At 66.0% G+C, this 222645-nt stretch carries 232 protein-coding genes and 1 tRNA gene (2 of these 233 only partly in view); 120 read left to right on the forward strand and 113 right to left on the reverse strand.

Going from position 1 to position 222645, the window contains the following annotated elements; translation table 11 throughout:
• Positions 1–259: the 3' end of an alkane 1-monooxygenase gene (locus K3551_RS01445; RefSeq protein ID WP_259917089.1), read on the forward strand. Its footprint begins 815 nt before the window's first position; only the last 259 of its 1074 coding nucleotides appear in the window; its start codon lies off the left edge, out of view; the stop codon is at positions 257–259.
• The gene (locus tag K3551_RS01450) at positions 247–651 is read left to right on the forward strand and encodes a hypothetical protein (protein ID WP_259917090.1); all 405 of its coding nucleotides are present in this window, start codon (positions 247–249) and stop codon (positions 649–651) included. Before K3551_RS01445 ends, K3551_RS01450 begins: the two co-directional genes overlap by 13 nt.
• Here K3551_RS01450 and xseA read toward each other — a convergent pair.
• Positions 648–2267: an exodeoxyribonuclease VII large subunit gene (gene xseA / locus K3551_RS01455; protein WP_259917091.1), complete on the reverse strand. Its 1620-nt coding sequence runs from the start codon at positions 2265–2267 to the stop codon at positions 648–650. The genes K3551_RS01450 and xseA overlap by 4 nt on opposite strands.
• 150 nt (positions 2268–2417) lie before the next feature.
• Between xseA and purD the strand changes: the two genes are divergently transcribed.
• Together purD and K3551_RS01465 are read left to right on the forward strand one after the other, a co-directional pair.
• A complete protein-coding gene (gene purD, locus K3551_RS01460) occupies positions 2418–3674 on the forward strand; it encodes a phosphoribosylamine--glycine ligase (RefSeq protein ID WP_259917092.1) in 1257 nt (418 codons plus the stop codon).
• Between the two features lie 615 nt (positions 3675–4289).
• Entirely contained in the window at positions 4290–4628 is a 339-nt protein-coding gene (locus tag K3551_RS01465; RefSeq protein WP_259917093.1) for a hypothetical protein, read from the forward strand.
• A gap of 565 nt (positions 4629–5193) precedes the next feature.
• Here K3551_RS01465 and K3551_RS01470 read toward each other — a convergent pair.
• The gene (locus K3551_RS01470; RefSeq protein WP_259917095.1) at positions 5194–6363 is read right to left on the reverse strand and encodes a type III PLP-dependent enzyme; all 1170 of its coding nucleotides are present in this window, start codon (positions 6361–6363) and stop codon (positions 5194–5196) included.
• A gap of 304 nt (positions 6364–6667) precedes the next feature.
• Here K3551_RS01470 and K3551_RS01475 point away from each other — a divergent pair, with 304 nt between their 5' ends.
• Entirely contained in the window at positions 6668–6847 is a 180-nt protein-coding gene (locus tag K3551_RS01475; protein ID WP_259917097.1) for a hypothetical protein, read from the forward strand.
• A gap of 172 nt (positions 6848–7019) precedes the next feature.
• Here the strand turns inward: K3551_RS01475 and K3551_RS01480 are convergent, their stop codons facing one another.
• The 9 genes from K3551_RS01480 to sdhC are packed head-to-tail and all read right to left on the reverse strand — an operon-like array spanning position 7020 to position 12231.
• Positions 7020–7799: a succinate dehydrogenase iron-sulfur subunit gene (locus tag K3551_RS01480; protein ID WP_259917099.1), complete on the reverse strand. Its 780-nt coding sequence runs from the start codon at positions 7797–7799 to the stop codon at positions 7020–7022.
• A gap of 12 nt (positions 7800–7811) precedes the next feature.
• Positions 7812–8129, reverse strand: coding sequence for a hypothetical protein (locus tag K3551_RS01485; protein ID WP_259917101.1), 318 nt, complete (start codon positions 8127–8129; stop codon positions 7812–7814).
• On the reverse strand, positions 8119–8919 hold the full coding sequence (locus tag K3551_RS01490; RefSeq protein WP_259917103.1) for a sulfotransferase domain-containing protein: 801 nt from the start codon (positions 8917–8919) through the stop codon (positions 8119–8121). Before K3551_RS01490 ends, K3551_RS01485 begins: the two co-directional genes overlap by 11 nt.
• Positions 8916–9143, reverse strand: coding sequence for a hypothetical protein (locus tag K3551_RS01495; RefSeq protein ID WP_259917106.1), 228 nt, complete (start codon positions 9141–9143; stop codon positions 8916–8918). Before K3551_RS01495 ends, K3551_RS01490 begins: the two co-directional genes overlap by 4 nt.
• The gene (locus K3551_RS01500; protein ID WP_259917108.1) at positions 9140–9436 is read right to left on the reverse strand and encodes a hypothetical protein; all 297 of its coding nucleotides are present in this window, start codon (positions 9434–9436) and stop codon (positions 9140–9142) included. Before K3551_RS01500 ends, K3551_RS01495 begins: the two co-directional genes overlap by 4 nt.
• Complete coding sequence (locus K3551_RS01505) at positions 9433–9639, reverse strand: hypothetical protein (protein ID WP_259917110.1); 207 nt, start codon at positions 9637–9639, stop codon at positions 9433–9435. Before K3551_RS01505 ends, K3551_RS01500 begins: the two co-directional genes overlap by 4 nt.
• A 4-nt stretch (positions 9640–9643) precedes the next feature.
• Positions 9644–11455, reverse strand: a complete 1812-nt coding sequence (sdhA, locus tag K3551_RS01510) for a succinate dehydrogenase flavoprotein subunit (RefSeq protein WP_259917111.1) — start codon at positions 11453–11455, stop codon at positions 9644–9646.
• A gap of 11 nt (positions 11456–11466) precedes the next feature.
• Positions 11467–11838, reverse strand: coding sequence for a succinate dehydrogenase, hydrophobic membrane anchor protein (gene sdhD / locus K3551_RS01515; RefSeq protein WP_259917113.1), 372 nt, complete (start codon positions 11836–11838; stop codon positions 11467–11469).
• A gap of 9 nt (positions 11839–11847) precedes the next feature.
• Positions 11848–12231: a succinate dehydrogenase, cytochrome b556 subunit gene (gene sdhC / locus K3551_RS01520; RefSeq protein WP_259917115.1), complete on the reverse strand. Its 384-nt coding sequence runs from the start codon at positions 12229–12231 to the stop codon at positions 11848–11850.
• A gap of 209 nt (positions 12232–12440) precedes the next feature.
• Here sdhC and K3551_RS01525 point away from each other — a divergent pair, with 209 nt between their 5' ends.
• On the forward strand, positions 12441–12779 hold the full coding sequence (locus tag K3551_RS01525) for a DUF3140 domain-containing protein (protein WP_259917117.1): 339 nt from the start codon (positions 12441–12443) through the stop codon (positions 12777–12779).
• Here K3551_RS01525 and K3551_RS01530 read toward each other — a convergent pair whose 3' ends face one another.
• The 5 genes from K3551_RS01530 to K3551_RS01550 are packed head-to-tail and all read right to left on the reverse strand — an operon-like array spanning position 12780 to position 16151.
• The gene (locus K3551_RS01530) at positions 12780–13460 is read right to left on the reverse strand and encodes a DUF4344 domain-containing metallopeptidase (RefSeq protein WP_259917119.1); all 681 of its coding nucleotides are present in this window, start codon (positions 13458–13460) and stop codon (positions 12780–12782) included.
• Positions 13461–13498: 38 nt separating this feature from the next.
• Complete coding sequence (locus K3551_RS01535; protein WP_259917120.1) at positions 13499–14524, reverse strand: MaoC family dehydratase; 1026 nt, start codon at positions 14522–14524, stop codon at positions 13499–13501.
• A complete protein-coding gene (locus K3551_RS01540) occupies positions 14521–14727 on the reverse strand; it encodes a DUF1737 domain-containing protein (RefSeq protein WP_259917122.1) in 207 nt (68 codons plus the stop codon). The genes K3551_RS01535 and K3551_RS01540 overlap by 4 nt, the downstream gene beginning before the upstream one ends.
• Positions 14727–15284 (reverse strand): NnrU family protein, encoded by a 558-nt coding sequence (locus K3551_RS01545; protein WP_259917124.1) that lies wholly within the window; start codon positions 15282–15284, stop codon positions 14727–14729. Before K3551_RS01545 ends, K3551_RS01540 begins: the two co-directional genes overlap by 1 nt.
• A 3-nt stretch (positions 15285–15287) precedes the next feature.
• On the reverse strand, positions 15288–16151 hold the full coding sequence (locus tag K3551_RS01550; protein WP_259917125.1) for a CoA ester lyase: 864 nt from the start codon (positions 16149–16151) through the stop codon (positions 15288–15290).
• Positions 16152–16422: 271 nt separating this feature from the next.
• On the opposite strand from K3551_RS01550, the gene K3551_RS01555 reads away from it, so the two are divergent.
• The 17 genes from K3551_RS01555 to K3551_RS01635 all read left to right on the forward strand — a co-directional run bounded on the left by K3551_RS01555 (position 16423) and on the right by K3551_RS01635 (position 31731).
• Positions 16423–16752 carry a hypothetical protein gene (locus K3551_RS01555; RefSeq protein WP_259917127.1) on the forward strand — a complete coding sequence of 110 codons (330 nt, stop codon included), beginning with the start codon at positions 16423–16425 and terminating at the stop codon, positions 16750–16752.
• 156 nt (positions 16753–16908) lie between these two features.
• Positions 16909–17871 carry a malate dehydrogenase gene (gene mdh, locus K3551_RS01560; protein ID WP_259917129.1) on the forward strand — a complete coding sequence of 321 codons (963 nt, stop codon included), beginning with the start codon at positions 16909–16911 and terminating at the stop codon, positions 17869–17871.
• A 231-nt stretch (positions 17872–18102) separates the two neighbouring features.
• Complete coding sequence (gene sucC / locus K3551_RS01565; protein ID WP_259919410.1) at positions 18103–19296, forward strand: ADP-forming succinate--CoA ligase subunit beta; 1194 nt, start codon at positions 18103–18105, stop codon at positions 19294–19296.
• A gap of 143 nt (positions 19297–19439) precedes the next feature.
• Entirely contained in the window at positions 19440–19955 is a 516-nt protein-coding gene (locus K3551_RS01570; protein ID WP_259917131.1) for a succinyl-CoA synthetase subunit beta, read from the forward strand.
• Positions 19952–20530 (forward strand): hypothetical protein, encoded by a 579-nt coding sequence (locus K3551_RS01575; protein WP_259917133.1) that lies wholly within the window; start codon positions 19952–19954, stop codon positions 20528–20530. The genes K3551_RS01570 and K3551_RS01575 overlap by 4 nt, the downstream gene beginning before the upstream one ends.
• A gap of 32 nt (positions 20531–20562) precedes the next feature.
• Positions 20563–21444 carry a succinate--CoA ligase subunit alpha gene (gene sucD, locus K3551_RS01580; protein ID WP_259917135.1) on the forward strand — a complete coding sequence of 294 codons (882 nt, stop codon included), beginning with the start codon at positions 20563–20565 and terminating at the stop codon, positions 21442–21444.
• Entirely contained in the window at positions 21444–22043 is a 600-nt protein-coding gene (locus K3551_RS01585; protein ID WP_259917137.1) for a hypothetical protein, read from the forward strand. Before sucD ends, K3551_RS01585 begins: the two co-directional genes overlap by 1 nt.
• The gene (locus K3551_RS01590) at positions 22040–22654 is read left to right on the forward strand and encodes a hypothetical protein (protein WP_259917138.1); all 615 of its coding nucleotides are present in this window, start codon (positions 22040–22042) and stop codon (positions 22652–22654) included. The genes K3551_RS01585 and K3551_RS01590 overlap by 4 nt, the downstream gene beginning before the upstream one ends.
• Positions 22655–22772: 118 nt before the next feature.
• Positions 22773–23498, forward strand: coding sequence for a sulfotransferase family protein (locus K3551_RS01595; protein WP_259917140.1), 726 nt, complete (start codon positions 22773–22775; stop codon positions 23496–23498).
• 111 nt (positions 23499–23609) lie between these two features.
• Positions 23610–26570 carry a 2-oxoglutarate dehydrogenase E1 component gene (locus K3551_RS01600; RefSeq protein ID WP_259917141.1) on the forward strand — a complete coding sequence of 987 codons (2961 nt, stop codon included), beginning with the start codon at positions 23610–23612 and terminating at the stop codon, positions 26568–26570.
• A gap of 3 nt (positions 26571–26573) precedes the next feature.
• Positions 26574–28100: a 2-oxoglutarate dehydrogenase complex dihydrolipoyllysine-residue succinyltransferase gene (odhB, locus tag K3551_RS01605; RefSeq protein ID WP_259917143.1), complete on the forward strand. Its 1527-nt coding sequence runs from the start codon at positions 26574–26576 to the stop codon at positions 28098–28100.
• A 108-nt stretch (positions 28101–28208) separates the two neighbouring features.
• Positions 28209–28448, forward strand: a complete 240-nt coding sequence (locus tag K3551_RS01610) for a DUF3303 family protein (RefSeq protein ID WP_259917144.1) — start codon at positions 28209–28211, stop codon at positions 28446–28448.
• A gap of 1 nt (position 28449) precedes the next feature.
• Positions 28450–28626: a hypothetical protein gene (locus K3551_RS01615; RefSeq protein ID WP_259917146.1), complete on the forward strand. Its 177-nt coding sequence runs from the start codon at positions 28450–28452 to the stop codon at positions 28624–28626.
• Positions 28623–29123, forward strand: coding sequence for a hypothetical protein (locus K3551_RS01620; protein WP_259917147.1), 501 nt, complete (start codon positions 28623–28625; stop codon positions 29121–29123). The genes K3551_RS01615 and K3551_RS01620 overlap by 4 nt, the downstream gene beginning before the upstream one ends.
• Positions 29120–29515 carry an MAPEG family protein gene (locus K3551_RS01625; protein WP_259917148.1) on the forward strand — a complete coding sequence of 132 codons (396 nt, stop codon included), beginning with the start codon at positions 29120–29122 and terminating at the stop codon, positions 29513–29515. Before K3551_RS01620 ends, K3551_RS01625 begins: the two co-directional genes overlap by 4 nt.
• 74 nt (positions 29516–29589) lie before the next feature.
• On the forward strand, positions 29590–30984 hold the full coding sequence (gene lpdA / locus K3551_RS01630) for a dihydrolipoyl dehydrogenase (RefSeq protein ID WP_259917149.1): 1395 nt from the start codon (positions 29590–29592) through the stop codon (positions 30982–30984).
• Between the two features lie 120 nt (positions 30985–31104).
• A complete protein-coding gene (locus tag K3551_RS01635; RefSeq protein WP_259917151.1) occupies positions 31105–31731 on the forward strand; it encodes a hypothetical protein in 627 nt (208 codons plus the stop codon).
• A 3-nt stretch (positions 31732–31734) separates the two neighbouring features.
• On the opposite strand, the gene K3551_RS01640 is transcribed toward K3551_RS01635, so the two are convergent.
• Together K3551_RS01640 and K3551_RS01645 are read right to left on the reverse strand one after the other, a co-directional pair.
• Positions 31735–32382 carry a GntR family transcriptional regulator gene (locus tag K3551_RS01640; RefSeq protein WP_259917152.1) on the reverse strand — a complete coding sequence of 216 codons (648 nt, stop codon included), beginning with the start codon at positions 32380–32382 and terminating at the stop codon, positions 31735–31737.
• A gap of 52 nt (positions 32383–32434) precedes the next feature.
• Complete coding sequence (locus K3551_RS01645) at positions 32435–33124, reverse strand: M48 family metallopeptidase (RefSeq protein ID WP_259917154.1); 690 nt, start codon at positions 33122–33124, stop codon at positions 32435–32437.
• Positions 33125–33230: 106 nt separating this feature from the next.
• Between K3551_RS01645 and K3551_RS01650 the strand changes: the two genes are divergently transcribed.
• On the forward strand, positions 33231–33560 hold the full coding sequence (locus K3551_RS01650; protein ID WP_259917155.1) for a TIGR02300 family protein: 330 nt from the start codon (positions 33231–33233) through the stop codon (positions 33558–33560).
• A 70-nt stretch (positions 33561–33630) separates the two neighbouring features.
• Positions 33631–33706: transfer RNA gene (locus tag K3551_RS01655), tRNA-Ala, on the forward strand.
• 284 nt (positions 33707–33990) lie between these two features.
• Here the strand turns inward: K3551_RS01655 and K3551_RS01660 are convergent.
• From K3551_RS01660 to K3551_RS01680, 5 genes are read right to left on the reverse strand one after another with little or no spacing between them, the layout of a single operon-like run.
• Complete coding sequence (locus tag K3551_RS01660; RefSeq protein WP_259917156.1) at positions 33991–34323, reverse strand: L-rhamnose mutarotase; 333 nt, start codon at positions 34321–34323, stop codon at positions 33991–33993.
• Positions 34324–34338: 15 nt separating this feature from the next.
• A complete protein-coding gene (locus tag K3551_RS01665; protein WP_259917157.1) occupies positions 34339–35169 on the reverse strand; it encodes an amidohydrolase in 831 nt (276 codons plus the stop codon).
• Positions 35170–35176: 7 nt separating this feature from the next.
• Entirely contained in the window at positions 35177–36136 is a 960-nt protein-coding gene (locus K3551_RS01670) for an aldo/keto reductase (RefSeq protein ID WP_259917158.1), read from the reverse strand.
• 7 nt (positions 36137–36143) lie between these two features.
• On the reverse strand, positions 36144–37334 hold the full coding sequence (locus K3551_RS01675; RefSeq protein ID WP_259917160.1) for a UxaA family hydrolase: 1191 nt from the start codon (positions 37332–37334) through the stop codon (positions 36144–36146).
• The gene (locus K3551_RS01680) at positions 37331–37621 is read right to left on the reverse strand and encodes a UxaA family hydrolase (protein ID WP_259917162.1); all 291 of its coding nucleotides are present in this window, start codon (positions 37619–37621) and stop codon (positions 37331–37333) included. The genes K3551_RS01675 and K3551_RS01680 overlap by 4 nt, the downstream gene beginning before the upstream one ends.
• Positions 37622–37749: 128 nt before the next feature.
• Here K3551_RS01680 and K3551_RS01685 point away from each other — a divergent pair, with 128 nt between their 5' ends.
• From K3551_RS01685 to K3551_RS01730, 10 genes are all read left to right on the forward strand, one after another.
• Positions 37750–38535, forward strand: coding sequence for an ATP-binding cassette domain-containing protein (locus K3551_RS01685; protein WP_259917163.1), 786 nt, complete (start codon positions 37750–37752; stop codon positions 38533–38535).
• Positions 38532–39518 carry an ABC transporter permease gene (locus K3551_RS01690; RefSeq protein WP_259917164.1) on the forward strand — a complete coding sequence of 329 codons (987 nt, stop codon included), beginning with the start codon at positions 38532–38534 and terminating at the stop codon, positions 39516–39518. Before K3551_RS01685 ends, K3551_RS01690 begins: the two co-directional genes overlap by 4 nt.
• Positions 39519–39576: 58 nt before the next feature.
• Complete coding sequence (locus tag K3551_RS01695; protein ID WP_259917165.1) at positions 39577–40488, forward strand: sugar ABC transporter substrate-binding protein; 912 nt, start codon at positions 39577–39579, stop codon at positions 40486–40488.
• 57 nt (positions 40489–40545) lie between these two features.
• Positions 40546–41574, forward strand: coding sequence for a zinc-binding alcohol dehydrogenase family protein (locus tag K3551_RS01700; RefSeq protein WP_259917166.1), 1029 nt, complete (start codon positions 40546–40548; stop codon positions 41572–41574).
• A complete protein-coding gene (locus tag K3551_RS01705; protein ID WP_259917167.1) occupies positions 41571–42326 on the forward strand; it encodes an SDR family NAD(P)-dependent oxidoreductase in 756 nt (251 codons plus the stop codon). The genes K3551_RS01700 and K3551_RS01705 overlap by 4 nt, the downstream gene beginning before the upstream one ends.
• Before the next feature lie 12 nt (positions 42327–42338).
• Entirely contained in the window at positions 42339–43004 is a 666-nt protein-coding gene (locus K3551_RS01710) for an RraA family protein (RefSeq protein ID WP_259917168.1), read from the forward strand.
• A gap of 30 nt (positions 43005–43034) precedes the next feature.
• Positions 43035–43931 (forward strand): GntR family transcriptional regulator, encoded by an 897-nt coding sequence (locus K3551_RS01715; protein ID WP_259917169.1) that lies wholly within the window; start codon positions 43035–43037, stop codon positions 43929–43931.
• A 465-nt stretch (positions 43932–44396) separates the two neighbouring features.
• The gene (locus tag K3551_RS01720; protein WP_259917171.1) at positions 44397–45038 is read left to right on the forward strand and encodes a hypothetical protein; all 642 of its coding nucleotides are present in this window, start codon (positions 44397–44399) and stop codon (positions 45036–45038) included.
• A 2-nt stretch (positions 45039–45040) separates the two neighbouring features.
• Complete coding sequence (locus tag K3551_RS01725; RefSeq protein WP_259917172.1) at positions 45041–45445, forward strand: phage holin family protein; 405 nt, start codon at positions 45041–45043, stop codon at positions 45443–45445.
• Entirely contained in the window at positions 45435–46346 is a 912-nt protein-coding gene (locus K3551_RS01730) for a DUF3618 domain-containing protein (RefSeq protein ID WP_259917173.1), read from the forward strand. The genes K3551_RS01725 and K3551_RS01730 overlap by 11 nt, the downstream gene beginning before the upstream one ends.
• Positions 46347–46437: 91 nt before the next feature.
• On the opposite strand, the gene K3551_RS01735 is transcribed toward K3551_RS01730, so the two are convergent.
• Complete coding sequence (locus K3551_RS01735; protein WP_259917174.1) at positions 46438–46602, reverse strand: hypothetical protein; 165 nt, start codon at positions 46600–46602, stop codon at positions 46438–46440.
• Positions 46603–46723: 121 nt separating this feature from the next.
• On the opposite strand from K3551_RS01735, the gene K3551_RS01740 reads away from it, so the two are divergent.
• On the forward strand, positions 46724–47752 hold the full coding sequence (locus K3551_RS01740) for an AI-2E family transporter (protein WP_259917175.1): 1029 nt from the start codon (positions 46724–46726) through the stop codon (positions 47750–47752).
• Here the strand turns inward: K3551_RS01740 and K3551_RS01745 are convergent.
• From K3551_RS01745 to K3551_RS01755, 3 genes are all read right to left on the reverse strand, one after another.
• Positions 47746–49389, reverse strand: a complete 1644-nt coding sequence (locus tag K3551_RS01745; protein ID WP_259917176.1) for a sensor histidine kinase — start codon at positions 49387–49389, stop codon at positions 47746–47748. The genes K3551_RS01740 and K3551_RS01745 overlap by 7 nt on opposite strands.
• A gap of 110 nt (positions 49390–49499) precedes the next feature.
• Positions 49500–50078: an RNA polymerase sigma factor gene (locus tag K3551_RS01750; RefSeq protein WP_259917177.1), complete on the reverse strand. Its 579-nt coding sequence runs from the start codon at positions 50076–50078 to the stop codon at positions 49500–49502.
• A complete protein-coding gene (locus K3551_RS01755) occupies positions 50075–50239 on the reverse strand; it encodes a NepR family anti-sigma factor (protein ID WP_259917178.1) in 165 nt (54 codons plus the stop codon). Before K3551_RS01755 ends, K3551_RS01750 begins: the two co-directional genes overlap by 4 nt.
• A gap of 104 nt (positions 50240–50343) precedes the next feature.
• On the opposite strand from K3551_RS01755, the gene K3551_RS01760 reads away from it, so the two are divergent.
• Positions 50344–51159 carry a response regulator gene (locus K3551_RS01760; protein ID WP_259917179.1) on the forward strand — a complete coding sequence of 272 codons (816 nt, stop codon included), beginning with the start codon at positions 50344–50346 and terminating at the stop codon, positions 51157–51159.
• Between the two features lie 18 nt (positions 51160–51177).
• Here K3551_RS01760 and K3551_RS01765 read toward each other — a convergent pair whose 3' ends face one another.
• Positions 51178–51543, reverse strand: a complete 366-nt coding sequence (locus K3551_RS01765) for a hypothetical protein (protein WP_259917180.1) — start codon at positions 51541–51543, stop codon at positions 51178–51180.
• A 91-nt stretch (positions 51544–51634) separates the two neighbouring features.
• Between K3551_RS01765 and K3551_RS01770 the strand changes: the two genes are divergently transcribed.
• Positions 51635–52363 (forward strand): Crp/Fnr family transcriptional regulator, encoded by a 729-nt coding sequence (locus K3551_RS01770; RefSeq protein WP_259917181.1) that lies wholly within the window; start codon positions 51635–51637, stop codon positions 52361–52363.
• Positions 52364–52365: 2 nt separating this feature from the next.
• On the opposite strand, the gene K3551_RS01775 is transcribed toward K3551_RS01770, so the two are convergent.
• Positions 52366–53241, reverse strand: a complete 876-nt coding sequence (locus K3551_RS01775) for a YihY/virulence factor BrkB family protein (protein WP_259917182.1) — start codon at positions 53239–53241, stop codon at positions 52366–52368.
• Positions 53242–53357: 116 nt separating this feature from the next.
• The gene (locus K3551_RS01780; RefSeq protein WP_259917183.1) at positions 53358–54194 is read right to left on the reverse strand and encodes a formate/nitrite transporter family protein; all 837 of its coding nucleotides are present in this window, start codon (positions 54192–54194) and stop codon (positions 53358–53360) included.
• Between the two features lie 96 nt (positions 54195–54290).
• Here K3551_RS01780 and K3551_RS01785 point away from each other — a divergent pair, with 96 nt between their 5' ends.
• Complete coding sequence (locus tag K3551_RS01785; protein ID WP_259917184.1) at positions 54291–55199, forward strand: isopenicillin N synthase family oxygenase; 909 nt, start codon at positions 54291–54293, stop codon at positions 55197–55199.
• A 59-nt stretch (positions 55200–55258) separates the two neighbouring features.
• Here K3551_RS01785 and K3551_RS01790 read toward each other — a convergent pair whose 3' ends face one another.
• On the reverse strand, positions 55259–56026 hold the full coding sequence (locus K3551_RS01790; protein ID WP_259917185.1) for an SDR family oxidoreductase: 768 nt from the start codon (positions 56024–56026) through the stop codon (positions 55259–55261).
• Between the two features lie 99 nt (positions 56027–56125).
• On the opposite strand from K3551_RS01790, the gene K3551_RS01795 reads away from it, so the two are divergent.
• Together K3551_RS01795 and K3551_RS01800 are read left to right on the forward strand one after the other, a co-directional pair.
• Entirely contained in the window at positions 56126–57154 is a 1029-nt protein-coding gene (locus tag K3551_RS01795; RefSeq protein ID WP_259917186.1) for an L-idonate 5-dehydrogenase, read from the forward strand.
• Between the two features lie 6 nt (positions 57155–57160).
• Complete coding sequence (locus tag K3551_RS01800; RefSeq protein WP_259917187.1) at positions 57161–58057, forward strand: SMP-30/gluconolactonase/LRE family protein; 897 nt, start codon at positions 57161–57163, stop codon at positions 58055–58057.
• Between the two features lie 40 nt (positions 58058–58097).
• On the opposite strand, the gene K3551_RS01805 is transcribed toward K3551_RS01800, so the two are convergent.
• Positions 58098–59066, reverse strand: a complete 969-nt coding sequence (locus K3551_RS01805; RefSeq protein ID WP_259917188.1) for a threonine dehydratase — start codon at positions 59064–59066, stop codon at positions 58098–58100.
• A gap of 64 nt (positions 59067–59130) precedes the next feature.
• Between K3551_RS01805 and K3551_RS01810 the strand changes: the two genes are divergently transcribed.
• Positions 59131–59892, forward strand: coding sequence for a phytanoyl-CoA dioxygenase family protein (locus K3551_RS01810; RefSeq protein WP_259917190.1), 762 nt, complete (start codon positions 59131–59133; stop codon positions 59890–59892).
• On the opposite strand, the gene K3551_RS01815 is transcribed toward K3551_RS01810, so the two are convergent.
• On the reverse strand, positions 59889–61199 hold the full coding sequence (locus tag K3551_RS01815) for a TRAP transporter large permease (protein ID WP_259917192.1): 1311 nt from the start codon (positions 61197–61199) through the stop codon (positions 59889–59891). The genes K3551_RS01810 and K3551_RS01815 overlap by 4 nt on opposite strands.
• Positions 61196–61774: a TRAP transporter small permease gene (locus K3551_RS01820; RefSeq protein ID WP_259917193.1), complete on the reverse strand. Its 579-nt coding sequence runs from the start codon at positions 61772–61774 to the stop codon at positions 61196–61198. Before K3551_RS01820 ends, K3551_RS01815 begins: the two co-directional genes overlap by 4 nt.
• Positions 61775–61975: 201 nt before the next feature.
• On the opposite strand from K3551_RS01820, the gene K3551_RS01825 reads away from it, so the two are divergent.
• Positions 61976–62332 (forward strand): hypothetical protein, encoded by a 357-nt coding sequence (locus K3551_RS01825; RefSeq protein WP_259917194.1) that lies wholly within the window; start codon positions 61976–61978, stop codon positions 62330–62332.
• A gap of 8 nt (positions 62333–62340) precedes the next feature.
• Here K3551_RS01825 and K3551_RS01830 read toward each other — a convergent pair whose 3' ends face one another.
• From K3551_RS01830 to K3551_RS01850, 5 genes are all read right to left on the reverse strand, one after another.
• Positions 62341–63798 (reverse strand): winged helix-turn-helix domain-containing protein, encoded by a 1458-nt coding sequence (locus K3551_RS01830; protein WP_259917195.1) that lies wholly within the window; start codon positions 63796–63798, stop codon positions 62341–62343.
• A gap of 98 nt (positions 63799–63896) precedes the next feature.
• On the reverse strand, positions 63897–65957 hold the full coding sequence (locus tag K3551_RS01835; RefSeq protein WP_259917196.1) for a hypothetical protein: 2061 nt from the start codon (positions 65955–65957) through the stop codon (positions 63897–63899).
• Between the two features lie 3 nt (positions 65958–65960).
• The gene (locus K3551_RS01840) at positions 65961–68648 is read right to left on the reverse strand and encodes a DUF4159 domain-containing protein (protein WP_259917197.1); all 2688 of its coding nucleotides are present in this window, start codon (positions 68646–68648) and stop codon (positions 65961–65963) included.
• Complete coding sequence (locus K3551_RS01845; RefSeq protein ID WP_409197394.1) at positions 68645–69532, reverse strand: DUF58 domain-containing protein; 888 nt, start codon at positions 69530–69532, stop codon at positions 68645–68647. Before K3551_RS01845 ends, K3551_RS01840 begins: the two co-directional genes overlap by 4 nt.
• Positions 69533–70543, reverse strand: a complete 1011-nt coding sequence (locus K3551_RS01850; RefSeq protein ID WP_259917199.1) for a MoxR family ATPase — start codon at positions 70541–70543, stop codon at positions 69533–69535.
• 67 nt (positions 70544–70610) lie between these two features.
• Here K3551_RS01850 and K3551_RS01855 point away from each other — a divergent pair, with 67 nt between their 5' ends.
• Together K3551_RS01855 and K3551_RS01860 are read left to right on the forward strand one after the other, a co-directional pair.
• On the forward strand, positions 70611–71171 hold the full coding sequence (locus tag K3551_RS01855) for a DUF1285 domain-containing protein (protein WP_259917200.1): 561 nt from the start codon (positions 70611–70613) through the stop codon (positions 71169–71171).
• A gap of 100 nt (positions 71172–71271) precedes the next feature.
• Complete coding sequence (locus tag K3551_RS01860; RefSeq protein WP_259917201.1) at positions 71272–71499, forward strand: DUF2798 domain-containing protein; 228 nt, start codon at positions 71272–71274, stop codon at positions 71497–71499.
• Between the two features lie 61 nt (positions 71500–71560).
• Here K3551_RS01860 and K3551_RS01865 read toward each other — a convergent pair whose 3' ends face one another.
• The 3 genes from K3551_RS01865 to polA are packed head-to-tail and all read right to left on the reverse strand — an operon-like array spanning position 71561 to position 75293.
• On the reverse strand, positions 71561–72091 hold the full coding sequence (locus K3551_RS01865; protein WP_259917202.1) for a pseudouridine synthase: 531 nt from the start codon (positions 72089–72091) through the stop codon (positions 71561–71563).
• Positions 72088–72501: a hypothetical protein gene (locus tag K3551_RS01870; protein ID WP_259917203.1), complete on the reverse strand. Its 414-nt coding sequence runs from the start codon at positions 72499–72501 to the stop codon at positions 72088–72090. Before K3551_RS01870 ends, K3551_RS01865 begins: the two co-directional genes overlap by 4 nt.
• Entirely contained in the window at positions 72501–75293 is a 2793-nt protein-coding gene (polA, locus tag K3551_RS01875) for a DNA polymerase I (protein WP_259917206.1), read from the reverse strand. The genes K3551_RS01870 and polA overlap by 1 nt, the downstream gene beginning before the upstream one ends.
• 74 nt (positions 75294–75367) lie before the next feature.
• On the opposite strand from polA, the gene K3551_RS01880 reads away from it, so the two are divergent.
• On the forward strand, positions 75368–75754 hold the full coding sequence (locus K3551_RS01880; protein WP_259917207.1) for a hypothetical protein: 387 nt from the start codon (positions 75368–75370) through the stop codon (positions 75752–75754).
• Here K3551_RS01880 and K3551_RS01885 read toward each other — a convergent pair.
• Positions 75679–76923 (reverse strand): Coenzyme F420 hydrogenase/dehydrogenase, beta subunit C-terminal domain, encoded by a 1245-nt coding sequence (locus K3551_RS01885; protein ID WP_259917209.1) that lies wholly within the window; start codon positions 76921–76923, stop codon positions 75679–75681. The genes K3551_RS01880 and K3551_RS01885 overlap by 76 nt on opposite strands.
• A gap of 88 nt (positions 76924–77011) precedes the next feature.
• Between K3551_RS01885 and K3551_RS01890 the strand changes: the two genes are divergently transcribed.
• The 4 genes from K3551_RS01890 to K3551_RS01905 all read left to right on the forward strand — a co-directional run bounded on the left by K3551_RS01890 (position 77012) and on the right by K3551_RS01905 (position 81494).
• The gene (locus K3551_RS01890; RefSeq protein WP_259917211.1) at positions 77012–78172 is read left to right on the forward strand and encodes an MFS transporter; all 1161 of its coding nucleotides are present in this window, start codon (positions 77012–77014) and stop codon (positions 78170–78172) included.
• A gap of 2 nt (positions 78173–78174) precedes the next feature.
• Positions 78175–78657: a GNAT family N-acetyltransferase gene (locus K3551_RS01895; protein WP_259917213.1), complete on the forward strand. Its 483-nt coding sequence runs from the start codon at positions 78175–78177 to the stop codon at positions 78655–78657.
• Positions 78658–78777: 120 nt separating this feature from the next.
• Positions 78778–79800, forward strand: coding sequence for an aspartate-semialdehyde dehydrogenase (locus tag K3551_RS01900; protein ID WP_259917215.1), 1023 nt, complete (start codon positions 78778–78780; stop codon positions 79798–79800).
• 74 nt (positions 79801–79874) lie between these two features.
• Positions 79875–81494, forward strand: a complete 1620-nt coding sequence (locus tag K3551_RS01905) for a DUF4139 domain-containing protein (protein ID WP_259917217.1) — start codon at positions 79875–79877, stop codon at positions 81492–81494.
• Here K3551_RS01905 and K3551_RS01910 read toward each other — a convergent pair.
• The 4 genes from K3551_RS01910 to K3551_RS01925 form a co-directional block, all read right to left on the reverse strand.
• Complete coding sequence (locus K3551_RS01910) at positions 81491–82246, reverse strand: LuxR family transcriptional regulator (RefSeq protein ID WP_259917219.1); 756 nt, start codon at positions 82244–82246, stop codon at positions 81491–81493. The two genes, K3551_RS01905 and K3551_RS01910, sit on opposite strands and share 4 nt — an antisense overlap.
• Positions 82247–82383: 137 nt before the next feature.
• Complete coding sequence (locus tag K3551_RS01915; RefSeq protein WP_259917221.1) at positions 82384–82695, reverse strand: P-II family nitrogen regulator; 312 nt, start codon at positions 82693–82695, stop codon at positions 82384–82386.
• A gap of 4 nt (positions 82696–82699) precedes the next feature.
• Positions 82700–83674 (reverse strand): sodium-dependent bicarbonate transport family permease, encoded by a 975-nt coding sequence (locus K3551_RS01920; protein ID WP_259917224.1) that lies wholly within the window; start codon positions 83672–83674, stop codon positions 82700–82702.
• Positions 83675–83708: 34 nt separating this feature from the next.
• Positions 83709–84359, reverse strand: coding sequence for a carbonic anhydrase (locus K3551_RS01925; RefSeq protein WP_259917226.1), 651 nt, complete (start codon positions 84357–84359; stop codon positions 83709–83711).
• Between the two features lie 177 nt (positions 84360–84536).
• Here K3551_RS01925 and K3551_RS01930 point away from each other — a divergent pair, with 177 nt between their 5' ends.
• The 3 genes from K3551_RS01930 to K3551_RS01940 all read left to right on the forward strand — a co-directional run bounded on the left by K3551_RS01930 (position 84537) and on the right by K3551_RS01940 (position 87237).
• On the forward strand, positions 84537–84920 hold the full coding sequence (locus tag K3551_RS01930) for a hypothetical protein (RefSeq protein ID WP_259917228.1): 384 nt from the start codon (positions 84537–84539) through the stop codon (positions 84918–84920).
• 74 nt (positions 84921–84994) lie between these two features.
• Complete coding sequence (locus K3551_RS01935; protein WP_259917230.1) at positions 84995–86380, forward strand: M17 family metallopeptidase; 1386 nt, start codon at positions 84995–84997, stop codon at positions 86378–86380.
• Positions 86377–87237 (forward strand): C40 family peptidase, encoded by an 861-nt coding sequence (locus tag K3551_RS01940; RefSeq protein WP_259917232.1) that lies wholly within the window; start codon positions 86377–86379, stop codon positions 87235–87237. Before K3551_RS01935 ends, K3551_RS01940 begins: the two co-directional genes overlap by 4 nt.
• 60 nt (positions 87238–87297) lie before the next feature.
• On the opposite strand, the gene K3551_RS01945 is transcribed toward K3551_RS01940, so the two are convergent.
• Both K3551_RS01945 and K3551_RS01950 read right to left on the reverse strand, forming a co-directional pair.
• Positions 87298–87636, reverse strand: a complete 339-nt coding sequence (locus K3551_RS01945; protein ID WP_259917234.1) for a DUF2794 domain-containing protein — start codon at positions 87634–87636, stop codon at positions 87298–87300.
• A gap of 295 nt (positions 87637–87931) precedes the next feature.
• Positions 87932–88801: a branched-chain amino acid aminotransferase gene (locus K3551_RS01950; RefSeq protein WP_259917235.1), complete on the reverse strand. Its 870-nt coding sequence runs from the start codon at positions 88799–88801 to the stop codon at positions 87932–87934.
• Positions 88802–88937: 136 nt separating this feature from the next.
• On the opposite strand from K3551_RS01950, the gene K3551_RS01955 reads away from it, so the two are divergent.
• The 6 genes from K3551_RS01955 (at position 88938) to dxs (ending at position 94161) form a co-directional block, all read left to right on the forward strand.
• Positions 88938–89438 (forward strand): MarR family winged helix-turn-helix transcriptional regulator, encoded by a 501-nt coding sequence (locus tag K3551_RS01955; protein ID WP_259917237.1) that lies wholly within the window; start codon positions 88938–88940, stop codon positions 89436–89438.
• Positions 89435–90151: a response regulator gene (locus K3551_RS01960; protein ID WP_409197395.1), complete on the forward strand. Its 717-nt coding sequence runs from the start codon at positions 89435–89437 to the stop codon at positions 90149–90151. The genes K3551_RS01955 and K3551_RS01960 overlap by 4 nt, the downstream gene beginning before the upstream one ends.
• A 67-nt stretch (positions 90152–90218) precedes the next feature.
• Positions 90219–91145 (forward strand): histone deacetylase family protein, encoded by a 927-nt coding sequence (locus K3551_RS01965; protein ID WP_259917240.1) that lies wholly within the window; start codon positions 90219–90221, stop codon positions 91143–91145.
• Positions 91138–91377 (forward strand): exodeoxyribonuclease VII small subunit, encoded by a 240-nt coding sequence (locus tag K3551_RS01970; protein ID WP_259917241.1) that lies wholly within the window; start codon positions 91138–91140, stop codon positions 91375–91377. Before K3551_RS01965 ends, K3551_RS01970 begins: the two co-directional genes overlap by 8 nt.
• Entirely contained in the window at positions 91374–92246 is an 873-nt protein-coding gene (locus tag K3551_RS01975; protein ID WP_409197396.1) for a polyprenyl synthetase family protein, read from the forward strand. The genes K3551_RS01970 and K3551_RS01975 overlap by 4 nt, the downstream gene beginning before the upstream one ends.
• A 4-nt stretch (positions 92247–92250) precedes the next feature.
• Positions 92251–94161 (forward strand): 1-deoxy-D-xylulose-5-phosphate synthase, encoded by a 1911-nt coding sequence (gene dxs / locus K3551_RS01980; protein ID WP_259917243.1) that lies wholly within the window; start codon positions 92251–92253, stop codon positions 94159–94161.
• A gap of 77 nt (positions 94162–94238) precedes the next feature.
• Here dxs and K3551_RS01985 read toward each other — a convergent pair whose 3' ends face one another.
• The 3 genes from K3551_RS01985 to K3551_RS01995 all read right to left on the reverse strand — a co-directional run bounded on the left by K3551_RS01985 (position 94239) and on the right by K3551_RS01995 (position 97503).
• On the reverse strand, positions 94239–94526 hold the full coding sequence (locus tag K3551_RS01985; protein ID WP_259917244.1) for a hypothetical protein: 288 nt from the start codon (positions 94524–94526) through the stop codon (positions 94239–94241).
• Positions 94527–94669: 143 nt separating this feature from the next.
• Positions 94670–95353, reverse strand: coding sequence for a YjbF family lipoprotein (locus K3551_RS01990; RefSeq protein WP_259917246.1), 684 nt, complete (start codon positions 95351–95353; stop codon positions 94670–94672).
• Positions 95350–97503, reverse strand: a complete 2154-nt coding sequence (locus tag K3551_RS01995) for a YjbH domain-containing protein (protein ID WP_259917247.1) — start codon at positions 97501–97503, stop codon at positions 95350–95352. Before K3551_RS01995 ends, K3551_RS01990 begins: the two co-directional genes overlap by 4 nt.
• Positions 97504–97665: 162 nt before the next feature.
• On the opposite strand from K3551_RS01995, the gene K3551_RS02000 reads away from it, so the two are divergent.
• Together K3551_RS02000 and K3551_RS02005 are read left to right on the forward strand one after the other, a co-directional pair.
• Positions 97666–98469 carry an NAD(P)-dependent oxidoreductase gene (locus K3551_RS02000; protein WP_259917248.1) on the forward strand — a complete coding sequence of 268 codons (804 nt, stop codon included), beginning with the start codon at positions 97666–97668 and terminating at the stop codon, positions 98467–98469.
• Positions 98466–99104 carry a sugar transferase gene (locus tag K3551_RS02005; RefSeq protein WP_259917250.1) on the forward strand — a complete coding sequence of 213 codons (639 nt, stop codon included), beginning with the start codon at positions 98466–98468 and terminating at the stop codon, positions 99102–99104. The genes K3551_RS02000 and K3551_RS02005 overlap by 4 nt, the downstream gene beginning before the upstream one ends.
• On the opposite strand, the gene K3551_RS02010 is transcribed toward K3551_RS02005, so the two are convergent.
• Genes K3551_RS02010 through K3551_RS02045 form a run of 8 tightly spaced genes read right to left on the reverse strand, consistent with a single transcriptional unit; the run spans position 99101 to position 108175 of the window.
• On the reverse strand, positions 99101–99889 hold the full coding sequence (locus K3551_RS02010) for an ion transporter (RefSeq protein ID WP_259917253.1): 789 nt from the start codon (positions 99887–99889) through the stop codon (positions 99101–99103). The genes K3551_RS02005 and K3551_RS02010 overlap by 4 nt on opposite strands.
• 3 nt (positions 99890–99892) lie before the next feature.
• Positions 99893–101095, reverse strand: coding sequence for a class I SAM-dependent RNA methyltransferase (locus K3551_RS02015; protein WP_259917256.1), 1203 nt, complete (start codon positions 101093–101095; stop codon positions 99893–99895).
• A 45-nt stretch (positions 101096–101140) separates the two neighbouring features.
• On the reverse strand, positions 101141–102991 hold the full coding sequence (locus tag K3551_RS02020; protein ID WP_259917257.1) for an ABC transporter ATP-binding protein: 1851 nt from the start codon (positions 102989–102991) through the stop codon (positions 101141–101143).
• Entirely contained in the window at positions 102988–104844 is a 1857-nt protein-coding gene (locus K3551_RS02025; protein WP_259917258.1) for an ABC transporter ATP-binding protein, read from the reverse strand. Before K3551_RS02025 ends, K3551_RS02020 begins: the two co-directional genes overlap by 4 nt.
• A gap of 36 nt (positions 104845–104880) precedes the next feature.
• On the reverse strand, positions 104881–105468 hold the full coding sequence (locus K3551_RS02030) for a LysE family translocator (protein WP_259917259.1): 588 nt from the start codon (positions 105466–105468) through the stop codon (positions 104881–104883).
• Positions 105469–105470: 2 nt separating this feature from the next.
• Complete coding sequence (locus tag K3551_RS02035; RefSeq protein ID WP_259917261.1) at positions 105471–106610, reverse strand: CCA tRNA nucleotidyltransferase; 1140 nt, start codon at positions 106608–106610, stop codon at positions 105471–105473.
• The gene (locus K3551_RS02040; protein WP_259917263.1) at positions 106594–107187 is read right to left on the reverse strand and encodes a CoA pyrophosphatase; all 594 of its coding nucleotides are present in this window, start codon (positions 107185–107187) and stop codon (positions 106594–106596) included. The genes K3551_RS02035 and K3551_RS02040 overlap by 17 nt, the downstream gene beginning before the upstream one ends.
• Positions 107177–108175, reverse strand: a complete 999-nt coding sequence (locus K3551_RS02045) for an Hsp33 family molecular chaperone HslO (RefSeq protein ID WP_259917264.1) — start codon at positions 108173–108175, stop codon at positions 107177–107179. Before K3551_RS02045 ends, K3551_RS02040 begins: the two co-directional genes overlap by 11 nt.
• Positions 108176–108280: 105 nt before the next feature.
• Between K3551_RS02045 and K3551_RS02050 the strand changes: the two genes are divergently transcribed.
• Positions 108281–108727 carry an NUDIX hydrolase gene (locus tag K3551_RS02050; protein ID WP_259917265.1) on the forward strand — a complete coding sequence of 149 codons (447 nt, stop codon included), beginning with the start codon at positions 108281–108283 and terminating at the stop codon, positions 108725–108727.
• Positions 108728–108850: 123 nt separating this feature from the next.
• Here K3551_RS02050 and K3551_RS02055 read toward each other — a convergent pair whose 3' ends face one another.
• A complete protein-coding gene (locus tag K3551_RS02055; RefSeq protein ID WP_259917266.1) occupies positions 108851–110134 on the reverse strand; it encodes a PP2C family protein-serine/threonine phosphatase in 1284 nt (427 codons plus the stop codon).
• 132 nt (positions 110135–110266) lie between these two features.
• Between K3551_RS02055 and K3551_RS02060 the strand changes: the two genes are divergently transcribed.
• Positions 110267–110584, forward strand: a complete 318-nt coding sequence (locus K3551_RS02060; RefSeq protein ID WP_259917267.1) for a hypothetical protein — start codon at positions 110267–110269, stop codon at positions 110582–110584.
• Between the two features lie 25 nt (positions 110585–110609).
• On the opposite strand, the gene ilvA is transcribed toward K3551_RS02060, so the two are convergent.
• A complete protein-coding gene (gene ilvA / locus K3551_RS02065) occupies positions 110610–111842 on the reverse strand; it encodes a threonine ammonia-lyase IlvA (RefSeq protein WP_259917269.1) in 1233 nt (410 codons plus the stop codon).
• Positions 111835–112578 (reverse strand): hypothetical protein, encoded by a 744-nt coding sequence (locus K3551_RS02070; protein ID WP_259917270.1) that lies wholly within the window; start codon positions 112576–112578, stop codon positions 111835–111837. The genes ilvA and K3551_RS02070 overlap by 8 nt, the downstream gene beginning before the upstream one ends.
• A gap of 317 nt (positions 112579–112895) precedes the next feature.
• Here K3551_RS02070 and K3551_RS02075 point away from each other — a divergent pair, with 317 nt between their 5' ends.
• The 3 genes from K3551_RS02075 (at position 112896) to msrA (ending at position 115884) form a co-directional block, all read left to right on the forward strand.
• The gene (locus K3551_RS02075; protein WP_259917271.1) at positions 112896–114116 is read left to right on the forward strand and encodes an argininosuccinate synthase; all 1221 of its coding nucleotides are present in this window, start codon (positions 112896–112898) and stop codon (positions 114114–114116) included.
• 57 nt (positions 114117–114173) lie between these two features.
• A complete protein-coding gene (locus tag K3551_RS02080) occupies positions 114174–115193 on the forward strand; it encodes an AbrB family transcriptional regulator (protein WP_259917272.1) in 1020 nt (339 codons plus the stop codon).
• Positions 115194–115263: 70 nt separating this feature from the next.
• Complete coding sequence (msrA, locus tag K3551_RS02085) at positions 115264–115884, forward strand: peptide-methionine (S)-S-oxide reductase MsrA (protein ID WP_259917273.1); 621 nt, start codon at positions 115264–115266, stop codon at positions 115882–115884.
• A gap of 47 nt (positions 115885–115931) precedes the next feature.
• Here the strand turns inward: msrA and K3551_RS02090 are convergent, their stop codons facing one another.
• Complete coding sequence (locus K3551_RS02090; protein WP_259917275.1) at positions 115932–116255, reverse strand: HNH endonuclease; 324 nt, start codon at positions 116253–116255, stop codon at positions 115932–115934.
• Between the two features lie 10 nt (positions 116256–116265).
• Here K3551_RS02090 and K3551_RS02095 point away from each other — a divergent pair, with 10 nt between their 5' ends.
• Positions 116266–117426 carry a TIGR03862 family flavoprotein gene (locus K3551_RS02095; RefSeq protein WP_259917276.1) on the forward strand — a complete coding sequence of 387 codons (1161 nt, stop codon included), beginning with the start codon at positions 116266–116268 and terminating at the stop codon, positions 117424–117426.
• On the opposite strand, the gene K3551_RS02100 is transcribed toward K3551_RS02095, so the two are convergent.
• From K3551_RS02100 to K3551_RS02125, 6 genes are all read right to left on the reverse strand, one after another.
• Positions 117423–118064 carry an aldolase gene (locus tag K3551_RS02100; RefSeq protein WP_259917278.1) on the reverse strand — a complete coding sequence of 214 codons (642 nt, stop codon included), beginning with the start codon at positions 118062–118064 and terminating at the stop codon, positions 117423–117425. The genes K3551_RS02095 and K3551_RS02100 overlap by 4 nt on opposite strands.
• The gene (locus tag K3551_RS02105; protein ID WP_259917279.1) at positions 118057–118644 is read right to left on the reverse strand and encodes a glutathione S-transferase family protein; all 588 of its coding nucleotides are present in this window, start codon (positions 118642–118644) and stop codon (positions 118057–118059) included. Before K3551_RS02105 ends, K3551_RS02100 begins: the two co-directional genes overlap by 8 nt.
• Positions 118645–118681: 37 nt before the next feature.
• Positions 118682–119680 carry a DNA polymerase III subunit delta gene (holA, locus tag K3551_RS02110; RefSeq protein ID WP_259917281.1) on the reverse strand — a complete coding sequence of 333 codons (999 nt, stop codon included), beginning with the start codon at positions 119678–119680 and terminating at the stop codon, positions 118682–118684.
• On the reverse strand, positions 119677–120174 hold the full coding sequence (gene lptE / locus K3551_RS02115; RefSeq protein WP_259917283.1) for an LPS assembly lipoprotein LptE: 498 nt from the start codon (positions 120172–120174) through the stop codon (positions 119677–119679). The genes holA and lptE overlap by 4 nt, the downstream gene beginning before the upstream one ends.
• Positions 120175–120200: 26 nt before the next feature.
• Entirely contained in the window at positions 120201–122747 is a 2547-nt protein-coding gene (gene leuS, locus K3551_RS02120) for a leucine--tRNA ligase (RefSeq protein WP_259917285.1), read from the reverse strand.
• A gap of 75 nt (positions 122748–122822) precedes the next feature.
• Positions 122823–123338 (reverse strand): DUF3576 domain-containing protein, encoded by a 516-nt coding sequence (locus K3551_RS02125; protein WP_259917286.1) that lies wholly within the window; start codon positions 123336–123338, stop codon positions 122823–122825.
• A 256-nt stretch (positions 123339–123594) separates the two neighbouring features.
• Between K3551_RS02125 and K3551_RS02130 the strand changes: the two genes are divergently transcribed.
• Together K3551_RS02130 and K3551_RS02135 are read left to right on the forward strand one after the other, a co-directional pair.
• A complete protein-coding gene (locus tag K3551_RS02130; RefSeq protein WP_259917288.1) occupies positions 123595–124530 on the forward strand; it encodes a porin in 936 nt (311 codons plus the stop codon).
• 94 nt (positions 124531–124624) lie between these two features.
• Positions 124625–125278 (forward strand): YggS family pyridoxal phosphate-dependent enzyme, encoded by a 654-nt coding sequence (locus tag K3551_RS02135; RefSeq protein WP_259917289.1) that lies wholly within the window; start codon positions 124625–124627, stop codon positions 125276–125278.
• Positions 125279–125286: 8 nt separating this feature from the next.
• Here K3551_RS02135 and K3551_RS02140 read toward each other — a convergent pair whose 3' ends face one another.
• Together K3551_RS02140 and ribA are read right to left on the reverse strand one after the other, a co-directional pair.
• Positions 125287–125826, reverse strand: coding sequence for a L,D-transpeptidase (locus tag K3551_RS02140; RefSeq protein WP_259917290.1), 540 nt, complete (start codon positions 125824–125826; stop codon positions 125287–125289).
• Positions 125823–126866 carry a GTP cyclohydrolase II gene (ribA, locus tag K3551_RS02145; protein WP_259917292.1) on the reverse strand — a complete coding sequence of 348 codons (1044 nt, stop codon included), beginning with the start codon at positions 126864–126866 and terminating at the stop codon, positions 125823–125825. Before ribA ends, K3551_RS02140 begins: the two co-directional genes overlap by 4 nt.
• A gap of 170 nt (positions 126867–127036) precedes the next feature.
• On the opposite strand from ribA, the gene K3551_RS02150 reads away from it, so the two are divergent.
• The gene (locus tag K3551_RS02150) at positions 127037–127723 is read left to right on the forward strand and encodes a response regulator transcription factor (RefSeq protein ID WP_259917294.1); all 687 of its coding nucleotides are present in this window, start codon (positions 127037–127039) and stop codon (positions 127721–127723) included.
• 202 nt (positions 127724–127925) lie between these two features.
• Here the strand turns inward: K3551_RS02150 and K3551_RS02155 are convergent, their stop codons facing one another.
• On the reverse strand, positions 127926–129173 hold the full coding sequence (locus tag K3551_RS02155) for an MFS transporter (protein ID WP_259917296.1): 1248 nt from the start codon (positions 129171–129173) through the stop codon (positions 127926–127928).
• A gap of 105 nt (positions 129174–129278) precedes the next feature.
• Here K3551_RS02155 and K3551_RS02160 point away from each other — a divergent pair, with 105 nt between their 5' ends.
• The 7 genes from K3551_RS02160 to K3551_RS02190 all read left to right on the forward strand — a co-directional run bounded on the left by K3551_RS02160 (position 129279) and on the right by K3551_RS02190 (position 134309).
• Positions 129279–129926, forward strand: a complete 648-nt coding sequence (locus K3551_RS02160) for a DUF2461 domain-containing protein (RefSeq protein ID WP_259917298.1) — start codon at positions 129279–129281, stop codon at positions 129924–129926.
• Positions 129923–130414: a GNAT family N-acetyltransferase gene (locus tag K3551_RS02165; RefSeq protein ID WP_259917299.1), complete on the forward strand. Its 492-nt coding sequence runs from the start codon at positions 129923–129925 to the stop codon at positions 130412–130414. The genes K3551_RS02160 and K3551_RS02165 overlap by 4 nt, the downstream gene beginning before the upstream one ends.
• Positions 130411–131598 (forward strand): MFS transporter, encoded by a 1188-nt coding sequence (locus tag K3551_RS02170; protein ID WP_259917300.1) that lies wholly within the window; start codon positions 130411–130413, stop codon positions 131596–131598. The genes K3551_RS02165 and K3551_RS02170 overlap by 4 nt, the downstream gene beginning before the upstream one ends.
• A gap of 98 nt (positions 131599–131696) precedes the next feature.
• Positions 131697–132485 carry an exodeoxyribonuclease III gene (locus K3551_RS02175; protein WP_259917301.1) on the forward strand — a complete coding sequence of 263 codons (789 nt, stop codon included), beginning with the start codon at positions 131697–131699 and terminating at the stop codon, positions 132483–132485.
• A gap of 64 nt (positions 132486–132549) precedes the next feature.
• Positions 132550–133461, forward strand: coding sequence for a tetratricopeptide repeat protein (locus tag K3551_RS02180; RefSeq protein WP_259917304.1), 912 nt, complete (start codon positions 132550–132552; stop codon positions 133459–133461).
• A 27-nt stretch (positions 133462–133488) separates the two neighbouring features.
• The gene (locus K3551_RS02185; protein ID WP_259917306.1) at positions 133489–134133 is read left to right on the forward strand and encodes an LON peptidase substrate-binding domain-containing protein; all 645 of its coding nucleotides are present in this window, start codon (positions 133489–133491) and stop codon (positions 134131–134133) included.
• Positions 134130–134309 (forward strand): Trm112 family protein, encoded by a 180-nt coding sequence (locus K3551_RS02190; protein ID WP_259917308.1) that lies wholly within the window; start codon positions 134130–134132, stop codon positions 134307–134309. The genes K3551_RS02185 and K3551_RS02190 overlap by 4 nt, the downstream gene beginning before the upstream one ends.
• A 48-nt stretch (positions 134310–134357) precedes the next feature.
• Here K3551_RS02190 and K3551_RS02195 read toward each other — a convergent pair whose 3' ends face one another.
• A complete protein-coding gene (locus K3551_RS02195) occupies positions 134358–135569 on the reverse strand; it encodes a UbiH/UbiF/VisC/COQ6 family ubiquinone biosynthesis hydroxylase (protein ID WP_259917310.1) in 1212 nt (403 codons plus the stop codon).
• Positions 135570–135654: 85 nt separating this feature from the next.
• Here K3551_RS02195 and K3551_RS02200 point away from each other — a divergent pair, with 85 nt between their 5' ends.
• The 5 genes from K3551_RS02200 to K3551_RS02220 all read left to right on the forward strand — a co-directional run bounded on the left by K3551_RS02200 (position 135655) and on the right by K3551_RS02220 (position 142356).
• Positions 135655–136980 (forward strand): amidase, encoded by a 1326-nt coding sequence (locus tag K3551_RS02200; RefSeq protein WP_259919416.1) that lies wholly within the window; start codon positions 135655–135657, stop codon positions 136978–136980.
• Positions 136981–137117: 137 nt separating this feature from the next.
• Complete coding sequence (locus K3551_RS02205; protein ID WP_259917311.1) at positions 137118–138314, forward strand: aminotransferase class I/II-fold pyridoxal phosphate-dependent enzyme; 1197 nt, start codon at positions 137118–137120, stop codon at positions 138312–138314.
• A 14-nt stretch (positions 138315–138328) separates the two neighbouring features.
• Complete coding sequence (locus tag K3551_RS02210; RefSeq protein WP_259917312.1) at positions 138329–141169, forward strand: DNA translocase FtsK; 2841 nt, start codon at positions 138329–138331, stop codon at positions 141167–141169.
• A gap of 91 nt (positions 141170–141260) precedes the next feature.
• Positions 141261–141749: a twin-arginine translocation pathway signal gene (locus K3551_RS02215; protein ID WP_259917314.1), complete on the forward strand. Its 489-nt coding sequence runs from the start codon at positions 141261–141263 to the stop codon at positions 141747–141749.
• 13 nt (positions 141750–141762) lie between these two features.
• Positions 141763–142356, forward strand: coding sequence for a ferric reductase-like transmembrane domain-containing protein (locus tag K3551_RS02220; protein WP_259917316.1), 594 nt, complete (start codon positions 141763–141765; stop codon positions 142354–142356).
• Between the two features lie 69 nt (positions 142357–142425).
• Here K3551_RS02220 and K3551_RS02225 read toward each other — a convergent pair whose 3' ends face one another.
• Positions 142426–142914, reverse strand: a complete 489-nt coding sequence (locus tag K3551_RS02225) for an ATP-binding protein (RefSeq protein WP_259917318.1) — start codon at positions 142912–142914, stop codon at positions 142426–142428.
• 255 nt (positions 142915–143169) lie between these two features.
• Between K3551_RS02225 and ppk2 the strand changes: the two genes are divergently transcribed.
• Positions 143170–144018, forward strand: a complete 849-nt coding sequence (ppk2, locus tag K3551_RS02230) for a polyphosphate kinase 2 (protein WP_259917319.1) — start codon at positions 143170–143172, stop codon at positions 144016–144018.
• A gap of 97 nt (positions 144019–144115) precedes the next feature.
• A complete protein-coding gene (locus K3551_RS02235; RefSeq protein ID WP_259917321.1) occupies positions 144116–144706 on the forward strand; it encodes an outer membrane lipoprotein carrier protein LolA in 591 nt (196 codons plus the stop codon).
• A 37-nt stretch (positions 144707–144743) separates the two neighbouring features.
• On the opposite strand, the gene ubiG is transcribed toward K3551_RS02235, so the two are convergent.
• A complete protein-coding gene (gene ubiG / locus K3551_RS02240; RefSeq protein ID WP_259917323.1) occupies positions 144744–145490 on the reverse strand; it encodes a bifunctional 2-polyprenyl-6-hydroxyphenol methylase/3-demethylubiquinol 3-O-methyltransferase UbiG in 747 nt (248 codons plus the stop codon).
• A gap of 63 nt (positions 145491–145553) precedes the next feature.
• Between ubiG and pip the strand changes: the two genes are divergently transcribed.
• Positions 145554–146549, forward strand: a complete 996-nt coding sequence (gene pip, locus K3551_RS02245; RefSeq protein ID WP_259917325.1) for a prolyl aminopeptidase — start codon at positions 145554–145556, stop codon at positions 146547–146549.
• A gap of 16 nt (positions 146550–146565) precedes the next feature.
• Here pip and K3551_RS02250 read toward each other — a convergent pair whose 3' ends face one another.
• Positions 146566–147675 (reverse strand): polysaccharide biosynthesis/export family protein, encoded by a 1110-nt coding sequence (locus tag K3551_RS02250; protein ID WP_259917327.1) that lies wholly within the window; start codon positions 147673–147675, stop codon positions 146566–146568.
• Positions 147676–147990: 315 nt separating this feature from the next.
• Between K3551_RS02250 and K3551_RS02255 the strand changes: the two genes are divergently transcribed.
• The 7 genes from K3551_RS02255 (at position 147991) to K3551_RS02285 (ending at position 155543) form a co-directional block, all read left to right on the forward strand.
• Positions 147991–149889, forward strand: coding sequence for a nucleoside-diphosphate sugar epimerase/dehydratase (locus tag K3551_RS02255; RefSeq protein WP_259917329.1), 1899 nt, complete (start codon positions 147991–147993; stop codon positions 149887–149889).
• A 61-nt stretch (positions 149890–149950) separates the two neighbouring features.
• Positions 149951–150646: a fumarylacetoacetate hydrolase family protein gene (locus tag K3551_RS02260; protein WP_259917331.1), complete on the forward strand. Its 696-nt coding sequence runs from the start codon at positions 149951–149953 to the stop codon at positions 150644–150646.
• Positions 150647–151027: 381 nt separating this feature from the next.
• On the forward strand, positions 151028–152269 hold the full coding sequence (locus K3551_RS02265; RefSeq protein ID WP_259917333.1) for a glycosyltransferase family 4 protein: 1242 nt from the start codon (positions 151028–151030) through the stop codon (positions 152267–152269).
• 37 nt (positions 152270–152306) lie between these two features.
• Positions 152307–153248 carry an SIS domain-containing protein gene (locus tag K3551_RS02270; protein ID WP_259917335.1) on the forward strand — a complete coding sequence of 314 codons (942 nt, stop codon included), beginning with the start codon at positions 152307–152309 and terminating at the stop codon, positions 153246–153248.
• Positions 153245–154024: a 3-deoxy-manno-octulosonate cytidylyltransferase gene (locus tag K3551_RS02275; protein WP_259917337.1), complete on the forward strand. Its 780-nt coding sequence runs from the start codon at positions 153245–153247 to the stop codon at positions 154022–154024. Before K3551_RS02270 ends, K3551_RS02275 begins: the two co-directional genes overlap by 4 nt.
• Before the next feature lie 3 nt (positions 154025–154027).
• The gene (kdsA, locus tag K3551_RS02280; RefSeq protein ID WP_409197397.1) at positions 154028–154864 is read left to right on the forward strand and encodes a 3-deoxy-8-phosphooctulonate synthase; all 837 of its coding nucleotides are present in this window, start codon (positions 154028–154030) and stop codon (positions 154862–154864) included.
• Positions 154865–154952: 88 nt separating this feature from the next.
• On the forward strand, positions 154953–155543 hold the full coding sequence (locus tag K3551_RS02285; protein ID WP_259917340.1) for a DedA family protein: 591 nt from the start codon (positions 154953–154955) through the stop codon (positions 155541–155543).
• Here the strand turns inward: K3551_RS02285 and K3551_RS02290 are convergent.
• Positions 155540–156685: an alkane 1-monooxygenase gene (locus K3551_RS02290; RefSeq protein ID WP_259917342.1), complete on the reverse strand. Its 1146-nt coding sequence runs from the start codon at positions 156683–156685 to the stop codon at positions 155540–155542. The two genes, K3551_RS02285 and K3551_RS02290, sit on opposite strands and share 4 nt — an antisense overlap.
• Positions 156686–156734: 49 nt before the next feature.
• Positions 156735–157772 carry an A/G-specific adenine glycosylase gene (mutY, locus tag K3551_RS02295; RefSeq protein WP_259917344.1) on the reverse strand — a complete coding sequence of 346 codons (1038 nt, stop codon included), beginning with the start codon at positions 157770–157772 and terminating at the stop codon, positions 156735–156737.
• 72 nt (positions 157773–157844) lie between these two features.
• On the opposite strand from mutY, the gene K3551_RS02300 reads away from it, so the two are divergent.
• A complete protein-coding gene (locus K3551_RS02300; RefSeq protein ID WP_259917346.1) occupies positions 157845–158339 on the forward strand; it encodes a DUF721 domain-containing protein in 495 nt (164 codons plus the stop codon).
• Between the two features lie 16 nt (positions 158340–158355).
• Positions 158356–159015: a DsbA family protein gene (locus K3551_RS02305; RefSeq protein ID WP_259917347.1), complete on the forward strand. Its 660-nt coding sequence runs from the start codon at positions 158356–158358 to the stop codon at positions 159013–159015.
• Here K3551_RS02305 and lpxK read toward each other — a convergent pair.
• The 6 genes from lpxK to K3551_RS02335 form a co-directional block, all read right to left on the reverse strand.
• Positions 159012–159980 carry a tetraacyldisaccharide 4'-kinase gene (lpxK, locus tag K3551_RS02310; protein WP_259917348.1) on the reverse strand — a complete coding sequence of 323 codons (969 nt, stop codon included), beginning with the start codon at positions 159978–159980 and terminating at the stop codon, positions 159012–159014. The two genes, K3551_RS02305 and lpxK, sit on opposite strands and share 4 nt — an antisense overlap.
• Positions 159980–161266 carry a 3-deoxy-D-manno-octulosonic acid transferase gene (locus tag K3551_RS02315; RefSeq protein ID WP_259917350.1) on the reverse strand — a complete coding sequence of 429 codons (1287 nt, stop codon included), beginning with the start codon at positions 161264–161266 and terminating at the stop codon, positions 159980–159982. Before K3551_RS02315 ends, lpxK begins: the two co-directional genes overlap by 1 nt.
• A gap of 6 nt (positions 161267–161272) precedes the next feature.
• Entirely contained in the window at positions 161273–161515 is a 243-nt protein-coding gene (locus tag K3551_RS02320) for a DUF4170 domain-containing protein (protein ID WP_259917351.1), read from the reverse strand.
• A gap of 66 nt (positions 161516–161581) precedes the next feature.
• A complete protein-coding gene (locus tag K3551_RS02325) occupies positions 161582–162361 on the reverse strand; it encodes a 3'(2'),5'-bisphosphate nucleotidase CysQ (RefSeq protein WP_259917352.1) in 780 nt (259 codons plus the stop codon).
• A complete protein-coding gene (locus tag K3551_RS02330; protein ID WP_259917354.1) occupies positions 162348–163691 on the reverse strand; it encodes a TldD/PmbA family protein in 1344 nt (447 codons plus the stop codon). Before K3551_RS02330 ends, K3551_RS02325 begins: the two co-directional genes overlap by 14 nt.
• A gap of 120 nt (positions 163692–163811) precedes the next feature.
• Complete coding sequence (locus K3551_RS02335) at positions 163812–165275, reverse strand: DUF2125 domain-containing protein (protein ID WP_259917356.1); 1464 nt, start codon at positions 165273–165275, stop codon at positions 163812–163814.
• A gap of 75 nt (positions 165276–165350) precedes the next feature.
• Here K3551_RS02335 and K3551_RS02340 point away from each other — a divergent pair, with 75 nt between their 5' ends.
• Entirely contained in the window at positions 165351–166103 is a 753-nt protein-coding gene (locus tag K3551_RS02340; RefSeq protein ID WP_259917358.1) for an SDR family oxidoreductase, read from the forward strand.
• Positions 166100–166696, forward strand: coding sequence for an enoyl-CoA hydratase/isomerase family protein (locus K3551_RS02345; RefSeq protein WP_259917360.1), 597 nt, complete (start codon positions 166100–166102; stop codon positions 166694–166696). The genes K3551_RS02340 and K3551_RS02345 overlap by 4 nt, the downstream gene beginning before the upstream one ends.
• Here K3551_RS02345 and K3551_RS02350 read toward each other — a convergent pair.
• From K3551_RS02350 to K3551_RS02360, 3 genes are all read right to left on the reverse strand, one after another.
• A complete protein-coding gene (locus K3551_RS02350) occupies positions 166677–167741 on the reverse strand; it encodes an FAD-dependent oxidoreductase (protein ID WP_259917362.1) in 1065 nt (354 codons plus the stop codon). The two genes, K3551_RS02345 and K3551_RS02350, sit on opposite strands and share 20 nt — an antisense overlap.
• Positions 167742–167792: 51 nt before the next feature.
• Positions 167793–168407 (reverse strand): TetR/AcrR family transcriptional regulator, encoded by a 615-nt coding sequence (locus tag K3551_RS02355; protein WP_259917363.1) that lies wholly within the window; start codon positions 168405–168407, stop codon positions 167793–167795.
• Between the two features lie 132 nt (positions 168408–168539).
• Positions 168540–168842 (reverse strand): hypothetical protein, encoded by a 303-nt coding sequence (locus K3551_RS02360; protein ID WP_259917364.1) that lies wholly within the window; start codon positions 168840–168842, stop codon positions 168540–168542.
• Positions 168843–168991: 149 nt separating this feature from the next.
• On the opposite strand from K3551_RS02360, the gene mbfA reads away from it, so the two are divergent.
• The 5 genes from mbfA to K3551_RS02385 are packed head-to-tail and all read left to right on the forward strand — an operon-like array spanning position 168992 to position 173272.
• Positions 168992–169966 (forward strand): iron exporter MbfA, encoded by a 975-nt coding sequence (gene mbfA, locus K3551_RS02365; protein ID WP_259917365.1) that lies wholly within the window; start codon positions 168992–168994, stop codon positions 169964–169966.
• 44 nt (positions 169967–170010) lie between these two features.
• Positions 170011–170946 carry an AEC family transporter gene (locus K3551_RS02370; protein WP_259917367.1) on the forward strand — a complete coding sequence of 312 codons (936 nt, stop codon included), beginning with the start codon at positions 170011–170013 and terminating at the stop codon, positions 170944–170946.
• Positions 170947–171753: an S-formylglutathione hydrolase gene (fghA, locus tag K3551_RS02375; protein WP_259917369.1), complete on the forward strand. Its 807-nt coding sequence runs from the start codon at positions 170947–170949 to the stop codon at positions 171751–171753. It begins immediately after the preceding gene.
• Positions 171750–172373, forward strand: a complete 624-nt coding sequence (locus tag K3551_RS02380; RefSeq protein WP_259917372.1) for an HAD family phosphatase — start codon at positions 171750–171752, stop codon at positions 172371–172373. The genes fghA and K3551_RS02380 overlap by 4 nt, the downstream gene beginning before the upstream one ends.
• Positions 172370–173272, forward strand: coding sequence for an ornithine cyclodeaminase family protein (locus K3551_RS02385; RefSeq protein WP_259917373.1), 903 nt, complete (start codon positions 172370–172372; stop codon positions 173270–173272). The genes K3551_RS02380 and K3551_RS02385 overlap by 4 nt, the downstream gene beginning before the upstream one ends.
• Before the next feature lie 3 nt (positions 173273–173275).
• Here the strand turns inward: K3551_RS02385 and K3551_RS02390 are convergent, their stop codons facing one another.
• The 3 genes from K3551_RS02390 to K3551_RS02400 are packed head-to-tail and all read right to left on the reverse strand — an operon-like array spanning position 173276 to position 176127.
• Positions 173276–174052 carry an ATP-binding cassette domain-containing protein gene (locus K3551_RS02390; protein WP_259917375.1) on the reverse strand — a complete coding sequence of 259 codons (777 nt, stop codon included), beginning with the start codon at positions 174050–174052 and terminating at the stop codon, positions 173276–173278.
• Positions 174052–175170, reverse strand: coding sequence for an ABC transporter permease (locus K3551_RS02395; RefSeq protein ID WP_259917376.1), 1119 nt, complete (start codon positions 175168–175170; stop codon positions 174052–174054). Before K3551_RS02395 ends, K3551_RS02390 begins: the two co-directional genes overlap by 1 nt.
• Positions 175171–175230: 60 nt before the next feature.
• Positions 175231–176127: a sugar ABC transporter substrate-binding protein gene (locus tag K3551_RS02400; protein ID WP_409197417.1), complete on the reverse strand. Its 897-nt coding sequence runs from the start codon at positions 176125–176127 to the stop codon at positions 175231–175233.
• A 231-nt stretch (positions 176128–176358) separates the two neighbouring features.
• Here K3551_RS02400 and K3551_RS02405 point away from each other — a divergent pair, with 231 nt between their 5' ends.
• Positions 176359–177357, forward strand: coding sequence for a LacI family DNA-binding transcriptional regulator (locus K3551_RS02405; protein WP_259917379.1), 999 nt, complete (start codon positions 176359–176361; stop codon positions 177355–177357).
• Between the two features lie 156 nt (positions 177358–177513).
• Here K3551_RS02405 and K3551_RS02410 read toward each other — a convergent pair whose 3' ends face one another.
• The 3 genes from K3551_RS02410 to K3551_RS02420 are packed head-to-tail and all read right to left on the reverse strand — an operon-like array spanning position 177514 to position 180681.
• Complete coding sequence (locus K3551_RS02410) at positions 177514–178665, reverse strand: Gfo/Idh/MocA family protein (RefSeq protein ID WP_409197398.1); 1152 nt, start codon at positions 178663–178665, stop codon at positions 177514–177516.
• 10 nt (positions 178666–178675) lie between these two features.
• On the reverse strand, positions 178676–179566 hold the full coding sequence (locus K3551_RS02415) for a sugar phosphate isomerase/epimerase (protein WP_259917383.1): 891 nt from the start codon (positions 179564–179566) through the stop codon (positions 178676–178678).
• Between the two features lie 17 nt (positions 179567–179583).
• Positions 179584–180681 carry a Gfo/Idh/MocA family protein gene (locus K3551_RS02420; protein ID WP_259917384.1) on the reverse strand — a complete coding sequence of 366 codons (1098 nt, stop codon included), beginning with the start codon at positions 180679–180681 and terminating at the stop codon, positions 179584–179586.
• A 116-nt stretch (positions 180682–180797) separates the two neighbouring features.
• Here K3551_RS02420 and iolD point away from each other — a divergent pair, with 116 nt between their 5' ends.
• Genes iolD through iolG form a run of 5 tightly spaced genes read left to right on the forward strand, consistent with a single transcriptional unit; the run spans position 180798 to position 186323 of the window.
• On the forward strand, positions 180798–182657 hold the full coding sequence (iolD, locus tag K3551_RS02425; RefSeq protein WP_259917386.1) for a 3D-(3,5/4)-trihydroxycyclohexane-1,2-dione acylhydrolase (decyclizing): 1860 nt from the start codon (positions 180798–180800) through the stop codon (positions 182655–182657).
• Positions 182657–183631, forward strand: a complete 975-nt coding sequence (gene iolC, locus K3551_RS02430) for a 5-dehydro-2-deoxygluconokinase (RefSeq protein WP_259917387.1) — start codon at positions 182657–182659, stop codon at positions 183629–183631. The genes iolD and iolC overlap by 1 nt, the downstream gene beginning before the upstream one ends.
• Before the next feature lie 9 nt (positions 183632–183640).
• Positions 183641–184495 carry a 5-deoxy-glucuronate isomerase gene (locus K3551_RS02435; protein ID WP_259917390.1) on the forward strand — a complete coding sequence of 285 codons (855 nt, stop codon included), beginning with the start codon at positions 183641–183643 and terminating at the stop codon, positions 184493–184495.
• Positions 184492–185325 carry a class II fructose-bisphosphate aldolase gene (locus K3551_RS02440; RefSeq protein WP_259917392.1) on the forward strand — a complete coding sequence of 278 codons (834 nt, stop codon included), beginning with the start codon at positions 184492–184494 and terminating at the stop codon, positions 185323–185325. Before K3551_RS02435 ends, K3551_RS02440 begins: the two co-directional genes overlap by 4 nt.
• 8 nt (positions 185326–185333) lie before the next feature.
• On the forward strand, positions 185334–186323 hold the full coding sequence (iolG, locus tag K3551_RS02445) for an inositol 2-dehydrogenase (RefSeq protein WP_259917393.1): 990 nt from the start codon (positions 185334–185336) through the stop codon (positions 186321–186323).
• A 52-nt stretch (positions 186324–186375) separates the two neighbouring features.
• On the opposite strand, the gene radC is transcribed toward iolG, so the two are convergent.
• From radC to sfsA, 3 genes are read right to left on the reverse strand one after another with little or no spacing between them, the layout of a single operon-like run.
• The gene (gene radC, locus K3551_RS02450; protein ID WP_259917394.1) at positions 186376–187167 is read right to left on the reverse strand and encodes a RadC family protein; all 792 of its coding nucleotides are present in this window, start codon (positions 187165–187167) and stop codon (positions 186376–186378) included.
• Between the two features lie 46 nt (positions 187168–187213).
• Positions 187214–188032 carry a type I methionyl aminopeptidase gene (gene map / locus K3551_RS02455; RefSeq protein ID WP_409197399.1) on the reverse strand — a complete coding sequence of 273 codons (819 nt, stop codon included), beginning with the start codon at positions 188030–188032 and terminating at the stop codon, positions 187214–187216.
• Between the two features lie 48 nt (positions 188033–188080).
• Entirely contained in the window at positions 188081–188776 is a 696-nt protein-coding gene (sfsA, locus tag K3551_RS02460; RefSeq protein ID WP_259917395.1) for a DNA/RNA nuclease SfsA, read from the reverse strand.
• A gap of 117 nt (positions 188777–188893) precedes the next feature.
• On the opposite strand from sfsA, the gene K3551_RS02465 reads away from it, so the two are divergent.
• From K3551_RS02465 to pepT, 5 genes are read left to right on the forward strand one after another with little or no spacing between them, the layout of a single operon-like run.
• Positions 188894–189613, forward strand: a complete 720-nt coding sequence (locus tag K3551_RS02465; protein WP_259917397.1) for a molybdopterin-binding protein — start codon at positions 188894–188896, stop codon at positions 189611–189613.
• On the forward strand, positions 189610–190335 hold the full coding sequence (locus tag K3551_RS02470; protein ID WP_259917398.1) for a GNAT family N-acetyltransferase: 726 nt from the start codon (positions 189610–189612) through the stop codon (positions 190333–190335). Before K3551_RS02465 ends, K3551_RS02470 begins: the two co-directional genes overlap by 4 nt.
• Positions 190332–190898: a peroxidase-related enzyme gene (locus K3551_RS02475; RefSeq protein WP_259917399.1), complete on the forward strand. Its 567-nt coding sequence runs from the start codon at positions 190332–190334 to the stop codon at positions 190896–190898. Before K3551_RS02470 ends, K3551_RS02475 begins: the two co-directional genes overlap by 4 nt.
• Complete coding sequence (locus tag K3551_RS02480; protein WP_259917400.1) at positions 190895–191803, forward strand: OmpA family protein; 909 nt, start codon at positions 190895–190897, stop codon at positions 191801–191803. The genes K3551_RS02475 and K3551_RS02480 overlap by 4 nt, the downstream gene beginning before the upstream one ends.
• Positions 191804–191821: 18 nt before the next feature.
• On the forward strand, positions 191822–193060 hold the full coding sequence (gene pepT / locus K3551_RS02485; protein WP_259917402.1) for a peptidase T: 1239 nt from the start codon (positions 191822–191824) through the stop codon (positions 193058–193060).
• Positions 193061–193216: 156 nt separating this feature from the next.
• Here pepT and K3551_RS02490 read toward each other — a convergent pair whose 3' ends face one another.
• From K3551_RS02490 to ilvD, 4 genes are all read right to left on the reverse strand, one after another.
• On the reverse strand, positions 193217–194122 hold the full coding sequence (locus K3551_RS02490) for a LysR family transcriptional regulator (protein WP_259917404.1): 906 nt from the start codon (positions 194120–194122) through the stop codon (positions 193217–193219).
• 235 nt (positions 194123–194357) lie between these two features.
• Positions 194358–196388, reverse strand: coding sequence for an FAD-dependent oxidoreductase (locus K3551_RS02495; protein ID WP_259917406.1), 2031 nt, complete (start codon positions 196386–196388; stop codon positions 194358–194360).
• Between the two features lie 84 nt (positions 196389–196472).
• The gene (locus tag K3551_RS02500; RefSeq protein WP_259917408.1) at positions 196473–197126 is read right to left on the reverse strand and encodes a DUF6478 family protein; all 654 of its coding nucleotides are present in this window, start codon (positions 197124–197126) and stop codon (positions 196473–196475) included.
• A 7-nt stretch (positions 197127–197133) separates the two neighbouring features.
• Complete coding sequence (gene ilvD, locus K3551_RS02505; protein WP_259917410.1) at positions 197134–198897, reverse strand: dihydroxy-acid dehydratase; 1764 nt, start codon at positions 198895–198897, stop codon at positions 197134–197136.
• A 121-nt stretch (positions 198898–199018) separates the two neighbouring features.
• Here ilvD and K3551_RS02510 point away from each other — a divergent pair, with 121 nt between their 5' ends.
• The 4 genes from K3551_RS02510 to K3551_RS02525 all read left to right on the forward strand — a co-directional run bounded on the left by K3551_RS02510 (position 199019) and on the right by K3551_RS02525 (position 202883).
• The gene (locus tag K3551_RS02510; protein ID WP_259917411.1) at positions 199019–199918 is read left to right on the forward strand and encodes a CPBP family intramembrane glutamic endopeptidase; all 900 of its coding nucleotides are present in this window, start codon (positions 199019–199021) and stop codon (positions 199916–199918) included.
• A 73-nt stretch (positions 199919–199991) separates the two neighbouring features.
• Complete coding sequence (accD, locus tag K3551_RS02515; RefSeq protein WP_259917413.1) at positions 199992–200960, forward strand: acetyl-CoA carboxylase, carboxyltransferase subunit beta; 969 nt, start codon at positions 199992–199994, stop codon at positions 200958–200960.
• A 75-nt stretch (positions 200961–201035) separates the two neighbouring features.
• The gene (locus tag K3551_RS02520; protein ID WP_259917415.1) at positions 201036–202298 is read left to right on the forward strand and encodes a folylpolyglutamate synthase/dihydrofolate synthase family protein; all 1263 of its coding nucleotides are present in this window, start codon (positions 201036–201038) and stop codon (positions 202296–202298) included.
• A 6-nt stretch (positions 202299–202304) separates the two neighbouring features.
• Entirely contained in the window at positions 202305–202883 is a 579-nt protein-coding gene (locus K3551_RS02525; RefSeq protein WP_259917416.1) for a hypothetical protein, read from the forward strand.
• Positions 202884–202928: 45 nt separating this feature from the next.
• On the opposite strand, the gene zapE is transcribed toward K3551_RS02525, so the two are convergent.
• Complete coding sequence (gene zapE, locus K3551_RS02530) at positions 202929–203972, reverse strand: cell division protein ZapE (protein WP_259917418.1); 1044 nt, start codon at positions 203970–203972, stop codon at positions 202929–202931.
• Positions 203973–204216: 244 nt separating this feature from the next.
• Between zapE and ggt the strand changes: the two genes are divergently transcribed.
• Positions 204217–205950 carry a gamma-glutamyltransferase gene (gene ggt / locus K3551_RS02535; protein WP_259917419.1) on the forward strand — a complete coding sequence of 578 codons (1734 nt, stop codon included), beginning with the start codon at positions 204217–204219 and terminating at the stop codon, positions 205948–205950.
• Positions 205951–206007: 57 nt separating this feature from the next.
• On the opposite strand, the gene K3551_RS02540 is transcribed toward ggt, so the two are convergent.
• From K3551_RS02540 to K3551_RS02580, 9 genes are all read right to left on the reverse strand, one after another.
• Positions 206008–206484, reverse strand: a complete 477-nt coding sequence (locus K3551_RS02540) for a hypothetical protein (RefSeq protein WP_259917422.1) — start codon at positions 206482–206484, stop codon at positions 206008–206010.
• Positions 206485–206552: 68 nt separating this feature from the next.
• Positions 206553–207029, reverse strand: a complete 477-nt coding sequence (locus tag K3551_RS02545; protein ID WP_259917424.1) for an RNA pyrophosphohydrolase — start codon at positions 207027–207029, stop codon at positions 206553–206555.
• Positions 207030–207063: 34 nt separating this feature from the next.
• Positions 207064–208404 (reverse strand): S41 family peptidase, encoded by a 1341-nt coding sequence (locus K3551_RS02550; protein ID WP_259917427.1) that lies wholly within the window; start codon positions 208402–208404, stop codon positions 207064–207066.
• 9 nt (positions 208405–208413) lie between these two features.
• The gene (locus tag K3551_RS02555) at positions 208414–209514 is read right to left on the reverse strand and encodes a murein hydrolase activator EnvC (protein ID WP_259917429.1); all 1101 of its coding nucleotides are present in this window, start codon (positions 209512–209514) and stop codon (positions 208414–208416) included.
• Positions 209511–211022, reverse strand: a complete 1512-nt coding sequence (gene gpmI, locus K3551_RS02560) for a 2,3-bisphosphoglycerate-independent phosphoglycerate mutase (protein WP_259917431.1) — start codon at positions 211020–211022, stop codon at positions 209511–209513. Before gpmI ends, K3551_RS02555 begins: the two co-directional genes overlap by 4 nt.
• 39 nt (positions 211023–211061) lie before the next feature.
• The gene (gene rlmH / locus K3551_RS02565) at positions 211062–211520 is read right to left on the reverse strand and encodes a 23S rRNA (pseudouridine(1915)-N(3))-methyltransferase RlmH (RefSeq protein ID WP_259917432.1); all 459 of its coding nucleotides are present in this window, start codon (positions 211518–211520) and stop codon (positions 211062–211064) included.
• The gene (gene rsfS / locus K3551_RS02570) at positions 211521–211943 is read right to left on the reverse strand and encodes a ribosome silencing factor (protein ID WP_409197400.1); all 423 of its coding nucleotides are present in this window, start codon (positions 211941–211943) and stop codon (positions 211521–211523) included. It abuts the gene before it with no gap.
• A gap of 425 nt (positions 211944–212368) precedes the next feature.
• A complete protein-coding gene (locus tag K3551_RS02575; protein ID WP_259917433.1) occupies positions 212369–213085 on the reverse strand; it encodes a methyl-accepting chemotaxis protein in 717 nt (238 codons plus the stop codon).
• Between the two features lie 67 nt (positions 213086–213152).
• A complete protein-coding gene (locus K3551_RS02580; protein WP_259917435.1) occupies positions 213153–214484 on the reverse strand; it encodes a mechanosensitive ion channel family protein in 1332 nt (443 codons plus the stop codon).
• Positions 214485–214722: 238 nt separating this feature from the next.
• On the opposite strand from K3551_RS02580, the gene leuC reads away from it, so the two are divergent.
• The gene (leuC, locus tag K3551_RS02585) at positions 214723–216129 is read left to right on the forward strand and encodes a 3-isopropylmalate dehydratase large subunit (protein WP_259917437.1); all 1407 of its coding nucleotides are present in this window, start codon (positions 214723–214725) and stop codon (positions 216127–216129) included.
• Positions 216130–216198: 69 nt separating this feature from the next.
• Here the strand turns inward: leuC and K3551_RS02590 are convergent, their stop codons facing one another.
• Both K3551_RS02590 and secA read right to left on the reverse strand, forming a co-directional pair.
• Entirely contained in the window at positions 216199–217344 is a 1146-nt protein-coding gene (locus K3551_RS02590; protein ID WP_259917439.1) for a hypothetical protein, read from the reverse strand.
• A gap of 176 nt (positions 217345–217520) precedes the next feature.
• Positions 217521–220226 carry a preprotein translocase subunit SecA gene (gene secA / locus K3551_RS02595; protein WP_259917441.1) on the reverse strand — a complete coding sequence of 902 codons (2706 nt, stop codon included), beginning with the start codon at positions 220224–220226 and terminating at the stop codon, positions 217521–217523.
• A gap of 197 nt (positions 220227–220423) precedes the next feature.
• On the opposite strand from secA, the gene K3551_RS02600 reads away from it, so the two are divergent.
• On the forward strand, positions 220424–221254 hold the full coding sequence (locus tag K3551_RS02600; protein WP_259917443.1) for a peptidylprolyl isomerase: 831 nt from the start codon (positions 220424–220426) through the stop codon (positions 221252–221254).
• Positions 221255–221258: 4 nt separating this feature from the next.
• A protein-coding gene (gene argJ, locus K3551_RS02605) for a bifunctional glutamate N-acetyltransferase/amino-acid acetyltransferase ArgJ (RefSeq protein ID WP_259917445.1) crosses the window boundary here: on the forward strand, positions 221259–222645 show its 5' portion. Its footprint extends 29 nt past the window's final position; 1387 of the gene's 1416 nt are visible here — the first part of the coding sequence; the start codon lies at positions 221259–221261; its stop codon lies beyond the right edge, outside the window.

Consider the following 222645-nt stretch of genomic DNA (forward strand, 5'->3'; position numbering starts at 1 on the left):
CACCAATCTGCTGACCCTGCATGCGCCGCGTCATTCCGACCATCATGCGCATCCCACACGCGGTTTTGAGGCGCTGACGATCGAGGATGGCCAACCGCAGCTGCCCTATTCGCTGCCGGTGATGGTGACCTTCGCGCTTTGGCCCTGGTGGTGGCGGCGGATGATGAACCCGCGCGTCGCAGCCTTGCATCAGGGGGTGGACAGCCCGGCTGCACCCGGCAAGGGTGCCCCCGAAGGAGACCCCACATGCGCCGCGTGATCCCGTTCCTGATTGCAGTCGCCGTCGCAGCCCCGGCCTGGGCCGAACGCGTCGTCACATCGCAGGAGTTCGAGCAGATGGTCCATGGCAAGACCCTGCATTTCGACCGCCACGGCCGGGCCTTCGGAGCGGAGCAGTATTTCACCGACAAGCGCGTGATCTGGGCGTTCGAAGGCGGCCAGTGCCAGCGCGGGATCTGGTTCGAAAATGCGCGGGGCGAGATCTGTTTCGTCTACGACGACGACCCTGCGCCGCAATGCTGGGACTTCATCGAGATGCCCGGCGGTGCCTTTCATGCGCGACACGTGGGCGACCCGCCGTCGGACGATCTGATCACGCGGTCCGTGGATGATTTGGCGCTGGATTGCCCGCTGCCCGATCTGGGTGTCTAGAACAGGCTGCCCTGGTCCTTTGGCGGGGTTTTCGATTTCGGCTTGGCAGGGCGCGCGCCGCCGGTGACCGCATCGACCCGGTCATCGCCCGCGAATTGCAGCGTCACCTGTCCCGCCGCCCGTGCCCCCGCCGCGTCGCTGACGACCGTGTCAGCGGCCCAGACCACCGCAAAGCCCCGCTCCAACGTGCGTTCATAGCCCAGAGATTCGCGCATCCGGTCCAGCGCGGCCAGACGCGCCACCTGCGTCGCCTGCCGGGTCTGCGCGACCGAGGACAGCCGTTGCAGTGCCGTCGTCAGGCGGGTCCCGTCGCGGGTGGCGCGCCGGGCCAACGGCTCGGGCGTCAGACGCCGGGCCAGCCGGTCGAGATCGCGGCGCGCCTGGGGGAAGCCCCGAATGCCCTGCCGATCCAAGGCCGCGGTCAAGGTCGCGGCGCGGGTGCGCGCGCGCGCCGCCTTGTCGCGCAGCGCCATGTCCAACCGCGCCGACAGCGCCGCCAGCCGCGCGCGTTCCGCCCCCATCCGATCGCCCAGAGTCAGCCGGGCCTCTACCCGCGACAGACGCAGGCGGGCCTGACCGATCCGGGCCTCCAACGCGGCGGGCAGACGGGTCGCCAGGGCGTCCGTCCGGGCGCGGGGTCGGTCCATCAAGGCGGCAGGTCGCGGCAAGCCGCGCGACAGGTCCGCCAATCTCTGCCGCCGTGCGCGCACCTGCGCCTCGGCGGCGCGCAGCTGTCTGCGACCCAGATCCTCGACGGCGGCCAACAGGTCTGCGCGGACCGGGACGGCCCTTTCGGCGGCGGCGGTGGGCGTGGGCGCGCGGTGATCGGCCGCATGGTCGATCAGGGTCGTATCCGTCTCATGGCCGACGGCAGAGATCAGGGGAATACGGCTGTCGGCTGCGGCGCGCACGACGATTTCCTCGTTGAACCCCCAGAGGTCCTCGATCGACCCGCCCCCGCGCGCCACGATCAACAGGTCGGGACGCGGGATCGGCCCGCCCTGCGGCAGGGCATTGAAGCCCCGGATTGCATTGGCCACCTCGGGCGCCGAGGCCCGTCCCTGCACCGCCACGGGCCAGATCAGCACGTTCCGGGGAAACCGGTCGGCCAGCCGGTGCAAAATGTCGCGGATCACCGCACCCTGCGGCGATGTGATGACCCCGATCACGTCCGGCAAAAAAGGCAGCGGCTGTTTGCGCGATGGCTCAAACAGGCCTTCCGCCGCAAGTTGGGCGCGGCGCTTTTCCAGCATCGCCATCAGGGCACCCGCGCCCGCGACCTCCATCTTGTCGACGTTCAGGTTGTATTTCGACTGCGCACCAAAACCGGACAGCTTGCCGGTGACAACGACCTCCATCCCCTCTTCGGGAGTGACCGACAGCTGCGTAAGCTGCCCCTTCCAGGTGGTGCAGGCCAGCACGTTCCGGTCATCTTTGATGTCGTAATACAGGTGCCCGGATCGCGCGCGAAAGATACGCCCGATTTCGCCACGCACCCGGATACGCCCGAAAGTCCCCTCCAACGTGCGCTTTACCGCGCCGGAGATTTCCGAGACGGTGAACTCGGCCTCGTTGCGGCCACGTGCGGGGCCATCGTCGTCGATCAGGTCATCCATGGCGTCTGTCTAGCGGCGCGGCACGGCCGGCACTAGGTCCCGAATCCCCCGCCCCGACAGGCGGCCCGGCACAGGCAGGCCAATGGCATCCACCTTGTCCTGCGTCCCTTCGCCCCCTACACCGCCCCTGCGACGAAAAAGGGGCAGGCCATGAACATTCTCATCCTCGGATCGGGCGGACGTGAACACGCCCTGGCCTGGGCCGTGCAGCAGAACCCGAAATGCGACCGCCTGATCGTCGCCCCCGGAAATGCGGGCATCGCTCAGATTGCAGAATGCGCCGATCTGGACATCCTGGACGGGGCCGCGGTTGCCGACTGGGCCTGTGAGGAAAGCATCGATTTCGTGATCGTCGGGCCCGAAGCCCCCTTGGCCGAAGGCGTGGCCGACACCCTGCGCACCGCCGGGATTGCCGTCTTCGGACCCTCCCGGCAGGCGGCGCGGCTGGAGGCATCCAAGAGCTTCACCAAGGAGATCTGTGCCGCCGTCAACGCACCGACGGCGGCCTATGGGCGGTTCGACGACCTGGCCTCTGCCCGTGCCTATCTGGCCGCGCAGCCGATCCCGATCGTGATCAAGGCGGACGGCCTGGCCGCCGGCAAGGGCGTCACCGTGGCCGAAACCAGGGCCCAGGCAGAGGCGGCGCTGGCCGATATCTTCGACGGGGCCCACGGGCGCGCCGAGGTCGTCATCGAAGCCTTTCTCACCGGGGAGGAGGCGTCGTTCTTCTGTCTCGTCGATGGTGAAACGGTGCTGCCCCTGGGCACCGCCCAGGATCACAAGCGGGTCGGCGAAGGCGACACCGGCCCGAACACCGGCGGCATGGGGGCCTATTCGCCCGCCCCTGTGATGACACCCCAGGTCGAGGCCCGCGCGCTGGACGAAATCGTGCGCCCGACAATGTCGGAAATGGTCCGGCGCGGCACGCCATTCCAGGGTGTTCTCTTTGTCGGATTGATGATCGACGCGGGCGCGCCGTCACTGGTGGAATACAATGTCCGTTTCGGCGATCCGGAATGCCAGTGCCTGATGATGCGGCTGGGCGGTCAGGTTCTGGACCTGCTCCTGGCCTGCGCCGAGGGTCAGTTGGACCGGGCGCAGGTGCATTGGGCCGAGGATCACGCGCTCTGCGTCGTCATGGCTGCGGCAGGGTATCCGGGCAGCTATGCCAAAGGCGGTGCCATCTGCGGCCTCGACGCGCTGCCCAGCGACAGCCGCAACATGGTGTTCCACGCGGGCACCGCGCGGCGTGATGGGCAGACGGTGGCCGCCGGAGGACGGGTCCTGGGCGTCACCGCCCGCGGTGACACCCTGTCGGAGGCCCGCGACCGCGCCTATGCCATGGTCGACGGTGTTGATTGGCCGGACGGGTTTTGCCGCCGCGACATCGGCTGGCGGGCCTTGTGACCTGACAGGCGCGTTTATCCCAAGCGGAACGGCGCCTTGCTTTGTTGCCGGTCTGGTCGCTGCACCTTGCAGTCCGATTTCTGGGCTGACGCTGCCGCACGAACTCAGGTCGGTCCGGCTGTATGATCGCCACAGGTCAGAGGTTGCGTCTCGGCCAAACCGTTGGCACTCAGTTGAAGCAGCCTTGTCAGGGGGCCCGTCCCGGAGGATCAGCCCATGGCCGACCTCCGCCCGACGCTGACAGCAGCGACCGTTCAAGTGTGTTTTACTTGGCGCGCCCGTCGATTTTTTCCCCGTCGGCGTAGGCCGACTCCCCCCCTGAGCGTCCGACTCACCCCGTCATAGCGACCTGTCCCCTCACCTTTGTTGCGGTTTCGCAGGGGTCGATAACGCCCGCGTGAGGCCTTGTCGCGCGGGCGTGAGGGGGGTGCGGGGCGGAGAGGTATTTGTGCATATGTGCACGCTTATCGCGCCATTCTCACGGGTTCGTTTGTTGAATGTCAGGTCCGCAAGGCGCAAATAGGGTTCATCAGCAGGGCAACACACACCGCGCCCCGCACCAAACCCAAACGGGCCCGCCGCAACCACAGGGTCCACCAAAAAAGGACTAACGTTATGAAAACCCTCATCATCTCCGCCCTCGTCGCTTCCGCCGCTCTGACCGGTGCCGCCTCCGCTCAGGTCGGATCGGGCGCTGCCGCCGCCATCGCACACTTCAACCAGGACGTGGACGTCGCGAACGACGCCGTTTCGCTGATCAACCTGGACGGCGACCGGGTCGTCGTCTCCAGCCGCTCGGGCGGTCTGGGCGCAGTCTTCGCCCTGTTCAACTCGGACGCCGACGTGGCCAACGATTTCACCGGCCAGAACGGCGCAACGCTGGTCGCCACGACCCCGGCCTACAACGCCGACATCTTCGCCGAGATCGAGCGTCAGCGCGAACTGGACGACTGATCGACTAGCCAACCCCTCGCGGTCCGGGTGCCTCCCCGCCCGGACCGCGCGACGCGCTTCACTCCCCTACCCGGTTTCCCTTTCCGAGGTGCGTTGCGGCACGCGGCCCCCGTCAGAGCGTCTGCTCGGCGGGGGTCGCTTTGTTTTCGGGGGTCAACGTCCGCCGCGCGCCATGAAGGGCATTCAGGGCGAGCGAACCTGGTTTCCGTTCCGGATTGCCGGGGCACGCCGGAGCAGGGCGCGGCTGGTTCCGAGGCGCTAAGCCGGTGCAGCGCCCATTGGGCACGCCCAATTTCGACGCGACTCCCAGACCCACCCTCGCGGGAAGCACCGCGGCTGTGTCCGCGCCCTGGCCGGAATGCAGATGGCCCGGAGCAGCGAGGCGGCCAGGGCGCGCACATGCCTCGGCCCTGTTGCCGGCCAGAACACGCGCCCGGAGCCTGGGATGGCAACGGGACGGACAACGGCCGTGAGGGTCGGCGCACCATCCCGGGATCAGGCGAGAAAAAAGGCCGAGGGGGCGTCCCCTCGGCCATAACGTCGAAATGCGGCGCGACACCGGTGGTCAGATGACGATCGCGTCCAGCGGAGGGAAGCCGTTGAAGCAGACCGACGAATAGGTCGAGGTATAGGCCCCGCAGTTGCGGATGATGATCTTGTCCCCGGCCTTCAGCGACAGCGGCAGTTGGATCGGACGCTTCTCGTAGAGAACGTCGGCCGAGTCGCAGGACGGGCCGGCCAGAACGCAGGGGCCGGTCACGTCACCGTCACGGGCGGTGACGAACTGATAGCGGATCGCTTCGCCCTCGGTCTCGGCCAGGCCCGAGAAACGGCCGATGTCGAGGTACACCCAGCGGTGCAGATCGTCCTCGGACTTCTTCGAGGTCAGGACCACCTCGGCGGCGATCGCACCGGCTTCGGCGACCATGCCACGGCCCGGCTCTGCCATGATCTGCGGGACGAAGCCGAAGCGCGCCTCGATCAGGTCGATGACAGCCGCCGCATAGGCGGTCGGGCGCTGAATCTCTTCGCCGTAGAACGCCGGGAAGCCGCCGCCGATGTTCAGCAGCTGCAGGTAGAAGCCTTCGTCGCAGGCGCGGTGCCAGATCGCCGCAACCTGATCGAGCGTGCCGGTCCACATGCGGGCTTCGCGGGTTTGCGAGCCGACGTGGAAGGACAGACCGTGCGGCACCAGGCCCAGATCGCGCGCCATGGCGAGCAGGGTCATGACCTTGTCGGAGGCGCAGCCGAATTTGCGCGACAGCGGCCAGTCGGCTTCGGAATTGTCGACGATGACGCGGATGTAGACGCGCGCACCCGGTGCGTTTTCCGCGATCTTCAGCATCTCTTCCTCGGCATCGACCGCGAAGAGCGTGACACCGGCATTATGCGCGAACCGGATGTCGGACGCTTTCTTGATGGTGTTGCCGAAAGAGACATGGTCGACGTCGGCACCCTGGCCCAGGACCAGCTCGATTTCACCACGGGACGCGGCGTCGAAGCCGGACCCGAGGTTCACCAGACGCTCGATGATGGCGGGGTGCGGGTTCGCCTTGACGGCGTAGTGGATGTGGGCGCGGCCCAGACCGGCGGACAGGGCGTGGAACTGACGCTCGACCGCGTCGACGTCGATGACCAGCGTGGGATGCGCGAAGTCATGGGCAGAAATATAGGATTCCACGCGCGACGGCACGGACAGGGAAACAATGCGGTCGAAACCGGTTACTGCGTTCATTGGTCATCTCCAATAGACCCGGCCATACCCGCTCTGGGGCGAAGACCGCTCACTTCCAAGGGAGACGTTACCGTCGCTACGTAACCGTGCGGGTGGCCCGAGGGCCGCCGATTGCCGTGCCAGAGGCGCGTGCGTTGGCGTCTATGAGGCGCATTTGGGGGGAAACCGGATTCGGGTCAAGATAGAAAATTCCGAAAAACGACTGAGGTCATCCGCCCCTGCCCGACTGTTGCGTCAAGACGACGGGAACCCATCCCTACGGAGGTGTGTTCTGTTGTCGACCCTGCAAACGGAGACCCCAAGTATGACCCCCTCTTTCAAGGCGATGACCCTTATCCCCCTGACCGTGCTGGTCGCTGGCTGCGTGGCCGGTGATGGCGACCGCGTGGATACCCCGACGGAAATCGAGCAGACGCTGGATACCGACATCGATGGGGATGGAACCATCGTGCAGAACGGCGTCGAAGTCGCCGGTGCCGACTGACGGCCTGCCCCCCTGTCGGGCAAAAAAAGCCCCCCGTCGCAACCGCGCCGGGGGGCTTTGTGTTCCAGGGGCCCGTGGTGCCCGTGCCAGGTCGAGGGTTCCGGCGGGGGGCCAGCCCCCCGTGATGTGGCGGTAGCGTGTTGGCCCTGGTCGATGACTGACGCGGCCGCGCTCAGATTTGCCGTTCGATCATCATCTTCTTGATCGAGGCGATTGCCTTGGCGGGGTTCAGCCCCTTGGGACAGGTCTTGGTGCAGTTCATGATCGTATGGCAGCGATACAGTTTGAACGGATCCTCCAGATCGTCCAGCCGCTCGCCCGTGGCCTCGTCCCGGCTGTCGATGATCCAGCGGTAGGCGTGCAACAGGGCCGCCGGGCCGAGGTAGCGATCGCCGTTCCACCAATAACTGGGGCAGGACGTGGAGCAGGACGCGCACATGATGCACTCATAAAGGCCATCCAGCTTGGAGCGGTCCTCGATCGACTGGCGCCATTCCTTGGCGGGGGTGTTCGATTTCGTCTCCAGCCAGGGCATGACCGATGCGTGCTGGGCATAGAAATGGGTCAGGTCGGGGATCAGGTCCTTGACCACCGGCATGTGCGGCAGGGGATAGATCTTTACGTCGCCGTCGACTTCGTCGATGCCCCAGGTGCAGGCCAGCGTGTTGATGCCGTCGATGTTCATCGCGCAGGACCCACAGATCCCTTCGCGGCAGGACCGGCGGAAGGTCAGGGTCGGGTCGATCTCGTTCTTGATCTTGATCAGCGCGTCCAGAATCATCGGACCGCAGGTGTCCAGATCGACGAAATAGGTGTCCAGACGCGGGTTCTTTCCGTCCTCGGGGTTCCAGCGATAGATCTGGAACGTCCGCAGGTTGGTCGCCCCCTCGGGCTTGGGCCAGGTCTTGCCCACGGTGATCTTGGAGTTCTTGGGCAGGGTGAATTGGACCATGGGTCGCTCCTCTCAGAGTGTGTCTAGCAGCACCGGCAGACCCTGGGTCGCGATGCATTGGATGGTTGCGGGACGCCGGGCGATGTCGCCCACGACGCGCGCGGCGGTCTGATCGTTCCGTGTGGCGGCGGCCCCGGCGAGGGTGATGATTTCCTCGCCCGTAGCGTTGTCGATGATGCAATCGGTGGCGGGTTCCAGCGGGACGCCGGGAAACCGGTCGGCCAGCACAGGGCGCACGGTCGCACGGGCCGCTTCGCGGGTCAGATCCGTGCCGATCCCGCTGTTGCAGGCGGCAAGCAGCAGCGGCAGGAACAACAGGCTAGGCCGCATGGCGCACCTCCTCGACCCAGTTGGTCGGGTGGTCTTCGTAGCCCAGATGCACAAGCGCCGGACCGTATTCCTCGGCATAGACCTCGGCCACGGAGCGCGGCAGGCGGGTGCGCCATTGCGCGGGTTTGCCGGAGGTGACGTGCCGGGCCACCCGTTCCACCCGATCCTCGGGCTTGGCCAGCCCCCCGAACAACGCGTTGCCCCAGAAGATATCGGCCCCCTTGGCGGCCTCCGCCTCGGTCAGGCCCAGGGTGCGCAGATGTTCGCGGAACCCCTCGCAGGAAGTGTCGGCGATCAGATCCTCGTAGCGAACCTCGATCCCGTTGGGGCGGGCGTAGTTCCAGGCCAGCATCTCGGCCAGGGTCTGCGCGTGTTTCTCGCGCATCTCGAACAGCAGTCGCGCCTCTTCGTTGGGCAGGGCGTTCAGGTGTTCCTGATAGGTCAGGCCGCCCAGATCGTCGCGCGGGATGTGCAGGAATTGCTCCCCCTTCACGCCGGCATGCAGGTGGTACCGCGCGCCCGAAAGCAGCACATCGCGCGGGTCGCGGATCACGTGCAGGGTGCGGGTATCGGGGCGGTTCAGGATCGTCCGGCGGAAATTGGACGACCAGGAAAACAGAAAGATCCGCTCTCCGTCCGGGATGACGTTGGCGCGCACCGACGGATAGACCACCCGTTCCGCCACGCCCATCCAGCCCGCCAGCTTGCGGAACACGGCCCGCATCCACAGCGTCCCGGTCTTGTGATGGGTTCCGACACAGAACACGCGGGGGGCAATCAGCTGCGTCATCGGCTTGCCCGCTCTGCGGTGCAGGCCAGCAGATCCTCGATTTCCTGGTTGGACATCGGGCCACTGGGATCGACCGCCAGATCGGGCCGGCCGATGGCCGTCACGCAGGAGGCGAGACCGGGCGTCACCTCTACGTCGGCACCGACGAAATCTGCCGCACCGGGTCCACTGCTCAGGGTGTTGCACCCTGCCAGAAGGAACGGGACCAGAAAGGCGGCTCTCATGTGCGCCCGCCCAGCGTGATGCCGACTGTCTTCGGGGCCGGTGCGCCGGACGTGCGGCGCGCGATGCAGTCGGCGAGGAAATCCTCCTCCGACTGGGGGTTGAGTATGCGGTTGGTAATCGTGACGCGCCCGCTGGCCACGGGTCCGCCCGACCCGATCCCGGCCCCGACGGAGCCGCTGACACCATCGGCCTGCGCCATCTCGGCGCGACACAACCGGTCGGCCCGTTCGGGCGTCACAGGCACGGGCGCGCAGGCCTGAAGATACGGCAGCAGGGCAAGCGCGCGGATCATCGCGGCAGCGCCTCGCAGGTGTCAAGCCGGGCCAGATCCTCGGCGGATCGGGTCACGATGGTGCCGTCGCGCACGGTCAAACCCTGATCACGGGCGCAATCCAGATAGGCGGCGCGCCGGGCCTCCGGCCCGCTGGGCATGCAGGCGGACAGGGTCAGCGCAACGGCCAGCCCCCCCGCCCGAATGGCATCCCGACGGGCCATCGGCTCAGTAAACCCGAGCCTTGGGCGCGATCTTCTTGAGGTCGATCCCGCCTTCGTTATGGCTGCTGAGCGGGGTCAGGTGGACCCCACGATAGCCCAGGCTGGCCTTTTGCTCGTCTCCCTTGAACCAGGTCAGCGAATGCTTGCGCCAATTTTCGTCGTCGCGATCGGGGAAGTCTTCGTGCGCGTGGGCACCCCGGCTTTCCTTGCGCGCCTCGGCGGCGACCACGGTGGCGACGGCGTTGGGCATCAGGTTCGCCAGCTCCAGCGTCTCCATCAGGTCGGAGTTCCAGATCAGCGTGTTGTCGGTGACGGCGACGTCGGACATCTTGCCGGCGATCCCCTCCATCGCTTCCTTGCCCTGGGCCAACGTATCGGAGGTGCGGAACACGGCGGCGTCGGCCTGCATCGTCTTTTGCATCTCCAGGCGCAACTCGGCGGTGGCGACCTGACCGCGTGCGTGGCGGAGGCCGTCAAAGCGGGCGAGCGCCATTTCGACCGACCGCTGGTTCGGCGTCGGCACCGGGGTCGAGGGATCGACCACCTGACCGGCGCGGATCGCGGCGGCCCGGCCAAAGACCACAAGGTCGATGAGCGAGTTGGACCCCAGACGGTTCGCGCCATGCACGGAGGCACAGCCCGCCTCGCCCACGGCCATCAGGCCCGGCGCGACGGCATCGTCGTTGCCCTCGGTCGGGGACAGCACCTCGCCCCAGTAGTTCGTGGGAATGCCGCCCATGTTGTAGTGCACCGTGGGCAGCACGGGAATCGGTTCCTTGGTCACGTCGGCACCAGCAAAGATGCGCGCCGATTCGGAGATACCGGGCAGGCGCAGGGCCAGCGTCTCGGCAGGCAGGTGCGACAGGTTCAGGTGGATGTGATCCCCCTCGGCCCCGACGCCGCGGCCTTCGCGGATTTCCATGGTCATGCAGCGGCTGACCACGTCGCGGGACGCCAGGTCCTTGTAGGTCGGCGCATAGCGTTCCATGAACCGCTCGCCTTCGGAGTTGGTGAGATACCCGCCCTCGCCCCGCGCGCCCTCGGTGATCAGGCAACCGGCGCCGTAGATGCCGGTGGGGTGGAACTGAACGAATTCCATATCCTGAAGCGGCAGGCCCGCGCGGGCCACCATGCCGCCGCCGTCGCCGGTGCAGGTATGGGCCGAGGTGGCCGAGAAATAGGCGCGGCCGTAACCGCCGGTGGCCAGCACCGTCATCTTGGCCGAAAACAGGTGCAGGGTGCCGTCGTCCAGCTTCCAGCACAGAACGCCCTGACACTGACCGTCATCGGACATGATCAGGTCGATGGCGAAGTACTCGATGAAGAACTCGGCCTTTTCCTTCAGGCTTTGACCATAAAGCGTGTGCAAAATGGCGTGGCCGGTGCGGTCGGCCGCGGCGCAGGTGCGCTGAACGGGTGGGCCTTCGCCGTATTCGGTGGTGTGGCCACCAAAGGGCCGCTGATAGATCTTGCCCTCTTCGGTGCGCGAAAACGGCACGCCGTAGTGTTCCAGCTCATAGACCGCCTTGGGTGCCTCGCGCGCCAGGTATTCCATGGCGTCCGTATCACCCAGCCAGTCCGACCCCTTGACGGTGTCGTACATGTGCCATTGCCAGCTGTCGGGGCCCATGTTGCCAAGCGAGGCGGCAATGCCCCCCTGCGCGGCGACGGTGTGGGACCGGGTCGGAAACACCTTGGTGACGCAAGCCGTGCGCAGGCCTTGCTCGGCCATGCCCAGCGTGGCGCGCAGACCGGCCCCGCCGGCGCCCACCACGACGACGTCGTATTCGTGGGTCTCGTATTCGTAAGCAGCCATTCGAATTCTCCTTACAGCGCCAGTCGGGCGAGCGCGTAGACGCTGGCCAGCGCTGCGGCGTAGCTGATGCAGGTGGTGGCGACGATCGCGATCTTGCGCGCCGTGCCGGGCACGTAGTCCTCGATCAGGACCTGCACACCCTTGGCGAAATGCACCCAGCCGACGGTCAGCGTCAAAAGCGCGATCAGCGCGGGCCAGGGGCGGGAATAATAGGCCACGATTTCCTCGTAGGGGGCACCAAGCACCGCCCCGAACGTGAACAGAAACAGCGGCACAAGGATCAGCAGCGCGGCAGACAGCAGCGTCTGATGCCAGTGATGTGTCGTGCCCGCGCCAGAGGCACCCAGGCCCGCGACGCGCTTGCGGTCGGTCAGATAAGCCATGCGACCCCCTTACAGAATGATAATCGTGAACAGCGACAGGCAGACCGAGGCGATGATGATCCCGATGCCCAGTTTTTCCGCCGAGTCGATGTCCAGCAGATAGCCCTGATCCCAGACCAGATGCCGCAACCCCGCCAGCAGGTGATACCAGATCGCAAAGATCGACCCCAGGAACACCAGCTTGCCGAACCACGACGTCAGCACCGCGTCGGCGGTGGCAAAGGCCTCGGGCCCGGCGGCGGCGGCCACGAACCACCAGGTGATCAAAAGCCCCGCGAGGATCAGCGCGTTGCCGGTGATCCGCGTCAGGATGGAGGTCATGGAGGTCAGCTGCGGGCGATACACCTGAAGGTGCGGGCTCAGGGGTCGATTGCCCCGGTTGACGTCGGCCATGCGACGCTCCTTTCCGGTCTGGAAGTCTTGGGTCTGGTCTTCGCTCTATAGTCCTAGCGATTTCACCACCGGTGTCACGGGGTCGGAGGGTCGCAGGTCAATATTTGGCGCTAACGGTGGCGATTTGTGATCACGGTTTCGCGATGTGTGATCACAGGAACCGGCCCGAAGATCGCGGGTTGCCCCCTGACACAAGGACGGAGGCAGCAATGTCGAGCAAATCGCGCGATCAGATCTGGGACGAATGGCGGGACATGGTCAACATGGCCCCGCAAGAGATTGCAGACTGGCTGAAGACCGACGAAAGCCGATCGGTCGGATCTGATGACGGCGACGGAGAGTCGACGGGACACAAGTCCGGCAAACGGATCGTCGAGATCAAGCGCGCCAACAAGGCCGACCTGACCGAGGCCGATTGGGACCACATGGGCAAGGTCGTGGCCTACATCAAACGACACACCGCCCAGAACGGCCCGGAAGGGGACGTCGAACAGTCCGCCTGGCGCTATTCGCTGATGAACTGGGGCCACGATCCCCTGGCGGACTGACTAGCGGCGGGCCGACCGGCGCAGCGCCTTCAGCATTTCGGTGCAGAACAGGATGCGTTCGTCGCCGTGATAGTAATAGGCGTTGTCCTCGCCGCAACTGGCGACCTGCACCGGAACGGGGCGCGGCAGGGTCAGGTGCCCGTTGAGCCGGTCGATGTCCTTGGCCAACAGGCGCAGCGTCTTGCCGATTCTTTCCGGCTGTAGACTGCGACCGCCTCCGGGGGCCATGCGGGCAAGGACAGGGGCCCATGCAGCGGCCACAACCTCGGCGCGGGCGACACAGGCGTCCTCGGATTCGGCAGGCATGCCAAGCGCGCGCGCCACCGGTCCCCGCACGTCGGGCCGAAGCCCATAGTAGAGACAGATCGCATGAGCCAGCCGCTGCGGCCCGGTCATGTATTCATCCCAGGGGTCGAACAGCAGGTTTTCGGCTTCGGCCCGCGCAAGGCGGGTCGCGTCCTGCACCATGCGCCGCAGCTCCGTCTCGCTGTGCAGGCGGTGGGCCAGCAGCATCGCAAATCCGTCTGCCGCCGTCTCTTCGGGGCCGAAGGGCTGCACCTGCATCTGGTCGATCACCGCGTGCCCGACCTCATGATACAGCGTCAGCCGCAGGTTGCTGAGCACGTAGTCCGCACGAAGCGGCGTGGCCAGCAGGCAAAACAGAACGGCAAAACGCAACATCCCGCCATCAACGCGCAGCATCCGACGCGACGCAAGGGTCAGGCGGGCATCAAGGCCCAATAATCCAGGTCCAGCAGAACATCGGGCAGGTATTTCCCATCCTCGCCCCGCAGCGCCCCCGCAGCCCCGCGCGTCGCCACCAACCGCAGGCGCAGCGCGGCGATGCCGGGCCGGACCTGGGCCACGTCCAGCACCTCGGACCAGGCCCGCACGGTATCGCCCGCGAAACAGGGGTTCGCATGGGCCCCGCCATTGATCGCGATGATCATCTGCGCATTGGCCAGCCCGTTGAACGACAGCGCCCGCGCCAGGCTGATGACGTGGCCGCCATAGATCAACCGCTTGCCGTCTTCGCGGTGGGTGGCGTCGAAATGCACCTTGGCCGTGTTCTGCCACAACCGGGTGGCCAGCATATGCTCCGCCTCTTCGATCGTGGTGCCGTCGACGTGGTCGATGATCTCTCCGATGCGGTAATCGGCGGCGCGATGCCGCTCTCCGGCCAGGTCAAAGTCGTAGTGCTCGAAGGTCAGGTCTTCGGGCACGGCCAGATCGTCGATGGACACGACCTCCTCCAGGGTCGGTATGACCGCTTCGGGGGCGGCCTGCGCTTGGTCGCGCTTGCGCACCATGACCCAGCGCACATAGCTCAGCACCGGCTCGTCCATCTGATCGAAACCGGTCGTGCGGACCCAGACCACCCCTGATTTCCCATTGGAATTCTGCTTGAGGCCGATGACCTCGCTTTCGGATCGCAGGGTGTCACCGGCATAGACCGGCTTCAGGAACCGCCCCTCGGCGTAGCCCAGGTTGGCGACCGCGTTCAACGACACGTCCGGCACCGTCTTGCCGAACACCGTGTGAAACACGATCAGATCGTCCAGAGGCGCGCCGTCCATCCCACAGGTCAACGCAAAAGCGTCCGAGGACTGCAACGCGAACCGTTGCGGATAAAGCGCGTGATACAGCGCCCGCTCTCCCTCGGCAAGGGTGCGGGGGACGGCGTGACGAATCACCTCGCCCAGCGTGTAATCCTCAAAGAAGCGGCCTGCGTTGGTCTTGGTCATTGCTGTCCCAGTTTCATGTCGGGGTGATAGTCGGCGTCCACGTCCTTGGTCACCGCCTGAGCGCAGCGCATGACGCCCGCGACCGGATCATGGGCGTAGCAAGGCGATCCGTGCAGCACCCACCCCTTGGCCAGCGCATCCGTGACCTTGTGACAAAAGGCCGAGGAATCCTCGGACGTGAGCAATCGGTACAGTGTCGCCATCAGCCCAGCCCCGCAGGCGACGGGCCGACCCAGCCGTGGATCAGGAACACGACGACGAAAAGGACGAGCGCGACTGTGGCGGCCGTCACCTCTTTCTTGACGGGCACCGGATGCGCCGGGGTCCAATCGGGAACGGCCCGGTTGATCAGGGCGATTTCCGCCAGCGCCCAGATCAGCAGCCCCCCGAACAGCAGCAACGACGCGACATCCCCGTTCGCCAACAGGTGCGCCGCCGCCCAGATCGCAAAGGCAGTCAGCTGCGGGTGGCGGATAAGGCGGGTGATTCGCGTCTTCGCGCCCGAGGCGGCAAAAAGGTAGAAGGCCAGCAGAACCGCCAGATTGTTCACCGGATAGACCCAAGCCCCCAGCGCCCAAAGCAGATCGTACGGGGCCCAGCGATAGCCGAAGATCATCAGCAAGATCGACACGACCACCCCTGCGGTCACGGCCCCCTTGCCGGCCTCGCCCATGGCGGCCCGGCGGTCGGGGGCGACCCGTTTGAAGACATGCGCGCCCGCCCACAGGCCGACCCCCAGCACGATCATAAGATAGCCCATGGTTCAGCCCTCCAGCTTGGCGATTGCCTCCTGCTTGTCCAGCGTCCGGCGGGCGGTGTCCACATGCAGGTTCTCGACGATCTTGCCATCCAGCACCGCGACGCCCTGCCCTTCGGCCATTGCGGCCTCGAAGGCGGCGATCTGGCGGCGCGCCAGGTCGAGTTCGGCTTCGGTGGGGGCAAAGGCGGCATTTGCGATGGCGATCTGCGCGGGGTGGATCAGGGTCTTGCCGTCCATCCCCAGGTCGCGGCCCTGTTCGCATTCGGCGTGCAGCCCGTTGTCATCCTTGAAGGCGTTGTAGACCCCGTCGATGCAGGGAATCCCTGCCATACGCGCGGCGGCTAGGCAGGTCTGCAGCGCGAACATCATCGGCAGACGGTCGGCGCGGGTCCGACACCCCAGGTCCTTGGCCAGGTCATTCGTGCCCATGACGAATCCCCCCATGCGGGGCGCACGGGCGATTTCGGCGGCGTTCAGAATACCCTCCGGCGTTTCCATCATGGCCCAGACCGTGGCGGCAGATCCGGCGTCATCCAGTTTCTTCGCAACTGCGGCAACATCTGCGGCCCCATTTACCTTGGGCAAGAGAATCGCCTCGATATCTGCACCGGCAAAGGCATCCACGTCCTGGGCACCCCAGGCGGTATCGGCCCCGTTGACGCGCACGATCCGGGCGCGCGGGGCATAGCCACCCTGCGCCAGCGCATCGGCCAAGATGCCCCGAGCATTGACTTTTTCGTTCGGGGCGACGGCGTCTTCCAGGTCGAAGATGATCGCATCGACCGGCAGGGTTCGGGCCTTGTCGAGCGCCCGATCCTTGGATCCGGGAATATAGAGAACGGAGCGGTAGGGGCGGGCATTGGTCATGGGGGTCTCCGATATCTGCGGGGAACTTGGACCATGAGGCGCAATGTTTGGCAAGTCTCAATGCTGCATTGCGGAATTTTGTTGCGGACGCGCCTGCTGCCCTGCGGCGCGAACGGGGACATGGGCGCGTTAATCATTTGTTCGGGGGTTTGTGGCAGCCTTTCTTCATCCACGTCGAAGCCGGGCACCGTCCGGACCACCGACGACCAGAGGCCTGCCGCCCGGCTGTCTCTGGTCATCGGCAGGTCCCAGATCACGAAAGGAACGTGCCATGACCAAGACCCAGAAACTCAACGGCTCCCTGATCGGGTTGACGGTGCTTCTGCTGACGCTTCTGACCCTGCCGGCCAAGGCAAACCCACAGAACTGCGGGCCCAGGGGGACGGTCGTCGAACGGCTGTCATCGCATTTTGGCGAAACCCGGCGCGGGATCGGCCTGGCCCGACAGAATCGCGTGGTGGAGGTCTTTGCCTCCGATGCCTCCGGCAGCTGGACGATCACGATCACCCTGCCCGACGGCAACACCTGCCTCGTCGCCTCCGGTCAGGCGTGGGAGGATCGGATGGACGACCTCAGCCATCTCGCGGACATGGAATCCTAACGCCTTGCGGACGTCGGGTCCCGGTCTTGCGGCCCTGCGCGCGCGCCTCACAGTCTGGTGTTTGCGCAACCGTGCACGCGCAGCACACTTGCGCCCCCCCCGTCTCCGGGGGTAGCCCATGCGCGGACTCACGAACCGTTACACCGGAGACATATCATGGCCCGACCCAAGATCGCCCTTATCGGCGCAGGACAAATCGGCGGCACGCTCGCCCACCTCGCTGCGATCAAGGAACTGGGGGACATCGTCCTCTTCGACATCCAGGACGGCGTGCCTCAGGGCAAGGCGCTGGACATCGCCGAATCGGGCCCGGTCGAGAAATTCGACGCCAAGCTCAAAGGCTCCAGCGACTATGCCGACATCGCCGGCGCAGACGTCTGCATCGTCACCGCCGGTGTCCCGCGCAAGCCGGGCATGTCGCGCGACGACCTGCTGGGCATTAACCTGAAGGTCATGAAGGCCGTCGGCGAAGGTATCCGCGACAACGCCCCCGACGCCTTCGTCATCTGCATCACCAACCCGCTGGACGCGATGGTCTGGGCCTTGCGCGAATTCTCGGGCATGCCGCATGAAAAGGTCGTCGGCATGGCGGGCGTCCTTGACGCCGGTCGTTTCCGTCACTTCCTCGCCGAAGAATTCGACGTCTCCATGCGCGACGTCACCGCCTTTGTGCTGGGCGGCCACGGCGACACGATGGTGCCGCTGGTGCGCTATTCCACCGTTGGCGGCATCCCGCTGCCCGACCTTGTCGAAATGGGTTGGACCAGCCAGGAAAACCTGGATGCCATCGTGCAGCGCACCCGCGACGGCGGCGCAGAGATCGTGGGCCTGCTGAAGACCGGCTCTGCCTTCTACGCGCCCGCCTCTTCGGCCATCGAAATGGCCGAAGCCTACCTGAAGGACCAGAAGCGGCTGCTGCCCGCCGCTGCCTACGTGGATGGCGCGCTGGGCCTGAACGGCATGTATGTCGGCGTTCCGACCATCATCGGTGCCGGCGGGATCGAGCGGATTGTCGATATCAAGATGACCCGCGACGAGCAGGCGATGTTCGACAAGTCCGTCGACGCCGTGAAAGGCCTGGTCGAGGCCTGCAAGGGCATCGACAGCTCGCTCGCCTGATCCCAGACCGACTCACCCCTGCAGAAGCCCCGCCTTGGCGGGGCTTCTTGCGTTGGCGCTAACGGTTAACGGAGGGTTTCCAGATTTGTGATCACACATTCGCAGCCTGTGATCACACTGGCCAATTTTTCCACCGCATTCGCGGAATTCATAGCGATTTCTGTTCCCATGCCGGTTTCGTCGTGCCAGTCCGAAGGGCGACCCATGAACCGACCAGCGGGGACGCATCCGATGAACATCCACGAGTATCAGGCCAAGGCCCTTCTGCGCGACTACGGTGCCCCCGTCAGCGAAGGCGTTGCCGTGACCAAGGCCGCCGACGCCAAGAACGCCGCCGGGCAGCTTGACGGCCCGCTTTGGGTGGTCAAGGCACAGATCCATGCGGGCGGCCGCGGCAAGGGCTCCTTCAAGGAACCCGAGGCCGGTGAAAAAGGCGGCGTGCGCCTGACCAAGTCGGTCGAAGAAGCCGCGAACGAAGCCAAGGCCATGCTCGGCAACACGCTGGTCACGCATCAGACCGGCCCGGCGGGCAAGCAGGTCAACCGCATCTACATCGAAGACGGCTCCGGCATCGCGCGCGAACTGTACCTGGCCCTGCTGGTCGATCGTCAGACCAGCCGCATCGGCTTTGTCTGTTCGACCGAAGGCGGCATGGACATCGAGGAAGTCGCGGCATCGACCCCCGAAAAGATCGTCAGCTTCTCGGTCGATCCCGCCACCGGCTTCCAGCCCTACCACGGCCGCCGCGTCGCGTTTTCGCTGGGACTGGAAGGCGCGCAGATCAAGCAGTGCGTCAAACTGATGGGACAACTCTACCAGGCCTTCACCGAGAAGGACATGGAGATGCTGGAAATCAACCCGCTGATCGTGACCGACACGGGCGACCTGAAGGTGCTGGACGCCAAGGTCGGCTTCGACGGCAACGCCATCTACCGCCACAAGGACATCGCCGAGCTGCGCGACGAAACGGAAGAGGACCCCAAGGAACTCGCCGCGTCCAAGTTCGACCTGAACTACATCGCGCTGGATGGTGAAATCGGCTGCATGGTCAACGGCGCGGGCCTGGCTATGGCGACGATGGACATCATCAAGCTGTATGGTGCCGAGCCTGCAAACTTCCTGGACGTCGGCGGCGGTGCCACCGAAGAAAAGGTGACCGAAGCCTTCAAGATCATCACCTCCGACCCGCAGGTGAAGGGCATCCTGGTCAACATCTTCGGCGGCATCATGCGCTGCGACGTCATCGCCGAAGGCGTTGTCGCCGCGGTCAAACAGGTGGGCCTGAAAGTGCCGCTGGTTGTCCGGTTGGAGGGCACGAACGTCGAGCAGGGTAAGAAGATCATCAATGAATCCGGCCTCGATGTGATTGCGGCCGATGACCTGAAGGACGGCGCACAGAAGATCGTGAAGGCTGTGAAGGGGTGAGCGAACGAACCTGCCATAGGCAGGCGGACCGTCCAGTGGACGGTCCGGTTCGCGAACGGGCGGAGCCCCGGGCGCACGAACGGGCGGAGCCCCGGGCGTCTGTCCCGGCGCGCGCCCGGCGTCGTCACCATGCCCCGGCTGGCATGGTGCGGCTTTCGGCGCTTGCACTGGGGCTCGTCGCGGCCCTTCCCGCCGCCGCCAACCCCATGCGCGCCGCCGCGCTGGACGCGTTCGCGCGCAACTGCCTGTCGCCGCATCTGACGGCGACGACGGCGACGGCGAACCTCGCCCCGCACGCGCGGCACGATTTCTACGACCTGCGTCCGTTTTCGGCGGACGCGCCCTCACCGGCCCGCACGCCAGTGACACCCGGCACCGACCGCCGCTGCGAGATCGCCTTTGACGGCGACGCAGGCCCGCAGGCCGCAGAGGTCGCCGTCGGCGCCCTTGCCGCCGAGGGTATCCGCACCGAGGCCCCGCTGCCCGCCACCCACGTGACCGCGGCCCTGCCCGGCACCACGCTGCTGGCCGCGCGCTTTCTCAACCCGAACCGCGTGGCTGTTGTGCACACCGGCACCCGCCCCGGCCCGAATGGCCCCGAAACCTTTCTGAGCGTCGAACGTCTGACACCCGAGGCCAGCGCCGAGGTGTCCCGATGATCCGTGCCGTCGCCCTTCTGACGCTGGCCGTGCTGGCGGGATGCGTGTCGAACACCGCGCCGGTTCAGACCTCTGCCGCGTTCCGCGCCACCGCATCGGAGCGCATCCAGTTCGCGCTGGAGGCGGTGTGCCTGAACAACACCACCCGCGCCGCGCAAAACCGGGCCGCGCGCAGCCTGGGCTTTCCGATTGCGGAACGCGAGGGCGCATCGACCGTCTACGTCAACCCGACGACCCTGACCTTTCTGCGGATCGGCCCCGCGCCGGACCAGTTCATCACAACCGAAGCCGGGCGGCTTGCCTATCGCGGGTCCGGCTGTTCGGTCGGCTCGCCCGCCGTGGGTATCCAGGGGGCCAATGCGATTTCCGGTCGGGTGCTGGCCGCACGGCTTGCGGATGGCACCGACCTGCTGAACCGCCCGGTCAGCGCCGGAACCAATGAACTTGGCGGGGCCGGGTTCTTCTTCGAGGACCTCTCGGTCACGCTGCCCATCGCCGATACCACCTTCACCAACGAACAGACGGGCGAGAGCGAGACGATCTCGCACCCCGTCATCCTGATCATTCACAGATAAAGACCGCGCAGCCGCGCAATACGGAGACAGACATGGCCATTCTCATCGACAAAGATACCAAGGTGATCTGCCAGGGCTTCACCGGCTCTCAGGGGACGTTCCACTCCGAGCAGGCGATCGCCTACGGCACCCAGATGGTCGGCGGTGTCACGCCCGGCAAGGGCGGTCAGTCACACCTGAACCTGCCGGTCTTCGACAGCTGCCACGAGGCGGTGGAAAAGACCGGGGCCAATGCCTCTGTCATCTACGTCCCGCCCCCCTTTGCCGCCGATTCCATCCTGGAGGCGATCGACGCCGAAATCCCGCTGGTCGTCTGCATCACCGAGGGCATCCCGGTTCTCGACATGATGAAGGTCAAGCGCGCGCTGGACGGGTCGTCGACCCGCCTGATCGGGCCGAACTGCCCCGGCGTGATCACGCCCGACGCCTGCAAGATCGGCATCATGCCCGGCCACATCCACAAACGTGGGTCGGTGGGCGTCGTGTCCCGCTCGGGCACCCTGACCTATGAGGCGGTCAAGCAGACCACCGACATGGGGCTCGGCCAATCCACCGCCGTCGGCATCGGCGGCGACCCGATCAAGGGAACCGAGCATATCGACGTGCTGGAAATGTTCCTGGCCGACCCGGAAACCCATTCGATCATCATGATCGGTGAGATCGGCGGCACCGCCGAGGAAGAGGCCGCGCAATTCCTGGCCGACGAGAAAAAGGCCGGCCGCTGGAAGCCGACCGCCGGGTTCATCGCCGGCCGCACCGCCCCTCCGGGCCGCCGCATGGGCCACGCAGGCGCCATCGTCGCGGGTGGCAAGGGCGATGCCGAGTCCAAGATCGAGGCCATGCGCAGCGCGGGCATCGTCGTGGCCGACAGCCCGGCCACCCTGGGCGAGGCCGTGAAAGAAGCGATCGGCTGATGCGCCGCGCGGGCGCCATCGCGCTGACCCTGGCCCTCACCCTTTCGGGTGGGTTGGTCCGGGCTGCCGAGGTGCCCGACGCCTGCCTGATCCCCGCGACCGACCTGGACATGACCCTGGCCGGTCTGGAACGCGCGGGCTGGCAGGTGGTGCCGGGCGGAACCCTGCCGCCCGAGGTGGCGGAACTGCTCGTCTGGTCCTACGCCACACAGTACCTGACCGGCGATTCCGGGGGTGAACCGCTCGACAGCATCCTGACCCTGCAACGGCGCACGGTCGAGGGGCTGGCGCGCAAGCGCGACATCCCCACCAGCAAAACCCGGCTCTTGCAGCGTGACGGGGCCGCGCTTGCGGTCTTCTGGCGCGTTCCGGAGGCTGGCATGATGGAGCTTCAGTGTCGCGGTGCCATGCTGGAGGCGGGGGCGGACGTCCCCGATACCGTCATCGGCACACTCGCCCGCCAGGAAGTCGACGGCGGGGCAATCATGATCCTGCCGCTGGATGCCGCCGCCCTGACCGCCGAGATCGGCGGCCTCGCGACCGTGCCCACCGCTGTTCTCGATAGCTACATTCGTTTCGAAGGGGAGCCGTCGCTGTGATCCGTGCCGCTGTACTTGCCCTGACGCTTGCCGCGCCCGCCGCGGCGCAAGGCGTGCCCCTGCCCGATCCGATGCAGCCCTGCATCGCCGACCATTTCGACCCCGCCCGCTATCGCGCCGAGCTGGAGGCGATCGGCTGGACCTTCATTCCCGCCATGAACCGCGCCGCCCAGACCGACCGTCTGGCCCGTGCCTTCGCCGCGTTGTCCGTGCCCGAAGGCACCGCGCCCGAGGACATGCTGGCCGAGGCGCGCCTGCTCTGGGTCGACCGGTCCGAGGAATCGATGATCTTCGACGGCGGCGGCCAGACCCTGATGATATCCGGCGTCGCCGAGAGCGAGATCGGAACCCGTGCCGTGATCTGCTACGTGGCGCTGCTGACTGCATCCGACCTGGACCCCGCGTTCGAGGCGGCCCGCCTGCGCGATGCCACCGGCCTGCAGGACGACGCGACGCAGATCTTTTCGACAACCTACGCCGAGGTGCGGCCCGACCAGGATGTCACCGTCACCTTTGCGCGCCCCAATCCCGACCGCTCGGATCCCACGCGGCTCGCCTCCACCCCCGCAGGACTGGCCACGCGCCTCGACCTGCCCGCCCTGCCCGAGTGACGCAAATGGAAAATTCCCTGATGCTCCGAAATTGCATTACGCCTGTCACACATAAGCGGTTGGTTATGTCTTCAATTTTCAGCATCACGGCTGAGATGGGGTGCGCGGAGTACTCTGAATGTTAGTGTCGCATCCTTATCAATTTATCTATCTCAAGACCAGCAAGACTGCTGGCACCTCAATTGAAATGGCTCTGCAAGGGGCGGCTTTCAATCAGGATCCGGACCAGGTGAAAGCCGCCACACACGCGCAAGTCGGAGTTCGAGGCGTCATTGGGAGGAGAATGATATTCAACCTCTCAAGCAAAGAGACCGCCGCAGACAAGATCTGGCTACCGCATATGTCGGCTGCGGACCTGTTCGACAGGGTTGGAGAACGAATTTGGAATAGATACGACAAAGTCGCATCCGTTCGGAACCCGTTTGACCGAATGGTGTCCAATTTCCATTGGCGCCGGACAGTTCGCCACGAAATCAAGGGTCATAAGGTCTCGACCAGAGAAATCGCTGAAAGCGGATTCGACGAAATTCGCTCCGAGTTCCGTGATTTTATTATGTCCAATGACGCCATCGTGGATGGAGAAACCGTCATGTTGAATGGTAAGTTTTGCATCACTAAAGCGATTAGATATGAACACCTGCGCGAGGATTTGATACGTGTCGCCAAGGAACTTGAACTGGACGAAAACCGACTGAGAATTCCGGAAACGCTTGTCAGTAAACATCTACGACATGGCCATTCGGTCGCAGACTATTACGATCAAAGCACGGTTGAACAAGTCAAGAAGAGAATGTTCTGGGCGTTTGAGAAATTCGGCTATCCAGAAAAGCCAGGCGATCAGTGATACAGTTGACACCCCCGATTGATGGCAAAGACTACTTTGGCCTTAAAAAATGCCCCCAAGTGACCGCTCGATGACCCAAGTTTCCGCCCCCGCCCTTCAAGAGGTGATCGCATGACCGACCAATCCGACAACGACGTTTTCCACTCCACGTCCTTCATGCAGGGGCATAACGCGGAATACCTCGAACAGATGTATGCCCGTTACGCCACCGACCCCGGTGCGGTCGATGACAGCTGGCGGCAGTTCTTCGAGGCGCTGGCCGACGACAAGGAGGCCGCCCGCGCCGAGGCGGCAGGCCCGTCCTGGGCGCGCCGTGATTGGCCGCCGCAGCCTGCCGACGACCTGACCGCCGCCCTGACGGGCGAATGGCCTGCAGAGCCGGTCGAGAAAAAGGCCGCTGGCGACAAGATCAAGGCCAAGGCCGAGGCGGCGGGCGTGTCGATCACCGACGACCAGCTGCGCCGCGCCGTGCTCGACAGTATCCGTGCGCTGATGCTGATCCGGGCCTACCGGATCCGGGGCCACCTGGCCGCCGACCTGGACCCGTTGGGCATGCGCGACGACAGCGCCCATCCCGAACTGGACCCGCAGTCCTACGGCTTCGAAGAGGCCGACATGGACCGGCCCATCTTCATCGACAAGGTGCTGGGCCTCGAAGTGGCGACCATGCGCCAGATCGTCGAGATCGTGAAGCGCACCTACTGCGGCACCTTCGCGCTGCAGTACATGCATATCTCCGACCCCGAGCAATCGTCCTGGCTGAAGGAGCGGATCGAGGGTCTCGGCAAGGAGATCGAGTTCACCCAGAACGGGCGTCGCGCGATCCTCAACAAGCTGGTCGAGGCCGAGGGCTTTGAGAAATACCTGCACGTCAAGTACATGGGCACCAAGCGGTTCGGCCTGGACGGCGGCGAGGCGCTGATCCCAGCGATGGAACAGATCATCAAGCGCGGCGGTCAGCTGGGGCTCGAAGACATCGTCATCGGCATGCCCCACCGGGGCCGCCTGTCGGTTCTGGCGAACGTCATGCAGAAACCCTACAAGGCGATCTTCAACGAATTCCAGGGCGGCAGCTTCAAGCCCGAGGACGTCGACGGCTCGGGGGATGTGAAATACCACCTGGGGGCCTCGTCCGACCGGGAATTCGACGGCAACTCGGTGCACCTGTCGCTGACCGCGAACCCGTCCCACCTGGAGGCGGTGAACCCCGTCGTCCTGGGCAAGGTCCGCGCCAAGCAGGATCAGCTGGGCGATGAGGCCCGGACCCGCGTGGCGGGCCTGTTGCTGCACGGGGACGCGGCCTTTGCGGGTCAGGGCGTCGTGGCCGAATGTTTCGCCCTGTCGGGCGTGCGCGGCCACAAGACCGGTGGCACGATCCACATCGTCGTCAACAACCAGATCGGCTTCACGACCGCGCCGCACTTCTCGCGTTCGTCGCCCTATCCGACGGACAACGCCCTGGTGGTCGAAGCCCCGATCTTCCACGTCAACGGCGACGATCCCGAAGCGGTGGTCCACGCCGCCCGCGTCGCGATCGAATTCCGCCAGAAATTCGGCAAGGACGTCGTTCTCGACATCTTCTGCTACCGTCGTTTCGGCCATAACGAGGGCGACGAGCCCATGTTCACCAACCCGGTGATGTACAAGCGCATCAAGGGCCACAAGACGACGCTCAGCCTCTATACCGAACGCCTGGTCAAGGACGGCCTGATCCCCGAGGGCGAGATCGAGGACATGAAGGCCGCGTTCCAGGACCGCATGGCCCAGGAATTCGAGGCCGGGAAGGACTACAAGCCCAACAAGGCCGACTGGCTGGACGGGCGCTGGTCCCATCTGGATCGGCGCGACGCCGAGGAATACGTCCGCGGCGAGACCTCCATCCCCGAAGACACCTTTGACGAGGTGGGCCGCGCCCTGACCTCGGCCCCCGCTGATTTTCCGATGCACAAGACGGTCACCCGCCTGCTGGACGCCAAGTCGAAGATGTTCGAAAGCGGCGAAGGCTTCGATTGGGCCACCGCCGAGGCCCTGGCCTTCGGGTCGCTTCTGACCGAGAACTACAAGGTGCGTCTGGCCGGTCAGGACAGCACGCGCGGCACCTTCAGCCAGCGGCACTCCGGCTTCGTCAACCAGGAGACGGAAGAGCGGTACTACCCCCTCAACCACATCCGCGAAGGCCAGGCCCAGTACGAGGTCATCGACTCCGCGCTGTCGGAATATGCGGTCCTGGGCTTCGAATACGGCTATTCGCTGGCGGAACCCAACGCGCTGACCATGTGGGAGGCGCAGTTCGGCGATTTCGCCAATGGCGCGCAGATCATGTTCGATCAGTTCATCAGCTCGGGCGAATCGAAATGGCTGCGGATGTCGGGCCTGGTCTGCCTGCTGCCCCATGGCTTCGAAGGTCAGGGGCCGGAACACTCCTCGGCGCGTCTGGAACGGTTCCTGCAAATGTGCGGGTCGGACAACTGGATCGTGGCCAACTGCACGACGCCGTCGAACTACTTCCACATCCTGCGCCGTCAGCTGCACCGCGATTTCCGCAAACCGCTGATCCTGATGACGCCCAAATCGTTGCTGCGGCACAAGATGGCGGTCTCGACCAAGGCGGAATTCACCACCGGCAGCAGCTTCCACCGGGTGCTGTGGGACGATGCCCAACAGGGCAACTCCGAGACGACGCTGGTGGCCGACGACAAGATCAAGCGCGTCGTCGTCTGTTCGGGCAAGGTCTACTACGATCTGCTGGAGGAACGCGACGCGCGTGGTTTGACCGACGTGTATATCCTGCGGCTGGAACAGTTCTATCCGTTCCCCGCGCTGTCGATGGTCAACGAACTCAGCCGCTTCAAGCAGGCCGAAGTCGTCTGGTGCCAGGAAGAGCCCAAGAACCAGGGCGCATGGACCTTTGTGGAGCCCAACATCGAATGGGTCCTGACCCGCATCGGGGCCACCCACCCACGCCCGCAATACGTGGGCCGCGCGGCCTCTGCCTCGCCCGCCACCGGCCTCGCCAGCCAGCACAAAGCACAACAAGCCGCGCTCGTGAACGAAGCGCTGACCGTGGAGTAAATCATGTCCGTAGAAGTCAAAGTCCCTACCTTGGGCGAATCCGTGACCGAGGCCACCGTCGCCACCTGGTTCAAACAGCCGGGCGATGCGGTCGCTGTCGATGAAATGCTCTGCGAGCTGGAAACCGACAAGGTAACGGTCGAGGTCCCCTCCCCCGCCGCAGGCACCTTGGGTGAAATCGTCGCGAACGAAGGCGACACCGTGGGCGTCGACGCCCTGCTGGCCACCATCTCCGAGGGCGAAGGGGCGGCCCCCGCCCCCAAGGCCGCCAAGACAGAGGCCCCCGCCAAGGACGCCCCCACCGAGGATGCGGGCGGCCAGGAGGTCCCCGTCATGGTCCCCGCCCTGGGCGAGAGCGTGACCGAGGCCACCGTCGCCACCTGGTTCAAGTCCGAAGGCGATGCGGTCGCCGCCGATGAAATGCTCTGCGAGTTGGAAACCGACAAGGTCTCCGTCGAGGTGCCCGCCCCCGCCGCCGGCACCCTGACCAAGATCCTGCACATGGAAGGCGCCACGATCGAGGCCGGCGGTCAGCTGGCCGTCATATCGTCCGGTGCGGGTGCCGCGGCAGCCGCGCCCGCCTCCGACACGCCCGCCGCCGCCGCACCTGCGGCCAGCCCGTCCAAGGGCGATGTCGAAAACGCCCCCTCGGCCAACAAGCTGATGGCGGAAATGGGTCTGTCCGACGCGCAGGTCACCGGCACCGGCCGCGACGGCCGCATCATGAAGGAAGACGTGCTCAAGGCCGTCTCCTCCGGCACCTCTGCCCCGGCCCCGGCCCCGGCGCCGACCGCCCCGGCCCCCCGCGCCCCCGTCGCCGCCAGCGATGACGCGCGCGAAGAACGGGTGAAGATGACCCGCCTGCGCCAGACCATCGCGCGCCGCCTCAAGGACAGCCAGAACACCGCCGCGATGCTCACGACCTACAACGAGGTCGACATGAAGGCGGTCATGGACCTGCGCTCCGAATACAAGGACCTGTTCCTCAAGAAGCACGGCGTGAAGCTGGGCTTCATGTCCTTCTTCACCAAGGCCTGCGTGCACGCCCTCAAAGAGGTGCCCGAGGTCAACGCAGAGATCGACGGCACCGACATCGTCTACAAGAACTTCGTCCACATGGGCATTGCGGCGGGTACGCCCACCGGCCTGGTCGTGCCGGTCATCCGCGACGCCGACGCCATGTCCTTCGCCGAGATCGAAAAGGCCATCGCAGAAAAGGGCGCCAAGGCCCGCGACGGCAAGCTGTCGATGGCCGAGATGCAGGGCGGCACCTTCACCATCTCCAACGGCGGGGTCTATGGCTCGCTCATGTCCTCGCCCATCCTGAACCCGCCGCAGTCGGGCATCCTGGGCATGCACAAGATCCAGGACCGCCCCATGGTCGTCGGCGGCGAGATCGTGATTCGCCCGATGATGTATCTGGCGCTCAGCTACGATCACCGCATCGTCGACGGCAAAGGGGCCGTGACCTTCCTCGTGCGCGTGAAAGAGGCGCTGGAGGATCCGCGCCGGTTGCTGATGGACTTGTAAACCCAGCGTCCAGCGTAGGGTGGGTGAAACCCACCGCCCCGATCATGTGTTTTCCTCCCATGATGGTGGGTTGCACCCACCCTACGCACCCCAAAGACCGGAGCCCCCATGAACCTCCTCGCCCACCTCGCCCCCGCCGACGACGACACCTGGAAACGGGATTTCGACGCCACCGCCGTACAACGGATGCAGGCGGGGATGACGGTGTTGCAGCTCTGGCGGCAGGCGGATGGGCCGGGGGTCACCGCCCTTTTCGAGGTCAACGACCGCAAGAAGGCACAGGCCTGGTTCGACCGTGAAACCGCCACCAGCCCCGCGATCGAGGCCAATTTTCTGAGGACTGCCTGACATGACCCCCACCCGCCGCGCCATCGCCTTCTGGCTGATCCGGGTCGCCATCGCGGTGATCCTCGTGCTCGTGCTGCAGGCGTGGCAGGGGCCGGACCCGATCCTGTGGTATCTGGCGGCGGGTTATGCGGTGCTGTCGGCGGTCACGACCGCGATCCTGATCCGGCGGAACGGATGATCCTGCTGCGCGCCCTCCCCCTGCTGCTGCTGGCCACGGCGGCGCAGGCCGGGGTCGATGGGCCGCTGCCCGCGGGAAACCCCGCTGGCCAGCGCCTGATCGAGGCCGCCGCCGACGTCTGCACCACCGAGGATGCCGGCGACCTGATCGTCGAGGACGGTGCCTATACGGCCGCCGACCTGGACGGCGATGGGGATGAGGACCTCGTGATCTCTTTCGATCATGTCTTCTGTCAGTTCAACGCCGCCCGCTGGGCCGGGACCGCCGGGACCCCCAAGCATTTCATCCTGGACGGCACCACCGCGCAGGAGGTCTGGGGCGGCGACTGGCAAACCGTCGACGTGCCCCCCTTTGCCGACGATCCCACCGTCACCGAACGCCTGATCCTGGTGCCCGTCCACGGCGGCCAATGCGATGGCTACGGGGCACAGCCATGCTGGCGCGTGCTGTCCACGTTCGACGGCGGGTTTTCGACCCTGCCGCTGGTGACGGAATGACACCGGAACTCACCGTCCTTGCGCTGGCGATCCTGTTGCAGGCGGCACAGTTCGCCGCTTATTCCATCCGCGCCAATCTGGACGTCGGGCCGGGTTATGCGATGTCGGCGCGCGACCGCGACCCGTCGCGTCCGCTGTCGGATCTGGGCGGCCGCCTGCAACGGGCGCTGACCAACCACTTTGAGGGGCTGACCCTGTTCGCCCCCGCCGCCCTGCTGGTTGCCGTCTCGGGGCAATCCACCCCTTTCACCGCCGCCTGCGCCTGGGTCTACCTGGTCGCGCGGGTCCTTTATGTTCCGGCCTACGCTTTCGGGTGGCGGCCGGGACGCTCGCTCATCTGGTTCGCGGGGTTCCTCGCGACCATATCAATGGTAATCTCGACGCTAATCTGATCCGCGCCACGTCGGACCCGCATCCGACGTGGATCACCCGCTGATCACCCATGGAATATTCGACCGGAGGCATCATGGCCCAATACGACGTCATCATCATCGGAAGCGGCCCGGGCGGCTATGTCTGCGCCATCCGCTGCGCACAGCTGGGCCTGAAAACGGCCGTGGTCGAAGGCCGCGAGACGCTGGGCGGCACCTGCCTGAACGTCGGCTGCATCCCGTCAAAGGCCATGCTGCACGCCACCCACCAGCTGCACGAGGCGGAGCATAACTTCGCCAAGATGGGCCTGATGGGCAACGCCCCCGCCGTCGACTGGAAACAGATGCTGTCGTACAAGCAGGACACCATCGACACCAATACCAAGGGCATCGAATTTCTGTTCAAAAAGAACAAGATCGACTGGCTGAAGGGGTGGGGATCGATCCCCGCTGCGGGTCAGGTCAAGGTCGGTGACGAGGTTCACGAGGCCAAGCACATCATCGTTGCGTCGGGTTCCGAGGCGGCGAATGTGCCGGGCGCCGAGGTGGAGATCGACGAAAAGATCATCGTCACTTCGACCGGTGCCCTGGAACTCGACAGCATTCCCGGATCCATGGTTGTCGTGGGCGGTGGTGTGATCGGGCTGGAACTGGGGTCCGTCTACGCGCGCCTGGGCACCAAGGTGACGGTGGTGGAATACCTCGATCAGATCACGCCGGGCCAGGATGGCGAGGTTGCGAAAACGTTCCAGAAGATGCTGAAAAAGCAGGGGCTTAAATTTGTCACCGGAGCCGCCGTGTCCAAGGTTGTGGCGGGCGACGGCGGGGCGGTTGTCGACTATACTCTGCGCCGCGACGACAGCGCCAAACAGATCGAAGCCGATGTCGTTCTGGTCGCCACGGGGCGCAAACCCTATGTCACGGGCCTGGGCCTGGACGGGCTTGGGATCGAGATGACAAAGCGTGGCCAGATCGCGGTCGATCACCGCTATAACACCTCGGTCAAGGGCATCTACGCCATCGGCGACGTGATCGAAGGCCCGATGCTGGCCCACAAGGCCGAGGATGAGGGCATGGCCCTGGCCGAGATCCTGGCCGGACAGGCGGGACACGTGAACTACGACGTGATCCCCGGTGTCATCTACACCCACCCCGAGGTCGGGTCGGTCGGCGCCACCGAAGAACAGCTGAAGGCGGAGGGACGCGCCTACAAGGTCGGAAAATTCACCTTCATGGGCAACGCCCGCGCCAAGGCCGTGTTCGCCGGTGACGGTTTCGTCAAGATGATCGCCGACGCCGAAACGGACCGGATCCTGGGCTGTCACGTGATCGGCCCGATGGCGGGCGACCTGATCCACGAGGTCTGCGTTGCGATGGAATTCGGGGCCGCAGCCGAAGATCTGGCCCGCACCTGCCATGCGCACCCGACCTTTAGCGAGGCGATGCGCGAGGCCGCCCTGGCCTGCGGGGACGGGGCGATTCACGCCTGACGCCGCCCCGCGTGCGACAGGAATACCGACAATTTGCCATGATTGAGCGGCAGGAGGTTCCAACTCCTGCCGCTTTTTCATGGTGAACAGGGCAGGTCCAATACCTTTAACGGTGCCCCCATGTTTCGGTCCAGCTTTCCTGTTCTCACGGCCTGTTTCTCGCCGCTGCTTCTGTTGTCTGCGCCCGTGAAGGCCGACATCGACCCTGTCGCGCCGCATCAGCATTTCCTGCCAACCGCCGTGATCGAGGCCTTCGGCAAGCTGAACCTTCTGCCTTGGGTCGCGGGCCTGTTTGCCCTTGGGGCGGTTGCCTTGCTGGCAACCCACCGCCTGCGGCTGCGGAGACGGACCTTGCGGCGGGAGATCATGGGCCTGAAGGACGGCCCGCGTTTCCGGGTCGTCGACGCGATGGCCCACGCCACCTGGCGCAAGGGCAAGATCGACCCGGACCGCCTGAAGCGCGCCCACGAAGTCGCGCGCAACACCACCAAGATGGATTTCGACATCGACCATATTCGCGAGGTGGCGCACCGCGCCGACCGCGTGATCTTTCCCGGGACGTTCCACTATCTGGGCGACAATCTGAACGAGGCCGAAAAGTTGGTCGTCTTCAACGCCGCCGTGTCGGTGATGCTGGCCTCGGGCCCGCTCAGCCCGATTGACCGGTCGCACCTGAAGACGATGGCGTCTGGCCTGCGGCTGCGCCGATCCGACCTGCGCGACCTGCGTAAGCTGATCCCGGCCTGACCCTCAGGTCGCCAGCAGACGCAGTCCCTGGGTCACATCCGCCCGCACCGCCAGTCGCAGCCCCGGCTCGTCCCCGGCGCGCAGGGCCGCCACGATCAGGCGATGGTTCTTCGGCAGTTCGGTGCGGTTCAGCCGCCCGTACAGCGATCGCATCGTCGGTCCGAGTTGCAGCCAGACCGTTTCGACCATCGCCAGCATCGCGGGCGCTTGGGCGCGCAGGTAAAACGTGCGGTGGAACTCAAGATTGGTGCGGATGTAGCCAGAGGCGTCGTGCTTGGCGATCTGCTCGGCGATGGATTGGTTGATCGTCTCCAACCGGTCGATCAGGGCCAGGTGCGCCCGTGGCAGGGCCCGCACGGCCAGCTCCGGCTCCAACAGGGACCGCAGCGCGGCCAATTCCTCGATCCGTTCGTTCGACAGCGCAGGCGTGGTCACACGGCCCGAGGTCGACAGCGACAGCGCGCCTTCGGCGACCAGCCTGCGCATCGCCTCGCGGGCGGGGGTCATCGACACGCCGTAGTCCCGCCCGATCCCGCGCAGGGTAAGCGGCTCGCCGGGCCCCAGCTCTCCATGCATGATGCGCGTGCGCAGCGACCGATACAGTCGATCATGCGCCGCACCGGCACCATCGGGTTTTGGGGTCAGTAACATGGGCCAAGTGTCCCTGCCCTGCGGCAGAGGTCAACTGGCGATTCGCGCCGTCTCAGTCGAAGTGCACGGCATGCAGCGCCGCCCCTTGCCTGCGCAGCCAGTCGCGCCGGGGCGCGTAGTCGGGCATCAGAACAGCAACCTGGCCCCAGAACCGGGCCGAATGATCCATGTGGCGCAGATGCGCGACCTCGTGGGCGGCGACGTAGTCCAGTACCTCCGGCGGGGCCATGATCAACCGCCAGGAAAACATCAGATCCCCGCGCGACGAACAGCTGCCCCACCGCGACCGCGTATCGCGAAGCGTCATCTTGGCCGGCGCCTTGCCCAGAACATCCGCATAGCGATCAACAGCCGCCGCCAGATGGGTGCGGGCCAACGCCTTCAGGAGCGCTTTGACACGCGGTCCCGCGCGGGCGTCGTCGGCCACGGCAATCGCCTGGCCCGTATAGCGGGCCGCGCGACCAGGACCCGCGACAATCGGCACCTCCGCCCCCAAGAGCGGCAAGGTCGCCCCCACCGCGACCCCGCGCGGCAAAGGCGCGGCGGCGACGTTTCGGGCGATCCAGCCGGCCTGCTGCGCGACGAACAGCTCCGCCTCCGACACGGGCATGGCCGTGGGCATCGACAGGGTGACCCGTCCGTCAGACCGCCCGACCCGCAGCGACATCCGGCGCACACGCGCCGACCGGCGCAGCGCGACCGCAAGGCCGGGGTGGCCCGGAACGGCCAAAGTCTCTGCCATGTGGTCCCTGCCCTTCCCTGAGGGGCTTGCCACGCGTTTTCCGCTGTGGCATGCGACCCCATTCCCCTGCCCGGCAACCGTGCCGGCGCGACATGAAGGAACCGACATGCCCAAGGAAGAATGGGGCGTCAAGCGGGTCTGCCCGACGACCGGCAAGCGCTTCTATGACCTCAACCGTGATCCCGTCGTCAGCCCCTATACGGGCGAAGTCGTGAACGTCGAAACCAGCAACAAGACGCGCGTGCTGGCGGCTGACAAGGACGACGTGGACGCCAAGCCGAAGGACGACGAAGACATCCTGCTGGATGACGACGACGTCGATATCGAAGAAGAAGACGTGACGGACGACGATGACGACGTCCTGGACGACGACGACGAGGACACCGTCTCGCTCGATGAAATCGCCGATGTGGGCGACGACAAGGACGACGACTAAGACGACGCACGGCGCAGCATTTTTCCGCTTGCGCCGTGCGGGCCGCTCCCTTAGGACGCGGCACAGGTTAGGGGCCTTAGCTCAGTTGGTAGAGCGCTTGCATGGCATGCAAGAGGTCAGGGGTTCGACTCCCCTAGGCTCCACCATTTCTCATCCATTCCCGACACTCCCTCGGACGGTCCGTGCAGCCCGTCAGCGTTCGCGTCGATTGGCCGGATCCATCGATGCCGCCAACGGATGCCATGAAGACCGTCAGGGAAACGGTTTAGACGATCCGATCCACCTGACGGATCGATACGCCTCGCGACCGATGCCGTGCCCTTGTCGAGGGTCGCTTCGGGATCGTGTGCTGCTTGCGCCCCGTCTTCGGGGCACCGACGGACAGGCGTTTGGGACAAGCGTCGTGCAGTGACTTTGCAGCGCCAGATCCTTATTCCAGATGGAAAACTTCTGCCATCGAGGCCCACCACTCCCCTGCATCACGCGACTCGAGCGGCACCTGCATCGGGCCACACAGTTTCCACCAATCTTTGGTGGCCTCATCTGTGCCGATGGCCGCCATGTCGGCGTCAAAGTCGGTGCCGGTGTATTCCCAATAGCTGAACATGATGTTTTCCGGCTCGCGCAGAAAGATCGAGTAATTGGTGATGTTCGATCTGCGCAGACGATCCAGGACGGCAGGCCAGACATCGGCGTGCAATGCCTTGTAGTCTGCAATCGTCTCGGGCTTCAGCCCTATGATCATGCCCATGCGTTCAGCCATTGGTCTTCTTTCCTGCTAGATCCGGTAAAAACGTTGCGCCGTCAGGCCCAGGATGTCGGCCTGTTCACGGGCCGAATACGGCGCAATCAGATCGCGGACGAACGCGATCCAGGTCGCGTAGTCACTGGCAAGATTGACCACCGGCCAGTCGCTGCCAAACATCACGCGGGCGGGGCCGAAAGCGTCCAGCACATGCTGCGTGAAGGGCATCAGATCCGCGGAGGTCCACGCCGGGCCCGCTTCGGTTGTCAGGCCCGACAGCTTGCACTGGACGGTCTTGCACGCCGCAAGCGTGGCAATGCCCGCGCACCAGTCCGGGTCGGGGCGCAAGCCGCCACCCATCACGGGCTTGGCGATATGATCGACCACAATGGGCAGGTGCGGATGTCGGGCTGCAAGGTCTGCGATCACGGGCAGGTGGCGGGGCTGGATCAGGGCGTCGAAACACAGGCCCGTCCGCGCCATATGCGCCAACGCCGGCTGTGCCGCATCCTGCAGGATCCAGTTCGTATCCGGGATGCCTTGCAACATGGGTCGCAAACCCTTCAGCGCGGGATGCGCGCGCAGCAACTCGATTGTGGCGATGGCATCCGGTGCGGTCAGATCGACCCAGCCCACGACGCCGGCGACAAAATCCGTAGCCTCGGCGATCTGCAGCAGAAACTGCGTCTCGGCCACGGAATCGGTCGCCTGCACGAGAACGGTCCTTGAAACGCCCGCTTCCGTCAGCAGGGGGCGCAGATCACCCGGCGTGAAATCGCGAAAGATCGGCGCGACGCTGTCGTTGGGCCAATCGTAGTCCCCGCGCGCCAAAGTCCAGAAATGCTGATGCGCGTCGATGATCATGTCCGGCTCATGCAATCAATTCCGCCGTGCGCAGGTCATCCCAGAGGGCGGCGGGAATCTGCGACCGGAACTGTGTGACATTGCGCAGCAACGATCCGGGTTTGGACGTGCCGATCAGGGTCGAGACAACGTGGTCGTCGCGCGCGGGATACTGAATCGCGGCGGCAGCCATCGGCACGTCGTGGCGGGTACAGATCGCCTCGATCTCGGCCACGCGTGACAGGACCTTGGGCGGGGCGGGGGCATAGTTGTATTGCGCGCCCGCCACCGGGCCGGTCGCCAGGATGCCGGAATTGAAGACCCCGCCGATCACCAGTTTCGCACCATAACGGTCCAGCAGCGGAAACAACCGGTCCCGCGCCGTCTGCTCTAGCAGCGTGTAGCGCCCGGCCAGCAGAATCAGGTCGATCTCCATCTGACCCAGCAGGTCTTCGCAGATCTCGACGGTGTTCACCCCCAGGCCGACCGCCGAAACGACGCCTTGTTCCTTGAGCGCGCGCAAGGCCTTGGCACCGCTGTCGCGCAACTGGGCCCGGTGGTGCGCGGTGTCCGTGCCGGCACCCGGATCGCCGATGTCATGGACAAACAGGATATCGATCCGGTTCAGGCCCAACCGTTGAAAGCTGTCCTCGACCGAGCGCATGATGGCGTCATAGCCAAAGTCGAAATGCTGCTTGAGCGGCAGGGCGCTGTGAAATCCGTTGACCACGGCGGGCGGGTTGCGGTCGGGCGTCAGGATGCGTCCGACCTTGGTCGACAGGATCCAGTCGGATTTGTCCCGCAGGAAATCGCCCAACCGATGTTCAGACGCGCCATTGCCGTAGTGCGGGGCGGTATCGAAATACCGGATCCCGGCGTCCCAGGCGCTTTGCAGCACCTCGTGGGCGGCCTCGGAGGTGACGGGCGCGTAGAGCCCGCCGATGCTGGCGGTTCCAAAGGACAGGGTGTGGTCAGGTGTCAGGATCATGGTGGCCTCAGGCAGCAGAATGGCAGCCGGGTTCGGGCCGCGATGTGGTTTTATAGGTCAGGACAAATTCGTGGTGACCCAGATCCTCGGAGACGGTGGTCCCGCCCTTTGCCAGGCCGATCAGTTTCTCGAAGATCTCGTCCCCGACATCATCCAGGCTGGCCTCGCCGTGCAGGATACGGCCCGCGTTCACGTCCATGTCCCCCGCCATGCGGGCATAGGTCTGCGGGTTGGCGCAAACCTTGAGCACGGGGGAAATGGCAGAGCCCACGACGGACCCGCGCCCGGTGACAAAGATCACCGCATGCGCCCCGCAAGAAATCAGCTCGATGATCTCGGCGGTGTCGTTGATGTTGGGAAAGCCGAACTTCGGCGGCCCGTCCGGCACCACATCCAGCAGGTACAACCCCCCCGTCGCGGCCTGTTCCGCGGGGCGCAGGATACCGTTGATCTGGCTGTCGCCGGATTTGGCATAGGCACCCAGCGACTTTTCCTCGATCGTCGACAGACCGCCGGTGGCATTGCCCTGCGAGAACGAGCCATAGCCCATCGCCGCGTAATACCGCGCGGCCTTTTCGACCGTCGCGACCAAGGTGGTTTGCAGCTCGGGGGTCGCGGCGCGGGCGGCCATGATCCGCTCACATCCGATCAACTCGCCGGTTTCCTCGAAGATGCAGGTGGCACCGGCGGCGACCAGCCTGTCGAACGCGCGCCCGGCGGCGGGATTGCCCGCCAATCCCGATGTCGCGTCTGACCCGCCGCAGATCGTGCCGATCACCAGCTCGGACGGATCCATCGCCACCTTCGGCAGGGCGTCCAGTGCCGCCCGCTGCGCACGGACCCAGGCACTGCCCTCGGTGATTGCCGCCCGCGTCCCGCCGGCATCCTGAATGGTGATCAGGTTCACGGGCCGACCCGAGGCTTCGATCTGACGCACCAGGTCGCTCTTGCGAAAGTTCTCGCAGCCCAGCGACACGATCTGCACCGCCCCGACATTGGGATGGGTGCACAGCGCCGCCATCATGTCCTGTCCATAGCCGCTTGGAAAACAGCCGGAGAACCCGATGACCTGTGCGTCCTGATCCGCGCAATCCTGCGCGATCCGGGTGCAGACGTGGTGGGCGCATTCCACCGTGTAGGCAATCAGGATCGTGTTTCGGATGCCCTTGCGCCCGTCGCTGCGTTGCCAAGCCATCATTGTCCTGCGGCCTCCATATCCTCGATCACGGTATAACGACTGGTCAGGTTGTGCAGGTGCACGTGATCCCCGACCGCGATGTCGGTGGCGGCATACCCGATGGGGCAGCCGTATTTCAGAACATCCGCACCCGCCGGGATCGCCCGGATGGCGATCTTGTGGCCCATGACCAGATCGCAGGGCAGGACGATATCGCCGCCTGACGCGAGGGCGACCCGGTCGCCTGCACGCCCATCCGCCGCCAAAACGGCGACATTGTCGGACCGGTGCAGATGCAGAAGTTTCACCCTGTCTTTCGCAAGCTCTGGCACGCTGAATTCTCCCTATAATGTATTTCTTACAAAAAAAACAATTGACGGCAATGGCAAATGTTTTTTACGCATACTGTGCAGATTCCAGGGAGGGCGCGCTGCAGATGACACCCACGACCGACACCACGCTGCGGCCACCTGTGCTGGAAGCGCACGGTATTTCAAAGCATTACGGCGGCATCGTCGCCCTTGATCAGGTTGATCTGACCCTGCACGAGGGCGAGGTCCTGGCGGTGGTCGGCGACAATGGTGCGGGTAAGTCCACGCTGATCAAGGCCTTGACCGGCGCGATTTCCAAGACGTCCGGCGTCGTGAAATTCGACGGCATAGAGACGCAGATCGACACGCCAACCGACGCCAAGGCCGCAGGCATCGAGACAGTTTATCAGGACCTGGCCCTGGTCAACGAAATCTCTATCACCAAGAACGTCTTTCTGGGCCGGGAGATCCTGCGAGACGATTGGCTGGGCCGTTGGTTCGGCGTGCTCGACTTCAAGAAGATGGACGCCGAGATCCGCGCGCTCTTTGGCAAGCTCGACGTGCGGATCGCGGATATCTACCGCGAGGCGGAGGCGTTCTCCGGCGGTCAGCGACAGGCGGTCGCCCTGTCCAAGACGGTCATGTTCGGCAAACGCGTGGCCATCCTGGACGAGCCGACGGCCGCACTGGGTGTTCGCGAAAGCAAGATGGCGATGGATCTGGTCCGGTCTCTCAAGGATCACGGGCTGTCCGTCATTATGATCACCCACAACATGCAGCACGTGCTGAATTACTGCGACCGGGTGATGGTCTTGCGGTTGGGCAGGCTGGTGGCCGTGCGGGACGTCAAGGATGTCGACGGGGACGCCCTGGTCGGACTGATTACCGGTGCCTCGGGGGATGCGGCATGACCCAGACAGACAGCCAGGCCTCCGTGTCCAACCCAGGCGACACCGCCGGCACCCTTGCGGTGCTGCGCCACAGTTTCATGCAGATCTGGCAGGTGCTGGCCGCATTGGTGCTGATCTACGGGTTCTTTTTCGTGATGTCGGAGCCGTTCCGCAGCTTCGGCACACTGTTGTCGATCTTCGGGCAGGCCTCGATCCTTGCGATCCTTGCCTGCGGGACGACGATCGTCCTGATCTCGGGCGGGCTCGACCTGTCGGTCGGATCGATCTTTGCGGTCGTCGGCGTTGCGGTCGGGATCTTCATGGCCGAATGGGGCCTGCCGCCGGTCATGGCGGTGGGGCTGGGCCTGGCCATGGGGGCCGCCCTGGGGGCGCTCAACGGAACCATCCAGGTGCTGACGAAGGTCCCTGCCTTCATTGTCACGCTGGGCGGGCTGACCGCCTACAAGGGCCTGGCCGAGATTCTGGCAAGCGGGCGCGACCTGTCTCGGTTTCCCGATGGGTTCACCTTTCTGGGCACGGGCAACACGGTGCCGATGCTGATCATGTTCGGCGTGGCGATCCTGACCGGTCTGTTCCTGACGAAAACGCGCCTTGGAAGCCGGGCATTCGCCATCGGCGGCAACGAAGAAGTGGCGCGCCTGTCCGGCGTTCCCGTCGCCAAGAGCCGGATCTACTACTACATGCTGGGCGGGCTGCTGGCCGGGCTTGCCGCGATCGTCGAGGTCGCCAAGCTGAACTTTGCCATGCCCGCGCGCGGCCAAAGCTATGAGCTGTATGCCATCGCCGCCGTCGTCATTGGCGGGACCAGCATGTTCGGTGGACGCGGCGGGGTCGGCAAGACGCTGCTTGGCATGTTCATCATGCAAACCATTATCGTCGGCTTGTCCTACATGGGCGTCGGCACCTCATACCAGCGCATTGCAATCGGGGCGATCATCATTGTCGCCGTCTATTGGGATGTCTGGCGACGATCGGCGCGATGACACGGCGTCTCGTGCAGACAAAGGCCAAGTGCGGCCAGAACATCCATGGGAGGATCAAATGTCACTAAAATTGAAAACCGCTGTCCTGGCCACAGCCACCGCGATCGGCCTTGCCGGTGCCGCCTATGCGCAGGACATGCGTATCGCCTACACCGGCTATTCCACCGACAACACGTTCTGGATCGGGGTCGCGACAGCCGCAGGTGCCGAAGCCGAGGCGCAGGGCGTCGAGTTCATCGACATGACCGCCTCGTCGCCGGATTCCGCGGCCCAGAAGGACGCGGTCGATCGCGCCATCGACATGGGTGTCGACGGGATCATCATCGGGTCGGTCGACAACCGGGCCTTTGACGCGTCGCTCGACAACGCGGCCGCCAAGGGCATTCCGGTCGTGGCCGTCGACACGGGCATCGACCATCCCCACATCTCCAGCTTGGTGCAGACCGACAACCTGGCCGCCGCCGGGATCGCCGGCGCATACATCGTGGAACAACTGGCCGGTGAGGGCAGCGTTCTGATCCTGGGCGGATCCGCTGGCCACCAGACCGGCAACGCCCGCCGTGATGGTGTGCTGACCACAGCCGAGGCCGCGGGCCACGAGGTGATCTTCCAGATTTGCGACTGGCAGGATTCCTGCGCTTTCGAAACCACCACGAACTTCCTGCAGTCGAACCCCGACATCAAGGCGATCTTCTCGGCCTGGGATCCGGGCGCGCTGGCGGCGGTTTCGGCGGCCAAGGCCCTGGGCAAGCTCGACGATCTGGTGATCGTGGGCTTTGACGGGAACCCGGCCAACCTGGTCGCCATCGAAGAAGGCGAGCAGGACGCGACGATCAAGCAGGACAACACCCGGATGGGGCAGGAATCCGTCCGGAACCTGCTCAACATCATCAACGGGGCAGACGCCCCGGCCGTGGTGCCGATCGACGGCATCCTGATCACCGAGGCCAATGTGGCCGACTTCAAGTAACCACCCAATGCGGCAGGCGGGGTCCTGACCCTGCCTGCCGTCGCCAACGGATACGTCATGCACGCGCTTGTCATCGACAAAATCGGCCACACGGCCTTTCACCATACCGAAGATCTTTCGCCTGGGCCGGGTGAGGTTCTGCTGGATGTCGCCTTTGTGGGCCTGTGCGGCAGTGATCTGAACACCTTTCAGGGATTGAACCCGCTGGTCCGGCTGCCACGCATCCCCGGCCACGAGATCGGCGGCCGCATCGCCGCCTGCGGGCCGGATGTCGGGCCGGAATATACGGTTGGACAGGGCGCGATCGTCATTCCCTACACGACCTGCGGCACTTGTACCGCCTGCCGCAAGGGCCGGGCCAACGCCTGTCAGCACAACAAGACCCTGGGCGTGCAACAGGACGGCGCGTTGCGCCCACAGATCGTCCTGAAAACCGACCGCCTCATTCTGAACGACACGCTTTCGCTGCGCGACATGGCACTGGTTGAACCGCTTTCGGTCGGGTTCCACGCTGCTGCCCGCGCCAATGTCAGTGCCACGGACACCGTCTTGGTCCTGGGTGGCGGCATGATCGGGGTCGGCGCGATCCTGGGGGCACAGGCCAGGGGCGCGCGCGTCATCGTCAGCGAGCCTTCTGCGCAGAAAGCCAGGACCTTGCGCGACCTTGGGGTCGAGGCGGTCTTGTCGCCCGTCGCGGGGGATCTGGCAAAAGACCTGGCCGCGCTGACGAATGGCGAGGGCCCGGATGTCATCATCGAAGCAGTCGGATCCCCGGACACGTTCCGGGCAGCGGTCGACCTCGCCCCATTTGCGGGACGCATCGTCTATGTCGGCTACGCCAAGACCGAAGTCAGCTATGACACCAAGCTGTTCAATCTCAAGGAGCTCGACATCTTCGGATCACGCAACGCCGTGCGCGAAGATTTCGAGGCGGTCATCGCGTTTCTTCAGGCTTCCCCGGCCATCGCGGACGAATTGATCACGCGGGTCCTGCCCTGGCGCGACGCGGAGCAGGCCTTTGACCACTGGCGCAACAACCGCGACGCGGTTTTCAAAATCATGATCGAAATGGACCCGGACACATGAGCCTGCAAGAAATCTATGGTCTGGACGGCAAGCGCGCGCTGGTCACCGGCGGAGGCACCGGCATCGGCAAGGCCATCGCCACCTGCCTCGCTCAGTCCGGGGCCAAGGTCGTGATCGCGGGCCGTCGCCGCGACGTTCTGGAAGAGGCGGCGGCCGAGATCGGTGCCGGTTGCGAGATTGCCCTGCTCGACATCACGAGAACCGAGGACATCGCCGCCTTTGAACAGGCTTTGGGGCCCATCGACATCCTGATCAACAACGCAGGCAACACGCTCAAGAAACCCTTCGAAGACCAGACGATGGACGATTTCGACCGGGTCTTCGACGTTCATGTGCGCGGCGCGCTGGAGCTGAGCCGGTGCGTGATCCGCCGGATGCTTGCGGAACAAAGGACGGGCAGCATTCAGTTTCTGTCGTCGATGACCGCCTATATCGGGCAACCGATGGTCGCGGGCTATACGATTTCCAAGACCGCCATCAACGGCGTGGTGCGCGGCCTGTCAGCGGAATTCGCGGCGCGCGGCATCCGCGTGAACGGCGTGGCCCCGGGTTGGATCGATACCGACATCTTCCGCACGGCGACCAAGGGCGACCCGGCGCGACGGGACAAGATCCTGGGCCGCATCCCCATGGGCCATCTTGGCCAGCCCGAAGATATTGGCTGGTGCTGCGCCTTTCTGGCCGCACCAGCAGCACGCTACGTCACCGGTCAGGTTGTCCTGGTCGATGGTGGCGGCGCGACAGGTTTTTGAAAGGACTACGACATGGCGCTTGATTTCAACCTGATCCGCGAGACGCTGTTCACTGCAGTGATTGGCGACGTCCTCGATCAGATGGGCCACCGACATCAGTTTCTGCCCCCCGGTCTTGCCCCGCTGACGGCAGGCACGCGGATCGTGGGACGGGCCATGCCGGTGCTGGAAACCGCCAGCACAGATGGTCCGGGTGCCGGCCCCCTGTCGGACCGGCCCTTCGGCCTGATGTTCGAAGCCCTGGACGACCTGAAACAGGACGAGATTTACATCACGACCGGAACCGCGTTGCAGTGCGCGCTCTGGGGGGGGTTGATGTCGACGCGGGCGCAGTACCTGAAGGCTGCGGGCGCGATCCTCGACGGCTACGTGCGGGACACGTCGGACATCCGGCGGCTGGGTTTTCCCGTCTTTTCGCGCGGGGCCTATGCCCAGGATCAAGGGGTGCGAGGCAAGGTCATCGACTATCGCATGCCGTTGCAGATCGGGCAGGTCCGTATTGCCAATGGCGACCTGATCGTGGCCGACGACGAAGGCGTCCTGATCGTCCCGCACGCCATCGAATCCGAGGTCATCGCCGCGGCGCAGGAAAAGGTCGCGACCGAAAACCTGGTTGGCACCGCCATCAAGGGCGGTATGAGCACGCAGGAGGCCTTTGATACCTTCGGCGTCATGTAGTAGGGCAAGGCGAAATGGCAGAAGTCCCGAATGTCGCGTAGCAGCAGCACCTTCAAGGAAGGCTACAACCGCGCCCTCGACATGATTGGCTCGGGCGGGGTCGACTGGGAACTGCCGACCGAAGTCGCCCTTGCCAAGAAATGGTCGGTCAGCCGAACCACCGTTCGCAGCATTCTGCAGGGGTTGCAGGACGTCGGGATCATCACCTGGTCCGGACGGTCCAAGACGGTCCTGCGCAAGCCGCGCAAGGCGGAATACTTTCCGGCGGACGAAACGGAATCGGTCGCCGAAAAGCTGCCTTCGCTGTTCATGGAACATATCTTTGCGGGCGAATTGACGCCCGGCACGACCCTGCGCGAAACCGAACTGGCCAAGGCATTTGGCGTCAGTTCGACAGCCGTGCGCGAATTCCTGATCCGGTTTTCCCGCTTTGGCCTGATCGAGAAGAAACCCAATCGCCACTGGGTGCTGAACGGGTTCACCCGCGACTTCGCCGAGGAATTGTTTGCGGTGCGTGCGATGTTCGAACGCACTGCCTTTGCCGCGTTTCTGGCCGCAGGCAAAGACACCCACCAACGCGTCATCGACCTGCGCGAAGAACACGAAATGATCCTGGCCGATATTACCCGGAACTATGTCCTGTTTCCGCGGCTCGACGAAAAATTCCACCGGACCTGGATCGACGCCTTCGGCAATCGGTTCGTCCGGGACTTCTTCGAGCTGATCTCGCTGGTATTTCATTATCACTATCGCTGGAACAAACGAGACGAGCTGGAACGCAATCACCACGCGGTGATCCAGCATCTCGCCATCATCTCGGCCCTGGAAGCGGGTGACGCGGACGCGGCTGATCGGGCAATGAACCTGCACCTGACCCACGCCCGCGAAACGCTGTTGTCTTCGGCCACCTGGGATGGGTCGACATAGCGCTGCCTGAATCCGGTCGCCGGCCCACGGCCCGTGCGGGCCGTGTCTTCGGGGGCGGATGGGCATACTGCCAGTCTCGAAACTTGCGGTCGCGTGTCTCGAACGCAGGTCCCGCGCACCCTCCGCGTCGATGACCTTATCTGTGAGGCTAGGGCCGAGGGCTGGTGATCCGATGCACCAGTGAGAGAACGGCACGCGTTCTCTGCTGGGACTCTGATATCTTGTCAGATGCGGCGAGCGACATCCGTGCGAAATCGGTTGGGCCGGACGGTCGCACCGGGATTGATCTTGGTTAGCCTGCCTTGGTCATATCCAGAATAATCATTTAATGACCGAACCTTAGAGAGGATCGATAGTTTCAGCGTGAAAGATGCGTGGGAACCCGATGCCCCGGATCGGTGTTCTTGTTTCGATATAGCCGCGTGATCCGACATCGACACGCGACCCGACGCAATGGAGACACCGATGACACGCCAGAAAACGACGGGGGCCGATCCAAGCTCCAATACGCCAGACATTGATCTCGACCGTGCCAAGGAGCCGCTGGAAACCGGCAAGGCCAAGGCCGAAGCCACCGGTGAGGCCGTGAAGCGCCGCGCCGAGACGTTGAAGGATCGCGCCGGAGAGAAACTGCGCGAGACCGCCGAAGCCGCCACCGACAGCGCCAGGGAGAAGGTCGACGCCAAGACGGCCGAGGTTCGCAATTCCATGGCGGACACCGTCGATGGCGCGGCCAGCACGCTTTATGAGGCCGCCGAACGGATGACCGACGGCTCGCCCCAGGCCGAAGCCGTGGACCGTGCCGCAGACTACGTGGCCGGGGCCGCCGCCGAGATCCGCAACAAGGATATCGCCAGCCTGGGAGAGGACGTCGCAGGCTTTGCGCGCCGTCACCCGGGCGCATTCGTGGCCGCGGCCGCCCTGGCGGGTTTCGCCGCGGGCCGTTTTCTCAAGGCAAGTGCCCGCGAAGTGCCACCGGCCTATCCATCCACCGGCTACCATCCACCTGCGCCCCGTCCGACGACGATGCCGACTGCGGCGTCGACATCTGATGTGACACCGCATCACGTCCCCCCCGCCGCCCCGGCACCGACCGGAGGGGCCTGATCATGGCTGTTACCAGCGAACGACCGCCGCAGGACAACTCGGCGATCCAGAACGCGCTGCTGCATTTGCACCGCCTGTTCCGCAAGGAAATGGAGCTGATGAAGGCCGAGGTCTCTGACCGGATCAGCCGCGCCGCCATCGGCGTCGCCATGATCGCCGTCGCAGGCATCCTGGCGCTGATCGGGCTGAACGTTCTGGCCGGGGCCGTTGTCGCGCTGCTGGTCGAATTGGGCATGACCGCCGGCTGGGCCTCTTTGACGGTGGCCGCCGTGACCCTTTTGATTGCCGTGGGGCTCGTGCTTCGTGGCCTGAATATCCTGAAAACCACCAGCCTCGCGCCGCGCAACACCCTCAATGCGCTGGAACGCGACGCCGAAATCCTGAAGGAGACGATCCGTGACGCATGATAGCCGCACAGACCTCGAAGCCGATATCGCCAAGGAACGTAACGCCCTCGCCGACAGCCTGTCGGAGCTGACCTCCGCCTTTTCGCCGGAGCGTCTCGTGTCCTCCGTGGGTGACACGCTGAAGAACCAGAGCGACCATCTGGCGGAAACTGTCGTGACAGGTGCCAGGGAAAACCCGGCCGCCGTTGCGCTGGTCGGGGCCGGGCTGGCCTGGCTGCTGCTGGGCAAGAAGGACGAAAAGACACCTGCGCAGGCCGCCTATGATCCAACGGGTCGCCCGACCGTCGGCGGGTTCAATCCCGATGCCGACACGTCGGATTTCAAAGCGCGCGTTGCTGCCGCAGAGGCCGCGATGCACGGGCACACCGCCCGGACCCAATCGGGCATCGAACAGGCGAAATCCTACGTCCAGAGCAGCGCGGCCCAGATGCGCGCAACACTGTACGACGGGACGTCGCAACTGAGCGATGCGGCCCGTGCACGTGTTGTTCAGGCCCGCGAGAAGGCCATGCTTCTTCAGGAAGAGGCCGAACGCCGCGTGGCGCAAGGGGCACAATCCGGCAGATCGTTCTATGACAAGAACCCGCTGCTGGTCGGGGCTGGCATCGCCGCTGTCGGCGCGCTGGTCGCAGCCAGCCTGCCGCGCACGCGGACCGAAGACGCGGCCTTTGGCGCGCAACGCGATGCCCTGATGGCAGAAGCCGACCGCGCCCTGCAAGAAGAACTGTCGCGTGCCAAGCTGATGGCCGAAGGGGCGTTCGAGGAAGCGACGCGCATAGCCCGGGACGCCGTTGCCGACATTCCCGCGGGCGAAGAGGCCGTGGACATGGCTGAAGCCAAGGTCCGCGCAATGGGCGAACGGGTTGCCGACGGCGCGCACCGCGCGGCCAAGACCCACTGACCGGAACCGCCACACGGCGAAAGGGGCGATGCCATTCTGGCGTCGCCCCTTTTTTCGTGTCGTCCGGTCGTTCTGTCTGGTCTACATTTCTTCAGTCGGCCCGATCGTGCGGGTCGCCATCCTTGGCCAGGCTCGATTTGGGCGCCTTTGGATCGGCTTTGCGATCCCGGGTCGCCCGACGGCTGGTCAGGGCAAAAATGATAGCAGCCGCGAAAGACAGGGCGACAAGACCAATGAGCAGGATCTCGATGGACATAGCGTCTCCTTTCGTGTTGCGAGTCAGGGACACAACCCGTCCGGGGCCTGCGGGTTCCTGACTTGGGCCCGACGCTTTGTCGCAGGCAGTCACGAAGGACTCGCCCCTGCGGAGGACACCGATGACAGTCGACCGACAGACCCGAATTGCCGTCACGTTGCTGGCAGTCATCGCCACGCTGGCCGTGCTGCGCGAGGCCTCGGCCCTGTTCGCGCCCGTGGTTCTGGCCCTGGTGATCGGTGTCGTCCTGTCGCCGCTGGCCCGGCGGATCGACCGGTTGGGTGCCCCCGCCGCCCTGAGTGCATTTCTGACATTGGCGATCATGTTGGGCATGTTGGCGGGGCTCGCCGTTCTGATCGAACCGGTCATCAGCAGTCTGGTGCGACGGGCCCCCGTCATCTGGCTGGAGATCCGGGAAACCATCGCTGACCTGCGCGGCGCGATCACGGGTCTGGACCGCGTCAGCGAAAGCGTGTCGGAGGCTCTGGCCGTTCCGGGCACAGCGCGCGCCACAGACGACGGGGTGGAAATCCCGTCGCTGCGCGATGCCTTGCTGCTGGCCCCGAACCTGGCGGCCTGGCTTCTGCTCCTGATCGGAACGCTCTATTTCTTCCTGCTGTCCCGCCGCGACGTCTATGCTTGGGTCACGACGACCGACCTGGCGATCACCATTGGCGACATGCTGGAGGCAGAGCGCGAAGTCTCCCGCTATTTTCTGACGATCACCTGTATCAATGCCGTGTTCGGAATTGTCGTGACACTGGCGCTTTGGCTGATCGGCATGCCGTTTGCCGCGCTCTGGGGGTTCATCGCGTTTCTGGCGAATTTCATCCTGTACCTCGGCCCTGCGATCTTTGCCGTTTCCTTGCTGGTCGGCGGTGTCGTGGCCTTTGATGGCCTCGTCAGCTTTCTGCCCGCCGCGGTTTTCGTGGGACTGAACCTGACCGAAGGTCAGTTCGTCACACCGGGGCTGGTCGGCCGGCAGATGTCGGTGAACCCGTTGCTGGTGTTTCTGTCGCTGGTGTTCTGGTTGTGGCTTTGGGGTCCGATCGGCGGCATCATTGCGATCCCGTTGCTGGTCTGGATCCTGGTCATCCAGGGCCGCCACAAGAAGGCGCTGGCCAGCGCCCCCTCGGCACCGGATCAGTAATCCTCGGGTTCCTGCGAAAACTCGTCCACGCGGAAAACCACCTCGGTCCGGTGATGCGTCTCGGAGGTATCGATTTCCATCTGGCTGCCCAACTGCGCGGCAAAGGCCCGGATCAGTTGAGATCCTAGACCCGTGCGTGTGGTTTCATCGGCTGCCGGTGCCTGCGGATTGACGGAATTCTCGCAGACGAAACGCGCGACGCCCGGCTCTTCCATCCGGAAGGACGCGTGGATGTAGGGCGTCTCTCCCTGAGGTGCACCCACATTCTTCAGGGCGTTCGTCCCCAACTCCGACGCCAGAAGCGACAGCGGGACGGCCTGATCGGGAAACAGGATCACCTCATCAAAGTCAGAGGTGAACGTCACCTCCTGCCCGCCATCCCGTCCGGTCTTGATCAACTGGTGAAACAGCTCGGACAAAAGCCGACCGGCGTTCGAGCGGCTGAGGTTTTCCGCCTGGTAGAGGTTGCGGTGGACAGTGGCGAGGCCCAGCACACGGTCCTGAAGGCGGCGCAGCACGCTGACCGTTTCCGGCTGTTCCGCCGCGCGGATCTGCATGTTCATGATCGACGAAATCAGCTGCAGGTTGTTCTTTACCCTGTGGTGGATTTCCTTGAGCAGGACGTTCTTCTCGCGCAGCGCATCCTCCATCCGTGCCTCGTCATTGCTGAGGTCCAGCGCCATGTCCGAAAAGCTCTGTTCCAGCTCCAGCAGTTCGGAGGACAGCGCCCCCCGCCGGGACGGTTGCGGCAGGAATCTGCGGCTTGCGAAATTTCGCATCTTGTGGCGCAGGTCGGACACATGCCGAACGACCAGCCGGTCTACGGCGAAATACGCGACGCCGATGCTGGCCAGAAACATCAGCAGCGGCGGCAGCAGCGGCGGGATCAGAACCCCCGCAAGCGAACCACCGCGCAGCCGCTCGGGCCAGGCAGCGATGGCATAGACCACTTCGGGGATGATCGGAACGACGGCAAAGGTTTGCATCTCGCCGAACTGATCCTCGGCGTTGAAGGTGCGTTCCCGATCGTCGGCCAGATTGATCAAGGCGCGGTTGTCGGGCCACAACGGCTCGTCCGCGTTAAGCAGATTTTCCTGCAACAGCACGTCGCCCTCTTCGTTGAAGATAATCAGGCTTGACGGGCCATCTTCTCCTTCGGCGACGGGAACACTGGATTGCTGAGCCTGCGCCAGGGAGATCGAGAGCACGACATACCCCTGCATCACCTCTGCCTCGTCAAAGGTCGGAAGGGTGACGACGATCACCGGCTCCCGGCTGACGCGGGGGGTTTGCAGGACGTCCACGCCCAGACGCGGATCGGCTATCCGCTCGAGCGTGCTCGGGTCTTCGGAAAAGTCGACGGTCTCTCCCGCGGAGGAGCATTCCATCACGCCGTCTACAGGCAGGAATCCCACAAAGGTAACATGCTCTGCCGTCTCAAGGTATTCCTCGAGGTAGGCGCGGCATTCGTCCGAATCCTTGCGCAACAGGTGAAGCACACCGGAAAGCGCATCAGCCGCGCCAAGCGACCGTTCCAGGACCTGCCGCTTTCCAAAGGCCGCGGTCTTGGTCTGGTTGAGCAAGGTCAGCGACGTACGGTTGGACACCTCTTCGGCCAGCTCACCGGTCTGGAACATCGTGACCAGTCCAATAGGCAAGAGTGACAGCGCCAGAAGCGCTGCCACCCGAAAGCGGAGCCCGCGAAAAAACGACCTTCCGCCTTGTGCGTCGTCAGACGCAGTTGTCATCAGAACGCACCGCTCCCATTGGCCGCGACGACCGCGATTGTGGCATTGTCGGTCATCTCGACGGCTTCGTCTTCGTTCAGATGCATCAGTTCCGCCAGACGTTTGCGCCCCCGGTTGGCGCGGCTTTTGATGGTGCCCACGGCGACGCCACAGGTCTCGGCTGCTTCCTCGTAGGAAAAACCGGACGCGCCGACAAGGATCAGTGTTTCGCGTTGTTCGTCAGGCAGCTTTTCGAACGCCTTCCAGAAATCATCCAACTGCAGCCGCCCGTCATGGGCCGGCTTTTCCGCAAGACTGCCGGTATGGATGCCGTCCACGTCCGCGACTTCGCGCTTCACCTTGCGCCGGCTGGAATAATAGGTGTTGCGTAGAATGGTGAACAGCCAGGCACGCATGTTGGTACCGACCGTGAATTTCTCGATGTTGGTCCAGGCTTTGACCAAGGTGTCCTGCACCATGTCATCGGCCGTGGCCCCGTTGCGCGTCAACGACAGCGCAAAGGCCCGGAGCGCCGGCAAATGATCCACGAGTTCGTCCCTGGGATCACTTGGCGGCTCAGTCGGCGCGGCCTTTTTCATTCGGACGCTCCCTCATCGCCAGAGCTGTCTTGCTGGCGCAATTGGTTCAGAAGGTCCGTGAACCGATCGGGGATGTCTTCGCCTTCCTTCTCACGGAAGACTCGCCGAAGGTTTTCGTCGATTTGTTGCGCCGTGCGCGCGTTGGGCGGCTTGCCGGTCATGTGTGCGAGAGACCTTTAAAACATGAATGCGTACTTTCTTGGGAACCCAACGCGAAGTCACACGTTGGGTTCCCGAGAAAATTGACGTTCAGGTAGAAAAATAAATGACCACTGAGACCACGGCACAGGATCTGACCGCACAGATCGCTGCCAACCTCCCCTTCCTGCGCCGCTATGCGCGCGCCCTGACGGGTTCTCAGGCCAGCGGCGATCAATACGCCGTGGCCACACTGGAGGCCATTCTGGCTGATCGCAGCGCCATCGCCGAAGGCATGCCGCTGAAGACAGGATTGTTCAGGGTCCTGCATACGATCTGGCAGGGCACCAAGGTGATGCCAGACGCATCGGATGCCGACTTTCTCGAAGGGGCTGCGCAAAAGCACATGGCCCGGCTGACCGATGACACGCGCGAGGCGCTCTTGCTGCACACCATCGAAGAATTCCCGTTCGAGGACGTGGCGTTGATCATGCAGATCGAGCCGACCGAGGCGAAGCAGCTGGTCGACATCGCCCACAACGAAATGGCCGAGAGCATCGCGGGACGCGTCCTGATCATCGAAGACGAGCCCGTCATCGCGATGGATCTGGAAAACCTCGTGTCCGAACTGGGCCATCAAATCACCGGCGTCGCGCGTACCCGCACCGAGGCCGTGGAAATCGGCGGCAAGGAACGGCCCGACCTGATCCTGGCCGATATTCGCCTGGCCGACAGCTCGTCTGGGATCGATGCCGTCAACGATTTGCTGGCCGAATTCGGGGACCTTCCGGTGATCTTCATCACCGCCTACCCGGAACGTCTGCTGACCGGCGACCGCCCGGAACCGGCTTTCCTGATCTCCAAGCCCTACAAGGAAGACCAGGTCCGTTCCGCTGTCAGCCAGGCGATGTTCTTTTCGACCACCGCGATATTGAACGCCTGATACGCGCGCCCCAGGCCGCTAACGGACGGCCGTTAGCGGCTTGCGCTGCAACCAGTCCTGCAACACCTCGGCGACGGATTCGTTGGTGAAGGGCATTCGGACGATCCGCTCCCATGGGGTGCGGGTGTCGCAATCTTCGGATTCGTCGATCCGCCCGACCGCGATCTGACGGTCGATCAGCCCCCCGATATCCTGCGGTTGCAGGGGGCCGTCGCCGCCGAAAAAGACGGCATAGGTCGTGCGGTCGAACGCCAGGCGGCGTGTTGCTTCGTCGAACGTCGTTGCATGGCCGACCTCCGCCTCGGGGACGACCGTGCGAATGATCTCGCGCAGGTCGTCGGCCACGAACAGGTCAGCGTGCACGACAAGGAAAAAAGGTTTCATCGGCGTGCTTCCATTTGGATGTCGCGCTTATGGAACCATATCGCGGGTGCCGCATTAAACTAGGACGTAGTGCATTGCAGAAGAGGGACCCATGGCCACCGCTTGCGAACATTGCCCACTGCGCCGCAGCAAATTGTTCGTGGAGCATTCTCCGGATGACACGCGCTTCATGGAGCGGTTCAAAGTCGGCGAATTGACGATAAATCCCGGCACGCCCGTCCTGATGGAAGGCTCGAACAGTCCACAGTTGTTCACCGCCCTGCGCGGCATGGGGCTACGATATAAAATGTTGCAGAATGGTCGCAGGCAGGTGCTGAACCTGGTTTTTCCCGGCGATTTCATCGGCCTGCAGGCCGGTGTCATGGGCGAGATGCAGCACTCGGTCGAGGCGAGTTCCGCAATGACCCTTTGTGTGTTTGATCGGGCGGGCCTTTGGAACCTGTTCCGATCCCAGCCGGAGCGGGCGTTCAACCTGACCTGGCTCGCCGCGGTGGAGGAACACTTCCTGGGCGAATCTCTGGCCACCGTCGGACAGCGTGGTGCGATGGAGGCGATGGCCTGGGCATTAACAAAAATCATGCAACGCGGAGAGGCGTTGGGCATGGTCGAGAACCGCGCAATGCCCCTTCCCTACCGTCAACAGGACCTTGCAGACGCGCTTGGCCTGTCGCTGGTCCACACCAACAAGACACTGGCCAAACTGCGCGACCGTCAGTTGGCCAATTGGCGGGACGGGTTGTTGATCGTGAACGACCTGAAGGAATTGGCCAAGCTCGCCGAGATGGATTTTGCCCCGCTGCCCAAACGTCCGCTGATGTAGGCTCAGACCTTCAGGTAGGTATCCGCCGCCTGCGCCCCGCGTTGACCCAACGGACGATCCATCCCGATCGTGCTGTCAGGTTTTGTATGACGCTCCAACTCCGCGTTGAGCGCGGCACCGATCAGCAGCAGAAAGCCGGAGATGAACAGCCACATGAGCAAGGCAATGACCGCTCCGATGGATCCGTAGACCTCGTTGTAGCGCCCGAAGGCCGACAGATAGGCCGAGAACCCCCAGGACGCCGCCGCCCAGACCGAAACCGCAAGCACCGCACCGGGCGTAATCCAGGGCAGGCGCGCGGCCCGGCGATTGGGGCCATAGCGATAGATGATCCCCGCCCCGATCAACAGGACCCCTACGGCGAGCACAAGGCGCACCGCGTTCAACGCCATCTCGGCCATCGGTCCAAGCGGCAGGAACGCCATCACGATCGGAACGATGACAATCGCCGCAATCGCGACCAGCGCGACGGCCAGCAACACCAGTGTCAGCCCGACAGCATAAAGATAGTGCCCGATACCCTGCCGGTTCCGTTCCTCGTAGACGGCATTCATGCCCAGCATCAGCGACGCGACCCCGGCCCGCGCGGACCAGATCGCCAACAGGAACGACAGCGCCGTGGCCCAGCCCAGCGTTTCCCCATCCGCAGTGGACAGGGCGTCGATCTGATCGCTGATCAAGGTAAAGGCGTCGACGGGCATGACGGCACGAAACCGTTCCAACTCCGGCAGGATGGCATTGGGGTCACCGATCAACCCCCATAGGGCAATGACTGCGGCGATGGCCGGGAATAGCGCCAGGATGCCGTAAAAGGCGATCCCGGCCGCAATCAGGCTCAACCGCTTTTCGTCGATCTGCACGAAAATGCGTTTGGTCATGTTCCACCACACCGCCAACTTGGGCAGCCGGATCATCCGCATCGGATCAATGGAGGACTATATGCCATGGAACCTAACGCCGCCCCCCGGGCCAGAGTTCCCACGCAACGCAGCCCCTAGATCTCGTCCTTTACTTGACCCCAGGCCATCAGGGCGAAAATCGCCGTGCCACCGATGATGTTCCCGGCCAGAACCGGCAGGAAAAAGCCAAAGACCGCCTCACCAAAGCCCAGCATCCCCTGCACCGCCAGATAGGCCATCTCGACCGAGCCTGCGACGATGTGGGTAAAATCTCCGGCTGCGATCAGCCAGGCAAAGGTCAGAATCACGAAGAACGCGGAATCCTCGGCCTGTGGCAACATCCAGACGATGGCCGCCACCAGAATACCGGCCGGAATTGCGCGAAAGAAGCTTTCGCCTGCGGGCATCTTCACCGCGTGTTCCGACAGAGAAATCAACGCAGGCGTCAACGTTTCCGGCAGCGCGGGCGTATGCGCATAAAGCGTGGCAATCGCAAAGGCCCCGACCAGATTGGCCCCCAGGACAATCGACCAAAGCCGCGCGACCTTGGCGAACATTTTCGGGTACGGCCGCGAGATCAGCGGCAACACGGTCGAGATGGTGTTTTCCGTAAACAGCTGCATCCGCCCCATGATCACCAGGATGAATCCCAGCGCGTAGCCCAGGTTTTCCACCAGGAACCGCCAATCCGCGTCCGGCAGGTAGGTACGAAAGACGGCCTCGGCGAGAACCGAAAAGCTGATCATGATGCCCGCGGCCACCCCGGACCAGAACAACGACCGGTTGGGACGATTCAGCTCCTCCTCCCCGTCGCGGCGGATGACCTCATAGATCATGCGTGGCGCAAGTTTGGAGGCCCCCTCCATCGCAGCTTCCTGCACCTCGCGATCAAGTTGCGTGCGTCGGCTGGTCCTGCTTTTCGGGCGAGTCATGAAATGGCGGCTCCTTTGATCATCACAAGGCAACCCACGTGACGGCCCAAGGGTTCCCCCCTTGACCATTCCGCAGAAACCGTGCCCGCTGGTGTCATGATACCGATCCTCGACTGGACCCGCGCCACCACCGATCCCGACGCCTTCACTGCCGATCTGGGGCAGGCGGTGCGGGACACCGGTTTTTTCCTGCTCAAGAACCCGTCCGTGCCGGCGGGGCTGCGCGCCGACACGCTGCAACAGGCGGGCGCGCTGTTTGATCTGCCAGAGGCCGAGAAACAGGCGATCTCGATCCTCAACACGCCGCATTTCCGGGGCTGGGGCAAACCCGGCGACGAATCGCTGGATGAATCCAGCCCGGAGGTCGACACCAAGCAGACCTTCAACATCGGCTATGACCTGGCAGACGACGACCCGCGCCTGGGGCAACAGTTCCGGGGCCTGAACCAATGGCCCGATCTGCCGGGGTTTCGCGACACGATGCTGGCCTATTACGACGCGGCCCAGGCGCAGGGGGTCGGGCTTCTGTCGATGCTGGCGCGGGACCTGTCCTTGCCGCCGGATCACTTTGCGCCGTTGTTCGATGAACCGCTCTCGGCCCTGCGCCTGCTGCACTACCCCCCCGCCTCCGGTGCGGATGGAGAAATCGGGGCCGGGGCCCATACGGATTACGGGGCAGTGACCCTGTTGATGACGGATGGGGAACCGGGGCTGCAGGTGCGCCCGCGCGACGGCGATTGGACCGACGTGCCGCATGTGGACGGGGCCTATGTGGTCAATATCGGGGACTGCCTGATGCGCTGGTCCAACGACATCTATGTATCGACCCCGCATAGGGTCCTGCCACCCAAACGCCAACGCCGGTCGGTCGCCTTCTTTGTGGAGGCGAACCCCGACGCCCTGGTCGAGGCGCTGCCCAGCACCGGGACACCGAAATACCCGCCGATCCGAGCCGCCGATTACCTACAGTCCAGACTGGACGCGACCTACGCGCCCAAAAGCTGACGGGGCCACCAAATCCTTCGAAGGATTTGGTCAGCTTTTTCCAAAAAGCTGATACCGCCCTAAAGCGAGGCGGTGATGCCCCCGTCGACGTAGACCACCGTGCCGTTGACAAAACTCGATGCCTCGGACGACAGGAAAATGCAGGTCCCCACCAGTTCGTCGACGTTCCCCCAACGGCCCGCTGGTGTCCGCTTGGCCAGCCAGGCCGAAAAGTCCATGTCTTCGACCAGCGCCTTGTTCAGCGGCGTGTCGAAATAGCCTGGGGCCAGCCCGTTGCATTGTAGCCCATGCTTGGCCCAATCCGTCGCCATGCCCTTGGTCAGGTTGGCAACCGCCCCCTTGGTCGCGGTGTAGGGCGCGATGCCGGGCCGGGCCAAGGCCGTCTGAACCGAACAGATGTTGACGATCTTGCCCGCGCCGCGACCGATCATGTGGCGTGCGACGGCCTGACCCACGTGAAAGACGCTGGCGATATTGGTCTGCAACAGGCGCTCAAAGGCATCGGCCGGGAAATCCTCCAGCGGGGTGCGGTGCTGCATGCCTGCGTTGTTCACCAGGATATCGATCGCCCCGGTCGTTGCCTCGAACCCGTCGACCGCAGCGCGCACGGCGTCATGGTCGGTCGCGTCGAAGGCCAGCGTGGTGACCACCGCCCCCTCCTCGCGGAGCGCTTGAGCCGCGGCGTCCAGCTTGCCCGCGTCGCGCCCATTCAACACGATCTCCGCCCCGGCGGCGGCCAGCCCGCGCGCCAGCGCATAGCCGATTCCCTGGGACGATCCGGTGATCAACGCCCGCTTTCCGGACAGGTCAAACAGTGACAGGCTCATGGATATCTCTCCCTTTCGCCTCGACTTCGCCGGGGCCCCTCCCCTACGCTTGTCGCGAGGAAAGGGCCCGGTGGCAACCGGTCGCCCCCGGAGGATCCCATGAAAGCCATCGTCATCCACGCCGCCCGCGATCTGCGCATCGAAGAAAGGCCCGCAGAAGCCCCCGGCCCCGGTCAGGTCGCCATCGCAATGGAGGCAGGGGGGATCTGCGGGTCTGACCTGCATTACTATCAACACGGCGGCATCGGCACCGCGATCCGGGTAAAAGAGCCGATGATCCTGGGCCACGAGGTTTCGGGCCGCATCACCGCCTTGGGTGCTGGCGTCACCGGACTGACCGAGGGGCAGTTGGTCGCGGTGTCGCCGTCGCGCCCCTGCGCGGCCTGCCGGTTCTGCCTGGAGGGGCAGCCGAACCATTGCCTGAACATGCGGTTCTATGGCTCTGCCATGCCGTTCCCACATATCCAGGGGGCCTTCCGCCAGAGTCTCGTCGCGGACGCCAGCCAATGCGCGCCCGCCGATGGCCTGAGCGCCGCCGAGGCCGCGATGGCGGAACCGCTGGCCGTCTGCCTGCACGCGATGCGGCAGGCCGGCGACCTGGTGGGCAAATCGGTGCTGGTCACCGGCTGCGGACCGATCGGCACGCTGTGCATCCTGGCGGCGCGCCGGGCGGGGGCCGATCTGATCGTGGCCACGGATCTGGGGGACTTCACGCTGGGATTGGCGCGGCAGGCGGGCGCGGACGAGGTGATCAACATGCGCGGCGGCACGCTGGACGCCTACACCGCGGACAAGGGGCAGTTCGACGTGTTGTTCGAATGCTCCGGCGCGGCCCCGGCGCTGGCTGCCGCGATCCCGGCCATCCGCCCGCGCGGGCGGATCGTGCAACTGGGTCTGGGCGGTGACATGACCCTGCCGGTCCAGGCCATGACCGCGAAGGAGCTGGAGTTCCACGGCTCCTTCCGGTTCCACGGCGAGTTTCACACCGGGGTCAGCCTGATGCAAAAGGGCCTGATCGACGTCAAACCGCTGATCACACAGACCTATCCCATGGCCCGCGCCCTGGACGCCTTTGAAATGGCAGGCGACCGCAGCCAGGCGATGAAAACGCAGATCGACTTTACCTGAGGCCCAATGACCTTCGACATCATCGACCCACTCTTCAACCGCTACATCCTGCACAATGCGCCGGTAAAGAAACTCGCCACCGGGTTCGACTGGGCCGAGGGACCGGTCTGGTTCGGGGATCATTCCTGCCTGCTGTTCTCGGACATTCCGAACAACCGCATCATGCGCTGGTCGCCCGAAGACGGGCTGTCGGTCTTTCGCGCGGACGCGCGCTATGCCAACGGCCACACCCGCGACCGGCAGGGGCGGCTGGTGTCCTGTGAACACGGCGCGCGGCGGGTCACCCGAACCGAGGCAGACGGCTCGATCACCGTTATCGCCGACAGCTACGACGGCAGGCCGCTGAATTCCCCCAACGACGTGGTGGTGAAATCCGACGGCACGATCTGGTTCACCGACCCCCATTACGGGATCGGCAGCGACTACGAAGGCTTCAAGGCCGAGAGCGAGAACCCCCTGGTCGTCTACCGCGCCGACCCAGAGGCGGGCACCCTGGAGGTCGTGATCGACGATATGAAGGCCCCCAACGGGCTGGCCTTTTCACCGGATGAGGACCTGCTCTATGTCGCCGACACGGGCCGGATGTACGAAAACGACCCCAGCCACATCCGGGTCTACGACTGCGGCTCCGACGGCACGCTGTCGAATGGCCGGCATTTCCACACCGTCGATCCGGGCAAGGCAGACGGCTTCCGCCTGGATACCGATGGCAACATCTGGACCTCGGCCGAGGACGGGGTGCATTGCATTGCACCGGACGGCCGGCTGCTGGGCAAGGTGTTGGTGCCCGAAAAAGTGTCCAACGTCTGTTTTGGCGGGCGCGCCAAGCATGAGCTCTATGTCACCGCGACGACCAGCCTTTACCGTGTGACGCTGAACAGGCGCGGGGTGCAGTGGCCCTGAGGGGGCAGGCGGCCTGAAGCCCGCCCTACGGGGGATGGCCCTAGGGGGTGGGCGTGCCGCCCGACAGGACGGTGACCATCTTGTCCGTGTCGATGTTGCCGCCACACAGGATCGTGGCGACACAACGGCCCGCCATCGCCTCCTTCTCTTTCAGCAATCCGGCCAGAGGCGCCGCCCCCGCCCCTTCGGCGGCGTTGTGGGTCGCGGTCCAATAGAGCCGGATCGCATCGGCGATCAGGTCGTCTGAGACGTCGATGATCCGTGCGGCCCCGGGCCCGTAGATATCAAGCGCCGCCTGCACCGGCACCCGCACAGCCATGCCATCGGCGAAGGTCTCGGCGGCGTTCGTCTCGACCAGCCGCCCTGCCGCGACCGACAGCTGTGCGGTGCGCGCGTTTTCGGACACGACGCCCACGATCTCCGCCTGATGGCCCAGGGCATCGCGTGCGGCGATGCAGCCGCAGATCCCGGACCCGCAGCCGATCGGGACATAAAGAACCTCGATTTCCGGATGGGCGGACAGCAACTCCCACCCGTAGGTCGCCACACCACGCACCAGTTCCGTGTGGAAAGGTGGCACGATGGTCAGCCCCTCCACCTCCGCCACGCGAAACGCTTCTTCCTTGGCGGTATCGAAATCCGGCCCGTGGATGCGCAGATCGGCACCCCAAGCGCGCATGGCCGCGTTTTTCTCGGGCGAATTGCCTTCGGGGGCATAGACCACCGCCCGCAGCCCGGCGGCGATGGCGGCGCGCGCCTGGCTTTGGCCGTGGTTGCCACGGGTGGCGGTGATGATGCCGGGGCTGTCGGGCTGTGTGCGCCGCACCCAGTCGATAAAGGTCACCCCGCCGCGCACCTTGAACGCCCCCGTGGGGTTGGCGTTCTCGTGCTTGACGATGACGTCGGCCCCCACGCCGTCCGACAGCAACGGCCAACGGATCTGTGGCGAGGCGGGGACGCTGCGGTGGACAAGCGCCGCCGCCTCTTCGAGTTCCTGTAACGTGAACATGCCGACCCTCTTCGAAACCGTTTCGCCTGCTACCCTGCCAAGCGAAGGCGGGGGAATAAACATCATGTCAGAGATATCAGAGTTTTTCATCAAGCACGGCTACTGGCACGCAAAGGGGGTTTTCGACCCCGAGCACGTCGCCGGGCTGGAGACGGATTTCGATCGTATCGTCACGCAGCTTGCAACCTCCGGAGAGGCCGTGGACGCGACCTGGGGCGGGTCCGAGACGGCCAAGCTGGCCAGCGACGGCGACCGCATCCTGCACACTCACAATGTTCAGCAGTATTCGCGCCGCTGGATGGACGCGCTGCTGGACGACCGCCTGTTGGACGTGATCGAGGAACTGGTCGGTGCGGATATCGTGCTGCACCACTCCAAACTGTTTCAGAAGCCCTCGGAAAAAGGGTCGCCTTTTCCAATGCACCAGGATTGGCCCTATTTCCCCACCTTGCGCGACAGCATGGTCGCCGGGATCATCCACGTCTCGGACGCAACGAACGAAATGGGGTGCCTGCGGGTCTGGCCCGGATCGCATCGTCTGGGCCGGATAGCCGGCGCGGACGGGCGCAGCCAGAACGACGTGATCGACGCCCACCCCATCGAAGACGCCCTGCCGGTAGAGGCCAAGGCGGGCGACGTCGTCTTCTTCCACTACTTCACGCTGCACGGGTCCATGCCGAACCGGTCTGACCGGGTCCGCAAGACCGTGTTGTGCCAGTTCTATGCGGGCAACGACCGGGTAGAGGACGGCAACACGCACCCAGACGAGCGGTTGGTCCTGCGCGGCTGGAACCATCATGCCAGCCGCGAACGGGCGAATGTCTAGATCAGGAACAGCGTGATCGCCGGGAACGCCACCAACAGGACCACCCGTACCACGTCCGAGGCAAGGAAATAGACCACGGCGCGATACGTCTCCAACATGGGCGTGTCGCGGTCCATCGCGTTGATGACGAACAGGTTCAGGCCGACGGGCGGTGTGATCAACCCGACTTCGACCACGATCAGGACGAGAATTCCGAACCAGATCGCCACCTCCTCTGCGGTCATCCCGAAATCGAGCGCGGCGACCACCGGAAAGAAAATCGGGATCGTCAGCAGAATCATCGACAGGCTGTCCATCAGACACCCCAGGATCAGGTAGAACAGCAGGATCACGACCAGCACCGTCATCGGCGCAAAATTCTGCCCCACGACCCAGGCCGACATCTCCTGCGGGACCTGGGTGAAGGCCAGAAAGCCGTTGTAGAACCCAGCCCCCAGCACGATGAAAAAGATCATCGCGCTGGATTTCGCGGTGGTGGTGAAGCTTTCGATCAGGGTGCGCCCGGTCAGCCCGCCGTTGGCCAGCGCGATCAGACCGGTGCCTGCCGCGCCCACCGCCGCTGCCTCTGTGGGCGTGAAAATGCCGCCGTAGATGCCGCCCACCACGGCCACAAAGACCGCCACCACGGGCCAGACCGCCAGCAGCCGGCGCATCCGGTCGCGCATCGGCAATGGTGCGGCCACACCTGCCGCACGGGGGTTGATCCGGACATAGACCGACACCGCGATCATATAGCCAAGCGCCGCCAGCAATCCGGGCACAAAGGCCGCCAGGAACAGCGTCGCAATGTTCTGCTCGGTCAGGATGGCATAGATGACCAAGACGACCGACGGCGGGATCAGGATGCCCAGCGTGCCGCCCGCCGCCAGCGACGCGGTGGCAAAGCCGCCGTCGTAGCCGTAGCGCTTCATCTCTGGCAGGGCCACGCGGCCCATGGTGGCCGCCGTTGCCAGCGACGATCCGCAGATCGCCCCGAACCCCGCGCAGGCCCCCACCGCCGCCATGGCCACGCCACCCCGCCTGTGCCCCAGGAACCCTTCGGCGGCCCGGAACAAGGCCCGGCTCATCCCGCCCAGGGTCGCGAAGTGCCCCATCAGCAGGAACATGGGCACGATCGACAGGGAGTAGCTGGAAAAGGTCGTGTAGGTCTCGTTCTTCAGCCGCGACAGGGCGACCGTGTTGCCCCCGGTCACCATGTAAAGCCCCACGAAACCGGTCACGAACATCGCCAACCCGATGGGCACCCGCAGGAAGATCAGGATCAGCAACGCGGGAAACGACAGCAGGCCCAGGGTCAGGTCGCTCACGTTTCCGACTCCGCCTCGGTCAGGATGGTGTCGCCGGTCAGCAGCTCCGCCAGACGGGCGAGCGCTACGTAAACGGCGGTCAACGCCGTCACGCAGGCCCCGGCCAGCGCGGCCATATAGGCCCACCAGATCGGCAGCTGGATCAGATAGGTTGTCTCGCCATAGCGCATCTTGGCCTGCGTTCCCTGCCAAAGCTGCCAGGCGATCAGGATCAGAACCGCCGCGAACAGCACGGCCCAAAGCAGCGACAGCACACGGTTCGGGCGGACACCCCAACGGCTGGTAAAGATGTCGACCGAGGCGTGGGATCCACGCAGCTGCGCGATGGGAAGGAAGGCAAAGATGACGAAAGCCATGCCCGCCTCGATCAACTCGAAATCCCCGGTCACGGGCCCGATTCCTGTGGCAAGCGCCGCCTCTGCCCAGGCCATGCCCGCCATGACATCGCTGTGGAGCACATCGTTGAGGAACCGCCCAGAGATCGACAGGCATGTCATCGCAATCAACCCGGTCAGGACCAGCCCGCCCAGGATTGCCATGATGATGGCCAGCGCCTCGATGATCCGTCGCAGCATGTCTGGCCCTCGTGCGGGTCGGTGAACGTCCGGCTTGCTTTACGGGACGCGGGCGCGCGGGTCTAGCGCATGGCGACGACGGTCCTGCCTGCGATTTCGTCTCGTTTTCGGGTCGCGTTCAGGACACGGCCCATCGCATCGCGTCAGGCTGGCTATGCGGCGCATGTCTGCCCGCACCCGCACACCATAAGGAGATGACCCATGCCCCGCCTTGCCGCATCCGCCGCCTGTGCCGCCACCCTGCTGATGGGCACCGCCGCCCTGGCGGAGGACTATGTTCTGACCATCGACGGCCCCCTTGCGGCACGGGCCGAGCCATTGTTGGCAGCAACGAACCTGACCCTGATCGACAGTTTCGAAGCGCGCGGCGTGCATTACGTCGTCCTCTCCGCCCCGAGCGACGTCTTTGTCGAAACCTTCTTCAGTACCTATGGCACCTGGCCTCTGGCGATGCACCGGCTGGAGGGTGGCTGGGATTCGGAGCGATATTCCGCAATGCCGACAGAACGCCGCCTGCTTCAGCTTGAACCGCTGCATTGCCGGTTCTGCCTTGGCTGACGTGTCCGTCAGCCGACCGTCCAAAGACCGCTGCGGGCCAGCCCGTCCTCCAGCAATTGCAAATCGGCAGGCCGCGTGAACGGCATGTGCCGGAAGTGGTGCGCTGGCAGCGCGCCCTGCATTGCGCGAAGACGCGCCCCTTCGCGTGCGAGGCGTTCCGGGCCTGCCACCGCAGCAAGCACCATGCCGGTCCAGGGGGTATTCGGCCAAAGATCGAACGCCTCCTGCGCGGCGGTTTCCGCCGCGCCCGTATCGTTCAGAAGTCGCGCCCCGATTGCGATCAGGCTGAGATAGAGCGGGTTCTGCGTATCCACGGGCGTCCGGCGCATGATTTCCTTCAGGCGCGTGACACCCGACAGCGGGTCACCAGACAGGATTTCACTTGTGGCGCATGTGAGGTGGGCAAGATGGAACGCCGGGTTCAGGGCCAGCGCCCGCGCGCAATCCCGACGCGCGCCATCGTGGTCGCGGAACCGCCAGAGCCGGATGTTGCCTCGGGTCCGCAGGACATAGTCGACGCCGTGCCCCAGTTCGACCGCGCGATCCGCGCGGGCCAAGGCAAGGCAGGCCCCGTCTCCCAGATCCGCGAAAGGCAGCAAGGGGATCATCTGCGTCGCCATCGACGCCTGCATCGCCAGCGCCACCGGATCGTCCGGTGCCAAGGCGCAGGCCCGGTCCAGGGCCTTGCGGGCCGCGGTCCAGTTTTCCCGTTGAAACCGGGCCATGTGCCAGGCCGCCTTCTCCTTGAGGTGCTGCACCGTGAGGACGGCATCGTCGCTGTGGGCCACCGCACCGCCTTCGTGGACGATCATGTGCACACGCAGGCGCGCGGCCAAGGCTTCGGCCACCAGGCGCGGCAGGTCGACACTGGTAGCGGTGCCGCCCGACACCCTGTCGGCCAGCACGACACGGCCTGTCCCCGCCTCGAGGATCCTGAAGCGGGCGTCGGCCGTCACGTCGGTCACTCGCACGGTCCCTTCGATCCTGTAGGCCGTCTTCCTCGGCGCAACCGGCCCGATGTGGACCGACAGCGCGTCGCGCGGGGACAGCAGGGTCAGGATCGCGTCCTCGATCTCGGCGCTCAACTCGCTGGCCGCTGCCTGGTTGCCCCGCGCCTCGAACCGCCGCAGATGAACAGCAGGCCGGGCGCTGACCTCTTCCGACTGCACAGCGGTCAACACATAGCCACGGCCCACGACGGTCTTCACGATCTCGTGCCCGTCATCGGCAAGGGCGCGGCGAATGTCGCGAATGCATTGGACGAGGCTGTCATCGGTGACTGCAATCCCCGACCAGACCGCCGCGATCAGCTCCTCTCGACGAACCAGGGTGCCATGTCTGTGCGCCAGCACGGACAGAACCCGCGTCGACTGGCTGCGCAGATCGATCGTGGACCCGTCGGGCCCCCAGAGGCGGGCTTCGGCGGTGTCGAAGGTCCGATCCCCGAGAAGGAGAGTGTCAGGCATCTTCTGTTTCCTGCCCACGGCTTTGCGTGGCGGCAGGTTAACCGCTCGGCCGCCGGTCGCCTACTGCCCGCATGGACCTCCGCTGAAAGGGACAGGGCTCAGCTTCGCCCTTCACGCAGCCAGGCCCAGGTGGCCAGTCCGGTCGCCAGCAGCAGGAACAACCAGGCGGGGACAAGCGACGTCACCCGCACATCCGCCGTCAGATAGGCACCGCGCGGGGTCCAGCCGATCCAGCCACGCCCTGCGGCGGCCCGCCCCTCACGGACAGACCGCAGGTCAGGCGCGCCGTCCTCCAGCGCGAGGCTGCCGCCCCGTCGGCTGGCCACGGCGTCCGACAGGGGGGCGTCGGTGGCGATGGTTTCCACGAACTCTCGCGGGGCTGCGGGGCCCAGACCGATGACCGAGGTCAGATCCCCCTCCACCAGTCGATAAAGCCCCTGTTCCGCCCCTTCGAACCGCGCCGTGAAGCGACCGGGTCTGTCTTCGATCAGGGGCAGGACCTGTTCGGTGCCATCGGGCGCGGTGACGGTCACGGTCTGGGCCGCATCGCCCAGGGTGCGCCGGGTCACAGTCACCTCTTGCTGGGTGGCGCTGGCGGTCAGTGCCTCTTCCTCCAGGTCGGGTTCCTGCATCAGCCAATGGGCCAGGCGGCGCAGCAACTCTGCCTGAGGGCCGCCCCCCTCGAACCCGCGATCCCACAGCCAGACGTGGTCCGACCCGAGCAGGGCCACGCGCCCCGCCTTTACCCGGTCAAGGATCAACAACGGCTCCTGTGCGAGGCCCGACATGACCACATCGGCACCCGGCACGGTTTCGACCTGCACCTGCCGGAACCAGCGCCCCCAGGGCGCGCCATCAAGGCCGAAGTCCTCGGGCAGGCCCTCGGTCACGGGGTGCTTGACGCCGACCTCCGACACCTCGGGCAGGAAGCCGTCCTCCAACACGATGGCCGTCGGCGCCCCCGGCAGGATCGGGGCCAAGGGCGAGCGATAGATGCTGTCCGCCGAGGCGAAATCGGGGCCCGCCGCCACCAGCAGCGCACCCCCCTGTTCGACATAATTGCGCACGTTTTCCAGATAGATCGACGGCAGAATGCCGCGCCGTTGATAGCGATCAAAGATGATCAGATCGAATTCGTCGATCTTGTCGAAGAACAATTCCCGCGTGGGAAAAGCGATCAGGGACAGCTCCGTCACCGGCACGCCGTCCTGCTTTCCCGGCGGGCGCAGGATGGTGAAATGCACCAGATCCACCGAGCTGTCCGCCTTCAGCAGGTTGCGCCAGGTGCGTTGACCCGGATGCGGCTCTCCGCTGACCAGCAGGACGCGCAGACGGTCGCGGACGCCGTTGATCTGCACCACGGCGGCGTTGTTGCGGTCGGTCAACTCTCCCTCCGCCTCGGGCACGCGGAATTCGATGACGTTCAGCCCGCCGTGCGGCAAGGCCAGCGGCAATTCCAGATCCTGGCCCACAGGGATGACATAGGCGCGCGGCTGGCCGCCATCGACAGAGATCACGATTTCGGCCTGATCCCCCATTTCTGCGGGCACATCGCCCTGATCCTCGATCCGCAAGGTGATCGAGAATTCCTCGTCCAGGATCGCGAAAGCAGGGGCGTTCGACACGATCAGCCGGCGGTCCCAATCCCCGGTGCGGCCCGTGCGCAGCAGGTGTAGCGGCGCGGGCAGGTCCGGGGCCAGATCGGCGTCATGCACCTGGCCGTCGGAAATCACGACGGCGCCTGCGACACGGTCGCGCGGCACCTCGGCCAGCAGCTCCGACAAGGCGGTCATGGCCTGTGTGCCCGCGTCGCCGATGCCGTCGCCGATCCGCGTGACACGTGTCTCCAGCCCCGCCGCCTCTGCCTCGCCCAGCAGGCCCGCCAGGGCGTCTTCGGATTGGGCGGCCCGGTCGGACAGGGCCTGCGACGCGCTTTCGTCAACGGCAATCAGCAGAATGTCCGACAGCGGTTCGCGTTCTTCCGTCTGGAGGCTGGGGTTCACCAACGCCACAGCCAGCGCGATCACCGCAGAGGCGCGCAACCACCAGCCGGGCAATCCCCGGAAAGCGGCCAACACGCACAACAACAACGCCACCCCGGCCAGCCCGGCAATCAACCAGACCGGCAACATCGGGTCAAAGAGGATCTCGCGCGCCATGGCCTAGTTCCCCAACCGGTCCAGCAATGCCGGCACATGGACCTGATCGCTTTTGTAATTGCCCGACAGCACGTGCATCACCAGGTTCACACCCCAGCGGAACGCGATCTCGCGTTGTTGCTCGCCCGCGAAGCCGCGCCCGATCGGCAACAAGGCCAACCCCGCGTCGTCCACCGCCCAGGCGGCGGCCCAGTCGTTGGCCCCGATCACCACCGGCGTCACCCCGTCGTTGAGGTTGCGAAAGGGCATGCCCTCCACCTGCTCGACATCGGCGGCGGCCTCGACCCAGACCTCTCGCGAGTTGTAGCGGCCAGGGAAATCCTGAAGCAGATAGAAGCTGCGCGTCATCACGTGGTCGGCGGGCAAGGGCTCCAACGGGGGGATATCCAGCGGGGCCGCAAGGTCGCGCAACCGCCGCGACGCCGGAGAGGAGGAGCCGAAGCCACCGATATCCGCGTCGCGCGTATCGAACACGATCATCCCGCCACCGCGCAGATACCGGTTCAACCGGGCGTAGGCATCCGATGACGGGATCGGCTGGCGGTCGGTGATGGGCCAGTAAAGCAGGGGGTAAAAGGCCAGCTCATCGGTTTCCAGATCGACACCACGCGGCGGCGACGGCTCGACCGAGGTGCGATTGGTCAACACCCGCGACAACCCGGTCAGCCCCGCCTCCGAGATCTCGTCGATGCGCGCATCGCCGGTCTGCACGAAGGCCAGCGCCACCTCTGACGGGACCGGCAGGTCCTGCGCCTCGGCCCCCGAGGGCACCAACAGGACCGCCGCCAACAGGCCCACGACCCCGCGCCGCAGCCGCCCCCCCAGCCAAAGCGAAACAAGCGTGTCGATCGTCAAAAGCGCCAAGGCAAGCGCCAGCAGATAGGGCATCAGATCAGTCTCCGCTGCGCGCGTCAGACCCTCGACGATGGTGCCGGCGGGCCAGATCGCGGGGTTCAGCGTGGCATCGGCGGCAAGGACATTGACCGCCAGGCTTTGCGAGGGGCCCGCATAAAGACCCGGCGGCAGATTGGCGGACGGGGCGGGATCGACCAGATCCTCGCCCGCGACGCCCGCCATGGCTCCCGCGTCCCGCGCCTGCCCGAACCCGTCGAGCACGACGCGCGGCACCCAGGTCGTGCCCGCCAGATCCTCGGCCGAGGGGGCGGTGGGCCGGGTAGAAACAGCAAGCCGTTCCAGCATCTGCACGAACAGACCCGACAACGGCAGCGTCGACCATTCGGCATTTGCGGTCACATGAAACAAGACCACTTGTCCCTGGCCCAAGGCCTTGCGGGTCACCAAGGGCGTGCCGTCCGCCAGGGCCGCGATGGCGCGGTCGGCCAACGTCGGATCGGGCTGTGCCATGACCTGCGACGTGACGGTCACTTCCTCCGGGACGGGCAACCCTGCAAAGGGCGAGTCCGGACCGAAGGGGCGCAGGGCCTTCGGCTCTCCCCAGCTGAGCGCGCCGCCCACCGTCCGCCCGCCAGACCGCAGCCGGACCGGCATCAGCGCATCTTCGGCATCGCGCGACACGTCAGAGGCCGCCAGTTGCGGCCCGGCAAAGCGCAGCAGCAATCCCCCCTCCTGCACCCAGGCCTCGACCGCGTCGGATTCCTGCGGCGACAGGCGGGCCACATCGGCCAGGATCAAGACATCCGGTCCGGCAGGCAGGATCGTGGACAGATCGCCTTCGATCAGGTCGGTCGTCGTCTGCAGGGCACGCCGCAGATAATAAAGCGGGGACAACAGGTCCTGCGCTTCGTCCCCTGCCCGGGTCAGCAAGCCAACCTGCCGCCGCGCCAGACTGTCGTCGGCCAAGGTCACTGCCCCGGCGGACCGGACGCCTGCGATCTCGAAGCGCTGGACACGGTTGCGCAGATCGGGGGGCAAGGACAGGGTCACCGTGGCCTCGGACGCGCCGGGCTCGAAGGTGATGGGGGCCGTCGCAAGTTGGGCGAGCGCGCCGTTGGGGGCGGCACCGATCACACGCACCTCGGCCGCGCGGGCCCCGGTGTCGCCTAGGCGCAGGGCACGCAGGGTGATCTGGCCATCCTCATAGGTGGCAGGCGTCAGGCCCAGGACCGGGCGCGCGCCCTGCAACACCCGCGCGCGCAGCCCCTCGCGCCCGGCACGCGCCAATCCGTCGGACAGCCAGACCACCTCGGCCCCGTCGGTGTCCAGATCAGCCAGCGCCGAGTAGTCCGGTGCCCAGGCGCGCGGGGACAGGCCGGGCAGCCGCTCGATCCAGGCGTTGGCGGATTGATAGGGGATCGTCTCTGGCAGGGGGTCGGTCAAAGGCAGGACCGCGGCGACCCGCCCTGCGCGGGCCGCATCCCGCAACATATCCTCGACCCGCGCGACGCGCGCCTGCCAGTCGCGGGCCGACGCCCAGCTGGCATCCATCAGAACCAACAAGGGTCCCGTCCCCGTGCCCGCCGCGCGCGGGTTCAGAACCGGACCGGAAAACCCGACAATCACCGCAGCCAGGGCCAGTATCCGCAACAGAAGCAGCCACCAGGGGGTTGTCGCAGTCTGGCTTTCGTCGTCCTTCAGACCCAGCAGCAGGACAATGCCGGGAAACCGCCGCCGGATCGGCGCCGGCGGCACAGCGCGCAATAGCCACCACAGGATCGGCAGCAGCAACAGCCCCAGCAGCAACAAAGGCGTGGCAAAGGCCAGACCGGTCATCTGCGCCGCTCCAACGCGGTATAAAGCGACAGAAGCGCTGCCTCGGCGGAGGCGTCGCTGTGATGTAGCTGGAACCGCCATCCGGTGCGACGGCACAGATCCTGCAGCGCGGCCCGGCGCGTGGCAAGCCGGGTCAGATAGTCATCGCGCAACCGGCCCGCCTTGAGCGTCTCGAACCGGACGGCGCCGGACATGCTCTCGAATACGGTGCGACCATCGTAGGGGAAGGCCTCCTCGTCCGGGTCGAGCACCTGAAGCAAGACACCGGTGACACCCCGGTCGGCGGCTGAGGTCAGGGCCTCGGCCAAGGGGGCAGGGTCGCCCAGGAAGTCGGACAGAAAGACGGCGCGGCTGCCCATCGGCATGACCTGTGGGCGCGGCGTGCCATAGTCGGGCACCTCGCCGCCTTCCATCAGGGCGTCGGCGATCCGTATCAACTGGCCCCGCCCGCTGCGCGGGGGTTCGGCCAGTTGCGCCAAACCGACCCGTTCGCCGCCCTTGATCGACAGAACCGCCAGCGCCAGGGCCAGCGTTTGCGCCCGCCGCAGTTTCGACGGGCGGTCGCCCCCCGCAAAACGCATCGAGGCCGCGTCGTCGACCCAGAGCATCAGCGACTGCGCCGCCTGCCATTCGGTTTCCCGCACGAAATGACCGTCACCGCGCGCCGACGCGCGCCAGTCGATGGCGCGTCGCGCATCGCCGGGCTGTGCGGTGCGATACTGCCAGAACGCGTCACCCGGACCGGACCGTTTGCGCCCATGGTCCCCCATCAGGACCGTCGCGGCCAGACGTTCGGCAGACAGCAGCAGCGCAGGCAAGCCGCCTGCCACCATCTCCGACCGGGCGCGCAGGCTGTCGGGCGTATGAAGCGTCTCGGCGGTCAATCAGGCGGCCCGGTCCACGGCGGTGATGCGGGCCGCGACCTCGTCGATGACCTCGTCGAGGACAACGCCTTCGGCGCGCGCCGCGAAACTCAACGCCATGCGATGGCCCAGAACGGGCCGCGCCAACCGCGCCACGTCGTCCACATCGGGGGCCAGACGCCCGTCCAGCAGGGCCTGCGCACGGGCCAACAGCATCAGGGCCTGCGCCGCGCGGGGGCCAGGCCCCCAGGCGACATGGGCGCGCACGGCATCCGGCGCGGTGTCGTCGTCGGGGCGGCAGGCGCGTACCAGGTCCAGGATCTTGTCGACCACGCCATCGCCCACGGGCATCCGACGCACCACGCCTTGCGCGGCAATCAATTCGGCGGGGGTAAAGACGGCCTGCGCCTCGGCCTCGGTCGCGCCCGTTGTCGCCAGCACGATGGCGCGTTCGGTATCGCGGTCCGGGTAGGCCACGTCGATCTTGACCAGGAACCGGTCCAGCTGCGCTTCGGGCAGGGGATAGGTGCCCTCCTGCTCGATTGGGTTCTGGGTCGCCAGAACATGGAACGGTGCCGGCAGGTCGCGGGTCTGGCCCGCCACGGTCACCACCCGTTCCTGCATCGCCTGCAACAGGGCCGATTGCGTGCGCGGTGACGCACGGTTGATTTCATCCGCCATCAGAAGCTGGGCAAAGATCGGCCCTTCGATATAGCGAAACGCCCGCGACCCGTCGGCCGCCGTTTCCAGCACCTCCGAGCCCAGGATGTCCGAAGGCATCAGGTCCGGCGTGAACTGAATACGGTTGCCGTTCAGCCCCATCACCGTCGACAGGGTTTCCACCAGCAGGGTCTTGCCCAGCCCCGGCAACCCCATCAGCAAGGCGTGTCCGCCCGACAGCATCGCCGCCAGCGTCAGGTCCACCACCCTGTCCTGACCGATGATCCGTTCGGCAATTGCGCCGCGGGCCGCGCCCAGTCGGGTGCCCAGATCCTCAATCTCTCTCAACAGGTCGTCCGTGCCGTTATCCATGCTTGCATCGCTCCTGCGCGGATTATCTATCCATAGGTATCGTTCCAACGCGAAAGGGCAAAGGGCAATGACAGGACACAAGGATGTGATGCCGTCGGCGACCTCGCTTCTGGGTGCCGCAAGGCAGGCGGGCAGGCGCGGTCTGCCGCCTGTGCATCTGTGGAATCCGCCCTATTGCGGCGAGATCGACATCGTCATCAAACGCGACGGCACCTGGTTTCACGACGGCACGCCGATCGGGCGCATGGGGCTGGTGAAGCTGTTTTCTTCAATCCTCAAGAAAGAGGGGGACCGCATCTATCTGGTCACCCCGGTCGAAAAGGTCGGCATCCAGGTCGAAGACGCGCCCTTTGTCGCGGTCGATTTCGAAGCGGCGGACGGGGCCATCACCTTTGAGACGAATGTGGGCGACCACGTCACCGCCGGGCCGGACCATCCGATCCGCGTCGACCTGGCCCAGGACGGAGAGCCCGCACCCTATGTCGAGGTGCGCGCCGGTTTGGAGGCGCTGATCGACCGCAAATCTTTCTACCGGCTGGTAGAATTGGGCGAAGAGCAAGAGGGGATGTTCGGCCTGCGGTCTGGCGGCACCTTTTTTCCGATGATCGAAGCCGCCGCGCTGCACTAGCGACCCTGTGCGAATCCGCAGGGGGATCTGCGGGCTTGCCTGTGTCGCGGATCGCGCGCAGGGGTGACCTTCAAGCAGCTGTTTCTTTCTCGGAGGCCCGATGTTCCCGGCTCGTTTCGCCCCTGTTCTCTTCGCGCTCATCCTGTCGGGCATCATGTCCTTCATCGTCAGCGGCATCGCCACGGTCAGCGCCCTTGGCTTTGTGCCCGACTTCATCGGCCTGTGGATACTGACCTGGGCCAAATCCTGGGCCTGCGCCTTTCCGACGGCCTATTTCGTCGGGCCCTTCACGCGACGGATTGTCGCGCGATTGACCGCGACCCCGTAGGGCGGGGTTCACGCCGCCCCGCGCGGAACGGATGGGCCCCGTCCGGCCAAGGCCACAGAACCTACAGCTGTCGCCACTGTCCCGGTGCCAGCCCGTCCAGCGTCCAATCGCCCACCGACCAGCGGATCAGCCGCAGAACCGGCAGGCCGACATTGGCACACATCCGGCGCACTTGCCGGTTTCGCCCTTCGGTGATGGTCAGGCGCAGCCAGGCGTCGGGCACTGTCTTGCGGACCCGCACCGGGGGGTCGCGCGGCCAGATCCAGTCCGGCGCGGCCACCTGCGCCACCTCGGCGGGCCGGGTCACCCCGTCCTTCAACGTCACGCCGCCCCGCAAAGCCTCCAGCGCCGCCTCCTCCGGGGTGCCCTCCACCAGGGCGAAATAGGTCTTGGGCGTCCTTGACCTCGGGTCCGTGATACGGGCCTGCGCCTTGCCGTTGTCGGTCAGGATCAACAGGCCCTCGCTGTCGCGGTCCAGGCGACCGGCGGCATAGACATTCGGCACGTCGATATGGTGCTTCAACCCCGGCCATTTCCCCTCATCGGTGAACTGGCTCAGCACGTTCATCGGCTTGTTGAACGCAAGGATCATACCGCCGGCCCGAACCGTATCTGGCGGCGAAAGCCAAAGGAAAACACCCAGGCCGCCAGCCCTGTCGCGGCCCCCATCGGCGCAAAGATCAGCGCCATGCGCAGCCAGCCTTGCGGTCCCCCGGACAGGAACAGCCCGCCCGCCGCACCGATGCAGCCACCGAGGGCGACCCCGGCCCACCAGGGCACCGTCGCCCCCGCACGTGCCGCCAGCCAGGCCGCGACAAGCGCGACCCCGGTCAAGGGCACCGCCACCGCCGCGCCCGTGCCAAGAGACATCATCGCGACCTGGCCCCAATCGGGCGGCTTGGACGACAAGGCAGAGGCCGCCGCGATGATCAGGAACAGCGCCGATCCGATCCCCAGGCACAGCGCCAAAAGGCAGCCACGGATGATCGCGCCCGCGTGCATCAATGCGCCTCGGCCCAATTGGCCCCTTGCCCCGCGTCCACGGTCAGCGGCACCGACAGGTCGACGACCGGCAGATGCGCGCCTTCCATTACCGCGCGGGCGCGGGTGATCAGGGCCTCGACATCGTCCTCGGCGACCTCGAACAGCAGTTCGTCGTGCACCTGCAGCAGCATTTTCGCGTCCAGCCCGGCTATCGCTGCCTCCATCCGCACCATGGCGCGGCGGATGACATCGGCTGCCGTTCCCTGGATCGGCGCGTTGATCGCCGCGCGCTTGGCAAAACCCGCACCGGGACCGCGCGCGTTGATTTCAGGGGTGTGGATGCGGCGACCGAACAGGGTTTCGACCCGATCGTGTTTCTTGGCGAAGGCGACCGTGTCGTCCATGTAGTCACGAATGCCGGGGAAGCGCTCGAAGTAGGTGTCGATGAACGCCTGCGCCTCGGCGCGCGGGATGCGCAGATTGCGCGCCAGGCCAAAGCCGCTGATCCCGTAGATCACGCCGAAGTTGATCGCCTTGGCCTGGCGTCGCACGTCGGGCGTCATCGCGTCCAGCGGCACGCCGAACATCTGGCTGGCGGTGATCGCGTGAATATCCTGACCGTCCTTGAACGCCTGCTTCAGCGCGTCGATCCCCGCGATATGCGCCAAGATGCGCAGCTCGATCTGGCTGTAGTCGAGCGAGACGATCACCCGCCCCTCTGGCGCGACGAAGGCCTCGCGGATGCGGCGGCCTTCCTCGGTGCGCACGGGGATGTTCTGCAGGTTCGGATCGGTGGATGCCAGACGCCCGGTGTTCGCCCCTGCAATGGAATAGGAGGTGTGCACCCGCCCCGTGTCCGGGTTGATGTGTTCCTGCAGGGCATCGGTGTAGGTCGACTTCAACTTGGACAGCTGCCGCCAATCCAGGATCAGGCGCGGCAGGCTGTGCTCGGTCGCCAGATCCTCCAACACGTCGGCCCCGGTGGACCACTTGCCGGCCTTGGTCTTCTTGCCACCGGGCAGGCCCAGCTCTCCGAACAGGATCTCGCCCAGCTGCGCGGGCGAGCCTACGTTGAACGGCTGACCGGCGGCGGCGTGGATCTCTTCCTCCAGGCCCGCCATCTTTTGCGCAAAGGCCCCGGACATGCGACTGAGCACGCTGCGATCCACCTTGACCCCGGCCATTTCCATCCGCGCCAGAACCGGCACCAGAGGCCGCTCCAGCGTCTCATAGACCTGGGTGACGCGCGCGGAATGCAGGCGGGGCTTGAACAGACGATGCAGGCGCAGGGTGACGTCGGCGTCTTCGGCGGCATAGGGTGCGGCGCGGTCGATTTCGACCCGGTCAAAGGTCACCTGCGCCTTGCCCGACCCAATCAGATCCTTGATCGGAATCGGCTGATGATTCAGGTAACGGTCGGCCAGCGCATCCATGCCGTGCCCGTGCAAACCACCGTTCTGGGCATAGCTCAGCAGCATGGTGTCATCGACGGGCGCAACGCTGATCCCTTCCAGGGCAAGGATCTTGTAGTCGTATTTCATGTTCTGACCGATCTTGAGGATCGCCGGATCCTCCAACATCGGTTTGAGCATCTCGAGCGCCTCGGCCTTGGGCATCTGCCCTTCGGCCAGGGCGTCCGTATCGAACAGATCGCCACCCCCCGTGCGGTGGGTCAGCGGGATGTAGCAGGCGACGCCCGGCGCGACAGCCAGCGAGACCCCGACCAGATCGGCGCGCATCTCGTCCAGTGACGTCGTCTCGGTATCGACGGCCACCTGCCCCGCCTCGGTGATGCGGTCCAGCCAGACCTGAAGGGATGCGGCGTCGCGCACCACCTCATAGGCAGTGGGGTCGATGGGCGGGTCGTCCGGCATCTCGGGCGCGTCCGCCACGGGGGTGGCTTCGATCATCGCGGGCGGCTCGGCCCCCAGGCGGTCGGCGATCTTGCGCGTAAGCGTGCGAAACTCCATCCGGTTGAGGAAGTCGAGCAACACCTCGGGCACCGCGTCGCGAATTTCCAGATCGTCCAGCGTGAAGGTGATCGGCGTTTCGCAATCCAGCTGCACCAACCGTTTCGACAGCTCGATCTGCGCGCGCTTTTCGATCAGGGTCTGGCGGCGCTTGGGCTGTTTGATTTCCTCGGCACGGTCCAGAAGGGTTTCCAGATCGCCGTATTCATTGATCAGCTGCGCGGCGGTCTTGATGCCGATCCCGGGCGCGCCCGGCACGTTGTCGACCGAATCCCCGGCCAGCGCCTGCACATCCACCACGCCTTCGGGACCGACGCCGAATTTCTCGCGCACGCCTTCGCTGTCGATGCGCTTGTTCTTCATCGGGTCCAGCATTTCGACCCCGCCGCCGACCAGCTGCATCAGGTCCTTGTCCGACGACAGGATGGTCACCCGGCCGCCCGCATCCCGCGCCTGACAGGCCAGCGTGGCGATGATGTCGTCGGCCTCGAATCCCTCCAACTCCTCGCAGGCGATATTGAAGGCGACGGTCGCCTCGCGCGTCAGCGGAATCTGCGGGCGCAGATCCTCGGGCATGGCATCGCGGTTGGCCTTGTAGAGATCATACATTTCGTTGCGGAACGTATGGCTGCCCTTGTCGAAAATCACCGCCACGTGGGTCGCGGCATCCGCGCCCGCGTTGCCCTGCACATAGCGGTCCAGCATGTTGCAAAAGCCCGAAACAGCGCCGATCGGCAGGCCATCAGACTTGCGCGTCAGCGGCGGCAAGGCGTGGAACGCGCGGAAGATGAAGGCAGAGCCGTCGATCAGGTGAAGGTGATGGCCCTTGCCGAATGCCATGGTCGAAATCCTCCGTCAGACGGGGCAGTCTTGCCACGAATGAACCGGCGGCACCACAGGGACAGGCGGGACGAATGGGATATGGTGAAGACAGCCTCTGGACGCTGACCTCTGGACAGATCGCGGGGGTTCTGGCGCTGTCGCTGGCGATGTGGGCGGGGTGCCTGTGGGCCGTGCGGCGCGCGCGCGGGCGCACGGTCCGGGTGGGGGTGGCCGTGCTGAGCTTTGCCGCCTTCGTCTGGCTATCACCGCAAATCTACTACCTGTTCTACTGGCTGACGTTCGAAGGCCTGCCCCTGCAATCGGTCCTGCGGCCGCCACCCACGCCCGCGCATCTGCTGCGGCTGCTGACCTTCACCCAGGAGGCGTCGCTGTCGCGTCATGGTCAGGGGGGACTGGGCTGGTCGCTGTTGCTGGCGGCCTGGCCGGCGCGTTCGCCGGGCGCGGGCAGCAGGCCATAGGGCGCGGCCAGGGCCCAGACATGATCGGGCACCATGTGGCGCATTCGGTTCGGCATGGCGCGGCGCAGATGCAGAATCGTCTCGACCGCCTTCATCTCGACCCGCGCGCGGGCGAATTCCATCCCGCGCGGGCCGATACGGGGCTGTAGCCAGGCCACGATAGGCCGCAGCCAATCGGGCATGCGTCGCAACGGCAGGCCGCCCGCCGCGCGCGCGGTATTGGCCGCAAATCCCCGGACCGCCGCCGCGCGTTTGCCCCCGCTCGTCAGGGCGGACAGGATCACCCGGTCGCCCAGCGCCGCCAGCATTTCGGCCCCACGCGCGTTGCGCACGATCAGCCATTGATCCCCGTCCCCGCCCATGTAGCCGACCGTGATGTCGGCCAACCGGTTGGTGTAGTCGGTGCAGGTCCGGCAGGTCATCGGAAAGAAGTCCCCCGGCAGATCGGACAACGGTAGTTTCAGGAACGGGATCAACCGCACCCGCCCGTCGTCAAAGCGGATCTCGACCCGGTAGTCGGTTCTGAATTCCAGATAGGTCACCGTCTCGGGCGCATCGGTCAGCCGCGCGAGGAAGCAGTGAAAGTTCTCGGTGGTGGTGTTGTCGCTGCACGGCGTGCCAATGACATAGAGACGATCCAGACCCAGCTCTGCCTCGATGGCGCGCAGGGCGTGGACCTGGCAGGGAATGCCGATCAACGCGATCCGCCTGTGCCCCTGGGCGATGGCCGGTTCCAGCAGCGCCAGAAGAGGCGCAAACCCCATGCGCATCCCGCGGACACGGGCCATATCGACGGCTTCGGTGATGATGACAGGTACCGGGCGGAAGGGATCGTGGGCGGCCGGTGCCAGCGTCAGAACGGCCGTGACCGTGCCCCTATCCAGCAGATCCGCAGCCAACGCGGTCGTGATCCCCGTCCACTGCGCCCCCGGTGCCGGGTCGGCCAGGCGGGCGCGGTGCATGGCCTGCACCTGTCCGAAATGCGGGTCGGCCCCGGCGCTGCCGTGGGTTGCCGCCTCGCGGGTGGGAAAGTCTGGGATCGTGAACTGGCAAGCCGTGCCGCATCGCGGGGCCAGCGCCATGCGCGACAAGCCGCAATCCGTACACATCGCGCCGCGCGGAGCAGCGGCGGCAATCGGCGGGGTCGCTAGATCCGGGGTGTCACGCATGCCTGACACTATGGGGGCCAATTTGCAGAGCTGTCCAGCCTTGCGGCCTTGCCCGCACCGTGCCACCGATGCCCCCGGAGGAGACATCATGAAAGCCGGACTTGCCGTCCTGACGCTGGGCTATGTGCTCAGCCAGTTTTACCGTGCGTTTCTCGCCGTGCTCGCCCCTGACCTGACGGCAGACCTGGGCGTGACGGCGGCGCAGCTAAGCCGTGCCTCGGGCATCTGGTTCCTGACCTTCGCGGCAATGCAGATCCCGGTCGGCTGGGCGCTGGACCGGATCGGACCGCGGCGGACGGCGGCGGTTCTGCTGGGGGTGGCGGGCGGCGGCGGGGCGGCGCTGTTCGCCACGGCCACCTCTGGCTGGCAGATCGAAGTGGCCATGGGCCTGATCGGCATAGGCTGCGCCCCCGTCCTGATGGCCAGCTATTACATCTTTGCCCGCACCTTTCGGCCCGCGCTTTTCGCGACGCTCGCCGCCTCGCTGGTGGCGGTTGGCAGCCTGGGCAACATCGCCGCCTCGATCCCGTTGAGCTGGGCCGCCGAGGCGATCGGATGGCGCGGTGCGCTGATCGGGCTTTCGGGTCTGACCGTGGTGTCGGCGATTTCCATCTGGATCGTGGTCCGCGACCCGGAAACGGTTTCGGGCACGGAGCGAGGGTCTCTGCTCGACGTGCTCAAGATTCCGGCTTTCTGGGCGATCCTGCCGATGTTGCTGGTGAACTACGCCCCCGCCGCCGGTCTGCGCGGTCTGTGGGCCGGGCCCTACGTGGCGGATACCTATGGGCCCGAATACGTCGGTACCGTCACCCTGATCATGGCCGCGGCAATGATCGCGGGCAATTTCATCTATGGCCCGCTCGATCGTTTGACAGGCACGCGCAAGGGCGTGGTGCTGGGCGGAAACCTGATGGGTGTGGTGATCCTGGCGGCGCTTTGGGCGATGCCCGCGCCGGGATTGTGGGTGGCGACGATCCTGCTGGCTGCGGTCGGGGCCTTTGGGTCCAGCTATGCGGTCGCGGTCGCCCATGGCCGGGCCTTTGTGCCCGCGCATCTGACCGGGCGTGGCGTGACGCTGCTGAACCTCTTTTCCATCGGGGGCGTGGGCGTCATGCAGTTCGCCACCGGCCCCCTGTATGAGCGGGCGGGTGGCGGGGTCGCAGGGTATCAAGCGCTCTTCGGGGTGTTCGCCCTGGCGCTGCTGGCCGGGTGCCTTGTTTACGCTTTTGCCCCGGACAGCACGGATTGACCATGCCCCGACCCGACACCCTCACCTTTGCCCGGCTGCCTGAGGTCGCCCCCGAGGCGATCCGCGACCACATGTCCGACCCCCGGGTGGCGGAGCACATGCCCTTGTTGACCGGGGCCTGGGACCTGTCAGCGGTGCATCGCTTCGTGGCCACCAAGGAGGCCTGCTGGCAGCGCGACGGCCTGGGCCACTGGGCGTTCCTGGCCGATGGGGCCTATGTCGGTTGGGGCGGTTTCCAGAAGGAAGGGGAGGACTGGGACCTCGGCCTCGTCCTTCGGCCCTCCGCCTTTGGCCTTGGACTGCGGATCACCCGAAAGGCGCTGGCCTTTGCGCGGCGCGACCCGCGCATTCCCTGCGTTACCTTCCTGCTGCCACCCAGCCGCACCAACCTGTCGGCGTTGACCCGATTGGGGGCCGTCCGGGTCGAGGACGTAGATTACGACGGCGCGACGTTCCTGAAGTATCGGCTGGCGACGACCGGCTGACGCCCCTTGTGCAAACTTCGGAATGTCACGCTTCACCGATCGTGACGGCTGCGGCCCTTTACCTGCCTGCGCGCGCCGTATAGGGCCACGGCGTTTCCCAACCCTTCAGGAGTTATCGAGATGGGCTACAAGGTCGTCGTCTGCGGCGCCACGGGAAACGTGGGCCGCGAAATGCTGAACATCCTGGCCGAGCGCCAGTTCCCTGTCGATGAGATCACCGTTCTGGCGTCTCGTCGGTCGCTGGGCACCGAGGTAAGCTTCGGCGACAAAACCCTGAAGACCAAGGACCTGGAAACCTTCGACTTCACCGGTTGGGATATCGCCTTCTTTGCCATCGGGGGCGAAGCCACCAAGAAATACGCGCCCATCGCCGCCAAGGCGGGCTGCGTGGTGATCGATAACTCGTCTCTGTATCGCTATGACCCCGACGTGCCGCTGGTCGTGCCAGAGGTGAACCCCGAGGCCGTCGACGGCTACGCCAAGAAGAACATCATCGCGAACCCGAATTGTTCGACCGCGCAGATGGTCGTCGCGCTCAAGCCGTTGCACGATCGTGCCCGGATCAAGCGGGTCGTGGTGTCGACGTATCAATCCGTCTCCGGCTCCGGCAAGGATGCGATGGACGAGCTATGGGATCAGACCAAGGGCATGTTCGTCCCCGGTCAGGAAAAAGAGCCCAAGGTCTATCCCAAGCAGATCGCCTTCAACGTGATTCCGCACATCGACGTCTTCATGGAAGACGGCTCCACCAAGGAAGAGTGGAAGATGGTCGTGGAAACCAAGAAGATCGTGGACAAATCCATCAAGGTCACCGCCACCTGCGTGCGGGTCCCGGTCTTTGTGGGCCACGCGGAATCGATCAACATCGAATTCGAGGACTTCCTGGACGAGGACGAAGCCCGCGAGATCCTGCGCGCCGCCCCCGGCATCCTGGTCGTCGATAAGCGCGAGCCGGGCGGCTACGTCACGCCGGTGGAATGCGTGGGCGACTTTGCCACCTTCGTCAGCCGGATCCGTCAGGACCCGACCATCGACAACGGCCTGAACCTGTGGTGCGTGTCCGACAACCTGCGCAAGGGCGCCGCCCTGAATGCCGTGCAGATCGCCGAGACACTGGCCGCGCGTCAGCTCAAGAAAGCCTGACCGCGCAAGCGGGGATGACAGCGCCCCGCAGGCAAGACAAACTGGCCCCCGAACCACAGTTCGGGGGCCTTTTCATGCGTATCATCCTCTTGTCCGTCCTGTGCCTGTGCGCCACCGCGATGGCACGGGCCGAGGACGTGACCCTGCCAACCCCCGTGACCGAGGCGACGGTGTTCCTGCGTGGGGCAACCCTGGTGCGGGCGGGACGCGTCGATCTGCCCGCCGGGACCCATCGTCTGCTGGTTCCCGTGCTGCCGGGCACATCCGAGGTTCCGAAACTCGCGCTGTCGGGCGCGGTGCTGGGCCCCGTGGCGCAGCTGGACGGGGCGCGGGTCGATCCCACACCGTTTTTGTCCGCCCGGCAACGCGCCGCCCGGGATGCCCTGACCGAAGCCGACGAGGCGCTGGCCCGCACAGAGGACGCGCGCCTGACGGCGGCAGCGACGCACGAGGCGGCCGAGGCGCGGCTGGCCTTCCTGCGATCCGTCTCGGGCGGGGCATTGACGGGGTTGGACGCGGCCTCGGTCGTGGCAACGGGCAGGGCCATCGCCGAGGAAATCGCAGAGAGCCAGACTGCCAGTTCCGCTGCCCGTGCCGCCCTGCGCCGCGCCGTCGAGACGCGCGAAGAGGCAACGCGCGTCGCCCTGCAGGCCCGGCGCGATTTCGAGGCGACCGGGGCACCCGAGGGGCCGATGTCCCTGCTCGCCGTCTCGGTGACATCTCAGGGCGGTCCGGCCACGCTGCGGCTGGTGGATTTTGTCCTGAGCGCTGGCTGGGCCCCGCGCTATGACATCGACCTGACGGGGACGGTCGTCACATTGAACCGGGGTCTGACGCTGTATCAGAACAGCGGCCTGCCGTTCGAAGACCTGCGCCTGCGCCTGTCCACCGCCGACCCGCTGGCCGCCGTCGCGCCCGCCGATGTCTGGCCGAACGAAGCGCTGCTGGGCACCAAGGCCCTGCCCGCCCCCACCCGCCAACGCATGTCCCTGGAAAGCGCGGAGGGCGCGGTCGCCGCGGATATGGGATTTGCCCCTGCGGCCCCCCTCACCGCAACCGCGCAGCTGGACGGGCCTGTCGTGACCTATGACTATCCCGCCATGGTGACCTTGGCATCGGGCGGCGCGCCGGTCCTGCTGGCGCTGGATCAGGTGACCCTTGATGCCCGGGTGTTCAACCGCGCGGCCCCGCGTCACGGCGACACCGCCTATCTGATGGCTGCGGTGACGAACACCACCGGCGAGCCGCTTTTGCCCGGCCCCGCCGATATCACCCGCGACGGCACCCGTATCGGGCGCTGGTCGCTGCCGCCGGTCCCGGCAGGCGACACGGCAGAGCTGCCGTTTGGGCCGCAGGTGCACCTGCCCGTCGCGTTCATCCGTCTGGAAAATGCAACCGGGGATCGTGGACTGTTCGCCACCTCCGGCACCCGGCGGCAGGACCTGCTCCTGCGTCTGCGCAACCTGTCGGACAGCCCCGAAGTGGTCGAGACGCGCTTTGCCCTGCCCTATTCCGAGAGCGAGGACCTGGAGGTCACGCTGCGGCCCCGACCCGCCCCGGACCTGACCGACGTGGGGCATCGGCGCGGCGTGTCGGATTGGATCGTGACCCTTGCCCCCGGTGCCACGGAGGAAATCCGCATCGAGGTAGAGCTGACCTGGCCCGAAGACGAAACCCTGATCTGGGAGCCTTAGGCCCGCGCGTCCCCGCGTCCCGGCAGCCCCAACTGGTTGAGCAGCGCGACCCGCGCGATGGCCTGTGCCGTCGTCTCGACCCCCAACCGGTCGCGGGCTTCGCGCAGTTGTTTTTCGATGGCGGCAACGGAACGTCCCCGCAAGATCGCGACGTCCTGCACCGATTTGCCGTCCGCGATCCACTTCAGGATGTCGGCCTGCCTGTCGGTCAGCCGGCCGTGGCCCAGGTCCAGCGGCATTTGCGACATGCGGGCATGGGCGACCCCGGCGATGGCTTCGATGGCGGGCCCGTGCTGCGACCAGATCGCATCGACCGCGCCCTGATCCAGATCGGCGCGGGCCGTCAGCCCCAGCGCACCTTTGTCGCCCTCGCCGCTTGAAGGAAAACCGATCGTGTAGCCCGCATGAAACCCCAGGTCCGCCAGCAGGGCATTCAGCTCGTCGGCGATGTCCAGCCAATCATAGGTGCGCAACAGGTCCGACTGCCGGGACCAGCTGATCGCGCCGACATTTTCCGCCGCCCATCGACGCATTGGCGACCGATCAAGCAGATCGCTGCGATAGACCTCCGCGACCCTCGGGTTCGGATGGCTTGTCAGCGTGAAGCGCAGCGAACGACTGACGCGCTGCGGATCCTGCAGCATGGGCAGATAGGTATAGTTCAAACGGTCAAAGCCGAACCGGGCCATGGCGGCGCGCAGGGTCGCCCACACCTCCTCGATGTGGCCCGCAAAGCTTATGGTGCGGATCACGGATAACGTCTCTGCCTGCGAAAGCGGGCAGACGCGCGGGTGGCAAATGGTATCTATGATCGGACCGCCGCTTGTATTTCGGGCAAACCGTCCCCGGTCAGCCGACGCGCGTCAAGTTGACGCCAGTCACGTCACCGTCAGAAACGTTCGGCGCGCAGAACCTCGCAGTCGGTCACCGAGACCACACCGATGTGCCGTTCGACCACCGCGAAGGCGGCTTCGAGCAGGGTATCCAGCGCCCCTTCCCGGACGATACAGACCACCGCCGACATGCCGCCCGCGCGGCTGACCTGCCCGGCGCGGGACCATTGGCCGGACCGGCCCGACCCGCCCCGAACCGGCAGGATCGTGAAACCGGTGACACCTGCCTTGACCAATGCCTCGGTCAGGCGGCGTTCCATCATGCTTTCGATGATGATCTCGACGCGCTTGGCGGAATGGGTCTGCATTTGCTCAGCCTCCGGTGATGAAACGCGCGACGCCCAGATAAATGGGCAGGCCCAGCGTCAGGTTGAACGGAAAGGTAACACCCAGCGACAACGTGAGATAGATCGACGGGTTCGCCTCGGGCAGGGCCACGCGCATGGCGGCGGGCACCGCGATATAGCTGGCCGAGGCGCCCAGTACCATGAACAGCATGGTGGACCCGGTGCTCAGCCCCAGCAAGACACCCACCGTCGCCCCCGCCGCCGAGCCGATCAGCGGCATCAGCACGCCAAACGCCAGCAGGCCGGGTCGCAGCACGCCCTTTGCCTCGCGCAGGCCACGGCCCGCGACAAGGCCCATGTCCAGCAGGAACAGGCACAGCACCCCCTGGAACGGTGACACGATGAAGGACGCGATGCGGTCCAATCCGTCCTGCCCGGTGATCCAGCCGATCGCGAAACTGCCGACCAGCAAGACGATGGACCCGTTGAGCAGGATCTCTCGCCAGAGGTCCGCGTCCATCGACCGCCCGTCGCCAGACCGCGCCACCAGCCACAGCGCCGACAGGATCGCCGGAGCCTCCATCACGGCGGCCACGGCCACCATCCAGCCGTCCGACGACAATCCCGCCGATTGCAGGACAGATGTGCCCGCCACGAAGGTCACGATGGAGATGGAGCCGTAGTGCGCCGCCACCGCCGCCGCATCCAGAGGCGACAACTTCGTGATTGTCCGCAGCAAGGCAAAGGCCGCAAACGGCAGCGCAAACGATAGGACCGCGCCGCCCAGCAGCGCGCCGACCAGCTTTGCATCCAGACCGGCGACGTTCACAGCCACCCCGCCCTTGAAGCCGATCGCGAACAAAAGGTAGATCGACATCCCCTTGGCCACCGCCTCGGGGATGGTCAGCTCGGATCGCGCGAGGGCGGCGAACAGGCCCAGGGCAAAGGACAGGATGATCGGCGACAAAAGGTTACCGAGAGCGAGGTCGATCAGGTCCATGGGGCGGCCTCTGGCTAGGGATCAGGATACGGCGTCAAAGCGCGCGGAAGGCATCCGACTGGGCGTCGTAGATTTCCAGCGCGCCTTCGGTGATGTCGTTCCAAAGCCCGTGCAGCGCAAGATCGCCGGCTTCGACCGCCTCGGCGACGAAGGGAAAGGTCATCAGATTGTCCAACGAGGTCAGAACTGCCTGCTTTTCCAGCGCTTCCAGCCGCGCATCATCGTCGCTGATGTCCTTGACCAATTCCCAACCGGGACGCAGCACATCCATCCAGCGCCCGACGAAGGACCCTTCTTCGACCAGTTCGGGCGCATGGCCGGTGCACATTGCCTCGCAGCCGCGCACACCGCCGCATTCGGAATGTCCCAGCACGATGATCTGCGCCACACGCAGCGACTTTACCGCATATTCGATGGCCGCCGAGGTGCCGTGTTTCAACCCGTCAGGTTCATGGGGCGGCACCAGGTTGGCGATGTTGCGATGAATGAAGAACTCGCCCTGCTCCGCCCCGAAGATCGAAGTGACATGCACGCGGCTGTCGCAACAACTGATCACCATGGCACGGGGCCGCTGTCCTTCGTGGGCCAGACGGCGATACCAGGCCTCGTTCTCGGCGAAGGTCGTGGCCTTCCAACCGTGATAACGTTGCACAAGGGATTTCGGGAGCGGTTTCGCTGGTCTCAAAACGGGGCGTCCTTCGTTAGCCGGGTATCGCGGCGCTGCGTCCTTCTAAGGGAGGCTTTGAGTCAATTCGAGGAGTTTCTGCGCCGGGCGGTCAAGGCCGTGTCACGGTTTTGCCCCAGACCAACGCGAAACCTCGAAGCAAGCCGTGGGGGCCCAAACAAGACCGAAGGTAAGACCATGATCCATTCCATCGCCGATGTGGCCCGCGACGAAGTCATCGAATTCGACCATGCCGTTCTGGCCGACATCTGCCGCAACCATGGCGACCAGGCCGAAGCCGTGATCGCCGACCGACTGGGTCGGATCGAGACGTTGCTGCACCTGGCGCAGGATCAGATCAACGACGGACACCACGGCGGGCTGATGCGCAGCTGTCGCGACCTGGTTGGCCTGGCCCGTGAAATCGGGATGCGGACATTGGTCCGCGCGGCCATCGGTGTCATCGACTGCCTGGAACAGGGTCAGGATCAGGCCCTGCGCGCCTGCACCCGCCGAATGCTGCATCTGGGCCGCCCCGAAACGGTCTCACAGTGGACCGTGCGCCACGACACGGTCGCCTGAGGTCCGCGCGCCCTTGCGGCGACCGGTGGGGGGGCTAGTGTGTCCGGCGCTGACCCGCCTGACGCGAGACCCCGATGACCCCAAGCTTTGCCGCCCCCGACGCCCGTGCCATTCCGATCCGTCTTGTCGCGCGGGCCGAGCTTGACGCCTGGCTGGACCGACAGGACGAACCGGTGCGCGACTGGGTTGCGGCAAACGACTTTACCGGGCGCGCGGGTCAGATCCTGCGCCTGCCCGCGCCTGACATGTCGGTGGCAAAGGTTCTGTTCGGTTGGGGCGAGGCCCGCGACCATCAACGGGGTCGCTTTCTGTTTGCCAAGGCCGCCGCCGCGCTGGGCCCCGGCACCTATGCCCTGGACGGGGATCTGACCGACAACGCGCGCGAAGAGGCGGCGCTGGGCTGGTTGCTGGCCGGGTATCGGTTCACGCGCTACGCCGGATCCGCCCCCGACGCCCCGATGCTCAAGGTCCCCAAGGGCGTGGATGCAAAACGGTTGGAGGCGATTGCGCAGGGCGAATGCCTGACGCGCGACCTGATCAACACGCCCGCCGCGGACATGGGCCCCGAGGAGTTGGAGCACGCGGTGCGCGATCTGGCCCGGGCGCACGGGGCATCTGTGGCGGTGACACAGGGCGAAGACCTGCTGGAGGCCAACCTTCCGCTGATCCACACCGTCGGTCGCGCCGCGACCCGCGCGCCGCGCCTGATCGACCTGCGCTGGGGCGACACTGGCCCAAGCCTGACATTGGTCGGCAAGGGCGTGTGTTTCGACACCGGCGGGCTGAACCTGAAACCCGGCGCCTCCATGGGGATCATGAAAAAGGATATGGGCGGAGCCGCGACCGTACTGGGCCTGGCGTCCATGATCATGGCGTTGCGTCTGCCGATACGCCTGCGCGTCCTGATCCCGGCGGTGGAGAACAGCGTGGCCGGAAACGCGTTTCGGCCCGGCGACATCCTGACCGCGCGCAACGGCCTGACCGTGGAAATCAACAACACTGACGCCGAAGGACGGCTGGTGCTGGCCGATGCCCTGGCCCTGGCCGACGAAGATCCGGCGGACCTGACCGTCTGCATGGCCACGTTGACGGGCGCGGCCCGCGTGGCGGTCGGACCGGATCTGTCCCCGTTCTACACCGATGACGACGCGCTGGCGCTGGCCTTGATGCAGGCGGGCAAGCGGGTGCGCGACCCGCTTTGGCGGATGCCGTTCCATCGCCCCTACGAGACGATGATCGAACCGGGCATCGCGGATCTGGACAATGCGCCATCGGGCGGGTTTGCCGGATCGGTGACTGCGGCGTTGTTTCTGGACCGGTTCGCCCAAAGGGCCCCGCGTTTCGTGCATTTCGACATCTACGGCTGGTGCCCCAGTGCCGCGCCCGCGCGGCCCAAGGGTGGCGTCGGCATGGGCGCGCGGGCGATTCTGGATGCGCTGCCCGGGGTGCTGGGGTTGTGAGCGGCCTCGACCCCCGGATGACGCCCGCCAACGGACATGCTGCGGCCCATGAACTGCGCGGCATCGTCCAGGCGACGCGCTACGTCAAAGGCAGCATCCGGACCGTACAGCAGCCCCTGGTCAACATGTCGGACACCCCCCGCGGCGACCGGTCCAGCCAATTGCTGTTTGGCGAGGCGTTCCGCGTGATCGACGAACGCGACGGATTTGCCTTTGGGCAGAGTCTGCGCGACGGCTACTGCGGCTATGTCCTGTCCGGGGCGCTGGCCCGGCAGGAGGCGGCGACGCATTGGGTCGCGGCCCCGGCCACGCATCTTTACCCAAAGGCGCGGCTGAAGGCCCCGCCCGAAGTCGCAATCTTTTTCGGCAGCCATCTGCGCGTCACCGCCGACATGGGCGATTTTCAGAAGGTGTCGACCGGACATTTCATTCCGACCGTCCACCTGCAGAAGCTGCGCGCGCGGTTCTCGGACCCGGTGGGGGTTGCGGACATGTTCCTGGGCACGCCCTATCTGTGGGGCGGCTCGTCCCGCTGGGGGATCGATTGTTCGGGTCTGGTGCAACAGGCGCTTGTGGCCTGCGGCATCGACTGTCCCCGCGACAGCGACCAGCAGGAAGGGCTGGGCCGGGCCCTGCATCTGGGCGAACCCCTGCAACGCGGGGATCTGGTGTTCTGGAAAGGACACGTGGGCATCATGGCCGACGACAAGATGCTTTTGCACGCCAACGCCTATCACATGGCGGTCGCCTATGAGCCGCTGGACGAGGCCCGCCGCCGCATCGCCGCCAGCGCCGACGGCCATTCCGGCGTGAACGGAGAGATCACTGCCCGCCGCCGCGTGGAACGACGCGGCTGACCCGCAGGCACGCGGGGCAAGGCGCAGGCCAGCAGGTCGGGCCAGACGAGGGTATGGTCGTCAGTCGACCGCGCGGATCAGCTTGCGTTCCAACACCCGCAAGACCGTCTTCAGGTCGTGGCCGCGGCGCAGGATGCGCCCATCCATGCCGATGACCGCATAGGTGCCCTGTTTGGCCGCCATCTTGGGCCGCTTCTCGATACGATACATCGGCTGTTCCGCGGTTCTGCGGAAGACCGAGAAGATCGCGACCTCTTTCAAAGACGAGATCCCGTAATCTCGCCATTCTCCCGCCGCGACGAATCGACCGTAGAGCGAAAGGATCACGCTCAGCTCTGTGCGGTGGAAATGGACCTGTTCGGGGATGGGACGCGCGGGGATGGGCGATTGCACTGTCATGGGGAAACAGTTGCGCATGATTTGGGGCGGATCAAGCGCGGACGCGAACGACGTCCGATTTCCGCCACGAAAAGACCCGGCGCAGGGCACAGCAGCATCGCGAATCCGACACGCGGCACCGTCATACCGTTTCTTGTAGGAGCGAAAGCTCAACCTCTCCGGTCCGGTGTTTCCTAGCCCCCACCCAGTGCGCCGGACCGGAGAGACTACTTCACCCCATGCACCGCATGGGCTACGCATAAAAAGGCCCCGTTCAATCTGAACGGGGCCTTTTATCCGGTCGCGGGGCTGGATGTCAGAGACGGACCAGCTTCTCATAGCTTTCCGCGATGTCCCGCGTGATCGCACCCACCTCGAAATTATAGTCCCCGATCTGCCCCACAGGCGTGACCTCGGCGGCGGTCCCGGTCAGCCAGCACTGCTCGAAGCCTTCCAGCTCTTCGGGCATGATGTGGCGCTCGTGTACCTTGATCTGCCGGTCGGACAGCATCTTGAGAACGGTCTGCCGGGTGATCCCGTTCAGGAAGCAATCGGGCGTGGGCGTGTGCACCTCGCCATCCTTGACGAAGAACATGTTGGCGCCCGTCGCCTCGGCCACGTAGCCGCGATAGTCGAACATCATCGCGTCGGAACATCCCTTGGCCTCGGCGGCGTGCTTGGACATGGTGCAGATCATGTAAAGACCGGCGGCCTTGGCGGTGTAGGGTGCCGTCTCGGGCGAGGGACGCTTCCACTTGGCGATGTCCAGCTTGGCGCCCTTGAACTTGGCGTCGCCATAATAATTGCCCCAGGGCCAGACGGCCACGGCCATGCGGACCGGGTTCCGCTTGCTGCTGACGCCCATGTCTTCGCCGGCACCACGCCAGGCCAGAACGCGCACATAGGCATCGGTCAGGCCATTGGCCTGCATGGTCTCATACTTGGCGGCTTCGATTTCCTCGATCGTCCAGGGGATTTCCATATCCAATGCCCGGCCAGAGGCCAGCAGACGTTCCGAATGCTTGACAGATTCGAAAATCTTGCAGTTGTAGGCCCGCTCCCCCTCGAACACGGCGGAGGCATAGTGCATGGCATGGGTCAGCAGATGCACGTTCGCATCCTTCCAGTCGACCAGATTGCCATCCATCCAGATTTTGCCGTCCAGTTCCGCATATGATCCAGCCATTGCGACCTCCATCCCATTGATTTCGCAAGGGCGACCGTTTCGGACATTATCTTGCGTGAAACTTCGGATTCGCTAACAATACGGCCTTGGAATGTCAACAAGGCTGACTTACTTTCATGCCAGACGGAGGGACACCATGGCCGAGGACCGCAGCGACAGCGACACCCTGCTTTTCCTGACGGATGAGCAGCTTCGGCGCGCGATCGAGGCGATGTTCTTTGCCTACCGGGGCTTTACCGCCGATCCGGACCGCATTCTTGCGGGTATGAACTATGGCCGCGCGCACCATCGCGCCATCCACTTCATTCAGCGAACGCCGGGCACCACGGTCAACAACCTGCTGGCGATCCTGGGCGTGACCAAACAATCCCTCAACCGGGTCCTGCGCACCCTGGTCGAGGATGGTCTGGTCGACAGCCGCGTGGGCGCGCGTGACCGGCGTGAACGCAACCTCTACCTGACCGAGTCGGGGGCGATCCTGGAAGCAGAGCTGTCGACCGCGCAGCGCGCCCGCATGCGCGCCGCCTTTCGCGAAGCAGGCCCCGAGGCGGTCGCTGGATTTCGACAGGTTCTTGAGCATATGATGGATCCCGAGCTGCGCCGTCTGTTCGCGGCCACGAGGGAAGGCGAAAGATGAGTGTAGAGGCAGGGGCCATCCCCAACCATCAGGCCCATGTCCTGTTGGTGGACGACGATGAACGCATCCGCACGCTTTTGCAGAAATTCCTGGTTCGCAACGGCTATCTGACCACCGCGGCCCGCGACGCGACCCATGCGCGGCGGCTGCTGGCCGGGCTGGATTTCGACATCGCGGTCCTTGATGTGATGATGCCCGGTGACAACGGCTTTGTCCTGTGTGCCGAAATCCGCGAGTCGCGGGACATGCCAATCCTGATGCTGACCGCCAAGGGGGAAACCTCGGACCGGATTTCCGGGTTGGAGGCGGGGGCAGATGACTACCTGTCGAAACCCTTCGAGCCGAAAGAGCTGTTGCTGCGGCTCAAGGCGATCCTGCGGCGCGCGCCTGCCAGCGGCGGGGCCATCCCGAAGGTCCTGCAACTGGGGCCGATCCGCTACGACCTGGAACGCGGCGAGATGTGGCAAGGGCAAGAAACGATCCGCCTGACGGCAACGGAAACCACGTTGATGCGCATTTTTGCGGCCACCCCGCACGAACCCGTCAGCCGCACCACCCTTGTCGAAAAGCTGGGCCGCGATGGCGGGCAGACGAACGAACGGGCGGTGGACGTCCAGATCACGCGCCTGCGGCGCAAGCTGGAAGAAGACCCCAAGCAGCCGCGGTACCTGCAGACGGTGCGGGGCGAAGGCTACATGCTGGCCCCGGATTGAGGGCGGACCGGGGGCCAGCCCCCGGACCCCCGGAGTATTTTTGCCGAGAAGAAACGAGGAGGGCCGCGTGACCCTGCTGATCACACATCCCGACGCGCTTGATCATGTAAACCCGCCCGGCCACTCCGAACAGGTGGCCCGGCTGCGCGTAATCCTGGACGCGCTGGCAGACATGGACCTGGACCGCGCGGACGCGGTCGAGGCCGGGGACGCCGCTTTGCTGCGGTGCCATCCGCAGGACTACCTGGACCGGATCGCGGCGGCGGTGCCGACCGAGGGCTGGGCCCAGTTGGATGCCGACACCTTTCTGTCGCCCGGCACCTGGCGCGCCGCGCGGCTGGCCGCGGGGGCAGCCGTGCAGGCGGTGGATGCGGTGCTGGACGGGACGACGCGGAACGCCTTTTGCGCCATGCGCCCGCCCGGCCATCACGCGGAAACCTCCACGCCGATGGGGTTCTGCACCTTGGGCAACGTGGCCATCGCGGCGAAACATGCGTTGGACGCGCGTGGACTGGCGCGCGTGGCCGTCGTCGATTTCGACGTCCACCATGGCAATGGCACGCAGGACCTGTTGTGGGACGAGCCGCGTGCGCGGTTCTTTTCCACGCACCAGATGCCGCTCTGGCCCGGCAGCGGGGCCCCCTCGGACACCGGGGCCCATGGCACGATCACCAACCTGCCCTTGCCGCCGAATTCTGACGGCCGTGCCTTTCGAAAGGCGATGGAGCAGGACGTGCTGCCGGCGCTCGATGCCTTTGCGCCGGACCTGCTGCTGATCTCGGCCGGGTTCGACGCCCACGCGGACGACCCCCTGGCGCAGTTGAACTGGACCACCGAGGATTTCATCTGGGCGACGGAGCGGCTTTGCGATGTGGCGCGGGATCACTGCGGCGGACGGGTGGTTTCCTGTCTGGAAGGCGGCTATGACCTGTCGGCGCTGGCGAACGCGGTCGCCGCGCATGTGGACGTGCTGAGGAGGCGGGGCGATGAGTGACGATGTCACAACCATGAGTTTCGAACAGGCCATCACGGAGCTGGAGCAGGTCGTGACCCGCCTCGATTCCGGCGATGTGCCCCTGGACGAATCCATCAAGCTCTATGAACGCGGTGCCGCGCTGAAGGCCCATTGCGAAGCCAAGCTGAACGAAGCCGATGCCAAGGTGAAACAGATCACCCTGGATGCCAACGGTCAGCCCACGGGAACCAAGACCGCCGAGGGCATGTGAGTTTCGCGGCAGATCTGCGCAGGGCGCAGGACGACGTTCAAACCACGCTCGATGGGCTTTTGGCGCCCTTCGGCGATGATCCGGTGGCCCGGGCGATGCGCTATGCGACCCAGGGCGGCAAACGGTTGCGCGCCTATCTGGCGCTGGAATCCGCGGCCCTGTTCGACGTGCCCCGTGACCGGGCGTTGCGGGTGGCTGCGGCGATCGAGGCGGTCCACGCCTATTCCCTGATCCACGACGATCTGCCTTGCATGGACGACGACGACCTGCGCCGTGGCCAACCCACGGTGCACCGCAAATGGGATGAGGCAACGGCTGTTCTGGCCGGTGATGCGCTGCTGACCTTTGCCTTTGAGGTTCTGGCCGATCCTGCCACCCACGACGATGCCACGGTCCGCGCGGACCTGGTGCTGACGTTGGCACAGGCGGCGGGTGCGGCGGGCATGGTGCGGGGTCAGGCGCTGGATATCGCCGCTGAAACGGCCAAGGTTCCGCTGACCCTGGACCAGGTATCGGACCTGCAACAGCTCAAGACGGGGCGGCTGCTGGAATGGCCCTGTCGTGCCGGGGCCCTGCTGGGCGGGGCCAATCCCGCGCCCCTACTGGACTATGCCGCGCATGTCGGCCTCGCGTTCCAGATCGCCGACGATTTGCTGGACGTCGAAGGCGACGCAGAAAAGGCCGGCAAGGCCCTGCGCAAGGACGCGCAGGCGGGCAAGGCGACCTTTGTGTCGCTGCTGGGGATCGAACCCGCACGCAGTCGCGCCCGCAACTTGATCGAACAGGCCGAAGTGTCACTTTTGCCTTACAGCCCAAAGGGCGCTAACCTCATGGATGTCGCCCGCTATGTGGTGACTCGCGACAGGTGACGACATGACTGACGGCCCATCAACGCCCCTCCTCGACAAGGTCGCAGGCCCCGCCGACATCCGGGGGCTGTCCGACCGCGACCTGACCCGCCTGGCCGATGAGTTGCGGGCCGAAACGATCTGGGCTGTCAGCCAGACCGGCGGCCATCTGGGCGCAGGCCTGGGTGTGGTCGAGCTGACGGTCGCGCTGCACGCGGTGTTCAACACGCCGCGCGACAAGCTGATCTGGGACGTCTCGCACCAGTGCTATCCGCACAAGATCCTGACCGGTCGTCGTGACCGGATGAAGACGATCCGCCAAAAGGACGGATTGTCCGGTTTCACCAAGCGTACCGAGAGCGCGTATGACCCCTTTGGCGCGGCCCATAGTTCGACCTCGATCTCTGCTGCTCTGGGGTTTGCCATGGGGCGAGAGCTGGGGGCCGAAGACGTGGGCGACGCCATCGCGGTGATCGGCGACGGCGCGTTGTCCGGGGGCATGGCCTATGAGGCGATGAACCACGCGGGCCACCTGAAAAAGCGGCTGATCGTGATCCTCAACGACAACGAGATGTCGATCGCCCCGCCCGTCGGCGCGATGTCGTCCTACCTCAGCCGTCTGTATGCCGGGGCCCCGTTTCAGGAATTCAAGGCCGCCGCCAAGGGGGCCGTCGGCTTTCTGCCGCCGCCTTTCCAGGAAGGCGCGCGCCGGGCCAAGGAAATGCTCAAGGGCATGGCCGTGGGCGGGACTCTCTTCGAAGAGCTGGGGTTCAGCTATGTCGGTCCTATCGACGGGCATGACATGGAAAGCCTGCTGCAAATCCTGCGCACGGTAAAGGTCCGCGCCACCGGGCCGATCCTGATCCATGCGATCACGCAGAAGGGCAAGGGCTTTGCCGAGCATCGCCCCGACCGTGGTCATGCCACCGCCAAGTTCGACGTCGCGACGGGAGAGCAGAAAAAGGCTCCCTCCAACGCGCCCAGCTATACCCGCGTCTTTGCCGAAAGCCTGATGCAGGAGGCCGCCGAGGATGACCGCATCGTCGCCATCACCGCGGCCATGCCCGACGGCACCGGCCTGAACCTGTTTGCAGAACGGTTTCCCGCCCGCTGCTTCGATGTGGGGATCGCGGAACAGCATGGCGTGACCTTTTGCGCCGGGCTCGCCGCGTCGGGAATGCGGCCATTCGCGGCGATCTATTCGACGTTCCTGCAACGCGGCTACGATCAGGTGGTGCACGACGTCGCGCTTCAGAACCTGCCGGTGCGTTTTGCGATCGACCGCGCTGGGCTGGTCGGGGCCGATGGCGCCACCCATGCCGGATCCTTCGACGTGGCCTATTTGTCGAACCTGCCGAACATGGTCGTGATGGCTGCCTCCGACGAGGCGGAGCTGCGGCACATGGTGGCCACGGCCGCCGCACATGACAGCGGGCCCATTGCCTTCCGGTTTCCGCGCGGCGAAGGCGTCGGATGCGAAATGCCGGAACGCGGCACGCCGCTGGAAATCGGAAAGGGCCGTATCGTCCACGAGGGCGACCAGGTCGCGATCCTGTCCTTCGGTGCCCGCATGGTCGAAATCGAGCAGGCGCGCGAAAAGCTCCTGGCGCGGGGTATCACGCCGACGGTTGCCGACGCCCGGTTCTCAAAGCCCCTCGACCGGGACATGATCCTGGACCTCGCCGCGCGTCACGACGCGTTGATCACCATCGAAGAAGGGGCCGTCGGCGGCTTTGGCAGCCATGTGGCGCAGTTGTTGTCGGACGAAGGGGTCTTTGACAGCGGACTTCGGTTCCGCTCGATGGTTCTGCCGGACGATTTCATCGAACAGGCAGGGCCGCGCGACATGTACACCCGCGCCGGGTTGAACGCCGAGGATATCGAAGCCAAGGTGCTGTCGGTTCTGGGCGTGGAGATCTTGGGCAAGCGGGCCTGATCCAAAACTGGGATCCAGACACAAAAAAGCAGCGGGCCCGTAATTGAACCCGCTGCTTTCTTTAGATCGATTGGCGATCAGTCGCCGGCGGCGGCGGCTGCGGCCGGAACCGACGAGTCGTCGTCGGACAGCAGGGCACCAACAACCAGCAGGGCACCAACACCCAGCGCAACAGCGCCGGCAGTGCTCAGGCCCGGGCCAACCAGGATGACATCATCGTCTTCAACGACGACGGCGTCGCCGGCACCGGCGTTCAGGTTGCCAGTCGACTTGGTGCTTTCCAGAACCAGGGTCGATTGGGCGGTGGCGGCCAGCGGAGCAACTGCGACGAGCGCAGCAGCCGCAAGGGCAAAAATCTTAGTCATAGTAGTCTCCATCAGTGTGCACGCGTTACGCATATGACAGGGTCAAAGAGCGATCAAGCGAGCGATATTGCAATTGCGGCATCTGGACGCGCGACCGGCGACAATACGCCGAAGGTGTTGCCGCGCCGCAGCACCCAATTCTATCACTTGAGCACGTTGATCTCAATTGCACCGGCAACGGGGCTCACGAACTCCTCAGAACGACGAATCCTGCCCGACGAATCAATCCAGTAGCGGTTCGTGAAGGCTGTCTCGTCATCGCCTGCGCACTGCTCTGCATAGATCGTGGTTGCATAGGTTGTTCCGTAGAACTGCAGGTTCTGTGACCCCACCCGCGCGACCTCGCAGAGGTATTGCACAGCCTCGATTCCGTTTTCGCCATCAAGATAGCGATTCACCCGCACCGACGGTCCACCGCCCCGGCTGAGCGCCTGTAAAAGCGAATCAATTTCCGATGTCATCAGATCATGCCCCAGGCCCCGCGTCCCCACGACAAGACCGTTGCGGCGCAGCAATCCGCCGCCGCTGGCATCCCGCCATTGTGTGACGCCCAGGTTGGTATTGAGAGGCACAAGCGTCAAAGCCGTGTCGCTCTTCTGGATGACTGCCAGCAAAAGCGGCGTGCGAGATCGTGCGATCCGTCCGGCGTTCAGGACATCCCGCGCATCCGGGGCCGGTTCCCCGCGCGACGCGATACGCCCGCGCACCTGGTCGGCCAGGATATCAAAACCGCCCTTGTCCTCGGTCTCGCTGACATGGGTGCCGCCGGAACAGGCGGCCAAAAGGACAAGCGCGGACGCGGCGCAAAGTTGCTTGAAGGTTCTCATCGCCAGACCCGTCCCCATTGATCGGTCAGATTCGGCCCGGTCAGATCCTGGACCTGCGGATAAAGCCGGTCGCTCAGCCGCAGCCGGGCCCCGCCGTCACGCTGGAGCGGTTGCAACGTGATCGCGGACCGCTGCTGGCTGGGTCGGCCGGTCACCCAAGAGAAGGGAATCGTCAGCGTAAGGCCCTTGTCGAAACTGCCTTCGCCAAAGTCGGCGGCGCTGACATTGGTTTTGGTGGCATAGGCCCCGATCTTCCAGCCGTTGTCGAATTCCCGCGTTAGGCGGTAGGTCGCCCCCCGGTCGCCTGCAAGATACTGGCCAACGTCGACCTGGCTGTGGAATCCATTCCCATGGCTCCAGTATGCGGACGCAAAGGCTGTCGTGGCCTCCAGATTGCGAAAGCCAAAGCCGCCGTCAAACTCACGCTGCCGAACCTTGTTGACCTCCAGCCCGAGCGCAAGATTGCTCGACACCGGTTTCCACAACAGTTCCGCCGAGACGCCCCCATACTGCCGTTCCAGCAGCCCCGCGGACACACGGCCATAAAGATTGCGGGCAGGGCGGAAATAATAGCCCCCCATCAACTGCTCGATCGTGGGCCCATCGGCGCGTGCAAACCGGATGCTGTCGGTGCGGACCCGTGGCAGCGCGCTGAAGATCGGATCGTCGCCGTCTTCGCGATTGCCCAGGATGTTCTGCTGCACGGTCCCGGTAAACTTCAGCCCGCGCACCGGCTCCCAATCGGCAGAGGCGGCGATGCCCACATCTGCGCGCAACGGGTTTTCGGCGTCGAACACGGCCAGGTTCAGGAACGGGCCGATGTTCCAGCGGAACCGGGGGTAGGCGTCTTCAACGTAGACGCGGCCCTCGCTTGGGACCGATTGCGCATCGACCAGTCCCGCAACGGCCAGAAGCTCGGCAGCCCCGTTGGGCGCATTCTCCAGGGCTTCGACGTCGCTGCGGCGCAGAACGACACCGGTGGCGGCCAGGCTGTTTTCCGTCTCGGGGATGATGACGAAGGTTTCGACCGAGGCGGGGATCACCGCCGTCATCGCCCGCGCTGCGCGTCCGATTGCCTGCGAGGCGACATCATAGCGGGTATTGCGGAACCGGACGGTCGCGCGGTCAGCACTCAGGTTGTAGGAAATCAGCTCCAGCCCTGCTTCGGCCAGGACGGCTTGCAGGTTCGTGGCAACCACCGTCTCGACCCGCGCATTGCCTTCCCAGGCGGTCGTCCAGGCATCGGGGAACCGCTCCTCTGGCGGGCGCAGGGTCACCGGGCGCGCCGCTTCCTCGACGCCGCCACCGTTGGGCGGACGCTTGGGGTTGAGGGTGAAGTGCAGGTTCAGGCCGATCTCGCTGCCGCCGACGGTGTAGGCACCGATCCGCAGGCCGGGCCGCGCCTGATACTCGACGCCGAAATTCAGCGGCGACTTGTTGTCGAAAATACCGCGCGTAACTTCCTCGTCGTAGGCGTCCGAGGAATATTCCGCCTTCAGGGTCCAGCGATCACTCGGCCGGTATTCAACCCCGGCGAACAGGGCCGCAGGCCCACGGAACCATTGATCGGTCGAAAAGGAGCCACCGCTGGCACCGGGCACGAAGGCCCCGCGGGTGTTGAACCGCTCATCGATCTTGCCCAGCGGGTTGGAGAACGAGCCGTTCGTTCCGAACCGACCCCAGCCGATCCCACCGGTCACAGTAAACCGTTCGCCCACATCCTTGGTCGCGACCACGTATTCCCCGGAATAGAGACTGGTGCCGCCGAAATCCTGCAACCCGACGGTCACCGCGGGCATGTACCGCCCCTCGCGGAACAGCTGATACCGAAGATCAAAGCTGCGGTCGTAGGTCCGGCGGAACGTCGTCCCGACCTGCAGGAAATCCGGGACGCTGGCGTAGCGGAAGACCCCTTGCAGGCGGTCCGTCAGCTGGAAAGACAGCGTCGTCCGCCCGACACCGTTGCTCATCAGGAACAGGCTGGTGCTCAGCTCTGCATCCGGGTGCATCTGCGCCGAGGGCATGTCGATCAGCCCGGGCACGCCATAGCTGTTGATCGACCGCACGCGCGATTCCTGAGGCGTAGCGGGCACGGCCATCACGCTTGCCAACAATCCGGCCATGGCTATCGTCTTGATCTGTCGCGTCATGCTCGCCCCTCTTGCACGGTCGACTTGCTGCGTTCTTATCCCGCGCCCGGCGCGACAAGGAAAGCACTGGCCGGGCTGGTTTCCGCCATGGCCGCATCTGTGTCTTGATTTTGCAACGCCGGCACGGCACCCCGGCCCGCACCCATAAGCCGGAACCCGCCGATGCCCGCCGACCTGACCCCGCCCCCCTCACGCCTGGCCCTGACCGGGGCCACGGGCCGCGTCGCGCGCCTGATCCGACCGTTCCTGCCTGACGCAATCTGGCTGACACGCAACACCAATCCGGACGCGATGCGCGGAGCGGATGCCCTCGTGGCCCTGGCGGGCGTCACCCGAGGCGATGCAGCGGCCCTGGCGGCCAACACGACCACCGCGCTTGACGCGCTGGCTGCGGCCAGACAACTGGGCGTGCCGCGCGTCTTTCTGCTGTCGTCGTCGGCGGTCTATGGGCGCCGCCCAGGCCCCCTGCGCGCCGAAGACGCCCCGACCCCCGCCGCCCCCTACGGGCAGGCCAAATCCGAGATGGAGACGGCCGTCACCCGTTGGCGCGACGACACACCGGACGGGCCAGAGGCGATCTGCCTGCGGCTGGGCAATGTCGCCGGGGCAGACGCCCTGCTGGGCAACCTGCAGGCGGACCGCGATCCGACCTTGCACATCTGGCCTGACGGTCGGTCCCCACGGCGCAGCTATATCGGGCCGCGCACCTTGGCGCGCGTGCTCGCCACCCTTGCCGCGCTGCCTGCGCCGCTGCCGCCGATCCTCAACATCGGAACGCCGGACATGGTGGAAATGGAGGACCTGCTGCGCGCCGCCGGGCGCGCCTTTGATCCCGTCCCTGCCCCGCCCGAGGCCATCGCCCAGGTCGCGCTCGACTGCGCGCCACTGGCCCGGCTGGTCGCGATGGGACCGACCGACACCGACCCGACCGCAATGGTCGCCCAATGGCAGGAGGCCCGCGCATGACCGTCGGCAAGCGTCTGTTCGACATCCTCTTTTCGATCTACCTCATGGCCTTTCTGTCGCCGGTCTTTGCCGTCGTCCTGTGGAAGGCATGGCGTCAGGGCGGGCCCATCTTTTACGGGTCCGAACGGATGAAGACCCCAACCGAGGCCTTTACCTTGTGGAAATTCCGCACGATGGCGGATGACCCCAACGACACCGGCGTCACCGGCGGTGACAAGGCACAGCGGATCACGCCCCTGGGCCGCGCCCTGCGCAAGCGTCGCCTCGACGAGCTGCCGCAACTGTGGAACATCCTGATCGGGGATGTCAGCTTCGTCGGCCCCCGCCCGCCGCTGCGCCGCTACGTGGAGATGTTCCCCGATCTCTATGGCAAGGTGTTGAAAACGCGCCCCGGCGTCACCGGCCTTGCCAGTCTGATCTACGCCCCTCACGAGGAACGCATCCTCGAGGCCTGTCCGACGCCCGAGGCAACCGAGGCCGCCTATATCCGCGTCTGCATCCCCCGAAAGGCGGCGCTGGACCTTTTGTATCAGAGAAACCGAAGCTTCTGGATGGACGTGAAGCTGATCTCCTGGACCACGGCCAAGTTCTTTCCGCGCCGCATCCGCCCGATGCGCAAGGGGCGCTTCGTCTAGGGCTTCTTGCGGGCGGCCTCCTGCGCGGCCAGCCGTGCCTCGATGGCGATCAGCCGTTCCAGCACTTGATCGCGGTAGGCGTCGGTCGCGGCGGTCTCTTCCTCCGCGTGGGCGTCCTGCATGGAGTTCACGATCAGACCGACCAGCAGGTTCACGACCGCGAAGGTCGTGACCATGATGAAGGGGACGAAGAATACCCAGGCGTAGGGATAGACCTCCATCACCGGGCGCACGATTCCCATCGACCAGCTTTCAAGCGTCATGATCTGGAACAGGCTGTAGCCCGACCGTGCCAGGTTCCCGAACCAGTCCGGAAAGGCCGCACCGAACAGCGTCGTGGCGATCACGGCGGCAATGTAGAAGATGATGCCCATCAACAAGAACACGCTGCCCATGCCCGGCAGCGCGGTGATGAACCCCTCGACCACCCGGCGCAGGCGCGGAAACGCCGACACGATACGCAGCACCCGCAGGATCCGCAGGGCGCGCAGCACGCTGAACGGACCACTGCCGGGGACCAGGGCGACACCCACGATGACGAAATCGAACAGGTTCCAGGGCTGCACCCAGAACCGCCGTCCATGGGCGATCATCTTGGCCAGAAGCTCGGCCACGAAAATCGCCAGACAGGCCGTGTCGAGCGCCGTCAGCAGCGGGCCGAACCGGGCCATCACGGGCGGCACCGTCTCCAACCCCAGGATGACGGCGTTGAGCAGGATCACCGCGATGATGACATTGCGGATGATCGGGCGGTCGAGAAAGGCGGCAAGCGCGGCGCGGGTCATGGGTCAGGTCCTGTGAAAGGCGGCGACGAGCTCGATATGGGGGGACCAGCGGAATTGGTCCACCACCATGACCGGCCCCATGCGCCACCCCGCCGCCGTCAAGGTGGCGGCATCGCGCGCAAAGGTGACCGGGTTACAGCTGACGTGGGCGATGGTGCCCAGATCGGCACCCGCCAGTTCCGCCACCTGCGCTTCGGCCCCGGCCCTTGGCGGGTCGATGATCGCGGCGTCGAAGCGCGACAACTCCTGCGGCAACAGAGGGTTGCGAAACAGATCGCGGACCTCGGCGGTGATCGCCTTCAATCCTGTGCCCCCCCGCACGCCCGCCCCCAGTGCGTCGGTCAGGGTGCGATCGCCTTCGACCGCGTGGACGGCGGCCGTCTCGGCCGCCGGAAAGGTGAAGGTGCCGCATCCGGCGAACAGATCGACGACCTGCGCCGCGCCGCCCAGCGCCGCGCGGACCTGCGCCACCAGCGCCGCGGCCCCCTCGGGCGTTGCCTGCAGGAACGCCCCCGGCGGCGGCACCACGCGGGCGCGGCCCATCACCTGCGCGGGCGGGGTTTGTTGCAAGGCGGGCTCTCCGTTCCAGGTGATCCGCGCAAAGGCCGTCCCAAAGGGGGCCAGCGCCAGCATTGCGTCCCGGTCGAAATCACGCGCGCCCTCGATTGCCAGGTCGATGCCGGTGGGGCCCTGGGTCACGTGCAGCGTCACCGGCGCCGCCCGCGTGGCGGCCAGGCGGGTAACCTGTTCCAGCACCGGCAGCGCGGCGATCAGATCCGGATGCAGGACGCGGCAATCAGGGATCGACACGATCTCGTCGGAGGCGCGGACGTGAAACCCGACCTGCGCGCCCTTCTTGGTCTTGCGCCCGGACAGTGCGGCACGGCGCCGGGTGTTGGGGGGGGACGTTTCGATCCCCGCGATCTCTGCCGCCAGACCAGCGCGGGACAGGGCGGTGCGCACCATCTCCGTCTTCCAATCGGCCACGAACGCGTCCGAGGCATGCTGCACCGCACAGCCACCACAGCGTTTGAAATGCGCGCAGGGCGCGGTCACGCGGTCGGGACTGGGCGTGACGATCCTGGGGTCGGGCAGACGGTCACCGACCACCTCGCCCGAGACCTCTTCTCCGGGCAGGGTGCGGGGCACGAAGACAGGGCCACGGGCCACACCGTCCCCGCGTTGGCCAAGACGTTCGATCAGCATGGGACGGCACCGTGTGGGACGGACGCCTGCACCAGGTGCCCGGACTTATTCGGCCGCGACATCCTCGACCCCGATGAAGCCCCCGGACTGACGGTTCCAATAGCGGGCATAGGTGCCCTCTCGGGCCAGCAGTTCGGCATGGGTTCCCTCCTCGACGATACGTCCGGCCTCCATGACCACGATCCGGTCCATGCGCGCAATGGTCGACAGACGGTGGGCGATGGCGATGACGGTCTTGTCTTCCATCACGCGGTCCAGCGCCGCCTGAATCGCCGCCTCCACCTCTGAATCGAGCGCGGACGTCGCCTCGTCCAGCACCAGAACCGGCGCGTCCTTCAGGATGGCGCGGGCCAGGGCGATGCGCTGCCGCTGCCCGCCCGACAACTTGACGCCCCGTTCACCGAGAAAGGCATCGTACCCGGTGTTGCCCCGGTGGTCGCGCAACCCTTCGATGAAGGTATGCGCCTCGGCCCGGCGGGCGGCGTCGACCATTTCGGCGTCATGGGCATCCGGCCTGCCATACAGGATGTTTTCGCGGGCGGATCGGTTGAACATCGCCGTTTCCTGCGTGACCATCCCGATCTGGCGGCGCAGGCTGTCCTGGGTGACCGCGCGCAGATCGCGCCCGTCCAGCGTGACGCGCCCCGCCTCGGGATCATAAAGCCGCAGCAACAGCGCGACCAAGGTCGACTTACCGGCCCCCGAGGCACCGACCACGCCCAGCTTTTCGCCCGGTGCCACGCGCAGGGTCAGATCGTCGATGCCGCCCCCCTCGCGTCCATAGGTGAAGGTCACGCCGTCAAAGACGATTTCGCCTGCCACGCGGGTCAGATCCTCGGCCCCTTCTGCGTCCGTCAGGTCGTGCAGCCGGGCCAGCGTGTTCATCCCGTCCTCGACCTCGCCCACGTTCGAATAAAGCGCCATGAGCGTGAACGACACCCAGCCCGTCATCTGGCTCAGCCGGAAAGAGATCGCGCCCGCCGCCGCGATGTCCCCCGCGCTGGCCGCGCCAGCGCGCCACAGGATGACCGTGCCCCCGATCATCAGGATCGGCAGCAACCCGGCGCAGAACATCAACATGAACCGAAAGGCCGTCGACATCCGCCCAAAGGCCAGCGCCCGGTCGCGCAGGGTCGCCATGGCATCCAGGGCCGAGCGATCCTCATGCTCGGCATGACCGAACAACTTGACCGTCTTGATGTTGGTGATCGTGTCCACGACCTGCCCCGTGACCATCGCCCGCGCCGCCGCGCGCGCCTTGGACCGGGTGCGAATGCGCGGCATGAACCAGCGGAACAGCGCCAGATAGCCCACCAACCAGACCGTCAGCGCCACTGCGATGCGCCAGTCGATCGCCACCATCAACAGGATCGATCCGATCAGCGAGGCCCCGGCGAATGCCACGACGTTGATGAACTCGCCCGTCACCTCGGTCACGGCGCGGGCGGTCTGCATCTGTTTGGTGGCGATGCGGCCCGCAAAGTCATTGTCGAAAAAGGTGACCGACTGACCCATGGTCCATCGGTGCAGGCGCGACTGCACCAGCGGATAGACGTTGGGATGCACCGCGATGCCGTTGAACGCCGCAGAGGTGCCGAAGATCAGCGGCCTCAGCGCCAGGTAAAAGGCCAGGAAACCGCAGAACAGCAACAGGTTACGGGTAAAATACCCGCTCGACGGGTCCGCCGCGCTGTCGATGATCGCCCCCAGCAGAAAGGCAGTGGCGATTTCGGTCGTCCCCGCCAAGGCCGAGACACCGAAGGCCGCGATCAGCCAGGGCCAGGCCCCGGACAGACACCAGCGAAAGAACGCCATCAGATCCCGCGGCGGCGGCCCTTCGGCCTGGGCGAAGGCGGGGACCAGCCCCGCAAACCGGTCGGCAAGGGAACGGATCATTCCGCGGCACCCCCCGCCGTGTCGCGGGTATCGATGAACCCGCCCGATTGCCGCGCCCAGAACGCCGCATAAAGCCCACCGCGCGCCAGCAGCGTCTCATGGGGGCCGTCTTCGATGATGCGCCCCTCGTCGATCACGACGATGCGGTCCATGGCGGCGATGGTGGACAGGCGGTGCGCGATGGCGATCACGGTCTTGCCCTCCATCATGCCGTAAAGCGTATCCTGAATGGCGGCCTCGACCTCGCTGTCCAGCGCGGATGTCGCCTCGTCCAGCACCAGAACCGGCGCGTCCTTCAGGATGACACGTGCCAGGGCGATGCGCTGCCGTTGTCCGCCCGACAGCTTGACGCCCCGTTCGCCCACCTGTGCGTCATACCCGCCGCGCCCCTCCGGGTCCTCCAGGTCGAGGATGAAGTCATGGGCCTGCGCCTTGCGCGCCGCCGCCTCGACCTGGGCCGGGGTGGCATCGGCGCGCCCATAGCGGATGTTGTCCGCGACCGAGCGATGCAGCAGGGACGAATCCTGCTGCACCATGCCAATGGCGTGGCGCAAACTTGCCTGCGTGACGCGGGTGATGTCCTGGCCGTCGATTTCGATCCGGCCCGTTTCGGGGTCGTAGAACCGCAACAGCAGCTTGACCAAGGTCGATTTGCCCGCACCCGACCGACCGATCACGCCGACCTTTTCGCCCGGCGCGACGGTCAGGGTCAGATCGGTAATGCCGCCCTTGGTACCGCCATAATGGTGCGTCACGCCGTGAAACGAGATGGCCCCCTGCGACAGCGACAGCGGCGCGGCCCCCGGTGCATCGGTCAGGCGGATCGGCTGGGCAATCGTCTCCATCCCTTCCTCCACCACGCCAAGCGAGCGGAAGAACGACGTCAGCGCCCACATGATCCAGCCTGTCATCGCGCTGAGCCGCAACACCAGCGCCGTCGCCGCCGCGACCACGCCGACCGACGCCGCGCCCTGCACCCACAGCATCACACCCCAACCCACGACGCCCACGATCAGCAAGCCGTTCAACGTGACCAGCGCCACATCCATGATCGTGAAAATCCGCATTTCCTGCGCGAACGTCCGGCGCGTCGTCTCTATGGCGTCCTTGGCATAGGCCAGCTCGCGCCCCTCGTGGGCGAACAGCTTGACCGAATGGATGTTGGTATAGGCATCGACCACGCGCCCCGTGGTCATCGACCGCGCGTCCGAGGCCGCCTTGGACGCGGGCCCCACCCGGCGGATCGTCCAGCGCACCAACCCGCCATAAAGCACCACCCAGATCGCCAGCGGGATCAGCAGGCGCGCATCGGCACCCATCAACAGGACCGCCGCCCCGATGATATAAGCCAGCGCAAAGGTGATCGCGTCGAAGACCTGGAACACCGCCTCTCCGGCGGCAGGCGGGGCCTGCATGATGCGGTTGGCGATGCGCCCGGCAAAGTCGTTCTCGAACCAGCCGACCGACTGGCGCAGCACATGCTTGTGCGCGCGCCACCGCATCAGCGTGCCGAAATTCGGCAGGATCGCATTGTTCAACAGCAGCACGTCCAGCGCCTGCAACGCAGGCCGCAGGAACAGGATGAACAGGGTGACGGCCAACAGCTCTGCCCCGTGGTCCGCCAGAAACGTCTCGGGCGCGTTTTCGGACAACAGATCCACAAGGCGGCCCATGTAATAGATCAGCCAGACCTCGACTGCCGCGATGACCAGCGACATCGCCCCCGCATAGACAAAGACCCGCTTGAAAGGGCGGGAATAGAGAGCCAGGAACGGCCAAAGCTTGGGCGGAGGCGTGTCATCCTCCGGGTGGTCCACATAGGGGTCCACCAGGTTTTCGAAGGTGCGGAACATGTCGGGGCCTTTGGGCTGCCCTTGCGATATAACCCGTCAGGCCAGAAAGACCATGACACCGGACGCGGCAAGTGCGGCCGCCATCACCGTTGTGAAAACCCGCCAGGCCAGCGGCGTGCGCAAAAGGTAGGCCAGCAAGGTGCCCGCAAAGGTCCAGAACAGACAGACGAACAGGTTGATCCCGCTAAAGGCAGACCCGATGCGCAGGGCCTCCAGATGGGCAGGCAGGTCCGAGGCATACCCCGAGGACGCGGCCAGGGCGACGATCCAGATCTTTGGATTGACCCACTGGAACAGCACCGCCTCGACAAAGGTAAAGGGCCGATCCTTGCCTTCTGCACTGGCCCCGCGCGACCGGAACAGCTTCCACGCCATCCACAGGATCCAGGCGACGGCGGCCACCTGCAACGCCAGCTTCAGCCCCGGCACCGCCAGGAGCAGCGCGCCAACCCCCACCGCCGTCAACGCCGAGGTAACGCCCACACCAAACGCCACGCCCAGCACATGCGGCAGCGTGGGCCGAAACCCGAACCGCGCGCCCGAGGCGGTCAACAGGATGACATTCGGCCCCGGCGTGAACAGCCCGGCAAAGACGAACAGATAGAGGGGATCAAAACCGTCCATGGTCACCGCAACGCGATCCGGCGCAGGGCCGTCCGGTCCAATGTGCCACCGCTGTCGTGCCAGGCCGCGCGGGCCGCCTGCAGGGCCGCGCCCAATGCGGGGCCCGAAAGCTCCGGCATCAGGTCGGCTGCTGCCAGCGGGAACTCTACCGCCGCGCCCTCCGCCGCCAAGTCCAGGTCGGTGGGGTCGACCGCCTGCCCCATCAGGGCCGCGCGCAGGATCACCGCATCGCAGGCCCGCGCGCCCAACCTGTCGCCCAGCGCAAAGGCAGAGGCCCCGTCCCGCGCGCCGCCACCCACATCGGCCAGCGCGCGCAGCTCTGCCCGAGACAGGCGCAACCGCCCGACATCGCCACCCAGCGCCGCAAGCCGGGTGACCCAATCCGCCCGCTGCTCCAGATGGATCAGGACAGGCAGGGCGGTGACCTCTGCCCCCGGCAGGATCCGGGCCAGGATGCCGGCCTGCGCCATCGCCGCCACGGACGGGCCCGGATCGGGCGCGGCCAGCAGCTTTCGCAATTCCTGTCCGATCCGTTCCGCGCTGATCCGGTCCAGCCCCTCGGCCCCGGCGGCACAGGCGGCCAGCCCCTCGCCGTCCAGGCCCAGCGCGGGGTCGCCGTACCAGGCGGTAAAGCGGAAAAATCGCAGGATGCGCAGGTAATCCTCGGCGATCCGCGCCTCCGCTTCGCCTATGAACCGCACATGCCGGGCCCGCAGGTCCGCCAGCCCGCCCAGCGGATCGACCAGCCCGCCGCGCGCATCCGCATAAAGCGCGTTCATCGTGAAATCGCGCCGCGCCGCGTCCTCGGCCACCTCGGTCGAGAAGGCCACGGTCGCGTGGCGCCCATCGGTGTCGATGTCCCTGCGGAAGGTGGTGACCTCATGCGGGACATGGTCGGAAATCACCGTGATCGTGCCGTGGTCGATGCCGGTCGGGATCGGTTTCAGACCGGCGGCATGCGCCAGGTCCATCACCGTTTCGGGCAGGGCATCTGTCGCGATGTCGATGTCCGCCACCGCCGCCCCGAGCAAGGCGTTGCGCACGCACCCCCCCACCGCCAGCGCCCGGTGCCCGGCCCGGTCCAGCATCGCAAAGACCGCTTGCGTGGCCGGTGCCGTCAGCCAGTCACCCTCTACCTTCACCCGTTGCCTCCGCCAGGCCGCGCAAGATCCGCGCGGTCGCGCCCCAGATGTAATAGGGGCCCCAGGGAACGGTGTAGAACCTCCGCCACTCTCCGCGCCAGCGCCGTTTTTCCACGGCAAAGTTGGCGGGTGTCAGGACATGCGCGGCCGGCACGGTAAAGACTTCGGCCACTTCGCCGGGTTCCGGCACCGGCGCGAAGGGCCGGATCAGCGCCAGAATCGGCGTCACGGTGAACCCGGTCACCGTTTCATGGGCCGGCAGACGCCCGAGCAGGTGCGCGCAATCGGCGGGCAGGCCAACCTCTTCGTTTGCCTCGCGCAGGGCGGCCTGTTCCGGCGTCTCGTCGCCGTCGATCTTGCCACCCGGAAAGGCGATCTGCCCCGGATGATGGCGCAGGCGCGACGACCGCTTGGTCAGCATCAGCCGCAGCCCGTCACCGGTGTCCATGAACGGCACCAGGACGGCGGCATCCCGCAGAATGCGCCGCCCCGGCAGAATCACGTCCGGGTTCAGATCGAAATCGGACGACGGCGGCGCCGGTCGATCCAGCGCCGCCTTCAGAACGTCAGGCGTCATCGGGTTCCTTCGTCGCCTCGAAGCCCAGCGTCTGCGGGTCGAAGGTGTAATGCGCCCCGCAGAACTGACAATCGGCGGTGACGATGCCTTCGTCCGTGGTCATGGTGCCGATGTCGCGCGCTGAATAGATCGACAGGCTCTGCCGGACCTTGTCCGCCGAACAGCTGCACCCGAACCGCACCGGTTGGGGATCAAACACGCGCGGCGCCTCTTCGTGAAACAGCCGCAGCAACAGGTCGGTGGGCGCGACGGTGGGCCCGATCAGCTCCATCTCTTCGGTGGTATCCAGCAGGACGTTGGCGCGGGTCCAGTTTTCGCTGTCGTCCGCATCCAGGATGTCGGAGGCGGTCAGCAGACCCGCCTCTCCGCTGGCCCCATCCTTCGCAAAGGGCGAGGCTTTTGGCATGTGCTGCAACATCACGCCACCGGCGCGCCACTGCTCGCCCTGGCCCGGCAGGGTGGACCGGCCATAGGCCAGCGCGAACCGGGTCGGGATCTGTTCGGACTGCGCGAAATAGGTCTCGGCGCAGGACGACAGGCTACCGCCCGCGATGGGCGTGATACCCTGGTAGGGGGTCGTGCCTTCGCCCTGGTCGATCAGGATCGCGAAATACCCCTTGCCGATCTGGGTGAAGGGAACCGCTGCCTCCGGCTCCAACCGGTCGGCGTCGAAACTGGCATAGGCCCGGATACGGGCCGGGGCCCCGTCCTTGGTGGGGCCATAGTAATCGGTCGCGATCAGCCGCGCAGGCCCGTCGCCCCGCACCTGAAGCGACAGCTTCCAGCGCAGGTCGATGGTTTGCCCGATCAACGCGGTCAGCAAGGACATCTCCGCGACCAGCGCCTCGATTGCGGGCGGATAGTCGTGCTGCGCCAGAACCTGTTCGAGCACGCCATCAAGACGGGCCACGCGGCCCCGGATATCGGCAGCATCGAGTTGAAACGGCAGGACGGTATCGTCCCAGATTTGGGTCGTGGCATCGGTCATGGCGGGATTTCCCAGCTTTCCGGCAGCGGCCGGTTTGGCGTATTCGTGGCCATATAGGCAAGCCTCCCCCGTCCTTAAACCCCCCGGCTGCCCGCAGGAGGTCCCATGATCCCACGTCTCGGCACCCCGCCCCGTCCAGACGCGACCTATCGCCTGCGCCCTGGGGCCTATGCCGTGTTGCTGCACCGTGGACGAGTTTTGCTGACCGAGCAGACCCTCAGCGGGCGGACGGAACTGCAACTGCCCGGCGGCGGCATTGATCCGGGCGAGGCCCCCCTGCCCGCGCTGCACCGCGAGGTTTTCGAGGAAACGGGCCACCGCTGCGCCATCCTGCGCCGCGTCGGGGCCTATCGACGGTTCACCTGGATGCCGGAATACGGGTTCCACGCCGAGAAACTCTGCACGATCTACGCGGGCCTGGCCGGGCCCCGCCTGGGCCCACCGTCAGAGCCAGGGCATCGCGCGATTTGGCTTGCCCCGGACAAGGCAGGCGCCCGGCTGGCCAACGCCTGCGACCGGGCCTACCTGAGCCGGGCGCTGCGTCTGTTGTGATCGTCTGCGCCATGCTGTGCGGACCGACGCCCCCGTCGAATGTCCCAACGCGGGGCAGGATCGTGCAGTCAGGGGCATCGGGTGTGCACCACCCCGTGACTCCGATCGTGTCCGCCGCCGCCCCTATTCCGCTGCGACGGCCAGGGTGGGGGGCGGCTCAAACCGCATGATCACCATTGAGATATCGTCGTCGAATCCCTGGATGCCCGCGTGCCGAACCAATCCGGCCTCGATATGGGCAATCGCCGCCTCCGGTTCTGCGCTGGCGCTGGCGACCAGGTCCATCAGCCCCTCCTCCTCCAGCATGTCGCCCCAGGTGTCGACGCATTCGGTCAGCCCGTCGGAATAGGCAATCAGGACATCCCCGGAATTCAGCTGCCCGGTAGAGACCTCGAACGTGGCGCCGGGGATCAATCCGACGGGCGGCCCGCCGTCCCCCAGGGTTTCGACGCGCCCGTCGACACGGCGGATCATCGGGTGTGGATGTCCGGCCTGGCAGAACCGCATCGACCCATCGATCAGGTTCACATAGGCCAGAACGGCGGTGAAATAGATGTCCGTCGACAGCTGCTGCAGCATGAAATCGTTGAGCTGCGTCATCACCTGTTCCGGCGATTTCGCACCCGAGCCGTCGGGCGGAAAGGCGATGTTGCGATGCGGCGCGCGGGTCGAGAACAGCTCCGCCAGGCGCCCCGTAAGCAGCGCCGAGGCGATGCCATGGCCCGAGACGTCGATGGAATAGAGCGCGATTTCCTCGGGCGAGATGGCGAAATAGCCGACCAGGTCGCCGCCGATCTGGTTGCAGGTCAGCAGACGAAGCGAAATATCCGATCCGACCGCCCGATGCCGATCTGGCGGCAGGAAATCACGTTGCAACTTGCGCGCCTCGTCCAGGTCGCGATTGATTCCGTCCTGCAGCAGTTGCAGATCGCGCAGGGTCGTCTGCACCTCATGATTGCGGTGCAACAACACCTCATGCATGTGCAGGATGCGCCGCCCGGTGTGAATGCGCGCGCGCAACTCTCCCATGTCGACCGGGCGGGTGACGAAATCGTCGGCCCCCGCCTCCAGGCCCAGGGTCTTGGCCTGCGGATCGGTGCGCGAGGTCAGCAAGATGAAATAGGCAAAATCATCGCCGCGCAGCATCCGGAAGGCGCGGCAGAATTCGGGACCGTCCATGCCGGTCATCTGCCAGTCGCTGATGACGATCCGGATGCGGTGCCCATCGGGCCCGCTGCAGATCGACAGGGCCTGTTCCCCACTGGCCGCAGTGATCACGTCCAGGCCGATGCGTGACAGAACGACGGACAGCAGCTGTCGCTGGGACGCGCTGTCGTCCACGATCAGGACACAGGGCCGGACCGTCTTGATCGACGGCGGCGGCAAGGCGGGGGCAATGGCGTCCATGACTCGTCCGAAACTGCGGTTCACGCCGTCTTGCTAGGGTTTGGGGTTTAACGCGAGGTGAACCCTCGAATTGTCGGCAAACGGACCGCGGGCTTTACCGTCTGTTCATAGGTCCCGCGGCACAACGATCCCATGGTGGATGATCGACGCATCGAAGAATTGAAACGCGAAATCGGGGAAGATGACCTCCGCGTTGTGATGGGCATGTTCCTGACGGAGGCGCAGCGCGCCATTGCGGGCATTTCCACCGGTCTCGATGCCGCCGCCCACGCCAAGGCCACACATTTCCTGCGCAGCGGGGCGCTCAACATCGGCCTGATTTCCATGGCGCGCGCCGCAGATGATGCCGCGACCGTTCCTGCCACCGACCGCGCCGCCTCTGCCGCCGCCCTGTCGCAGGAGTTGGAGCGTCTGACCGACATCTTCGCCCCGGTCGAACCGGGGCAATAGCGGCCTGCACGGGGCCGGGGGCGGTTCAGATCACCAATTCACCCAGCAAAGGATCATCCGTCAGGTCGCGCCAGGCGAACCCCAACTCGTCCATCCGCGACTCCAGCGCCGGAATCGCTTCGGGTGTGGTGGTTTCGATCCCGATCAGCACGGTGCCGAAATTGCGCGCCGACTTCTTGAGGTATTCGAATCGCGCGATGTCGTCGTTCGGTCCCAGGATCGACAGGAAATCCCGCAACGCACCGGGCCGCTGCGGCATGCGCAAAACGAAGTATTTCTTCAACCCGGCGTAACGCATCGCCCGTTCCTTGACGTCCGGCAGGCGTTCGAAATCGAAATTGCCGCCCGTCGTGATGCAGACCACGCGCCGGCCCGCAATTTCCGGCCCCAGATCGCGCAGGGCATCGACGGACAGGGCCCCCGCCGGTTCCAGCACAACGCCTTCGGTGTTCAACAGCTCCTGGATGGTGATGCAGATCCGATTCTCGGGCACGCGCAGAACATGCTGCGGCGGCACCTGGCGCAAGATCTCGAAAGGTTTCGCGCCGATCCGCGCCACCGCTGCCCCGTCGACAAAATTGTCCAGCGTCTCCAGCGTGACGGGATGCCCCGCCGCAAGTGCCGCCGTCAGGCTGGCACCGCCCAGCGGTTCGACAAACCGCATGTCGGGCACCGTGCCCCGCGCCCGCAGATAGCCCAGCATCCCCGCCGACAGACCGCCGCCCCCCACCGGCAGGACGATCAGGTCAGGCATACCCCCCATCTGCTCGGCGATTTCCACCGCGACGGAGGCCTGACCTTCGATCACATCCGCATCGTCGAACGGCGACAGGAACTGCGCCCCGCTGTCCGCGCACCAGGCCTTGGCCGCCGCCAGCGTGTCATCGAAAAAGTCACCGGTTAGCCGGATTTCCACCCGGTCACCGCCGAACAGACGGGTCTTGGCGACCTTTTGTCCGGGGGTGGTCACAGGCATGAAAATCACGCCCTCCACCCCCAGATGCCGGCACATCCAGGCGACGCCCTGGGCGTGATTGCCCGCGCTGGCGCAGGCCACGCGGCCGCCCGCCATCTTGCGCATGGCGTTGAACGCGCCCCGCAGCTTGTAGGACCGCACCGGCGTCAGATCCTCGCGCTTCAACCAGATGTCCGCGCCGAAACGATCCGACAGGTAATCGTTGCGTTGCAGGGGCGTGGCCGGAAACACGTCGCGCATGGCGGCGGTGGCCGCCTCGGCCGCGCGGGCGATATCAGTCAACGGGCCGCCCCTCGATCAGGTGCCCATAAAGAGAGGTCAGAATGCTGACCCCGACCAGCAACAGGAACCACCCCACGACCAGTCCGTAAATAGTCGAAATGACACCCACTTCGCCGTCCAGCATCGTTGGCACCTGCAACAACAGCGACAAGGCGTAGGTCAGCAACGCCAGCAAGACCATGGTGCCGGACTGGCCCTTGGTCGCCTCCCAGGCGTCCCCGATCTTCAGGCTGCGGCCCACGGCCCCGGCGGGCAGGATCATGCCGCAGCGGTAGGTGACGATCGTGGCCAGCACGAAGGACACCGGAATGGCCATCGCGGGCACGACCAGGCCCAGCGTCATCGACACGCCGATAACCACACCGAACACCATCAGGCCCAACAGGAAGGAGCGGCCGAAATAGCCCAACATCAAATCACCGTGGAACGGCGGCACCCAGGTGGCCCCGCCCTCTTCCAGCAGGACATAGCGGTGCCAGGCGACGGCGATCCACAGAAAGGCGAACAGCTGCGCCAGGGACGTGATCAGCAGCGCGCCGATGAAGCCGTCGGGGATATCCGGCAGGTCGCCCCCCGTCGGATCCAGCGTCGTGACCGACATCACGTCGGCGGACCCGACGAAATACAGGCTGACCACGACCAGCACCCCATAGGGCAGCGCCGAAACCCGCAAGGCCGCGCCGATATTGTCGATGATCAGGGTCAGTGCGCGCCTGAAGATGTTCCAGCTCAGCATGAGGGCCTCCGGTTCTTCGCCGTCTCGGTTGGCCAAGCCCTAGGCCCCCCCGTCCGCAGCGTCAACGCGGGGCGGGGCACCCCCCCACCGATCATGGCCCGCCAAGACCCGCGCGGACCTCTCTTCGACCGGGCCCATGGCTTCCGGGCCAGCCCCCCCGCCCGGCCATCGCGGACCCACTCTCCCGGCTGCGACAGCCGAGGACAGGGGCCGCCTTTCACGGAACCGGGGGGCCACACCGCCCCCCCGATCCGCCGATGGCCCTTGCGATATGGGTCGAAGCGGCCTACCCGCATGCGCAAACATCGGAGACAGACATGGACGCGCCCAAGAAAGTCGTGCTCGCCTATTCCGGCGGGCTGGACACCTCGATCATCCTCAAGTGGCTTCAGACGGAATACGGCTGCGAGGTCGTGACCTTCACCGCCGACCTGGGCCAGGGAGAGGAGCTGGAGCCTGCGCGCAAAAAGGCCGAGATGATGGGGGCCACCTCCATCCATATCGAGGACCTGCGCGAAGAATTCGTTCGCGATTTCGTCTTTCCGATGTTCCGCGCCAACGCGCTCTATGAAGGGCTGTATCTGCTGGGCACCTCCATTGCGCGGCCCCTGATCTCCAAGCGGCTGGTGGAAATCGCCGCCGCCGAGGGGGCCGATGCGGTCGCCCACGGGGCCACCGGCAAGGGCAACGATCAGGTCCGTTTCGAGCTGGCCGCCTATGCCCTGAACCCCGACATCCGGGTCATCGCGCCCTGGCGTGAATGGGATCTGACCTCGCGGACCAAGCTGATCGAGTTCGCCGAACAGCACCAGATCCAGATCGCCAAGGACAAGCGCGGCGAGGCGCCTTTCTCGGTCGACGCCAACCTTTTGCACACCTCGTCCGAGGGCAAGGTCCTGGAAGACCCCGCCGAGGTCGCCCCCGACTACGTGCTGCAACGCACGGTCCCGGTCGAACAGGCCCCCGACACGCCCGAGTTCATCGAAGTCACCTTCGAGCGCGGCGATGCCGTGGCCATCGACGGCGAGGCGATGTCGCCCGCCACGATCCTGACCCGTCTCAACGAGTTGGGCGGCAAGCACGGGATCGGCGTTCTGGACCTGGTCGAGAACCGCTTTGTCGGCATGAAATCCCGTGGCATCTATGAAACCCCCGGCGGCACCATCCTGCTGGAGGCGCATCGCGGCATCGAACAGATCACGCTGGACAGCGGCGCGGGCCACCTGAAAGATTCGATCATGCCCCGCTACGCGGAGCTGATCTACAACGGTTTCTGGTTCTCGCCCGAGCGCGAGATGCTGCAGGCCCTGATCGACAAGAGCCAGGAACACGTCACCGGCACCGTCCGCCTGAAGCTTTACAAGGGCGTGGCCCGCACCGTGGCGCGCTGGTCCGATCATTCCCTCTATTCCGAGGCGCACGTCACCTTCGAAGAGGATGCGGGCGCCTACGACCAACGCGACGCCAAGGGGTTCATCCACCTCAATGCCCTGCGCCTGAAACTGGTCGCCAACCGCAACAAGCGCGTTGACGGCTGACGCCAGACTGCCATCGGCACGGCGGGGGCCCCCGGCCCTCGCCGCTGCGTGCCGCCTATGACCGTGCTTCGCCTGGCCGTCACCTTCGTGATCTGTGTCCTCGGCGTGCTCGTCTTCGACGCCCTTTCGCTGCCCCTCCCGTTTCTGCTCGGCCCGCTGTTCGGGTGCCTGACGGCGGCACTGCTGGGCGCGCGGCTGTCCAGCTACCCGCCGTTGACCAACACCATGCGTACGATCCTGGGCGTGGCCGTCGGCGCGTCCTTTACCCCTGCGGTGGTCAGTCAGCTGCCGTCGATGGCGCTGTCGCTGATGCTGGCCCCGGTATTTCTGCTGGCGGCGGGGGTGGCGGGCTATCCGTTCCTGCGCCGGATCTGCGGCTTTGACCGGGCGACCGCCTTTTACGCGGCCATGCCCGGCGGATTGCAGGACATGTTGTTGTTCGGCGAAGAGGCGGGCGGCGATCCCCGCGCCCTGTCGCTTTTGCATGCCACCCGCGTCCTGCTGATCGTGACGATCATCCCCGCCCTGCTCGTGCTGGTCTGGGACATCGACCTGACCGCCGCCCCCGGCGCGCCCGCCAGCAGTTTCACCCTGACCGAACTGGCCATCATGGCCGCCGCCGGGCTGATCGGCTGGTACCTGGCCCAACGTGTCGGCCTGTTCGGGGCGTCGATCCTCGGGCCGTTGATCCTGACCGCCGGCCTGACCCTTGCCGGAGTGATCGAACAACGCCCCCCGGCCGAGGCGATCCAGGCCGCGCAATTCTTTATCGGCATGGTCGTGGGCGTCAAATATTCGGGCATCACGATGGCCGAGGTGCGCCGCTTTCTGGTGGCCGGTCTGGGCCATGGCCTGGTCCTGACGGTCATCGCCGCGATCTTTGCCGAAGCCGTGGTGCTGTTGGGCCTGGCCCCGCAACTGGATGCGATCCTTGCATTTTCCCCAGGCGGGCAGGCGGAAATGGCGGTGATGGCAATCGTGGCCGGCGCCGATGTGACCTATGTGATCATGCACCACGTGACGCGGATCGTGATCGTGATCACCTGCGCCCCGCTGATCTTTCGCTGGCTGCGCTGACGCAGTTGTCATGGGACTTTGCGTCCCGTGCCCCCTATCTGATGTCACGACACAGCCACCGGAGGTCCCCATGAACCCAATCCGCATTGCCGCTCTTCTGGCCCTACCGCTCTTGCCCTTGCCTGCCGCCGCAGGCGAAGCCGTTGTCGCAGGCGGCTGTTTTTGGTGCGTCGAATCCGACTTTGAAAGCGTCGCGGGCGTGGGCGATGCGATCTCGGGCTTTACCGGTGGGACAACGGCGAACCCGGTCTATCGCCGCTCCGGCGATCATATCGAGGCGGTGCAGATCCCCTTTGATGACAGCGTGATTTCGTATCGGGAGATTCTGGATCTCTACTTCCGCTCCATCGACCCGCTGGACGCAGGCGGGCAGTTCTGTGACCGGGGCCTGGAATATACCACCGCCGTCTTCGTCGATGGCCCCGAACAACGCGCCGTGGCCGAGGCCGCCAAATCCGCCGCCGAGGCGGACCTTGGCCAGCAGATCGTCACCCCGATCGTTGACGCAGGGACCTTCTATCCGGTCGACGACTACCACCAGGATTATTACAAATCCGACGACCGGCTGGGCGTGACCTCGGTCGGCGTTCTGGTGACCAAGGCCACGGCCTACAAACGGTATCGCCAGGGCTGCGGCCGCGACGCGCGTGTGCGCGCAATCTGGGGCGATGCGGCCCCCTTCGCAGGCTGACATCCGCGCGCGCGTCCGACCTGGATCACCCCTGGATCACCCGCCCGTCACCTGCGGGTTTTCCACCCCCGGCGCGCGCCCGGCGTCTTGGAATGAAAGTCGGCAGGCCGCTTGCGCACCCAGGCGATGAACCGCGCCAGACGCGGGTGGCTGCGCAGTTTTTCCGGCGTATCCCAAAGGCGCGCCAGCTCCGCTTCCGAGGCGCTGGCGTGAATTTCATTGTGACATATCTGATGCATAAGAACGACAGGCCCGCCTTTGCCCCCGCGCAACTTGGGCACCAGGTGGTGCAGGCTCTGCGGGGTGCCCGGCAGGATCGGCCGCGCGCACAGGGCACAGATGGGGTGGCTTGCCGCCGCGCTCTCTGACATGCACCGAAAGATGGAGCGTCCGCAGCCCGAAACAACCGTCGCCATCATCGGCGCAGGCCCCGCCGGGTTGATGGCGGCAGAGGCGGCTGCCGTGGCGGGCGCGCGTGTGACGGTCTACGACCAGATGCCCAGCCCTGCGCGCAAGCTGCTGATGGCGGGAAAATCGGGGCTGAATGTGACTCACGACGGGCCGGATTTCTCCAAGGCCTATGCCTGCGCGCCACTGGTGCCGATGATCGACGCCTTCGGCCCCCCCGAGGTCCGCACCTGGATGGAGGACCTGGGCCAGCCCGCCTTCACCGGATCGACCGGGCGGGTGTTTCCCGAAACGATGAAGGCCTCGCCCCTGCTGCGCGCCTGGCTTGCGCGCTTGGACGGGTTGGGCGTGACATTGGTGCGACGGGCGCGCTGGACCGGTTGGGACGGGACCAATCTGACCTTTGCCGACGGCAATCAGGTATCAGCGGACGCGACCATTCTGGCGCTTGGCGGGGCGTCCTGGCGACGACTTGGGTCGGACGGAACCTGGGCCGGCTTCCCCGAACTGGCGGATCACGTCGCGCCGTTCCAGCCCTCCAACGTCGGGTTTCGGGTGACCTGGTCCGCGCATATGGCCAAACACTTCGGCGCGCCGGTCAAGAACACCGGGATGATAGTCGACGGTCGGTGCCATCGTGGCGAATTTACCGTTTCTGAACAAGGGCTTGAAGGTGGCGGCCTCTACCCCCTGACGCCGCTGTTGCGCGCGGGCGCGCCGCTGGCGCTGGACCTGAAACCGGACCTGACACAGGCCGAGGTCGCCGCCCGCCTGGCCGGGCGCGGCAAGCAGAGCCTGCCAAATCACCTGCGCCGCACGCTCCGCCTCAGCCCGGTTCAGATCGCGTTGCTTCAGGAATTCGCCCGCCCGTTGCCCGATGATCTGGCGCCTGCGATCAAACACCTGCCGGTCCCCCTGCGGGGCCCCAACGACATCGACCAGGCGATCTCCACCGCCGGCGGCCTGCGGTGGGACGCGCTGACGGCGGACCTCATGCTACGCGACAGGCCCGGAGTTTTTGTCGCCGGTGAAATGCTGGACTGGGAGGCCCCGACCGGCGGCTGGCTGATCACCGCCTGCCTTGCCACCGGTCAATGGGCGGGGCGGGCGGCGGCGCGGTTCGCGGCCGGCTAGTCGTCCCACTCCACGTCGAACTTGGTGACGAGCGACGTGACCTCGCCCGACGTCAACCCGCGCGGCGACATCCCCCGCGTCATCAGCGTCAGCTGCGCAGTGGCCTCCAGCTCTTCGATGGCATTGCAGGCCGCGACCACGTCCTTGCCTGCGACAACCGGCCCGTGATTGGCCAGCATGACCGCAGACCGCTTGCCCGCCAGCCCCCGCACTGCTTGCCCCATGGCCGGATCGCCCGGCATGAAATATGGCAACAGGGTCACCCGGCCCAGTTGCATCACGCCGTAAGGCGTAAGCGGCGGCAGGAAGTCATCGCCTGGTTCCGTCAACAGCGACAGCGCGACCGAATGGCAAGAATGCAGATGCACCACCGCCCCCGCGCTGCGCGTGTCGTAAAAGGCGGAATGCAAAGGCATTTCCTTTGTCGGCTTGTCCCCTCCGACGTGGTTGCCCTGTGCGTCGAACCGCGCCAGCCGCCCAGGATCGAGCCGCCCGAAACTGGTCCCCGTAGGCGAGACCAGCAGGCCCCCATCCTCGGTGCGGGCCGAAATGTTCCCCGTCGATCCATGGGTCAGCCCCCGATCAAAGATCGACTTGGCCAGCATGCATATCTGTTCGCGCAACACCGTGTCAGTCATGGGCCAGGGCCCTGCGGAACGCCGGACGCGCCCGCATCCGGTTCATATGGGATCGCAACCCGTCAGGCAGGTCGAATTTCAGCCCCATGGCCCAGCCGCAGCAATGGGCCAGCAGGAAATCGGGGATCACCGGATCAGCCCCCATCAGGCAGGGCCCTTCCCCCAACAGGTCCGCCATCACGCGGGCGTATTGGTCAAATTGCCAGCGCAGCGAGTCTTTGACGGCCGGGACCCGATGCGCCTCGGGCAGGACGAAGGAGTGCTTGGCATAGTCCCACAGGACCGCATCGAATGTCTCGTTGATGGTATTGGTCAGGGCGTCCTGCTTGCCGCGCAGGTAGCTGCCCGCCGGATGGGTAAAGCGCCCCTCCCGGTCCGCCAGCATCGTCATCATCGCGACCGAATCGAACAGCGGCCCGTCGTCCGTGATCAATACCGGGATCTTGCCCAGGGGTGAGACAGCCAGGGCCTCCGGGCTGCGCGGCGCGGCCTGGTGGAATTCGAACGGCAGCGCCAATTCCTCCAACAGCCAGAGCGGGCGCAGCGCGCGGGATTTCACCTTGCCGTGGAGTTTGTACATTTGCGGGACCTCTCGGGGTCGGGTTCACATTCTGGGCCTATCCGCGCACCATCATGGCAAGCCGGATCAGCGCCCGTTCCATCACCGCCATCTGAGGCGCGCGCGAGGCGGAGCGCAAGGTCAGGTCGGTATCCATCAGAAGCGCCAGCGCCCCCTCCAGCTTGGCCGCTCCCCAGGCGCGCACCTGCCGTTCCATCGCATCGCGGCGCGGGCCGAAAACCGGAGGGCGCAGGTTGCCGACCCCGCCCGCGACGGCCCCTGCGTGCAGCTGCTGAAAATGCCGGGTGGCAAAGATCACCAGCGTCACGGCGGCGACCCCTTGCCCGGCCAGCCGTTGCATCAACGGCCCGATGGCGGCGGCGTTGCCGTCGGCGGCGGCGGCGATGACCTCGTCGGTATCGGCATCGATCGTCGCGGGGGCCATCAGGCGGACGGCCTCGGGCGTCACCTGTTCCCCGTTCGCGTACAGCGACAACTTGGTCAGGGTCTGACGAAAATCTCCGGGGTCCAGCTGCGCGGCCAGCGCTTCGACTCCGCGCGCCGCCTCGGGCGACAGGGTCAGCCCCTCGGCCGCGACGGCGGCCTCGATCTCGTCGCGGCCCATCGGATCGTCATAAAGTCCGACGGCCGCCGCCTTTGGATGCGCCTCGAAAGCCTTGCGCAGCCTCGAGGTCTTTTTCAGCGCCCCGCCCGTGACAACCAGCGCCGCGTCGCCCGGTGCCCAATCCGACAGCGCGGCCAGAATCGGGGGGGCCTGGGTCTCGGTCACGCCATCGACGAAGACGACGCGCGGGCCGGGAAAGAAGCCGACGGCCTTCAGCGCGTCGATCACGGCGGTCGGATCGGATTTCACCTCCGCTCCGGTCAGGCGGGTCAGGCGCATGTCGGCCTCTGCCTCGGGGCCTGCGTAATTGGCGATGAAATCCTGCCGCTTGAGGGCGACGCGCATCGCGTCGGCCCCGTAGATGAGCACCCCAGCGGTGCCCGGATCGGGCTTGGCAAAGAACCGGGTGGCCTGAGCCCCACGCAGGTTCACAATCCGTCCGCCTCAGACAGCAGGCGGGTGACGACCTTGTCTGCCAGGATCGCCGCCAGACGGGTTTCGGCGTCGCGTTCGGATTCCAGCGTGGAAATGGTGGAGCCGGTGGCGGAATAGGCGGTGAAAGCGGTCTCGATACCCCGTAGGGCGGGGTTCACGCCGCCTTCGGCCGTCAGCGTCCAGGTCATCCGCCCCTCCAGGTCGAAGCGGGTGATGTTGTTGGACCCGTCGATGGCCAGGCCGGTTTCCTCGGTCACGATCACATAGGTCAGGTCGTAGCGGGCGGCCGTGGGCCGGCCCAGCCGGGCTTCGAACTGGCGGGTGAAGGCGAAATCGAAATCCGTCGAAGGCTCCGCCACCCGCACCGCGGAGCGGAGCATCAGACCGTCGCCCCCCGGCCCGTAGACCGGGGTGAAGCCGCACGCCGCAACCGTGGCCAAGGCCCCGGCCAGCAGAAGTCGTCGGGTTGTCTTGCGCATCGCCAGTTGCATCGCTGTCTCCCCGTCCGAGCCGGTTGTCAGATGACCACGTTCACGATCCGCCCCGGCACCACGATCAGTTTCCTGGGTGCCGCGCCATCCAGCAGGCGCTGCACGGTGGCATCGGCCAGAACAAGCGCCTCGACCGAGGCCTTGTCGGCGTCCTTCGCGACCGTGATTTCGGACTTTTTCTTGCCGTTGATCTGGATCGGCAGGGTGACCGTATCGTCCACCAGCAGGGCCGGATCGGCCTTGGGCCAGGGGGCGGAAACGACAAAGCCTTCGCCGCCCATCATCTGCCATATCTCTTCGGCGAGGTGCGGCGTCATCGGCGACATCAGTTGCGCCAGCACCTTCATCGCGACGCGGCGGGCATCACCGCCCGCGTCGGATTTGTGCAGCGTGTTGGTGAACTCATAGAGTTTCGCGACCGACTTGTTGAAGGCAAAGCCCTCGATCCCCTCGGTCACCTCGTGGATGGCGCGGGCGGTGGCCTTTTGCAGGTCGGCGTCCGCTGCGTTGGCGGGGCGGTCGGCCCGTTCGATGTCGCTGGCCAGACGGTGCACACGCGCCAGATGCTTGGCCGTCGCCTCGGCACCCGATGCCGTCCACTCCACGTCCCGTTCCGGCGGGCTGTCGGACAGGACGAACCAACGGGCGGTGTCGGCCCCGTAGTTGGCGATGATGTCCATCGGATCGACGACGTTCTTCTTGGACTTGGACATCTTGACCGGCGGCGTGATCGTGATCGGCTCGCCTGTGGCGCGCACCGTCTTCGTCTCCAGGTCCACATCTTCGGGCAGGTGATAGACGTCCCGGCCCTTGGCATCCTTGGTCGAATAGATGGCGTGGGTCACCATGCCTTGCGTGAACAGGGCGTCGAACGGCTCTTCTGTGCCTGCCGGCAGATGGCCCGTCTTTTGCATCGCGCGCGCGAAGAAGCGGGAATAGAGCAGGTGCAGGATCGCGTGTTCCACCCCGCCGATGTATTGGTCGACGTTCATCCAATAGGCGGCATCGTCGATGTCGGTGGGCGTCTCGGCGCGGGGGGCGGTGAAGCGGGCGAAATACCACGACGAATCGACGAAGGTGTCCATCGTGTCGGTCTCGCGCCGGGCCGCGGCACCGCACGAGGGGCAAGGCACGTCGCGCCAGGTCGGGTGCCGGTCCAGCGGATTGCCCGGCACGTCAAAGGTGACGTCGTCGGGCAGACGGACAGGCAGGTTTTCCTTCTTCTCGGGGACCACGCCGCAGGCGTCACAATGCACGACCGGAATCGGGCAGCCCCAATAGCGTTGCCGCGACAGGCCCCAGTCGCGCAGGCGGTACTGAACCTTGCCCGTGCCGATACCCTGGGATTCGGCCCAGTCGATCGTGGCTTCGATCCCCTCGGACCCGGTCGCAGTGCCGACACCGGCGGGGTTGTCCAGGTAGCTCACGGTCTCGGTTTTGGGCGGAACGAAGGCATCTTCGCCGATCTCAAAGCTCTCCGCATCGACCGGCTTGAAGGTCGCCGTCACCGAGAGGCCGTATTTCCGCGCGAAGTCCAGATCGCGCTGGTCATGGGCCGGGCAGCCGAAGATCGCGCCGGTGCCGTAGTCCATCAGCACGAAATTCGCGACCCAGACCGGCAGGGTGCCGCCCAGTGGGTTGTCCACGGTCAACCCGGTGTCAAAGCCCCGCTTCTCGGCCTTTTCCAGCGCCTCTTCGGTGGTGCCGCCCTTGCGGACGTCCGTGGCAAAGGCGGCCAGGTCCGGGTTCCCGGACGCAAGCGCCTTGGCCAGCGGATGTTCCGGCGCGATGGCGATGAAGGACGCGCCGCGCAGGGTGTCGGGGCGCGTCGTGTAGATCTCGATCCCGTCGTGGCCGTGGGCCGACGCGGTCAGCGGAAAGGTCATCTCCAACCCGCGCGATTTGCCGATCCAGTTTTCCTGCATCAGGCGGACCTTTTCAGGCCAGTCGTCCAGACCCTTCAGCCCATCGAGCAGATCTTCGGCCATGGATGAGATGGCAAAGGCCCATTGCGTCAGCTCGCGCCGCTCCACCTCTGCGCCCGAGCGCCAGCCCTTGCCGTCGATCACCTGTTCGTTGGCCAGGACGGTCATGTCGACCGGGTCCCAGTTGACGATGGCAGGTTTGCGATAGACTAGGCCCGCGTCCAGCATGTCGAGGAACAGCGCCTGCTGCTGACCGTAATATTCCGGGTCGCAGGTGGCGAATTCGCGGGACCAGTCGATCGACAGGCCCAGCGGCTTCATCTGGCCACGCATCACGTCGATGTTGTTGTAGGTCCAGTCCTTCGGATGCCCGCCCGAAGCCATGGCGGCGTTTTCCGCAGGCATTCCGAACGCGTCCCATCCCATCGGGTGCAAGACGCTGAACCCGCAGGACATCTTATAGCGCGCGATGACATCGCCCATGGTGTAGTTGCGCACGTGCCCGATGTGGATGCGGCCCGACGGATAGGGGAACATCTCCAACACGTAGTACTTGGGCTTGTCCGACCGCTCGGCGTGGAACAGGTCGGCCTGATCCCAGGCGCGCTGCCATTTCGGTTCGGTCTGGGCGGCGTCGTAACGGCTCATGTCATTTCCGGATATGCTGGGGCCGCAGAGCCTGCTCTGCGGCGCTATAGTATAGAGTGTAGCGCGACGGCCTGGTCAGAGACGGCTGTCACGGATGCGCAGCTGCCGCGCGCGGGTCAGGATCGCATCTTCGATCGCGCGCTGCGTGTCCCGCGACGCGGTGCCGCCCCGCGTCCGCAACGACACGTTCAGCGATCGTGCATCCAATGCCGGATCCTTGACGAAGACCGTCGCCTGGTACGCACGCCCCCCGCCCGGAGGCGTGCCATAGCCAAACTGGATCACCCCGGAAAAAGGATCGGCGTTCTGCACCGGCATGAACGACAGCACATCGAGCGAGGCCGCCCAGAGGTAGCGATTGACCTCCAACGTGGTGTTGGGATCGTCGTTGTTGGCAAAGAGGTCGAAAAAGGACGACGCGGTGTCCGATCGGCGCGCCTCGACGGCTTCCTTATAGGGATTGCTTTGTTCGGCCGCGCGTTCCTCGGCGGTCTTGCCCCCGAAGCCGCCGCATCCCGCAACCAGTGCCGCCATGGATAGCGCCGCGATCACCCGAACCCTGGCCTGTGCCTGCATTACGCGTTCCCTCATCTGTCCGACCTGACGTTCGGCCCTGCCTACCCTATGCGCCCAAGGCGTCACAAGGCTTTGCCGCAACACCCGCGGTGTCACTGAGGCGCGACTGGGGCAACCCGTGGCGCCACTGTGGCAAGAGTGCACCGGTAACAGGGCGAAAACCGGGTCCGGCCATGGGCCATTCTTGCAGGGCCGGGCCCGATGATGGAAACGACATCCACGCCCAACGCGATTCACGTGGTGGGGACGACATGAAACACGAGGGAAAACCATGAAAACCATTCTCTTCGCCTCCACCGCTCTGGTTGCCTTCGCTGGCGCCGCTGCGGCTCAGGGCGTGGCCCTGTCCGGTAACGCCGAAATGGGTATCTACGACAACGATACCGCCGGCATGGACACGCGCTTCTTCACCGACATCGACGTGACCTTCACGATGTCCGGCGAGACCGACAACGGCCTGACCTTCGGTGCCTCCGTCGACCTCGACGAAGGTGGCTCGGGTGCCGCTGCTGTGGCAAACAACGACGACGATGGCGGCGCGACCATCTTCCTGTCCGGTTCCTTCGGCACGATCACCATGGGTGACACCGACGGCGCTCTGGACTGGGCGACCGCCGAAGTTGGCTTCAACGCTGGCGCCATCAACGACGACTTCGAGACCGCTGGCTGGAACGGCGTCAACGGCCTGGACGGCAAGCACGACGGCCAGATCCTGCGCTACGACAACACCTTCGGTGCTTTCGGCGTGGCCGTGTCGGCTGAAATCGACGACACCGGTGCAGACGACGCGATCCTCGGTGTTGGTGTCCGTTACGGTGCCGACTTCGGTGGCACCACGATCAACTTCGGCCTGGGTTACCAGTCCGGCGAAGACGCTGGCGTCGACATCGAAGCCATCGCCGTTTCGGCCAACGCCAACTTCGGCGCTGTGACCGCTGGCGTTGTCTACGAAGAGTTTGACGACGGTGTTGGTGGTGCTGGTTACGACCACGTCGGCGTCGGCGTCGGCTACACCACCGGTGCGATCTCGCTGCACGCCAACTACGGTGTGTTCGACCGTGACGGCGGCACCGAAGACAAGGGCCTGGGCCTGTCCGCTGGTTACGACCTCGGTGGCGGCGCCAGCGTTCAGCTGGGCTACGGTTCGTCCGACACCGCCGGTGTTGACACCGACAGCTGGTCGCTCGGCGTTCGCATGAACTTCTGATCCCAACCGGATCATTCGTTACGTCAAGAGCGGGCCTTGTGCCCGCTCTTTTCGTTTGGGCATACCGGACGGGAAACCACCCCGGAGGTCGCCCATGTCCCTGTCCGACATTACCGCCCGCATCGACGCCGCCTGCACCGACGCAAACCGTGCGCCGGGTGATGTGTCGCTGATCGCCGTCAGCAAGGTGCAGCCCGACGCCCGCGTCGAGGCCGTGCTGCAAAGCGGGCACCGCATCTTCGGCGAGAACCGCGTGCAGGAGGCGCAGGGAAAGTGGCCCGCCTGGCTGGACCGTTTCAACGGGGTCGAACTGCACCTGCTGGGACCGCTGCAATCGAACAAGGTCCGCCCCGCGGTCGAGCTGTTTGACGTAATCCACACCATCGACCGCCCGAAACTGGCCCGCCGCATCGCCGATATCGCGCAGGAGCTGGGGCGCGCACCACGGCTGTTCGTGCAGGTCAACACCGGCGCAGAGCCGCAGAAGGCGGGCGTCCTGCCCGATGGCGTGGATGCTCTGGTGGCCGAGATGCGGGGGATGGACCTGTCCGTGACTGGCCTGATGTGTATTCCGCCCGTCGAGGACGACCCCGCCCCCCATTTCGACCTGCTGGCGGACCTGGCCGCGCGCAACGGGCTGGACGGGTTGTCCATGGGCATGAGCGCGGATTTCGAAACCGCAATCGCCCACGGGGCGACCCATGTGCGCGTCGGTTCCGCGATCTTTGGTGCGCGCACGGCGGCCTGAAGCCCGCCCTACGGCTGACGCGCAGGACCCGTAGGGCGGGCTTCAGGCCGCCTTCCTCCGACGCACAGGCGCAGGCCCGGACGCAGGTGCGCCACGAGCCAGCGCAGGTCCGGCGCTGCAAAGGCGACGCAGCCCTCGGTCGGATGGCCGGGCCTGCGCCAGCGATGCAGGAAAATGGCCGACCCCTTTCCGGGCTGCGCGCACGGCCAGTTCCAGTCGGTCAGAATCACGAGATCATAAAGCGGGTCGGCCCGCCGGAGCGCCTCGTGCGAGGCGGCAAAGGGCGCGCGGACCGGGTGATTGTAGGCAGGATGCGCCGGATCATCGCACCAGAGGTCGCGCGGACCGATCGGTTTCGCCCAAGGATGCGGGCGCGGCACGCGGTCGGGCCGATAGAGCAGGCCGATAACCCGGTGCAGACCCGTCGGCGTCGCCCCGTCCCCCTCGCGCTTGTCGCGCGTCAGTCCCCCGCGACCGATGGTGCAAGGCAACCGTCGCCCCCGAAACCGCAGGCCCGTGGGGGTCAGAACCATGTCGGCGGGGGTCATCGCAGGTGCCCCGATTTCTGACGTTTCACGTCCAGGTAGGCGGCATTCTCCGGCCCGCGCCCCACGTGCAACGGCACGCGATCCACGACCGTGAGTCCCTGTCCTTCCATCATTGCGATCTTGCGCGGGTTGTTCGTCATCAGGCGGATTCGCGCGATGCCCAGACGGCGCAGCAGGGATGCGCCCAGACGGAAGTCCCGCTCGTCGTCCTCGAACCCCAAGCGGTGATTGGCCTGCACGGTATCGAACCCCTGATCCTGCAGGTCATAGGCCCGCATCTTGTTGGCCAGGCCGATGCCCCGCCCCTCCTGATTGAGATAGAGAAGGATCCCGGCCCCTTCGGACCCCATCGCGGCCAGCGCCCCGTGCAACTGCGGGCCGCAGTCGCATTTGAGCGAGCCGAGGACATCGCCCGTGAAACAGGCCGAATGCAGCCGCACCAGAACGGGTGTCGCGCGATCAGGGGCACCGATCTCGAAGGCATAATGCTCCTCCCCGCCGCCGTCTTCGCGGAAGACATGCAGCCGCCCGGCCCGGGCGGCGGCGATGGGCAGGCGTGCGGCGGCGACATCGCGGGGCAGGCCCGTTTCAGGCGTAACATGGGACGGCAGGACGGTCAGACCCGGCGGCGGGGGGGCCGCGACACCGACAACCGAGGGCAGGATCTGCGCCGCCTTGGCCAGGGCCACACCGCTGCGCCAGGGCGCGCAGTCCCCGCCGCGCAGGGTCGCCAAGGGCCCCTTCATGGGCGCGCGCAGGTCATGGGCCGGGTCGGCCAGCCCGCGAATCCAGGCCAAATCGGCATCAGCCGGCACCGAAACGCGGGCAATATCCCCGTCGTAGGCGCGCGCCTTCAACGTCTCGGCGCGGCGACCGGTCAACACCTGCACCAACGGCCCCAAGTCCCGCAGGGCGCTCAGCCTCTCTGCCGTGAGGGTTTCGGCCGCTGCCAGAACCAGGGGGCCGACCGCGACCGGCACGCCAAGGCGGAAATCGGCGCGCGCACGGGCGACAAGCTCGGTCAGGGTGGGCGAGAGCATGGGGACCTCTGAAACATTCGGGCGGGTGCCGCGACCCGTCGGCCCCACTTATGTAACATTTCCCCGGCGGGTGACACGTCGCCGTGATCCCGTCGTGAGAATTCTACCAAGCCGCTTGGCCTGCGCCGCCGCATAGGTCACCAAAGGGCCAACGAGATTGGAGTGACACGATGGCGAACCTCAAGAAGATCCTGCTGGTGGACGACGACGACGACCTGCGCGACGCCCTGGCCGAACAATTGGTGATGACCGAGGATTTCGACGTCTTCGAGGCCGACAGCGGCGCGACCGGCATGGCGCGTGCCAAGGAGCAGATCTACGATTTGGTGGTGCTAGACGTGGGCCTGCCCGACACCGATGGCCGCGAGCTGTGCCGCCTGATGCGCAAGTCGGGCGTGAAATGCCCCATTGTGATGCTGACCGGCCATGACACGGATGCCGACACGATCCTGGGTCTGGACGCCGGGGCCAACGACTACATCTCCAAGCCGTTCAAGTTTCCGGTCCTTCTGGCGCGCATCCGCGCCCAGTTGCGCCAGCATGAGCAATCCGAGGACGCCGTGTTCCAGCTGGGGCCGTATACCTTCAAGCCCGCGATGAAGATGCTGGTCACCGAAGACGACAAGAAAGTCCGCCTGACCGAGAAAGAAACCAATATTCTCAAGTTCCTATACCGGGCCAATGATGGCACGGTGGCGCGCGATGTGCTGCTGCATGAGGTCTGGGGCTACAACGCGGGCGTCACAACGCACACGCTGGAAACCCATATCTACCGCCTCCGCCAGAAGATCGAGCCCGATCCCTCGAACGCGCGTCTGCTGGTCACCGAAAGCGGCGGATATCGTCTGATGGCGTGACGGGCGAGACACAGGCCGGGGCGAAATACCGGATCCGGCCTGATTTACGTTAGGGAACCCTGACGAAGCTGTCTTATGCTTTCACCACCGCTGCATCCGCGGACGATCTGGATGCAACCTCCCTGTTGGACTTGGCCGGACACCGTTTGTCCGGCCTCTTTTTTCCGGCCTGCATCTTTTCCGGCCTACATCGCGGCGGGCGTCAGCGCGGCCGCTCTGGCAGGCGCAGGATCGCAGCCCCGATCAGACCTGCCCCCAACACGATCACCGACACGCCAAGGTAGGGTGCCCGCAGCGCCGCCTCGCGCCCCATTGACGGTTCCAGCCAGGCGACCGCCGCGCCGCCCGCCAAAGCCCCCAGCGGCATCATTCCCCAGCCAAAGAACCGGTAAACCGAATTGACCCGTCCCAGCAAAGCGTCGGGGATGCTGCGCTGCCGGTAGCTGACCGTGACCACGTTCCACAGCATCCCGCCCATCGCCTCGGCGAACAACGCGATCCCCACGACCAGCGGCGCAGAGGTCAGCCCGATCGCCCCGTAGGCCAAGGCAAAGATCGCCATGGCCATCCACAGGCTGCGCGTGGCCCCGACCCGCGCCGTCAACCAAGGGGCCAGCAGTCCGCCCAACACGCCCCCGGCCGCGCCCGCCGTCAGCAGGATACCGTGCCCGACAGGGCCCAGGCCCAACACCTCCTGCGAAAACAGCACCAGCATGGTCAGGGACGCCATTGCGCAGGCGTTCAACACCCCCAGCAGAATTGCCAACCGCCAGATCATCGCGTGCCGCCAGATCCAGTGCAGCCCCTCGGCCAGTTCGGTGCCAAAGGCCCGTCGCGCCGGGGCGGTTCGCGCGGGGATCACCATCAACCAGACAAGCCCCGCCGCCCCGGCGAACGTCAGCGCGTCGAACCCGAAGGGCACGGGCAGAGCCAGCGCGATCAGCACCCCGGCCAGCGGCGGTCCGATGAAATGGCCTGCAATCCGCTCGATTGACCAAAGCTGGCCGTTCGCCGCCTCCAGGGCGTCATGAGCCACCACAGCGGGCAGGACAGTCTGCGCCGCATTGTCGCGCAGCACCTCGGCCGCGCCCAACAAGAAGGCCACCGCACAAAGCCCCGCGATCATCCAGCCCGGCTCGCCCACCGGTGGCGGGGCGGCCAGCACCATCGCCACGATGCCCAGCGTCAGAACCGCGCGGAACAGGTCGGCACGGATCATCAGGCGGCGGCGGTCGATACGGTCCGTGATCACGCCCGCGGGCAGGGTGAACAACAACCAGGGCAGCCGCGTCGCCACCGCCGTCAGGGAAATCAACACCGGGTCCCGCGTCACCAAAGAGGCGAGCCAGGGAAACGCCAACGCCGAAACGCCGTCGCCCAGGTTCGAGATCCCCGAGGCGGTCACCAGCCAGCGATAATTCCGGTTCTCGCGCAGCAGCGTCAGGGACATGGGCGGCACCTCTGCAGACAGGCTGTCACCTGGCACGCGCGGCCGCAAGGGCTTGTCATCGTCGCCCCCAATAGGGTTCGATGACGCAGGAACGGAGAGTAGATCATGAGCAACGGCTTCACAGAGATGCTCGACCGGGCGCAGGCCTTTTACGGGGCGCTGGCGCGGAACAACTCCAAGGACTGGTTCGAGCCGCGCAAGGCCCAATGGAAAGCCGATATCGAAGGGCCCGCCACCCTCCTGACCGAAATCGTGGCCGAGGAGCTGAGCCGGATGACCGGGCTGGGCCATACGCCCAAGCTGTTCCGCATCTACCGAGACGTCCGATTTTCCGGGGACAAGACACCCTACAAGACGCGGTTGGGCATGCTCTGGTCGCCGGTGGAACCTGCGCCGCTGTTCTATTTCGCGATCGACCCGGACCGCACCCATGTCGGCTGCGCAGCACAGGGGTTGGACAAGGACGGGATCACCCGCTTTCGCGCGCTCGTCGATCGCGACGGCGACAGATTGCAGCAGCTTATCGACGACAGCGGCGGCACGCTGACAAGCATCGGGGCCGCGCCGTTGAAACGCGTGCCCAAGCCCTACGCCGCCAATCATCCCCATGCAGAGTTGCTCAGGCGCAGATCCCTCGCCCTGAGCCTGCCATTGGCCGACGGATGGCGCGCGGGCGACGGGCTGGTCGCGGCCCTGATCGACCGGTTCCAGGTGTTGATGCCCGTCCGCGATTTCCTGGCACGCAGCCTGTGAGCGTTCTGCGCCCAGCCACCGCCCGCGATCTGGACGCGATCTCGGACCTCTTGGGGCGATGCTATCCTGTGCTGCTGGCCGCTGATTACCCCGCCGACCTTCTGGCCGAAGCCCTGCCCGCCATGACGCGCGCGCAGCCCGCGCTGGTGGCGACGGGCACGTATCACGTCATAGACGACGGTGTTCACCTGCTGGCCGCCGGAGGCTGGACGCGCATGGCCCCGGGTGGCGATGCCGTCACGCCGGGCACCGGCCACATCCGTCACCTGGCCGTTGACCCGACGCAGGCCCGGCGCGGTCTGGGCCGCCGCCTGATGTCCCATGTCCTGGCCGAGGCGGCATCGGAGGGGATGGTCCGGCTCGACTGCCTGTCCACCCGAACGGCCGTGCCCTTCTACCGCAGCCTTGGGTTCATCGTGCGGGGTCCGGTCGCAGTGTCCATGGGCGCGGGCTTGAGCTTCCCCTCGGTCGCGATGACCCGCCCATGACGCGCAACATCGCCCTCTGGCCCTGGTTTCGGTTCTTTCGGTCCCTGATGTTCTGGCAAGCCGTCTGGTTTCTCTACATTCAGGGCCAGCTGTCGGCGGCCGAGGCGATCCTGATCTATGCGCTCTACGACATCTCGACCACCGTGCTGGAGGTGCCCTCAGGTTGGCTTTCGGACCGCTGGGGCCGCCGCCCGACCCTGATCCTTTCGGCGCTGGCGGGCGTGGCGACGGCGGGGATGCAGGCGCTGGGCGGAGATTTCTGGTGGTTCGCGCTGGCGCAGATCCTGTTGGGGGCGCATGCCGCCTTCGCCTCCGGTACCGATTCATCGCTGCTCTACGAATCGCTGGTGGACCTGGACCGCGAAGACGAGGTGGAGCGACAGGAGATGATCGGCTGGCGCGCAGGCTTCGCCGGACTCGCGATCTCGGCGCTGGCGGGTGGCGCGATGGCCCGCTGGGACCTCACCTGGCCCTACGTCGCAACCACCGTCGCGATGGTGGCCTTGCTGGCCGTCACGATTGCCCTGCGGGAGCCACCGCGCCGCACAGCCCCCGACCGCGCCGCCGTGTTGGCAACCCTCGGCGCGGCCCTGCGCCGCCCGATCCTGATCTGGCTCTTTATCCTGTCGATGCTGATGTACGGGCTGAGCCACGTCCCCTTCGTCTTCGGCCAGCCCTTTATCGAACGCGCACTGGCGGGTGGCCCGCTTGCCAGCGAGACGCCCCTGATCAGCGGCGCGATCACAGCGGCGATGATGGCGCTTTCACTGCTTGTTTCGCTGGTCGCGCCGCGCCTGCGTGCCCATGTGGGCCTGATCGCCATGCTGCTCGGGGCCATGGCCATGCAGGTGGCGCTGCCGGGGGCCCTGGCCATCGCCACGGGGCCACTGGCCGTTCTGCTGCTGCTGGCGCGCATGGTCCCCGATGCGCTCGCCAAGCCCTTCATCACGGCGCGCATCCAGCCCCTGCTCAGCGACGACAGCCGGGCCACCTATCTGTCGCTGCAAAGTCTGGCGGGACGCGTGCTCTTTGCGGCAACTCTCTGGCTCGCCGCCAGCAGCACGAGCGATATTGGCCTGATGCCCGACTCCGACCTGCGCCAACTGCTGTCGGCCTATGCCATCGGGGGGGCGCTCTGCCTACTAGGCCTTATCCTCGCGGCCAGGCACCTCCGCCTCGACTGAGGGCCCTGTTTCTTCTCGGCGAAAATACTCCGGGGGTCTGGGGGCTGGCCCCCAGCCCCGCCCCCTGCCAAAAGCGCGACAGACCGAAAGGAACGCCGATGCCCTTCACCCTCGCCACCTGGAACATCAATTCCGTTCGCCTGCGCGAGACGCTCGTCGCGCGACTGCTTGAGGAAGAAACCCCCGACGTCCTGTGCCTTCAGGAATGCAAGAGCCCGGTCGACAAGATCCCGCGCGAGGCCTTCACCGCCCTGGGCTATCCCCACATGGTCGCCCGCGGGCAGAAGGGGTACAACGGCGTCGCCATCCTGTCGAAGCTTCCGATCGAGGAAGCCGGGGCCGCCGATCACGCCGATCTGGGCCATGCGCGCCACATCGCCGGACGGCTGGCCAATGGGGTCACGATCCACAACTATTACGTGCCCGCAGGCGGCGACAAACCCGACCGGGCGATCAATGAAAAATTCGGGCAAAAGCTCGATTACCTCACCGCCATGCGCGACACGTTCCACGCGGACCGGCCCGAAAAGGCAATCCTGGTGGGGGACCTGAACATCGCGCCCCGCGAAGACGACGTCTGGGACCACAAGAAGCTGCTGAAGGTCGTCAGCCATACCCCCATCGAGGTGGAGCATCTGGCCCAGACCCAGGACGCCGGCGGCTGGGTGGACGTGACCCGCGCCGATATCCCTCAGGGCAACCTCTATTCCTGGTGGTCCTATCGCGCGCCCGATTGGGACACCGCCGACAAGGGGCGCCGGTTGGATCACATCTGGGCCACGGGCGACATTGCACAGGCCGCCCATTCCAGCCGGATCTTGCGCGATGTGCGGGGCTGGGAAAAGCCATCGGACCACGCCCCCGTTTTCGCGACGTTCGACCTCTAGCACCGCACCCTTGGAAATCGCCCCGCGCGGGCGCATATAGCGCCGCAACTGAAAGGATGCCGTCATGATCGAACTCGGACAGACCCCCGCCGCCCCTGCCGCCGACCTGATCCGCGACGTGACCGAGGCCGATTTCATGGCCGAGGTCGTCGAGGTCAGCCAAACCACCCCCGTGATCGTCGATTTCTGGGCCCCCTGGTGCGGCCCCTGCAAAACGCTGGGCCCCCAGTTGGAGGCCGCCGTGACCGCCGCGGGCGGCAAGGTGCGCATGGCCAAGGTCGACGTCGACCAGAACCAGCAGATCGCCGCGCAGTTGCGCATCCAGTCGATCCCGACGGTCTATGCCTTCTGGCAGGGCCAACCGGTCGATGGCTTTCAGGGCGCGGTCAGCCAGGGCGAGGTGCAGGACTTCGTCAAACGTGTCGCCGCGCTCAACACCTCCGAGGCGGATGGCCTGGCCGAAGCCGTCGCCGCTGCCGAGGAAATGCTGGAGGCAGGGGCCGCCGTGGACGCCGCCCAGACCTTTGCCGCCATCCTCGAAGAGGAGCCGGAGAACGCCGCCGCCTATGGCGGGCTGGTCCGCGCGCATATCGCGCTTGAAGACCTGGATCAGGCCCAAGAGTTGCTGGACAACGCGCCGGACAAGATCGCCTCTGCCGCCGAGCTGGAAGCCGCGCGTGCCCAACTGGCGCTGACCCGACAGGCCGCTGATGCGGGCCCGGTTGCCGACCTGACCGCCGCGGTCGAGACCGATGCGAACGACCACAAGGCCCGCTTTGACCTGGCCGCCGCGCTTTTGGCGAATGACGACGCACAGGGTGCGGTGGATCAGTTGCTGGAGCTTTTCCGCCGCGACCGCGACTGGAACGACGGGGCCGCGCGCGCCCAGCTGTTCACGATTTTCGACGCCGCTGGGCCGCAGGATCCGCTGGCCATCGCCGGTCGGCGAAAACTGTCGTCGATGATCTTTGCCTGACGCCCTGCGCGGGCTAGGTGCCCTGTCATGATCAGACCTGCAGACCTGCCCCCGACCATCCCGGTCTTTCCCCTGCCCGGCGCGCTCCTGCTGCCTCGGGCGCGTCTGCCGCTGCACATCTTCGAGCCGCGCTACCTGCAGATGATTGATGACTGCCTGAAAACCGACCATCGCCTGATCGGCATGGTCCAGCCCCGCGCGCAGAAGGCGGGCGACGGGCGTACCCTGCAAAGCATCGGCTGTGCCGGGCGGCTGACGCAGCTGTCGGAAACCGAGGACCGGCGGTACATGATCACGCTGGCCGGTGTGTCCCGTTACCGCATCACGCGGGAGCTGTCGGGCTTTGAACCCTACCTGAAGGCCGACGTCTCGTGGGAGGGGTTCGACCGTGATCTGGGCAAACCCGAGGTGGATACCGAGTTCGACCGTCCGGCCTTTCTGGACCTGCTGGATCGGTATTTCGACGATCAGAACCTGTCGACCGACTGGGACAGCCTGAAGGATGCCGACGAGGAACTGCTGCTCAATTCCCTGTCGATGCTGTGTCCCTTCGACACCGAAGAAAAACAGGCCCTGCTAGAGGCGCCAAGCCTCAGCACCCGGCGGGAAACCGTGGTGACCTTGATGGAATTCGCCCTGCGAGGCGGCAATTCGGACGAGACGTTGCAATGACCGATCCCCAACACGATCGCCGCATGCTGGAGGCGCTGGTCTGCCCGCAGACCGGCGGCACCCTGACCTACGATGCCGAGGCGCAGGAGCTGATCTCGAAATCGGCCGGGCTGGCCTATCCGATCCGGGGCGGCATTCCGATCATGCTGATCGACGAGGCGCGCAAGCTGACCTGATGCGGGCGCAGGTCTGTTCGACGAACCAACCTGGCCCCGCCAGGATGGTTACGGGGCCATCAAACTTGGCAAATCCCCCGTCAGGCCCGCGGCTTCGCGCATGAAGGCGCGGCGCGCGGCCGGCAGGGCGGAAATCGCCCCCATCCCCAGGTCCCGCCCAAGACGCAGGATGGGGTTGTCGTTCGAAAACAACCGGTTCACCGCATCCGTCGCAAGTCCCATCGCCGTCGTGTCGAACCGGCGCCAACGTTGATACCGCGCCAGGACGGGCATCGCCCCGATATCCTCGCCGCGCCGACGCGCGTCGCGCAGCACGTCGGACAAGGCGGCGATGTCCTTGAACCCCAGGTTCAGCCCCTGACCCGCGATCGGGTGAATCCCATGCGCCGCGTCGCCCACCAGCGCCAGGCGCGGGGCGGCGAAGCTTTGCGCAAGGGTCAGCGTCAGAGGATAGGTAAAGCGCGCGCCGCCCAGACGCAGGTCGCCCAGAAACGACCCGAAACGGGGGCGCAGAATGTCGAGATACGCCGCATCCGGCAGGCCATTCACCTCGGCCGCTGTCGCCGCGTCCTCGGTCCAGACAATGCTGGAACGATCGCCCTGCAGCGGCAGGATCGCCAGCGGCCCGGGCGGCATAAAGAACTGATGCGCGATGCCGTGATGCGGCTGCTCATGCTCCACCGCGCAGACCAGCGCGGTCTGGCCATAGTCGGTGCCGTTGCGCCCGATCCCTGCCCGCCGCGCCACACCGCTGGCCCGTCCGTCACAGCCGAGCAACAGCGCCCCGGTCACGTCTCCGCCGTCGTCCAGCGTCACCGTGACACCGCCCGCCGCCACCTGCTGGCCCGTCACCGCCGTGCCAAACCGCAGGTCGACCCGGTCCGACACATCGCAAGCCGCCAGAAGCGCGGGCCGCAGGTGCCGGTCCTCGATCATCTGGCCCATGTAGGCCTCGCCGATCTCGGCGGCGTCAAAGGCCAGGTGCAACGGGGAGGCGCCCTCTCCGGCGCGGCCATCGCTGGCGCGGATGCCGGTGATCGGCTGGGCCGTCCCCTGCAACGCAGGCCAGAGGTCCAGCGCCTGCAGCATCCGAACCGACCCCAGCGCCACTGCATAGCTGCGCCCGTCGAACGCTGCCTCGTCAAAGGTGGCACGGGGCCGCGCGTCCAGAACCACGGACCGCAGCCCGATCCGGGCCAGGGCAAGCGCGGCAAGCGGCCCGTTCAGCCCACCGCCGACAATGATCACATCGGTATCCATGATGGGGATATGGGCGGCGCGCGCGCCATTGTCCAATGCCGCGCCGCACCTTAGCGTGGCCCGCGACGAAATGACGGGGGCGGCGATGCAGGACTGGCTATGGATGAGCGCGGGCGATCTGGGACGTGGCATCGCCACGGGTGACATCAACGCCGAGGCGCTCTGCGAGACCTATCTGGCCGCCATCGCCGCCAGCGACATCGGCAACCGCGTCTATGCCCGAACCACCCCCGACCGCGCCCGCGCGGAGGCGGCAGCAGCGGGCAAGCGCGCGAAGCTGGGCCTGCGACGGGGCCCCCTGGACGGCGTGCCGATCAGCTGGAAGGACCTGTTCGACAGCGCGGGCGTCGCGACCGAGGCCGGATCGGCCCTGCTACGGGGCCGGGTGCCGCAGGATGACGCGGTCGTCCTGGCAAACGCCACCCACGGCGGCGCGGTCTGCCTGGGGAAAACCCACATGAGCGAGCTGGCCTTCAGCGGGCTGGGTCTGAACCCGGTCACCGCCACCCCGCCCAATCGCCACGACGCAAATCTGTTGCCGGGCGGGTCGTCGTCCGGGGCGGCGGCGGCGGTTGCCTTTGGCCTGGCCCCGGTTGGGATCGGTTCAGACACAGGGGGCTCGGTGCGCAATCCGGCGGCCTGGAACGATCTGGTGGGGTTGAAGACGACACTGCACCGGGTGCCGGTCACCGGCAGCGTGCCCCTGGTCGCGTCGATGGATACCATTGGCCCGTTGTGCCGCACGGTAGAGGACGCAGCCCTGACGCTGGCGCTTTTGGAAGGGGGCAAGCCTGCCGACCTGCGCGGCGCGACATTGCGGGGCACGCGCCTTTTGGTTCTGGCCGACTACGCCGACAGCAGCCGGGACGCACCACGCGCTGCGTTGAAACACGCCGTCCAGCGGTTCGAGGACGCGGGCGCCACGGTCGTGCGCGACACGATCCCGGCCGTGCAGGACGCGATGGATCTGACGCCCCTGCTTTTCGCGCCCGAGGCCTATGCCACCTGGCGCGAAACCATCGAGGCCGCACCGCATCTGATGTACGACCGCATTCTGGAGCGGTTCCGCAACGGGCGCGGGGTAGATGCCGCCGATGTCCTTGCCGCGCAACGGGCCCGTGCCGCGGCGCAGGCCGCCTATTTGCGCGACACGGCGGGGTATGACGCGGTGGTGTTGCCCACCTCTGCGATTCTGCCGCCCGAGACCAAGCGCCTGCTGGAAGATGAGCCCTACTATATCTCAGAGAACCTGATGGCCCTGCGCAACACGCGGGTCGGCAATGTTCTGGGGCTTTGCGGCCTGACCCTGCCCACCGGGGTGCCGATGTGCGGGGTAATGGCCCTGGCCCCGCCCCTGCAGGAGGAGCGGTTGCTGCGGCTGGGTGCCGCGATGGAAGCGGCGCTGGCCTGAGGGCACCGACCTGGCCCGCAAGGGCGCCAAAGCCACACCCCGCTGACGCCCCTCGCCTTTTCGTTGGACCCCAGCGCGGTCGCTGCGCTATCCTGTGCCAAACGGGGCCGTCAGAGCACCCGCATGAGGCACAGGCTATGAAGACTCCGAAGCGGTTCTCCGAACTGCCCGAATACGCGTTTCCGCGCCTGCGGACGTTGCTTGGTGCGCGTGCGCCCGGCAGCAATGCGCCCGTGGAAATGACGATCGGCGACCCGCGCCACGACCCGCCCGCCTTCGTGGCCGAGGTCATCGCGGAAAACGCCGCCGGGTTCCGGGGCTATCCCCCCAATGACGGCGCGCCTGCGCTGCTCGACTCCTGCGCGCGTTGGCTGGACCGCCGCTATGGCTACGCCGCCGACCCCGCGAGTGACATCCTGGTCCTGAACGGCACGCGCGAAGGGCTCTACAATGCCTCCATGGCGCTGTGCCCCGAAGACAAGAACGGCCAGCGCCCCGCCATCCTGACGCCCAATCCGTTCTATCAGGTCTATGCGGTGGCGTCCTTGTCGGTGGGGGCCGACCCGGTCTATGTGAACGCGACCGAGGCGACGGGGCACCTGCCCGACTTCGCGGCCCTCGACCCTGCCCTGCTGGATCGTACCGCCATCGTCTATATCTGCTCGCCCGCCAACCCACAGGGGGCGACCGCGTCGATGGCCTATTGGTCGGACTTGCTGGCGTTGGCCGAAAAGCACGACTTCACGATCTTCGCCGACGAATGCTACGCCGAAATCTACCGCGACCGCCCGCCTGTGGGCGTGTTGGAGGCGGTGCGCGCAACCGGGGCCGACCCGGAGCGTGTGGTGGCCTTTCATTCCTTGTCCAAACGGTCGAACCTGGCGGGGCTGCGGTCAGGTTTCGCGGTTTCCGGACCGGGCAACATCGCGCGGATGAAACAGCTGCGCGCCTATGCCGGGGCTCCCCTGCCCCTGCCGCTGCAGATGGCGGCCGCCGCCGTATGGGACGATGAGGCCCACGTGGACGACAACCGCGCGCTTTATGCCGCGAAGTTCGACGCCGCGCGCGACATCCTGGGCGACGTGCCCGGAGTGACCATCCCAGAGGCCGGATTTTTCCTGTGGCTGCCGGTGCCAGACGCGATCGGCAACGGCGAGGCGGCGACGCTGAAGCTGTGGCAGGAGGCCGGCGTCAAGGTTCTGCCCGGTGCCTATCTGGCCCGCGACACAGAGGCCGGGAACCCCGGCGAGACCTTCGTGCGCGCCGCCCTCGTTGCGTCGCAAGACGACATCACCGCCGGGCTGACCCGCCTGCGCGACTGCATCTATCGGTAAGGAGCCCCCGGACCATGGCGTATCAGGTCAGACAGCGTGATCCCCTTCTCGACAGCTCGCTTCAGATCACTCTGGCGCGGCGCGGACGCGAGGGGCTGGGCGTGGTCATGGTGCTGCTGGGGCTGATCGTGGCCGTCATGCTGGCGACCTATCACCCGGACGATCCGAACTGGCTGGCCGCCACCGATGCCGCACCGCGCAACTGGCTGGGCGTATTCGGCGCGACCATTGCGGCGCCGCTCTATCTGATCCTTGGCTACGGGGCCTTCGGGCTGGCCGTGGGCCTGGCGGTCTGGGGCGCGCGATTCGCCGGGCACTGGGGCTCGGAACGGGCGCTGCCGCGCGCGCTGTTCGTGGCGGGCTGGGTGCTGTTGCTGTCGCTGTTCTGCACCTCGATGGTGCCGGGTCCGGGCTGGGCCCATGATTTCGGGCTGGGCGGGCTGTTCGGGGACACGTTGATGGGGGCGCTGTTGCAGGTGCTGCCGATCACGGCCAGCACCGGGTTGAAGATGCTGTCGATCCTGTTGGCGGGTGCCGTCGTGCTGAGCGGGGCCTGGGTTCTGGGGTTCACCCGCGAGGATCTGATCAAGGGCGGTGTCTTCCTGCTGAACGGGTTCGGCAATGCCTGGTATCTGGCGCGCGTTCTGACCGGCACCGCCGCACGCGGGGCCGCACGCGGCACCGCCGCGACCGCCGCCACCCTGCGCGAGCGCCGCGCCGCCAAGGCAGACGCCGCCGCCCGTGCCCCCGTGGCCCCGCCCGAAGACGACATGTTCGAAGACATGCCGCCGGAGGCCGCAGCCGCGCCACGTCGTGGCCTGCTGTCGCTGCTGCCGCTCCGGGCCGCCGCGCCCGAGGCACCGCAGCAGGATCCGCTGGTGCACGATGACCTGCCAGAGGAAGGCGACGACCGCGTCCGCGCGCGCATCGCCAGCGCCGTGCGCACCCGCGTGCGCCGCGCAAACATCGCCGAAGCATTGAAGACCCCGACCGCCACCGCCACCACGGCGCCTGCCGAACCGGTTCTCACCCGTGCCCCCGCCCCCGCAGCCACCCCGAGGGTCGAGCCCGTCCTGCGCGCAGAGCCCCCCCTGGCGGCCCCCCCTGCCCCGGCGTCGACGGCCTTTGTGCCCACCCCGCCCGAGGTAACCCCCGAGGCCGATCCCCTGATCGAACCCCCGGTGTCCCCCCCTGCGCCTGCGCCGATGACCGCCCCCGTGAGCGCGCCCAAGCCGTTGAACCGCAAGGTGGTCCAACCCCCGGCCAAACCCGCCGCGCCCAGCAAACAGGCCCGCGCCGAGGCACAGCCGACGCTTCAGTTCGAGGACCAGACCTCCGACTACGAGATGCCGCCGCTGAACCTGTTGGCGGATCCGTCTTCGGTCGAACGCCATGTCCTGTCGGACGAGGCGCTGGAAGAAAACGCCCGCATGTTGGAGGCGGTGCTCGACGACTACGGCGTCAAGGGCGAGATCATCCAGGTCCGCCCCGGCCCCGTCGTCACCATGTACGAACTGGAACCCGCACCCGGCCTCAAGGCCAGCCGTGTCATCGGTCTGGCCGACGATATCGCCCGGTCGATGTCGGCCCTGTCGGCGCGCGTCTCGACCGTGCCGGGCCGGTCCGTTATCGGGATCGAATTGCCGAACGAGCGGCGCGAAAAAGTCGTGCTGCGCGAAATCCTGTCGGCCCGCGACTTTGGCGACAGCTCTCAGGCGCTGCCGCTGGCGTTGGGCAAGGACATCGGCGGTGCCCCCATCGTCGCCAATTTGGCCAAGATGCCCCACCTTCTGATCGCGGGCACCACGGGTTCGGGTAAATCGGTGGCGATCAACACCATGATCCTGTCGCTGCTCTACAAGCTGCCGCCCGAAGACTGCCGGATGATCATGATCGACCCGAAGATGCTGGAACTCAGCGTCTATGACGGCATTCCGCACCTCTTGTCCCCCGTGGTCACCGATCCGAAAAAGGCGGTCGTCGCTTTGAAATGGGTCGTCGGCGAGATGGAGGAACGCTATCGCAAGATGTCCAAGATGGGCGTCCGCAACATCGACGGCTACAACGGCCGGGTGAAGGACGCGCTGGACAAGGGCGAGCTGTTCTCGCGGACAGTGCAGACCGGCTTCGACGACGAAACCGGGGATCCGGTCTTCGAAACCGAAGAAAGCGTGCCCGAAAAGATGCCCTACATCGTCGTCATCGTCGACGAGATGGCCGACCTGATGATGGTCGCCGGCAAAGAGATCGAGGCCTGTATCCAGCGCCTGGCACAGATGGCCCGCGCCTCGGGCATCCACCTGGTCATGGCCACGCAGCGTCCGTCCGTCGACGTCATCACAGGCACGATCAAGGCGAACTTCCCGACGCGGATTTCCTTCCACGTCACGTCGAAAATCGACAGCCGGACGATCCTGGGCGAGATGGGGGCCGAACAGCTGCTGGGCATGGGCGACATGCTGTACATGGCGGGCGGGTCCAAGATCACCCGGATCCACGGCCCCTTCTGTTCGGATGAAGAGGTCGAGGAAATCGTCAACCACCTCAAGAGCTTTGGGCCGCCGGACTATGCCGCCAGCGTGCTCGACGGCCCCTCGGACGAGGCCTCGTCGGATATCGACGCGGTGCTGGGCCTGACGGGTGGCAACACCGGCGGCGAGGATGCGCTTTACGATCAGGCGGTCGCCATCGTGGCGCAGGATCGCAAATGCTCCACCTCCTATATTCAGCGCAAACTGGGCATCGGCTACAACAAGGCCGCCCGCCTGGTGGAGCAGATGGAAGACAACGGGGCCGTCACCGCTGCCAACCACGTCGGCAAGCGCGATATCCTGCTGCCGGATCCCAACGGCTGAGTCGTACCTGCCTTCACGAAACCGTGAGGGGCGTGCACCGGGACCCTCCGCGCCATACCTTCTGGGGCACACAGCCCCCGGAGGTGCCCCCATGCCGATCATCCGCCCGTCCCGCCGCCACTTGCTGGCCACCGGTATCGCCGCCACGATCGGTTGGGCGGTTCCGGCCCGCGCAGCCGATCTGGCTCCCACGCCGACGATGCGGGGCGGGGCCAACAACTACCGTCCCGGTGCGCCGCTGGTGGACCGGATCGGTGGAGGCGGCTTTCTGATGGAGGGGCGCGTCCGCCGTGCCGGCGACGGTGCCCCCCTGACGGGACGGCGCATCCAGATCTGGGCCCATACAACCGAGGGGCATGAACGCGACGCCCGCAGCCATGGCGCGACCCTGACCGATGCCGATGGCATCTTTCGCCTCGACATGCCGCAGATCGTCCCCGCCTTTGGCCAGCCCCACGGACATCTGGCCTATGATGCCGATCACGACGACGGCGGGTTTCGCACCGTGTTCCTGCGCCCGGTGATGGACAGCGCCTCTGCCACTACATTGCGGGCCGATTTCGTTTTGGTGCCTGCCTGACGGCCCGGTCCCCATGCGCGCGGCGCTGATCTGGGCCGCGCTGGCCGCGGCCATCCTGCTGCCCCTGGCGCAGGCGGGGACAAGCCCTCTGCTGCAATGGCGGCAGCCGATCTACATCGCGGCGGGTCTGGCCGGTGTGCTGGCGCTTGGCCTGCTGCTGGTGCAGCCGCTCTTGGTGGCGGGGGCCCTGCCGGGCCTGAGCGGCCTCCGTGGCAGGCGCGTTCACCGCCTTGTCGGCGGGCTGCTGCTGCTGACAGTGGTGCTGCATGTGGGCGGGCTTTGGCTGACCAGTCCGCCGGATGTCATCGACGCCCTCCTGCTGCGGTCGCCGACGTCGTTCTCGGTCTGGGGGGTCGCCGCGCTCTGGGCGCTGATGCTCACCGCCGTGGTTGCCACGCGACGCAGGCAGATACCGCCCAGGGTCTGGCGCATGGGGCATGCGGCGCTGGCAGGCATCGCGGTCGGTGCCACGGTGATCCACGCCCTGTTGATCGAGGGCACGATGGATCTGACCGGAAAGGTCGCGCTGGGTGGCGCGGCGATTGCAGCCACCGGCTGGGCCCTTTGGCACCTGCGCAGACGGATCTGGCCGCGCGGCCGCCCTTGACGGGCACGGGCAATCAACCGATCCCCCCGTAGGGCGGGGTTCACGCCGCCCCGCGCCCTTGCGGCATGACTATCCGTCGCGGTGGGTGACCACCGTGAACCCCTCCTCCACCGTGGGTGGCGCGAAATGGGACGTGATGCGGGCGAAATCCGCATCCGTCACGACGAAGGGATGCGTGCCTGCTGCGCGCCGCGCGGCCAACCGTTCGAGGCAGGTCGCATCGCTGACATCCAGATGGTGCAGCTGATGGGGGTGATCCATGCGCGCCACCATCGTGCGCATCCAGGCCCGCTGACCCACGGTATTGGCCGGAAAGTCCAGAACCACGGATACGCCAGCGTCCAGCAGCCCCACCACATGCGGTCCCATGACCGTCTGCAGACGCGGCGAGACGCGCAGGTAGTCCGAAACGGTCGCCATCTCCGGCCCGAACAGGGTCGACAGCCAGACATCTTCGCAGACGAGGACGGTTGCCGGGGTCGCAGACAAGCGGCGCGACAGGGTGGATTTTCCGGCGGCGATCTTGCCGCACATCAGGTGCAGGGTGGGGACAGACATGGAAACCTCGGGCGGGCAGGCCGCGTGCGGATGACAGGGATGCGAAAGGACCCGGCCTGACCGATCAGGCCGGGCTGGTAATCTGCCGCATCGGGGCGGTCGTCATCGCCGTGCATTGGTCCATGCGCCGCGTTTATCAGGCAGGCGCGCCCGGTCCAAGACCTGCGACGCGCGGCGGTCCTGACTTGATGCACCTCAAGGCGCGGTGCGCGCGTTCAGGGCAAACAGAAGCCCCGACCGCCGAAGGAGAGCCCGATGAACGACATGACGCCCCTTGCCCCCGTCACCCCCGAGACAACGAAGTATCCCTATCGCAGGCGGCTGGCCCGCGCGACCTATGAGGCGGAGAAGGCCGCGTTGCAGGTGGAGCTGTTGAAGGCGCAGCATTGGGTGCAGGAGACGGGGCAAAAGATCGTCATGCTGTTCGAGGGCCGCGACGCCGCAGGCAAGGGCGGCACGATCAAGCGGTTCACCGAACATCTGAACCCCCGCGCCGCCCGCGTCGTCGCGCTGAACAAACCCACCGAGGAGGAGCGCGGGCAGTGGTTCTTCCAGCGCTACGTCAAGCATCTGCCGACGGCGGGCGAGATCGTCCTTTATGATCGCAGTTGGTACAACCGCGCGGGCGTCGAGCGGGTGATGCGATTCTGCGAGCCCACCGAATACTTGGAATTCATGCGCCAGACCCCGGAATTCGAGCGGATGCTGACACGGTCCGGCACGCGGCTTTTCAAATACTGGTTCTCGGTCACTCAGGCAGAACAGCGCAAGCGCTTCAAATCGCGGGAAACCGATCCGTTGAAGCAATGGAAGCTGTCGCCCATCGACCGCGCCAGCCTGAACAAGTGGGACGACTATACCGAGGCCAAGGAGGCGATGTTCTTCTACACCGACACCGCCGACGCGCCCTGGACGGTGATCCGGTCCGACGACAAGAAACGCGCGCGGCTGGCCTGCATGCGGCATTTCCTGTCGACCTTGGACTACCCCGGCAAGGACCTGTCTGTCGCCACCCCGCCGGACCCAAAGCTGGTGCTGCACGCGGGCCACGTGATCCACAAGTCGGATCACGTGCTGGCGGCCTCTCTGCACCCAGAGAGTTGAGCACGCCAGCGGCTGTCATCCGCCTGTCATCGCATATCTGTGGGCCTTTGGGCTGGGCCCCCTATATGACACCGACAGCATCAAGATCGGAGCCGCCATGCGCATCCTTACCCTCGCCGCCACGCTTGTGGTCCTTGCCCTACCCGTCCGCGCCGAAATCGCGGTCGGGGAGATCAGCGCCTATCTCAACGGTTTCCGCACCGCCAAGGCGGAGTTCACGCAGGTCAATTCCGACGGCTCCATCTCGACCGGGGAATTGTCGCTGCGGCGACCGGGGCGGGCACGGTTCGACTACGACGCCCCGAACAAGTCGCTCGTGATCGCGGGCGGCGGGCAGGTGGCCATCTTCGACCCGGTGTCGAACACCCCCCCGGAACAATATCCCCTGTCTCAGACGCCCCTGTCGCTGATCCTGGCGGATCAGGTTAACCTGGGCCGGTCGGGAATGGTCGTGCGGCATGGCGGCGATGCCACCCAGACAGCGATTACCCTGCAGGACCCGGAAAACCCGAACTACGGCAGCATCCAACTGGTCTTTACGCCCGCACCCATCACGTTGCGGCAATGGGTGATCACCGACGATTCCGGCGCGCAGACGACCGTGATCCTGGGCGACATGCAGCTTGATGCGTCCATCCCCGTGGGTCGTTTCAACATCCCGCAGGAAATTCAGCGGCGCGGTCTTTGATCAGGCGCGGGGCGGGCAGCAGGGGCTGCCCGCGCTGTCAGCCTGCGGCGGGCTTCACGCTGGCGGTGACGTAGTTCACGGACAGATCCCGATCCGACAGACGCCAGGTCCAGGTCACCGGGTTGAAGACGAAGCCCATCCGGTCTTCGGGCGTCATCCCGGCCTGCGCCAGCAGGTCGAACAGCTCGTCAGGTGTGATGAACTTGGACCATTCGTGCGTGCCCTTTGGCAGCCAGCGCATCACGTGTTCCGCCCCGATGATCGCCATCAGATAGGACTTCGGGTTGCGGTTGAGGGTCGAACAGACCATCAGCCCGCCGGGCCGCAGCAGCCGCTGACAGGCCGTCAGATAGGTCAGCGGGTCGGCGACGTGTTCGACCACCTCCATGTTGAGGATCGCGTCGAAGGGCGGCTCTTCGCTGTCCAGCAGGGCCTCGGCGGAGGTGTGGCGATAATCGATGTCCAGCCCGGATTGCGCGGCATGGGCCTGGGCCACCGGGATGTTGCGCCCGGCAGCATCGACACCCACCACGGTCGCGCCCAGACGGGCCATCGGCTCTGACAAGAGGCCCCCGCCGCAGCCGATGTCGAGGATGCGAAGCCCGGCAAAGGGCGCGTCCGAAGACAGGTCGCGGTCGAACTCTCCGGCGATTTGCGTGGTGATGTAATCCAACCGGCAGGGGTTGAGCATGTGCAATGGCTTGAACTTGCCGTTCGGATCCCACCATTCGGCAGCCATGGCCTGAAATTTCTCGATTTCGGCGGCGTCGATCGTCGTGGTCATCTCGCAGGTCCCCGTGGCTGTTACCCATGGTGTGTGGCGTGTCGCGGTCTATATAGGTCGGCAATGGACAGAAACACGCAGCAAAGCTCGGGCAGCGCGCTCTATCCCCCGATCGACCCCTTCGATCAGCGGATGCTGGACGTGGGCGATGGGCACAAGGTCTATGTCGAACAATGCGGCAATCCGCACGGCCTGCCGGTCGTGGTCGTGCACGGCGGCCCCGGTGGCGGCTGCAGTCCGATGATGCGGCGGTTCTTCGACCCCGCGATCTGGCGTGTCATCCTGTTCGATCAGCGCGGCTGCGGCCGGTCGCGGCCCTATGCCAGCGTGCGCGACAACACGACCTGGCACCTGGTCGCCGACATGGAGCACATCCGCGAGACGCTGGGTATCGACCGCTGGGCCGTCTTTGGCGGCAGCTGGGGGGCCACGCTGTCGCTGATCTATGCGGTCACCCATCCTGACCGCGCGGCGCATCTGTTCCTGCGCGGTGTCTTCTTGATGGAGCAGCGGGAACTGGACTGGTTCTACGGCGGCGGTGCCGGGCAATTCTGGCCCGAACAATGGGACCGGTTCTGTGCCCTGGTCCCGCAACAGGAACGTGACGACCTGATCGCGGCCTACCACCGCCGCCTGTTCGACAGCCCCGTGCATGAACAGACGCGCTTTGCCCGCGCTTGGGCGGCCTGGGAAAACGCCCTCGCCTCGGTGCGCAGCCAGGGCCAGACCGGAGAGCCGAACGGCGAATACGCCCGCGCCTTTTCCCGGCTTGAGAACCACTATTTCATCAACCACGGCTTTCTGGAGCAGGACGGCTGGATCCGCGCCAACCTGGACCGCATCCGGCACATCCCCACGGTGATCGTGCAAGGCCGCTACGACATGATCTGTCCGCCCCGGTCGGCGCAACTGTTGGCCCATGGGATGGGCAGCAGCGCGGTGCTGCACATGGTGCCCTTTGCGGGCCACGCCCTGTCGGAGCCCGGAATCGCCAGTCAGCTGGTGAAATCGGTCGACCGGGTGGCCACCGCTCAGGACGGCCTGCTCCGGTTCGAATGATCCGGGCCTTTCGGCCCTAGTTGTTGGAAACCGTGCTGGCCAGCCCGAAGGCGGATCCGATCAGACCAAAGACCGTGCGCGTCGCCACGACCGAGCTTTCGCTGGCGTAGACCAGATCGCCAGGTGCAATGCGCAGGTTGCGCGCGGCAAACAACCCGTCAGCCGTCGTCAGGTCCAACACGAAGATCACCTGCTCGTTGCGCGGACCCCGAACCCCAGCCCGCAAGGCCGACCGCGGATACTCGCGCAAGATCAGCAGGCCCTTGGGGTTCGCCCGGCTGTCATTGATCCCGCCGATGATGGAAACCGCGTCCAGAGCTGTCACAACGTCCTTGGTGAACGGATGCAGCGCCTCGGCCCCGGCTGCGCCGACGGACAGGAAATACCGCTCATCCTCTTCGACGATGACCTGGTCGCCGCCGCGCAGCAGCGTGTCGAGCTGCGGCTCTTCGTAGAGGCGATCGATGGAGGTGCCATAGATGCGCCCACCGCGTTTGAGCCGGATCTGCGGGTTGGTCAGGGCATTCGACACCCCCCCGCCCAGCGCGATCAGGCTGAGCACGGAAAGGTTGCGATCGGGCATCGGATAGCTGCCGGGCGCACCGACGCCCCCCACCAGATCGACGGAATTGGCACGCCCTTCGGTCAGCGCAAGCTGCACCTGCGCAGAGCCGGCGATGGGTTCCAGTGCCTCCTGTACGCGGACGCGTGCGCGGTCCGGCTGCATGCCGGAAATCTGGACGGCCCCAACATAGGGAACGAAGACGGTGCCACCGGGCGATACCCGCACCCCGTCCATCACAACCTGACGGCTGCCCGGCGTGGTCAGCAGGGAGTTGTCGCTGCTGTCCCAGATCGTGATCGTCACGGTATCGCCGGGTTGAATCAGCTGGCTGCGGGAACCCTGGCTGCTGCTGATCCAGCCCAGATGCTCTTCGCCGACGAGCGGCCATTGGCGGACGGTTGGCAACAGGGCGCGCGTAACGGGGTACACCGCAAAGCCGACCTGATCGGAGTCGCTTTCGGCAAGAACCTCCGATTGCATTCCGGCCCCGCGCGGCAACGTGCAAGCCACAAGCGAGAGGAGGCCCAGCACAACAGCCGAAAGGCGCAGAAATCGTCCCATAGCGTCGTCATCCCCCAATGATGCTGTAACATGCGCAAACCAAGTTGCCGGCAGGTTACATTTGAAGGCGCAGCCGTCAACCGACGCAGCAGATACAGCCATCGATCCGCGACGCCAAGACAGCGGCAAACCGCCCACAGTCGACGGTTTCGTTGCGCTGCAGCGCAGCATGCCATAAAAGAACGTGGGGCAGTGTATCTCGGGGGACGGTGTGGAGACAATTTGCGGTGACGCTGCCAACAGGTGTCGCACGCCTGCGTGTCTTTTGCGTTTGCCTGCCGTCATGTTGCCGACAGATCCAGGCGGGCACGGCCGATGCTGAAACTTCTCAATGGGCTGACCCGACGTCAGAAGTCCTCGGTCTTCTTCGCGCTCGATCTCATCATCATTTGCACGGCGCTGGCGTTTACGCTGGCGGTTCAGCCGTTGCCCGGCGACGCCCCTGATGTGCAATCCTTCCTGATCGTCGGCATCCCTTATGTCGGGCTGCTGGGTGGCGCGCTGCTGATCCTGCTTGAAATTCCGAACATGCGCCTGGCCGATTTCGACGGCCCATCCATGGGCCGGATCGCTGCGATGTCGATTTTCCTGACGGCGGCCACGACGGTCCTGACGCTCCTGCTTGGATCGTCACTGCCGATCCAGTTCCACCTGATGTTCGGCATCAGCGTGTTCATGTTCATGACGGTCACGCGGGTGATTCTGTTGCAAGTTGTCCTGGCGATCTACCGCCGGGGCGAAAAGGTCTGCCGCGTGCTGATCTACGGGGCTGGGACCACGGGGACCCAACTGGTGCAAGCGTTCCGCGCGCATCACGACATCGATCCGGTTGCCTTCGTCGACGACAACCATGCGTTGCAAGGGCTGACCATTTCCGGCCTGCCGGTCATGACCCCGGTCCGCATCCAGGAAATCGTGAAACAGCGGCGCATCGACCGCGTTCTTTTGGCCATCCCCTCACTCAGCCCGCCGGCGCAGGCACAGATCGCACGACGCCTGCAAAAAATGGGGCTGGAGGTGCAGACACTGCCCTCCTTCTCGCAGTTGATCGGGCAAGAGGCGCTGATCGACAAGCTGCAGACCGTCAATCCGCAGGCCTTTCTGAACCGCCCGGAGGTGGAAACACCACTGGGCGAGGGTACGGACAGCTACAAGGGCAAGACCGTGCTCGTGTCCGGTGCCGGTGGGTCCATCGGGTCCGAACTGTGCCGCCAGTTGCTGGAATGCCGCCCGAAAAAGCTGATCCTGTTCGAGCTGAGCGAATTTGCCCTGTTCACCGTCGAGCAGGAACTGCGGACCCTGGCGACGGATGCCGGTGTCGAGGTCTCGCTTGTCCTGGGGTCCGTCACAGACCCCCGCCAGGTGCGTCACGTGCTGGCAACCCACGGGGTGCAGGTCGTCCTGCACGCGGCGGCCTACAAACACGTATCGCTGGTGCAGCAGAACCCGCTTGCGGGGATCGCAAACAATATCCTGGGCACCCACACATTGGCCACCGCGGCTGTCGCGGCGGGGGTGGAACGGTTCACCCTGATCTCGTCGGACAAGGCTGTGCGGCCCAAGGGCGTCATGGGCGCCTCCAAAAGGTTTGCCGAAATGGTCATTCAGGACCTCGCCAGTCGGGTGCCCGATGGCGAGGGACCGGTGTTTTCGATGGTGCGCTTCGGCAATGTCCTCGGCTCTTCCGGGTCGGTCGTGCCGATTTTTCATGAACAGATCCAGAAAGGTGGGCCGGTCACGGTCACCCACCCGCACGTGAAACGGTTCTTCATGACCATCCAGGAGGCGGCGCGCCTTGTGTTGAAGGCCGGGGCCATGGCCGAAGGGGGCGAGGTCTTTCTGCTCGACATGGGCGAACCGGTCAGCATCTTCAAACTGGCGACCCAGGCGATCGAGGCGACGGGCTATTCGGTCAAATCCGAGGCCAATCCCGACGGCGACATCGAGATCAAGTTCATCGGCCTGCGCGAGGGCGAAAAGCTGGAGGAGGAGCTGTTCCTCGACGGCTCCGAGAAGCCGACGGCGCACCGCAAGATCTTCCGCGTGCGCGAACGGTCCCTGTCCGAGATTGAAATGGCGTCATCATTGCGCGGGCTCCGCTCTGCTTTGGCGTCCGGTGACAGCGATCGCGCGCTGGACATCATCGCGTCGCGGATCAGCAGCTTCAGGGCGCAGCCCCAGGAAGAACCCGAGAGCGTCACGACCCTGCACTGAGGCATCTCGCCAACGGGACGATGGGGCGCTAATCCGGTGCAACCTGAGGAGGACCCGTGCCATGACCCCCCTGTTCGACCTGCCCCCCCGCATCTGCCTGCCGGTCACCGGCAGCACCGACAGCTATCCCGTCGCGCGTATCTTCTGCGTCGGGCGCAACTATGCCGCCCATGCAGCCGAGATGGGGAACGAAGTCGATCGGGAGGCCCCGTTCTATTTCACCAAGAACCCGGTCCACGCGGTGCCCAGCGGGCAGACCCTGCCCTATCCGCCGGGCACCGAAGACTATCATCACGAGATGGAACTGGTGTTCGCCATCGGGGCCCCGGTTTTCCGGGCCACCCGATCCGAGGCGGCGGCTGCGGTCTTCGGCTATGGTTGCGGGCTGGACATGACGCGGCGGGATCTGCAGGCAGTGGCGAAATCCAAGCGACGGCCCTGGGATACCGGCAAGGATGTGGAGGGGTCAGCCATTCTGGGGCCCCTGACCCGCGCGGGCGATGTCGGCGATCTGACGGGCCGGGCAATCCGGCTGAGCGTCGGCGGCGCGTTGCGCCAGGATGCGACGCTGGACGAAATGATCCATTCGGTGCCGGACATCATCACCGATCTGTCCCGGCTCTATCACCTGCGTCCCGGTGACATCGTCATGACCGGCACCCCGGCCGGCGTCGGACCGGTTGCACCTGGCGACCGGCTTGTCGGCACCATCGAGGGGCTGGCAGAGGTGACCGTGACCTTCGCGGACCCCGAATAGCCAATCACCGTCAGACGGTCTGGATCACCGCATTCGCCGCCTGAAGCGGGGCCGCGAGAAACGTCGCCCAAAGCACCACCGCCACAAGGGCGAGGCGCAGGCCTTTGCCTGGAATTGCCATATCACTGCTCCTGCAGGCCAAATGGCCTGTCGCTGCCTCTGTCCGGCCCCTCTGCGGGGGCTCTGGCCCCACTGTGACCCAGGCGGTCCGGTCCGCCAAGACCCTTGTGACCGACCAGGCACGCTTTCTCCGCGGCAGGACATTTTCCAATGGCGGGACGCGGGGGCATTTCCATGGGGCACGGCGCGGGTTACCCCTTTGACAAGACAGACAGACGGGAGAACGATCGGCATGGGATATCTGCACGAAGGCGGCGCGGCATGAAGATCCTTATGGTTCATCAGAACATGCCCGGCCAGTACCGCGAGATGCTTGACTGGCTGATCGCGCAGGGCACCCATGACCTGGTCTTTCTGACCCAGCGGCAGAACTATCCGGACAAGCCCGGCGTCCAGAAGATCGTCTATCGCCCCCACGCAGGCCCCGCCAAGGACGCCTATGGCCTGTCCCGCGTCTGGGAAGAGGCTGCGGGCATGGGTTATGGGGCGGCCCTGGCTGCGAGAAAACTGAAAGAGGCGGGTTTCACCCCCGATATCATTCTGGGCCACACCGGCTGGGGCGAATTGATGTTTATGAAACACATCTACCCCGACGTGCCGATCCTGGGCTTTTTCGAGTATTTCTACCTCGCCAAGGGCGGCCCCGTCGGGTTCGAGCCGGAGGATGAGGTTTCCGACACGGTGCCGTTCCTGCTGCAGGCGCGGAACACGGTGCCCTTTACCAATCTGCATGTGATCGACCAGGGCATTGCCCCCACGCGTTGGCAAAGGGACTGCTTTCCCGCGGCCTTCCATGACAAGTTGTATGTCTGTCACGACGGCATCCGCACCGACAAGCTGCGCCCCGATCCCGATGTGACGCTGAACCTGGGTCGGGCCGGTCAGGTCAGTCGCAAGGATGAAATCATCACCTATGTCGCCCGTAACCTGGAACGGACGCGCGGTTACCATGTTCTGATGCGCGCCCTGCCAGAGATCCAGGCCGCGCGCCCCAACGCGCGTATTCTGATCGTGGGCGGCAACGACACCTCTTACGGCAAGAAGAGCGAGGCAGCAGGCGGCCTGCGCGCCGAGATGGAAGCAGAGGTAGGGTCGCGCATCGATTGGAGCCGGACACATATGCTGGGCCAGGTCCCCTACGAGGATTTCCAGAAGATCGTGCAGATCAGCCGGTGTCACATCTATCTGACCATGCCGTTTGTCCTGTCCTGGTCGCTGTTGGAAAGCATGGCGATGGAGGCCACCATCGTCGCCTCCGACGTGGCCCCCGTGCGCGAGGCGATCACCCATGGCGAAACCGGCCTGCTGGCGGACTTCCTGCGCCCTGCGGACCTGGCGGAAAAGGTGATCTCGGTTCTGAGCGATCCGGCAAGATATGCCCACATGGGGCCCGCGGCGCGCAAGCACGTGGTCGAAACCTACGACTTCCTGAACGTCTGCCTGCCGCAGCACATCGACCAGATCAACGCGTTGGTGCCCGAAGACGTGCGGATCAAGCTGTAGTTGCACGGGCGCGCCGCGCGTCCTATCTGCGAAGGCGATGACCGACGCATTGGAAACCGGCCGAGAGGTCCTGCGCACCGAGGCCGCCGCCCTGCAGGCGCTGTCCGAGGCGATGCCCGCCGACTTCGACGCGACCGTGTCGCTGATCGCCGCCGCACCGGGGCGGGTGATCGTCACCGGTATCGGCAAATCGGGCCATATCGCACGCAAGATCGCGGCGACGCTGGCCTCTACGGGCACGCCCGCGCTGTTTGTGCACCCCGCCGAGGCAAGCCATGGCGACATGGGGATGATCGGGCGCGACGATGTCGTGCTGATGCTGTCTAATTCCGGCGAAGCGGCAGAACTGCGCGACATGATCGAACACACGCGCCGGTTCTCGGTGCCGCTGGTGGGGTTGTCGTCGCGCCCCGAATCGACCCTGATGCAGGCCGCCGATTATCGCCTGACCATTCCTGCCCTGCCCGAGGCCTGCGGCATCGGCATGGTGCCCACCACCTCGACCACGCTGACGCTGGGATTGGGCGATGCCCTGGCCGTCGCCCTTTTGCGGCAAAAGAATTTCCGCGCCGAAGATTTCAGTGTCTTCCACCCCGGCGGCAAGCTGGGGGCCAAGATGGCGCGCGTGTCCAGGCTGATGCATACCGATGTGCCGTCTGTCGGCCCCGAGGCGCAGATGTCGGACGTGCTGCTGACCATGACCTCGGCCGGGCTTGGCATTGCCGCGGTGGTTCAGGACGGGGCGCTGGCAGGTGTGATCACCGACGGCGACCTGCGCCGCAACATGTCGGGCCTGTTGGATCGACAGGCCGCCGATGTCGCCACACGCGATCCCCTGACCGTGCCCGCCGATATGCTGGCGGCACAGGCACTGGCCCTTCTCAATGAACGGAAACTCAACGTGTTGATTGTCTGCGACGGAAAAACACCGGTCGGTGTCCTGCATATCCACGACCTGTTGCGGGCGGGTGTGGCATGAAGACCGCGATCCTGATCCCCGCGCGCTATGCCTCGACCCGCTATCCGGGCAAGCCTCTGGCTGAGCTGCGGCAAAAGGACGGGACGACCAAGACCCTGATCCAGATGACCTGGGAGGCGGCGCAGCAGGTCGCCGGCGACCACGCGATCCATGTCGCGACCGATGACGCCCGCATCCGCGACACGGCCGAGGGATTCGGGGCCTCCGTGCTGATGACCTCTTCCGAGGCGCGCAACGGGACCGAGCGCTGCGCCGAGGCGTTGGACCAGGTCGAGGCCGATCTGATCGTGAACCTGCAGGGCGATGCGCCGTTGACCCCGCCCTGGTTCGTCGAGGCCCTGATCGACCGGATGGCCCAGGATGCCACCGCGCAGGTCGCCACCCCGGTTCTGCGCTGTGACCGTCAAACCTATGAGATGTTCACCGAGGACCGCCGCAATGGTCGCGTGGGCGGCACCACCGCCGTCTTTGACCGCAACCTGCACGGGCTCTACTTCTCCAAGGAGGTGATCCCCTACATCGATCCCGGCAAGCTGCCCGATCCGATCCCGGTGTTTCACCATGTGGGCGTCTATGCCTACCGCCCCGATGCCCTGCGCGCCTATACCACCTGGCCCGAAGGCACGCTGGAGCGGCGCGAGGGGCTGGAGCAACTGCGATTTCTGGAGAACGGCCATACCGTCGCCTGTGTCGAGGTCGACGCGCGCGGGCGGCTGTTCTGGGAACTGAACAACCCCGCCGATGTCGCCCGTATCGAATCCGTCCTAGGAGCCTGAGACATGGACCCAATCAAATCCAAGGTCATCGACGTCTCCGGCATTCCGGTCGGCGGATCGGAACCCTTCATGCTGATCACCGGGCCCTGCCAGTTGGAAAGCCTGGACCACGCCCGCATGATGGCCGAACGCATTGCCGAAGCCTGCGCGCCCACCGGCACACGGTTCGTCTTCAAGGCCAGCTACGACAAGGCCAACCGGTCGTCGCTGGGCACCGAGCGGGGGCTCGGCATGGACGAGGGGCTGCGGATCCTGGGACAGATCCGCGAGGAGTTCGGCTGTCCGGTTCTGACCGACGTGCATGAGCCGGGGCATTGCGCGCCCGCCGGCGAAGTCTGCGACGTGCTGCAAATCCCCGCCTTTCTGTCGCGTCAGACCGACCTCCTGCTGGCCGCCGGGCACACGGGCCGTGCGATCAATATCAAGAAGGGGCAGTTCCTCGCCCCCTGGGACATGCCCAACGTCGCGGCCAAGGTCGCCAGCACCGGCAACGACAAGATCATGCTGTGCGATCGGGGCACATCCTTTGGCTACAATACCCTGGTCAGCGATTTTCGCGGCCTGCCCACGATGGAGGCGACGGGCTATCCGGTCGTCTTTGACGCGACGCATTCCGTGCAACAGCCGGGCGGACAAGGTGGCAGCAGCGGAGGGCAGCGCGAATTTGCCCCGGTGCTGGCCCGCGCCGCCTGCGCGGTGGGCATCAGCGCGCTGTTCATCGAGACGCACGAAGACCCGGACCGTGCCCCGTCCGACGGGCCCAACATGATCCCGGTGGACCGCATGGCCGACCTGATCGCCGAGTTGCGCGCATTCGACGACCTGCGCAAGGCACACTGACAACAGCCGTCTTTTCCTGGCGGTAGACCTATCAATGGAACCGGCGGAAATGCAGGCGCGTTTCCCTGGTCGTTGATGCGAGGCGCAGATGTTCGATTGGATTACCAGCCTGATGGCCGCCGGCGGCTACCTCGGCCTTGCGTTCTTGATGGTGATCGAGAACGTCTTTCCACCCATCCCATCCGAGGTGGTCATGTCCCTGGCCGGATTCCTCGCCGCCGAGGGGAAATTCTCCCTGACGCTGGTGGTCATCGTGGGGACCTTTGCGTCCGTCGTGGGCGCGACGTTCTGGTATTACATCGGCGTCTGGCTAGGACAGGACCGTTTGCGCCGCCTGGCCGACCGTCATGGACGATGGCTGACGATATCGGCGCATGATGTGGATGCGACCGCTGACTGGTTCGACCGCTTCGGCCCGGCCGCGGTCTTTGTTGGGCGGTTCCTGCCGGGGTTCCGGACGCTGATTTCGGTGCCGGCCGGGGTCGCGGGAATGCCCCTGGGGCAGTTCCTGCTGTATTCCACGCTGGGCACCGTCATCTGGATCGGCGGCTTGGCCATCGCGGGCTATGCCTTGCAATCGCAATACGACCGCATTCAGGACTGGCTGGACCCGCTGGGCTGGATCACCCTTGCCGTCGTGCTGGCCGCCTATCTGCGGCGCGTCTGGCGGCAGCGCTAGCGCGGCATCGGGTTGGTCGCGGCCTTGTAGGCGGACCAGTCGGCAATATCGGGATAGTACCGCTCGCGCCAGGCGCGCACGCGCGGGTTCATGACCCGCCGCCACAGCGGCGGGATCATCGCCGCAGCCGTCATCACCGGATAGCTCAGCGGCAATTGCGGGGCCTCCTCCGGGCTGTAGGTCTGCAACAGCGGAAAGGGCCGGTCCGGCTTGTAATGGTGGTCGGAATGCCGCTGCAGGTTGATCAACAGCCAGCTGGACGCACGATGCGCGTCGTTCCAGGAATGATGCGGGCGCACGGGTTCGTATTTTCCCCCACCCAGGTGGCGACGCGTCAGCCCATAGTGTTCGACATAATTCACCAGCTCCAGCTGCCAGATCGCGGTGCCCACCTGCACAAGGAACAGCCCCAGCCCCAGCCAGCCGCCCAGCCCGAAGGCCAGGATCAGCATGCCCGCTTGCAGCGCCCAATAGCGCCAGAAAGGGTTGGACCGGTGCCATCGGCCCAGCCCCTTGCGCGCCAACATGGCGGCCTCGGCGTTCCAGGCGGAGATCCAGCATTGCCGCAACACACGCGGGTAGAAGCGGTGGAATCCCTCGTTGTAGCGCGCCGTGACCGGGTCGCCGGGCGTCCCGACATAGCGGTGATGCACCAGCAGATGTTCCGAGCGGAAGTGTGAATAGAGCACCATCGCCAACAGAATATCGCCCATCCAGCGATCCAGCCTGGGCCGCTGATGCGCCAGTTCATGCGCATAATTGATGCCGATGGTCCCACAGATCACGCCAACCCCGAAGAACAGCCCCAGCAGTTCCCAGCCATTCAGGTGGTCGGCGCGCGTCGCGTACCAGATCAACCCGAACAGCAGCGTGAACTGAACCGGCGCCCAGATCAGCGTGATGGCGCGATACCACCCCAGGCCCGACCGCTCCATCAAGGGATCGGCGTTGCCTTCCTCCAACCCGGTCAGCGCATCCAGAACGGACGACGCGCCCCAGGCATAGACCGGCACGGCGAGGACCCACCAACCGCCCGTCAGCGCCCCCAACCAGGCCACGGGCACCATGGTCAGCGACACCCAAAAGGGCAAGGCGCGCAGCGGGTTGCGGATCTTTGCGTCTGGCAGGGTGTGAATGGCCATGGAAACCTCAAAAACCTCGGCTGATTCTAACAGCGTAAGACAGACCGCCTCAACGTTTGTCCCCGGGACGTTGCGTCACCAGGTCATGGGCCTTGCGGAAAACCGTCGGCAGGCTGTCCGGTGTCAATGGGGCGAAACCGCCGCGTGTCGGATTGGCCCTTGTCCGGGCAGTCAGGACGCGCAGGATCAGGTGGAAATGTGTGAAGGTGTGCTTGACCGCGCCCGCATCCTGCCAATCCGCCGAAAGCGGCGCGTCTTCGCCGGGCGTCTCGGCCCAGTCGGTCGTGGGGAACGCCAGCATTCCGCCCAGCAGCCCCTTTTCGGGCCGTTGTTCCAACAACCAATCATCCCCGCGCCGCGCCAGATAGACGGTGCCGTAACGGGTGGGTTTTGGTTTTTTCGGTGCCTTGCGCGGCAAGGTTTCGGCGATGCCCGCCGCATGGGCCGCGCAGGCCTCTGACCAGGGGCACAGCAGACAGGACGGTTTGCGCGGGGTACAGATCGTGGCCCCCAGATCCATCACCGCCTGCGCATAATCGCCGGGGCGGTCGGCGGGGGTCAGCACCTGGGCCGCCGCGCGGATGTCGGGCCTGGACGCCGGGAGAGGGGCCTCGATCCGGCGCAGGCGGGACATCACCCGCTCCACGTTGCCATCGACGACGGCAACGGGTTCATCAAAAGCAATCGAAGCCACGGCCGCAGCCGTATAGGGACCGACGCCGGGCAGGGTCAGCAACTCTGCCTCGGTCTCGGGGAACCGTCCCCCCCGCTGCGCCACCACGACGCGGGCGCATTTCAGCAGGTTCCGGGCGCGGGCGTAGTACCCCAGACCGGCCCATTCCCCCATCACATCTGCGTCATCGGCGGCGGCTAGATCGGCGACCGTCGGCCAACGTTCGGTGAAGCGCAGGAAATAGGCGCGCACGGCGGCGACGGTCGTCTGTTGCAGCATGATTTCGGACAGCCAGACGCGGTAAGGATCCGGGCGGTGCCCTGCGGCGCGATCCGCCGGCCCCACGCGCCAGGGCATCTGACGCGCCTGTGCGTCGTACCAGGTCAACAGGCTTGTCGCCAATTCGTCACGCATCCGTGATAGCCCCGCTGTTCCCCGTCCCCCCACATGATGTAGGCTGCCCCCCGGACAGGAGGAAGCCCCGAGATGGCAAAGTTCCGCAAAGGCCCCCGGCGCGTCTCCGCGCTTGTCGACCGCGATATCAAGCGGTTGAGCGAAAAGCGTGGCTTTGCCGAATCCCGCCTGCTGACCCATTGGTCGGAAATCGCGGGGGCCGAGACGGCCGCGTTGTGCCAGCCGGTCAAGGTGGGCTTTCCCCGCAATGGCTTTGGCGCCGTGCTGACCTTGCTGACGACGGGGGCCCATGCCCCGATGCTGCAGATGCAGTTGCCCAAGCTGCGGGAACGGGTAAATGCCTGTTACGGCTACAACGCCATCAGCCGGATCACCCTGACCCAAACCGCCCCCACCGGTTTTGCCGAAGGGCAGGCCGCCTTTACCGCGCAGCCGACCAAACGCGCCGCCCCCAAACCCGAAGTCGTAGCCGAAGCGCGGCAGACAGCCGCGGGCGTATCCGATGACGGGCTTCGGTCATCGCTTGAACGGCTGGCGGCAAACATCATATCGAAACAACGAATTTGACCCTGCGGAGAATCCAATGCTGAGCAGACGCAAACTGATCGCCCTTCTTGCCTCCGGGACCGCGCTGGGCGGGGCGGCCTTGCTGCTGCCATCCGGCCCGACCGGCAGCCCGGTCGCCTTTGACCTGGGCGCGGCCAACGCGCAGGGCACCATCGACATCCCCGAGATGACCCTGGGCGACCCGAATGCCCCGGTGAAGGTCGTGGAATACGCCAGCTACACCTGTCCGCACTGCGCCGCCTTCCATGCGGACACCTTCAAGGCGTTCAAGACGGACTATATCGACACCGGCAAGGTGCATTTCACCTACCGGGAGGTGTTCTTCGACCGCTACGGCCTGTGGGCCGCGATGATCGCGCGCTGCGCCGGGGCGGAGCGGTATTTCGGCGTGGCCGACCTGCTCTACAAGGAACAGGGGCAATGGGCCCGGCAGGGCGACCCGGCCGCCGTCGCCGACAGCCTGAAGCGGATCGGCCTGCAGGCCGGTCTGGGTCAGACCGAGCTGGATGCCTGCCTGCAGGACGCCGCCATGGCCGAAAGCCTGTATGCCTGGTATCAGACCAACGCGGCGTCGGATGGGGTGCGTTCCACGCCCAGCTTCATCATCAACGGTGACCTGCACTCCGGCAACATGTCGCTGTCGCAGATCGGTCGTCTGGTCGACGACGCCAGCTAAAGCCCGATCCGGGCCAGCGCCGCGTCCAGCGGCGCGGCATCCTCGATTTGCAACCGCACGGGCAGGGTCATCACCTGCCCGCGCAGGGACGCGGGCAAACGCACCGCGTCCTTTTCCGTGGTCACAGGCTGCGCAGAAAGCTGGGCGGCCTGGTCCCCCAACCGTTTCAGCAGGCCCGGCGTCAGGGGCTGGTGATCGGCCAGGGCAACGGTGCCCCGCAGATCGACGCCGAGGTCCCGCAGCGTATCAAAGAATTTCTCGGGCCGCCCGATCCCGGCAAAGGCAAAGACCGGCAGGCCAGCCCAGGGCATCCCGGTCGCCAAAGGCTCCAGCCGGCCCCGCAATCGTGGCGGGGTGTCTGGCAGGGACAGGCCGGATTGCTGCGCCGGTGCGCCAATGGTCAGGACCAGATCGGCCCGCGCCAGGCCCGCCGCAACAGGTTCGCGCAAGGGCCCCGCAGGGATCACCCGCCCATTACCGAAACCCGCCCCGGCATCGACCACGACGATGGACAGGTCCTTGATCAACGCGGGGTTCTGAAAGCCATCGTCCAGCACCACGGCCTGCGCCCCCGCCGCAACCGCCGCCCGCGCGCCCGCGGCCCGGTCCCGCGCCACCCAGGTCGGGGCAAAGGCGGCCAGCAGAAGGGGTTCGTCCCCCACCTGCCCCGCGTCGTGTGTCTGCGGGTCGACCTGGACCGGCCCCGTCAGCGACCCGCCATAGCCCCGTGACACGACGTGCGCGCGCACGCCACGCGCAGCCAGCCGGTTTACCAGGTCGATGACCGTCGGGGTCTTGCCCGTCCCACCCGCCGTCAGGTTGCCGACACAGATCACCGGCACCTCCAGCCGCAGGCCGGGCTGCGCGACCCGCCGCGCCGTGGCCCCGGCATAGACCGCAGACAAGGGCCAGAGTAGCGCCGCCGCCAATCCCGGCGGCCGAGACCAGAACCCCGGTGCCTTCATCAATCCACGCCGTCGAGCATGGCAAACAGCAGGTCCGTCGCCCGTTCGGTCACATCCGTCCCGTCGGAGCAGACCTCCCACGCGGCATGGGCCATGCGCGCCGCCTCATCGGGTTCCAGAACGCGCGCCAGCGTGGCACCCAGATCGGCCCAGTCGCTGACCTGGCGCGCGGCCCCTGCCGCCGACAGACGCTCAAAGATGTCCTGGAAATTGTAGACCTCGGGTCCGTGCAGGATCGCACTGCCCAGGGCGGCCGGCTCGAACGGATTGTGCCCGCCCACCGGCACCAGCGACCCGCCCATGAAGGACACCGCGCAGAGCCGATACCACAGCCCCATCTCGCCCACCGTATCAGCGACATAGATGTCGGTTTCGGCGGTCAATGTCTCGCCCAGCGACCGTTGAGCGACCTTCCAGCCGTCCAGTCGCAGGCTGCTGACGATTTCGTCGCCGCGGCCCGGATGGCGCGGCGCGATGACCAGCGCCAGCTTTTGCCAGGATCGCCGCGCCTGGGCATGGGCCTCGGCGGCCCCCGCCTCTTCGCCTTCGTGGGTCGAGGCGGCCAGCCAACAGGGACGCCCCCCCAGCGCAGAGGCGAAGCGGACCCTCTCCGCCTCGTCGTGCGGCAGGGCCTTGGACCCTTCCTTCAATGTTCCCGTCACTTCCAGCCGGGTCTCCGGCAGGCCCAGGTGGCGCAGACGCTGGGCGGTCTGTTCCTCCTGCGCCTGCACGTGGTCGATGTATCCCAACAGCTTGCGCGCGGCCCCGCGCCCGAACCGCCGCCACCGGCGATAGGTCGCGTCAGTCATGCGGGCGTTGATCATCGCGACCGGCTTGCCGCGCAGCTTCGCCTCGTGCAGCAGGGCGGGCCAGATCTCGCCCTCGGCCAGGACGATCAGATCCGGATCCCAATGATCTAGGAACCGGCGCATCCAGGGACGCACGTCCAGCGGCACATATTGGTGCAGCGCGCCATCGGGCAGGCGCGAGGCCAGGACCTCGCCGCTGGTGACCGTGCCGGAGGTGATCAGGAAGGTGACGTCCGGACGCTCCTCCCCCATGCGTCGAAGCATCTCCAGGACCGAGACGCTTTCGCCGACGCTGGCGGCGTGCAGCCAGATCACCTGACCCGGCGGGCGTTCAAGGGACGCGATGCCGCGCCGCTCGTCCAGACGGGCGGCATCTTCCTTGCCCTCGGCCAGCCGCGCCTGAAGCTTCCGCTCTCCGAAGCGGTGTGCCCGGTTCGACCAGAACAGATAGGCCGATAGCAACGGCGAGACGGCCATGAAACGTCAGCCCAGCTCTTCGGTCGGGGAGGCGGCGCTTTCTTCATCGCGCAGGCGATGGATGTGCGCGATGAAATAGCGCGCGTGCGCATCGTCCACCGTGCGTTGGGCCGCACCTTTCCACGCGGCATAGGCGCTGGCGTAGTCGGGGAACATGCCGACGATGTCGATCTTGTCCACATCCGCAAACTGGGTCGAGCTGGGGTTTACCAGCTCGCCGCCGAAGACGAGGTGTAGGCGCTGGACCATCGGGTCTCTCCTTGTCGTGGGTTTCCTTGTCCCCTGTAGCGCGGGCGCGCGGCAGGGTGAACCGTTTCAGGCCAGTCGCGCCAGCAGGGCCGCCTGCACCGCGCGGGTTCCCGCCACGACGCCATCGACCTGCGGGTGCACGTTGTTGAACCGCAGCGCCCCGCCCCGGCGGTCATGGATCGCACCGCCCGCCTCGGCCACCAGCAAGGCGCCCGCGGCGATGTCCCATTCCCAGGCCCGGCGCAGGGTCACCATCGCGTCAAAGCGCCCCTCGGCGGCCAGGGCCAGCCGAAAGGCCAGCGACGACACAAAGTGCTGCGACACCGGCGGTCGGCCACCGGTCCAATGTTCGTCGTGGAAGTTGGGACGCGTCGCCAGAACCTCGGCCCCGTCCAGCACCTGGCGGCCCGAAGGCGCGATGGGCACCCCGTCCCGCGTAGCCCCGCCGCCCCGGGCCGCCGCGTAAAGCCGGTCCTTCATCGGCAGGTGGATCGCGGCGGCAAAGGGAACACCGTCCTCGACCACGGCCAGCGAATGGCTGAACGTCGGCTCGCCCTTGATAAAGGCACGGGTGCCGTCGATGGGGTCGATGACGAACACACGCGACCGCGACAGCCGGGCGTCCGTATCGGCGCTTTCCTCCGACAGCCAGCCATACCCGGGACGGGCCTGCGTCAGGGTCCGGCGCAGCATGGCGTCGATTTCCAGATCGGCCTGGGTCACCGGGCCCTGTCCGTCACCCTTGTCCTGCACGTCCTTGTCGCGCCCGACATAGTGGCGGGCAATGCGGCCCGCCTCCAGCGCGGCCTCGGACAGAAGGGCGCGATCCTCGTCAGCCGCCCGCAATCGTCAGCCCCTCGACCAAGAGCGACGGCACCTGCCGCCCGACATGCAGCCGCGCGTCGTTGGCCGGGATCAGACGGCGCAGCATGTCGCGCAGATTGCCCGCCACGGTGCATTCGTTGACCGGGCCCGTGATCTCTCCGTTTTCGACCCAGAAACCAGAGGCCCCGCGCGAATAATCCCCCGTGGTCGCGTTGATCGACGAGCCGATCATCGACGTGATCAGCAGGCCGGTTCCCATTTGTGCCAGCAAGTCATCCCGGCTGACCGTGCCCTGGGTCAGGCGCACGTTGCCCGCCGAGGGCTGCGGCGGGGCCGAGGGGCCGCGTGCCGCGTTGCCGGTGCTGGCCATGCCCAGCTTGCGCCCCGTGGCCAGGTCCAGAACCCAACCGGTCAACACGCCGTCCGCCACGATGTCGCGCACCGCCACCGGCAACCCTTCGCCGTCGAAGGGTTTGGAGCCGGAGACGCGGGGCATCGTCGGATCCTCGGTCAGGGACAGGCCATCGGGCAGAACCGGTTGCCCCAAGGCATCACGCAGGAACGTCGCGCCGCGCGCGACCGACCCGCCGTTCACGGCCCCCAGCAGATGCCCGATCAGGGTGCCCGCGACCCGTTCGTCATAGACCACCGGACAGGCCCCGGTGGGCGGCTTGATCGCGCCGCGCCGCGCAACCGTGCGTTCGGCGGCGATACGGCCCACGTCTTCGGGGCTGTCGAGATCGGCAAAGTGGATGCGGCTGTCACCGTAATAATCCCGTTCCATCCCCGTGCCCTCGCCGGTGATGGCCACGCAGGACAGGGATGTTCCGGTGCGGCGGTAGCCCCCCGAAAACCCGTTGCTGGCGGCAAGGTGGATACGCCGGTCGCCGTGGCCCGCGCCGGCGGCACTGACCTGGCTGATGCCGTCCACGGCCAGGGCTGCGGCCTCGGCGCGGGCGGCCATGTCCTGCAACTCGGCAGGGGTCGGAGCCTCGGCCCCGTCGCACAGATCCAGCGCCGCGACATCCCAGTCGCGCACCAATTGGTCAGGATCGGCCAGACCGATATGCGGGTCCTCGGGGGCCTCTCGTGCCATGGCGACGGCGCGTTCGGCCATTTGCGCCATGGTTTCAGGCCGCGTGTCCGAGGCAGAGACGCAGGCCTGCCGCTTGCCGATCAATACGCGCAGACCGATGTCGATCCCCTCGGACCGCTCTGCCTGTTCGAGTTTGCCGCGCAGCACATCGACGGAAATCGACGTGCCATCCACGGCCAACGCATCCGCGGCCTCTGCCCCGGCCTTCTTGGCGGCATGCAGCAGGGCTTCGGTCAGCTGGGACAGATCGGGCATGGGACACTCGCATGGGTTGCAACACCCCGCAGGTAGCCCCGGCACGGCCCCGCCTCAAGGGGCGGGGTGCAAATGCAACGGGCCCGCGCGTCCGGCGGGCCCGTCAAGATCGGTTGGCGCCTATTGAAGCGGCAGGCCGTTGGCGCTGATCCCGCCACCTTCGGAGAACACGATCTCCGATTCCAGCTGATCCTCGCCCACGGGACGCGCGACGACGCCCGCCATGCCCTTGGCCATCGCGGCCTGTTCCGGCGGCAGAAAGCCCAGCGCGACAAGTTTGTCGATCAGCGCAAGACCACCGTCCAACGACAGGGTGATCGTGCCAACCGGCTGCGGGATCGGACCCGGCACCGGGAAGGTCAGCGCGCCGTTGCCCAGCAGTTCGGCACCCGCAATGGTCAGTTGCAGCGCGTTCAGGTCCAGCGATTTCAACTCTCCCGGAGGGCCCGCCATTTCGGCTGCGTCCGCGCTGAAGATGTCGGTGGTCATCAACGCGGTGCCGGTCACGTCCAGCACAAGGGTCGCCGCGTCACGCGGCAACTGACCGGTCGGATCGAACAGCCCCCAGATTGCATCGTCCACTTCCAGATCGCGCCAGGCAAGGCTGGCGGCAAAGGGTTTCGGCGTGTCCGACACCCCCATCGGCAGCGCAAAGGCCGAGCTCAGCTCGGACATGGACACGGATACCGGCACCGGAAAGGCCGCGACCTGCACCGTCAATTGCGCGTCGGTCGAGGACAGCGAATAGCCAAGACCGTCGGGGGTCAAATCGACCGACATGCTGCCGCCGCCTGCCGTCCCGCTCAGGGCGAAGGGCCCATCGGAGGAATCGGCGCTCAGCTCGGTCGTGCTGCCACCATGGGCAAATGTCAGAGCAAACAGCAGGTTCAGGTCAGACAGGCTTTTGATGTCCTGACCGATGGCGTCGAGATCCAGCGAAACGTCAGCGCCCGCCGTCAGATCCGACAGAGCGTAGGCCAGCGAAAACGTCTCCCCTTCTCCTTCGGAGGACAGGTCCAGCGTCATGGCCTCGGCGGTCGATGTCTGAACGCTTTCGAAGGCTCCGTCGGTTTCGGTGTTGGTGTAGGTCGTGGCCAGCCCCAGCAGGTCCAGCGACCCGGACACCGCGTCGGCGCCCGGCACCTCCGGGTCGTCGAACACATAGGCCATCCGGTCGGCGGTGATGTCGTAGATCCGCGCGTCCCCTTCCTCGGAGACGACGGCGTCCCAGCCCTCCGTCTCCAGGGTGACGTCCTGCGCCACGGTGTCACCATCGACGGTGGTTTCGGTGGCGATGACCATCGACGGCGGCAGGACGATCCGCACGGTGCCGTCGTCCTGTTCCACCAACTCGATGCTGCCCAGCGAAGAGGTGCTTTCCACCCCTTCGATCAAGGCCACCGTTCGAATGTCCGACAGCGTCAGCGTGCCGCCCCCATAGCTTTCGTCGGCGGTCATCGTCGTGCCCATGGCGGCATAGATCCGCTGCCAGTCGGTCCAAAGATCCTGCGCCGTCAGGTCGGCCAGTGCCGGACCCGAGCAAAGCGCCAGCGCGCATCCGGCGGCAATCGCATGTTTCGGCATGATCAACCTTTCTGTATCCAAACCTTTGAACCCACCATTCAGGACCCCGCCAATGGGGTCAACCGGAGGTCACTGATGTCGGATCTTACTTCGAAAACCGTTATGATCACAGGGGCCTCGCGCGGGATCGGTGCCGCCGCCGCCCGTGCCTTTGCTGCGCAGGGGGCGAATGTCGTTCTGCTGGCCCGGTCCACCCGCGCCATTGCCGACCTCGCCGGAGAGATCGGGCGCACCGCGCTGGCCGTGCCCTGCGACGTCGCCAGCTGGGCCGAGATGTCGCGCGCCGTGCAGGCAGCGGTGGATACCTTCGGGTCGCTGGACGTGCTGATCGGCAACGCGGGCATGATCGAACCCATCGGCCCCCTGGCAGACAGCGACCCGGACGCCTGGGGCCATCTGATCGATGTGAACGTAAAGGGCGTCTACAATGGGATGCGGGCCGCCTTGCCGGTGATGACGGCGCAGGGATCGGGCACGATCATCACCATCTCGTCCGGCGCCGCGCACCGCGCGCTGGCGGGTTGGTCGGCCTATTGCACCTCCAAGGCGGCGGCCAAGATGCTGACCGAAGCGGCCCATGCCGAACACGGCGACACCCTGCGCATCATGGGCCTGTCGCCGGGCACCGTCGCCACCCAGATGCAGCGCGAGATCAAGGCCTCGGGCGTGGGACCTGTCGCCCAGTTGGAATGGGAGGATCACATTCCCCCCGAATGGCCCGCCCGCGCGCTGGTGTGGATGTGCTCCTCCGCGGCGGAGGATCTGAACGGGACCGAGCTGAGCCTGCGCGACGATGGGCTGCGCGCCCGGATCGGCCTGACCGCATGATCCGCAGCGACCGGGACGGCGCGGTCCTGACCCTGACGCTGGACCGGCCCGACAAGGCCAACTCCCTGACCGCAGCGATGCTGGGCGATCTATGTGACGCGGTCGAGGGGGTCGGACCGGATGTCGGCCTGATGATCCTGACCGGCGCAGGGGACCGGGTGTTCAGCGCCGGGGCTGATCTGGATGAAGCAAAGGCCGGGCTGGCCACCTCGCCCCTTTGGGAACGGCTGTCGGGGGCCATCGCCGCGCTGCCGTGCCTGACGGTTGCCGCACTGAATGGCACGCTGGCGGGTGGGGCCTGTGGCATGGCGCTGGCCTGCGATGTCCGGCTGGCGGTGCCGGGGGCACAGGTCTTCTATCCGGTGGCGCGGCTGGGCTATCTGCCGCAACCCTCGGACCCGGCGCGCATGGCGCGGCTGATCGGACCGGCGCGCACCAAGCTGGTGCTGGCCGCAGGCGCGCGCCTTTCGGCGGAGGAGGCCCTGGCCTTTGGTCTGTTCGACCGTCTCGTGGCGGATCCGAAAGCCGCGGCGCGGGATCTTGCCGTGGGCGCGCCGGACCACGTGGCGGCGATCAAGGCAATGGTGCCATAAGCCGCGCCGCCACAGCCTCCGCCGCCTCAAGCGCACCTTCCAGATAGCCGCCGAACCGTGGCGCGACCTCGCTGCCGCCCAGGATCACGGTGCCATCCCAGACCGTTTCCGCCCCCGGCACCGGCCCATAGGCGGGATGCTGCGTCAGGGGGGCCTGGTCGGCCTGCGTCGCGGTCATCGGATCAAAGGCCCAATCTTTCAGATGCAACGCACGGGGCGAGGCTGCCTCTGGCCCGAACAGGCGCACGACCTGCGCAAGGACGGCCGCCCGCAGTCCTTCGCTGTCCTGCCGCGCAGCGGCGGGGACGCCGATGAAGCCGAACAGAGCGGCAGGTGTGCCGTCAGGGCCAGAGGCGTCGTGGATTTCGACCATCGGTCCCCGCCTGCTGAAGGCGTCGCCGGACAGGCCAGCCGCGCGCCAGAACGGACGATCATACGAAACCACCGCCTTGGCCTGCCCCGCCATCCAGGTGGGCACCTCGGCCATCGCCCCAAGCGCCGACAGCGGTGGATCAAAGCGAAGCCTCGCGGCGATCCGAGGGGGCAGAGCCAGAACGATGCGGCGCGCGCTGATCCTGCGCCCGTCGGCGGTTTCCGCCTCGATGCCCGCCGGCCCACGCCGCACCGCGACGACGCGCACCTCGCGTTGCAGGATCCCCTCGGGCACGCGTGCGCTCAGACGGTCCACCACGCGCCCCAGCCCTCCGGCAATCCGCAGCGATCCGGCCATGCCGCCCTGTCCGCCTGTGCGAAACACCTGGCCTGTCGCGTCTTCGTGCAGGGCGTCGCCGACGGCGAAATGCTCAAACGCCGCCAACCCCAGATCCGCCACCAAAGCCGCCATCCGGGGCTGACCGGGCCAGAACCAGGCCGGGCCAAGGTCCAGTCCCGGTGCCTCGCCCAGAATACGGCCGCCCAGCCGATCCCGCGCCTCGATCAGGGTGATGGACTTGCCGGTCCCACGCAGGCGGTCGGCCAACGACAGCCCCGCCAGCCCGCCGCCCACGATCAGAACATCCACAGGGGCACAGGACGCATCGTTCAAGGTGGCCTGCTCCGGGTCTGGGGGATTGCGGCCGATGGTCGGGGCCCCCGGTCAGACGCCGTAGCGCGCCAGAAAGGTGTCGACCGCGCCGTCGATGACGCGCTGCTTTTCGGCATCGGTCACGGATTTACGAATGTTGAACATCAATTCCGGGAACAGACGCGCCTTGCAAAGCTCTGCGAATTGGTCAGCCGCCAGGTCCAGATCGTCGATCTTCAACTGACCTTCGGCCACGGCACATTTGAGATACGCGACCATGCGTTCGCGGAACAGTTTCGGCCCGGTCTCGTAGAATTCGCGCCCCAGTTCGGGGAACCGTTCGGATTCGGCGACGCACATGCGAAAGATCGACTGACCAAAGCCGGACAGGAAAAACGACAGCATCCGATCCGCCGCCACGCACAGCACCTCTCTGGGCTGGGCGCTTTCGGTCAGGATGGCGTCCGCTTCGTCGATCTGCAGACTGCACTCGGCCTTCGCCACCTCCATGAACAGCAGGCGCTTGTCCGAGAAATAGCTGTAAAGCGTCGCCTTGGACACGCCCGCCGCACGGGCGATGGCATCGACGCTTGCGCCTTCGTAGCCGTCGGCCATGAACACGCGCCGCGCGCCATCCAGGACCTGGTCGAACTTGCGACCCTTCTTGATCGGTGTGGCGTCGTTCATGGAAACCCCTTGCGTCGCTGAAATATAGAGCGCACCGCCCACCGCACAAGCATCAACTGAACCGATCCGTCCAAATGGTGAAGGCGGGCCAGACCGGCCCGCCTTCCGTTGTCCCGTCGGGAGGGAACGGGATCAGTCGTTGTCGGCGGCCAGGGTGGCCAGCTCGTTCAGGTTCAGAACGCCACAGGCGTCTGCGCGCAGACCGACAGACGATTCCAGTGCGGTGCATTCGCCGGAATTGCCGACCGGGGCGCGGTCGGAGCGGATGCTGGTCATGTCCACGCGGGTCCAGCCGTCGTCGTCGATGTCGACGGTCGTCATGGCCACCGGCGGCGACGGGATACGGGCCCAGCCATCGTCGTTGATGGTGATCTGATCGGCAAGAACCGGCAGAGCGGCGACAGACAGGACAAGGGCGGCGATTGCGGTCTTCATGAGGTGTCTCCAGAATGATTTTGAACCGAACCGTTCAGTTCATAAATTTGAGATAGGAGCACGAACCCTGGGGGACAAGAGATAAAATGAACCGATCGGTTCATTTTTACACGGCTTGTCTTCGCCACCCGCACAGGTATCGTCGCGTCATGCTGAGCAGCTTCACTTTCCGCCGACGATTCCGGGACCTTTCCGAGCAGGAGGTGCTGGCCCTCGCCATTTCGTCCGAAGAAGACGACGCCCGCATCTACCGATCCTATGCCGAACACCTGCGCGCCGATTTCCCCGACAGCGCGACCGTCTTCGACGGCATGGCCGCCGAGGAAGACACCCACCGCCGCCGCCTCATCGACCTGCACGAAGCGCGCTTTGGCCATGTCATCCCGCTGATCCGGCGCGAACACGTGGCCGGATTCTATGCGCGCAAGCCGGTCTGGCTGGTCGAGAACCTGTCGCTGGATCGCATCCGCGGCGAAGCCGCCGCGATGGAGCACGACGCGCACGCCTTCTATCTGCGGGCCGCCCAGGCCTCGTCCGACCCGGCGACGCGCAAATTGCTGGGGGATCTGGCCGCCGCCGAAGCCGGGCACGAGGCCCGCGCCGGCGAGTTGGGGGACGCCGTGTCAGACGATGCGCGCGCGGCAGAAGACGACCAGGCCCACCGCCAGTTCGTCCTGACCTGGGTTCAGCCGGGGCTGGCCGGGTTGATGGACGGCTCGGTTTCCACCCTGGCACCGATCTTTGCGGTGGCCTTCGCCACGCAGGACACCTGGACGACATTTCTGGTCGGCCTCGCAGCCAGCGTCGGGGCAGGCATTTCCATGGGCTTTACCGAGGCGGCGTCAGACGACGGACAATTGTCGGGGCGTGGTTCACCGCTGAAACGGGGCTTTGCCTCGGGCATCATGACGACCGTGGGCGGATTGGGGCACGCCCTGCCTTACCTGATCCCGAATTTCACCCTGGCCACCAGCATCGCCATCGCCGTCGTCTTCGTAGAACTCTGGGCGATTGCCTGGATTCAGAACCGCTGGATGGAAACGCCGTTCTGGCGGGCCACGTTGCAGGTGGTCGTCGGCGGCGCCCTGGTGTTGGCGGCGGGCGTCTTGATCGGGTCCGGTTAGGGCCTGCGCTGGACAGCCCGCGCGCAGAGGTCTAGCCGTTCCCCATGCTCGCGATCTTTTTGAAAACGATACCCTTCTTTGCCCTGATCGGGTTGGGCTATCTTGCGGGCCGGACCAGGTTCTTTACCGCCGAGGCCACGGCCTATCTGACGAAATTCGTCTTTTACTTCGCGCTGTCCGCGATGCTGTTCAACTTTGCCGCCAACCTGACCCTGGCCGAGATCTTCGATACAAGGTTCATCATCGCCTACCTCTGGGGGTGCGGCGTGGTCTATCTGATCGCGACTGCGGTGGGCTTTCTGCGCGGGCTGCCCATCACGGAATCGGCGGTCGAGGCGCAATGTGCCGTCATCGGGAACGTCGGCTTTCTCGGCATTCCGATGTTCGTCCTGCTGTTGGGTCCAGAAAGCGCGGGGCCCATGCTGATGGTCCTGTCGACCGACTTGATCGTCTTTTCCTCGCTGATCGTGATCCTGATTACCGGGTCGCGCGACGGGCGCATCGCGCTGTCGACCCTGCGCACGGTCGGGCTGGGACTGGTCAAGAACCCGATGATCGTCTCGATGATTGCCGGCCTGGCCTGGTCGGCCACCGGGCGACAGCTGTGGGTGCCCGTCAACGAATTCCTGACCCTGCTGGGGGCCGCCGCGACGCCCGGCGCGCTGTTCGCCATCGGGGCCTCGCTTGCGGGCAAGACGGCCGAGCGGATCTCGGTCGCGGGCTGGCTGACCTTTTGCAAGCTAGTGCTGCACCCGGCCGCCGTCGCGCTGGCCGCGCTGGTGATCTTTCCGGTGGGTGACCCGTTCGCGGCCACGGTCATGATCTCTGCCGCAGCCCTGCCGGTGGCGGGCAACGTCTATATGCTGGCGCAACACTACGGCGTGGCCCCGCAACGGGTCAGCGCCGCAATTCTTGTGTCGACTGCGGTGTCCATTGTCACCGTGTCGGTCATCATCGGTCTGCTCACAGGAGGCATCTGAATGAAAACCCTCTCTGAAAACCGCTGCTTTGGCGGCACCCAGGGTGTCTATGCCCATGCCTCGGACGGGACCGGGACCGAAATGACCTTTGGCCTGTTTCTGCCGCCCGCGCCGACGGGCGCCGTGCTGTGGTATCTGTCGGGCCTGACCTGCACCCATGAGAACGCGATGACCAAGGCCGGATTGCAGGCCTGGGCCGCCGACACGGGGATCGCCATCGTCTTTCCCGACACCTCGCCGCGCGGCGAAGGTGTTCCCGACGAGGAGGCTTATGACATGGGCCAGGGCGCGGGGTTCTACGTGGATGCGACCGAAGGCGTCTGGGCCCGGCATTTCCAGATGGAACGCTACATCACGCGCGACCTGCCGGAGGTCGTCTTTTCCGCCTTCGACCTGGACGCGGACCGGCAGGGCATCACCGGCCATTCCATGGGCGGTCACGGGGCGCTGACACTGGCGCTGAAACATCCGGGCACCTACCGATCCGTCTCGGCCTTCGCGCCGATCTGCAACCCGTCCGCCAGCGATTGGGGCACGCCCCAGCTGACCGCCTATACCGGTGGGGCCGAGGCGCATGACGCCACGCGCCTGCTGTCGGTGGGCGGCAAACTGCCACCCTGCCTGATCGACACAGGCACTTCGGATCAGTTCTACGACAAATTGGGGACGGAGGCCTTTGTGGCCGCCCTGGCCCAAACCCGCACAGAGGCCTCGGTCAACCTGCGCAAGGGATACGACCACAGCTATTTCTTCGTCAGCACATTTGCCCCCGATCACGTCGCCTTCCACGCAGAGCATCTGGCATGAGCGTGCCGAAGGCCGTCATCTTCGACATCGGCAACGTCCTGATCGAATGGCAACCGGAACGGTATTACGACCGCATCATCGGCGAGGCCCGCCGCCGCGAGATGTTCGCGGCCGTCGACCTGCACGGCATGAACGACCGGGTCGACCGCGGCGAAGGCTTCCGCGAGGTGATCTACGAGGTGGCCGAGGCGACGCCCGCCTTTGCCGATGAAATCCGCATGTGGCATGACAACTGGCTGGATCTGGCCACCCCTGCCATCGACCGGTCCGTCAGGATGATGCGGGCGCTGCGGACACGGGGCGTGCCGGTTCATGCCCTGACGAACTTTGGCGTCGGCACCTTCGATCTGGCGCTGACCCGCTATGATTTCCTGTCGGAATTCGATCAGGCGTTCGTTTCCGGCCACATGAAGGTCATCAAGCCCGAGGCCCGCATCTATGAAATGCTGGAGGACGCAACCGGCCTGAGCGGTGGGGACCTGCTGTTTACCGACGACCGCGCCGACAACATTGCCGCCGCCCAGGCGCGGGGCTGGCGGACGCATCTGTTCGAAGGACCTGACGGCTGGGCCAGGCGGCTGGTGGCCGAGGGACTGCTGTCTGAGGCAGAGGCGGCATGAGCGCCCGTATCATAGGACCGGACGCAGAAAGCGCGCTGGACTGGCTGGCCCTGACCCGCGCGTTGGCGGCGGGGCACCGGCTGCCACGGGCCGAGGTGCGGGACAGTTTTCTCTATCGCGGCGACGACACGATCCTGTCCCGTGCAGCCTGGATCGACGGGCTGGGCGCATTGGTCAAGACGGCGACGATCTTTCCGGGCAACCCGGCGGCGGGCAAACCGACCGTCGGCGGGGCCGTGTCTGTTTTCGACGATACCGACGGGTCGCTGGCGGCGATGCTGGATTTCGCCCTTGTGACCAAATGGAAGACCGCGGGCGACAGCCTGTTGGCAGCCACGCGGCTGGCGCGCCCCGACAGCCGCCGCATCCTGATCGTAGGCGCGGGAACGGTCGCCGCATCCCTGCACGAGGCCTATGCCGCGGCCTTCCCCCAGGCCCGCTTTGCGGTCTGGTCACGGACCCCCGCGACCGCACGCGCCTTTGCCGAGGCGCGGGGCATCGAGCACGCCCCCGACCTTGCCACCGCCGTGCCCGAGGCCGACATCGTCACCTGCGCCACAATGTCGACGACCCCCCTGTTGCGTGGTGACTGGCTGCGCCCCGGCCAACATATCGACCTGATCGGGGCCTATCGACCCGACATGCGCGAGGCGGATGACGCGGTTCTGCGGCGCGCCACGATCCACGTGGACAGCCGGGACACCACGCTCGACCACATCGGAGAGTTGAAGATACCGCTGGCCGCCGGGGTCATCGCGCGAGACGCCGTCCGCGCTGACTATTACGACGCGAACGGCATGCAGCGCACCTCGCAGGAAGAGATCACGTTGTTCAAGAACGGTGGCGGGGCGCACCTGGACCTGATGACCGCCCGCTATATCATTGATACGGCAGGCTGATCCCTAGACGGTGCCGCCCAGCGATCCCTCCAACGTGGCCAATTCCTGACCACCGGCCATCATGTCCTGCAACTCCTCGGGCGTGATCTCTCCCTTCATGGCGGTGCCGAATGTCTTGCCCCGGTTCAGCACCGTGAACCGGTCGCCCACGGCCATGGCATGGCGCACGTTGTGGGTGATGAAGACGACCGAAACGCCCTGCTTGCGGACCTTGTCCACCGTGGCCAGCACGTTTGCCGTCTGCCGCACGCCCAGCGCCGAGGTCGGCTCGTCCAGGATCAGGACCTTGGCCCCGAAATAGACGGCGCGCGCAATGGCCACCGTCTGCCGCTCGCCGCCCGACAGGGTGCCGACGGCTTGGTCCGGGCCGCGCAGGTTGATGCCCATCTTGCGCATCTCGGCCATGGTGACCTCGTTGGCATGGTCATGGTCGAAGAACGGCAGGCCCACGATTTTCTTGATCGGCTCATTGCCCATGAAGAAATTCCGGCTGACCGACATGAGCGGGATCATTGCCAGATCCTGATAGACGGTCGCGATTCCCGCCGCGATGCTGTCTCGTGGGTCCGAAAAATGCATCGGCTGACCTTCGAAGAAGATCTCGCCCGAGGTGGGCTTGTGCACCCCCGACATGGTCTTGATGAAGGTCGACTTGCCCGCCCCGTTGTCGCCCAGCAGGCAGTGGCATTCGCCCGGATAGAAATCCACCGTCACCCCGGCCAGCGCGATGACCGAGCCGAAGTGTTTCTGGATATCGAGCATGCGGATGATCGGATCCATCAGCGTTCTCCCGTAATCAGGCGGCGGATGTAGGTGTTCAGGATCACCGCCAGCAGCAGGATGACGCCCAGGAACACCCGAAAGAGAGAGCTCTCGACATTGGCGAAGAACAGGCCCTGCTGCACCACCCCGAAGATCAGCGCCCCCAGCGCCGCCCCGATGACGGACCCGTAACCCCCGGTCAAAAGCGCGCCGCCGATGACCACGGCGATGATCGCCTCGAATTCCTTGAGCAGACCGCGGTCCGCCCCAGCCGATCCGAACTCCATCACCTGGCAGACGGCAAAGACCGTCGCGCAGAAGGCGGTGAACATGAACATGGCGATCTTGACCGTATTGACGGGCACACCCGCATAGCGCGCCGCCTGCGCATCGCCGCCCGCCGCGAAAATCCAGTTGCCGAACCGGGTTCGCGTCAACAGCAGATGGCCGAACACGATCAGCACGATGGCCCAGACGATCAGCATGGGGATGCCGTCGACGACGGGCTGCCCTTCGCGGTTGCCGCGCGTGAAGGTGTCGATCAACCCGATGTCCCCGAACCACTGGAACAGCCCGGTCAGAATCTTGCCGCCGAATACCGGGGCCAGCCAGTCGCCCTCGGCCGCCTCCCGGATGCCGCCGATGATGGTCTTCCGCTCGACCGTCTGGGGAATGAAGATGGTAAAGCCGCGCAGGATGAACAGCGTGGCCAGCGTCACGATGAAGCTGGGCAGCCCGGTGCGCACGACGATGTAGCCGTTCAGCGCGCCGAAGGCCGTGCAGATGGCGAAGGTGATCAGGATGGCAATCCACATGGGCCAGCCCAGCGTCACGCCGAAGATGGCGATCATCATGCCGGCGAACCCGATCATCGACCCGACCGACAGGTCGAATTCGCCCGCGATCATCAGCAGGCAGGCCCCGACCGCGATGATCATGAACTGCGCCGAGACGGTGGACCAGTTCATCACCCCCTGGGCGTTGAACATGCCGCTGTCGTAGGCGAGCAACGCAAAGAAGGTGAACACCGCGATGGTGCCGATGATGCCCCCCAGCTCGGGCCGGATCAGCGCGCGGCGCAGCGGCGAGATTTCCTTCAGGCGCTCATCGAGCACCGCCTGTGGCGTGTCAGCCATTCTGTCCTCCCGGAATGAAAACGGGCGGCCCGTTCAGGCCGCCCGTAACCTGTCATCGACTCAGCGGAACTCGCCCGCGAACTCTTCGACCTTGCCCAGCGCATCCTTGGTGACGAAACCGGGGCCAGAGTTGATGTTGTTGCCCGGCAGCACGCCATAGCGATCGTAGTTCGTCAGAACGACGACCGGCAGATAGGCCTGCAGGAACGGCTGCTGGTCGATGCCCCAGTTGATTGTGCCGTCCTTGATGCCGTTCACGATTTCCGTGCCCAGATCGAAGGTGCCAAAATAGATGTCGCCATCCAGACCCATGTCCTTGACCGCAAGGATCGTCGGATCGGCAGAGGTCGGGCCCAGCGTCAGGATCGCATCCGTTTCCGGGTTGGCGGTCAGATAGGCGGTGACGCGGTTCTTGATCTCGGCCGGGTCCTGACCCGAATCGATCATGCTGTCGCCCAGCTCCACGCCCAGACCGTCGGCAAAGCCACGGCAGCGTTCGGCCACCACGGTGTTTGAAATGACGTGGTTGACGCAGACGAAGCTGCCGACGCCGTCGCCCTTGGCCCGCAGACCGGCGGCGAGGCCCGCGTCATACTCGGGCTGGCCCACGAACATCAGGGCGCCCACGTCGCGGACCTGCTCCGGCGTGCCGGAGTTCATGATGATCACGTCGATCCCCTGATCGACGGCGGCCCGGATCGGGCCGGACAACACGTCGAAATCGGCCAGCGTGGTGATGATGCCATCGGGCTGCGAGGCGGCGGCCTGTTCGATGATGCGGGCCATGTCGGCCAGATCGCCGGTCGGCGGATTGCGATACTCGACCGAGACGTCCATCTGCTCGCCCGCCAGCGCGATGCCGTTCTTGATCGTGTTCCACCAGCTGTCGCTGTCGGGGGCATGGCTGACCAGGATGTATTTCAGGTCATCGCCGTGACCATCCGCAACCGCCACCATGGGCGTCGCGACGATCGCCGCGGTTACCATCAGAGACTTGATAATCGACTTCATTTCTTCCTCCCAGAATTGCCTGTCAGGGCATGAGTTGGCGGGGTGCCCCCGCAGCTCCCGCTCAGACAAACACGGATTCGAATTTTTTGCAACCGGTTGCAAATTGTCATCGCGTTCTTGCGGTGGACGACACCCGGCAAGCTATGGGAAACCTTGGGCGGAATGCGGGAGACGGGCATGTCGGCAACCTTGAAGGACGTGGCACAACGGGCGGGGGTCTCGACATCGGCGGTATCGCGAACCTTCACCGACGGGGCCTCCGTCTCGGCCAAGATGCGCCAGAAAGTCGAGAAAGCGGCGTCAGAGCTGGGATATCAGCCCAATTTCCTCGCCCGCAGCCTGACGACCCGCCGCACCAAGCTGATCGGGCTGGTGTCCAACAACTTCCACAACCCGATCTTCCTGGAGGTTTTCGACCTGTTCACGCGTGGCTTGCAGGATCGCGGGCTCCGCCCCCTGCTGGTCAATCTGAGCAATGAAACCGATCCCGAACAATCGGTCCAGATGCTGCATCAATACTCGGTCGACGGGGTGGTCGTCGCCTCTTCGACCCTGCCGCCCGCCTTTTCCAAGGCGTTCCGGGACCGGGGCATGGCCGTGGTCAACACCTTCGGTCGCTATTCCAGCAGCCCGCAGGTCCACGTCGTCGGCATCGACAACGCCGAAGCCGGGCGCATGGCCGCGACGGAACTGATGGCGCGGGGCTATCGGTCGGTTGCGTTTCTGGGCGGGCCCGAGGCGGCGACCTCGACCCAGGACCGCCTGAAGGGCTTCCGAGAGGTGCTGGCCAACCACCCGGACGTGACCGTCACCCATTCCTTCGCAGAGGCCTATTCCTTTCAGGCGGGCCGCACCGAAATGCTGCGCCTGGCCAAGGCCCCCCTGGCCGAGGCCTATTTCTGCGGCGACGACGTCCTGTCCATCGGCGCGCTCAGCGCGCTGCGGGATGTTGGAAAACGCGTGCCCGAAGACGTGGGCGTCATCGGCTTCAACGATATGGAGATGTCGGGCTGGGAGAACATCGCGCTCACCACCATCCGCCAGCCGATCAAGCAGATCGTGAATTCCTCGGTCGAACTCATGGCCGCCATGCTGGATGAGCCGGACCGTTACCCCGAGGCGCGGCTTTTCCCGTGCCACGTTGTGGACCGGTCGACCCTGCGCCCCAAGGTTTGACAAGGCGCATATCGGCGGGCCGCAGTTCGGCGGCGGCCCAAGCCGAAGCAATTTAGAGCGGCAAAGACGGCCTGCCGTCCCCGCCGGCCAAATCGCCGTGCCCACGGGCGACCCTGCGATGCGCGGCATCGGCCAATGGCCGATGCCAACTTGCGCCTAGCGGAACATCGGCGGGCGCGCGTCCAGCCAGATCCCGTCCTGCTGGCCGGAGGCCGCGACCGCCTCCACCGCCGCCATCGAGCGCAAACCATCCTCGGCCCGAGGGTAGAGATCCGCCGCCGCATCCATCGCGCGCCCCTCTTTCTGGGCCGCAATCGCCTCGGCCAGATCCTTGTAGATATTGGCGAAGGCCAACGGCATGCCTTCGGCGTGGCCCACGGTCACCCGACTGGTGCGGTCGGCCTCGGGCGACAGGTTGCCCTCGCCCCGCTCGATCACCTGCAACCGCCCGCCCAAGGGCATCCAATACAGCTGGTTCGGCTGCTCCTGCGACCAGCGCAGACCGCCCTTTTCGCCGAACACCTGGATGCCCAGCCCGTGCTGCCGCCCGATTGCCACCGACGATGTCCAAAGCCGCCCGACCGCGCCCCCATCCATGCGGAAGTTGACCATCGCGTCATCCTCCAGAACCCGCGACGGCAGACAGGACACGGTATCGGCGGAAAGCTTCGTCACCTCCTGCCCGGTCACGAAACTGGCCATGTGCATCGCGTGGATGCCGCAATCCGCGAACTGCGCCGACACGCCCGCCTGCGCGGGGTCATAGCGCCAGCGCACGCGCGGGTTGTCGGCGTCGGCGGCGTCGGCGTGGTGGCCATGGGCGAACTCTGCCTTGACCAACCGGATTGCGCCCAGATCGCCCCGCGCCACCATCGCCCGCATGTGACGGACCAGCGAATAGCCGGTGTAGCCATAGTTGACCGCACAGATGCGGCCCGTCGCCTGCGCGGTGCGGACGATGTCCTCGCCTTCCTCCACCGACATGGTCATCGGCTTTTCGCAAAGCACGTGGAAACCGGCCTCCAGAAAGGCCTTGGTGATCTCGTAATGCGTGGAATTGGGCGTGGCCACGGTGACCAGATCGACCCGGTCATCGCGCGCCTGTTCGCCCGCCAGCATGTCCTGCCAGCTGCCATAGGCCCGGTCGCCCAGACCCAACCGACGGCCATAGTCGATGCCTGCCTCGGCCCGGTGATCCATCGCCCCGGCGGCAAAGTCGAACAGCCCGTCCAACCCCGCGCCCAGACGGTGCGCCGGTCCGATCTGGCTGCCTTCGCCGCCGCCGATCATGCCCCATTTCAGCTTCATGCCCATCCCCTCAAAATCCGATGGATTGCAGGTATGCGCGGTTCGCCCGCGCGTCTTCCAAGGGCGTGCCCGGCTGGCTTGGATCCATGTCCTGCTCGACGGTGCACCACCCGCTGAACCCCGCGTCCAGCAGCCGCTGCCGCACGGCGGGGAAATCGACGTCCCCCTCGCCCAGATTGCAGAAGATGCCCTGCCCGCAGGCCTTGTAGAAATCGGTGCGGTTGGCGACGACACGGGCCTTCACCTTCGGGTCGATGTCCTTGAAGTGCATGTAGGAAATCCGGTCCATGTGCCGGTCCATGAACGCCACGGGATCGAACCCCGCATAGGAATGGTGCCCGGTGTCGAAACAGATCTTCAGGATGCGGTCGTCGATCTCGTCCAGCAGGCGTTCCAACTCCGGCTCGAAGTCGAGGAATCCGCCCGCGTGGGCGTGAATGCCCACGGTCAGGCCGTAGTCCTCGGCCCCCATACGCGCGATGGTGGCGATGCGGTCGCGAAAGGCGGCCCACTCAGTGGCGTCCATCTGCTCGGCCTCGGCGGCGCGGCCCGCCGTGGCGGCGCGGCGGGGCGAGATGCTGTCGATCAAGACCAGATGCTCCGCCCCATGCGCCTTGAGCGCGCGGCAGGTGCGGATGCTGGCATCCATCACATCGTCCCATTTTGTGGGATCGTGGAAGGCGCGGAACACCACACCGCCGATGATCTCCAACCCCCGCTGGGCCAGTTCGGGGGCCAGGATCGCGGGGTCTTCGGGCATGTAGCCGATGGGGCCCAGCTCGATCCCGTTGTACCCCGCCGCCGCGCATTGATCGAGCACCGAGGTCCAGTGCGGATAGGCGGGATCGCTGGGAAATTCGATGCCCCAGGAACAGGGGGCGTTGCCGATTCTGATGGTCATGGTCTGCGTCCGAAGGTTCAGGCCGCGCCCACGTCCACCCATGCCTTCGCACGGGAGGACGCCAGCGCGGCGACGACGATTTCCTGCACCGCCAGACCGTCCGCAAAGGTCGGCCAGACGGGCGTTCCGGTCTCAACGGCGCGCAGGAAATCGCGCGCCTCGATGATGATCTGATCCTGATAGCCGGTGCCGTGCCCCGGACCCTGGCAGAACGGCGCATAGTCGGGATGCGCCGGACCGGTCAGGATCTTGCGAAAGCCGCGCACAGGTTCCGGGTCGTCCGCCAGATAGAGCCAGATCGCGTTCTGATCTTCCTGGTCAAAACGGATCGCGCCCTTGGTCCCCGTCACCTCGTAGGCATAGCCCATCTTGCGCCCGTGGCTGACGCGGCTGAAATACATCTGCCCCATGGCCCCATTCGCAAAGCGGCACATCATCTGCGCGTGGTCGTCGTTGGTGACGGTCCCGCCGGGGCGGTCGGCGTGCACCGTCTCGACCTCGGCGATCAGGGACGCGACCGGGCCGATCAGGGCCAGCGCCGCGTTGATCATATGCGGGGCCAGGTCGCCCATGGTACCGTTCGCATCGCCCTCCGTGCGCCAATTGGCGGGGCTACGGGGGTCGGCCAGAAAATCCTCGGTATGCTCGCCCCGGAACCAGGTGACGTCGCCGATCGTGCCGTCGGCGATAAGCTGGCGCGCAAATTGGCTGGCGGGCGTGCGGATATAGTTGAAGCCGACCATGTTCACATGACCCCGGGCGGCGCGGGTCATGGCGCGGCTATCGTCCAGCGTGGCGCCCAGCGGCTTTTCGCAGAACACCGGCAGGCCCCGCGCAAAGGCCGCCTCGGCAATCGCGCGGTGGGTGGACTGCGGCGAGGCGATGACGATCGCCTCCACCTTCGGATCAGCCACCAGGGCGCGCCAGTCCGCCGTGCCCCGCGCAAAGCCAAAGGCCGCGCGGTAGCGTTCCGCCGACGCGTCCGAGCTGGCGGCGACCATTTCCAACCGCGGCCGCAGCGCGGTGTCAAAGACGGCGCCGACCGCGGACATGGCCACCGCATGAGCCTTGCCCATGTAGCCGCCGCCGACGATTCCGATCCCAATTTCCCGCATCTTGAGGTGCCAGTCCGTTATTTGATTTGCAACCGGTTGCAAAATTTGTATCGTCGGATTCGAAACCGCGCAAGCGGCAATCGCTTTGCGACGCATCCTGGGGAAGATCGAGGCACATGACGAACGCGACCATCCGGCTGACCACGGCGCAGGCGATCATTCGATTCCTGGCCAACCAGTTCATCGTCATCGACGGGGTGGAACACCGCCTGTGCGGGGGCGGCTTCGGCATTTTCGGCCATGGCAATGTCACCTGCCTGGGCGAGGCGCTCTATGACGCGCGCGATGCGCTGCCGCTTTACCGGGGTCAGAACGAACAGGGCATGGGCTTTGCCGCCGCCGCCTACGGCAAGCAGTGGCTGCGCCAGCGGTTCATGTTCTGCACCGCCTCGGCCGGACCCGGCACCGCGAACCTCTTGACCAGTGCGGCCCTGGCCCATGCCAATCGCCTGCCGATGCTGATGCTGTGTGGCGACGCCTATACCACGCGCCTGCCCGATCCCGTGTTGCAACAGTTGGAGCATTTCGGGAACCCGACCCTGGGCGTGAACGACGCCTTCCGGGCCGTCACCCGGTTCTGGGACCGGATCACCCATCCGGCGCAGATCCTGCAAAGCCTGCCCGCCGCGCTGGCCACGATGCTGGACCCCGCCGATTGCGGCCCCGCCTTCATTGGCCTGCCGCAGGATGTGCAGGGCTGGACCTACGACTACCCCGAAAGCTTTTTCACCAAACGCACCCACCGCATTCGCCGTCAGGCCCCCGATGCCGCCGAGCTCGCGGATGCCATCGCGCTGCTGCAATCCGCCGACCGTCCGATGATCATCGCGGGCGGTGGCGTGCAATATGCCGGCGCAGTGGCCGAGTTGACCGCCTTTGCCGAGGCACATCAGATCCCGGTCGTCGAAACCATCGCGGGTCGTGCGAACCTGACGCAGGACCATCCGCTCAACATCGGGCCGGTCGGCGTCACCGGCTCGGACAGCGCGAATTCCATCGCCGAACGGGCCGATGTGATCCTCGCCGTGGGCACAAGGTTGCAGGATTTCACCACCGGTTCATGGACCGCTTTTGCGCCCGACGCGCGCATCATCGGCCTGAATGTGGGTCGCCACGACGCGATGAAACACCTGTCCCTGCCGGTCGTGGGCGACGCCAAACTGGCGCTGCCCGCGCTGGATCTGGGGGATTATTCCGCCCCCGCCGACTGGGTCACCTTCGCGCAGAACGCCCGCCGCGACTGGGTTGCCTATACCGACGACATCACTCGCCCCGGCAACGGTCCCAATTCCTATGCGCAGGCGATTCGCGTGGTGAATGACCTGTGCCACCCCCGCGACCGTGTCGTCGCCGCCGCCGGGGGCCTGCCCGCCGAGGTGACGGCCCATTGGCAGACCAAGGACATCGGCACCGTCGACGTGGAATTCGGCTTTTCCTGCATGGGCTATGAAATCGCGGGCGGCTGGGGCGCGCGCATCGCCCAGGCGGAGCGGGAGCCGGAGCGGGACACCATCGTCCTGACCGGCGACGGATCCTACCTGTTGATGAACTCGGACATCTATTCGTCAGTCCTGACCCGCAAGAAGCTGATCGTGCTGGTCCTCGACAACGGCGGCTTTGCCGTCATCAACAAGCTGCAGAACAACACCGGCAACGAAAGTTTCAACAACCTCATTGCCGACGCCCCCACCATCCCGGACCCTTTCGCCGTCGATTTCGAAGCCCACGCCACCGCGATGGGCGCCACCGCGGAAACCGTCGCCAACCCTGCACAGCTGGGCGCCGCGTTCAAACGGGCGCAGGCCAGCGACAAGACCCATGTGATCGTGATGAAGGTCGACCCCTATGACGGCTGGACCACCCAGGGCCACACCTGGTGGGAGGTGGGCACGCCGCACATCACCGACAATCCCAAGGTCGCGGCCGCCCACACCGAGGTCGAAACGGCCCGCACCCGCCAGCGAAAGGGCATCTGATGGATCTGATGGACGGCATCCGCCGCAACGATTTCGTCATCGTGGGCCGCGTGGGCATGGACCTGTTTCCCGCTCCCGGCACAGCCACCGAGGACGCGACCAGCTTCACCGCCGACATGGGCGGGTCTGCCGCCAACACGGCGGCGGGCATCGTCAAGCTGGGCGGACGCGCCACGCTCGTCACCCGCGTCTCGGACGATTCGGTGGGTCGCTTCTGCGTCAACAAGCTGCGCCACTATGGCGTGGCGACCGCCCACGTGATCCCCGTGGGCGGCGAGGCGCGCAATTCGCTCGCCCTCTATGAAAGCCGGGTAGAAAATCACCAGTCGGTGATCTACCGCAACGGGGCCGCCGATTTCGAAATGACGGTCGCAGACGTCGAAGCCGTGGATTTCAGCCGCTTCGGCGCGATGGTCACCGCAGGCACCGTCTTTGCCGCCGAGCCGTCGCGCACCGCCGCGTTCCACGCCTTCGAACTGGCGCGGGCCGCGGGCCTGCCCGCGATTTTTGATGTCGACTACCGCCCCTATAGCTGGCCCAGCGCGGCGGTCGCCGAAAAGGTACTGTCCGCCGCCGCCGAGAACGCCGACATGATCGTCGGCAACGACGAGGAATTCGGCTTCATGGCGGGCAGCCTTGATCGCGGCCTCGGAAAGGCGCGTGCCCTGGCCGAAGGGGGCCGCACCGTCATCTACAAGATGGGTGAAAAGGGCGCGATCACCTTCGTCGACGGGGCAGAGATCCGCACCGGCATCTTTCCGGTCGAGGCGCTCAAACCCACCGGCGCCGGCGACAGTTTCATGGCAGGCCTTCTGTCCTCCATCGCCGGGGGCCACGACCTGAAGACGGCGATCCTGCGCGGCTCCGCCTGTGCGGCGATCGTCGTGGCCCGCCCTGGTTGCGCCCCCGCGATGCCCTACCCCGACGACCTGACCACATTCCTGGCCGATCACCCCGGCCCCACCGATACCTGAGGACCCGCCATGCACATCCCGCCCCATGACAACCAGAACAAGCCCATCGTGGACGCCGACGACGCGACGGTGCCGCTCAATTACTTCAACATCGTCAAGCTTAAGGCGGGCGAGGCCTTCGAATACCAGGTGCCCGGCTACGAGACCTGCATCGTCCCCGCCACCGGCACCGTCGATGTCGACGTCGAAGGCGTGTCCTTTGCCGCGCTGGGCAATCGCGGCACCGATGTCTGGGACGGGGAGCCGGAGGGCGTCTACGTCCCCGTCGGGGCCAAGACCCGCATCGTCGCCACCCGCGACACCGAAACCTTCATCGCAGGCGCGAAGTACGACAAGGTGCTGGACCCCTTCGATGTTCGCGTGGGCGGCATCGACAAGGTGCAATACGGCAGCGACGACACGAAAACCCACCGCAAGATCAAACACATCCTGGGCCAGAAGCAGCATGACCGCGTCGGCCGCCTGCTGGTGTCGGAACTGTTCACCGTGGGTCAGGGCGGCTGGTCCGGCTTTCCGGCGCACAAGCACGATACCGACCGCCGCGACGCAGATGGCACCATCATCGAAACCCGCCATGATGAGACCTACAATTTTCGCTTTCGGCCCAATCACGGGTCGGGCGTGCAGATCATTCAGCGCGAAGAGGGCAAGCCCGGCGACGCCTATCAGCTGATGGACCGCTCCACGATCTGTCTCGACAGCGGGTATCACCCCTGCGTCGTGATGCCCGGCTACGAGATGTATTACTTCACCATCCTGGGCGGCCTGACGCAGCGCAGCCTCGTGCAGTTCTTCCAGCCGACCCACGCCTATCAGGTCGAAACGATCCCCGGCATCAAGGACATGGTGGCCAAGTTCAAATGACCCTCGCAACCCTGGCAGAGGTGCTGACCGCCGCCCGCGCGGGCGGCTACGCGGTGGGCGGACTTGTGACGCTGGGCTGGGAGGACATGCGCGCCTATGTCGCCGCCGCCGAAGCCGAAAACCTGCCCGTGATCCTGCAAGCCGGGCCGTCTTGCCGCGCACATACGCCCCTGCCCGTTCTGGGTGCGATGTTCCGTCACCTGGCCGAAGGTGCCTCGGTCCCCGTCGTGGCCCATCTGGACCATGGCTACACCTTCGACGACTGCCGCGCGGCGCTGGACGCGGGCTTTACCTCGCTGATGTTCGACGGCTCCCGCAAGCCGTTGTCGCAGAACATCGACGAGACGGCAGCGGTGGCCGAACTGGCCCATGGCGCGGGCATCTCCTGCGAGGGCGAGATCGGCTTTGTCGGCTATGCCACGGGCGAAGCCTCCGCAGGAACCGACCCGGACGAAGCGGCCCGCTTCGCCAGGGAAACGGGGGTCGACGCCATGGCGATTTCCGTGGGCAACGTGCACCTGCAGCAGGACAAGGAAGGCGGCCTCGACACGGCCCGCATCCGCGCCATCGAGGCGGTGACCGACTTGCCCCTGGTGATCCACGGCGGCTCCGGCGTGCCCCTTGCGCAACGCCGCGACCTGGCGCGCGGAACCGCGATCTGCAAGTTCAACATCGGGACCGAGCTTCGCATGGCCTTTGGCACCGCGCTGCGCGACGCGCTGGCCGCCGACCCGGACGCCTTTGACCGCGTCGCAATCCTCAAACAGACCCACGACCCGCTGGTCGCCGCCACCCGCCGGGTGCTGCGCGGCTTTGGGCCCGCCACATAGGAACAGCCATGATCACCTTCGGCATTCTCGGCTGCGGCCGCATCGGGCGCGTCCACGCCGCCTCACTGGCCCAGACCGACGGCGCACGGATCGGGGCCGTCTCGGACGCCTTCGACAGCGCGGCGCAGGCCCTGTCGCAGGTCACCGGTGCGCCCGCGCGCACGACCGATGAAATCATCGCGGACCCGGCCATCGACGCCATCATCATCGGCACGCCCACCGACACCCACTTCGACATCATCCACGCCGCCGCCCGCGCCGGGAAAGCCATCTTTTGCGAAAAGCCGGTGGACATGTCCGCCGACCGGATCCGTGCCTGCATCGCCGTGGTCGAGGCGGCGGGCGTGCCCTTCATGACGGCCTTCAACCGCCGCTTCGAAACCAATTTCGCGCAGGTCCGCCAGCAGATCGCCGACGGTGCCATCGGCCCGGTCGAAATCGTGACGATCCAGTCGCGCGACCCCGCCCCGCCGCCCATCGGCTATATCCAAAGCTCGGGCGGGCTGTTCCGCGACATGATGATCCACGACCTCGACATGGCGCGGTTCCTGCTGGACGAGGAACCGGTGCAGGTCTTTGCCGTGGGCTCCGCGTTGGTCGACCCGGCCATCGGTGCCGCGGGCGACGTGGATACGGCCGCGGTGACGCTGACCACGGCGTCCGGGCGCATCTGTCAGATCACCAATTCCCGGCGCGCAACCTACGGCTACGACCAACGCGTCGAAGTGCACGGCGCGCGCGGCATGCTGCGGGCGGAAAACGTGCTGGAACACAGCGTGGAACTGGCCACCGAGGCCGGCTTCCGCCGCGCCCCCACGCTGAATTTCTTTCTGGAGCGCTACGCAGGTGCCTACCGCGCGGAACTGGCCCATTTCGTCGCCGCCCTGACCGCGGGAACCGTGCCCAGCCCCTCGATCCACGACGGGTTGCGCGCCCAGTTGCTGGCCGATGCGGCGGCGGAGTCGCTCGCCACCGGACAACCGGTTCAGCTCGCCTGACCGCCCTTCTACGCGCCCCGCAATCTCTGGCCGTGCGACACTGCCGCGCGGCCTAGAGAATGCCCTCGGCGCGAAACGACAGCTCGCGCGCCTTGCCGATGATCAGGTGATCATGCAGCACCAGGCCCAGCACCTGCGCCGCATCGCGAATGGCATAGGTCATGGTGATGTCCGCCTCCGACGGTGTCGGGTCGCCGGACGGATGGTTGTGCACCAGGATCAGCGCCGAGGCATTCAGCTCCAGCGCCCGTTTCACCACCTCGCGCGGGTAGACGGGGACGTGGTCCACCGTGCCCTCGGCCAGTTCCTCGTCCGCGATCAGAACATTCTTGCGATCCAGGTAAAGCGTGCGGAACCGTTCCACTCCCTGATGCGACATCGCCGTCTTGAGGTAGTCGAGCAAGGCATCCCAGGATGACAGAACGGGCCGATGGATGATTTTGGCCCGCGCCATGCGGTGCCCCACCGCCTCCAGGATCTTGAGCTGTTCTATGACCGACTGACCGACGCCCTTTACCTCGGCCAGACGGGCCGGCGGCGCGGCCATGACGCGGTTCAGGTCGCCAAAGGTACGCAGCAACCGCTTGGCCAACCCTTTGGTGTCGCCGCGCGGCAAGGCGCGAAACAGGATCAGCTCCAACAATTCATAATCCGGCATCGCAGCCGCACCGCCCTGCATGAACCGGTCGCGCAAACGCGCGCGATGCTGCAGGCGGTGATCCCTTTCGGGCGTCTGAGCCGCCACCGGGGCAGGGGCGGCGGGCGGCGGAACGGAGACCGCGCCCGAAAACAGATCCTGGGCAGGGGCCTCGGCAAAGGCGGGGGCATCAGGGCGAGTCGTCATGACGCCAATCTGGCAACACGACCGTAAACAATTGGTTAACGCCGTCCTAGCCGAAGGTCGGGTGGAACCGCCCGCCGGGCGACAGGGTGAATATTTCCGCCCCCGTCGCGGTCACACCGATGGAATGCTCGAACTGCGCCGACAGGGATTTGTCGCGGGTCACGGCGGTCCAGTCGTCGGCCAGAACCTTGGTCTCGGGCCGTCCCAGGTTCACCATCGGCTCGATGGTGAAGAACATGCCTTCCTCCAGCACGGCCGCCGTTCCGGGCCGGCCATAGTGCAGGACGTTGGGCGGTGCGTGGAACACCCGGCCCAGCCCGTGACCACAGAAATCGCGCACAACCGACATGCGGTGCGCCTCGGCATAGGCCTGGATCGCAAAGCCCACGTCGCCAAAGGTATTGCCCGGCTTCACCGCTTCGATCCCCTTCATCAGGGCGTCGTGGGTGACCTGGACCAGACGCTCGGCCTTGCGGGGCATCTTGCCTGCGCAATACATCCGGCTGCTGTCGCCAAACCATCCGTCGACGATGGTGGTCACGTCGATGTTCAGGATATCGCCATCCTTGAGCACCTTGTCCCCCGGAATACCGTGGCAGACGACGTGGTTCACGCTGATGCAGCTGGCGTGCTGATAGCCCTTGTAGCCGATCGTGGCCGAGGTCGCGCCCGCCTCCGTCACCCAATCGGTGATCAGCTTGTCGAGGGCCGCTGTCGTGACGCCGGGCACCACATGCTCCGCGATCCGGTCAAGGATTTCGGCGGTCAGGCGACCGGCCTTGTGCATGCCTGCGAAATCCGCCTCCTCATGGATGCGGATGCCGTCCCGTGTCAGTCGCCCCCGATGTTCGTCCACGTCGCTCATCCTTCGCTCACCCTGCGGTTCCGGCCCACATAATACCACGACAGAAAATTATCCACCCGCCAGCGGCAGGGGCCCTTTGGCCCAGATGCCATCGGTCGTGATCCGCGTCGCCAGACAGATCACCTCCACCCCTGCTGCGCGGGCGGCGTCAAAGGCCCCGGCATAGGTCGGGTCGATATCGGCGGCGATGCCGATCCGCGCGCAATCGGTGCGCTGCAACAGCAACAGAACCACGGCGCGGTGGCCCTGTTGCGCCATCGCGGCCAGCTCTTCCATGTGGCGGGCACCGCGGGCGGTCACGCTGTCGGGAAATTCGGCCAGATCACCGGTGCGGCGCAGGGTCACGGCCTTGACCTCCACATAGGTCAGCCCCGCACCCGTCAGCAGGAAATCCACCCGGCTGCCGGTGCCATAGGCGACCTCTGCGCGCACGTCGCCCGACAGGCCGGGGATCTGCCCCGCGCGCAGCGCCTCGCCCACGACACGGTTGGGCAGGCCGGTGTCGACGCAAACCAAGTGCCCCCCGGGCAATTCCGCCAGACGCCAGCCGAATTTCAGCTTCTTTTTCGGATCGTCATTCGGTTCCAGCCAGATGCGCGCGCCGGGGTCGGCCTGCCCGGTCATCGCGCCGGGGTTCGGGCAATGGGCCACCACCACGCGCCCGTCGTCCAACTCCACATCCGCGAGGAACCGCTTGTAGCGGCGGATCAGCGTGGCAGGGACGAGCGGAGTGGCGAAGCGCATGGCCCCGCCCTATACCCTCAACTGAAGGAGACGCCCATGCCCATTCCCGCCCCGACCGGACCGCTCACTCTCTCTGGCGCGGCGTGGCCGCGAACCCAGTCCGAAGGCTGACGCGTCATGACCAATCCAACCGCCGCCATGCTCGTTATCGGGGACGAGATCCTGTCGGGCCGCACCCGTGACGCCAACATGCACCACCTCGCCGGTCAACTGACCGAAGCAGGCATCACCCTGTCGGAAGTGCGCATCGTCTCGGACGACCACGACGCCATCGTCGCGGCCGTACGCGCCCTGTCAGATACCTGGGACAGCGTTTTCACCTCTGGCGGAATCGGGCCGACCCACGACGATATCACGGCGGATGCCATTGGCGCGGCGTTTGGCGCGACGGTCGATGTGCGCGACGATGCCCGCGCCCTGCTCGCCGCCCACTATGCGCGTTCCGGGCAGGAGCTGAACGCAGCACGCCTGCGCATGGCCCGCATTCCCGAAGGGGCCAGCCTGATCGACAATCCCGTGTCGGTCGCGCCGGGCTTTACCCTTGGCAACGTGCACGTCATGGCGGGCGTGCCTTCGGTCTTTCGCGCCATGGTGGCCTCGGTCCTGCCGACACTGACCGGCGGCGCGCCGCTGACGTCCACCTCGACCCGGATCGACCGGGGCGAAGGCGACATCGCGGGGCCGCTGGGCGATCTGGCGGCGGAATATCCGGATCTGTCCATGGGGTCCTATCCGTTCCAGAAAGATGGCAAATACGGTGCCAATATCGTCATCCGCGGTCAGGATGCGGCGCGGGTGACCGAGGCAACCGCCAAGTTGCAGACGCTCTTCGCATGAACGCGGGGCCCCTACCCGACGCACAGGGGATCATGGCGGCCATCCGGGCCAGCTGGCCGCCTTCGGCCTTGGCGACCCTGGGACCGTTCGAATTGCCCGCCGAAACGGTGGGCACGCGCCGCGCGACCTCGGCCAGACTGCGACCGGGGGCGCGCGTGACCGACGCCGACATCGCCGCGGTGGAAACATCGCGCCCCGGAACGATCTTCGGGACGATCGACGGGGTCGAGGATCAGGCCGCCGATCTGTTGGTCGCGCGCGGCTATGGCGCGGGCGGGGTTTCCGACCTGATGGCCGGACCTGTCGCGCCCCTGCTGGGGGACCTGCCACCGGTCAGCGGTTTTGCCCATTGGCCGCCGCTGGAAATCTGCAACAGCCTGTGGGACGACCACGGCAACCCGGCCCCGCGCCGCGCGCCGATGTTCCGTGCGCCGGGTCCCCGCGCCGCTGTTCTGATGCGCGCCGAGGGACGGGCGGCGGGCGCGCTCTATGTCGGTGTGGCCGAGGGGCTGGCCGTGCTGCACCTGGTGCTGACCCTGCCGCAGATGCGCGGCAAGGGCGTGGGCCTGCTGGCCCTGCGCCATGCTGCGACCTGGGCGCAGGCGCAGGGGGCCGACACCCTGGTCCTGCCGGTCGAGGCCGACAACACCGGCGCCATCGCGCTTTACGCCAAGGCGGGCCTCGCCCGACGCGGTGGATACCGCTATTGGTCGAAGGCATGACTGAACAACCCACCGCCCTCGACCTGCCGCAGCTGGACCCCCTGCCGCCCGAGACGCAGCGCTATTTCGACATTTGCGTCGAAAAGCTGGGCTTCGTGCCAAACGTGCTGCGTGCCTATGCCTTCGACATGGACAAGCTGAACGCCTTCACGGCGATGTATAACGACCTGATGCTCGCCCCCTCCGGCCTGTCCAAGCTGGAACGCGAGATGGTCGCCGTCGCCGTTTCCGCCGAAAACCGGTGTTTCTATTGCCTGGTGGCCCACGGGGCCGCCGTGCGGGCCCTGTCCGGCGATCCGGCCCTGGGCGAGATGATCGCGATGAACTACCGCGTGGCCCCCCTGACCGACCGACAGCGGGCGATGCTGGATTTTGCCGTCCTGATGACCAAGGCCTCGGCCACCATCACCGAAGCCGACCGCCAGGCCCTCCGAGACCAGGGCCTGAGCGAGCGGGACATCTTCGATCTGGCCTCCGTCGCGGGGTTCTTCAACATGTCGAACCGGGTGGCCTCGGCCATCGCCATGGCCCCGAACCCAGACTACCACGGCCAGGCCCGGTGATTCGCTGGGCGGCCCTGCTGCTGGCGCTGCCCGCGCAGGCCGCCGACCTGGCGATGCCCTTTCCCGCCGCCCTGACATTCGCCGAGACCGCGCCCCTTGCGCCCTACCGCGTCGCCATCGGCCCCTGGGATGGCACCCTGCCCGCCCAGACGGTCGAAGGTGCCGTGACACGGCAGGTGTGGCAATTGTCGGCCCCCGGCGCCACGCCGCTGCAACTGCTGTCCCCGCTGCGCGATCAACTTCTGGCCCAGGGCTACGACGTGGTCTTCGACTGCGACACGCGCGCCTGCGGCGGTTGGGATTTCCGGTTCGAGATCGACGTCGCCCCCGCGCCCGAGATGTTCGTCGACCTGGCCGCCTTTCGCTACCTGTCGGCGCGGCGGGGCGATGACTGGGTGTCGCTGGTGGTCAGCACCTCTGGCGACCAGGGTTATGTGCAGCAGACCGTCGTGGGGGCACCCGGTTCCGTCGTGCCAATCACCAAAAGCGCGTCCAACGCCCCGCCCCCCCCGGTGCTGACCGCCATGTCCGACGTGGCCATGGCGCTGACGCAGACCGGGCGCGCGGTGCTGTCGGACCTGATTTTCGCCACCGGCTCCACCGACCTGCCCAGCGACAGCTATCCGTCGCTGGAGGGTCTGGCAGACTTTCTGCGCGCCAACCCGCAGGTCACGGTCGCCCTGGTCGGCCATACCGACGCAGAAGGCGGGGCCGAGGGCAACATGGCGATTTCCAACCGCCGCGCCGCCAGCGCCCGTGCCCTGCTGACGGGCCGCTACGGCATTGATCCGGCCCGCATCGACACCCACGGCGTCGGGTTCTTTGCGCCCATGGCCCGCAACGACACCGAAGCCGGACGCGAAGCGAACCGGCGCGTCGAAGTCGTCATCACCTCCACCCCGTAACCCCGCCAAGGATGTCCCATGCCCCCTTTCGACGCAGAGCTGACCGACCGCTTGATCCGCTACTGCGCGATCGACAGCCAGTCCGATCAGGACCGCCCCGGCGCGCCCTCGACCGACTGCCAACACGACATGCTGGACCTGCTCCGGGCAGAGCTGGTGGACATCGGCGCGACTGACGTGGTCAAGACCGACTACGGCACCGTCCTGGCCACGATCCCCGGCACCGTTCCCGGCCCGACCATCGGGTTTCTCGCCCACGTGGACACCGCGCCGCAATTCAATGCCACCGGCGTCAAACCCAGGGTGATCGAGCGCTACAACGGCGGCACCATCACCTACCCGGACGCGCCCGACCTGGCGCTCTCGCCCGAGGCCTTCCCCTATCTGGCCCAGAAGGTCGGGCACGACATCGTCACCGCCTCGGGCCTTACCCTTCTGGGGGCCGACGACAAGGCGGGCATCGCGATCATCATGACCGCCGCACGGCACCTGCTGGAAACCCCCGACCTGCCCCGTCCCCCGATCCGTATCGCCTTCACCCCGGACGAGGAAATCGGGCGCGGCGTGGACGCCCGCCTGCCCGCCGATCTGGGCGTCGATTTCGCCTATACCTTCGACGGCGGCGATCTGGGCGAAATCGTCTACGAGACCTTCTCGGCGGATTTCGCGACCGTCACCGTCACCGGCGTTTCGATCCATCCGGGCGATGCCAAGGACAAGTTGGTCAACGCGATCCATCTGGCGTCCAAGATCGTCGATACCCTGCCCCAGGTCACCCGAACGCCCGAAACGACCGAGGGCCGGGAGGGGTTCCTGCATGCCGTCGACATGAAGGGCGGCTCCTCCGAGATGGTGGTGCGCTTCATCCTGCGCGATTTCGAACGCGACGGGCTGGCGGCCCATGGGGATCTGCTGCGGCAGGTCTGCGACACCATCGCCGCGACCGAACCCCGCGCCCGCATCACCTGCGAGATCACGCCGCAATACCGCAACATGCGCTATTGGCTGGAGGACGACATGACGCCCGTGGATCTGGCCCGCGCCGCGCTGGCCGATCTGACCATCCCCGAGGTGTCGGTCCCGATCCGCGGCGGCACCGACGGGTCGCGTTTGACCGAAATGGGCGTGCCCTGCCCGAACCTGTTCACCGGAATGCAGAACATCCACGGCCCGCTGGAATGGATTTCGGTGCAGGACATGGGCCGCGCGACCGATTTCTGCCTGGGCATCGTGACGCGGGCCGCACGGGGTGAATAGCGCGGAACAGGTCTGATCGACCCGTCTCTGTGCGAATTTTAGGTATGACGCGGATCACCCGTCGATCACCCCCGCATCACCCTTCCAATCTGCCGGACAAAAAAGCGGCCCCCGATCGCTCAGGGGCCGCCTTCTGGCAGGGAACTGTGGGGTGGCTTACCAGTCGGCCGCGCCGCGGTCGCGAAAGCTGTCGACCAGGAAATCGATGAAGGCGCGGACCTTCGGCTGGGTATAGCGACCCGGCGGATAGACCGCGTAGATGCCTTGGGTTTCGGGGGCCAGCCCTTCGATCGCGGGGACGAGTTTCCCCTCCTTGACGGCATCGGCATACAGGAACGAAGGCAGGAACGCGATGCCCAGACCGTTGCAGGCGGCGTTCAACAGGGACTGTCCGTCGTTGACCGTCAGCCACCCAGCGGACCGCACCTGACGCTTCTCGCCCGAGGGTGCCGTCAGCTTCCAGACAGACCCGTTGGCCTGGTTGGAATAGTGCAACAGCTTGTGTTCATTGAGATCGTCGATCCGCTGCGGTCGACCATACTCCTCCAGATAGGCCGGCGAGGCGATCATCTGCTTGTGCGTCTCGGCCAGTTTACGGGCGCGCAGCGAGCTGTCTTCCAGATCCCCGATCCGCACCGCCAGGTCGAACCCTTCGGAGATCAGCTCGACATAGCGGTTGTTCAGAACCATGTTGACCGTGATGTCCGGGAATTCATGCAGAAAGGACCCCAGGATCGGCGACAGGTGATTGACGCCAAAGTCTGTCGCCACCGAGACCCGCAAGACACCCGATGGCGCGCTTTGCATCGCGGTCACCAGGGCATCGGCCTCGCCGGCATCGTTCAGAACACGGCGGGCGCGGTCGTAATAGGCCAGACCGATTTCCGTGGGGCTGACCCGACGGGTCGTCCGGTTCAAAAGCCGCGCCCCAAGGCGCGTTTCCAGCGAGGAGACATGCTTGGAAACAGCGGACTTGGAGATCCCGAGCTTCTTTGCGGCGTCGGTAAACCCACCCTGGTCGACGACCGTGGCGAAGGCTTCCATTTCCGAGAGGCGATCCATTTCAGCAGACCCTTACAACTGTTCAACTTGGGGTCCTTGATGACGGCGGAATGGGGCGAGACCATGCCCCGCTCTGGTCAATCTCGGGATCGTTTAAAGATTGGGCGGATTTGGGAAACGCGGAAACGATCGGTTCAACGGTTTGATTTCAAACATGAAACCATGATCCTGTACGCCTGAAAATGGCGACAATCGGCGCAATTTGCGCCGATTTGCCTTCATTATTCCAAGGCAGTCACAGCGTCGCCGCCAGCCGCGCACCCTGATCGATGGCACGTTTCGCGTCCAGCTCGGCTGCGACATCCGCCCCCCCGATCACGTGACAGGCCACGCCCTCTGCCTGCAACGCATCGGCCAGCGACCGCTCCGGCACCTGGCCTGCGCACAAAACGATGGTGTCCGCCTCGATCAGAGTCAGGCGTTCCCGCGCCTCGCCAAAGCTGACCTCCAGGCCCTCGGACGTGATCCGCTCGTAATTGACCCCCGGCACCATCTTCACCCCCTTCATCTGAAGGCCGGCGCGGTGGATCCAACCGGTCGTCTTGCCCAGCCGTTTGCCCAGCTTCTCGGACTTGCGCTGCAACAGCGTGATCTGGCGCGCCGACGGCTCAGGCTGCGGGCCGTCGGGATCCAGCCCGCCGCGATGATCCGCCGGATCGGCCACGCCCCATTCCTCCAGCCAGGCTGGCAGATCCTCGGTGGTGGACGGGCCTTCGACGTGGGTCAGGAAATCGGCGGTGTCGAACCCGATCCCGCCCGCGCCGACAACGGCCACGCGCGGCCCGACCTTTGCCCCGTCGCGCAGCACGTCGATGTAGGACAGCACGTTCGGTCCGTCCTGCCCCGGAATGCCCGGATCGCGCGGCATGACGCCCGTTGCGATGACAACCTCATCGGCGGTCTTCAGGTCCAGAACCGTCGGGGCCGCGCCCAGCCGCAGGTCGATGCCCGGGTGATCCACCATCCGCGTCATCCAGTCGACCAGACCGACGAACTCTTCCTTGCCGGGAACGACCTTGGCCATGTTCAGCTGTCCGCCCACCCGGTCTGCCTTGTCCCAAAGGGTCACACGATGCCCGCGCCCGGCGGCGATCATGGCGACGGTGCAGCCCGCCGCCCCGGCCCCGACCACCGCGATGTGACGCGGGGCCTCGGTCGTTTCATAGCGCAGCTCCGTCTCATGACAGGCGCGGGGGTTCACCAGGCAGGAGGTCATCTTGCCCCCGAACGTATGGTCCAGACAGGCCTGGTTGCAGGCGATACAGGGCGCGATATCCCCGGCGCGCCCCTCGGCGGCCTTTCGCACGAACTGGCTGTCGGCCAGGAACGGACGGGCCATCGACACCATGTCGGCGCAGCCATCGGCCAGCACGGCCTCGCCCACTTCGGGCGTGTTGATCCGGTTCGACGTGATGATCGGGATGGAAACCGCGCCCATCAACTTTTGCGTCACCCAGGCAAAGGCCCGGCGCGGGACGGAGGTGGCGATCGTGGGAATCCGCGCCTCGTGCCAGCCGATGCCGGTGTTGAGGATCGTGGCGCCCGCCGCCTCGATCTTGCGGGCAAGAGCGACCACCTCGTCCCAGGTTTGTCCCTTGGGGATCAGGTCGATCATCGACAGCCGGTAGATGACGATGAAGTCCGGGCCGACGGCCTCACGGACGCGGCGCACGACCTCGACCGGCAGGCGCTGCCGGTTCTCGACCGAGCCGCCCCAGCGGTCGGTGCGCTTGTTGGTATGCTCGACCAGGAACTGGTTCAGGAAATACCCCTCCGAACCCATGACCTCGACCCCGTCATAGCCCGCCTGCTGCGCCCGCACGGCGGCGGTGACGATGTCGGCGATCTGTTTTTCGATACCGTCCTCGTCCAGCTCCTTTGGCGGAAAGGGAGAGATCGGGGATTTCACCGGCGAGGGGGCCACGCAGTCGGGCGAATAGGCATAGCGCCCGGCGTGCAGGATCTGCATTGCGATCTTGCCGCCCGCGTCATGGACCCGGTCGGTGACGATCCGGTGGTTGGCGATGTCCTGATCCGAGAACAGCCCCGCCGCGCCGGGAAACACCCCGCCTTCGCGGTTGGGGGCCATGCCGCCGGTGACCATCAACGCCACACCGCCCGCAGCACGTTCCGCATAGAAGGTGGCGACGCGGTCCCAATCCTTCGTCTCCTCCAGGCCGGTGTGCATGGAACCCATGAGCACGCGGTTCTTGAGGGTGGTGAAGCCCAGGTCCAGCGGCGCGAGAAGATGGGGATATTGGGTCATGGCGTCCTCCTGCGATCTTTCCTGCGGCGCCACCCGGCCCCTGTCATCCCGAAACGCTGCGTCACGCCCCTGACATGGCAGGCGTCAGATCTCGGCCCGGGGACGACGCGCCAGGGTCAGGTCCTCCAGGCGGAGGTCGTAGTGTTCCGGTGGCGCGAACATCAGGTCCAGCCAGGCGGCCTCCATGCGGGATGGATGCAGATCGTGAAAGCCCAGGTCGAACTCTGCGTGCAGGGTGTCGTCGTGATCCGCATCCGGCTCCATCGCCTCGGTCAGTTTTTCGATGTTCGGACCGTTGCGGATATTCAGCCGCGCATAGACCCGCGCCGCACCCGACGCCGGGCTGCGCAAGGTCACGCGCAGGATATGGGCCCGGCGCATGTTGCGCGCTGCGGTCTGCGGCAGGTCGATGGCCAGCGACAGAAAGCTGCCGCCAAAGTCACGAATGGCGACGGTGACCGCGTGGGGCGCGCTGTCCGATTGGCGGAGGTCGACCTGGGATTGGCTGCAATCGTGAAACAGCCTGACCCCGGAGGTAATGCGCGTGCCATCGGTCACATTGGACAGTTGACCGGACGCCATCGGCGCGGCCCAGGGGGCCGGGCGCCAGGCCCAATCGCACATCGGCGGCTGGGGAATGCCCGACGCCGCATCCGGCAGATCGGGCACGGCCAGGAACGCCACCTCCTGTGCGGCGCGACGGGCGCGCAGCCAGTGGATCAGGGGACGTTCCGGCACCGGAACCTCAGAGGTCCATGTAGATGTGTTCTTCCTGCTTGGCCCCCGGATGGGTGCAGGCCCCGTATTTGGCGGACCCGACAAGCTGTGCGTATTTCCACAGCGCACCCGAGGCGTAGATCGTCTTGCGCGGGCCTTTCCATTCGGCCTTGCGATCTGCCAGCTCCTCGTCGGTCAGGTCGACGGAAATCGTCCCTTCGATGGCGTTGAGCGTGATGACGTCGCCGTTCTTGAGCATCCCGATGGGACCGCCGTGCGCCGCCTCGGGCCCCACGTGACCCACGCAGAAACCGCGCGTCGCGCCGGAAAACCGCCCGTCGGTGATCAGCGCGACCTTCTTGCCCATGCCCTGACCGGACAGCGCAGCAGTGGTCGCCAGCATCTCGCGCATGCCGGGGCCGCCCGCGGGGCCCTCGTTGCGGATCACGATGACCTCGCCTTCTTCGTATTGGCGCGCCTTGACGGCCTCGAAGGCGTCTTCTTCGCATTCGAACACGCGGGCCGGACCGGTGAAGATCTGGTGCTGTGCTTCCATGCCCGCGACCTTCACGATGGCGCCTTCGGGGGCCAGGTTGCCCATCAGGCCCACGACGCCCCCGGTCTTGGTGATCGGGGTTTCGATCGGATAGATGACCTTGCCGTCGGCCTCCCCTTTGACGCGGTCCAGCTCTTCTCCGATGGAGCGGCCGGAGGCGGTGATGCAATCTTCGTGGATCAGGCCGGCCTTGCGCAGTTCCTTCATGACGACAGGCAGGCCGCCTGCCTCGTAAAGGTCCTTGGCGACGTATTGGCCGCCCGGCTTCAGGTCGACGAAATAGGGCGTGTCGCGGAAGATCTCGCAGACGTCCTGCAGGGTGAACTCGATCCCCGCCTCATGGGCGATGGCGGGCAGGTGCAGACCGGCGTTGGTCGACCCACCGGTGCAGGCCACCACGCGGGCCGCGTTTTCCAGCGCCTTGCGGGTGACGACGTCCCGGGCACGGATGTTCTTTTCGATCAGGTTCATCACCGCCTGGCCGGACGCGATGGAGTAGTGATCCCGGCTCTCGTACGGCGCGGGCGCCCCGGAGGAGTTGAACAGAGCCAGGCCAATCGCCTCGGACACGCAGGCCATGGTGTTGGCCGTGAACTGGCCGCCGCAGGCCCCCGCCGAGGGGCAGGCCACCCGTTCCAGAACGTCCAGCGCGGCGTCCGACAGGTTCCCGGCCTGGTGGTTGCCCACCGCCTCGAACATGTCCTGCACGGTCAGGTCGCGGTCGCGGTATTCGGCGGGCACATCGGACCCCGACGGCGCGCGCCCAGGCAGGATGGAACCGCCGTAGATGAAGACCGACGGCGTGTTCAGACGGACCATCGCCATCATCATCCCCGGCAGCGACTTGTCACACCCCGCCAGGCCGACAATCGCGTCATAGCAATGCCCGCGCATCGTCAGCTCGACCGTGTCGGCAATCGCCTCGCGCGAAGCCAGCGAAGACCGCATCCCTTCGTGCCCCATCGCGATGCCGTCGGTGACGGTGATGGTGGTGAATTCGCGGGGCGTGCCGTTGCCCTGCTTGACGCCCAGCTTCACGGCCTGGGCCTGGCGGTTCAGCGCGATGTTACAAGGCGCGGCCTCGTTCCAGCAGGTGGCGACGCCGACCCAAGGCTGATGGATCTCCTCCTCGCCCAGGCCCATGGCGTAGAAATACGACCGGTGCGGTGCACGCGCCGGGCCTTCGGTCACGTGACGCGAGGGCAGTTTGGATTTGTCCGTGGGGCCTTTGAGCATTGTCTCTCTCTCCTGTCCGTCCCGATCGGGGATAGACGCCGGGGCAAGGCCAGACAAGCGCGATTGCCGCAGCGGCCCTTGCTCGCTAGGGTCGGCGCAAAACAAATCGAGGGCATCGAGCATGTGGACCCCCGAATTCGACCAGTTCGTCGCGCCCGCGCGCGACCGTCCCCAGTTGTGGCGCTTGCTGCTGGGGCTTTTGCTGGTGCTGTGCGTCTACGTGATCGGCATCATCGTCCTGCTGGCCTGTGTCTGGGCGGCGGCGGGCAACGCGGGCCTGAACGGCTGGATGCAACGGATCGCCCTGGCCGAAACGCCGACGGCGGTGGTTTTGATGCTGGGCACATTCGCGGGCATGGTCGCGGGCACGGTTCTGGCCGCCCGCCTGCTGCACCGGCGCGGGATCGGCAGCTTGCTGGGCACCGGCACCCTGCGCGGCTTTGGCCTGGGCGGGGTCGCGGCGGCGCTGTTGTTCGCGGCGGTCTTTGCGTTTCTGCCCGCGCCCTACGTCCTGATCCGCAACACACCGACGGATCTGTTCCTGTCGTTCCTGCCCATGGCCCTGATCGGGCTGCTGCTGCAGACGGGTGCCGAAGAGGTGCTGTTTCGTGGCTATCTGCAACAACAGCTGGCGGCGCGGTTCCAGCATCCGCTGATCTGGATGATCCTGCCGTCGGTCGCCTTTGGCCTGCTGCATCTCGACCCCGCGACGGCGGGGGCCAATGCCTGGCTCCTGGTGGGTGCGGCCACCGTCTTTGGCCTGGTGGCCGCGGATCTTACGCGGGTGACCGGGTCCATCGGCATCGCCTGGGGCATCCATTTCGTCAACAACGCGGTCGCGATCCTGTTCGTGGCACTGGACGGGTCGCTGTCCGGCATGGCCCTGTGGAAGACGCCCTTTACCGCGGCCAACACCGAGGTGCTGCGCCCGCTGATCGTGCAGGATGTGATCACGACCGTGATCCTGTGGGCGGTCATCCGGCTGTGGCTGGCGCGGCGGATGAACGGCGCCCCCGCCTGAGCCATCGGCGACGGAATTGCATTCCAGCGGCGCGGGGCCTATCTGCGACCCAACGGCAGCAGGGGCGCACGACATGAACTGGATCTCGAACTACGTCCGACCAAAGATCAACTCTCTGTTCTCGCGCCGCGAAGTGCCCGAGAACCTTTGGACGAAATGCGACGAATGCGGGACCATGCTGTTCCACCGCGAATTGTCGGACAATCTGCGGGTCTGCACCAACTGCGGCCACCACATGCACCTGGCCCCGCGCGACCGGTTCAATGCGCTGTTCGACGGGGGCATCTTTACCGAAGTCAAAGTGCCCCTGCCGATCGAAGATCCCCTGAAGTTCCGCGATCAGAAGAAATACCCGGACCGGCTGCGCGCCGCGCAAAAGGCCAACGATGAGGCCGAGGCGATGCTGGTCGCCGAGGGCGAGATCCACAAGACGCCCGTGGTTGCCGCCGCGCAGGATTTCTCCTTCATGGCCGGATCCATGGGGATGTACGTGGGCAACGCCATCATCGCCGCCGCCGAACGCGCGGTAAAGCTGAAGCGCCCGCTGATCCTGTTTTCCGCCGCAGGCGGTGCCCGCATGCAGGAAGGCATCCTCAGCCTGATGCAGATGCCGCGCACCACCGTTGCGGTCGAGATGCTGAAGGAAGCGGGCCTGCCCTATATCGTCGTGCTGACCCATCCCACGACAGGCGGGGTGACCGCGTCCTATGCGATGCTGGGCGATGTCCAGATCGCAGAGCCGAACGCCCTGATCTGCTTTGCCGGGCCGCGCGTGATCGAACAGACGATCCGCGAAACCCTGCCCGAAGGGTTCCAGCGCGCCGAATACCTGCTGGATCACGGCATGCTGGACCGGGTCACGCCACGGGGTCAGCACCGCGATGAACTGGCCACGATCCTGAGGATGCTGATGGGCCTGGGCCCCGTCGTCCACGGCGATCTGCCGCGTCCGGTCGAAACCACCGTGCCGGACCCCGCGCCCGAGGCCGAGGCCCTGCCGACGCTGGACCCGGGCACCGCGTCCCCCGCGACCAAGACCTGACCGCCCGGCGACCGGCATCCGGCCTTGCAGCCGGATGCCCCGCGCGCGACGTCCCGTCCCGACCCAAGGCACGACATGCAGACCTCCGACGCCATTCTTGACCGCCTGATGGCGCTGCATCCCAAGGTGATCGACCTTGTGCTGGACCGGGTGCACCGGCTTCTGGACGCGCTCGACCATCCCGAAACGCACCTGCCGCCGGTGATCCATATTGCGGGCACCAACGGCAAGGGATCGACCTTGGCCATGATCCGCGCCGGGTTGGAGGGGGCAGGCGACAGCTGCCACGCCTATACCTCGCCGCATCTGGCGCGGTTTCACGAACGCATCCGACTGGCCGGGGACCTGATTGCCGAAGACAGGCTGGCCGAGCTGCTGGCGGAATGCGAGGCGGCGAACGGGGGCGACCCGATCACCTATTTCGAGATCACGACCTGCGCCGCCCTGCTGGCCTTTGCCCGCACCCCCGCCGACTGGACCCTGCTGGAGGTCGGTCTGGGCGGGCGGCTGGATGCGACCAATGTCGTGAACCCCGCGCTGACCGTGATCACGCCGGTCTCGATGGATCACGAAGGGTTTCTGGGCGACACCATCGAAAAGATCGCGGGCGAAAAGGCGGGCATCCTGAAACCCGGCGTGCCCTGCATCGTCGGCCCCCAGGACGAGGCCGCGCTGGAGGTCATCGAATACCGCGCCGCGCGCCTGAACGCCCCGCTGCATATCCACGGGCAGCACTGGCATGTGACCGAGGAAAATGGCGGGTTGGTGTTCCAGGACGAAACCGGGCTGATGGACCTGCCGCCGCCGCGCCTGATCGGCGCGCATCAGGCCCAGAATGCCGGCATGGCCGTGGCCGCCCTGCGTGTCCTGGGCCGGGCCGAAGGCGCGCCCGCCGCGATGCGCAACGCGACCTGGCCCGCGCGGATGCAGCGGCTGTCGACCGGGCCACTGGTCGACGCCGCGGGCGCGGCCGAAGTGTGGCTGGACGGCGGGCACAACCCCGCCGCAGGCATGGCCCTGGCCGAGGCGTTGACCCGCCTGCCGCACCGGCCCCTGCATCTGATCTGCGGCATGCTCAACACCAAGGACGCGCGCGGTTACATGCGCCCCCTGGCGGCCCGTGCAGACCACCTGCACGCCGTGTCCATCCCCGGAGAACCGAACACGCTGAGCGCCGCGCAGACCCGCGCCGAAGCCGAAGCCGCCGGATTGCCCGCCTCGGAGGCCGGATCGGTCGCCGAAGCCATCGCCCGGATCACGTCGGTCGACCCTCAGGCACGGATCCTGATCTGCGGGTCGCTCTATCTGGCCGGGCGGGTCCTGCAACAAAACGGCTGAGGCGGCGTGAACCCCGCCCTACGGCTTGCCCTGCGCGGCGGACACCTCGATAGTCGGGCGATGATCCGCCTGACCCTGATCCTTGCCAGCCTCGCCCCGCCCGCACAGGCCGTGACCCACACCTTTTGTTGGCGGGGTGCCGAAGGGTATCGGATCGAGGGCCACATCACCTATCCTGATAAGGCGCAGGGCTGGCTGATCACGGAAACCACGGTGACGGGGTTCGGGATCACCGGCTGGCGGGGCGACAGCTATCTTGGGCAATGGTCGCTCAAGGATCTCACGCCCGAGACGTCCTGGACGCTGCGGTTCGACAGCCAGACGCTGACCTTCCCCATGGGCGGCTATCGGGAAGACGGAACCTATCAGGCCTGGAACGCCGGTGGCTTCGCAAATGACTGCGGCGATCCCGGCTTTGGGTTCAATGGGGGTAACCGGGCGCAGGATGTCTGCGTCAACGGGATCTTCATCGACGAAAGTGGTGTTCCCGCGGACACACCGCTACGCGTCTCGCCCGATCCGGCAAACCCCTGCGGGCCGCTGCCGATGTCGTCGCTGTCTCGGCGCCGGTCCTCGGTCGGCTAGGCGGCGCGCGCCAGGGGATGTTATCGCCCCGGGGGGCCGGCGGGCTCAGCCGTCCGGGCCCCACCCCTCTGCCTGCATCTCGCGCAGGCGGCTGGCGGTGCGCTCGAACTCGAAGACGTCGCCACCGGACAGGGCCTCTGGCTCTGCCTCGGCGCTGATGATCAGTTTGACCTTCGCCTCATAGAGCGCGTCGATCAGGGTGACGAAGCGACGCGCCTCGTTGCCGTGGGCGCGGTCGAGCCGGGGCACATCGGTCAGGATCAGAACCCGCACCGCGCGGGCCAGCGCCAGGTAATCGCCCGCGCCGAGGGGCTGTCCGCAAAGCTGCGCAAAGGAGGCACGGGCCACGCCAGAGGCGAAATCGTCCAGGCGCACGTCGCGCCCCTTGACCCGCAGCGTCAGTCCCTCGTTCCGACCGCCCGACAGACGCGCCCAGATCTCCTCCAAGGGGCCGCCGCCGACAAAATAGGTGGGATCGCCGCCAATCCGATCCTGACGGTAGTCGCGGGGCGACACCAGTTCGTGCACCAGCATCCGGTCCTTCACCATCTCGATGAACGGCACAAACAGCGCCCGGTTCAGCCCGTCCTTGTACAGATCGTCGGGCACCCGGTTCGAGGTGGTCACCACATGCACCCCGGCGTCAAAGAGCCGCTCGAACAGGCGGCCCACGATCATGGCGTCGGTGATGTCGGTGATCTGCATTTCGTCGAAGCAGAGCACGCGAACCTGATCGATGACGCTGTCGGCAAAGGGGGCCAGGGCGTCGCGCGTGCCGGCCGCGCGGGCCTGATGCATGGCCTCGTGGGCCTCTTGCATGAAGGCGTGGAAATGCACACGGCGGGACGGGACGGGCGCGGCGTCGTGGAACAGGTCCATCAACATGGACTTGCCGCGCCCCACTCCCCCCCAGAGGTAGCAGCCCATCGGCCCCTCGGGTGCCTTGCGACGCCCCAGAAAGCCACGTTTCAGGGGCTGGGCCAACTTGGCGCGGATCGCCTCCAGCGGGACGAGCGCCGCCTCTTGGGCGGCATCGGCGGTCAGCGTGCCATCGGCCACGCGGGCGGCGTATATCTGGGTCAGGGTCATGGCGCGCAACGTCTACAGACCAGATCGGGAAAGGCAATCATGGCGAGGCACCGGCGGGGCTGATCCGGGCGGCGGTGACCGGGACGATTGCGGGCCCGCTGCGACCCGACCGACCGCCGGCGGCGGATCAGGGCCGCCCCGCATCGGCTGCCCCACAAGGCACCTTTGCGCCTGCGCACCGAGTGCAGGCTTGCCTGATCGCCGATCCATGTCACCCTGTTGGCACCAACAGGAGGAGAGACTCATGCGATTGCTACTCGCCCTTACGCTGGCCGCGTCCCCGGCGCTGGCCCAGACCGCGACCGATGCCGTGGCACCCGAGGCCGCGTCCGGTCTGGCCCCCGAGGTCGTGGCCCCCGTCACCGCGCAGACCTGGATGGTCGCCGCCGCCAACCCGCTGGCCGCAGAGGCGGGCGCGCGCGTCCTGCGCGAGGGCGGGTCGGCCGCCGATGCCATGGTCGCGGTGCAGGCCGTTCTGGGCCTGGTAGAGCCGCAGTCCTCGGGCCTGGGTGGCGGCGCCTTCCTGGTCTGGTACGACGCCGAGAGCGGCGAGATCACGACGCTCGACGGTCGCGAGACGGCCCCCATGACCGCCACCCCCCTGCTGTTCCAGAAGGACGGAGAGCCGATGGGCTTCTGGGATGCGGTCGTGGGCGGGCTGTCGGTCGGCACGCCGGGCACGCCCGCCCTGATGGAGGCGGCGCACCGCCGCTGGGGCACCGCCAACTGGGGCAGCCTGTTCGACGAGGCCATCGCCCACGCCGAGGACGGTTTCGCCGTCTCGCCGCGCCTGGCGACTCTGGTCGCGGGCGATATGGACCGGCTGACGGTCGCCCCGGCGACGGCCGCCTACTTCTATCCCGGCGGCACCGCGATCGCCGAGGGCAGCACCCTGACCAACCCCGCCTATGCCGCGACCCTGCGGGCGCTGGCCGCCGAGGGGGCCGCCGCCTTCTATGGCGGAGAGATCGCCGAGGGCATCGTCGGCGCGGTGCGTGGCGCGGCGCAGCCCGGCCAGTTGTCGATGCAGGATCTGGCGGCCTACGAGGTGATCGAGCGGCCCGCGGTCTGCGCCGACTATCGCGGGGCCGAAGTCTGCGGCATGGGGCCGCCATCGTCGGGCGCGCTGACGGTCGGGCAGATCCTGGGGATGATCGAACGCTATGACATCGCCGCCATGGGACCGGATTCGGCGGAGGCCTGGCGGATCATCGGCGACGCCTCGCGCCTCGCCTTCGCGGACCGGGGCCGCTACATGGCCGACAGCGATTTCGTGCCGGTCCCGACCAAGGGCCTGGTCGATCCGGCCTATCTGGCGGACCGTGCGCAGCTGCTGTCCGGAGACGACGCCCTGCCGGAGGTCGCACCCGGTTCACCGCCCTGGGATCACGCCATGCTGCTGGCCGACGACCAGAGCATCGAACTGCCGTCCACGTCCCACATCTCTATCGTGGATGCGGCGGGCAATGCCCTGTCGATGACGACGACGATCGAGAACGGCTTCGGCTCGCGGGTGATGGCACCCGGTGGATTCCTACTGAACAATGAGCTGACGGATTTCTCGTTCCGGTCGCACAGCGACGGCGTTCCCATCGCCAACCGGGTGGAGCCGGGCAAGCGGCCCCGGTCGTCGATGGCCCCCACCATCGTGATGCGCGACGGCGCGCCGGTTCTGGTCGTCGGATCGCCGGGCGGGTCGCGGATCATCGGCTATGTGGCCAAGACCATCGTGGCCCACATGGATTGGGGCATGGACGCGCAACAGGCCGTGGCCCTGCCGCATCTGGTCAACCGGTTCGGCACCTATGACCTGGAGGAAGGGACCGCCGCCGAGGGTCTGGGCATTGCCCTGACCGAGATGGGGTTCGAAACCAGCGTGCGTGGCCTGACGTCGGGTCTGCATGTCATCGCGGTCGGACCCGACGGGTTGTCGGGCGGGGCCGATCCGCGACGGGAAGGTGTCGCCATCGGAGAGTGACCGGCCAGCGGGGGCCAACCCCCGCACCCCCGGCATATTTCCGAAACAAGGAAGGGATCAGGGGGCCGTGCAGTCCCCGCCCTGAAGACAGGCCAGAGCCTGGGTCTTGACCTCGGGCGTGGCGGCAAAGGCGAACTGGCCGCAGGGGCCGGCGGTCAGGACATGGCCGTCGGCCCGTCGCTCCAGAAACAACAGCGTCTCACCACGCGGCAGCCCGCCACACCAGGGCCCGAGGCAGCCGACCTCGACCGCCACATCGAACAGCCTGTAGACGTTGAAACCGGTCCCGCTGGCCAGCACCCCTTCGAACCGGGTCCGCAGGACATGGCCTTGCCGTTGGTTCGGATCGGTCGGATCCGGCGGCGCGGCCTCTCCGGGGAGGGGGGTCAGCATGCCGACGGCCAGGACATAGGTGGCAGGGCTGTCTTGTGCCACGGCAAAGCTGCGCTGCACCGTTGGGGCCAGACAGGACAGGGCCAGCGCAGGGCCGGCAACAAGGATGACAAGACCAGCGGCAAGCAGGGTGCGGATCATTTTAGGGCCTCCGGGACGGGTGATGCCCCGGTTTGGCGTCGCGGGCGCGCGCTAGGCAATAACCGGGATCAAAGCAGGTCGAAACGGCCCAGAACCTTGGCGTAGATGTCGCGCTTGAACGGCACGATAGAGGCCAGAACATCCGGCCCCGGCATCCAGCACCAGCGAGAGAATTCGCGCACATGGTGATCCAGATCGACCGCGTCATCGGGTCCATCATACCTCATGCGATACCAGTGCTGCGTCTGACCGCGATAGCGCCCCTTCCACATCTTGGGTACGATGTCAGGGGGCAGGTCGTAGGGCAGCGGGTCGTCGATCCGGTCCAGCAGGGTGACGGCGCTTGCAGGCAGGCCGGTTTCCTCGGTCAGCTCGCGGTAGGCGGCAGCTTCGGGGGGCTCCCCCTTGTCGATGCCGCCCTGGGGCATCTGCCAGGCACCGGGACGGTCCAGCCGTTCCCCCACCCAGATCAACCCGGCGGGGTTGGTCAGGCAGACGCCCGCGCAGGGACGATAGGGCAGCTTGGCGATATCTTCGGGGGTCATGGGCGTCAAAGGGGGCCTGATGGCCCCCCTCCTGTCATTCTGCGGCGACGTCGATGGCCGACAGGCCTTTGAGGATGTCGATGGCATAGGCCAGTTGATAATCCTCGTCGCGCAACTCGGCGGCCTTTACGGCGGCTTCCTGTTCCTTGCGCACCTGTTCCTGCTGATCTTCGGTCAGGCTGTCGTTCGACAACGACCCGCGCAGCGAGGATTCAGACCGGCGGGGCCGGGCGTTGGTTTCTTCTTCTTCGCCCTCGACGGCGGGGCGGCGGGGCGGCTGCACCACGACAATATCGGGCGAGATGCCAAGCGCCTGGATCGAGCGCCCCGACGGCGTGTAATAGCGCGACGTGGTCAGGCGGATCGCGCCATCCCCCTGCAACGGCATGATCGTCTGGACGGAGCCCTTGCCGAAGCTCTTGGTGCCGACAACCACCGCGCGGCGGTGATCCTGCAAGGCACCTGCCACGATCTCGGAGGCGGAGGCGGAGCCGCCGTTGATCAGAACCACCATCGGCAGCCCCTCGATCACGTCGCCGGCGCGCGCCGCGAACCGGTCACCGTCGGACGCTTCGCGACCACGGGTCGACACGATCTCTCCCTGCTCCAGGAAGGCATCGGCCAGGTCGACGCCCGCATTCAGCAACCCGCCGGGGTTGTTGCGCAGGTCCAGGACGATACCGTTGATCGCCTCCAGCCCGCCGGCCTCTTCCAGTGCGGTTTCCAGACCGGAAAGGACATTGGGCATCGTCTGGTCATTGAAGGTCGAGACGCGCACCACGACGCTGTCGCCTTCCTGACGGACGCGCGCGGCCGTCAGCTTGATGGTATCGCGGGTGATGGTGATGTCGATCGGCTCTTCCAGGCCTTCGCGCACGATGGTCACGACGATGTCGGACCCGATCGGGCCGCGCATCAGTTCGACGGCCTCTTCCAGGGTCAGACCCAAAAGGTTCTCGCCGTCGACTGCGGTGATGAAATCCCCCGCCTCGACGCCCGCCTCGAAGGCCGGGGTGCCGTCCATCGGGGTGATGACCTTGACGTAGCCCTCTTCCTGCGTGACCTCGATGCCGAGACCGCCGAATTCACCCCGCGTATCGACCTGCATGTCCTGAAAATCGCGCGGCGGCAGGAACGACGAATGCGGGTCGAGCGAGGTCAGCATGCCGTTGATCGCGGCCTCGATCAGATCGCCTTCGTCCACGTCCTCGACGTATTGATTGCGAATGCGCTCGAACACGATGCCGAACAGGTCGAGCTGCTCATAGACGTTGGCCTCGTTGCTTTCCTGCGCCAACAGGGGGCCTGCTATCTGCGTGGTGGCCAGGATGCCTGCGACGACGCCACCGACAGCGGCCATTGCGAATTTCTTCATGACGTTTCCCTACTCCTCGGCGAACCACACAGCCGGGTCCACGGGCCTTCCGGCCTCTCTGACTTCCACATAAAGCGTTTCCGTGCGCGATGTTCCACCACCTGCGGCTGCCTGGCGCAGAAAATCGGTGGCATTTGGCGACGTCCCGCCCATCAGGCCCAGCGGCGCACCCGCCACCAGGATCTGTCCTGCCTGAGCGTAGAGCGCATCCAGACCGGCGAAAACCATCATCGCGCCTGGGCGCGGCTCCAACAGGATAACATTTCCGTAATCGAGCAGCGGGCCGCCATAGCGCACCGTCCCGGCGGCTGGGGCGGTGACGATGGCCCCCGGCGCGGTGGCCAGCACAAGCCCGGGGCGCGCGATGCCCGCCGCGTCCGGCTGATTGAACCGCCGCAGCACGGTGCCGCCCACCGGCAGCGGCAGCGGCAGGTCCAGAACCGCCTGGCCCGGCGCAGTGGGCAATTGACCCAGGCCGTCGGCAAAGGCCTCCAGCGTGTCGACCCGGTTGAGCAAGTCGGCAAGCTGCGCGCTGTCCTCCGCCAGACGGCGCGGCAGATCGGTCCGGTCGGCGATTGCCTCCGACAGGGCGATGCGGGCGACCTGAACCCCGTCCAGCCCGGCGCGCAGGCTGTCGGCGGCGGCCTCCTCCAGCAGGCGCAGCTCCTGCAGATCCGTCAGGGCGAACCGCAGGCTGTCGGCCTCGGCCTGCAGTCCGGGCGCGACCTGCGCCAGCATCATCGACGACCGCGCCGTGCCCAAAGCCCCCGAGGGATGCAGCAGCAAAAGCGGCGTGGGTGCCCGTTCCATGTTGCTGAGCACGCCCAGAAGGCGCGCGATTTCTTCTTCGCGGGCGTCCAGATCGGCGGACAGGGCACGTTCGCGGATCGTCACCTGTCGCAGCCCGTCGCGCAGCGCAGCGAGCCCCTCCTCGTAGGCGCGCACGACCGCGGTCAGCGCCGAGACGCGGTCCCGCGCGCTTTGCGCGGTGTCGAGTTGTTCCGCCGCATCCGACAACAGGGTCGCGGCACGGCGCGCGGTCTCTCCGGCGTCTTGTGCGGGGGCTATCCCCACCAGGAGCGCCCAGAAAAGAACCGCCCGCCAGATCATGCGATCAGCGTCTCGCCCGTCATTTCCACGGGCTTTTCGATCCCCATCAGCTGCAGGATGGTCGGGGCCAGATCGGCCAGCCGCCCGTCACGCAGCGACGCGCCTTCGGGCCCCCCATAGAGGATCACAGGAACCGGATTGAGGGTATGGGCGGTATGCGCCTTGCCGGTATCCGGGTTGATCATCGTTTCGCAATTGCCGTGATCGGCGCAGACCACCATGGCCGCGTCCTTGCCGTTCAATGCGTTCAGAACCGCGCCCAGTCCGGCATCCACCGCCTCGCAGGCGGCGGTCGCCGCCTTCAGGTCGCCGGTGTGACCGACCATGTCGGGGTTGGCGAAGTTTACCACGATCAGGTCATAGCCCTTTTCGATGGCGGCAACGAAATGCTCCGTCACCTCCGGGGCGGACATTTCCGGTTGCAGATCGTAGGTCGCGACGTCGGGTGATTTCGGCATGAAGCGGTCTTCGCCCGGCTCCGGCTCTTCCTTGCCACCGTTCAGAAAGAAGGTGACGTGGGGGTATTTCTCGGTCTCGGCCAGATGGAACTGGGTCTTGCCCTGTTCCGCCACCCAATGCCCCAGGGTGTTGTCCACTGTTTTCTTGGGAAACACCGTCGTCATGAAGGCATCGTGCCGGGTCGAATAATCCACCATTCCCAACATGTGCAGGGCCGGGCGATCCTTGGTGTCGAACCCGTCGAAGCCGGGCTCGGCCAGGGCGGACAGGATTTCCCGCGCACGGTCGGCGCGGAAGTTCAGACAGAAAACGCCGTCGCCGTCGTTCATCCCTTCGTAGTCGCCGATGACAGTCGGCTGAATGAATTCATCGTTCTCGTCGCGCGCGCGCGCGGCCTCAACGGCGGCCTCGGGGGTGTCCACATGTTCCCCTTCGCCCCAGACCATTCCGGCCCAGGCGCGTTGCACCCGATCCCAGCGGTTGTCACGGTCCATGGCAAAATAGCGCCCCGTTACCGTGCCCACGCGCACGCCGTCCGGCAGGTCGGCCATCAGCGTCTCGATATATCCCTCGGCAGAGCGGGGCGCGACGTCGCGCCCGTCGGTCACCGCATGCAAGACGACAGGCACGCCCGCAGCGGCGACGGCACGGCAGGCCGCCAGGACATGGGTGATGTGCCCATGGACACCGCCGTCCGAGACGACACCGATCAGATGCGCCGTGGTGCCGGTGTCGCGCAACGTCGCGATCCAGTCGGTCAACGCCGGTTCATCCTTGAAGCTGTCGGTCGCGACCGCGTGGTCGATCAGGCCCAGGTCCATGCGCACGACCCGGCCTGCACCGATGTTCATGTGGCCGACCTCGGAATTGCCCATCTGCCCCTCGGGCAGGCCCACGTCGGGGCCATAGGTGACAAGCGTCGCATTCGGACATTCGGCCATGAGCCGGTCGAAATTCGGTGTGTTCGCGCAATCCGGGGCGGATTGTTCCGGTCGGTCGGAAATGCCCCAACCGTCGAGAATGCACAGGATGACGGGTTTCTTCTGCATGGGACCTCCGGTCGCTGTCGGGCTGCTTTTACGGCGCAGTCACGCGCGATGGTAGGGGGTGCCGGCCAGGATGCTGGCCGCGCGGTAGAGTTGTTCGGCCACCATGACCCGCACCAACATATGCGGCCAGACCATCGCGCCAAAACTGATGGCCAGATCGGCGCGGTCGCGCAGCCCCTGTGACAGACCATCGGCCCCGCCGATGACAAAGGCCACGTCCCGCGCCTGATCGCGCCAATCACCAATCCGCTGGGCCAGTTGCGGAGAGGTCAGGGTCGCGCCCCGTTCGTCCAGGATGATGACGGCGGCACCGTCGGGCAAGGCGCGGTCGATTGCTTCGGCCTCGGTCAGGGATCCGCGCGCCTCGACTTCCTGCACGCTCAGGGGCGGCAAGCCCAGGCCGCGTCCGGTCTTGGCGAAACGATCAAGGTAGTCGTCGACAAGCGCCTTTTCCGGCCCCTTGCGAAGCCGGCCAACGGCCACCAGCGTCAGCTTCATTCAGTTGGGGCGGGGGGCCGCGTCGGACGGGTCCTGCCACATCTTTTCAAGCTGATAGAATTCCCGCACTTCGGGGCGGAAGATATGCACGATGACGTCGCCCGCATCCAAGAGAACCCAGTCGCCCTGGCCCTTGCCCTCGGTCCGGGCGGCACGGCCCAGGACACCCTTGAGGCGTTCGGACAGCTTTTCGGAGATCGCCGCGACCTGGCGCGACGACCGACCCGAACAGACGACCATCCAGTCGGCCACCGAGGATTTGCCGCGCAGGTCGATCTGCACGACGTCTTCGGCTTTGTCGTCGTCAAGGGATTTCAGGATGAGCGCGAGGATCTCGTCGCTCCGGTCGGCGCCTTGGCGCCCTGTGGTGGCGGCGGACTGGGCCGCGATGGTGTCGGCAGACAGTGTCTGTTCCTCCGTCAAGGGGATAGCCCGCCACGTGCGGACCAATGGGATCAGGTTACCATCGGAGCTATCCTCGGGCAACGTTTCACAGCGCACATGGGGATTCCCGCCGACGGGGTCAATGCCGGGAACGGGTCAGCATCGTCGCAGGGGCACGACAGGCGCGCCTCGGGCAAGTCGCGCGCCGCACCATGTCGCAGGCCCGGCAGCATCAAGACGACACCGCCTGACCGGACGCCCGTCCCGCTGCCAGGCCCCGCAATGACAGACTGACACAACGCGTTTCCGACCGGAAGGCCGCGGAAGGTCAGGCCGACCGCGACCCGATCCGTTTGCGACATAGGTCCGGCTGTTCGACCCCTTTGCGGGGCGCAGTCCGACAGCAACGACCGGCGTCACGAACATGATGGGGCAAATATGTCGCCCGGCTGTCGGTGGCGATCTTAAAACATGCGGAGATGAACCATGATCTCCTCCACGCTCTCGCCCATGCCTGCGCTGGCCTGTTCGGTCTGCTCGGCCAGGGCCTTGATCTCTTCTGCGATGACACCGAAGGCGCGGCCATGGTCACCCGCGCGCGCGGCTTCGACGCGGGCGTTGAGCGAGATAAGCCGGACCGTCCGCGCGATTTCCTCGATCGTGGCACGTGACGCGGTGGCGCGATCCCGTGCCTTGCCGGCCCTACGAAAGAGAACAAGGCGGACCTCATCGCGGGCCCGTCTCAGGCGATCCTCCAGGTCGAGGACCGCGGGATGAAACGGATCGTAGAGCGTCAGGCCGATCCGGTCGAAATCCGAACCATCGAGGCGACCGGCCTGCGCCCGCGCCAACACGTCGGCCACGACATCCATGAACACCCGCACCCCTTCGATGGTCTTGTGGTCATCGGCCTCGGCACGGTCCAGAACGTCCGGCACCACGGGATTCAACGTGTCCAAGGTGCGAAACGTCCCGAGGATATCGTTAATCGACCGGAGCCCCCGAAGCGCATCCTCCATCGCCCAGACCGCGCGTTCCTTGAGCAAGGGATCGCGGGTGACCAACCGCCCGCCGACCGTATTCGACACCCTGATCGCATGAACCCGCAACAGGAGCGGCAGCCCCGTCGTCGCATTGAGCGCCGCCGAGGCATTGCCCTCGCCGAACAGTTCGTCGGGCATGTGGGAATGAAAGTAAGGCGGGGTCCTGGCCATGCCCGAGCGCTACCAAGACAGCGTGAAAAATCCCCTAAGACGCGCCGTCGTCCAACGTCTTTTCGTCCAGCACGCGTACCTCGCGCTGTGGGAAGGGGATCGAGATGTCGTTTTCCTGAAACGCATCCCACAAAGCCAGATAGACATTGCCCCGGATGTTGGTCAGCCCACCGGTCGGATCGGAAATCCAGAACCGCAGGATGTAATCCACCGACGAATCGCCAAAGCCCACGATGTGGCACACCGGCGGCTTGATCTTCAGCACCCGATCGGTCCCCGCCGCGGCCCCGATGGCGATCTTGCGGACCAGATGCGGATCGTCACCATAGGCCGTGCCGAAAAAGATATCGAGCCGCACAAAGCTGTTGGAATGGGACCAGTTCACAACCTGCCCGGTGATCAGATCCTCGTTCGGAATCAGGTATTCCTTGCCGTCGCGCGTCGTGATCGAGACATAGCGCGCGGTCAGCGTGGTGACCCAACCGAACGTCTCGCCCAGCGAAATCACGTCGCCGGGTTTGATCGACTTGTCGAGCAGGATGATCACGCCGGACACCAGATTCGACACCACCTTCTGCAGGCCGAACCCCAGCCCCACGCCGATGGCACCCGACAGAACGGCCAGGCCTGTCAGATCGAAACCCACGGTTTTGAGCCCGATGAAGAAGGCACCGGTATACAGAACGATCTGGATCACCTTGACGACCAGAACCCGCATCGACGGGCTGATGTCTTCGTTCCGTGAAATCCGGGCCGAGGTCGTCGCCGACACGAACCGCGCGCCAGTGAACAGGACGCCGATCACGATAAACGCGGTGATGACCCCCAACAGGGAAATCCGGGCCTCGCCCAGTTGCAGCGACAACGCGTCCAGCCCCTGCTGGACCTCGTCCAGCAGACCCAGGTAGAACAGCGTCACCCAGATCCACAGGCCCCAGTTGACGATCTTGCGCAGGAACGGATTGCGCACCAGGCGCGCGACAAAGCTGACCGCCATCCAGGCGGTGCCGATGGTCGCGGCGAGACCTACGTAATAGCTCCAGGATGGGAACCGGAAGATCTGCTGCATCGCCCCGAAGGCCGCCCAGGCCAGCGCCGCAAAGATGATCAGACCCAGACGATTGCGCAGGATGACCAGCGCCCGAAGCTGCCATTTTGGCCGACCGGTCTGACTGCGCATCCAGGCCGTCATCCGATCCGCCGCCCAACGCTTCAAAAGCCAGGTCATGACGACCAGCGCCAGCACGATACCCACCTGCCACAGCGCACGTGGCCGCAGCAGGCCGGTCAGAAACGTCTGGGCCTGCGTCCAGAGCACGACAAGCTCTTCTCGCATGGCGAGGGTTTCGAGGATGGTCTCTTCCATATGCCTCTATGGGCCGGTTTGACGGCGCGGGGCAACGGGGACGACACGCCATGCAGGCCAAGCCTTGCGGGTTGCATCCGGGCCGCGTATCCCCTCGGCCATGAAACGCGTGCACGACCTCAGCGATCATGCCTTCCTGCCCTGGCGGTTCTTCGGGCGCGCCCATGGGGCGACGGCGCGGGGCTGACCGCTCCCCGTTCGCCCTTCCTGACAGACACCCCTCCGCGAGGATTCGCACATGACCGGCAAGACACTTTACGACAAGATCTGGGACGCCCACGTCGCCCACGAGGCCGAGGACGGCACCTGCCTTCTGTATATCGACCGCCATCTGGTGCACGAAGTCACCAGCCCCCAGGCCTTTGAAGGGCTGCGGATGACCGGTCGTACCGTGCGCGCACCCGAAAAGACCATTGCCGTGCCCGACCACAACGTCCCCACGACGCTGGACCGCGCCAATGCCGCGACCATGACCGAGGACAGCCGCATCCAAGTCGAGGCGCTGGACAAGAACGCCAAGGAATTCGGCGTGCATTACTATCCCGTGTCGGACGTCCGGCAGGGCATCGTGCACATCGTCGGCCCCGAACAGGGCTGGACCCTGCCCGGCATGACCGTCGTTTGCGGCGACTCGCATACGGCGACGCATGGTGCCTTTGGCGCGCTGGCCCACGGGATCGGCACGTCCGAGGTGGAACACGTGCTGGCCACCCAGACCCTGATCCAGAAGAAGTCCAAGAACATGAAGGTGGAAATCACGGGCAAGCTGCGCCCGGGTGTCACCGCCAAGGACATCACCCTGTCGGTGATCGGCAAGACCGGCACCGCGGGCGGCACCGGATACGTCATCGAATACTGCGGCGAAGCGATCCGCGACCTGTCGATGGAAGGCCGCATGACGGTCTGCAACATGGCCATCGAGGGCGGCGCGCGCGCCGGTCTGATCGCGCCGGACGAGAAGACCTACGAATACTGCATGGGCCGCCCCCACGCGCCCAAGGGTGCCCAGTGGGAAGCCGCCCTGGATTGGTGGAAGACGCTTTATTCCGACGACGACGCGGCCTGGGACATGGTCGTGACCATCGCCGCCGAAGACATCGCGCCGGTCGTGACCTGGGGCACCTCGCCCGAGGACGTGCTGCCAATCACCGCCACCGTCCCCGCCCCGTCCGATTTCAAGGGCGGCAAGGTCGACGCGGCAAAGCGGTCGCTCGACTACATGGGCCTGACGCCGGGCACCCCCCTGTCCGAGGTCGCGATCGACACCGTCTTCATCGGGTCCTGCACCAACGGCCGGATCGAGGATCTGCGCGCGGCCGCCGCAATCCTGAAGGGCAAGAAGATCAAGGACGGCATGCGCGCCATGGTCGTGCCGGGGTCGGGCCTGGTCCGCGCCCAGGCCGAGGAAGAGGGCCTGGCCGATATCTTCAAGGAGGCCGGGTTTGAATGGCGCCTGGCCGGATGTTCCATGTGCCTGGCCATGAACCCGGACCAACTGGCGCCCGGCGAACGCTGCGCCGCCACCTCGAACCGAAATTTCGAGGGCCGCCAGGGCAAGGGCGGGCGCACGCACCTGATGTCACCGGCGATGGCGGCTGCGGCTGCCGTGACCGGCAAGCTGACGGATGTGCGCGAGCTGATGTAAGCGCCAACCTCTCTTGGAACGACAAAGGGCGGCCCCTCGGGACCGCCCTTTTGCTTTGCGTGGGCGCGATCAGTTCGCGGCGACGACAATCGGGCGCAGCAAGCTGCCGAGCAGGACAAAGTCACCCACTGCATCGCAAGCAGGCATCGTCATCGACAGCTCCTGCGTGTCGGAGCCCGCGCCCGGCCCGGTCTGGATCGTGCCGCCATGGACGGTCTGATCGCAGTTCGCGACAGTCACGGGCGCTTCGATGCTGATCTCGGCCTCCAGGCCCTGCGGCACGGTGTAGACGAGCGCCATATACGCGTTGTCCAACCCGTCGTCGCCCAGGGACGTCAGAAAGCCGCCGTTGCCCGACAGGGCATGTGCAATCGTGCGGGGTGTCTCGGGCGAGACGTGACCGGGGTCGCCATAGGTGCCGCCCCCCTCGAAGGCATGAAGCTCCAGCCCGGCCATACCCTGCCAATGCAGGATCGCGCGGTGATACATGGCGAAATCGACGGCCTCGGTCTGGACCGTGACCGGATCGCGATCGGTCACCAGGACGGACACGGCAGGCATAGCCGACAGCGCGGGCAATTCGACCGTGGTCTTTCCATCGGGCCCCAGGGCCACGGCGATCTGCAGGTCGGATTGCAACACATCCACCCGCGCCCCACCGTCGCACGGAGCAGAGATGTCGATCGCCACGGTGGCAGCGGCCAACGGCATCGCCTGGACGGAGACCTTGCACGGCCCCTCGCCCGCGACCGCCTGCGTGTCCCGCAAGCCAGACAGCTTGCGGATCGGCGCGGGGGCAAGTTCGGCATCGGGCATGGCATCGGACGGCATCGCGGGCAGAACATCGTCCGTGATCCGCACCTCGGCCACATCCATACGGACAGCGGCGGTAGCGGGCGCATCCACCAGACCCATGGTTGTCTGTGCAACGCTGGCAGACAGCTGCGCGTTGGCCGCATCGGTCACATTGGTCAAGCTGGAGGCGACGTCCTGCGTGCTGACGGAGCCGAGCAGTTTCAGGCCCAGGAACGCCCCGCCGATCACCAGCGCGACAAGCGCCCCACGGCGTCGCGCGGCAGGCGTGCGATACTTGGCCGGGATGCGCGACCGGGCCATGGCCAGGCGCATACGGCCACGTTCGATACCATCCTGCGCACGCTGTTTCAGCGCGTCGATGGGGGTGGCCTTGGGGCCGCTCTGGTCTTGGTCACTCATCATCACCGTCCTCACGAAACACGTCGTTTCCGGAACCATGCCAATTAATTCGGGCGATTCTGGGGTGCGGTTCCGCCAAGATACGGGTGATTTGGTGTAGATTGCGTTACGCCCCGGACCGATCTGTTCGGTCCGGGGCGTCTATTTACCGACGATTTGGGACGGTTCGGGGACGATCAATAGGCCCCGTGGCAATGCTTGAACTTCTTGCCGGATCCACAGGGACAGGTGTCGTTGCGACCCGGGTTGCCCCATGTGGTCGGATCATCCTCGACGAAACCTTCTGCCGGTGCGCCCTGCGCCGGGGCGGGTTCTGCTGCGGCCGGAACCGGTTGGGCCGCAGCGGCGGCGGCGCGTTGCTGGGCGACCATCTGCTCCAGCATGGCCTTCCGCTCCTCCTCCGAGAGGGGGCGGATCTGCGCCAGCTTCTTGGTCACCTCGGACCGCAGGCTGTCCAGCATGCTTTCGAACAGCTGAAAGCCCTCGGTCTTGTATTCGTTCAGCGGGTCGCGCTGCGCATAGCCACGGAAGCCCACGACCGAGCGCAGGTGTTCCAGTGTCAGCAGATGCTCGCGCCACTTGGCGTCGATGGTCTGCAGCAGGACCTGCTTTTCGATCTGGCGCATCTGCTCGTCGCCGAAGGCCTCGGCCTTTTCAGCCATCAGCTTGTCGGTCGCCTCATAGAGCCGTTCGCGCACCACGTCCTGATCGACGCCGTCCTCTTCGGCCCAGGCGATGATCGGCTCGTCCAGACCCAGAACCTCGATGCAGGCGGCATAAAGCCCCTCGGCGTTCCACTGGTCGGCATAGCTGCGCGGGGGCAGGAACTGATCGACAAGATCGTCGACGACCTGATGGCGCATATCCTGGGCAATCTCGCCGATTTCCTCGGCGTCCATGATCTCCAGCCGTTGTTCGAACACGGCCTTGCGCTGATCGTTCATGACGTCATCGAACTTGAGCAGCTGTTTGCGCACGTCGAAGTTGCGGCCCTCGACCTTGGCCTGGGCGCGTTCCAGCGACTTGTTCACCCAAGGATGGATGATCGCCTCGCCTTCCTTCATGCCCAGCGTGCTCAGCACCTTTTCCAGACGCTCGGACCCAAAGATTCGCATCAGATCGTCTTCCAGCGACAGGAAGAAGACCGACCGCCCCGGATCGCCCTGACGGCCTGACCGGCCGCGCAACTGATTGTCGATGCGGCGGCTTTCGTGGCGCTCGGTGGCCAGAACGAACAAGCCGCCAGCGTCCAGAACCTTTTTCTTGTCGGCGGCGACCTCCGCTTCGATCCGGGTGCGGACCTCTTCGGGGTCGGCCTCGGGCGTTTCGGCAAGGGCCTGCAACACCCGCATCTCGACGTTGCCGCCCAGTTGGATGTCGGTGCCGCGACCGGCCATGTTGGTGGCGATGGTCACCGCGCCGGGCTTGCCCGCATCGGCGATGATCTGGGCCTCCTGCTCGTGCAGGCGGGCGTTCAGGACATTGTGCGCGACGCCTTCCTTGTTCAGCATCTGGCTCAGCATCTCGGACTTTTCGATCGAAGTCGTGCCGACCAGAACCGGCTGCCCCTTGGCGTGGGCCTCCTTTATCTCGCCCACCACGGCCGCGTATTTTTCAAGGGCCGTGCGATAGACCTGATCGTGCTCATCCTCGCGGGCGACGGGGCGGTTGGTCGGAACCTCGACCACGCCCAACCCATAGATGGAGCCGAACTCCTCCGCCTCGGTGGCCGCCGTGCCGGTCATGCCCGACAACTTGCCATAGAGGCGGAAATAATTCTGGAACGTGACCGAAGCCAGCGTCACGTTCTCTGGTTTGATCGACACGCCTTCCTTGGCCTCGATCGCCTGATGCAACCCGTCGGACAGACGACGTCCGGGCATCATCCGGCCCGAGAATTCGTCGATCAGAACGACCTCGTCGTCGCGCACGATGTAATTCTGGTCCTTGGCAAACAACTTGTGCGCCCGCAGCCCCTGATTGACGTGGTGCACGATGGTCGTCGACTCGGGATCATAGAGCGACTGATCGTCAGGCAGGATGCCCGCAATGTGCAGCCGTTGCTCCAGGAATTCGTTGCCCTCGTCGGTAAAGGTCACCGACTTGGCCTTTTCGTCCAGGGTGAAATGGTCGTCCGTGATCTCGGGGATCAGGCGGTCGATGGTGTTATACAACTCCGAGCGGTCCTGCGAGGGACCCGAGATGATCAGCGGCGTGCGCGCCTCGTCGATCAGGATCGAATCGACCTCATCCACGATCGCGTAGTTGTGACCGCGCTGCATCATGTCCTTTTTCGACGACCGCATGTTGTCGCGCAGATAGTCGAATCCCAACTCGTTATTGGTCGCATAGGTGATGTCGGCGGCATAGGCGGCGCGCTTTTCCTCGTCGTCCTGCTGCGGGACGACGACGCCGGTGGTCAGGCCCAGCGCGGCATAGACCTTGCCCATCCATTCCGCATCGCGGCGCGCCAGGTAATCGTTGACGGTGACGATATGCACGCCCTTGCCCGACAGGGCGTTCAGATAGGCCGGGAAGGTGGCGACCAGGGTCTTGCCCTCGCCGGTCTTCATCTCGGCGATGTTGCCTTCGTGCAGAAAGATCCCGCCCAGCAGCTGCGTATCGAACGCCCGCAGGCCCAGCGCGCGACGCGCGGCCTCGCGGCAGTTGGCAAAGGCCTCCGGCAGCAGGGCGTCCAGGCTTTCGCCGGACATGGCGCGTTTCGCCAGCGCCTCGGTCCGGTCCTTGATGCCGTCGTCCGAGAGCGCCGTGAACTCTGCCTCCAGCGCGTTGATCTTTTCGACGGTCTTGAGCGTCGATTTCACTTTGCGGTCATTCGGCGTTCCGAAGACCTTCTTGGCGATACCACCGAGTCCGAGCATGTGCGTCCCTGTCCTCGCGCCCTTGCCGTGCGTCCCGGTGCCCCATATCACTCCGGGGAAGAACGCGGCGGCCCCGTTCGGGGGCGCGGTGAAAATTTGCCTCTAGCGCACTTAAGTCCGGCCCCTGAGGGTGTCAACGAAGGCCCCGGCGGACAACGTGGAATGAACGGCACCTGATGCCGGAAAGGACCGACTTGATGAAACGACTTCTGACCGGCGCCGCGATGGCCCTCGTGTTGGCTGCCCCTGCCGGGGCGCAGGATGCCTCGACAGTGCTGGCCATTGTGAACGGGACCGACATCACCCTGGGCAACCTGATCGCCATGCGCGAACGCCTGCCCGCCCAATACCAGCAGCTGCCGGACCAAACGCTCTATGATGGCATGCTGGAGCAGTTGATCCAGCAGCAGGTCCTGGCCGACGCCGCCCGCGCCGACCTGACGCGTGCCGACGAAATCGGGCTGGAAAATGAAACCCGGGCCTTCCTGGCCGGACGCATCATCGACCGCGCTGCCGGGCAGGAAATCTCTGATGATGCCCTGCAAGCCGCCTACGAGGCGGAGTTCGGCGGAGCCGACCCCGAAACCGAATACAACGCCAGCCACATCCTGGTCGAAACCGAGGAAGAGGCGCAGGCCCTGGTCACGCAGCTGACCGAGGGAGCCGATTTCGCGGAACTGGCGCGGGACAAATCGACCGGTCCGTCCGGCCCCAATGGCGGCCAGCTTGGCTGGTTCGGCGAAGGCATGATGGTGCCGGAGTTCGAGACCGCCGTGAAGGACCTCAATTCGGGCGATGTGTCCGACCCCGTGCAGACGCAATTCGGCTGGCACGTGATCAAGCTGAACGAGACCCGGCAAAAAGACGCGCCGCCCCTGGATCAGGTCCGCGACGGCCTGGTCCAGGCGTTGCAGACGGCCGCCGTCGACGCGGAAGTCGACCGGCTGACCACCGAAGCCACGATCGAGCGGTCCGAAATCAAGCCGGACGCCGCGCTGATCCGCAACACTGATCTTCTGTCGGAGTAGGGGCATGGGCAAGGACGGGAAGAAGAAAGCCAAGGACGCGCCGAAGTCGGACAAGGCAGCCAAGAAAAAGGCCGCCAAAAGCGCTACAACGACGCCCCCATCCGACAAGGAGAAACCCAAGGTGAAAAAGGCCGACCTGTTGGCCCGCATCGCCGAGCTGGAGGCGCAGCTGACGGCCCCCAAGGGCCCGCTGGTATCGCCCCTTGCCCCCGACTTCCCTGACTTGCCCACAATCGACGGTGTCCGCTTTGCCACGGCGCAGGCGGGCATCAAATACAAGGGCCGGACCGATCTGATGCTGGCCGATCTGGCCCCCGGCACCGCCATCGCCGGCGTCTTTACCCGGTCGGCGACGCGGTCCGGTGCGGTGCTTGATTGCCAAGCCAAGTTGAAAGCGCCCCGTACGTCCGGCGGCTGGGCGATCCTGGTCAACTCCGGCAACGCCAATGCCTTTACCGGCACCGCCGGGATGGAGGCCGTGGCCGCCGTCAGCCACGGTGTCAGCCAGGCGCTCGGCTTGCCGCCGGGGCGTGTCCTGACGGCCTCGACCGGCGTGATTGGCCAACCCCTTCCGCACGCCCGCATCACCGAAGCGCTGGACGGCCTGTCCAACACGCTCAGCCCGGACGGCATGGCCACGGCGGCCCGCGCCATCATGACGACGGACACCTTCCCCAAAGGCAGCACGCGGACCGTCGATCTGGACGGAACGACCGTGACCATTGCAGGTATCGCCAAGGGATCCGGCATGATCGCGCCGGACATGGCGACGATGCTGTCCTACGTCTTTACCGACGCCAAGGTATCGGACCGGGCCTTGCAGACCATGCTGTCGGACCTGACGAAATCGACCTTCAACGCGATTACCGTCGACAGCGATACCTCGACCTCCGACTCGCTTGTGGTCGCCGCCACCGGCAAGGCGGGGAATGCCGAAATCACATCGGCACGCACCCGCAGCGGCCGCGCCTTCAAGGAGGCCCTGGCAGAGGTGCTCAAGGATCTGGCCATCCAGATTGCGATGGACGGCGAAGGGGCGACCAAACTGGTCGAGGTGCAGGTCACCGGTGCCGCCAACGCATTGGACGCCCGCCGCGTCGCCTCGGCCATCGCGAATTCGCCGCTGGTCAAGACGGCCATCGCCGGTGAAGATCCGAACTGGGGCCGCGTGGTCATGGCTGTCGGCAAATCGGGCGCCCGCGCGGACCGCGACAAGCTGCGGATCTCCTTCGGGGATATTCTGGTCGCCGAAAACGGTCAGATCGCAGAAAGCTACACCGAAGCCGCCGGCGCCGCCTACATGACCCGCGACCGGATCCTGCTGTCGGTCGATCTGGGCCTGGGCACTGCGACGGACACGATGTGGACCTGCGACATGACCTATCGCTACA

Source organism: Jannaschia sp. M317, assembly GCF_025141175.1.
Lineage (GTDB): Bacteria > Pseudomonadota > Alphaproteobacteria > Rhodobacterales > Rhodobacteraceae > Jannaschia.

Coding starts and splice junctions, on each gene's coding strand:
- K3551_RS01450 (WP_259917090.1), top strand. CDS start 247: ATGCGCCGCGTGATCCCGTTCCTGATTGCAGTCGCCGTCGCAGCCCCG.
- xseA (WP_259917091.1), bottom strand. CDS start 2,267: ATGGATGACCTGATCGACGACGATGGCCCCGCACGTGGCCGCAACGAG.
- purD (WP_259917092.1), top strand. CDS start 2,418: ATGAACATTCTCATCCTCGGATCGGGCGGACGTGAACACGCCCTGGCC.
- K3551_RS01465 (WP_259917093.1), top strand. CDS start 4,290: ATGAAAACCCTCATCATCTCCGCCCTCGTCGCTTCCGCCGCTCTGACC.
- K3551_RS01470 (WP_259917095.1), bottom strand. CDS start 6,363: ATGAACGCAGTAACCGGTTTCGACCGCATTGTTTCCCTGTCCGTGCCG.
- K3551_RS01475 (WP_259917097.1), top strand. CDS start 6,668: ATGACCCCCTCTTTCAAGGCGATGACCCTTATCCCCCTGACCGTGCTG.
- K3551_RS01480 (WP_259917099.1), bottom strand. CDS start 7,799: ATGGTCCAATTCACCCTGCCCAAGAACTCCAAGATCACCGTGGGCAAG.
- K3551_RS01485 (WP_259917101.1), bottom strand. CDS start 8,129: ATGCGGCCTAGCCTGTTGTTCCTGCCGCTGCTGCTTGCCGCCTGCAAC.
- K3551_RS01490 (WP_259917103.1), bottom strand. CDS start 8,919: ATGACGCAGCTGATTGCCCCCCGCGTGTTCTGTGTCGGAACCCATCAC.
- K3551_RS01495 (WP_259917106.1), bottom strand. CDS start 9,143: ATGAGAGCCGCCTTTCTGGTCCCGTTCCTTCTGGCAGGGTGCAACACC.
- K3551_RS01500 (WP_259917108.1), bottom strand. CDS start 9,436: ATGATCCGCGCGCTTGCCCTGCTGCCGTATCTTCAGGCCTGCGCGCCC.
- K3551_RS01505 (WP_259917110.1), bottom strand. CDS start 9,639: ATGGCCCGTCGGGATGCCATTCGGGCGGGGGGGCTGGCCGTTGCGCTG.
- sdhA (WP_259917111.1), bottom strand. CDS start 11,455: ATGGCTGCTTACGAATACGAGACCCACGAATACGACGTCGTCGTGGTG.
- sdhD (WP_259917113.1), bottom strand. CDS start 11,838: ATGGCTTATCTGACCGACCGCAAGCGCGTCGCGGGCCTGGGTGCCTCT.
- sdhC (WP_259917115.1), bottom strand. CDS start 12,231: ATGGCCGACGTCAACCGGGGCAATCGACCCCTGAGCCCGCACCTTCAG.
- K3551_RS01525 (WP_259917117.1), top strand. CDS start 12,441: ATGTCGAGCAAATCGCGCGATCAGATCTGGGACGAATGGCGGGACATG.
- K3551_RS01530 (WP_259917119.1), bottom strand. CDS start 13,460: ATGTTGCGTTTTGCCGTTCTGTTTTGCCTGCTGGCCACGCCGCTTCGT.
- K3551_RS01535 (WP_259917120.1), bottom strand. CDS start 14,524: ATGACCAAGACCAACGCAGGCCGCTTCTTTGAGGATTACACGCTGGGC.
- K3551_RS01540 (WP_259917122.1), bottom strand. CDS start 14,727: ATGGCGACACTGTACCGATTGCTCACGTCCGAGGATTCCTCGGCCTTT.
- K3551_RS01545 (WP_259917124.1), bottom strand. CDS start 15,284: ATGGGCTATCTTATGATCGTGCTGGGGGTCGGCCTGTGGGCGGGCGCG.
- K3551_RS01550 (WP_259917125.1), bottom strand. CDS start 16,151: ATGACCAATGCCCGCCCCTACCGCTCCGTTCTCTATATTCCCGGATCC.
- K3551_RS01555 (WP_259917127.1), top strand. CDS start 16,423: ATGACCAAGACCCAGAAACTCAACGGCTCCCTGATCGGGTTGACGGTG.
- mdh (WP_259917129.1), top strand. CDS start 16,909: ATGGCCCGACCCAAGATCGCCCTTATCGGCGCAGGACAAATCGGCGGC.
- sucC (WP_259919410.1), top strand. CDS start 18,103: ATGAACATCCACGAGTATCAGGCCAAGGCCCTTCTGCGCGACTACGGT.
- K3551_RS01570 (WP_259917131.1), top strand. CDS start 19,440: ATGGTGCGGCTTTCGGCGCTTGCACTGGGGCTCGTCGCGGCCCTTCCC.
- K3551_RS01575 (WP_259917133.1), top strand. CDS start 19,952: ATGATCCGTGCCGTCGCCCTTCTGACGCTGGCCGTGCTGGCGGGATGC.
- sucD (WP_259917135.1), top strand. CDS start 20,563: ATGGCCATTCTCATCGACAAAGATACCAAGGTGATCTGCCAGGGCTTC.
- K3551_RS01585 (WP_259917137.1), top strand. CDS start 21,444: ATGCGCCGCGCGGGCGCCATCGCGCTGACCCTGGCCCTCACCCTTTCG.
- K3551_RS01595 (WP_259917140.1), top strand. CDS start 22,773: ATGTTAGTGTCGCATCCTTATCAATTTATCTATCTCAAGACCAGCAAG.
- K3551_RS01600 (WP_259917141.1), top strand. CDS start 23,610: ATGACCGACCAATCCGACAACGACGTTTTCCACTCCACGTCCTTCATG.
- odhB (WP_259917143.1), top strand. CDS start 26,574: ATGTCCGTAGAAGTCAAAGTCCCTACCTTGGGCGAATCCGTGACCGAG.
- K3551_RS01610 (WP_259917144.1), top strand. CDS start 28,209: ATGAACCTCCTCGCCCACCTCGCCCCCGCCGACGACGACACCTGGAAA.
- K3551_RS01615 (WP_259917146.1), top strand. CDS start 28,450: ATGACCCCCACCCGCCGCGCCATCGCCTTCTGGCTGATCCGGGTCGCC.
- K3551_RS01620 (WP_259917147.1), top strand. CDS start 28,623: ATGATCCTGCTGCGCGCCCTCCCCCTGCTGCTGCTGGCCACGGCGGCG.
- K3551_RS01625 (WP_259917148.1), top strand. CDS start 29,120: ATGACACCGGAACTCACCGTCCTTGCGCTGGCGATCCTGTTGCAGGCG.
- lpdA (WP_259917149.1), top strand. CDS start 29,590: ATGGCCCAATACGACGTCATCATCATCGGAAGCGGCCCGGGCGGCTAT.
- K3551_RS01635 (WP_259917151.1), top strand. CDS start 31,105: ATGTTTCGGTCCAGCTTTCCTGTTCTCACGGCCTGTTTCTCGCCGCTG.
- K3551_RS01640 (WP_259917152.1), bottom strand. CDS start 32,382: ATGTTACTGACCCCAAAACCCGATGGTGCCGGTGCGGCGCATGATCGA.
- K3551_RS01645 (WP_259917154.1), bottom strand. CDS start 33,124: ATGGCAGAGACTTTGGCCGTTCCGGGCCACCCCGGCCTTGCGGTCGCG.
- K3551_RS01650 (WP_259917155.1), top strand. CDS start 33,231: ATGCCCAAGGAAGAATGGGGCGTCAAGCGGGTCTGCCCGACGACCGGC.
- K3551_RS01660 (WP_259917156.1), bottom strand. CDS start 34,323: ATGGCTGAACGCATGGGCATGATCATAGGGCTGAAGCCCGAGACGATT.
- K3551_RS01665 (WP_259917157.1), bottom strand. CDS start 35,169: ATGATCATCGACGCGCATCAGCATTTCTGGACTTTGGCGCGCGGGGAC.
- K3551_RS01670 (WP_259917158.1), bottom strand. CDS start 36,136: ATGATCCTGACACCTGACCACACCCTGTCCTTTGGAACCGCCAGCATC.
- K3551_RS01675 (WP_259917160.1), bottom strand. CDS start 37,334: ATGATGGCTTGGCAACGCAGCGACGGGCGCAAGGGCATCCGAAACACG.
- K3551_RS01685 (WP_259917163.1), top strand. CDS start 37,750: ATGACACCCACGACCGACACCACGCTGCGGCCACCTGTGCTGGAAGCG.
- K3551_RS01690 (WP_259917164.1), top strand. CDS start 38,532: ATGACCCAGACAGACAGCCAGGCCTCCGTGTCCAACCCAGGCGACACC.
- K3551_RS01695 (WP_259917165.1), top strand. CDS start 39,577: ATGTCACTAAAATTGAAAACCGCTGTCCTGGCCACAGCCACCGCGATC.
- K3551_RS01700 (WP_259917166.1), top strand. CDS start 40,546: ATGCACGCGCTTGTCATCGACAAAATCGGCCACACGGCCTTTCACCAT.
- K3551_RS01705 (WP_259917167.1), top strand. CDS start 41,571: ATGAGCCTGCAAGAAATCTATGGTCTGGACGGCAAGCGCGCGCTGGTC.
- K3551_RS01710 (WP_259917168.1), top strand. CDS start 42,339: ATGGCGCTTGATTTCAACCTGATCCGCGAGACGCTGTTCACTGCAGTG.
- K3551_RS01715 (WP_259917169.1), top strand. CDS start 43,035: ATGTCGCGTAGCAGCAGCACCTTCAAGGAAGGCTACAACCGCGCCCTC.
- K3551_RS01720 (WP_259917171.1), top strand. CDS start 44,397: ATGACACGCCAGAAAACGACGGGGGCCGATCCAAGCTCCAATACGCCA.
- K3551_RS01725 (WP_259917172.1), top strand. CDS start 45,041: ATGGCTGTTACCAGCGAACGACCGCCGCAGGACAACTCGGCGATCCAG.
- K3551_RS01735 (WP_259917174.1), bottom strand. CDS start 46,602: ATGTCCATCGAGATCCTGCTCATTGGTCTTGTCGCCCTGTCTTTCGCG.
- K3551_RS01740 (WP_259917175.1), top strand. CDS start 46,724: ATGACAGTCGACCGACAGACCCGAATTGCCGTCACGTTGCTGGCAGTC.
- K3551_RS01745 (WP_259917176.1), bottom strand. CDS start 49,389: ATGTTCCAGACCGGTGAGCTGGCCGAAGAGGTGTCCAACCGTACGTCG.
- K3551_RS01750 (WP_259917177.1), bottom strand. CDS start 50,078: ATGAAAAAGGCCGCGCCGACTGAGCCGCCAAGTGATCCCAGGGACGAA.
- K3551_RS01755 (WP_259917178.1), bottom strand. CDS start 50,239: ATGACCGGCAAGCCGCCCAACGCGCGCACGGCGCAACAAATCGACGAA.
- K3551_RS01760 (WP_259917179.1), top strand. CDS start 50,344: ATGACCACTGAGACCACGGCACAGGATCTGACCGCACAGATCGCTGCC.
- K3551_RS01765 (WP_259917180.1), bottom strand. CDS start 51,543: ATGAAACCTTTTTTCCTTGTCGTGCACGCTGACCTGTTCGTGGCCGAC.
- K3551_RS01770 (WP_259917181.1), top strand. CDS start 51,635: ATGGCCACCGCTTGCGAACATTGCCCACTGCGCCGCAGCAAATTGTTC.
- K3551_RS01775 (WP_259917182.1), bottom strand. CDS start 53,241: ATGACCAAACGCATTTTCGTGCAGATCGACGAAAAGCGGTTGAGCCTG.
- K3551_RS01780 (WP_259917183.1), bottom strand. CDS start 54,194: ATGACTCGCCCGAAAAGCAGGACCAGCCGACGCACGCAACTTGATCGC.
- K3551_RS01785 (WP_259917184.1), top strand. CDS start 54,291: ATGATACCGATCCTCGACTGGACCCGCGCCACCACCGATCCCGACGCC.
- K3551_RS01790 (WP_259917185.1), bottom strand. CDS start 56,026: ATGAGCCTGTCACTGTTTGACCTGTCCGGAAAGCGGGCGTTGATCACC.
- K3551_RS01795 (WP_259917186.1), top strand. CDS start 56,126: ATGAAAGCCATCGTCATCCACGCCGCCCGCGATCTGCGCATCGAAGAA.
- K3551_RS01800 (WP_259917187.1), top strand. CDS start 57,161: ATGACCTTCGACATCATCGACCCACTCTTCAACCGCTACATCCTGCAC.
- K3551_RS01805 (WP_259917188.1), bottom strand. CDS start 59,066: ATGTTCACGTTACAGGAACTCGAAGAGGCGGCGGCGCTTGTCCACCGC.
- K3551_RS01810 (WP_259917190.1), top strand. CDS start 59,131: ATGTCAGAGATATCAGAGTTTTTCATCAAGCACGGCTACTGGCACGCA.
- K3551_RS01820 (WP_259917193.1), bottom strand. CDS start 61,774: ATGCTGCGACGGATCATCGAGGCGCTGGCCATCATCATGGCAATCCTG.
- K3551_RS01825 (WP_259917194.1), top strand. CDS start 61,976: ATGCCCCGCCTTGCCGCATCCGCCGCCTGTGCCGCCACCCTGCTGATG.
- K3551_RS01830 (WP_259917195.1), bottom strand. CDS start 63,798: ATGCCTGACACTCTCCTTCTCGGGGATCGGACCTTCGACACCGCCGAA.
- K3551_RS01835 (WP_259917196.1), bottom strand. CDS start 65,957: ATGGCGCGCGAGATCCTCTTTGACCCGATGTTGCCGGTCTGGTTGATT.
- K3551_RS01840 (WP_259917197.1), bottom strand. CDS start 68,648: ATGACCGGTCTGGCCTTTGCCACGCCTTTGTTGCTGCTGGGGCTGTTG.
- K3551_RS01850 (WP_259917199.1), bottom strand. CDS start 70,543: ATGGATAACGGCACGGACGACCTGTTGAGAGAGATTGAGGATCTGGGC.
- K3551_RS01855 (WP_259917200.1), top strand. CDS start 70,611: ATGACAGGACACAAGGATGTGATGCCGTCGGCGACCTCGCTTCTGGGT.
- K3551_RS01860 (WP_259917201.1), top strand. CDS start 71,272: ATGTTCCCGGCTCGTTTCGCCCCTGTTCTCTTCGCGCTCATCCTGTCG.
- K3551_RS01865 (WP_259917202.1), bottom strand. CDS start 72,091: ATGATCCTTGCGTTCAACAAGCCGATGAACGTGCTGAGCCAGTTCACC.
- K3551_RS01870 (WP_259917203.1), bottom strand. CDS start 72,501: ATGCACGCGGGCGCGATCATCCGTGGCTGCCTTTTGGCGCTGTGCCTG.
- polA (WP_259917206.1), bottom strand. CDS start 75,293: ATGGCATTCGGCAAGGGCCATCACCTTCACCTGATCGACGGCTCTGCC.
- K3551_RS01880 (WP_259917207.1), top strand. CDS start 75,368: ATGGGATATGGTGAAGACAGCCTCTGGACGCTGACCTCTGGACAGATC.
- K3551_RS01885 (WP_259917209.1), bottom strand. CDS start 76,923: ATGCGTGACACCCCGGATCTAGCGACCCCGCCGATTGCCGCCGCTGCT.
- K3551_RS01890 (WP_259917211.1), top strand. CDS start 77,012: ATGAAAGCCGGACTTGCCGTCCTGACGCTGGGCTATGTGCTCAGCCAG.
- K3551_RS01895 (WP_259917213.1), top strand. CDS start 78,175: ATGCCCCGACCCGACACCCTCACCTTTGCCCGGCTGCCTGAGGTCGCC.
- K3551_RS01900 (WP_259917215.1), top strand. CDS start 78,778: ATGGGCTACAAGGTCGTCGTCTGCGGCGCCACGGGAAACGTGGGCCGC.
- K3551_RS01905 (WP_259917217.1), top strand. CDS start 79,875: ATGCGTATCATCCTCTTGTCCGTCCTGTGCCTGTGCGCCACCGCGATG.
- K3551_RS01915 (WP_259917221.1), bottom strand. CDS start 82,695: ATGCAGACCCATTCCGCCAAGCGCGTCGAGATCATCATCGAAAGCATG.
- K3551_RS01920 (WP_259917224.1), bottom strand. CDS start 83,674: ATGGACCTGATCGACCTCGCTCTCGGTAACCTTTTGTCGCCGATCATC.
- K3551_RS01930 (WP_259917228.1), top strand. CDS start 84,537: ATGATCCATTCCATCGCCGATGTGGCCCGCGACGAAGTCATCGAATTC.
- K3551_RS01935 (WP_259917230.1), top strand. CDS start 84,995: ATGACCCCAAGCTTTGCCGCCCCCGACGCCCGTGCCATTCCGATCCGT.
- K3551_RS01945 (WP_259917234.1), bottom strand. CDS start 87,636: ATGACAGTGCAATCGCCCATCCCCGCGCGTCCCATCCCCGAACAGGTC.
- K3551_RS01950 (WP_259917235.1), bottom strand. CDS start 88,801: ATGGCTGGATCATATGCGGAACTGGACGGCAAAATCTGGATGGATGGC.
- K3551_RS01955 (WP_259917237.1), top strand. CDS start 88,938: ATGGCCGAGGACCGCAGCGACAGCGACACCCTGCTTTTCCTGACGGAT.
- K3551_RS01960 (WP_409197395.1), top strand. CDS start 89,435: ATGAGTGTAGAGGCAGGGGCCATCCCCAACCATCAGGCCCATGTCCTG.
- K3551_RS01970 (WP_259917241.1), top strand. CDS start 91,138: ATGAGTGACGATGTCACAACCATGAGTTTCGAACAGGCCATCACGGAG.
- dxs (WP_259917243.1), top strand. CDS start 92,251: ATGACTGACGGCCCATCAACGCCCCTCCTCGACAAGGTCGCAGGCCCC.
- K3551_RS01985 (WP_259917244.1), bottom strand. CDS start 94,526: ATGACTAAGATTTTTGCCCTTGCGGCTGCTGCGCTCGTCGCAGTTGCT.
- K3551_RS01990 (WP_259917246.1), bottom strand. CDS start 95,353: ATGAGAACCTTCAAGCAACTTTGCGCCGCGTCCGCGCTTGTCCTTTTG.
- K3551_RS01995 (WP_259917247.1), bottom strand. CDS start 97,503: ATGACGCGACAGATCAAGACGATAGCCATGGCCGGATTGTTGGCAAGC.
- K3551_RS02000 (WP_259917248.1), top strand. CDS start 97,666: ATGCCCGCCGACCTGACCCCGCCCCCCTCACGCCTGGCCCTGACCGGG.
- K3551_RS02005 (WP_259917250.1), top strand. CDS start 98,466: ATGACCGTCGGCAAGCGTCTGTTCGACATCCTCTTTTCGATCTACCTC.
- K3551_RS02010 (WP_259917253.1), bottom strand. CDS start 99,889: ATGACCCGCGCCGCGCTTGCCGCCTTTCTCGACCGCCCGATCATCCGC.
- K3551_RS02015 (WP_259917256.1), bottom strand. CDS start 101,095: ATGCTGATCGAACGTCTTGGCCAACGCGGGGACGGTGTGGCCCGTGGC.
- K3551_RS02020 (WP_259917257.1), bottom strand. CDS start 102,991: ATGATCCGTTCCCTTGCCGACCGGTTTGCGGGGCTGGTCCCCGCCTTC.
- K3551_RS02025 (WP_259917258.1), bottom strand. CDS start 104,844: ATGTTCCGCACCTTCGAAAACCTGGTGGACCCCTATGTGGACCACCCG.
- K3551_RS02030 (WP_259917259.1), bottom strand. CDS start 105,468: ATGGACGGTTTTGATCCCCTCTATCTGTTCGTCTTTGCCGGGCTGTTC.
- K3551_RS02040 (WP_259917263.1), bottom strand. CDS start 107,187: ATGACGCCTGACGTTCTGAAGGCGGCGCTGGATCGACCGGCGCCGCCG.
- K3551_RS02045 (WP_259917264.1), bottom strand. CDS start 108,175: ATGACCGATGCCACGACCCAAATCTGGGACGATACCGTCCTGCCGTTT.
- K3551_RS02050 (WP_259917265.1), top strand. CDS start 108,281: ATGATCCCACGTCTCGGCACCCCGCCCCGTCCAGACGCGACCTATCGC.
- K3551_RS02055 (WP_259917266.1), bottom strand. CDS start 110,134: ATGGACGCCATTGCCCCCGCCTTGCCGCCGCCGTCGATCAAGACGGTC.
- K3551_RS02060 (WP_259917267.1), top strand. CDS start 110,267: ATGGTGGATGATCGACGCATCGAAGAATTGAAACGCGAAATCGGGGAA.
- K3551_RS02070 (WP_259917270.1), bottom strand. CDS start 112,578: ATGCTGAGCTGGAACATCTTCAGGCGCGCACTGACCCTGATCATCGAC.
- K3551_RS02075 (WP_259917271.1), top strand. CDS start 112,896: ATGGACGCGCCCAAGAAAGTCGTGCTCGCCTATTCCGGCGGGCTGGAC.
- K3551_RS02080 (WP_259917272.1), top strand. CDS start 114,174: ATGACCGTGCTTCGCCTGGCCGTCACCTTCGTGATCTGTGTCCTCGGC.
- msrA (WP_259917273.1), top strand. CDS start 115,264: ATGAACCCAATCCGCATTGCCGCTCTTCTGGCCCTACCGCTCTTGCCC.
- K3551_RS02090 (WP_259917275.1), bottom strand. CDS start 116,255: ATGTCAGAGAGCGCGGCGGCAAGCCACCCCATCTGTGCCCTGTGCGCG.
- K3551_RS02095 (WP_259917276.1), top strand. CDS start 116,266: ATGGAGCGTCCGCAGCCCGAAACAACCGTCGCCATCATCGGCGCAGGC.
- K3551_RS02100 (WP_259917278.1), bottom strand. CDS start 118,064: ATGACTGACACGGTGTTGCGCGAACAGATATGCATGCTGGCCAAGTCG.
- K3551_RS02105 (WP_259917279.1), bottom strand. CDS start 118,644: ATGTACAAACTCCACGGCAAGGTGAAATCCCGCGCGCTGCGCCCGCTC.
- lptE (WP_259917283.1), bottom strand. CDS start 120,174: ATGCAACTGGCGATGCGCAAGACAACCCGACGACTTCTGCTGGCCGGG.
- leuS (WP_259917285.1), bottom strand. CDS start 122,747: ATGAGCCGTTACGACGCCGCCCAGACCGAACCGAAATGGCAGCGCGCC.
- K3551_RS02125 (WP_259917286.1), bottom strand. CDS start 123,338: ATGAGGGAACGCGTAATGCAGGCACAGGCCAGGGTTCGGGTGATCGCG.
- K3551_RS02130 (WP_259917288.1), top strand. CDS start 123,595: ATGAAAACCATTCTCTTCGCCTCCACCGCTCTGGTTGCCTTCGCTGGC.
- K3551_RS02135 (WP_259917289.1), top strand. CDS start 124,625: ATGTCCCTGTCCGACATTACCGCCCGCATCGACGCCGCCTGCACCGAC.
- K3551_RS02140 (WP_259917290.1), bottom strand. CDS start 125,826: ATGACCCCCGCCGACATGGTTCTGACCCCCACGGGCCTGCGGTTTCGG.
- ribA (WP_259917292.1), bottom strand. CDS start 126,866: ATGCTCTCGCCCACCCTGACCGAGCTTGTCGCCCGTGCGCGCGCCGAT.
- K3551_RS02150 (WP_259917294.1), top strand. CDS start 127,037: ATGGCGAACCTCAAGAAGATCCTGCTGGTGGACGACGACGACGACCTG.
- K3551_RS02155 (WP_259917296.1), bottom strand. CDS start 129,173: ATGTCCCTGACGCTGCTGCGCGAGAACCGGAATTATCGCTGGCTGGTG.
- K3551_RS02160 (WP_259917298.1), top strand. CDS start 129,279: ATGAGCAACGGCTTCACAGAGATGCTCGACCGGGCGCAGGCCTTTTAC.
- K3551_RS02170 (WP_259917300.1), top strand. CDS start 130,411: ATGACGCGCAACATCGCCCTCTGGCCCTGGTTTCGGTTCTTTCGGTCC.
- K3551_RS02175 (WP_259917301.1), top strand. CDS start 131,697: ATGCCCTTCACCCTCGCCACCTGGAACATCAATTCCGTTCGCCTGCGC.
- K3551_RS02180 (WP_259917304.1), top strand. CDS start 132,550: ATGATCGAACTCGGACAGACCCCCGCCGCCCCTGCCGCCGACCTGATC.
- K3551_RS02185 (WP_259917306.1), top strand. CDS start 133,489: ATGATCAGACCTGCAGACCTGCCCCCGACCATCCCGGTCTTTCCCCTG.
- K3551_RS02190 (WP_259917308.1), top strand. CDS start 134,130: ATGACCGATCCCCAACACGATCGCCGCATGCTGGAGGCGCTGGTCTGC.
- K3551_RS02195 (WP_259917310.1), bottom strand. CDS start 135,569: ATGGATACCGATGTGATCATTGTCGGCGGTGGGCTGAACGGGCCGCTT.
- K3551_RS02200 (WP_259919416.1), top strand. CDS start 135,655: ATGCAGGACTGGCTATGGATGAGCGCGGGCGATCTGGGACGTGGCATC.
- K3551_RS02205 (WP_259917311.1), top strand. CDS start 137,118: ATGAAGACTCCGAAGCGGTTCTCCGAACTGCCCGAATACGCGTTTCCG.
- K3551_RS02210 (WP_259917312.1), top strand. CDS start 138,329: ATGGCGTATCAGGTCAGACAGCGTGATCCCCTTCTCGACAGCTCGCTT.
- K3551_RS02215 (WP_259917314.1), top strand. CDS start 141,261: ATGCCGATCATCCGCCCGTCCCGCCGCCACTTGCTGGCCACCGGTATC.
- K3551_RS02220 (WP_259917316.1), top strand. CDS start 141,763: ATGCGCGCGGCGCTGATCTGGGCCGCGCTGGCCGCGGCCATCCTGCTG.
- K3551_RS02225 (WP_259917318.1), bottom strand. CDS start 142,914: ATGTCTGTCCCCACCCTGCACCTGATGTGCGGCAAGATCGCCGCCGGA.
- ppk2 (WP_259917319.1), top strand. CDS start 143,170: ATGAACGACATGACGCCCCTTGCCCCCGTCACCCCCGAGACAACGAAG.
- K3551_RS02235 (WP_259917321.1), top strand. CDS start 144,116: ATGCGCATCCTTACCCTCGCCGCCACGCTTGTGGTCCTTGCCCTACCC.
- ubiG (WP_259917323.1), bottom strand. CDS start 145,490: ATGACCACGACGATCGACGCCGCCGAAATCGAGAAATTTCAGGCCATG.
- pip (WP_259917325.1), top strand. CDS start 145,554: ATGGACAGAAACACGCAGCAAAGCTCGGGCAGCGCGCTCTATCCCCCG.
- K3551_RS02250 (WP_259917327.1), bottom strand. CDS start 147,675: ATGGGACGATTTCTGCGCCTTTCGGCTGTTGTGCTGGGCCTCCTCTCG.
- K3551_RS02255 (WP_259917329.1), top strand. CDS start 147,991: ATGCTGAAACTTCTCAATGGGCTGACCCGACGTCAGAAGTCCTCGGTC.
- K3551_RS02260 (WP_259917331.1), top strand. CDS start 149,951: ATGACCCCCCTGTTCGACCTGCCCCCCCGCATCTGCCTGCCGGTCACC.
- K3551_RS02265 (WP_259917333.1), top strand. CDS start 151,028: ATGAAGATCCTTATGGTTCATCAGAACATGCCCGGCCAGTACCGCGAG.
- K3551_RS02270 (WP_259917335.1), top strand. CDS start 152,307: ATGACCGACGCATTGGAAACCGGCCGAGAGGTCCTGCGCACCGAGGCC.
- K3551_RS02275 (WP_259917337.1), top strand. CDS start 153,245: ATGAAGACCGCGATCCTGATCCCCGCGCGCTATGCCTCGACCCGCTAT.
- kdsA (WP_409197397.1), top strand. CDS start 154,028: ATGGACCCAATCAAATCCAAGGTCATCGACGTCTCCGGCATTCCGGTC.
- K3551_RS02285 (WP_259917340.1), top strand. CDS start 154,953: ATGTTCGATTGGATTACCAGCCTGATGGCCGCCGGCGGCTACCTCGGC.
- K3551_RS02290 (WP_259917342.1), bottom strand. CDS start 156,685: ATGGCCATTCACACCCTGCCAGACGCAAAGATCCGCAACCCGCTGCGC.
- mutY (WP_259917344.1), bottom strand. CDS start 157,772: ATGCGTGACGAATTGGCGACAAGCCTGTTGACCTGGTACGACGCACAG.
- K3551_RS02300 (WP_259917346.1), top strand. CDS start 157,845: ATGGCAAAGTTCCGCAAAGGCCCCCGGCGCGTCTCCGCGCTTGTCGAC.
- K3551_RS02305 (WP_259917347.1), top strand. CDS start 158,356: ATGCTGAGCAGACGCAAACTGATCGCCCTTCTTGCCTCCGGGACCGCG.
- lpxK (WP_259917348.1), bottom strand. CDS start 159,980: ATGAAGGCACCGGGGTTCTGGTCTCGGCCGCCGGGATTGGCGGCGGCG.
- K3551_RS02315 (WP_259917350.1), bottom strand. CDS start 161,266: ATGGCCGTCTCGCCGTTGCTATCGGCCTATCTGTTCTGGTCGAACCGG.
- K3551_RS02320 (WP_259917351.1), bottom strand. CDS start 161,515: ATGGTCCAGCGCCTACACCTCGTCTTCGGCGGCGAGCTGGTAAACCCC.
- K3551_RS02330 (WP_259917354.1), bottom strand. CDS start 163,691: ATGCCCGATCTGTCCCAGCTGACCGAAGCCCTGCTGCATGCCGCCAAG.
- K3551_RS02335 (WP_259917356.1), bottom strand. CDS start 165,275: ATGCCGAAACATGCGATTGCCGCCGGATGCGCGCTGGCGCTTTGCTCG.
- K3551_RS02340 (WP_259917358.1), top strand. CDS start 165,351: ATGTCGGATCTTACTTCGAAAACCGTTATGATCACAGGGGCCTCGCGC.
- K3551_RS02345 (WP_259917360.1), top strand. CDS start 166,100: ATGATCCGCAGCGACCGGGACGGCGCGGTCCTGACCCTGACGCTGGAC.
- K3551_RS02355 (WP_259917363.1), bottom strand. CDS start 168,407: ATGAACGACGCCACACCGATCAAGAAGGGTCGCAAGTTCGACCAGGTC.
- K3551_RS02360 (WP_259917364.1), bottom strand. CDS start 168,842: ATGAAGACCGCAATCGCCGCCCTTGTCCTGTCTGTCGCCGCTCTGCCG.
- mbfA (WP_259917365.1), top strand. CDS start 168,992: ATGCTGAGCAGCTTCACTTTCCGCCGACGATTCCGGGACCTTTCCGAG.
- K3551_RS02370 (WP_259917367.1), top strand. CDS start 170,011: ATGCTCGCGATCTTTTTGAAAACGATACCCTTCTTTGCCCTGATCGGG.
- fghA (WP_259917369.1), top strand. CDS start 170,947: ATGAAAACCCTCTCTGAAAACCGCTGCTTTGGCGGCACCCAGGGTGTC.
- K3551_RS02380 (WP_259917372.1), top strand. CDS start 171,750: ATGAGCGTGCCGAAGGCCGTCATCTTCGACATCGGCAACGTCCTGATC.
- K3551_RS02385 (WP_259917373.1), top strand. CDS start 172,370: ATGAGCGCCCGTATCATAGGACCGGACGCAGAAAGCGCGCTGGACTGG.
- K3551_RS02390 (WP_259917375.1), bottom strand. CDS start 174,052: ATGGATCCGATCATCCGCATGCTCGATATCCAGAAACACTTCGGCTCG.
- K3551_RS02395 (WP_259917376.1), bottom strand. CDS start 175,170: ATGGCTGACACGCCACAGGCGGTGCTCGATGAGCGCCTGAAGGAAATC.
- K3551_RS02400 (WP_409197417.1), bottom strand. CDS start 176,127: ATGGTGGCGGTTGCGGATGGTCACGGCGATGACCTGAAATACATCCTG.
- K3551_RS02405 (WP_259917379.1), top strand. CDS start 176,359: ATGTCGGCAACCTTGAAGGACGTGGCACAACGGGCGGGGGTCTCGACA.
- K3551_RS02410 (WP_409197398.1), bottom strand. CDS start 178,665: ATGAAGCTGAAATGGGGCATGATCGGCGGCGGCGAAGGCAGCCAGATC.
- K3551_RS02415 (WP_259917383.1), bottom strand. CDS start 179,566: ATGACCATCAGAATCGGCAACGCCCCCTGTTCCTGGGGCATCGAATTT.
- K3551_RS02420 (WP_259917384.1), bottom strand. CDS start 180,681: ATGCGGGAAATTGGGATCGGAATCGTCGGCGGCGGCTACATGGGCAAG.
- iolD (WP_259917386.1), top strand. CDS start 180,798: ATGACGAACGCGACCATCCGGCTGACCACGGCGCAGGCGATCATTCGA.
- iolC (WP_259917387.1), top strand. CDS start 182,657: ATGGATCTGATGGACGGCATCCGCCGCAACGATTTCGTCATCGTGGGC.
- K3551_RS02435 (WP_259917390.1), top strand. CDS start 183,641: ATGCACATCCCGCCCCATGACAACCAGAACAAGCCCATCGTGGACGCC.
- K3551_RS02440 (WP_259917392.1), top strand. CDS start 184,492: ATGACCCTCGCAACCCTGGCAGAGGTGCTGACCGCCGCCCGCGCGGGC.
- iolG (WP_259917393.1), top strand. CDS start 185,334: ATGATCACCTTCGGCATTCTCGGCTGCGGCCGCATCGGGCGCGTCCAC.
- radC (WP_259917394.1), bottom strand. CDS start 187,167: ATGACGACTCGCCCTGATGCCCCCGCCTTTGCCGAGGCCCCTGCCCAG.
- map (WP_409197399.1), bottom strand. CDS start 188,032: ATGAGCGACGTGGACGAACATCGGGGGCGACTGACACGGGACGGCATC.
- sfsA (WP_259917395.1), bottom strand. CDS start 188,776: ATGCGCTTCGCCACTCCGCTCGTCCCTGCCACGCTGATCCGCCGCTAC.
- K3551_RS02465 (WP_259917397.1), top strand. CDS start 188,894: ATGACCAATCCAACCGCCGCCATGCTCGTTATCGGGGACGAGATCCTG.
- K3551_RS02470 (WP_259917398.1), top strand. CDS start 189,610: ATGAACGCGGGGCCCCTACCCGACGCACAGGGGATCATGGCGGCCATC.
- K3551_RS02475 (WP_259917399.1), top strand. CDS start 190,332: ATGACTGAACAACCCACCGCCCTCGACCTGCCGCAGCTGGACCCCCTG.
- pepT (WP_259917402.1), top strand. CDS start 191,822: ATGCCCCCTTTCGACGCAGAGCTGACCGACCGCTTGATCCGCTACTGC.
- K3551_RS02490 (WP_259917404.1), bottom strand. CDS start 194,122: ATGGATCGCCTCTCGGAAATGGAAGCCTTCGCCACGGTCGTCGACCAG.
- K3551_RS02495 (WP_259917406.1), bottom strand. CDS start 196,388: ATGACCCAATATCCCCATCTTCTCGCGCCGCTGGACCTGGGCTTCACC.
- ilvD (WP_259917410.1), bottom strand. CDS start 198,897: ATGCTCAAAGGCCCCACGGACAAATCCAAACTGCCCTCGCGTCACGTG.
- K3551_RS02510 (WP_259917411.1), top strand. CDS start 199,019: ATGTGGACCCCCGAATTCGACCAGTTCGTCGCGCCCGCGCGCGACCGT.
- accD (WP_259917413.1), top strand. CDS start 199,992: ATGAACTGGATCTCGAACTACGTCCGACCAAAGATCAACTCTCTGTTC.
- K3551_RS02520 (WP_259917415.1), top strand. CDS start 201,036: ATGCAGACCTCCGACGCCATTCTTGACCGCCTGATGGCGCTGCATCCC.
- zapE (WP_259917418.1), bottom strand. CDS start 203,972: ATGACCCTGACCCAGATATACGCCGCCCGCGTGGCCGATGGCACGCTG.
- ggt (WP_259917419.1), top strand. CDS start 204,217: ATGCGATTGCTACTCGCCCTTACGCTGGCCGCGTCCCCGGCGCTGGCC.
- K3551_RS02540 (WP_259917422.1), bottom strand. CDS start 206,484: ATGATCCGCACCCTGCTTGCCGCTGGTCTTGTCATCCTTGTTGCCGGC.
- K3551_RS02545 (WP_259917424.1), bottom strand. CDS start 207,029: ATGACCCCCGAAGATATCGCCAAGCTGCCCTATCGTCCCTGCGCGGGC.
- K3551_RS02550 (WP_259917427.1), bottom strand. CDS start 208,404: ATGAAGAAATTCGCAATGGCCGCTGTCGGTGGCGTCGTCGCAGGCATC.
- K3551_RS02555 (WP_259917429.1), bottom strand. CDS start 209,514: ATGATCTGGCGGGCGGTTCTTTTCTGGGCGCTCCTGGTGGGGATAGCC.
- gpmI (WP_259917431.1), bottom strand. CDS start 211,022: ATGCAGAAGAAACCCGTCATCCTGTGCATTCTCGACGGTTGGGGCATT.
- rlmH (WP_259917432.1), bottom strand. CDS start 211,520: ATGAAGCTGACGCTGGTGGCCGTTGGCCGGCTTCGCAAGGGGCCGGAA.
- K3551_RS02575 (WP_259917433.1), bottom strand. CDS start 213,085: ATGCCCGACGAACTGTTCGGCGAGGGCAATGCCTCGGCGGCGCTCAAT.
- K3551_RS02580 (WP_259917435.1), bottom strand. CDS start 214,484: ATGGAAGAGACCATCCTCGAAACCCTCGCCATGCGAGAAGAGCTTGTC.
- leuC (WP_259917437.1), top strand. CDS start 214,723: ATGACCGGCAAGACACTTTACGACAAGATCTGGGACGCCCACGTCGCC.
- K3551_RS02590 (WP_259917439.1), bottom strand. CDS start 217,344: ATGAGTGACCAAGACCAGAGCGGCCCCAAGGCCACCCCCATCGACGCG.
- secA (WP_259917441.1), bottom strand. CDS start 220,226: ATGCTCGGACTCGGTGGTATCGCCAAGAAGGTCTTCGGAACGCCGAAT.
- K3551_RS02600 (WP_259917443.1), top strand. CDS start 220,424: ATGAAACGACTTCTGACCGGCGCCGCGATGGCCCTCGTGTTGGCTGCC.